Source organism: Bacillus sp. MYb78 (assembly GCF_002975115.1).
In the GTDB taxonomy this organism is placed as follows: domain Bacteria; phylum Bacillota; class Bacilli; order Bacillales; family Bacillaceae_G; genus Bacillus_A; species Bacillus_A cereus.
The window spans coordinates 1-230,686 of sequence record NZ_PCOB01000007.1; the positions used below are offsets into that span (position 1 = coordinate 1).

Genomic DNA, 230,686 nt, shown 5'->3' on the forward strand with positions numbered 1-230,686 from the left:
ACATGCCTGCCTGTCACGCAGGAGATCGCCGGTTCGACCCCGGTCGGGACCGCCACTTTTGTTTATACCACCATTAGTGGTTTTATATATAGTTTTGGCTCGGTAGCTCAGTCGGTAGAGCAGAGGACTGAAAATCCTCGTGTCGGCGGTTCGATTCCGTCCCGAGCCACTCTCAGGATATTAAGTGGGCCCACTTAATATCCTTTTTATTTATGTAATTTTACAAAACTGAGTAGTTATTTTAAAATAGAACGAGGAGCCTCTAGCAGTTGAAGCTAGAGGTTTTTCTATAGATCGTATAGGATTCCGTGTAAAAGTGGATCATACATGAGTCTATGAGAATAGAGGAGAAAATACTTAAACAAAGGATGCGGTCATATAGGACATACTATGTAAACATCAATATGTTTAGGGATTATTGACCATATTTTTATAAGGAGGAAATAGACGATGATGGGAAAGAAAATTTTAGTAGTTGATGATGAAAAGCCGATTGCAGATATTTTGAAGTTTAACCTAGAAAAAGAAGGTTTTGAAATAGTAATGGCGCATGATGGTGATGAAGCAATTGAAAAAGCTAATGAAGAACAACCAGATATGGTTTTATTAGATATTATGCTACCAGGTAAAGATGGCTTAGAGGTTTGTCGTGAAATACGTAAAAGTTCAGAAATGCCGATTATTATGCTTACAGCAAAGGACTCTGAGATTGATAAAGTATTAGGGCTTGAGCTTGGGGCAGATGATTATGTAACGAAGCCATTTAGCACGAGAGAATTACTTGCTCGTGTGAAGGCGAATTTACGCCGTCACCAACAAGGTGGTGCTGCAGAAAAAGAAGAAAATACAGAAATGGTTATTGGACCAATTGTTATTAATCCAAATGCATATAGTGTAACGAAGCGCGAGGAAAATATCGAGCTTACACATCGTGAATTTGAGTTGCTACATTATTTAGCGAAACACTTAGGACAAGTTATGACACGCGAACATTTATTACAAACAGTTTGGGGTTATGACTATTTTGGAGATGTGCGCACAGTAGACGTAACAGTACGTCGTTTGCGTGAAAAAATTGAAGATAATCCAAGCCATCCTACTTTAATTGTAACTAGACGTGGAGTAGGGTATTACTTGCGTGACCCAGAGCAGGAATAGTATATGAAGAAAGTTGGTTTTTTTCAATCTATTCATTTAAAATTTGTGCTTATATATATGCTATTAATATTAATAGCGATGCAAGTTATTGGGGTATATTTTGTAAGGGAATTAGAGAAGAGCCTAGTACAAGGTTTTAGGGATTCTTTAACGCAGCAAACAAACTTATTATCATATAACTTGAAACAAGAATTTAAAAAAAGTTATACAAAAGCAGAAACAGAGTCAACAGATGAAACGATTAAAACTTCTATTCGAAAGTTTGCCTCTGATCAAAAAAAAGTTATACAAGAGGTAAGTGTATTTGATTCGCATAGAAAGTTACTGGCTATTTCAGATGAATCAAAGCAGAATAAGGTGAATAGAACATCAACTGATATAGCTGTTCAGCGAGTGTTGGTGCAAAAAAAGCCAGAAGTGAAAATTGAGAAGGATGGTAGTACAGGCCATCGTGTTCAAGTTATGCTTACTCCGATTCTAGATGATAATGGCAAGGATGCGCTTGGTGTTATATACATCGTTGCATCTATGGAAGATGTATATAAACAAATGAAGGATATAAATCAAATTTTTGCTACGGGAACAGTAATTGCCTTATTAGTAACGGCCGTACTTGGGATTTTATTGGCTCAAACAATTACAAGACCAATTTCAGATATGCGGAGACAAGCAATCGAAATGGCAAAAGGAAATTATTCGAGAAAAGTAAAGGTGCATAGCCATGATGAAATTGGACAACTGGCATTATCCTTCAATAATTTATCAAAAAAATTACAACAAGCTCGTTCTTCTACAGAAAGTGAAAGGCGTAAACTATCATCTGTTTTATCTCATATGACAGATGGAGTAATTGCTACTGACCGAAAAGGGGATATTATTTTACTAAATGACCCTGCGGAAAAAATGTTAAATGTTTCTCGTGAAACAGCGCTCGATCAATCTGTTTTAGAGGTATTAGGGATACAGGAAGAATTTACGCTCGATCATTTATATGAAGAGCCAGATTCTGTTTTATTAGATTTTAGTACGAGAAATGAACCATATATTTTACGTGCTAGTTTCTCTGTTATTCAAAAAGAAACAGGGAAGGCAAATGGTTTAATTGCCGTATTATATGATGTAACAGAGCAGGAGCGTATAGAAAGGGAACGCCGTGAGTTTGTGGCGAATGTCTCTCATGAATTAAGGACGCCATTAACGACAATGCGCAGTTATTTAGAGGCACTTACAGATGGAGCATGGCAGGATCCGAATATTGCACCACAATTTTTAACGGTTACACAAGAAGAAACAGAAAGAATGATTAGACTTGTAAATGCGTTGTTACAGCTATCTAAACTTGATAGTACAGAGCACCGTTTAATGAAAGAATGGGTCGACTTTACTGATTTCTTTAATAATATTATTGATCGCTTTGAAATGTCTAAAGAACAAAATGTAAGTTTCAAACGATCTTTCTCTAAGAAGTCTAGGTTTATTGATATGGATACTGACAAAATTACTCAAGTGCTGTATAACATTATTTCTAACGCATTAAAGTATTCACCAGAAGGTGGAACAGTAACATATCGCTTACGTGATCGCGGTGATTTATTAGAAATTAGCGTAAGTGACCAAGGAATGGGTATTCCAAAAGAAAACGTTGATAAAATCTTTGAACGTTTTTATCGCGTAGATAAAGCTCGTTCAAGACAAATGGGTGGTACGGGACTTGGATTAGCAATTGCAAAAGAAATGATCGAGGCACATGGTGGCTCTATTTGGGCGAAGAGTGAAGAAGGAAAAGGGACAACTATTTATTTCACGTTACCAATGGCAGCAGATGAAGAGGACGATTGGGAATGAGTATGGAAAACTTTAAAACAATAGTTTTAATTAACCTAGTTGTAATTAGCCTGTTTCTTACTTTTAACCTATGGACGTATGTGCCAGATTCTACATCCATGCAAAACGCAAAATTTGTACAGGGCAATGAAGGAACGAATCAAACTAAAATTTCCGATGTTGTCCGTCCTACTTCTATCATCGTGCATAAAGATAAAAATCATTATGGGAGCAGAAGAGAGGCAGATATAGAATCAATCTATAAGCCTTTGGAAGTAGGGGAACTACATGAGTTTAGAGAGATATCAATCACTAAGGGTGATTTCCTATCCTATGTGCATGGTGAAGGGAAAATTGAACTTGTTTTCCCTACTGATATCCCATTTGATGCAGTTAAATCTATGTTTAACATGAAAGAGAAAAGTACAGATAAGCCTAAACATTTTAATCGTATTCTCCTTGATCCTTCTAGGAGTAAGGATCAAGAAATTAAAATTAACTTTGTTTCTGATGGTGATAACTTTAAAATATATGAGGCAAAATTAAGTGGTGTGTATTTAAAAGATATTGTAAATGCTCAAAATCAATTTATAGTATCAGCAAAGCCCTATTTTGATTATCAAATCAATGATATGAAAAAGTTATTTTTACCAGATGGCACGACAGAGTTAAACAATATAACATATATTTCATCTAATTTAGCAGTTGATACGTTTAAGAATGCTCTGTTTAGTGATCCTCGTTATTTAAGTCCGATTACTGAGATATCGAAAGAAACATTTACAGATGGTATTAGATCCATGGAAATTGAAAACGATCGTCACATGCTAAAGTATAAAAACTCTTCTGTCTTAACTGAGAAAACGATAGATAATTTAATGCTGTTACAAAAAAGCTTTGAATTTGTAAGTGGTCACAGTGGAAGTTTGGATTCATATCGTTTGGACTATATGAATAAAGGAGAGACAGTATTTCGCTTACATGAAGATGGATATTCCGTATTCAATACAGATGGATTAGCTGAATTGAGACAAAAATGGGGATCAGAAGAAGTAATGGAATATGAAAGACCGTTGCTGTCTTTAAATACTAAAGGCATAGAACAGAAAGTTACTCTTCCGTCAGGGCATGTTGTAATAGCATCCCTAGAAAATAATCCAGAGATAAAGAAACAAGTAATTAAGGATATTGGTATTGGATACAAGTTATCACTAGATGGGCAAGTAGTTCGACTACAACCAATTTGGTATGTAAAGCTTGTTGAAGGTGAAACGGGTAAACAGCAAATCTATGAGTGGAGTGAGGGAGGACTAAATGGATTGGGATCGAATTAAAACCATATTTATTGTGACCTTTTTTGTTTTGGACCTCTTTCTCATTTTTCAATTCATTCAAAAGCAAGATAGTAATCAATTGGAGCTTATTGCAGAAACAAAGATAGATCAAGAATTAAAAGCAAATAAAATTACTATAGGGAATATCCCTAAGGAACCGAAGAAAGAGTCATTTATTAGAGCGGAAAATAAAGCCTTTAAAGAAGATGATATACAGTCTTTGAAAAATCAAACGGCGCATATACAAAATATGTACACGATAGAAAGTAAGCTAAAAGAGCCTTTTTTAAATACGAAATCATTATCAAAAGATAAGTATAATGAATTTTTGAAGAACTATGTATTGGATGGACAAAAGTATGAATTTGGAGCGGTGAAAGACTCTAAAATTTATTTCTTCCAAAAATATAAAGATAAGCCTATTTTCTATAATAATCAGGCGATGATTGTTGTGGAATTAAATGAAAAAAATGAACTTGTTTCATATACGCAGACAATGCTAACTGATTTAAAAGAAATGGGCGAAGGTGAAAAAACGAAAGAGCAAGAAATTATTACGGCTCAAACAGCTTTAGAAAATTTGTATTTAAAAAATAAAATTCATGGAAATACACATGTTAAAGAAGCGCAAATTGGTTATGCCACTCTTACCGCATCTACTTCTAATAACCAAGTACTTGCTCCAACGTGGAATTTAAAAACGGAGCAAAAGCAGGACTTCTTTGTGAATGCAATTGAAGGACAAGTTATGGAATTAGGGGAAAAGGAAAATCAAGTGGTTGATGAACATACTGGAGTGAGAAATAATGGGGTTGCATTTTAGCGTACTTGCAAGTGGAAGTACAGGAAATATGCTATACGTAGGAACCGATGAAAAAAAATTACTAGTCGATGCAGGTTTAAGTGGTAAAGCGACAGAGGCTTTATTTAAACAAGCAGAACTGAATATAAATGATGTATCAGGTATTCTTGTAACACATGAGCATAGTGATCATATTAAAGGGTTAGGTGTATTGGCGCGAAAATATGATTTACCCGTTTATGCGAATGAGAAAACATGGAATGCAATGGAACATTTAATAGGAAATATCCCAACTGAGCAAAAATTCATTTTCTCAGTTGGGGATTTGAAAACATTTGGTGATATTGAAGTCGAATCATTTGGAGTTTCTCATGATGCGGCTGAACCGATGTTTTATGCTTTCCATAATAATAATAGGAAATTAGCGCTTATTACAGATACGGGATACGTAAGTGACCGTATGAAGGGCGTTATTAAGGGAGCTAATGCTTTCGTATTTGAAAGTAATCATGATGTGGAAATGCTTCGTATGGGACGTTACCCATGGAGCATTAAACGACGCATTTTAAGCGACGTTGGGCATGTTTGTAATGAGGATGCTGCATTAGCGATGGCAGATGTAATTACAGATGAGACAAAGCATATTTATTTAGCCCATTTAAGCTTAGATAATAACATGAAAGAACTAGCTCGTATGTCAGTATCACAAGTACTAGAGGAAAAAGGATTTGGAGTGGGTGAATCCTTTGAAATTCACGATACAGATCCAAAAATGCCTACAAAAATTCAATACGTATAATTCTTCATTTTAGTAAACAATAAAGGTGAATATAGTTGTTTTCAGGAAGATGGGTGAACAAATATGTCCTTTATTGATGAAGAAAATTATCGTATGAAACGTGCAGGAAAAAAGAAGCATAAAGGTATAGTTCTTTCTAGTATAGCGGGAACAATTGTAGGAGCTTCTTTATTTGCGTTTGGAGCTCCTTTATTTTCAAATTCTGCTGATACGCTTCCGCAAGCTGAAGCAAGCGGAAGTAATATGGCCGAAGCTCAAGGAATTAAACAGATTAGCTTTGTAGATGCTGTTGATCGTGCATCTGAAGCTGTTGTGGGTGTTATTAACATTCAACGAGATAACTTTTCAGAGGCAGATTCAGAGGCTGGTACAGGATCAGGAGTAATTTATAAAAAGACAGATGGTCAAGCTTATATTGTAACGAATAATCATGTTGTAGCTGGAGCGAATCGTATTGAAGTAAGTCTAAGTGACGGTAAGAAGGTTCCTGGAAAAGTATTAGGAACCGATGTAGTCACAGATTTAGCTGTATTAGAAATAGATGCAAAGCATGTGAAAAAAATAATTGAAATTGGCGATTCTAATACTGTTCGCAGAGGAGAGCCAGTTATTGCGATTGGAAATCCACTTGGACTGCAATTCTCTGGAACTGTTACGCAAGGTATTATTTCAGCTAATGAACGTATTGTCCCTGTAGATTTAGATCAAGATGGACATTATGATTGGCAAGTAGAAGTGTTACAAACAGATGCGGCGATTAACCCAGGGAATAGTGGCGGTGCGCTTGTAAATGCAGCAGGACAATTAATTGGTATTAATTCAATGAAAATTGCTGCAAAAGAAGTAGAAGGAATCGGACTGGCTATTCCAGTGACTAGGGCTGTTCCGATTATGAATGAACTTGAGAAGTATGGAAAAGTAAGAAGACCGTATGTTGGGATTGAACTTAGGTCATTAAATGAAATTCCAAACTATTATTGGTCAAAAACATTACATTTACCAGGTACTGTAACAGAAGGAGTTTGTATTTTGGATGTGAAAAGTCCTTCGCCAGGCGCGGATGCTGGTTTAAGAGAACATGATGTTATTGTGGCAGTAGATGGAAAACCGATTCGCGATATTATTGGATTCCGCACGGCCTTATATGATAAGGAAATTAATGATAAAATGACTCTTACGTTTTATCGTGGTACAAAAAGAGTAACAACAACAGTGAAATTAGGCATTCAAAAGTATTAAAAACAGGAGGGCCTACCTCCTGTTTTCTATTGTAGAAAAGTGAGGTGAAGAAAATGAATTTACCTTGTTGTTTAGAACATGTTGAATTAGCGTTAGATATTATTGTGGATGAGTGTGAAGTTGCACCGGTTATCAACAGTGTGGATAACTCAGAAAAAGAGAAAAAAACATGTGAATTTTGTCAAAATGAGGCGACATATGTTGTATCGAACACAGATTCTTACACAATATGTGGGTAGTGTTTGTGGATATGTGGATAAGTTTTGTGGATAACATGTTTGTAAGGTGGAGGATACGTGTGAATATCTCGATTATTTCAATTGGGAAATTAAAAGAAAAATATTTGAAACAAGGTATAGCAGAATACTTAAAACGATTATCAGCATACGCAAAAGTAGAAGTAATTGAATTGCCAGATGAAAAGGCACCAGAAAATTTAAGTGAAGCAGAAATGTTAATTGTAAAGGAAAAAGAAGGTATACGTATACTGGATAAGATTTCTGATGACACGCATGTGATTGCATTAGCTATAGAAGGAAAGCAAAAGTCATCAGAAGAATTTGCGGTCAGTCTAGATCGCCTTGCTACATATGGAAAGAGTAAAGTCGCATTTGTAATTGGTGGATCACTCGGACTAAGTTCAGAAGTAATGAAGCGTTCAAACGAATCACTTTCTTTTTCAAAGATGACGTTACCACACCAATTAATGCGATTAGTGTTGCTTGAGCAAGTGTATAGAGCGTTTCGGATTAATCGTGGGGAACCGTATCATAAGTAAAATATTCTATGTAAAACAAAGGTAAGACGCTGATATTATCATATTTATTTTATTATGCCTATAACTGGAGGCTATGTGAATGGTAAGTGATCAGACGAGATATTCTAGGCTCGCGAATATAACAAAAATAATAAATACGAAATTAGAACTACGTGAAGTATTGCAGCGTGTGACAATGGCGATATCAGAGGAGATTGTTAGGTGCGATGCTGTTGGAATTTATTTACCCCAGGAAGATGGAACATTTAGAGGGTTTGCAGGAAAACCAGAGACCATAAATGGCGTAACACTCGATACTCAGGTAGTGGATCCTGAAATAGACTTACTGGCAAAAGAAGTTATTGAAACGAAAAAAACCATCTATATTCCTGATACCTCAAAGGATCATCGACCAGATCCGAGACCAGTTGATGCGTTTAAAATTAAGTCCTTATTAGCTCTGCCTATCTCATTTAGGCAAGAGTTATTTGGTCTGGTTTTTTTATTTGATTATGGGATTCCGATGAACTTAACAGATTCAGAAATTCAAAGTGTTGAAGCTTATGTAAATATGGCCGCGGTCGCAATTCAAAACGCAAATAATTTAACACAAAAGGAAGACCTTATTGTTGAGAAGCAGCTGTTATTAAATGTTACCCGTGATTTATCAATGTGTTCCTCGATACAGGAGAGTTTTGATAAATGCTTTTTTTACTTAGAACAGATTTTAGAGAGTAAAAATATGACTGCCCATCTTCTAGATCCGCTAGACAAAACAACGATTAAAACAACGAAATTAAGTAAGGGCTGTGATTGGACAGAAGCTGATTGGACAGAGAAAAGTTATGAAGCCAAGATCCAAGAAGTTATTCAAACAAAAAATATAGATAGTAAGGATTTATTGATGATCCCATTGATTTCAATGGGAGAAGTATTAGGGGTAATCGTCGTTGGGAAAGAAGGAAAAGCTCACAATTACGATAATTCTCAAATTCAACTAGCAAAATCTATCGTTGATGCCACAGCCCCTACGTTTTCAAATTTGTTATATATGGATAAACTAGAAAGTATAGTGGAAGAGCGAACGGGAGAGCTAGCTGCTGCTAATGAAAAAGTTACAAGTGTGATTGAATGTATTACGGATGGATTCTTTACTTTAAATAATAAATGGGAATTTACGTACGTAAATAAGCACCAATATTTTCCGCAAAGAAAAACAGCAAAAGATGTATTAGGAAAGAATATATGGGATGTTTTCCCGAGTGATATCGACACAGTTATGTATAAGGAATTTCATCGTGCGATGTCAGAACGAACTACAGTTCATTTCGAATTTCTTTCTACTGCAGATGAATATTGGCACGAAGTTATTGCATACCCGTATGATGATGGTATTTGTTGTATTTTTAAAAACATAACGGAAAAAAAGAAATATGAACAGGAATTGAAAAGATTATCTAACATTGATTTAATAGGGCAAATGGCAGCAGGTATCAGCCATGAAATTAGAAATCCAATGACAACGGTACTAGGATTTTTGCAGTTATTAAAAGAAGAGAATACCTATGAGAAACATAATAAGTACTTTCATTTAATGATTGAAGAACTTAACCGTGCCAATTCTATTATTACTGAATTTCTCTCAATGGGTAATACAAGGAAATTGGATTTGCAGATGTTAGATTTAAATTCACTTATCCGCGATATTATTCCTTTAATAAAGATTGATACGTATAATCAAAATAAATATATTCAATTCGATACAAATGACATTCCGAAATTACTTTTAAATCGTAATGAGATACGGCAATTATTAATGAATCTATATCGTAATGGCTTAGAAGCGATGAGTACAGGGAAAGTTCTAACCATTAGCACCTACAAGGAAGGTCAAAATTGTGTGGTGCTTGCAGTGCAGGATCAAGGACAAGGTATCAGGCCTGAAGTATTAGAGAAACTGGGTACGCCATTTTACACGACCAAACATAATGGAACTGGATTGGGATTAGGTGTATGTTATGCCATTGCTGCCCGCCATAATGCAAAAATAGAAATTCAAACAGGATCGGAAGGCACTACCTTTTTTGTTAAATTTAATTATGAAAATAATAAAAAATAAGCTTATTTAGAATAGTTATGATGAACCGTATCATAAATAAATTTATTCTTTGCATATAAAAAGGATAAAAAGACCATTGGACAAAAATTACCGATGGTCTTTTAAATATTATTAGATGGTATGTAGATTTCCTAAAATAAGTATGTTTCTATTTCCATAAAAATATGCTGTAATATGAAGAGGAAAAAGTATAAGTAGTTAGAGAAGTGAGGAATTAAAGGTGAAGAAGTTTAAGAAGTTTTACTTGGAGATTACGAGTGTATGTAATCTTGCGTGTAGCTTTTGTCCGCCGACGGAAAGGCAGAAGCAATTCATTTCTGTAGAGGATTTTGCTAAAAGATTAGACCAAATTAAACCTCACACAGACTACATTTATTTGCACGTGAAGGGTGAGCCGTTGCTCCATCCGAAAATAGATCAACTATTAGACTTAAGTCATGAAAAAGGGTTTAAAGTTAATATTACAACGAACGGAACGTTAATTAATAAGAGAAGGCATAGGCTGTTAAATAAGCCCGCGTTAAGACAAATGAATTTTTCACTGCATAGTTTTGATGGACACCCAGGTTCGCAAGATAAAGAGGGCTATGTAAGGAGTATACTTTCCTTCATTAGGGAAGCGACAAGTCAATCAGATTTAATTGTATCGTTAAGGTTATGGAATTTAACTCAGGATAATAAAACAAATGCTGAAATTCAGAAAAATAGGGAGTTATTATCCATAATTGAAAATGAATTTGATCTATCTTATCAGATTGAAGAGAAGCTTACACCAGGAAAAGGTATAAAAATTGCAGAACGTGTCTTTATTAATCAAGACTATGAATTCCAGTGGCCAGCATTACATGAAGAAGAGGATGATGGGAAAGGATTCTGTCATGGACTTCGTAATCAAGCAGGGATTTTAGCGAATGGGACGGTTATTCCTTGTTGTTTAGATGGTGAAGGGATTATTAACCTTGGAAATATTAATAATGATTCATTTTCTAACATTATAGAAGGTGAAAGAGCAACAAACATTGTCGATGGATTTTCCAAAAGAGTTGCGGTTGAAGAGCTTTGTAGGAAATGTGGATATCGTAAAAGGTTTGGGAAGTAAATATGAAATAAGCCCTCATAAAGCGAGGGCTTATTTTTTATTCTTGATAAGAATGCTCTAATTCATCAATTAATGAACCAACGTAAGAAACAGCTTGACGGATTGCATCTGGTTTTGACATATCTATTCCGGCATGTTTCATTAGTTCAAGTGGTTTCATTGTACCACCAGCGCGAAGCACATCTAACCAACGATCAATAGCAGGTTGTCCTTCATCTTTAATCATTTGAGCTACTGCAGTAGATGCAGTGAGGCCTGCGGAATATGTGTAAGAATATAGACCCATATAATAATGAGGCTGACGCATCCAAGTTAAGCCCGCACCTTCATCGATTTCTACAGAATCTCCCCAGAATGTCGAAAGGACATTTGTTTTAATTTCAGTTAAAGTTGTAGCTGTAAGGGCCTGTCCTCCTTCTGCTAGAGCATATACTCTACGTTGGTATTCACCCTCAAGTAAATGGGTAACAAAGTTGTGATAATATGTGCCGAGTAGTTGTAGAATGACCCATCTGTGCATCCTCTTATCGTCAGTAGTCGCTAGTATATACTGAGCTAATAGTAATTCATTCATAGTTGATGGTGCTTCAACAAAGTACATAGATGGGCGTACGTTCATGATACGTTGGTTTTTATTTGCTAAATAGAAATGACCAGCATGTCCAAATTCATGTGCTAATGTGAAGCATCCACGCATCGTATTTTGCCATGTAATTAAAATATAGGGATGAGAGCCGTATGGACTTGAGCAAAATGCCCCTGTTGATTTGCCTACGTTATCTGCAAGATCTACCCATCTTTCTTTGAATCCTTTTTCGATTATGGAACTATATTCATCGCCTAATACTTTTAAAGAATCTTGAATGAGCGTGGCTGCTTCTTCATAAGTAATCGTTGGATTAAATTCGGGATCTAAAGGTGCATGTAAGTCGCAGAAAAGCATTTGATCGAGTCCTAATACTTTCTTTTTTAAATCTGCAAAACGGCGCATATGAGGTGCTAATTCTTTATAAATAATATCAAGTTGGTTGTTATACATTTCAAGTGGAACCTTTTGTGGTTCTAATAGCATATGGGTAACGGATTCATATTTACGTAAACGAGAAAGTGTTACTTGTTTTTTTACTTCAGTAGCATATGTCGTCGCAACTGTATTTTTATATCGTTTCAAGGTGGAAACAAATGATGAGTATGCTTTTCTACGTATGTATGCGCTTGGAGAAAATTCATATTTGCTTTCAAATAATGCGAAAGAAACAGGGAGTTCGTTTCCTTGTTCGTCTTGTATAGAAGTGAAATCCATATCTGCCAATTTAGTCATGCCGTAAATTTTGTATGGAGAACTATGAACTTCGCCAAGTGCAGCAAGTGTTTCTTCTGTTTCAGGAGAGAGTGTGTGCTGCCTTTTTTTGAGTATTTCTAGTAACGACTTACGGAAAGGTTCGAGTTTTGTTTCTTCAGTTAAATATTTTTCAATTGTTCCTTCGTCGAATGAGAGGATTTCATTATGAATAAAGGATAGTGCAGTATGTACTTTCGTCCATAAAGCAGAAATTTTGGAAGAGTTCGCTTGAATAACTGGATTTGTACGATCAGTAGATTCTTTTAAATTTGCATATGAGTACAGTTTTGTTAACTTCATTAAAAGCTCTTCTTCTAAAAGTAGGCAATTTAATAAAGTTGTGGAGTTAGTATGTAAACGTCCTTTAAATGCATCAAGTTTCTGTATATCATTTTCTAATATGTTTAATGCGGTATGCCACTCATCATTGGACTTATACAAATCAGACAAATCCCATTTTAGTTCGTTAGGTACTTTCGCACGAACAAGACGATTCTCAATTATAGTTTTCATGTCTTATATCCTCCTTATTAAAAGCATCTAAAAATATGATACTAGAAAATTCAGTAAAATAAAAATATTTAACATTTTTATATATGAAAAAGAAGGAGAAGCATAGAAATGCTTCTCCTTCTTTTTAAATTTAAGAATTAATATACTTTGTCACCATTGAAAATCGAGTTTTTCACGACAACATAATCTACAGTACGAATAGCATCTAGTTTTGTTCCACCAGCGTAAGAGATAGAAGATTGAAGATCTTGTTCCATTTCGATTAACGTATCTTCTAAAGAACCTTTATGCTCAACGAACATTTTCTTACCTTCAACGTTTTTCTTCTCACCCTTTTGGAATTCAGAAGCAGAACCGAAGTATTCTTTATAAAGTTTGCCATCTCTTTCAATTGTTTCCCCTGGAGACTCTTCGTGACCAGCGAATAGAGAACCGATCATGACCATAGTTGCCCCAAATCGAATAGATTTAGCTACGTCGCCGTGTGTACGAATACCACCATCAGCGATAATTGGCTTACTTGCAGCTTTTGCACACCAACGAAGTGCAGCTAGCTGCCAACCACCAGTTCCGAAGCCTGTTTTAATTTTAGTAATACAAACTTTACCAGGTCCAATACCAACTTTTGTTGCATCGGCACCAGCATTTTCTAATTCTCTTACCGCTTCGGGAGTTCCAACGTTTCCAGCGATAACGAAGCTCTCTGGTAAATGTTTTTTAATATGTTGAATCATGTTAATCACAGCATTAGAATGACCGTGTGCGATATCAATCGTGATATATTCAGGTGTAAGGTGCTCAGCAGCTAATTGTTGTACGAATTCATATTCGTCCTCTTTTACACCAACGCTGATAGAAGCGATTAATCCACGTGATTGCATATCTCTAATGAATGAGATTCGTTTCTCTGGTTGGAAACGATGCATAATATAGAAGTAATTGTTTTCAGCTAAATAAGTTGCGATTCTTTCATCAATAATCGTTTGCATATTTGCAGGCACGACAGGTAATTTAAATTTATGTTTTCCTAAAGTGACAGTTGTATCACATTCAGAGCGGCTATTTACAATGCATTTTGCAGGAATTAATTGAATATCTTCATAGTCGAATACGTTTTCCATCATTTACACCCCTAAAATACGAATATTTTATTTTTATTAATTAAAAATGTTCGTCCATAGGATAATTTACATTATTTTTATTAAGAAGTCAAAGGATTTCTTAACATTTTTTTGAAAAACAGATTATATATATGAGAAATGACGTTAAAAACGAATTTAAAATGTATTTTCATTTATATTGTTCGTTTTATAAAAGGTGGGAAAATTGAGATAATTCCACAGGGTGTATATGTGCTTTTTACCTTTGGGGAGGGCTAGAGGATACTATGAAAAGGTTAATGCTAACAATACGAGTAAAAGATGTGATCAATTAGTTGAACAATATATGAAATGAAAAGGTTTATTTCTATATAAAAAGATGAATCTGGCATGATTCACCTTTTTATGTGAGGTTTCAAGTATAATAAGTAAAGTGATAGTAACGCATATAAAAGATAAAAAAGAAAATAATATAGAATAAAATGAGGTTAATATATGAGTAAAAAAAGTTTTTCTGATTATAAATTAAGTAAGGAAATTGTAAGGGCACTTACTGGATTAGGATATGATCATCCAACAGAAGTACAAGGAGAGGTTATTCCAGTTGCATTGCAAAAGAAAGACCTTGTCGTGAAATCTCAGACTGGAAGTGGAAAAACAGCTTCATTTGGTATTCCACTTTGTGAAATGGTGGAGTGGGAAGAGAATAAACCACAAGCATTAGTTTTAACACCAACGAGAGAGCTTGCGGTACAAGTAAAAGAAGATATTACGAATATAGGTCGATTCAAAAGGATTAAGGCTGCGGCAGTTTATGGGAAATCTCCATTTGCACGTCAAAAATTAGAATTAAAGCAAAAGACACATATTGTAGTTGGGACCCCTGGTCGTGTGTTGGATCATATTGAAAAGGGTACCCTTTCTTTAGAGTGTTTGAAGTATTTAGTTATTGATGAAGCAGATGAGATGCTAAATATGGGCTTTATCGATCAAGTAGAGGCAATTATTGATGAATTACCTATAAAAAGAATGACAATGTTATTTTCAGCAACACTTCCAGAAGATGTTGAAAAATTGTCTCGTACATATATGAATTCACCAACTCATATTGAAATTAAAGCAGCTGGGATTACGACGGATAAAATTGAACATACTCTTTTTGAGGTGATAGAAGACGAGAAGCTTTCACTACTTAAAGATGTAACAACGATTGAGAATCCTGATAGTTGTATTATTTTCTGCCGTACACAAGAAAATGTAGATCATGTATATAGACAGTTAAACCGAGCTAATTATCCTTGCGACAAAATACATGGTGGTATGGTACAAGAAGATCGTTTTGAAGTCATGGATGATTTTAGAAAAGGAAAATTCCGTTATTTAGTAGCAACAGACGTAGCTGCGAGAGGAATTGATATTGATAATATTACACATGTTATTAATTATGATATTCCACTTGAAAAAGAAAGCTATGTACATCGTACTGGAAGAACGGGACGAGCTGGAAATAGTGGAAAAGCTATTACATTTATAACACCATATGAAAATAGATTTTTAGAAGAGATTGAGGAATATATTGGCTTTGAAATTCCAAAGGCAATTGGACCTTCAAAAGAAGAAGTTATGAAAGAGAAAGCTGCATTTGAAGAAAAGATACATGCTAAACCAATTATAAAGAAAGATAAAAATGCGGACATAAACAAAGGCATTATGAAGCTGTACTTTAATGGCGGGAAGAAAAAGAAAATTAGGGCGGTAGATTTCGTCGGTACAATTGCTAAAATTAAAGGTGTTACAGCAGAAGATATAGGCATTATTACGATACAAGATAACGTTTCTTACGTTGAAATATTAAATGGAAAAGGACCGCTTGTCTTGAAAGTCATGAAGACTACAACGATTAAAGGGAAACAATTAAAAGTTCATGAGGCAATTAAGTAAATAAAAAACTATCCACTCTAATAGGTGGATAGTTTTTTATTTATGATTCTTTCAAATCATCAACTAGTTGCTCTGCTAAACGTCTATACATATTACTCATAGTCACGAAGGATGTTAATAGTAGAAATTTTTCGAGCTTTGTATCTTCTAAGGAAGAGATTTCATTTACTTCAGCAACACGGTTATTTACGTCTTGTTTAAAGCTTTCGACATTGGTTTCAGTAAGAGCAAGATAATTTTTATATACCGTATTTAAATCGAATGTATCATCGTTTAATAAGGAGTTATTTATATTTTCTAATGAACTCTTTATGTCATTAATGGAGAGAGCGCCTTTTAATTGATAAATTAAGCTAATTAAAATCATATGCTCTTTTGAATACTTTTTATTTTTGATAGGGATGAATAGTTTCCCTTTTGCGTAATTATTAATCATCGTTTTTGTTAATACTTTTTCATCGTCAGTTCTTGTTGTATCTGCATAAGTATTCTCAAATAGTTGGACAACTTGGTCTACATATAAGTCAACATTTGGAATATCCTCAAGTTTAATATTTTTTTCTAAATGTAATGTTTCAAGTAATTCATTTATATTTTCCACGTAGGATCCCTCACTTTTATAACTTAGTGGAACTTAATGTTTAATATATCTTTAAATATGGTATTACGAAACAAATGAATTGTAAATGTTGACCTTAAAATGAAATGTGTATATAATTACATGTAGTTATTAAAACTACATGTAATTATATAAGGGGTGTTATTATGAATGCTTATGTAAGAGAACCAGTTAATGCATTTACTCACTTGGGTGGAGCGATATTGTCATTTGTTGCATTATTAGCTATGCTTGTGAAAGTTTCTATTAAGATGCCATCATTTGCTGCAATTACAGCTGTTATTTTGTTTGGTATTGGGATGATGGTCCTTTATACGGCATCAGCTGTGTATCATAGTGTTGTGGCCAATGAACGTGTTATTTACTTCTTTAGGAAGCTAGATCATTCTATGATTTTTATATTAATTGCAGGTACATATGCACCCTTTTGCTTAATTACATTAAATTCAGCAAGTGGTTTGCTATTATTTTGTTTAGTCTATGCAACTGCGATTTGTGGCATTGTGTTTAAAATGTTTTGGTTTAATTGTCCAAGATGGTTATCGACAGCAATTTATATTACGATGGGTTGGTTAATTGTTTTATTCTTTGCGCCGCTAGCTGAGAATTTAAGTACAGGAGGCATTGTTTTCTTAGTACTTGGTGGCATTTTTTATACAATTGGTGGATTTATTTATGGAACAAAGCCAAAATGGTTAGAGTTTAAATATATGGGACATCATGAAATTTTTCATGTTTTTGTATTACTAGGTAGTCTTGCGCATTTTCTAAGTGTATATTGTTACGTAATTTAATAAAAAAACGCCACATAATTTTTATTATGTGGCGTTTTTTTATTACCTGATTAGAATCGTATATGTTATAAAATTATTATGGGATAAAATGTAAGTTTCTGTGTTCGCATATTAAACATAGGATAAGAAATATGTGATATACTTTGAGAAGTTTATAATGAATGAAATATGGAGGACTATAATTATGGCAATACTTGTAACAGGTGGAGCAGGGTATATTGGTAGTCATACATGTGTAGAATTACTAAATAGCGGTTACGAAATTATAGTAGTGGATAATCTTTCGAATAGCTCGATAGAATCTATAAATCGAGTGAAAGAAATAACAGGAAAACAATTTAAGTTTTATAAAGAAGACGTTTTAAATCGAGAAGCGCTTGACGTAGTTTTTGAAGAAAATGCAATTGAAGCTGTTATTCACTTTGCAGGCTTTAAGGCTGTAGGGGAGTCAGTAGCGATTCCATTAACATATTATCATAACAACATTACAAGCACGTTAGTATTATGTGAAGTAATGCAGAAACATAATGTAAAGAAGATGATCTTTAGTTCATCTGCAACGGTATATGGTATCCCGGAAACGTCACCGATTACGGAGGAGTTTCCATTAAGTGCAACAAATCCATACGGTCAAACGAAATTAATGATTGAGCAAATTATGCGTGATGTAGCATTTGCAGATGCAGAATGGAGTATCGCATTACTTCGCTATTTCAATCCATTTGGTGCACACGAAAGTGGGCGTATCGGAGAAGATCCGAATGGAATTCCAAATAACTTAATGCCATATGTAACGCAAGTAGCAGTAGGTAAGTTAAAAGAGTTAAGCGTATTTGGAAATGACTATCCAACGAAAGATGGAACGGGAGTCCGTGATTACATTCATGTTGTAGACTTAGCAAGTGGTCACGTCAAGGCGCTTGAGAAAGTACTGAGTACAACAGGAGTAGATGCTTATAATTTAGGCACAGGTACGGGTTATAGTGTACTAGAGATGGTTGAAGCATTTGAAAAAGTTTCGGGCAAGAAAGTCCCTTATAAGATCACAGAACGTCGCCCAGGTGATGTGGCAGTATGTTTTGCTGATGCATCGAAAGCAAAGCGTGAATTAGGCTGGGAGGCAACACGTGGATTAGAAGAAATGTGTGCAGATTCTTGGAAATGGCAATCAAATAATAAAAATGGCTATTTAGAAGTTTAATGATGAATAAAAAAATGACCTTTGCATAAAAGCGATAGGTCATTTTTTTTTATTCATTTTCCATTAAGTTTATTAGCTAATTTAGAAAAGAACGTTTGCTGTTTTAAATGATATGATTTTACAATATCTTATGCTAGAAGCTAGTAGAATGAGATAGAGGAATGTATTATTTTGTTAATTTTTCATGGGAATTGAAAGCGTATTATTGAAAAGTATTCCAACACTTGTATCATTGCTAGAGTCCGTTTATAATCAAGGAATCCTATTTCATGTTTTGATAGGATTATTTATTATTGAAAGCGTTTTAAGTTTCTTCTTTTTTGAGGTAGGAGGTCTGACTTATTCAGATGAAAAATTATGTATGTAGTTTTAAATGGGAAGAAAAATAATATCAGTATCACTTTATAGTGTGGGGAGGTTAAAAGTGTGAAAGGTAAAGATTTTCACACGAATATATATGGGTTATATAGGATTATTACTTTCAGGGGCAGCTTTATTTTTAAATAGTCTTGTTATATTAGGGAAAGCAGAGATGAAAAGTGCGGGTGTTTTTAATTTATTTGTGGGTGCACTACAAATTATTATTCCGTTTTATTTGATCATGATTTCTGACCAAAGCAATTGGACAGTGTATTCATATGCGGCTACTTTCTTATTTGGATTAACTTATTTATATGTAGGTGTTACTTTTATAAAAGGAATGGATAGTAGTGGTCTAGGATGGTTTTGTATTTGGGTAGCAATTATAGCCTTATTCTATATGGTTGTTTCATTTGTTCAATTCCATGATGTTGTTAATGCGTTAACGTGGTTTATGTGGGCATTACTTTGGTATTTATTCTTTGTATTAAATACACAAAAGAAGAACATTAATCAATATCTTGGAAGGATTGCCTTCGTACAATCATGGGTAACATTGACTTTACCTTCACTCTTTTATTTTATGGGAGTGTGGGGAGAGGGATTTGTATATGAACTATGGGTTTATGTATCAGTAATTTCTATTTTGTACTTCTGTTATTGTATTTATAAATATCGAGTACGTTAATATATTTTCTGTAGAAAAGCATGGAATCGTTAAACTGATTTCATGCTTTTTTATATATTAGCGTTTTATAATAAAAGAGGTGGTATCTCATAAATCATGAAAATGGGGATGATGAAATTGAAGAAAGTGTTGGTGCTAGGAGGAACAAGGTTTTTTGGTAAACATTTAGTAGAGTACCTTTTGCAAGCTGGACACGATGTAACAATTGCCACAAGGGGAGTTACTGAAGATTCTTTTGGTAGCGCAGTAAAAAGAATAATTGTCGATAGAGAAGATAGAAAGCTACTAGAAGAGCGTCTAGAAGGAAAAAGTTATGATATTGTATACGATAATTTATGCTATAGTTCAAATGCAGCGAAAATGGTATGTGAAGTTTTGAAAGGAAAAACGAAGAAGTATATTATGACATCTTCAATGGCTGTCTATGAACCTGCATTAAGTTTGTTAGAAGAGGACTTTAATCCATACGAATATGCAATTACATATGGAGATAGAAATGATTTTAATTATAGTGAAGGAAAGCGATTAGCCGAAGCGGTTTTATTTCAATATGCAACATTCCCAGTCGTTGCAGTGCGTTTTCCAGTTGTTATTGGAGAAAATGACTATACGAAAAGGTTACAATTTTACGTTGAATGTGTTGTGAACCAAAAACCTATCGTTGTGGATCATGTAGATGGAATTTTGTCATTTATACATGAAAAAGAGGCAGGAGAGTTTCTAGCTTGGTGCGGAATGGAAAATGTGAAAGGACCAATTAACGCCTGTAGTAACGGGGTAGTTTCTACGGAAGAAACTATTCATTTCATAGAAGAGAAGACGGGAATAAAAGCACTCGTCCAGGAAGCTGGAGAAAATATAGCTCCTTATAATGAGGTAACTAACTGTACGTTACATAATGGAAAGGCTCGTAAATTTGGATTTTTGTTCCGAGAGCTGAAACTAGAAATGAAAAATGTTTTAAAACATTATATAAATACAATGAAGTAATCATAAATCCCCCGGTGGCAATCCGGGGGATTCTGGAGGATTTCGACAATACTGATTTTACATTACCAAATTTACCTTATACATACGACTAATGTTTTTGTGATTGAATTGCTTGTAAATACTTCTCGTTTACTTGGTCCCAGTTTACTGTATGCCACCAATTGGTAACAAACTCTGGGCGCCGATTTTGATACTTTAAATAATAAGCATGTTCCCATACATCAATTACGAGTAAGGGGATTTTCCCTTCTTGCAAAGGCGTATCTTGATTTGGTGTACTCATAACAGAGAGTTCCTCACCGTCAAGAACAAGCCATCCATAGCCACTTCCAAAACGACTAATAGCTGCTTTGGAAAGTTGATCTTTTAAGTTGTCAAAGGTATTGAAATAATAATCAATTACTTTTGCAACGTCTCCATTAGGCTCACCGCCACCTCGTGGGCTCATCACTTCCCAAAAAAGACTATGACAATAGTGACCACCACCGTTATTTCTTACAGCTGTAACAATTTCCTTCGGTAAAGCATCTAAATTACATAGCAATTCTTCTAAAGATTTATTATGTAATTCAGTATAATTTTCTAAAGTAGCATTTAAATTGTTTACGTATGTCGCATGGTGCTTTCCATGATGAATGGAAAGTGTATTGCTATCGATATGTGGCTCTAGTTCATCATAGTCATATGAAAGCTTTGGCAATTGAAATGAAGACATAACATTACCTCCTTTCTATTTAAAAAAGTTGGTCTAGGTAAAAATACTTTACCTGAGTCAAAAATACACCCATTTTTCATATAAGTCAATAGTAAGTCTGTTAATTTTCTGAAAAATATTACAATAAAAGTAACACTCTCAATTTCATTTGTGACTCCTATCCTTTTTGCTTATACTGTAAAGTAGCAAGGTTTTGTTGAAATAGAAGGAGATTGTTTATGAGTAAAACGAAACAATTAATAGAGGAAGCAAGTAATTTTATTACGATTTGTTATAAGGAGCTTCATAAAGAACAATTGATAGAAGAACGTATAAAAGAAATTCAAATTGAGATAGAGAAGACAGGGACATATGAGCATACATTTGAAGAACTTGTTCATGGTTCACGAATGGCATGGCGTAACAGTAATAGATGTATTGGAAGACTATTTTGGAGTAAGATGCACATATTAGATGCGCGCGAAGTAAATGATGAAGAGGGTGTATATAATGCATTAATTCATCATATTAAATATGCAACGAACGACGGGAAAGTTAAACCAACTATTACGATTTTTAAGCAATATCAAGGTGAGGAAAATAATATACGAATTTATAATCACCAATTGATTCGATATGCAGGATATAAAACAGAAATGGGAGTGATCGGTGACTCGCATTCCGCTACATTTACGGACTTTTGTCAGGAGCTTGGCTGGCAAGGAGAAGGTACGAATTTCGATGTATTGCCACTTGTATTTTCTATAAACGGGAAGGCGCCTACATATAAAGAAATTCCGAGGAAAGAAGTCAAAGAAGTGCCAATTGAACACCCAGAATACCCTATTTCATCACTTGGAGCAAAATGGTATGGGGTTCCAATGATTTCAGATATGCGCTTAGAAATTGGCGGTATTTCTTATACAGCCGCTCCGTTCAATGGATGGTATATGGGAACAGAAATTGGGGCGCGCAACTTAGCGGATCATGATCGTTATAATTTACTTCCGGCTGTTGCGGAGATGATGGATTTAAATACATCGAGAAACGGTACGTTATGGAAGGATAAGGCGCTAATTGAGTTGAATATTGCCGTACTACACTCTTTTAAAAAACAAGGAGTTAGTATTGTTGATCATCATACTGCTGCACAACAATTTCAGCAATTTGAGAAGCAAGAAGCTGCTTGTGGTCGTGTTGTAACAGGTAATTGGGTGTGGCTTATTCCACCATTATCTCCAGCTACCACTCATATTTATCATAAACCGTATCCGAAAGAAATTTTGAAGCCAAATTTCTTTCATAAATAATATTTAGTGCAGTTTTTTTCTGCAAAATATATTTTTTTTAATTACTGTTATGTAGCAAATGGAAGCCTTTACTCTCGGTTATTTTTGGAAGAGGATTTTTGAACCAAGGAGTTCCTTATGTTATAATCAAATTTCTGTTTCGAAGACCTTATAGAAATATAAGGTCTTTTGTTTTGCTTTTTTATGTAAGAGAAAGAGATTTTTTCTTTTTAATAAGGGATTTGGCATATTTTTAGGGACAACATAAGTATGTGGGAAGTCGATAAAATGTTATGCATATATAATTATTGTGTTTTGGGTTTAAACAATAAAACATAATAGAGTTGTTTTTTTAGATTGCTGAGGAAGGAGGAAGTGTAAATGAGGATGAAGAGTCGAAAAACTGATTGGCCTGTATTTATTATTAGCGGTGGTTCACTTTTATTATTTGTAATTGCAGTTTTTTTGAACAAGGATTATGTAGAGAGTGCGATTAATAACAGTTTCGCTTTTTCAATTAAATATTTTGGTGCCTTCTGGCAAGTTTTATTATTAGGTACATTTATTGTTGCGATGTGTATGGCGTTCTCCAAATATGGGAGAGTTAAACTTGGGGGATTAGAAAAACCTGAGATTAGTACGGCAAAATGGCTTGCTATTATTATGTCTACATTACTTGCCGGAGGTGGCGTTTTTTGGGCAGCAGCAGAGCCAATGTACCATTTGATGACGGTGCCACCAATACATGATGGTATATCTGCTGGAACGAAAGAAGCAGTTATGCCTGCTTTAGCACAAAGTTATATGCATTGGGGATTTTTAGCATGGACGATTTTAGGTACAATTAGTGCGGTAGTTATGATGTATGGACATTATCATAAAGGTATGCCGCTAAAACCTCGAACGCTTTTATATCCTATTTTTGGGGAAAAATTAAGAAAGAGCCTACTTGGAACGATAATTGATGCAGCTGCAATTATTGCAGTAGCTGCAGGTACAATTGGCCCAATTGGATTTTTAGGTTTACAAGCAAGTTATGGGTTACAAGAATTATTTGGAATTTCTGATGTATTTACTACTCAATTGGCAATTATTGTTTGTGTAGTGGCCGTGTCTACCATATCGGCAGTAACAGGTATTGATAAAGGGATTCAAATTATAAGTAATTTAAATGTTAGATTAGCAATTTTGTTAATGGCATTCATATTACTATTTGGGCCAGGTGGATTTATTATTGATTCGTTTGTTTCTTCGTTTGGATTTTATGTAAGTGAGTTTATACCGATGAGCACATACCGTGGTGATACAAGTTGGTTAGGATCTTGGACAATCTTTTTCTGGGGATGGTTTATTGGATATGGACCAATGATGGCAATTTTAGTGAGTCGAATTTCAAGAGGGAGAACGATTCGAGAAATCATCGTTGCAATTGGAATTATCGCACCTATTATTACAACGTTTTGGTTTACTATATTAGGTGGATCAGGTGTGTTTTATGAGTTAATGAATCCTGGTTCTATCTCGGACGCATTAAGTGAATCTGGTATGCCGGCAGCTATGATTGCAATTACAGGACAATTGCCACTTTCTAATATTATTGGACCAGCATTTCTTTTATTAACAATTTTATTTGTAGTGACAACAGGAGATTCAATGGCGTATTCCATTTCAATGGCAGTGACTGGAGACGGAGATCCTAGAATTAGTTTGCGAATTTTTTGGTCGCTTATTATGGGAGCAGTTGCAGCAATTCTTTTATATATGGGTGAAGGAAGTATTAATGCGCTACAATCGTTTATCGTAGTGACGGCAGTTCCGGTATCAATTTTGTTATTCCCGATGCTATGGTTAGCGCCTAAAGTTGCGGGAGAATTAGCATTAAAACAAGGTATTGTAAAAGAAGAAGATAAAACTGCATTCTTATTTCAGAAGGCTAGTAAATCAAAATAAATAAAAACGTAAAAGAGGAAGCATCTTAAATGAGATGCTTCCTCTTTTACGTTTAATCTAATACTTTTCCCTTTGTTTCTGGTACACATAGTAGCATTGTAATTAACCCGATTGGGTAGATGATAAAAATTAGGGACAATGCTCCAAGTAGGTTGCCACCTGTAGCGAGTAAGCCGATAATAACAGGCCCAAATCCAGCTAATCCACGTCCTGTACCGAAAATAAAGTTTTCTGCGGTAGAGCGAGCTTCAGCAGGATAGTTTTCAGCTAAAATTGCCCCAAATCCTCCCATCATTCCATTTGCAAAGAATCCAAGCAATGCACTTCCCCATAATAATAATGTTGAATCTGTGAATAAGAAGAAGTAAATGAGACAGTATACTGTACCGCCAATATAATAAATTGCAAAAGTTTTACGACGACCAATTTTATCAGCTAGAATACCAAAGGTTGCAATTCCAATTAGCATACCGATGGTAGAAATGAACATCCAGCCACTTGCTTTTGCTAATGTATAGTTATATTTATTTGCTAAAATAGTTGGCATCCATGTGAAGATTCCGTAATATCCGAAGTTCTGGATAAATGACATAATAATAAGACCGATTGTTGTGATTGTTACTTTTTTACTGGCAAATAACTTTCGAAGTGGGAATTTTTTTATATGTTTTAGTTGTTCTGCTTCAGTAGGTGTTAATTTATCTGCAGCTTCTTTTTGCAATAGTTCTTTTTTGTAGCGTTGTTTTTGCTCCCATATTTTCGGTTCACTTAAACTTTTACGGACATAGACAGCTAGTAAAGCTGGAATTAATCCAAATAAGAAAACGGCTCTCCATCCAAAATGCGGGACAATAAATGCTGGAAGGAGTGAAGCAACCAGTACACCGAATTGCCATCCAAGTGCAACAACAGATGTCGCTTTAGCGCGCATTTCTTTAGACCATGTTTCTGTTACAATGGCCATTCCGATTCCGAATTCACCACCAACTCCCATTCCAACTAAAAAGCGAAGAATTAATAATTGCCAGTAGTCTGTTGCGAAATAAATGAGTGCGGTTGCTAGTGAAAACAGTAAGATTGTGAAGGCCATTGTACGAATACGTCCAAATAAATCAGCAATAAATCCAAATAAATAAGAACCAATTAACATCCCTATTGTGGTAGCTAATGTTAAGTTTCCACCTTCAACAGGACTTAAGTGAAACTCTTTTAAAATATAGACAAGTACGAAAGATAATAGCAACATATCTAAACCTTCTGCTGCATATCCTAGCGCAGAACCAAATAATGTTTTATATCTTTTCGCTTTCGTCTCCTCTGTTATTTGTTGTACATCAGTAGTGACGTTCATTATTACTCCTCCTTATTTTCTACAGTCGCTATGGAAGAATAACAAAAGGCCTTCTCACCTGATATGATGAGAAGGCCAAAAAAGCATACGTATCCCCAAGAAAAGAACATACGTATATTGTATTCCGACTTCCTTCTCAACCTCACGGGGTTGGGTTAAAGGACTGTATTATATTACTTTATTTTTAGCACTCTTCTATTGTATTGTCAAATAAAGAGGAAATTATTATGTGTAAAATATTTCAAAAAACATTTCGTTCTTCTTGACGCCGACTTCATTATTTTCCCATAATAAAACTAACTAAATAAAAAGGAATGAATCAAAGATGCTAAATTTAGTACTCATGATGATTGAACGAGTCGGACTTATAGTTATTTTAGGATTTTTACTCTCTCATATTAAAACTTTCAGGCGCCTCCTTCATAAACAGGACGGCTATGTAGATAAGCTTAAGCTTATTTGTATTTTTTCGGTATTTACAATTGTAAGCAATTACACTGGGATTGAAATAGCAGGAAATACGATTATGAATGAAAATTGGTTACAAGGTGTTTCTTCGTCAAGTACAATTGCGAATACGCGTATTATGGGTGTTGGTATTAGTGGCTTACTTGGTGGCCCTATCGTAGGGGTTGGAGTAGGGTTTATTGCTGGTATTCATCGTTATATGCTTGGTGGTACGACAGCGCTAAGTTGCGCAATCTCTTCTATTTTAGCGGGGATTATAACTGGTTATATCGGATATATTTTCAAAAAATATAATCGTACAATTACTCCTAAGTTTTCAGCAGTTTTAAGTGTTTTTATTGTATCTTTAGAAATGGTTATGATTTTATTAATTATAGAGGATGGAATTAGCGTTGTGAAAACAATAGCGATACCGATGATTCTTGTAAATAGTTTTGGAAGTTTTATTTTACTTTCTATGATACAAGCTATTTTGCGTCAGGAGGAGAATGCAAAAGCACTTCAGACTCATAAAGTATTGCGTATTGCTGATAAAACGTTACCGTATTTTCGTCAAGGTTTAACAGAAGAATCGTGTAAGCATGTGGCACAAATTATTCACCGCTTTACAGGAACGGATGCGGTATCTTTAACAGATACAGAGAAAATATTAGCGCACGTTGGATTAGCATCAGATCACCATATTCCTTCACATAGTTTAATAACTGGTTTATCAAAAGAGGTTTTACATACAGGGCAAATAATGAAGGCGAAATCACGTGAGGTTATTAATTGCCAACATGAAAGCTGTCCCTTACAAGCCGCTATTGTTATTCCACTAACTTCACATGGAAATACGATAGGTACATTAAAACTGTATTTCAAAAATTCTAACCAGTTAAGTCGCGTTGAAGAAGAATTGGCAGAAGGGTTAGCAAAGATATTCTCCACGCAGTTAGAGTTAGGAGAAGCTGAGTTGCAAAGTAAATTACTTCAAGATGCGGAGATAAAAGCATTACAAGCGCAAATTAACCCGCACTTTTTATTTAATGCGATTAATACAGTATCAGCTTTATGCCGAACAGATGTAGAAAAAGCAAGGAGGTTATTATTACAGCTGAGCGTGTATTTTCGTTGTAATTTGCAAGGGGCACGTCAGTTATTGATTCCACTAGAGCAAGAATTAAACCACGTACAGGCATACTTATCACTAGAACAAGCAAGGTTCCCAAATAAGTATGAGGTAAAGATGTATATTGAGGATGAGCTAAAGACAACTTTAGTACCACCATTCGTTCTTCAACTATTGGTTGAAAATGCATTGCGACATGCTTTTCCGAAGAAGCAACCAATATGCGAAGTGGAAGTGCATGTTTTTGAAAAAGAGGGTATGGTTCACTTTGAAGTAAAAGATAATGGACAGGGAATTGAGGAAGAACGTTTAGAACAATTAGGAAAGATGGTAGTTTCATCAAAGAAAGGGACTGGAACAGCTTTATATAATATTAATGAACGTCTTATTGGGTTATTTGGGAAAGAAACGATGCTTCATATCGAAAGTGAATTAAATAAAGGGACGGAGATTACCTTTATTATTCCAAAAAAAGTAGGGGAGGAAGAGCCGGGTGTTAAAAGTATTAGTAGTTGACGATGAAATGTTAGCACGTGATGAACTAAAGTATTTATTAGAGAGAACGAAAGAAGTTGAGATAGTTGGTGAGGCTGATTGTGTGGAAGACGCATTAGAAGAACTAATGCAAAGTAGACCAGATATTGTGTTTTTAGATATTCAATTATCCGATGATAACGGATTTGAAATCGCGAATATATTAAAGAAGATGAAAAATCCACCTGCAATTGTATTTGCTACTGCCTATGATCAATATGCGCTGCAAGCATTTGAAGTAGATGCGTTAGACTACATTTTAAAACCATTTGATGAAGAACGTATTGTGCAAACATTAAAGAAGTATAAAAAACAAAAACAAGCGCAAATAGAAACGAAGCACGAAATAAAGGGGACAGATGTAGCAGCAGAGATGCATAAATTAGCATTACCAATTGAAGAATCAATCGTACTTGTGAATATTGAAGACATTATATATGTAGGGCTTGTAGATGGGAAAGTAACAGTAAAAACAATGAGGGAAACGTATGTAACACATGATACACTTGTAATTTTAGAGAAGAAGTTACCACAAGCAAGCTTCATGCGCATCCATCGTAGCTTTATTGCGAATATTAATCATATTACTGAAATTCAGCCATGGTTCAATTCTACTTATAATTTAATCATGAAAGAAGGATCGAAAGTACCTGTTAGCCGTACATATGCAAAAGAACTCAAGAAGCTGCTTCGTATTTAAGAAGCAGCTTTTGTATTTCATCCTTTTATATTTGTAACTGATTCTGTATATTTGACGTTCCGTTATGTAAACGCTTACTTTAGTGTTTATATCCTATACAATAAAGGTACCAAATCGAAAGAGGTGGCCAAAATGAGTACGAAAAAAGTATATAGTTTCTTATCACAAGCATTTATATTCTCAGCTATTATGTTAATTTCAAATATTATTGCAACGCATTTACCAATTCCAATGCCTTCATCGGTAATCGGGTTAGTTATTTTATTTAGTCTATTATGTTTAAAAGTAATTAAATTGGAGCAAGTTGAATCACTTGGAACAGCTTTAACTGGTATTATCGGATTCCTTTTCGTCCCATCAGGTATTTCAGTTATTAATTCTCTTGGTGTAATGGGGCAATACTTTGTACAAATTTTAACTGTAATTGTTGTAGCAACAGTTATTTTACTCGCTGTAACAGGATTATTTGCACAATTCATTTTAGGAAAAGATGAAAAAGAAACAGAAGATACAAAAGAATTGAAAGTAGTAAATAAAGGACGCAAGCACGGAAAGGTTGCGTAACCATTGAATTTATATATTGTTAGGAGGTAATGAACATGGCAAGCACAATGACTCCATATTTCGGAATCGTCGTTTCATTAATCGCATACGGAATCGGAACATTATTATTCAAGCATTCAAAAGGGTTCTTCCTATTTACACCATTATTCGTAGCGATGGTATTAGGGATTGTCTTTCTAAAAGTAGGTAACTTTACTTTTGAAGAATATAATACTGGTGGAAAAATGATTAGTTTCTTCTTAGAGCCAGCAACAATTGCATTCGCTATCCCACTATATAAACAAGTTGATAAGTTGAAAAAATATTGGTGGCAAATTTTATCAGCTATCGTGGTTGGATCTATTTGTTCAGTAATTGTCGTGTTCATTGTTGCAAAAGCAATCGGTTTAGATACAGCAGTAATGAATTCAATGCTACCACAAGCAGCAACAACAGCAATTGCGTTACCAATTTCAGAAAGTATTGGTGGTATTCCTGCAATTACATCGTTTGCGGTTATTTTCAACGCAGTTATCGTATACGCATTAGGAGCATTATTCTTAAAAACATTTAGAGTGAAACATCCGATTGCAAAAGGTTTAGCACTTGGAACAGCGGGCCATGCATTAGGAGTTGCAGTAGGATTTGAAATGGGTGAGGTAGAGGCAGCGATGGCAAGTATTGCTGTAACGGTAGTTGGGGTTGTAACAGTAGTTGTCATCCCGATGTTCATGCCATTCATTGGATAGTAAAACTTACTTAAAAAATAAGAAAAGCAAGCTATTTGTAGGACAGATTTCTACTGATAGCTTGCTTTTTATGTTACAGTAGTGGTAAGACCTATTTAAAAAAATGTAAGTTTCCTTAAATCTTCATTAATACTATGTAGAATACGTTTTGAATTAGGTCATTGTATTGTAAAATAAGAAGTAAGATACTATATACCTGTTAAGGTAGGCATATAATGAGTTTATAAAAATCTTAATATGAATGAATAATTAAAAGTAGAAAAGAGAGAGAAATCTACTTATTAACGTTTTAGTTTATAGGACAGGAGAGAGTATTCGTCAATTATGCAAATAAAAAACCTGTTTCAAAGCAAAGGATTTCAGAGGTTACTCGTATTAGTAATACTTGCTCTCGTGTTATACGGGCTGCAAAGTATGTTGAATTTAATATTAATTACGTTTATTCTCACGTATTTAATGGATCGATTTCAAAAGTTTATTTCCCGCAAATTAGATCATTTCATGCCTATTAATCGAAAAATTATTATAGCATTTCTATATGTAATGTTAATTGGTGGAATTGCTATTACGCTATTTAAATATTTACCAGTATTAACGATACAAATTTCACAATTGATTTACCAATTCAATGTATTTTTAAGAAACCCACCAGATAGTGAACTAATTAGGTATGCAGTTAATGCTGTCAATCATATGGAGCTTTCTAAATATGTAGGACAAGGCGTAGACATTTTGTATAAATCGATTACGAATGTTGGTAAATTTGGCCTTCAAGTTTTACTTTCTTTAATTTTGAGTTTGTTTTTCTTACTAGAAAAATCTCGTATTGTTGGTTTTACTGCAAAGTTTAAAGAAAGCAGGCTTGCAATTTTCTATACTGAAATTGAGTACTTTGGAAAGAAATTTGCACGCTCATTTGGAAAGGTAATCGAAGCGCAATTTTTAATTGCTGTTGTTAACTGTGTTCTTTCAGTTATCGCATTATGGATATTAGGATTCCCGCAATTATTAGGTTTAGCGTTAATGATTTTCTTGCTTGGCTTAATTCCAGTAGCGGGGGTTATCATTTCGTTATTCCCACTTTGTATGATTGCTTACAATATTGGCGGTATTATGTACGTTGTTTATATTTTAATTATCGTAACAGTGATTCATGCGCTTGAAAGTTACGTATTAAATCCGAAGTTTATGTCGCAAAAAACAAATTTACCGATTTTCTATACTTTTATGGTATTAATTTTCTCAGAGCACTTCTTAGGTGTATGGGGACTGATTATCGGTATTCCAATTTTCATTTTCTTATTAGATGTCCTAGATGTGACAAGTGATGAAATGGAGAAGGATGTTGGAACGAAATAAAGTGAAGTAGAGAAAAAGCATCGATGTTCGATGCTTTTTCTTTTATAACATTATGTTTCTTATGCCATACTGTAAGGAGAATATAGAATAGGGGTGAAGTAATGGCTGTAAATGAAAAGGTAGAATTGGCTACATTTGCTGGAGGGTGTTTCTGGTGTATGGTTTCTCCATTTGAAGAGATGGAGGGAATTATACAAGTTGTTTCAGGTTATACAGGCGGTCATAAAGAGGACCCAACGTATAAAGAAGTGTGCTCAGAAACAACAGGACATTATGAAGCGGTACAAATTACATTTGATGCAAACAAAATGCCGTATGAGGAATTGTTACATATATATTGGAGACAAATTGATCCGACCGATATTGGAGGACAATTCCACGACCGCGGACAGTCTTATGAAACAGTGATTTTTTATCATAATGAAGAACAACATAAAAAAGCAGAAGCCTCAAAAGAAGAACTTGAGCAGAGTGGGCGCTTTTCAAAACCAATTGCGACAAAAATATTGCCAGCAGCTACATTTTATCCAGCTGAAGAATATCATCAAGGATATCATAAGAAAAATACATTCCGTTATGAGTTATATCGTAAAGGCTCAGGACGAGATGCTTTTATTAAGCAACATTGGCCAAAGGATAATGCTCATTTAAAAGAAAAACTCAATGAGATGCAGTTTTATGTAACGCAGGAAAATGGTACAGAACCACCATTTCGAAATGAGTATTGGAACCATAAAGAGGAAGGTCTTTATGTAGACATCGTTTCAGGTGAGCCGTTGTTTACTTCTCTAGATAAATTTGATAGTGGATGTGGATGGCCTAGTTTTACAAAACCAGTTATGTCAGCAAGTGTGAAAGAAAAGATGGATGTGAGTCATAATATGACACGTACAGAAGTGAGAAGTAAAGAAGGAGATTCACATCTTGGACATGTATTTCCAGATGGTCCAGGACCGAATGGACTTCGTTACTGTATTAATTCCGCAGCTCTTCGATTTATCCCGAAAGGGGAGTTAGAAAAAGAAGGATACGGTGATTTCTTAATCTTGTTTGGGAATAAAAAATAACCTCGCAGTTAGCGAGGTTATTTTTTTGCTATTTTGTTTTTTTCTTTTTAAATTTGCTTAATACTTCATAAACGATTGGAACAATAAGAAGTGTTAATAATGTTGAACTTGTTAATCCACCAATTACCGTTACACCAAGTCCTTTAGAAATTAAGCCGCTACCTTCAAATCCTAATGCAAGCGGGATAAGAGCCCCGATTGTTGCAATTGCAGTCATTAAAATCGGACGAAGGCGTGTTGCACCAGCTTCTAATAAAGCTTCACGTGTTGATAAACCTTCATTTTCTTTATGAATAACGCGGTCGATAAGCACGATTGCGTTTGTTACAACAATGCCGATTAACATAAGCGCCCCAATCATTGCAGATACACTTAATGTTTCACCAGAGATTAATAAGGCAACAAGAGCCCCAATAATTGTGAATGGTAGCGAGAATAGAATTGCGAATGGTGCAAGGGCACCGCCAAATGTAACGACAAGAACGAAGTATACAATGGCAATCGCCGCTAACATCGCTAGGCCAAGTTGCTTGAATGATTCTTGAATATCTTTAGTAACACCACCCATAGAAACATCTACACCAGAAGGAAGATCCATTTTATCTACTTCTTTTTGGACTGCAGCAGATGCTTTTGAAACGTCATCAGATGTTAATTTTGCACTAACCTCTGCATAAACACGGCCATCTCGGTGTGTTACTGTATTCGATGTTTCACCTTCTTTTACAGTCATAACATCTTTCACAGCTACTTCATTACCAAGTGGTGTTGTAATTTTGCGATTTGTTAAGTCATCGATTGTTTCATAATTTTGTTTTTCAGCTTCTACATATACATTGATATCTTTACCGTCTTTTTTAATAGTTGTCAGAACAGGGCGGTCATGTTGATTAGAAAGTCCCATTCCAATTTGAGCAGCCGTTAAGCCCATTTTACTTAGCTTTTCTTGATCTGCGACTAAAGTGTACTCTGCATATGTTTTTGCAATACTAGAATCTATATCTTTTAAGTCTTTATTTTTCTTCATGATATTTTGAATATCTTTTACGACAGGCTTAATGTCTTCTGAGCTATCTCCGTAAACGTATAGTTTAATTTCATTACTACCGCCACTTGCTCCGAAGTCTTGGTTTTTCCATTCACCTTTGCCAGACATCTTCTGTAAATCTTTAACGACTTGTTCTTTTTCTTTTTCGAAGTTTTTCGTGTCGTTATCATATTGAACGAAGAACATAGCTTGATTTGTTTGACCAGGGCTCATTGGGTTCTCTCCACCTAATGAGAACTGAATTGTTTTCACGTCTTTATTATCTTGGAAGTGCTTTTCAGCTTTCGTTGCAATTTTTTCAACGTCTTCTAATGTTTGACCTGGTTCAGGTTTGTATGTTGCGATAATCATTTTTTCTTCTTCAGAAGGTAAGAAACTTACACCGATAACGGGCACAAGTGCGAGACTACCAACTAATAGAAGGACAGCAATACTAGATGTAATAATTTTGTGATTTAAAGCCCATTCAAGTATACGTTTATACCCATTTGCTAATTTGCTCGGTTTCTCTTCATGATGTACCTCTTTTTCTCTCATGCTTTCTTTCTTAAATAAGGAATGAGCAAGCATTGGTACGATTGTAACAGCCACTAGTAACGACGCTAATAAAGCGAAGACGATAGTTAAGGCAAATGGTAAGAACATTTCACCAATCATACCTTTTACAAGTCCTAGAGGTAAGAATACAGCGATTGTCACAATGGTAGAAGACATAATCGGGATAAACATTTCTTTCGTAGCTTCACGAATTAAATCTTTTCCGCGCAATTTCTCTTCTGATAACGACATACGTCGGTAAATATTTTCAATAACAACAATTGAGTCATCAACAACACGGCCTATAGCCACTGTCATTGCTCCAAGCGTCATAATGTTAAGCGTAATATCCATTTGCTTTATGACTAAAACAGCAATTAATAAAGAAAGTGGTATTGAAACGACAGAGATTAACGTTGTTCGAATATTTCGTAGGAACAGCATAATAATAACAATCGCAAAGATAGCGCCGAAAATTGCTTTGCTCAGCATTGTTTCAACTGATTTTTCAATAGGTGCACCTTGGTCGAATGTTGAAATGATCTCTAAATCTTTATATTTTTTCTCAAGATCTTTTACTTTATCTTTTACTGCATTTACAACATCAACTGTATTTGCATCAGAGGCCTTCACAATTTGAATTCCAATTGCTTCTTTTCCATTTGTTCGAGAAATGGATTCTGCTTTCCCAACTTCTTTAATGTCAGCAATTTCGTCTAATGTAACTGTTGGAATTCCGTTCATAGCAGCTGGGTTCATTTGCGGCGTTTGTGCACCAGCGCCAGCATTTTGACTACCTTGACCGTTAGGTGATGAAGGTATAGCTGGGATTTTAAGTTCTTTTAACGCTTTAATCGTTGTAATATTGCCATCTACAACAACTGATTTTTCCGTGTCTTTAAACGTGTATAAGCCAAGTGGTAAAGATACGTCCGATCCCTTAATCACATTTTTTACAGTATCTTCACTTAGTCCTAATTCTTTCATTTTATCTTTCTTGAAGACGAGCTGTACTTCATCTACTTGTTGACCTGCAATTTGAACAGATGCAACACCATCAAGTCCTTTTAATCCTGGTACAACATTTTTCTCTACATTTTCAGTTAAGGTAGCTAAAGATTCATTCTTGCTTGCTACGCTTAACGAAATAACAGGAAAAGCATTGAAGTTTACTCGTGAAACTTTAGGATCTTTAACACCTTCTGGGAGTTTTACATTCGTGAGAGCTTCTTTAATTTCTGTTTCTGCTTTTTCCATATTTTTATCAAAATCGTATTCTACTTGAATAGAAGATGCGTTTTGAAAAGATGATGAGCTCACAACGTTAACACCGCTTAAATTTTGTAGTTGTTCTTCCATCGGCTTTGAAACTTTATCAGCTACTTCTTCTGGTGTAGCACCAGGATAGACCGTAGTTACTGTCACAATCGGTGTTGTAATATCAGGAATTGTTTCCAGCTTCATATTGAGTCCAGAGTAGATCCCCGCAATAGTAACAATAATGGTTAGTAGCCAAACTGCGAACTTATTTTTTAACGAGAAATTGATGATTTTGTTCATGTTTGCGCTCCCTTTTTATTATATTGACCAACTGGTCAGTCTAATACATAATATAACTGACCGTTCGGTCAAACGTCAATAAAAAGAGATGGTATAATACATTTATAATAAGATGCGAGATTAAATTTAGGAGAGAAGATATGAAAGAAAAAGAGTGTTTAATTATAGAAGCGGCTATGAAGTTATTTGCTACTAAGGGTGTAAATGCGACATCAGTGCAGGAAATTGTGACAGCTAGTGGTATATCTAAGGGAGCTTTTTACTTATATTTTAAATCGAAAGATGAGCTTTTATTAGCGACGCTTCGATATTATTATGACAAAATCCAAAAGAAGATGCTGGATATTGAACAAGAGTCTTTATTACCACGTGAAAAATTTGCAAAACAATTACATTGTCAGTTTAATGATATACAAAAGCATAAAGAATTTATTATTATGCATGCGAGAGAAAATGCGATTCCGTTTAATAAAGAAGTTGAAGAATTTATGATGCGGATGAAGTTAGAGTCTCATGCATTTTATCGGAATAGTTTATTGTCCATTTATGGTGAAAAGGTTATGCCATATTTATTGGATTTAGTAATTATAGTGGAAGGCATATGCCGTGGGTATTTAGAATTAATTATTTTACAAGCAGCAGAAATTGACTTATCTTATGTCTCTGCTTTTATTTTAAAAAGAGTAGATAATTTAGTAGATGGATTGGTAGAATCTTCGGAAGAACCTATTTTACATGAAGAAAAGCTTGGAGAATTCCTTTGTAAATCAGAGCTCATTAAGGAACAAGTTAAAGAGCATTTTTTAAAAGAAATTATTGTATTTAAGCGTAATTTAGCTGATCAATTAGAGGATGATGAATTGCTAGTAACATTAGATGTTTTAGAGGCGGAAATGCGATTGCTTAATCCAAGAATTCCGGTAATTAGAGGTATGTTAGCAAATTTAGAGGCGTATCCAGAATTAAAAGAATTTCGATTACGCCTTATAGGATACTACAATATAAAAAATTCTTAATAAAAACAAGTAAAAAACTCCTTGTCTACACAAGGAGTTTTTTCTTAAAGACTACTTACTATTTTGAGACCATTTTTCAACATCCCAAACCTTTGTGATCCAATCTTCATAGAATTCCGGTTCGTGACATACAAGGAGAATTGTTCCTTTATATGCTTTCATAGCCTTCTTAAGTTCTTCTTTTGCTGTAACATCAAGATGGTTTGTCGGCTCATCAAATAGTAGCCAGTTACTTTCTTCACCCATTAACTTACATAAACGAACTTTTGCTTGTTCTCCACCACTTAATTGACTTAATGGGCGAGAAATATGTTCATTTTTTAATCCGCATTTTGCTAACATCGCACGAATTTGATGCTGGTCTAGGCCAGGGAATGTATTCCATACATCATCAATTGGTGTTATATTATCAGCTTTAACTTCTTGCTCAAAGTATGCAGGCTCTAAGAAGTCACCAAGACTTGTTTTACCGTTTAAAGGTTTAATTTTACCTAAGATTGTTTTTAGTAACGTTGATTTACCAACACCATTACATCCAACAATAGCAATTTTTTCACCACGCTCAATTGTCATTGATAGCTTTGGTAGTAGCGGATGTGTATATCCGATTTCTACATTTTCACCTTCAAAGACGAAGCGACTACTTGCACGACTTTCTTTAAATGAGAATTCAGGTTTAATTGCTGTTTCCGGACGATCAATAAGTTCCATGCGATCAAGTTGTTTTTGACGACTCTTTGCACGACCTGTCGTTGAATAACGAGCCTTGTTCTTTGCAATGAAGTCTTCTTGCTTTTTGATAAACTCACGCTGCTTTTCATAAGCGTTTATATGTTGATTTTTATTGATTTCTGCTAGTTCTAGGAATTTTTCATATGTCGCTGTATAGCGCGTCATTTTTGTGAATTCTAGATGGAAAATAACATCAACACATTTGTTCATAAATTCTGTATCATGAGAAATTAATAAGAATGCATGTGGATATTCTTTTAAATAAGTTGTTAACCAATGAATATGTTCAACGTCTAAATAGTTAGTAGGTTCATCAAGCAATAACACTTCTGGTTGTTCAAGTAATAGCTTTGCAAGCAATACTTTTGTACGTTGTCCACCACTTAGTGCTGAAACATCACGATCTAAACCAATAGCATCAATTCCAAGACCACGTGCAGCCTCTTCGATTTTCATATCTAGTAAATAGAAACCACCTGCTTCAAGTGCATCTTGTATTTCTGCCATTTGTTCAAGAAGTTCTTCTAGTTCTTCTGGTGTAGCAGTTCCCATTTTTTCTGTAACTTCATTTAAAGCCGTTTCCTTTTCGAATAACGGTAAAAATGCATCCGCTAGTACGTCACGAATTGTACGTCCAGGCGTTAAAACCGTATGCTGATCTAAGTAACCGTAATGTGTGCCTGGTGTCCATTCTACACGACCTTCGTCATGAATGAGCTGACCAGTAATGATATTCATGAATGTTGATTTACCAACACCGTTTGCACCAACTAATCCAACGTGCTCACCTGCTAATAATCGCATAGATACATCTTTAAATAATGTACGATCGCCAAATGTATGTCCTAATTTTTCAACTGTTAATAAGCTCATAGTATCCTCCGTCCAACTTGAAATAGTACCTTGAATCATGATACTAAATTCTTTCATATAATGCCATCATTTCAAAATGTATATTTTTTCAAAAAAAGGGTTGCATTAATTTTCTGAAAATATATAATATAATTGAACAGTGGTTAATTAAATGTGTGAGGTATGAAATATGTCGCCAAGGAAAGCAGTTAAACAAGAACTAACAAGAGAAATGATTATGAATGTAGCTAGGGGGCTATTTATAGCACAAGGATATCAACATACTTCAATGCGCAAAATTGCAACAGAACTTGGATATAGCCATGGTTCGATTTATTATCATTTTAAAAACAAAGCAGAGCTATTTTACGCAATGGTGGAACAGGATTTTCAATTATTAAATAAAAAGTTAGATGAAATTTGTAATCAAAAATTATCGAGAGAAGAGCAACTAAGAGCAGTTTTATTCGGTTTTATTGAATTTGGTCTAAGAAATCAGAGTCATTATGAAATTATGTTTTTAATTAAAGATGCCGAATTAAAAGAGTGTTTGGCAAATAGTCCTAATGTTAGCTATGAAAAATTTGCGAAGGTTATTTCTTCTTTATGTGATGGGAAATTAAATGCGATGATAATATGGTCTGTTTTTTTATCATTACATGGATTTGTAGCACATTATTGCAGAAGTGGTCAAACGTTTGAAGAACTACAAGGTTTGGCTAAAGTACATGTAGAGTTTATTTCAAAATCGCTTCTTATGTAAGTGATTTTCTTTTTAACATTAATTGAACGGTGGTTAATTAATTTAGGAGGGGATTTATAATGAAAAAGGCTTTAGTATTAGGTGCTTCTGGTTCAATGGGTTATGCAATTGTAAACGAATTATGTGGCCGAGGGATTCATGTAGTTGCTTTTGCAAGAAATAAGGAGAGATTAGGTGCATTATTTTCTGGGAACAAACATGTAGAAGTTGTAGCAGGCGACGTATTTATACAAGAGGATATAATGAATGCTGCTAAAGATGTTGATATTATATTTCATGCTGTAAATATTCCGTATTCAGATTGGGAGAAACAACAAGAGAAATTATTAATAAACATATTAGAGGTATCGAAACATTACGGTATCAAACTAGGAATAGTTGATAATATTTATGCGTATGGAAGGCAAGGGGAAGGGCTTGTAAAAGAAGATGCTAAAAAGAGACCACAAACAAAGAAAGGGAAGATTCGTTTACAACTTGAAGAGATGGCAAAACAAGCTAATGTACGAATGTTTATTGCTCATTTCCCAGACTTTTATGGTCCAAATGCAGAAAATACACTTGTCCATCATACATTAAAGGGAATACTTGCAAATAAAATGTCTAGCTTTGTTGGAGATAAAAAGATTGCCCGTGAATATATTTTTACACCAGATGGTGCAAAAGCGATGGTTGAATTAGCTTCACATGATGAGGCCTATGGACAAAATTGGAACATACCAGGTTATGGTGTCATTACAGGTGAGGAAATGATTCAACACATACGGGAATTAACGGGATATACCAAACGAATAATAGCTGTAAAAAGAGGAATGATCCAGTTCATTGGTCTGTTTGATAAGCAGATGAAAGAATTTGTGGAAATGCTATATTTGACGGAAAAACCAGTTGTATTAAGCGGGGAGAAATATGAGAGGTGTATCGGGGAGATACCAAAAACTTCGTATTATAATGGGCTAAAAGAAATGATTATATCTATGCAAAAAAAGGGTGTGTAAATGTTAGGATATAAAAAAGTTACTTCTACCTATAGAAGTAACTTTTTTGTTAAGCCTTTTGTTTAACTTCACTAACTTTCTTTTCAGCTACAATAAAATGCGGTCTACGTTTTGTTTCATAATAAATACGACCGATATATTCACCAATAACACCTAGGAATATGAGTTGAATACCGCCAATAAATAGTATAGCGGAAATGAGAGTAAAGTAACCAGGAACTTCCACACCACCGAGGATGATTTGAACGAACGTAGTGATTACGTATAAAAGTCCTAAAATGGTTGTTAGTAATCCAAGATATATAGATAGACGTAACGGTTTATTATTGAATGAAATTACACCATCAATTCCATAATTTAATAATTTCGAGAAGGTCCATTTACTTTCTCCATCAGAACGTAATACATTTTCATATTCAATGATTAATTCGTTATAACCGATCCAAGAAAATAAGCCCTTTGAAAATCGGTTGTATTCACTTAAAGATAATAAAGAATCTACTGCTCTTCGACTTAAAAGTCTAAAGTCACCAATACCGTCTACTAATTCAATATCTACAAATTTATTCATCACTTTATAGTAAAGACGAGAGACGAAAGAGCGAACGGGTGAATCACCAGTTCTTGTTCTTTTTGCAATGACTTGGTCGTAGCCGTCGTTATATCCTTCTAACAGTTCTTTTATTAACGTAGGAGGGTGTTGTAAGTCAGCATCCATAATAACAATTGCATCGCCTGTAGCATATTTTAAACCTGCTAACATTGCAGCTTCTTTTCCGAAGTTTCGACTAAACGATATATAGTGTACCGATGAATCTGCACTAGCTAAATCACGTAAAATATTTAAGGTATCATCTTTACTACCATCATTAACAAAAACAAATTCATAATCGGTAGTTAATTTATGAATTTCAAGAGAAGTCTCTGAATAAAAGGCACGAAGCACCTTTTCCTCATTGTAGCATGGTACAACGATTGAAAGAGTCATTTTTGACACTCCTTGTTTGTAGTGGGTTAAAACAATGTTATGCGTTTTTATATGAAGCTATCCAATTGGATAGCTTCATGATTCATTGATTGCTCATTATTGCTTTTTAAAAGAAAATTTTCGTCGTGCTTTTGGATTTTTGAAAATTAGTAAAGCTATACAGATAATTAGTGAGATGATTGATATAGTCATACCTAATTTGAAGTAAGGTGTAACGTAAGTCATTTCGATTACATGTGAACCTTTTGTAATTGGAACACCGATAAAGGCAGAATTCGCTTTCGTAAATTCTGTTTCTTTCCCATCAATTTTTATAGTCCAGCCTTTACTATATGGGACAGATAGATATAAGAGCCCGTCTTTATTTGATTTGATATCCCCTTTTAAATAATTGTTCTTATAATAAATATTTTCAAGCCTATTTTCAGTTAGTTTTTTTGTTTCTTTTTGTATACTTTCATAGTTTACAATATTTGCTTGCAAGTCACCTAATTCATACTCACCTGCCATATCAATAGAGATAGTTAGGTTTTCTGGACGCTCATTGCCCAAATTGTAAACAAACCTTTCTAACGGATAAGAGTATGCACCAGCATCGTCCCCTTTTCCTATCGTTTTTCCATTAACAGTTGCATTGAATGTGCCTGCATTTTTTAATTTTAATTCTATCAGTAGATCACCAGGTGTATCAGGATAATTGATAGGTACAATCATATTTCCAAAGCCATGAACAATTAGTTTATTTTCTTGTTTTTCCATGTTTTCGAATTTTGCTTTTTCCGTTTTAATAGATACTGCCTTTGATTTAAGGTCTTGTTTATTAAAATGGTTTAATGAAAATTCTTTTGTATTATTAACGACAACAGCATGTAATAATAATTGATCACGCTGAGCGAAGTTTAATTTAGAAAATTCTTCTTCACTGATAGCCGAATCATATACATATCCTAACGGTAAAGCATAGTCATTTTTGTAAATATTATATGGTCCTACTTGCTGTAATAGTTTATATCCATAAGGTACATTCTTTGAATCTGTATCAGCACTTAATACGCGATATTTTATACCTAGCATATTTTCGAGTAGTAGTCGACTATCAGCTTGATAAAACATTGAAGGTGTATCGTACATTTGGAATACGCCATATTTATTTTTCATAAAGTCATGGACATAATAATTAACCAAGCTTTGATACGTACTTACGCCATGATATCCTTGTAGCATTGGTGTGTTATATTCGCTATATGGATTAAGAATACGATAAAAGTCTTTATCATTTTCTTGTATGTAGCGAATTGCAGCAATTTCTTCTTGATTATCATAGCCTGGTTCGTGTAACTTTTCAGTTGAAATCTGGCTCTGTCCGTAAACTGTGCTAAGTATATTATTCGCATACATATAATTCATAGAAATTGAGCTAACGAGTACGTTCAATACAACTAAAAATTGTATGAAAGGTTTAGAAATATAACGCCATAAACATACTGTAATAACAGAAAGAACGACAGTTCCGAGTAAAATGTTATCAACGTCTTGTAAAGGTTTATCAGTTACATTTATATTTGCCTTTCTATAAAATGCATAAATGAATAATCCAATAGACACTAATAAACTTATTAAATAAGGTAATTTGTAGTCTTTCTTATGAATAATCATCCAATCTAGAATGTATGCAATTGTTTGGGCAATTACAAATACAAATAAATAAAACCATCTAGATTGCATTGCTGAAAAACCATTAAACATAGAATATGTATATGGAAGCATAAACAGAATGAACATGAATAACGTAAAGAATACTTTATTCTTAACGAGTTTATCACGTATAAACATTCCAAATACGATTAAGAATAAAATTAAAGCTGGTAAAGCTAATTGATGATTTTCAGCATTATACATGAAGAAAATATTTTCCATTAAATCTTTATAAAATTTATCTTCAAATAATAATGGTATCTCAAACTTTTTTGATAGTCGATCAGCGCTAAATACGGCATTAACTGATGGGAGGAAGCAAACGGCGGCTAAACCGAGTGATAATCCGTACAATAAACCGATTCTAATATAATAAGTTAGAAAAGAGACAATCGTTTTATTTTGTTGTGTCGCAAAGTATTGGAATAATGCATAAATAAATATGAAAATACTTGTGATAAAAGCAAAATAAAAGTTTGATGCTAACATTAAAGTAGCAGCGATTAGGAAAAGGCCGTGCTTCTTTTCAATAATATATTTATCAAGTCCCCATATTACTAATGGTAAAAATACAATGGCATCAGCCATGAAATCCCATAGTAAAGAGTGGCGGATGAAAGTAATACAGCCACCATATATAATAGCAGCAACAAAAGATGAGAATGCTGTTTTATTATGGTAACGTAAAGAACCATACATGAATACCATAGCTAAAAAGTTTTTTAAAATACTCATGTATAATTTCACGTCATATACTTGCTCAAGACTTAGTTTAGGTAGTAACAGTGTAATCCAGAAAAACGGTGATGTGCTGTAATAATAACTAAACTCTCCAAATAAATCTCCACCTAATCCATAATCAAAAGACCAAAAAAGGTTGCCATCTTTAAAGGCATGTTGTAGAAGAAACGTAAAAAAGCCAAATTGACGTAACGCATCCCCTGTACCAGAAAAGGCTTGATTAGATGTTAAAAAGAAATAATGAAAAGCAAAAGCGCACAATAATAATATTGGCATAATTATCATTGTTTTCTTGGAAAAGAATTTATTATTCGGCTTTATGCTCATAAAAATTGATAATCCTCCTTTGAAAGTCGTTACATGTAACAACTAGTTTTTAGGTAGCATATAAAAACACACCAATTTTTAAAGGTGTGTTCTTTAGTTTTAACATGAGAAAATATATATTTTTGTTGAAGCATATATATTTTTACAAGCGTTGAAGTTCATAGTTTACATGTAATTTAGTATAAGGCATTTTCAGAAAGTAAGTCAATTTGAGCTGGAATATATAGCATTTTTTTACTGAAGAAAAATGATGGTATATAAAAAAAGCAAAAAGCTTTTCCATTTTTAAATAGGAAAAGCTTTTTGCTTTTAAGCATGTTTGCGAATGAGCTTTTGTTTTATAAACCCTAAAACAAATCCACGTATTTGAGGATCAATTCCAATTCCAATTATACCGTATAGTATACCAGTAAGAGTTAAAGCAATTAGTGGCGGTAAGTTGATTAATGCAATTCGGTATATACCGTAACTAATAATAAAGGCTAAGGAATTAAATATAACTCCTTTAACTAATAATTGCATGCCTTTACGAATAAAGAGGGTAAATCCGATTAATAGTGTAATTTCGGTAAGGATAGCTGCGGCAGCTGCTCCCATCATTCCATATTTACTACCTAATACAATATAACCTATGATGGCAACAACTAATCCAATAGTCATTGTTGTTGCACGTTTCCATTGCTGGCCAATCGTTGTTAAATTATCGGCTAGTGGATAGTTAATTGATTGTAAAATAACCATAAACGCTAGAATAGCAAGAGCGTCACCAGCGGGAGCGTATTCTTCTCCTAATAAACTAACAATCCAGAAACTTGGATCCGCAATAAAGGGGATAGAAATTCCGATTCCTAAAAAAGACATAAGTTTTAATTCAAAACTTGATAATTTTCTATGTTCTTCAATATTTTTCTCATTACCAAAAGCAAAAAGCCTTGGATAAAAGGCCGCTGCAATTACCCCAGGTATTTGATATAGTACAGCAGGTATTTTAGATGCAGCACCAAAGAATCCAACTTGATTATACGTTGAAACCTTTTCTAATATAATAGGGCCCAATTGTGGTAAGAGCATAATGATGATGCCATTGATTGTAAAAATAAGTAGTTGATCTAAAATGCCTTTATCCCAACCCTTATGGACCTTCGTATAACGTATTGTCATTATAAAGGCGATAACACCTGTTACAAGACTAGATACCCCGTACATGGCAGCAACCATCATAAGTGACCATTGGAAAGACATCCCTAGTAATAGGGCAGCAGCAGCAGTTACACCTTGTAGTACAGAAATAATAGCTGTAAATTGCATGCGTTCTGTTACTTGGAAGTAAGCCATTCCAACACCTTGTAAGGTTGCTCCGAACATTGTTGGTAGAACAACCCAATATACCATCGCGCGTAAGTAAGCATCGGGATAGAAGAACTGGGCAAAAATAGCGAAAAGTACAGAAATTACGATAGCTAATATTAAACGAATACGTAAGTAACTACTTATTAGCACGCTAATATTAGCATCGCTTCTCGTTCCTTCACGCATAAACGTATGTGTTAAACCTGCATCTGTAAAGTAACAAATAACAGCTGAAACTGCTAACGCAGTTGTAAACATACCGTAATCACTTGGAGAAACATACCTTGCAAAGAAAATTGTTGCAATAGCCAGTACAAAACGGACAGTAATGTTTCCTACAAACAGGTAGGATGCGTTTTTTAGAATTTTATTTGTTTTCATGAGAAAAGACCTTTCTATTCTTTAGGACCCGGTTAGCTTGTCCTATTTGTAAATTTGATTTGTTCACAGAAAGAGAGAGTATCGTTATATTTTCAGTTTAAGAAAACAGAAATTTAATTCGTACAAACCAAAGCATTGCATATAGTTTTTTACTACGTTTTCCATTCTTTGAATAGATTTTACGGCAATATTTCTTTATATCTTTTTTGATTAATTGAACTTGTGATTTATCTAATTGAGAGTTTTCTTTAATATATATACAAGCGTTATTGATGACTGTATAAGGGAATAAATAAGTCTCAAGAATTTCAATAAGTAACTGAGAATCTTTTGTAATGAAATCTTGAGATTTATTATGTACCCATTCCTTCATACGATTGAATACTTCCAGCTCTTTTGTCGTTTTTAATTCATAATCTTTATACTTAGAAGAAAGATTTCCTTCTGATAAGATTCTATAATAAGTTAAGTATTCATGGACATAACATACATTTGTCACACTCATAAGTTTAAATAAAAACTCTAAATCTTCGCCCCAACTACATTCTGGTGTAAAACGAATGTTATGATCCATTACGATGGATCGTTTGAAAATCCAAGTACTTGTTTGAGCAACAACTTGATGCGTTAGGAATGCTTTTGCCATATCACCTTTAATAAAGTTTGTTGTATGTTCAACCTTCTCACCTGTTTCTTCGTAGAAATTCATATAACCACAATAGCAAGCGTCCATGTTGTTTTTATGCATACTTTCGACTTGCTTCTCAATTTTAGTTGGATGCCATAAGTCATCGCTATCAAGAAAAGCGACATATTCTCCACTAGCATTTTCAATACCCGTATTACGAGCTACTGAAACACCTTGGTTTTTTTGATGAACGTATTTTACTTGCCCTGGATATTTTTCAGCAAGGTTTTTCACAATAGAAGGTGATTGATCTTTACTTCCATCATCTACAATTACAATTTCGATATTTTTATATGTTTGATCTAGTATTGACTGCATCGTTTCTTCAATATATTTTTCCGTGTTATACAGGGGTATGACAACAGAAACAAGTTGCTTTTGTTCCATCATAGAATTTTTATCTCCTCAAGTTTTTTATGTCTTGCATCATATATACAAGCCTTTTGAAAGGAAGAAGATTACAAGAACATCTGTATAAGTTTAACGCATATAAACTTTGTAAATCAACTTTCTATTAAAAAGGTGGCGGGAAGTTAGATTCTTATGGTTAATTCTCGTATTTCAAACAGCTTTATCATGTCTATTGCATATAACTTCTTATTCATGTCATTTTAACTTATTAGTTAAGTAGGATGTATCTATCTTAACGATTGTGAAGGCGAATAAATTATTATTAAGAATAAAAAACCTCTTAATTTTTGCAATAAATTAAGAGGTTTTTTATATTAGCTATGAAATATTAGGTTAGTCTTTGTCTGGCTCAGTTGCATTTAATTTTTGCTTTAGTAACGCATAATCTTGCGTTAATGTTACAAGTTGATGATGTTGTTTAGAAATTTTTCTTGTTAGGTCAAAAATTAAGATGAAACAGAATAATAGTCCAAATAAGAATAAAATGGAAGGGGGATATTCTACTTTTAATAGTTTTCCAATCCAGTTTATAATTTTATCGGTAGAACTTAAAATAGCCATTGCAATACAAACAAAAATCCATAAAACAGCATATTTCGTTTCTAAAGTTCCACGGCGAATGGAATTAATAATTAATAATAATAATAATAAAATAAAGATGAATGAAAAGGTAATTATAGGCATTTATTATCAACCTTTCACGATTTTTTGCATCAATATAGCAAGACTTACTTTAATCATGTAATATGCAGATTTAAAAGGTGTGATAGAAGATTGTCCACCTTGTCGCTCTTGCATATTTACAGATATTTCATTAATGCGAAGTTTTTTCTTTTTTAAATGAATAAGAACTTCTGGTTCTGGATAATCTTTTGGATAGTTGTGTGCAAAAATTTTAATTACTTCTCGATTGATAGCACGATATCCAGAAGTTGGATCCATAAATGTTTGTTTTGTTAGTACTTTCAATAAGGCAGTAAAATAAAAAATACCGATCCTTCTGGAAATACTACCTTTATATGCTGTTTTTTCTGTAAAACGTGACCCTAGCACCATATCGCATTCATCTTCAGCGATAGGCTTTATAATTTTATATAAATCATCTGGATTATGTTGTCCATCAGCATCGAACTGAATCGCAATATCATATCCGTTCTCATATGCGTATTTATATCCAGTTTGTACAGCTGAGCCAATACCTAGGTTATATGGTAAATTCACAAGGTGAACAGGAAAATCTTGTACGATTTGAGCTGTTTTATCGTGTGATCCATCATTAATAACACAAATGCTTAATCCTGTAAAATGCTGTTTTAGTTTTAATAATCTTGTTAATGTATCTGCAATTGCTTCTTCCTCGTTATACGCTGGAATAATAATTAACGTTTTTGGTATTGAAATTGGTACTTCAATAGTCATTACCGCACCATCCCTTATATACTTAATCATATTATGGTTATTTTTAAACGAACTTTATTTAATATACCATTAACAGTATAACAAAATAAAGGAAAAGCTGGTGCATGATTTAGGAGAACAGATTGAGAATAAAATGGTAAGAGATGATATTTTGTATAAAAAAATACATGCAAGGAAGAAAAAATCTGTGCATGTATATGGAAGAGTATTGTATTAAATATTCCAAGGTTTATTTAAAGTTAAAACCTCAGCCATTTCTTTGCTTTTTAAACGTCCTTTTTTTCTATTTTCCGCACGTTCTGAACCGGTTGTGTATAACCAATGTTCTTCCTCAGTTTCAGGTAGTACTTGTGGTACCGACGAAGGTTTTCCATCTTTTATTGCTACAAATGTAATGAAGCAAGTAGCAGCAATTCTACGCTCGCCTGCTAATAAATTTTCTGCGATTACTTTTACGAAAACTTCCATTGAAGATTTCCCTGTATAACATACAAATGCTTCATAACAAACAGAATCAGCCTGGTGAATTGGAGTTAAAAAATCAACTGAATCAATAGATGCTGTTACGCAATGTTTACGACTATGTCTTGCAGCCGCAATCGAAGCAATACTATCAATTTCTGCTAATAATTTCCCTCCAAAAAGTGTTTGGTGATTATTTAAATCGTTAGGAAAAACACGTGTTGTCTTAATTGCTTTAGATTCTCGCATGAATTTCTTTTCCATATATTCAGCCCCTATAGTCTGTTTTCAATCAGAATAATATGTGTAAGCGGATTACTCATATTAGATATTTAATGAAGTAAAGTGTATTCCAAAAGAGGATTATTTAAACTTCTGTATTTGTATTCATGTAACTGAAAGAAAATTTATTTTATCTAAAATGTAGTGTAAAAGAGGATTCGCTTACATTGCAAGTAAAAAGTAATGACTATGTATTTGTCATAGAAATTCTCTATCAGCCGTGTACTCATTCATGATAGAATCGTTTTGTTATGAATGGAAATAGAGGTGCAATGGACATATGAATCATATACAAACAAATTTTTCATCTTTCTTTAATAAAATTACAATCGGTGCGATGCTCGCATTTTTTGTTTATAGTTGTTGGGCAGCATTTGAGAAAAGTAAGCAATTTTTTGGAGGAAGTACAACAAGTGTAACAATCATATTAGCAATTTTTATCATACTCATTTTGTTAGTGGCATCAATTCTACAATATCGTTTTACAGATAAACAATTTCTTATTTTTCTTATAAGTATATCTATAGTTGTGAGACTTAGTATGCTGTTATTTGTAGACGCTCCAATAATTGGTGATCTGAAAGTGATGTATGAGTCTGCAAAGCAGATTGCAATTGGTAATAATATAGAGACTGTAACTCATTTGCCTTTTATTATATATGAGTCAGTAATTATTCGTATATTTGGTGATACATTATTCGCTTTACAACTATTTAATGTGTTATTTTGCGCAGGAACCGCATTTTTTATTTATCGTATTGCAGCAATGGTTTTTGGAGAAGAATGCGGTCGTATTGCTTCTATCTTTTATGCTCTGTATATTCCAAATATATTCATGAGTTCCGTATTAACTCCTGAGTCACTTGCAATATTTTTATTTTATTTTGCTTGTTACATACTTTTATATAAAGGATTAGATCATCCTTATATGTGGGTATTTTCAGCAATTTTATTTGCATTTAGTAATATGATTTTCCCAATGGGATTATTTCTTCCTATTTTTATCACGGTATATGTATTATTAATCGAAGTATTTCAATCAGCAACGAAACAAAAGGTGTTACTAAAGATGATAGGGATACTTATTCTATTTTATAGTGCCCATTTTGGTGTGAATTATGGAATTAAGACAATGGGAATGTCACAATATACGATTGCGAATGAGACGTATGTTCAATCTGTTTTAATTGGAAAAACGCAACATGAAGAAAAAATATCGAAAAATCAAAGTGTAACAGAGCATATTGATCAAAAGTTAAAAGAGATTGAGGGAGAAAGATTTAAACTTTTAGAACCGATGATAAATCAGTTTTCAGATGAGGGGATAAATTCTATTCTTTTCAAATATGAAAAACTGATATATATAGCCGTAACATTGTTTATGACTATAGCTCTATTACACTTCCTTATTAAGAAACAACAAAATGAGGGATATATGTTGTTCTTATTTTTAATTAGTGGATACGTATTGTTAAAGCTCTTCCAAGTAGATATGGCATATTACAATGTAATTATGCCAGCATTGTTTATTTTGCAGAGCTTTGGTGTTTATATGAGTTATGTGTATTGTCAAAAAATATTTTTCAGAAAATAAAAAGAATCCATTCTGGATTCTTTTTTTGATGGAAGATGAAATTTAGTAGTCAGTGCAAATGGAAAGTATGCCTGACCTGAATTTTATCCCGCTATTTTCCGGACAGTAAGCCACCCACCTCAAAATTCAGCGAAAGCAAAGAAGTTAGGTGGGGGCCCTGCTACTCGTAAAATCCCGATTGGTGAGGGTTGATTATATCTTATCGATTTAGTTCTAGTTGTAAATTATCGGCTGTTAGAGCCATTTGTGAGGAATCATCTTGAATTCCTTTCATTACTTGTGAAATAGCTTGTAGCTCATGTTCAATTTTCTTATTCTGTTCTTTTGAGTTAGACATATCTTTTACAATTTCTTGGAAGTATCGATCTGTTGCCGACATACTATCGGTTCCTTCTGATACGAGAGAGCTAATTTGTTTCACGGAAGACGAGACACGGGTAATTTGTTCATTTGTTTTTTCGACGAGCTTTGTAACGTTAAATATAGATTCTTTCGTTTGCTCTGATAATTTTCGGATTTCACCAGCAACAACAGAAAACCCCTTCCCAAATTCTCCAGCACGTGCAGACTCGATAGCAGCATTTAGTGCGAGTAAATTTGTTTGCTCCGCGATTGATTTAACGATATCTATGATTTCGTTAATTTTGTTAGAAATATCGAGAAGTTCATGAGTATCTGTAATAATCGTTTCCATATTCATTTGAATAGATCCCATTCGTTTGTTTTGCTGGTTTAATTGTTCTTTCCCTTTATTCGCTTTTTCTTCAGATGTTGTAGCTAATGATGTACCTGTTTTAGCAATTTCTACAATAGTTTCAGATTTAGCGGTTAGTTTTTGAATAGAAGAGCTTGTTTTTTCAGATACAGCAGCTAATTCTGTTGCGATATGCGTAATTGTCATAGCAGTTAGTTCTTTTTCTTTCTCATGCTCTCTTTGCATTCTTTCATATTCAGATTCATAAGCTGCAAGAACAAGTTCTTGTTCAAGAGTGAATAATTTATTTATAACATTTATAGAATAGGAAAAATCATCGATTGTTGTTATTTTTGTTTGCAAAATCTTCATGATAGAGCGGAATAATTCTTGATAAGCAGCAGTATACCATTTTCGATGTAAACCAATTTGTACATGCCTTTTGGCAATTCTAACACGCTGTTCAATAAAATCTTCATGCATATTGCCGCTGAATAATTCTTTAATATGTGTTTTTAAAGTTTGTTTTAGTTTTGGAATAGAGCTGTAACGTTCAATAATAGTAATTAAATTAGGTTGTTTTGTAATGTTGGCATAAAATTTTTCAGTAATCCAATCAATTTCTGCATAAATAAAAGGCTGTAGTACTTTTACAACTTGTAAATCTTCTTTTGAAATATGTAGCATATCCATTTGAATTTTCAATTCAGAATTAGTAGGTACATTAAAAGTTATTTGTTGGTCCTTACTTAATTCGATTATACTGGCATTTTTTTTATTAATATTTTTTTTGAAAACCCCAAGCATCATTCTTCCCCCTGTATATAAAACGTTTTCAATTTTAAAACTAATATAGAGTAATTATATATGCTTATATATAATTACTCTATATTAGTTTGTTGAATAGTATATAAATTAAGAGAATTCTAGATAGAATTCTCTTAATGGCCTTTATTAATTTTAGCATGTGTTTTAAAGAAAACAGGGAAATGCACATTATATATTACAGTGACGACACGAATAACAAATGTTACTAATAAACAAACATAGAAAGCTAATACGTGTGCCCCCATAGCGTGTGTGATTAGGAAGCTAATTGCTCCTAAGATAGAAGCGATTGCGTAAATCTCTTTTCGGAATACGTAAGGGATATCTTGAGCACAAATATCACGCAAAATACCGCCTCCAATACCTGTAATGACTCCCATTGAAACAACTAGAAATGATGCGTCAACATGATGTGACATTGCCGCATTTGCACCAATAGCTGTAAAAACGCCTAAGCCAACAGCATCAGAAAGCATAATAACGACTTGAAGTTTATTGATGCGTTCAAAAAACATACAAGTAAATAGTGCTGATAATACACTTACGAAAAAGTAAATTGGTTTTACAAATGCGACAGGGGGCAGGTTACCAATCATGATATCACGAATAATACCGCCGCCGAGCGCAGTAGCTACAGCTAAACAAAGGACACCAAATAAATCTAAATCTTTTTTTAAACCAACTAATGTACCAGAAATGGCAGCGGCGATAATGCCAAGAAACGTAAATATATCGATTAATAACATGGCCTTAATCCCTTTCTCTTAAAGATGTTCCAGAGAAAAAATATACACTAAAGTATTGGAAATAACAATTACTTTTCGTTACATGTATAAAAACGGATAAAATACATAAAGAAAGCGTTTGAAAATGCTTAGGAGAAAACGAAGCAAGGTTAATCTTTAGTTGTAGGATAACCGAGTTGGTGTTTGTGTATAATTATTAAATTTTATATATTTATAAACAAATTAACAAATGTTACTATAATGATGATAATAAGTGGAAGAGTGTTAGATAGTTTTTATAGAGATAGGGAAGGATAGCTAAAGGATAATGTTTTCTAGTACTACTTAAGCTGGATTTGGTTAGTTTCGGCATAAAAATAAGTTCTCAATTTAAATATGAGTTATGTTATAATTGCTAGGTGTGTTTTGAAGATAAAAATTATGATTAAAAGATAATGTTAAGATTTTGTATGGAGGTCTTGGAATGTTAGCAAATCAAGCTAGGGTTAGATTTGAGCATTTTTTGCTCTTTTTTATTATTTTACAGCCTGTTTTAGATTTATTAACGTCTCTTAGCATCACTTTATTAAAGTCAAATGCTACCGTTGGAATTTTAGTAAGATTCCTTATTATGGCTGTTGGTGGTATTTACATTTTAATTCAGGCAAAAGAGAAGGAAAATAGAAAGTTTTTAATTTATCTTATATTATTAGCCGGCGTTTTAGGGATAGGATTTATTAATAACAAACTAGTTAAGGATCCTATTGTACTTGGTGAAGAAGTTAAATTCGTTGCGAAAGCATTATATATATATATTATGCTGGGATCATACATTTTAGCTTTAAAATCATTGAAAAAGACAGTTAATATTAGCGATAAGGTTCGAAATAGTATTGTATATTCTACATTAATCATTAACGCAATTATGGTTATTTCTATTTCAACATCTACTGACTTTGGTAGTTATGAATGGATGAAGGTTGGTTCTCGAGGTTGGTTCTATGCAGGGAATGAACTAGGTTCAATCTTAGCTATTATTTTCCCTATTGTGGTACTATATTCTATTCAAAAAACAAAGAGCTGGAAGCACATTTTATATTGGATTCCATCACTTTTAATGATTTACTCATTAATTCAAGTTGGTACAAAAGTAGGAATGGGCTCAATTGGTGCTACGTTAGCAGCAGCAATCGGGATCATTGTACTACAATTATTATTTAATAGAAAAAATCCGAACAAAAAATCTCTTGCGCTTAACGCAGTAATTGCTATTGTCCTATTAGCTGGTGTAGTTGGAACGTTTAAACAAACGCCATTAGCGCAAAATATGGGTATTCACAATAATTATTTATCAGAGCAAAATGTGGCACAACAAGGTCAAAAAGAACAAGAAATTAAAGAGAAGCTGAAAAAAGAGCAAGAACTTAAAGCAAAAGAAGAAAATCATCATAAAGTTGAAAAGCCAGAAGAAAAGGCGAAGATAGAAGAGGAAGTTAAGAAAGAGCTTGAGAAAGAGCAAAAGAAAGAAAATCAAGAAAATCTTATCTTCAGCGGACGTCAAGTATATGAAGAAAGACATAAGCAGTTCTTTAAAGAAGCGCCATTGTCACAAAAATTACTAGGAATGGGCTATGCAGGTAACTTTAAATATAATGAACAAAAGCAGCCAGATCCAAAACTAATTGAAATGGACTTCCATGATTGGTTTTATGATTTTGGAATTATTGGTTTTGCATTATTAATGATTCCATTTATTTATTACGGGCTAAGAATTCTACTAGCATTTGCTACGAGATTTAAGGACATATTTAATATAAAATATGGAATGATTGCAGCAAGCTTATTGTTAGCATTAGGTATTGCTTATATTGCAGGACATATTTTAACAGCACCAGGAGTTGGGATTTACTTTGTAGTGGTGTTAGCTTATCTAATAGTAGACCTAGAAATTGAATGATAAAAATAAAAGCTAACTTTTGTTAGCTTTTATTTTTTAGTACAGTAAAATAAAAATAGATGGAAGCGTAGCGAGGATTTAAAGGAGGAAAAAATATGAGAATATTGCATATGAATGCAGGAGCAGAAGATGGGGGAGGGAAAACACATATTATTTCACTTCTCGATCAGTTTCCAACTGGTGAAGTAGAATTAGCAGTATTTGAAGATGGAATTGTTGCGAAGGAAGCAAGGGAATTAGGGATAAAAGTCCATGTGTTTTCACAAAAATCGCGCTATGATTTATCCATTTTAAAGAATATAAGTGAATTCATTAATAACGAAAAATTTGATGTAGTCCATACGCATGGTCCTAGGGCTAATTTCTATGTTTCTTTAATGAAAAAGAGAATAAATGCAAAATGGGTAACGACTATTCATAGTGATCCATTTCAAGACTTTACTAAACAAGGCTTAAAAGGTTGGATTTTTACGAAATTAAATTTGAAAGCCTTAAAAAATATAGATTTATTTTTTGTTGTAACAAATAGATTGAAAAAAAGCTTGGCAGCATTAGGTATTTCAAATGAAAAGATGCATGTTATTTATAATGGAATTGAATACGATAAGGAAAAAGTAGAAGGCTATAATAAAAAAGAAATGTTCAATATTGATGAAGATGTATTTACAGCAATTCAAGTAGCACGATTACATCCTGTCAAAGGACATGAAGTTTTATTCGATGCGTTACAACAAACAAAATTAGAGAAAATTAAAGTATTATTAGTTGGCGATGGCCCGTTAGAAGAAAATCTAAAGTCATTAGCTACTGAAAAAGGGATTAACGATAAAGTAGAGTTTTTAGGACATCGTCAAGATGTAAAACAATTATTTGCGTCGTCACATGTAAATTTATTAACTTCCCATAGTGAAGGGTTCCCACTAGTTTTATTAGAAGCGGCAAACCAACGTGTACCATCAATTGTGACTAGAGCTGGAGAAATTGAACCATTAATCGTAGATGAAACTTACGGATGGATTGTGCCAACAGGTGATGGAAAGGCATTGGCATTAGCTTTAGAAGAAGCGTATGATAAGTGGAAAACTGGAGAGTTAGCAGCAATGGGTAAACATATTTATGAGCATGCTACTATGGACTTCTCACTTCAAAAACTATATGACGATACAAAAGAAACATATAAGCAATTAATAGCGAAAAACTTGTAATGATAGAGAGGATAGTTAACTATGGCAGTACAAACAGTTGATATTCTAGGCGTTCCTTTTTCTACAATGACAATGGATGAAACGGTCCAATATTTAAAAGAACAACTAGAAGCGGAGCGAACTCATACGTTTCAGGTAGTAACAGCAAATCCTGAAATTGTTATGTGCGCAAAAAAGGATGAAAAGTTCTATCAAACATTATTGAATACAGATTTAATTACACCTGATGGTATTGGGGTTGTAAAGGCAAGCGGCATGCTTGGTACACCTTTAAAAGAGCGTGTAGCAGGTTTTGATTTAATGTGTAATTTACTTGCGAAGTTATCAGAGGATAGTAAACCAGTATCTGTTTTCTTATTAGGTGCAAAGCCGCATGTTGTACAAGCTGCAGCAGATCACTTAACAAAGACATATTCAGCTGTATCCATCGCCGGGACACAAGATGGTTATTTTAAACAAGAAGACGAAGAAAATATCATTTCTCGCATTCAAGAAGCAAAACCAGATTTATTACTTGTTGCACTCGGTTTCCCAAGACAAGAGAACTTTATCCAAAACAATAAGCATCGTTTAGAAACGAAAATGGCTGTTGGAGTAGGCGGAAGTTTAGACGTATGGGCTGGAGAGGTAAAACGTGCACCAAAATGGATTCAAGCGATTCATTTAGAGTGGTTTTATAGATTATGCAGTAATCCAACACGCTGGCGTCGTCAGTTAGTATTAGCGGAATTTTTAAAAGAAGTAATGCGTTCGAAAAAGTAGCGAAATATCGCTGCTTTTTTTATTTGTTCGTTTTTAATAAATTGAAAATTTAATCAGTGAGGCATCTCTACTGATTATTAGCCCTCACCAATCGGGATAGGCGTTTTACTTTTTGGGAATGATGAAGGAGAAATTTTTTACACAAAAGTATTTTACTTATACAATTCACACATGTAAAATGATGTGTAAAGACACCTGTGTGAGGAGGACTTCTAGTGGGCAAGGTAAAAGAAATTTCGAAGCGCAAACTACTTGGTATAGCTGGGCTTGGATGGCTATTTGATGCAATGGATGTTGGAATGCTTTCATTTGTAATGGTAGCCTTGCAAAAGGATTGGGGATTAACGAGCCAGGAAATGGGATGGATAGGTAGTATTAACTCAATCGGTATGGCAGTAGGAGCGCTTATTTTTGGGATACTATCAGATAAAATAGGGCGAAAATCAGTCTTTATTATTACATTATTATTATTTTCTATCGGTAGTGGTTTAACTGCGTTAACGACGACACTCGCGATGTTTCTCGTTTTACGCTTTGTAATTGGTATGGGGCTTGGCGGAGAGCTTCCGGTTGCCTCTACACTAGTATCAGAGAGTGTTGAAGCACATGAGCGTGGGAAAATTGTTGTGTTATTAGAAAGTTTTTGGGCAGGTGGATGGTTAATTGCAGCTCTTATCTCGTATTTTGTTATTCCGAAATATGGTTGGGAAGTTGCGATGGTATTGAGTGCAGTTCCAGCACTATATGCTTTATATTTAAGATGGAATTTACCGGATTCCCCAAGGTTCCAAAAAGTTAAAAAAAGACCATCTGTTATTGAAAATATAAAATCAGTTTGGTCTGGGGAATATCGTAAAGCAACAATTATGCTATGGATTCTATGGTTTTGTGTTGTCTTTTCCTATTATGGAATGTTCCTTTGGTTACCAAGTGTAATGGTGCTAAAAGGATTTAGTTTAATAAAAAGTTTCCAATACGTACTTATTATGACGTTAGCTCAACTTCCAGGATATTTCACTGCTGCTTGGTTTATTGAACGTCTCGGTCGTAAATTTGTTTTGGTTACGTATTTAATCGGAACAGCCTGCAGTGCCTATTTGTTTGGGGTTGCGGATTCATTAACAGTATTAATCGTGGCAGGTATGTTACTATCCTTCTTTAACTTAGGTGCTTGGGGAGCATTATACGCCTATACACCTGAGCAGTATCCAACCGTTATTCGTGGTACAGGTGCAGGAATGGCAGCAGCATTTGGGCGTATTGGTGGTATTCTTGGGCCACTATTAGTGGGGTATTTAGTTGCCTCAGAAGCTTCACTATCATTAATATTTACGATTTTCTGCGGATCAATTTTAATTGGTGTATTCGCTGTAGTAATACTTGGACAGGAAACGAAGCAACGAGAATTAGTATAAAATGAAATTTTAAACGTATCCCTGACCGTTTATTATCCTACACTACTCGGCTCTTTCTAGGCAGTTAATGTAGGATAAAAGGGGAGAGGAAACCGAAGTGGTTTCCTTTTTTCTGTTTTTTTAGATAAATAATGGTATAGTAAGAAAAAGGGATTATTTCTTATAAAAGCGAATGTATACAGCAGGACATATGGACAAAGAATTAGGTGGTTGAAGAAATGAAAATTTTACTGATCATGGAAGAGGCAGAAGAGAGAAGAGAGTTAGCTGAAAATTTCACTGAAAATATGAGAAATGTAGAATGTTTTGAAGCAAAGACAGGAACAGAATCTTTATTTATGATGAAAAAACATATACCAGACTTTGTTTTTTTAAGTTCCAAATTACTAGATGGTACTGGTTTTGAATATGCAAGTTTATTACGAGAAATAAATTGCTATACAAAATTTATTTTTGTAGGTGAAAACATAGAGGAATCTATTACAGCTTTTCGTTTCCAAGCATTTTATTATTTATTACGACCATTTCGTGAAGAAGATTTACAATTTCTTTTATATAAAATAGGTAAAGAACAAGGTGAGAAAGCAAAGAGTTATTTGCGGAAACTACCGATAGAAAGTCAAGAGGGTATACGATATATGCTCCCAGAAGATATTGTATATGTAAGTAAAAATAAAGAAAATAAAACTGTTTCAATTTACACAACGAATAATCAGTATATTTCAACATATACACTTCAGGAATTAGAAAATAAGCTAAATGCATATGATTTTTTACGTGTGCATAAAAGCTATTTAATTAATATGTCATATGTAAAAGAACTGAAACCTTATTATAATGGCACGTATAATTTGTATTTAGATAGGTATGATGAGCAACCGATTCCAGTCAGTCGTAATTATGTAAAACGCCTTCGAAATAACATTGAATTATAGTAGGTAATGAGAGTATTTTAACATGATAAACTGAAAATCCTTCATGATAAGGAGGATTCAAGTTAAATATTCAGAAAATTTAGTACAATCTCCACTAAGAAATAGTATTGGGGGAATTGTATGTGAAGACATTGAAATCAATCTTACTTTGGGGCGTTATTACAGCAGTAGGAGCAGGTGCTTTTGGGGTAATAGCTTTATCACAAGGTGAAACCATTAATGCTGTATGGCTCTTAGTAGCTGCCGTATGTGTATATGCAGTTGCTTATCGTTTTTATAGTAGATTTATAGCGAGAAAGGTTTTTAATTTAGATGATAATCGGCAAACACCAGCCCATACATTAAACGATGGGAAAGACTATGTTCCAACAAATAAGTGGGTATTGTTTGGGCATCACTTTGCAGCGATTGCTGGGGCGGGACCTTTAGTAGGACCGATTTTAGCAGCACAAATGGGATATTTACCAGGGACCATTTGGATTATCGTTGGGGTAGTTGTTGCGGGGGCTGTCCAAGATTTTGTCATTTTATTTGCTTCGATGAGACGTAATGGTAAATCGTTAGGAGAAATGATTAAGGATGAGATTGGACCTGTTACAGGACTAATTGCAATGATAGGTATTTTAGGAATTATGATTATTTTATTAGCAGTATTAGCGTTAGTCGTAGTAAAGGCACTGATCGGAAGTCCTTGGGGAATGTTTACGATAGCAGCAACGATTCCTATCGCTATTTTAATGGGAGTTTATATGCGCTATATTAGGCCTGGTCGTGTTGGAGAAGGGTCAGTAATTGGTATTATCCTACTTATTTTATCTCTTATTGGAGGACAGTATGTAGCAGAAAACCCAACACTTGCAAGTATGTTCACATTTAGTGGTGAAACAATTGCTATTATGCTTATTGTATATGGATTTATTGCATCTGCATTACCAGTTTGGATGCTATTAGCACCACGTGATTATTTAAGTACATTTTTAAAAGTTGGAACAATCGTTGGATTGGCGATAGGTATTTTAATTGTAGCACCCAATTTACAAATGCCAGCAGTTTCGCAATTTATTGATGGAACTGGTCCTGTTTTCTCCGGTAATTTATTCCCGTTCTTATTTATTACGATTGCCTGTGGTGCGGTCTCTGGATTCCATGCTCTCGTTTCATCTGGTACAACTCCAAAAATGATTGAGCAAGAGGGACATGCACAGCCAATTGGTTACGGAGCAATGTTAATGGAGTCGTTTGTAGCAGCGATGGCAATGATTGCAGCTTGTGTATTAACGCCAGGAACTTATTTTGCGATTAATAGTCCGGCGGCACTTATTGGTACGGATGTATCGCAGGCAGCTCAAGTTATTTCTTCATGGGGATTTGCTATTACACCAAATGAATTAAAAGAACTTGCTGTAAATGTTGGAGAGCAAACAATTTTATCACGTACAGGTGGAGCACCAACGTTAGCAATAGGTATGGCATATATTTTCTCACAAGTAATAGGTGGAACGGCGATGATGGCATTCTGGTATCATTTTGCCATTCTTTTTGAAGCCCTATTTATTTTAACAACGATTGACGCAGGAACTCGTGTAGGACGATTTATGATTCAAGATATTTTAGGACATGTATATAAGCCTTTTGCGAAAACAGATTCTACATTAGCGAATGTAATAGCTACAACGTTATGTGTATTAGGGTGGGGATATTTCCTATACCAAGGGGTAATAGATCCGCTCGGTGGAATTAATACATTATGGCCACTTTTCGGTATTGCAAATCAAATGTTAGCGGGTATCGCATTATTACTTGGAACGACAATTTTGTTCAAAATGGGGAAAAAGGCGTACGTTTGGGTAACACTTATTCCAACTGTGGGATTGCTTATTGTAACAATGACAGCTGGTTATCAAAAGCTATTTCATGAAAATCCTAAAATCGGATTTCTATCTCACGCGAAGGTGTTTCAGGGAGCGCTAGATGAAGGGAAAGTGTTAGCACCAGCTAAAAATGTTGCTCAAATGAAGCAAATTATTTTTAATGATTATATCGATGCAGCGCTTTGTGGGATTTTTATGATAGTTGTAATCGCTGTGTTAATTTCAGCACTTCGAATTTGGATACAAGTATTAAGAAATAAGCCAATGCCGTTAAAAGAGGCACCATATATTCCTAGAGATGAAAGTGAGTCGAGGAACTATGCTTAAAAAACTGTGGCAAGTATGGGAGAAAAGGAAGTGCTTTATTAGTTTGCTCGTTGGGGTACCAAGTTATGAAGTATACGTAGAGCATATGAAAAAGCATCATCCAGAAGAAGAGATTGTATGTCAAAAGCAGTTTTTTGCTGAGGCACAAGAAGCAAGATTTAACGCAAAGGGTGGAAAAATATCACGCTGTTGTTAATGAAAAAGGGCGAGTTTTCGCCCTTTTTATTTTTTTTGCTGTTTCACGTGGAACAGCAAAAAAATAAACAAAAAACTTTGGGAATTATAGGGATTTCGTATACAATAAAGTGAGGAAGGGGATAGATGGAAAAGTAGGGAGATTATTTTATGTTAAGGGACTTATTTGTAAATACAACAATTATTATTTCCTTTATTTTTGTTGGAGGTCAGCTTTTAAGGGATAAACCGTTAAAAGAAGAATTCTCTTTTTTGCAGAAGTGTGTAATCGGTATTTTTACTGGAATATTAGGTGTACTGTTAATGCATTTTGGTGTACACATTGAAGATATTATGTTGGATTTACGTTATTTAGCCGTTATTTTGGCAATTATAGTTGGAGGTCCGGTAGCTAGTAGTATAACAGTTACTATAATTTTAATTACTCGGCTAATTTTTACTGAGTACTCTTTAGCTTCCGAATTGGCTTGCTATACAATTTTACTAAGTGGAATTGGTGTTATCTTTATTGCAAGAATACAAACTTCGATTACGTTAAAGTTAGTATGGTTACACGTATACTGCCTTTCTATTTTGATAGTACCGATGTATATATTATTTAATGATATATCTGTAGTTGTACTATATTTAATTTCAAGTATTACTACAGGTTACATAACATTCGTAAGTACAAACTATGTTTTACAATCCAATGAGTTATTTCAAAAGATGAAACAATACGCAACGATAGATGCATTGACAGGTTTAGGAAACGTAAGACAGTTTGATTTAGAGATGAATCATCATATTAGTAATAAGAACATGAAAAATGATTCGCTTTGTTTACTCCTTATAGATATTGATCACTTTAAGTATGTAAATGATACGTACGGGCATCCTGCAGGGGACGAAGTGTTAAAACAAGTAGGATGTATTTTACGAGAAACTTCACAATTTCCAGATTTAGCTTTTCGAAAGGGTGGAGAGGAGTTTGCGCTTTTGATACCGAATAAGGGATTAGCTTACGGAATTTGTATGGGCGAGCAAATTCGTACAGCTGTTGAAAGTCACCCATTTCAATTGTTAGATGGAACAAAAATAAAAATTACGGTTTCGGTAGGGGTTTCAGAGTATGAAGGGTCATCAGAGCAATTTATTCAAGCGGCGGATGATGCGTTATACTACTCGAAACGAAATGGTAGAAATAAGGTCAGCTCTGCATCTTAAAGATAAGATGACCAGAAGACATAAAGCTTATAAAAAACACTCACAGAGTCAATGTATGAACCTTGTGAGTGTTTTTATTTATATATTAGACAAGTTCTTTTGATACAACGAATTTACGATATGCACCATGGTGAGTTGGACCTACGTATTCGTTAATTTTGAATGAGTAACGAATAGCAGCTGTGATGAATTCTTTAGCAGTTTTTACTGCTTCTTTCACAGGTTTTCCTTTTGCAAGTTCTGCTGTAATTGCAGCAGAATATGTACAACCTGCACCGTGTGTATTGGTTGTATCGATTTTTTCTGATTCTAGAAGTTCGAATGTTTCTCCATCATATAGGACGTCGATTGCAGTTTCCGTACCAAGTTTGCTTCCGCCTTTAATTAGTACGTATTTGGCACCTAAAGCGTGGATTTTCTTCGCTGCTTCTTTCATGTCCTCAAGAGAATTAATTTTCACACCGCTTAATTGGTAAGCTTCAAATAAGTTTGGCGTTACAACTAATGCCTTTGGCACAAGAACATCACGTAAGCAATCGTTCGTTTCAGGATGTAATGCTTCATCTGCACCTTTACATACCATAACAGGGTCAACTACTACATTTTTGAAATTGTGCTTTTCGATTGTTTCTGCAACCATTTCAATAATTTCTACTGATCCAAGCATACCTGTTTTTAAAGCATCTACGCCAACACCTTCAATTGTTGTTTCTAATTGTGGTTTTAATGTAGAAGCTGGGATTGGAAATACGTTATGTGCCCAACCGTTATGTGGATCCATCGTTACGATTGTTGTAAGAGATGTCATTCCGTATACGCCAAGTTCTTGGAATGTTTTTAAATCTGCTTGTATACCAGCACCGCCACTTGTGTCAGAACCAGCGATAGTAAGTGCTTTATTTAATGTCATTATGAAAGCCCCCTCAAGTGATATAATGAAAACTATGTTTTCACCATTATATCAATGTTACGAATAAGTACAAAGTGAAAAGTAGATGATTTATTTTAAGAGCTATTTAAAATCTTGTATGCAGGAGACTGAGTATGTTTCGAGATAATCGTACAAATGAATTAGTTATATTAAAGGAAATTGCAGAAACATTAAATACATCAAATGATACGTATCATGTATTGCAAGCTGTCCTAGAGAAATTACTAAGTGTGACAGGCTTAACGACAGGATGGATTTTTCTTGCAGATGAAAATGGGAAGTATACGAAGTTGATTGATTACCAATTACCAGAGGCACTTACATATGAAAATAAACGCCCGATGTGCGAAGGTGAGTGTTGGTGTTTACGAGGTTTTGTAGATGGGAAATTAGAGAGAGCCGTTAATATTATTGAATGTAAAAGAATTAATAATGCAATTGAATATAATTGGGGAGATACGGAGGGCATTCTTCATCATGCTACGGTTCCTTTAAAAGCTGGAGGAGAAAAATTTGGGTTGTTAAATGTTGCAAGTCCGGGTAAAACACATTTTTCGGAAGAAGAATTAGTATTACTCCAATCGGTTGCTTTCCAAATTGGTACGGCTTTAAAGCGAACAAAATTATATGAAAATGAAAAAAGAAGAGCACATTATTATGTGAAATTAGAGCGTTTCATTCAAGATTTAAAAACGATTCATAAGTTTAATGTATTACCTGAAAAGGTGGTAAATCACGTAGGTGAAGTATTTCAATGGAATCAAGTAGCGCTTTTTATTAGGGAGGAAAAAGAATTATCTCTGCGAGCGTCTTACGTTCAGGAAGAGTTACAAGAGGATGTAAAAGAGGCGGCCAACAAGGCGTTAGAGCAAGATGAACCAGTTCTAATAAAACATCAAATAGGGCATAATGTGCATCTAAATCAAACTGTTATTGCTACGCCAATACATATTCAAAACCATATATTTGGTGTTTTATGTGTTAGCTTGAATAATGGAGAGTTTGATGCTAATACAATAGATGTAATTCAAGCGCTATCAAACCATGTTTCGTTAATAATAGAGAATTTGAGGTTAAACGAGCAGCGCCGTGAACTTGTACGAATGGAAGAAAGAAACCGATTAGCAAGAGATTTACATGATTCTGTTTCGCAAAAATTATTTTCATTAACCTTCATGACAAAAGGCGCCGAGGCAGTTTTAAAAGGTAAAAATGAAAAGGTAGATCAATCTTTGCATGAGATGCGTGAACTTGCACAAGGAGCTTTGAAAGAAATGAGGACATTAATTTGGCAGCTTCGTCCGGCAGGATTAGAAAAAGGATTATTGCCAGCTCTAAAGCAGTACGGTGAAAATTTGGGACTGAAAATTAGGGAGCAAGTTACGGGTGTTCGTGATTTACCTCGTGTAGTAGAAGAAGCTTTATGGCGCATTGGCCAAGAAGCACTGAACAATGTAAGTAAGCATGCAGGTGTAAAAGAAGCGACGATTTATTTTACAGTGAATGAGAAAAATGTATCATTAGAAATAGTTGATCAAGGAAAGGGCTTTGTGGAAAAGAATATAAAAGAAAAGAAATCACTAGGTATGACTACGATGCGTGAAAGAGTAGAATTAGTTGGTGGAACAATTAAAATTGTAAGTAGTAATAAACGAACGAGCGTAAAAGTAAATGTACCATTATGATGTGAAAATGAGGGAAGTTTGTGAAAATAAAAGTATTGTTAGTTGATGATCATACAGTCGTTTTAAAAGGATTAGCATTTTTCTTAAGTACACAGGAAGATTTAGAGTTAGTTGGAGAAGCGAATAATGGGAAAGAAGCATTAGTGAAAGTAGGAGAAACAAATCCTGATGTTATATTAATGGATTTATATATGCCTGAAATGGATGGTGTTGAGGCGACGGCATATATTAAAAAAGAGTATCCAAATGTGAAAGTAATTGTATTAACTAGCTTTTCTGATCAGGCGCATGTGTTACCTGCATTAAGGGCTGGAGCAAGTGGGTATATTTTAAAAGATGTAGAACCGGATCAGCTTGTTGAGGCTATTCGAAGTGCATATAAAGGTAATATTCAATTACATCCGGATATAGCAAATGCTCTTCTCTCTCAAACATTACCTGTAGAAGAAAAGGAAGAAGAACATTCTATTCAAGTGGATGTGCTAACAGCGAGAGAAAATGAGGTGTTGCAACTATTAGCAAAAGGGATGAGCAATAAGGAAATTGCATCTGTTTTAGTTATTACAGAAAAGACAGTTAAGGCGCATGTAAGTAGCATTTTGAGTAAATTAAATTTATCCGATCGTACGCAAGCGGCGTTATATGCAGTGAAAAATGGAATTGTATAAGACAAAAGTCGTAAGACCTAGTTCGCCTTTAGAAGGTGGACTTTTTTTATGGAAAAATACGTCTATGTGAGGACGAAATTGTCTTTATATAAAGATAAAATATGATTGTAAGCAACAAAACAACAATTACAAGGGATACCTTTTTTGAAAGCATATAACAACATAAGAGTGAGTACTAGGAGGAAGAAATAATGGCAACAGTTTTATTCGTTAAAGCAAACAACCGTCCAGCGGAACAAGCAGTTAGTGTAAAATTATATGAGGCATTTTTAGCAAACTATAAAGAAGCACACCCAAATGATACAGTAGTAGAACTGGATTTATATAAAGAAGAATTACCATATGTAGGTGTAGACATGATCAATGGTACATTCAAGGCAGGTAAAGGATTTGATTTAACAGAAGAAGAGGCAAAAGCAGTAGCAGTTGCTGATAAGTATTTAAATCAATTCCTAGAAGCTGATAAAGTTGTTTTCGGCTTCCCATTATGGAACTTAACGATTCCAGCAGTGTTACACACATATATTGATTATTTAAACCGTGCTGGTAAAACGTTCAAATATACGCCAGAGGGTCCAGTTGGCCTAATCGGTGATAAGAAGATTGCATTATTAAATGCACGAGGCGGCGTATATTCAGAAGGTCCAGCAGCTGAGGTAGAAATGGCTGTTAAATATGTAGCAAGTATGATGGGCTTCTTCGGCGCAACAAACATGGAAACAGTAATTATTGAAGGACATAACCAATTCCCAGATAAAGCAGAAGAAATCATTGCTGCAGGTCTTGAAGAAGCAGCTAAAGTAGCAAGTAAATTTTAATTAAAATTATAATCGTCACTCGAAAAGGCAGCATTAACATGTAAACGTTAATGCTGTTTTTTTATATTTTTAGTTCATCAGCAAGTTTTTTTAATTGAATTCGATCTCGTATGTAATAGGTTCTTCCGTCTTTTTTTAAGTAATTTTGTTGGCAAAACTGATTTAATACATATAAAAGATGACGGTAGCTGACATTTAAATATTCCGAGGCCTCAGTATGCTTTTCTATATAACAATTATTTTGTTCTGTTAATAAAATAAAAGCAGCTAATCGATTTTCAAAAGGATAACTATAGTTTTTTGCGTAATTTTCAGTGCGAGTAATTGTCTTTTCTCCAATAAATTTGCATAAGTGCTGTAAAAACGTTGCATCTTGTAATAAAAGTTGCTGACAATCTTTAAGAGGAAGTGCCAAACAAACACAATCTTCTAGTACTTCAACGGACTTAGTAATATTTTCTACTCCTATTAATCCTAATTCCCCGATAAAAGATGGTGCTTGAATAAAATTAATTAATGAAACCTTCCCGTTTTTATGACTCATATATATTTTTGCCTTCCCAGAAATTAAGTAATAGAGATAAGGGAGAGTATTTCCTTCGCTACATATCATCTCTTTCGTTTGAAAAGAATGTAGCTCTACATATGGCAAGACATGAAATGAAAATAGGGTATGGAATTGATGGATTTGCATGTATTGATAAATTTCTTCCTCATTTTTGCTGATTTTCATATTTTCACCCCTATTTATAGTATGAGATATCTCCTATTATCTTTACAAGAAGGAATGATACGATTTATGTAAATTTGTTTTTGTAGAAAAGAGAGTGTGATGAGTTTATGAAAAAATATAAAACATTGCTATTTGATGTAGATGATACATTATTAGATTTCCAAAAGGCTGAAAAAGTGGCTTTACGGGTGCTTTTTGAAGAGAAGGGAATCCCTTTAACAGACGAGATAGAGGCTCGTTATAAAAAAATAAATAAAGGTCTTTGGGATGCTTTTGAAAAAGGGGAACTATCACGCAATGAAGTTGTAAATACACGATTCTCTCTGTTGTTTAAAGAGTATGGAGAAGAAGTAGATGGAATATTATTCGAAAATAATTACCGTAACTACTTAGAAGAAGGAAATCAACTCATGCAAGGTGCGTTTGAATTTATAAATCAAATTCAAGGGGAGTATGAGTTGTATATAGTGACAAATGGTGTTTCTAAGACGCAAGATAAACGTTTGCGTAATGCAGGGTTACATTCATTGTTTAAAGATGTTTTTGTTTCGGAAGATACAGGTTTTCAAAAGCCGATGAAAGAGTATTTTGATTATGTTTTTGAACGGATTCCTAACTTTGCACCTGAAGAAGGGCTGATTATTGGGGATTCATTAAGCGCGGATATTAAAGGTGGATATGTAGCGGGAATTGATACTTGTTGGTTTAATCCAGAAAGGAAGTTAAATGATAGTGGGATTATACCGACATATGAAGTGCATAATTTTGAGGAGTTAGAAGCGTTATTAAAGCAGCATGTGTAATAAAAAAATAGACAGTGGAGCTTTCGTCTCCACTGTCTATTTTTGTTAATTTGTATTTTCGTTATGTTTTGGGAGTGGAAAGGCATTCCCAATAGCAGCTGCACCAAGCATTGGCAATAGTAAATTAAGCGGGAAAAACATAAGTAATAGCAATGTAATAGCTATTGGCTTTCGTAACGCATAGCTCGAAATTGCTGTCGTTACGATAGCAACGGATGCTACTGGATCTATAGGAAGAATAGATGCTATAGCGTATCCAATACTTGATCCGGAAAATATAATTGGGAATATATGTCCACCCCGCCACCCTGTGTTCAAACAAACGGCAGTAATACACAACTTTAAAATCCCTGAAAGAAGTAGTATCCAAAAAGATAAATGGCTCCATTCAACAACTAACTCTTTTAATTGATGTTCCCCTGAAAATAATGTGTACGGAAGAAAAGTTCCTGCAATTCCTAATAAAATGCCACCGATAATTCCGAGTGTCAGCTTGTATTCCCTAAAAGGGTGAATTAACTTCTCTAATGTGAATTCTAACTTGAAATAAAAGAAACCAACTATAGCACCGATACTAGCAAGTGGAAGAAATGCGATCCATTCATTGAAAGAAAGTGCACCTTCCCCGAAATCAACAATAAAGGATCCACGATTATCGAGTTTACTCAGTAGTAAATAAACAGAAAAACCTGCGAAAGTAGTAGCTAAGTATACAATTGCCTTTTTTCCTTTAGAAAAAGCAGCAATTTGTTCCCCCTCATTTTCATTCGGTGCTAAATAACCGAATAATGGTGCGTTAAAAATGACACTTAAAGTAGCACCAATTCCAATCTCGGTTAGCTCATTCATACCCTTTAAGGCAAATTTAAAGCGATCCCCTACCCATGTGCACAGTCCGCCTATAATTCCAACTAGTGCGGCTTCTGGACCAAGACTAGCTCCGAAAATTAAAACAATAATCGCTGTTAAAGTAGCCTGATGGACAAAGCGATATTCGATTCGACCAGTTTTTTTATATTCAGTCATCACTTCAGGCATAAGGCGTGGATATATACCGAAATATTTTTGTGATAGACCAACGAGGACCCCGCCAATTATTGTTACGCAAAGGGTGTAATAAGAGGGATAAGAGAGAACTTCAGGCAAGTATCCCCAAATAAAGTGGATTCCAATATTTATTGTGACTAAAAATAACCAGACTGTAGCTCCTACTATAGATCCTAGAAGAATGCCATATAGAGCAAGTATGTACTGCATATCTTTTTTATTTGTCATGTTATACCTCCGTTATGTAAATCTCAGTAGGGAAAAAGTGAAATATACTAGTGGAAAATGGATTGAATATATATAGTATCTTTTTGAGAGGACCGCCTATTCAACATATAGGCTGAATTTTAGAGAATTTGAATTTATAGGTTAAATTACTTATTTAATTTTATAGACTGATTTGAGTTTTTTAAAGGTCTTTTTTGAAATAGACTAGAATATATTTCTTTTGTTGCTTTATATGAAACTGTTAACATTTATTTTAGAACATTCAGAAAAACTGTTTGACATTAGGAAATTATTGCTATAAAATCAACGGTAATTGCATAGTCTTATCAAGAAAAGGTGGAGGGACAGGCCCGATGAAACCTTGGCAACAGCCGTATAACGGAATTGTGCCAAATCCTGCAGGTAGTAATCCTGAGAGATAAGAAAGAGCCTTTAGAGCGTGTTTTCAAACTGCTCCTTTCTTGTTTTCAGGAAAGGGGCAGTTTTTTATTTTGTATAAAAGAAAGGAGAATGAGAGATGGGAGAATCATGGGGAAAAGGAACGATTTGTGTGCAAGGTGGCTATACGCCAAAGAATGGTGAACCACGTGTTTTACCACTTTATCAAAGCACAACGTATAAATACGATACTTCGGATGATTTAGCAGCTCTATTTAACTTAGAGGCAGAAGGATATATTTATACGCGTATTGGAAACCCTACTCTAGCCGCATTTGAGCAGAAGTTATCAGATTTAGAAGGCGGTGTAGGAGCTGTTGCAACGGCTTCTGGGCAAGCAGCTATTATGCTCGCAGTTTTAAATATTTGTAGTAGTGGGGATCATTTACTTTGCTCTTCAACTGTTTACGGGGGAACGTTTAATTTATTTGGGGTGAGTTTACGTAAGCTTGGCATTGATGTTACGTTCTTTAATCCAAATTTAACGGCAGATGAAATTACGGCACTTGCTAACGATAAGACGAAACTTATCTATGCAGAATCATTAGGAAATCCAGCGATGAATGTTTTAAATTTCAAAGAATTTTCAGCTGCCGCTAAAGAATTAGAGGTACCTTTTATCGTTGATAATACATTAGCAACTCCTTATTTATGCCAAGCGTTTGAATATGGGGCAAATATTATTGTTCATTCTACGACTAAATATATCGATGGGCATGCGAGCTCTTTAGGCGGTATTGTAATTGACGGTGGAAACTTTGATTGGACAAATGGAAAATATCCTGAGCTTGTTGAACCAGATCCAAGTTATCACGGTGTAAGTTACGTTCAAAACTTTGGTGCAGCAGCATATATTGTGAAAGCACGTGTTCAACTATTAAGAGATTATGGAAATTGTATGAGCCCATTCAATGCATATATTAGCAATATTGGCTTAGAGACTTTGCATTTACGAATGGAGCGTCATAGCGAAAATGCTCTGGCAGTTGCTAAGTGGCTTGCTAATCATGAACGTATTGAATGGGTGAATTATCCGGGATTAGATAGTAATGAAAATTACTCGTTAGCACAAAAGTATTTGAAAAAAGGTGCTAGTGGGGTTTTAACATTTGGTATTAAAGGGGGATTAGAAGCAGCAAAAGAATTTATCGCAAATGTAAAACTAGCAACTCTTGTAACACACGTAGCTGATGCACGAACTTGCGTTATACATCCCGCTAGTACGACGCATAGACAATTAAATGCTGAAGATCAGCGTTTAGCTGGTGTTACATCTGATTTAATTCGTTTATCGGTTGGTATAGAAGATGTTTCTGATATTATTGCAGATTTGGAAGCAGCTCTAGTTGGAGGCAAAACACATGCCGATCATAATTGATAAAGATTTACCGGCTCGCAAAGTGTTGCAAAAAGAAAATATTTTTGTAATGACGAAGGAGCGAGCAGAAACACAAGATATACGCGCTTTGAAAATTGCTATATTAAATTTAATGCCAACGAAGCAAGACACAGAGGCACAATTACTTCGCTTAATTGGAAACACACCGTTGCAATTAGATGTTCATTTACTTCATATGGAATCACATCTGTCTCGTAATGTAGCGCAGGACCATTTAACGAGCTTTTATAAAACGTTTCGTGATATTGAAAATGAAAAATTTGATGGGCTCATTATTACAGGAGCACCAGTTGAAACTCTTTCTTTTGAAGAAGTAGATTATTGGGAAGAGCTTAAACGTATTATGGAGTATTCAAAAACGAATGTAACATCTACGCTCCATATTTGCTGGGGGGCACAGGCTGGTTTGTACTATCATTATGGTGTTCCAAAGTATCCCCTTAAGGAAAAAATGTTCGGTGTATTTGAACATGAGGTTTGCGAGCAACATGTGAAATTGTTACAAGGATTTGATGAATTGTTTTTTGCTCCGCATTCTCGTCATACAGAAGTACGAGAGAATGATATTAGAGAAGTGAAAGAATTAACATTGTTAGCAAACTCTGAAGAAGCAGGTGTTCACCTTGTTATTGGGCCAGAAGGAAGGCAAGTTTTTGCCCTTGGACATAGCGAATATAGTTGTGAGACGTTAAAACAAGAATACGAACGAGATCGTGACAAGGGATTAAATATTGATGTGCCAAAAAACTATTTTAAACATAATAATCCAGATGAAAAGCCGCTTGTTAGGTGGAGGAGTCATGGTAATTTATTGTTTTCTAATTGGTTGAATTATTACGTGTATCAAGAAACCCCTTATATATTGTAAAGAAAGATTGTGTAACACGTGGCAACGTTTTCCTTGTAAAGATTAACTTATATTTTTCCGAATGTTCAAAATGCATTGTTTTTCAGATTTTTTACTCATATAATTTCATCTAAACACAATTTTTGAGGGGTGGACAGTACTATGAAAGAAATTCAAGTTGGGTTATTAGGTCTTGGGACAGTTGGCAGTGGTGTGGTTCGTATTATTACGGATCATCAAGAACGACTCATACACCAAGTAGGTTGTCCAGTTAAGGTAACGAAAGTATTAGTGCAAAACATTGAGAAAGAGAGAGAGGTAGAGGTACCTTCTACTCTATTAACACAAGATGCAAATGAAATTTTAGATAATCCAAATATTGATGTTGTCATCGAAGTGATGGGTGGCATTGATGATGCAAAATCATATATTTTACAAGCTTTAAAAAGCGGAAAGCATGTTGTAACTGCAAATAAAGACTTAATGGCATTACATGGAGCTGAATTATTAGCGACAGCAAAAGATAATAAGGCTGATTTATTCTATGAGGCGAGTGTGGCAGGAGGAATTCCAATTTTACGCAGTATCGTAGAAGGACTTTCTTCAGATCTTATTACGAAAGTAATGGGAATTGTAAATGGAACGACAAATTTTATTTTGACGAAAATGTCAGACGAAGGGAGAGCATATAACGACGTGTTAAAAGAAGCCCAACAACTTGGATTTGCAGAAGCAGATCCAACATCAGACGTAGAAGGTTTAGATGCAGCAAGAAAAATGACGATTTTAGCTACTCTCGGTTTCTCTACAAATGTAGAGCTTGGAGATGTGAAAGTAAAAGGGATTACCTCTATTACAGAGGAAGATATTGAATACAGTAAGAGCTTAGGTTATACAATTAAATTAATCGGTCTTGCAAAACGAGATGGTGAAAAATTGGAGGTTACAGTTGAACCAACTTTACTTCCAAATACACATCCTCTTGCGGCAGTACAAAATGAATATAACGCTGTGTATGTGTACGGTGAAGCAGTTGGAGAAACGATGTTTTATGGACCAGGCGCAGGAAGTTTACCGACAGCGACAGCTGTTGTTTCGGATTTAGTTGCTGTAATGCAAAATATTAGATTAGGGGTAACAGGAAATAGTGCTGTAGTCCCACAATATCAAAAAGTATTAAAAGAGCCAGACGAAATTGTCGTGAAAAAGTTTTTAAGACTTCATGTAAAAGACGAAATTGGTGTATTTGCAAAAATTACTTCATTGTTCTCTGAGCGTGGCGTTAGCTTTGAAAAGATTATTCAAATGCCGCTTGAAGAGAAAGGAAAGGCTGAAATTGTAATTGTAACGCATCGTGCGTCTCTTGCTGATTATGATTATATTCTACATACGTTGCAAGGGTATGAAGAAATCGATTGTTTGAAAGCGAACTATCGAATTGAAGGGGATGCTAAGTAGTATCTCTTACCATAAAACAGAAAGAGCCTATTAAGCAGCTTGCTTAATAGGCTCTTTTCTATTTAAAATCTGCGTACCAACTTGAATAAATGCTTGGATAATCCAGCCTGTTGTAAAGGATAAGATGATTGTTCCAAAATAGATAGGTCCATCTAATAAAAAGCTTAACGTTAAAAATAAAAAGGCTAATGAAATCTCTGTTCTTCTAAACGTCCATTTTTTCTTTTCAGCAACCGTTAAAACGAAAGCTTCTTGAGGCGCTGCGCAAAGGTTTGTAGAGACGTAAAGACCAATTCCAGCTCCAACGAATAGATTTCCGCAAATAAGTGTTATATATTTTGGAAGAGAGCGGATAGCGTCCATAATAGTTGTAATGGAACCAATCCAATCAACAAAAAGAGAAATAAGAACCATCGTTACAATTGTACCGATTGTAATTTGTTTTTTATTCCAAAAGAGTACGATAAGTGTAAAGGCAAAGTTAATCATGAAAATCCAAAAACCAATGCTTATCCCAAAATTTTGATATAGTGCAATAAAGAAGGAATCATAAGGACTAAGTCCAAAGGAAGTAATTGTTGTCATCATATTAATACCGATGGCAAGAATGAGTAAACCGCCAATGAAAAATATATATTCTAATTTGAATCGAAGCATAGTTGTATATCCTTTCTAAATGTATTTGCTAGGAAAGGATATATTGTGGAAAGCTTACCAGGTCAAGGGAGACTTTTTGTGAGAAGGGGAAAATGAGATGACAAATATAAGAAAGATTGCTGAACTTGCTGGAGTATCTGTTTCAACTGTTTCACGTGTACTAAATAATCATCCGTACGTAAATGAACAGAAACGAAAAGAAATTTTAGCAATTATAGAAAAATTAAATTACACGCAAAACGTGAATGCAATTCATTTAGTGAAAGGAAAAACGAATGTAATTGGCGTTTTATTGCCACACGTAAATGATCAATATTATAGTGCTATTATCGAGGGGATATCAAAAGAAACAGCAAAGAATAATTATAATATGATGCTTTGCCAGACAAATTATAGCGAAGAAAGAGAACTAGAAATTTTAAATATGTTAAAAATGAAAAAGCTTGATGGGGTTATTATTTGTTCTCGGACAAATAGTAAAGAGAAGCTTGAAGAATATACGAAATTCGGCCCGATTGTTATGTGTGAAGAAATAGATTCGAAGTATATTTCAAGTGTCCATATCGATTACTACAAAGTATTTTCACGTGGGATGAAAAGCTTAATAGATGCCGGTCATACACGTATTGGATATTGTATTGGAAGAAGTAATAGCGTTAATAGCCAAAGACGAAAGAAGGCATACGAAGATTCGCTGCAACAGAGTATCGTAACACCGTTAGAGACCTGGAAATTTGAGGGATGTTTTACAGTGGAAGATGGACGCAATGTAATTAGAGAATGGGCTCATATGTCAGTAAAACCGACGGCGTTCCTTGTATCTTGTAACCATATTGCAGCGGGGATGGTTACAGAAGCAAAAAAACAAGGAATTCGTATTCCAGAGGATATTACGATTATCGGGTGTGATGATCAAGAGGTGGCAGATATATTGGGTATAACGACGATTTCGCATTCTAGTAAAAACGTTGGAGTGAAAGCGTTTGAATTATTATATGAAAAGATTAATGAAGAGAAATTAGATGTGAAGCATGTAGAGTTATTACCAGAGTTAGTAGATAGAGAAACGACATAATTGAGAAGGTGTGAAAATCGCTTTTCAAAATTTCGTTTGGTATAATTATGGACAATCTATGAGGGCTAAAAGGGGTTTTGATATGAGATCAAAAGTAGTAAAAGTAATTCTACTCATTACAATTGCATCTTTCTGTTTATTTGCATATGGCTTTGTTTCAGGTGTAAATGATGTATTAAATCCGAAAGCTTCAAATTTAATTAAAAAGACCGATGTAGTGGCAAAAGAGAAAAAGAAAACGGGAACGTTACAAATCGTTAGTTTAGGTGATTCATTAACGCGTGGCGTTGGTGATAAAGAAGGAATTGGCTATGTTGGGCGAATGAAAGAGGATTTACAAAAAGATTATAAGCAAAAAATTGCATTAACAAATTTAGCAGTTAGTGGTGCAAAAATGCCCGATTTATTAAAACAAATTGAGAGTAGTGGCGCTCAATATTCAATTAAGCAAGCAGATGTAATCGTGTTAACGATTGGCGGGAATGATTTGTTCCCAGGCTGGGAATCGCTCGGGAAAATAGATTTAGAGACGTATCGTCCTGATACAGAAACGTTTCAAAATGAAGCAAAGAAAATTATAGAAGAAATTCGTAAATTAAATGCAAATAGTCCGATTTTTTGGCTTGGTTTATACAATCCTTTTGAAGATGTAGAAGATTTAAAAGGGTCTTCAAACATTGTTGTGGACTGGAATGCATCTTTAGAGAAGTTAGCACTAAACGATAAAAATGTGTATATTACACCGACATTTGATTTATTCCAAAACCGCGGGAAAGATTTATTATACTCTGATCATTTTCATCCGAATGAAGTAGGTTATACGTATATGGCAGAACGTTTAGTTCAAAATGTTGTAAGTAAATTAAAACTAGAACAAGGAGGGGTAAAATGACGACGATACTTTCCGTACGAGACTTGAAGAAGGTAATTGGAAACAAGACTCTTGTAGAGAATATTTCCTTTGATGTAAAGCAAGGAGAAGTGTTCGGGTTCCTAGGACCAAACGGTGCTGGAAAGACGACTACCATTCGAATGTTAGTCGGATTGATTAAGGCGACAGAAGGTAAGATTTCTATCGGTGGTTATTCGATTAAGGAAAATTTCAGAGAAGCGATGCGTCAAATTGGGAGTATCGTTGAAAACCCAGAGTTGTATACATATTTAACAGGATGGGAAAATTTAAAGCAATTTGCTCGTATGTTAGGTGATATATCAGATGAACGTATTATTGAAATTGCTGAAATGGTTCATTTAGATGAAAGAATTCATGACAAGGTAAAAACGTACTCACTTGGTATGAAACAACGCCTTGGAATTGCACAGGCGCTCCTTGGGAATCCTAAATTGCTTATATTAGATGAGCCAACGAATGGTTTAGATCCAGCAGGGATTAGAGAACTTAGGGAATTTATACATAAGCTTGTGAAAGAAGAAAATATGAGCGTGTTTATTTCAAGTCACTTGCTAAGTGAAGTGCAAATGATATGCGATCGCGTTGCTATTATTCATAAAGGAAAGATGATAACAGTTGCCAAGGTTGAAGAATTAATTAAAACAGCAAGTGATCGTGTAGAATGGATTGTTACACCAATTTCTAAGGCGAAAGATATGCTAGAAGCGGCCGAGGAAATAAGAGAAGTGAGTGTAAAAGGCGAGCGATTACTATGCCGCATGGATATTGCATCTATAAGTAGTTGGAATAAAAAATTTGTAGAAAATGAAATAGATGTACATAGCGTTAAGGAGCTTGTATTTACGCTAGAAGATTTATTTATTGAACTCACAAGGGGTGAGCAGCATGCGTGAATTTGCGAATCTAGTTTTAAATGAATCAGAAAAAATTTACCGTAAGAAACGTATTTTTGTTGTCATGCTTATTTTAGCAATCTTGATCCCGCTTTTTGTGTACGCGCAGTATCGTGAAATAGAAACGACACAAAAAAGACTCGGTACAACTGATTGGAAGGTTTCATTGCAACAGCAAATTGTTGATTCTCAGAACCGGTTGAACAATTCTAGGTTGCCAGAAGAATGGCGTGATTGGTTAAAGGTAAGAGTTGAGCAACAACAATATTATTTAGATCATGATATTAACCCGATGGCACCGGGTGCACCGACTTTTGTCAGAGCATTTATTGAACAAGGAATTACATTGTTTATTCCGCTTCTCGTAATGATTGTCGCTATTGATATCGTTTCAGGAGAACGAAGTGATGGGACAATGAAGATGTTACTTACGCGGCCGATTCGGCGCTGGAAAATACTCCTTAGTAAATACGTGACGATGTTATTTTTCATTTCGCTCATACTGTTTCTTGTAGGTTTGTTTGCTTACATATTATCAGGGCTTGTATTTGGATACTCGGGATGGAATTTACCTGTTTTAACAGGATTCGTCATTGATAAAGAAACGTTAAATACGAACTTTGTGCATCTGATTCCGCAGTGGCAATACATCTTAATGGCGTATGGACTAGCCTGGTTTGTTGCTATCGTTGTCGGAACTATATCATTTATGGTCTCTGTTTTAATTCGTAATACACCAGCTGGTATGGGCGTTATGCTAGCTGCATTAATTGCAGGCGGTATCTTAAGCTCATTCGCAACATCTTGGGAAGGTGCGAAATATATTTTTAGCGTGAATTTATCATTAACGGATTATTTATCAGGAAAATTACCTGCATTACAAGGCTTATCAATGGGATTTTCTTTGATGAATTTAACTGTTTGGGCAGTTGTTTCCCTTATTATTTCGTTCTTAGTATTTACAAAACAGGATATGTTGAATTAATTAGACAGGAAGTGACAGTATGGAAAATGTTTTAAAGAATGATTGGGGACCATTATTGGCACCAGAATTTGAGAAAGAGTATTATCGTACTCTATCCAATTTTTTGACAGAAGAGTACAGCACGCATGTTGTTTATCCGAAAGTAGAAGATATTTTTAACGCTCTTCAGTATACAAGTTATGAAAATACAAAGGTTGTTATTTTAGGACAAGATCCATATCATGGACCGAATCAAGCGCATGGTTTAAGTTTTTCTGTACAACCTGATGTTAAAACACCACCATCATTGTTAAATATGTATAAAGAACTTCGAGATGAATATGGTTATGAAATCCCGAATAACGGTTATTTAGTAAAATGGGCGGAACAAGGAGTATTACTACTAAATACCGTATTAACAGTTCGTCAAGGCGAAGCAAATTCTCATAAGGGAAAAGGATGGGAGCACTTCACAGATCGTGTGATTGAACTGTTGAACGAACGTGCAAAGCCAGTTGTTTTCATATTGTGGGGGCGCCATGCGCAGGCGAAGAAGAAGTTAATTACGAATCCGAATCATCATATTATCGAATCTGTACATCCAAGCCCATTATCGGCAAGACGTGGTTTCTTTGGTAGTAAGCCATACTCTAAAGTAAATACGATTTTAGCTAATATGGGAGAAAGAGAAATTGATTGGGAAATTCCAAATTTATAAATAGAAAAGGTAGTTAACAGTCGTTAACTACCTTTTTATTATTGTTGTTCGTTCTTTAATTTTGCATCTAGTACAAAAGTACCAAATGGGATAACTGATGAAACAAATGCTCCAAGTGCCCATAAAATTGATTTACGGTGTACGATTGTTACTTGAATTACTGCAAAGATGAATAGAATAAACAGAACACCATGAGCCATGCCTGTAATTTTAACAGCTGTTGCAAATCCTGCGAAATATTTCAATGGCATTGCTACAAATAATAGTAATAGGAAAGAAATACCCTCAACTAGTCCAATTGCTCTTAATCGTCCGATTGGTGTAGATAACATAAAGTAGCCTCCTTTAACGTATGCTTGTATATAGTAAATTTGTATTCTTTTTCAAAATAAAATAGTCTATTTTGTTTCATTATATACAAAAAGAAAGTTTACACTACGAGAATAGTGCAAAGTTCAAAATATAGTCACAAAAGCATGAGAATTTAAATAAAAACCTATTTGAAGTATTTGACTTCAAATAGGTTTTGTGAATGAAAATATTAAACAAGTACATCCGTTTTTAAAACGAATTTCTCTACAACTTTTGCGACACCATCATTCATATTTGTATCTGTTACGTAGTTTGCAATTTCTTTAATATCATCAGGTGCATTGCCCATTGCAACACCAAGACCAGCAAATTCAATCATTGCTTGGTCGTTATAGCTATCGCCCATTGCGATAACTTCTTCACGCTTAATGCCAAGCTTTTGAATCAGTTTGTTTAAGCTCGTTCCTTTTGTAACACCGGCTTCAGTAAATTCTAAGAAGAATGGTTTCGAACGCATCACGCTTAATTGGCCTTCTAGTTGTTGTTGTAGTTTTGATTCTACTATTTGTAAGTGTTCTGGATTTTCTACCATTAATACTTTTACAACTGGTTGTTGTACAGCTTCTTTCAGATTATTTACTTCTACAATTGGCATACCTGTAATTTGACCTTCAATTTCTGTATAAGAGTTGTTTTTTTCAGTAATAATATCGTCACCAATGTATGTGTGGATCCAGACGTTTTCTTCTTTACTAATATCGTATAGACTGTGAACGATTTCAGGAGATAACGTACTACTGAATAATTCTTCATCTGTTTTACAGTTAATAATTTTTGCACCGTTAAATGAAAGAATGAAGCTACCATACTCTTCTAAATGTAGTTCTTTTGCGATTGTACGCATTGCGAATGTTGGACGTCCAGAAGCAAGTACAACCTTTACCCCTTGCTCTTGTGCAGTCATTAACGCTTCTTTCGTCCGAGGTGAAATAGTATGGTCATCACGTAATAAAGTATCATCTAAATCTAAAACAATCATTTTATAAGTCATATAGAAAATTCCTTTCTTTAATTGAAATCAAAATACATGTTCATGAAGATGTTGAGGAATAATAGTAAGACATCAAACCTCTTTGAAAAGAAGTAGATAAATCATTATGAGTGTGTTGCTCATAATATCGGTTAATAATCATTGGGGATGGATAAAACCCCAATGATCCAAGTTTGATTTTATCGTAACAACTCTAAAGGTAGAGTGCAATGATGGAAGTTTTCCAATTTACGATATTTGTTTTGCTGTGGAACGAGAAAATAGTATTTCTAGCAAAATGGCCATTACAGATCCAAGAACGAGACCGTTACTTAAAAACGATGCTAGAAATGGTGGAAGTGTGGAATATGCTCCTGCTGGAACAAACATAACTCCGACTCCTGTGAAGATTGAAAGACCGGCTACTTTAAATAATTGTTCTTTATCCTGGACAGTTTCGTATTCTCGAAAGGCGAGGCCAATCATGCTTGCGAATACAGGATAAATAGCGGCATAACCAACTGCAACAGGGATCGCTGCAAAGAATGAAGTAATCTTTGGGAATATACTAACGACAATAATAAAGCTTGACCCTAATATAAAAGGGAGACGTTTATAAATATTAGTCGTTGCAATAAAACCTGCTGATCCAGAAATAGCGACAGGTCCAATAGCTGAAAACAGGCCGCCTAGCAATTGGTTGATTCCTGTTATAATGCCGGCTTGTTTAAAACGATCTGATGCAGCATTTTCTTCATATTTAGAGACAACCTTTTGTACAACGCGAATACTTGCTAACATATTTGTTAGAAGTAAGAGTGTAACAAATATGACCGTAATTACCATGTTCCATTCAACACGAGGCATGCCGAAAACAAATAAGGACGGAAAACGGATTATGTCTGTCACTGGTGTTATTGGATTAGATAATCCGAAGCATGCGAATAATATCCAGCCGCATATGATACTGAAAAGAACGGAATATTGTCCAATAATAGGTAGCTTCATGATGAAAAAGGATAGTAAAATAACAATGAGTGAAAGAATAAATACGTTAGGTTGTACTTCTGTATGTTTTCCATCAAGGCCAAACATTCCCTTTAAGAAGGAGCCACTGAGTTGCGCGACAAGAAGAAATAAATACGTTCCAATGACTGTCGGTGTAAAATAGCGAACGAGTTTATCAATAAGTCCAAAAACGCTAAGAATAATACAAATAATACCGCTTAATAAGAAAGCATATTGAAGAACTTTAAGTGTCTCATTGCTTGATCCAAATAATACGACGCCTAAACTTGCGTAAAGGGAGAAAATTCCCCACCAAAGGCCAGCAGGACCTTCTTGAATAGGAAGTTTATGCCCAAATATAGCTTGCAAGAGACCAGCAAAGCCTAGAACAAATAATGTTCTTTGTACGAATGCAATGGCTTCAGCGCCATCAAGACCATAACTAGTTGCGACACTAATTGGTACAATAAGGCTTCCAGCTAAAATAAATAGTGCCCATTGTAAGGCGGAAAGAAATGTCTTCATTATATCAACCTCTTTCATAGATTCCGTATCTAGTATATACGTATTTTATTTCCACTGGCAAAGATTGTAGATAGAGAAAAGAGTTGAAACACGGTATGAATGCACGTAAGCAATTATGGATAGCAGTTATATGTATGACTTTTGTTGTAATTCTAGGAACGATAGGATTTATGACAATTGAAGAGATTAGTTTGTTTCAAGCATTTTGGATGACGATGATTACTGTATTGACTGTTGGATACGGAGATGCCGTTCCTGTAACGCAAGCAGGGAAAGTATTTGCGCTCCTTATTATTCCTGTTGGTGTAGGTATTGTTACGTATGCAATTGGGGTAGTGGCAGCTATGATTATTGAAGGGAATTTATTTCATGCAGTACGGAGGAAGAAGATGGATAAACAAATAGCGCAGTTGAAAAATCATATTATAGTATGTGGTTGCGGTAGAGTGGGGCTTCAAGTTGTACATGAATTGCAAGAAAAGAACATTCCATTTGTCGTTGTTGATAAAGATGAAAGTATATTGGAGCAGGAAAAGCTTTTATTTGTACATGGAGATGCAACGGAAGATCAAGTATTACATAATGCCGGAATTTTAAAAGCAGCTGGTTTAGTTGCTATTGTTGCAAATGATGCCGAAAATGTATTTATTACATTAACAGCAAGAGGATTAAACGATACGATTAAAATTGTGGCGAGATCTGAAAAGCCAGAAACTGAAGAGAAATTAAGGCGTGCTGGTGCAAATAAGGTTATTAATCCATCTAGTATGGCAGGTATTCATATAGCAAAAGGTATTGCAAATCCATTAACCGTTCATTATATTGATACAGTGTTGTATGGAGTAGAACAGTCATTTGTCATTGAAGAAATTCTAGTTGGCAAAGATTCAATACTAGTCGGTAAATCGTTACTAGAGAGTAATGTAAGGAATCAGTTTGATGTAACGATATTAGCGATTTCAAGAAATGGTAATATTATACATAATCCAACAGGGCAGGAAAAATTACAAGAACATGATATGATAATAGTATTTGGTTCAGTAGAGAAACTGGGACAATTTGAGAAAGAATTACAAAGTACGAGGTGATAAGGAATGCAAATATCTAGTGACAAGATTTTAAATAAAATGGCGAATGAAATTGCGAAGGCAAAAAGTAGCGAAGGACAAAAGTCAAAAGAACATTTATTAGTTGTGCGTGCTTTATGCGATTTACTATTAGATGAACAGGTTGAATCTTCTACGTATAGGGAGCCGCAAATTCAATCGCAAGTAATTGGATCACAGCCTATAACAACAGTTCAACCAGTTATACCAGTTTCTGGAGAACCTGTGTATATAAAAGAAGAAGGTGCAAATGGTAATTCTTTATTTGATTTTTAAGAATTAAATCGTTTGGCTTATATGAAAAAATTGCTTATGATAAAGGTAAAAAAGGGGAATTAAGATGAAAATTTTCTTTTTACTAGGTTGTATTGCAGCGGGGCTATCTGTTGCGTTAGGGGCCTTTGGAGCACACGGTTTAGAAAATAAAATTTCTGCGAAAATGTTAGAAGTTTGGAAAACAGGCGTTACATATCAGATGTTTCATGCAGGTGGATTATTCGTAGTTGCTTTATTGATGGATAAGGTTCAATCATCACTTTTAACTACTGCTGGTTGGCTAATGGTAGCTGGGATTATTATGTTCTCAGGTAGTTTGTATGCATTAAGTACGACAGGCATTAAGTTCTTTGGCCCAATTACACCTCTTGGTGGTGTAGCGTTTATTGTGGCGTGGATTCTAGTAGGGACTGCAGTTGTAAAAGGATTATAAAAAACAAAAGCTGGCATTTGCCAGCTTTTTTTATGGTCTTGGAGTATAAGTTGCTTGTTGACTAGGTAAATACGTAATTTCTTCTGGAAATTCTACGTAATCTAAGTAGATCATTAATAGTAAATAGCGTTTTCCTGATTGCGGTTCACTAATAACGATATGGTCACGGCCGGCTGCTTCAATAATACCTGTATAAGATTGTGTACCAAGGGAACTGCCACGTTCATAAGTCATTACAACTGTAGCTTGCTTACCTTTGTTTAAACGAAGGATATTTTCAATATAGGATTGCTCTAGAGGTAACATGCCTTGAGAAATTGCATATTGAGCTTGCGCAGCTTGAGCTGTTTGTTGTTGCATTGCTTGCTGTTGTTGTTGAGTCATTTGTTGTGGTTGGACATAAGTTCCAGATGGTTGATAAAAACCTGTTCCATAGTACGGATTTTGTTGCTGTGCCATTCAAAAATCCCTCCTCATTTTCATCTCTTAATATACGCTAGGACAGTCTTCACCAGATGGTTGGAAGAAGCAGTGCTTTTTGAAGCGACCAGAGTTTTGTTGGTTATACCAAGTTGGTGGACAAGGACCTTCAGGTCTAAAGAACCATAAGGCAAAGTTAGCGGGCCAAAAACGTTGTCCTTGAATAGTTCGCCTTGCTAAGGCGATATCTTGTTCACGGGCTCTTTGATAAAAATATCCTTTTTGTGTTGCCTCAAAACCACCAGGATTTTGATACACCATTTGACGTAAATTACGAATACTTTTAAAGTCTAAACAATTTCCGCGGACACGATTTACCCCAACGTTTCCGACCATTAACATTCCTTGTTGCCCTTCTCCTTCGGCTTCAGCACGCATCAGTCTAGCTAACAACTTTACATCTGCTTCGTTATAAGCAATAACACCCATTATGTGTCACCTCTCTTTTTGTAATACCTTTTGGAAAGAGGTTTATTTCTAGATGAAGTGTGGAACAATTACTAGTTCATACGTATGAGAAAAAGGACTCAGATATGACAACCAAACGAAGTTTTACATTGAGAGAGGAAAATAAAAAAAGCTAGCGTGAGCTAGCTTTTCATCATTAAAATACTTTAGACCATAAGTTTGAGAAGAAATCTCCAATAGAGCGCATTGTTAGCACAAACCAATTTGCTTTTTCAACTTCCTCTGTTGTTTTTGCAGTAACTTTCATACTTTTACTACCGTCTAAGAAACCATATTTATCAGTTGATTCTAAAGTAATTGAGCCTACTTTAGCATCTTTCTTAACAGGAGCAACTAAATGTCCATCTTCAGCAAGAGATTTATCTAATTCAGTCCCAATTTTATAAGGATCTTTGCTACCTTTTTTCGCAATTACTGTTATTTCTTTTTCAGGTGCAACCGTTACTTGATCTTCTTTCCCTTTTACTACAGAGATTGTGTTATTTTTATCAACCTTGAGCTTTTGTTTTTCGAAGTTATTAAATCCATATTCGATTAATTCACGAGATTCTGTGAAGCGCTCGTCCATTGATTTCGTTTTAATAATAACCGAGATAAGACGTAAATCACCGCGTTTCGCAGTAATAGTAAATCCATATCCAGCTGTATCAGAACTTCCTGTTTTTAAACCATCAGTACCTTCATAAGCGAAGGCAGCTCCTGGTAACATCCAGTTCCAGTTTTCCATACGAATTGGTTTTGGATGATTGTCTGGGAAGTTTCTAAATCTTTGTTTTGTATCCTCTAGCATTTCTGGATACTTTGTAATCATTACTTTTGAAAGTATACCCATATCGCGAGCTGACATAGAGTTTTCTGCATTTGGATCAGTACCCTCGGGATGTTTCCCTTTTAAGTCAGCGTTATTTAAACCAGTAGCGTTTACAAATTTATATTTCTTTAACCCTAGTTTTTTTGCATGTTCATTTGCAAGATTTAAGAAGTTTTTCTCACTTTCTGCAAGTAGCTCTGCTAAAGCAATACTAGACCCGTTTGCAGAGAAGATAACAATAGAATGATATAATTCTTTTACAGTATATTGACGTCCTTTTTCGAACGGTACGTTAGAGAATTCATTATTACGTGAGACTTCATAAGCGTAATCGGAAATATTTACTTTCGTATCCCAAGTAATTTTCCCTTCTTTAATTGCTTCTAAAACAGCGTAAACAACAATTAATTTTGACATACTAGCAATAGCTAGCAGTTCGTCTGGGTTTTGTTCATGCAGTATTTTCCCTGTATCTGCATCAAATAGAAGTGCAGCAGCAGCTTCTATTTGTATTTTTTCTTCCGCATGGGATGTTGTTACTTCTAAGGAAGAAATTGACAATAGAAGCGCTAGTAAAATAGACAAGATTTTCTTCATATAAATTATCACCTTCGCATCGTTATTAGCATATAGCTCGTACCATTTTAGCATGAATTTGGATATAGAAAAGTTACAATTTTGTAAGGAATTTGTCGGTTTTTGTTCGAATTTGCGGGAAAAAGGAGTTTTTTGAGGAGAAATATAGAGGGAAATAAAAAAAGGAACGAATTTCGTCCCTTTTTCAATATTATATGTGTAAAAATTTCTCTACTTTTTCGTCTGGTAAGATGTTTCCAACGAAGAATGTTCCGAATTCACCATAACGAGCACTTACTTCATCAAATCGCATTTCATATATAAGTTTCTTAAATTGAAGAACATCGTCAGCGAATAATGTTACGCCCCACTCGAAATCATCGAATCCAACAGATCCTGAAATAACTTGGCGTACTTTCCCTGCGTATTGGCGACCAATCTTGCTGTGACTGTACATCATTTTTTTACGCTCTTCCATAGGAAGCATGTACCAGTTGTCATCACCTTGGCGACGCTTATCCATTGGATAGAAGCAAATATGATTTGCTTTCGGTAATTCAGGATATAAGCGAGCTAAAATTTGTGGATTTTGATATGGATCCTCATCAGCTGGAAGGTAGTTGCTTAGTTCAACAACAGATACGTAAGAATATGCAGGAACCATATATTCAGCTAATGTTGTTTTATTCAATTCTGTCTCAATTTCATTTAACTCTTCCATTGTTGGACGTAAAATCATAAGCATAATATCAGCTTTTTGACCAACAACTGTATACATTGCGTGACTACCTTTTTTCGCAGTAGCTACTTCGTTCCATTTTTCAACGACATTTAAAAATTCAGACACTGCTTGTCCGCGTTCGTCGCTAGATAATGTTTTCCATGCAGCCCAATCAATAGAACGTAAATCATGTAAACAATACCAGCCATCTAACGTTGTTGTTGCTTCACTCATTCTATTCACCTCAGTTAATGATAGTTTTACACGTTAACTATAGCATATATAGTTTTAAAATCATCTATATAAAACCTTGGCGCATAAAATTGTCACATTTAAGTGTTTAAGCGAGGTGAATTTAACGGCTGAATTTTATGAAAATATAATCATTTTTATTTTATCTATTTTTTGGGAGCTATAAGTTTAAAATATAGAAGAAAAGCAGTATTCTTAAAGATAGAGTTTTTTAACATATGTAGGAGGGTTTATTCGTGAGCAACTTATTTACAACAGTAAAAGAAAAAGTTCAAGGAAAAGGCATTTCTATCGTACTTCCTGAAGGAACTGATGAAAGAATTTTAGGCGCTGCAGAGCGTTTAGCAAAAGAAGAGTTAGTAAAACCAATCTTAGTTGGTAATAAGGAAGAAATTAGCGCAAAAGCTGCTAGCATGAATTTAACATTAGCAGGCGTTGATATTTACGACCCAGCTACATACGAAGAAATGGATGCAATGGTAGCATCTTTCGTTGAACGCCGTAAAGGTAAAGCAACTGAAGAAGACGCTCGCAAAATCCTTAAAGACGAAAACTACTTCGGTACAATGCTTGTATACATGGGCAAAGCACACGGTTTAGTAAGTGGTGCAGCTCACTCTACAGCTGATACAGTTCGTCCGGCACTTCAAATTATTAAAACAAAACCAGGCGTTACAAAAACTTCTGGCGTATTCATCATGGTACGTGAAGAAGAGAAATATGTATTCGCTGATTGCGCAATTAACATTGCACCAAACAGCCAAGATTTAGCTGAAATCGGTATCGAAAGTGCGAAAACTGCTGAGTTATTCGGCATTGATCCACGTGTTGCTATGTTAAGCTTCTCTACAAAAGGTTCTGCGAAATCTCCAGAAACAGAAAAAGTTGTAGAAGCAACTCGCATTGCAAAAGAAATGGCTCCTGAGTTAACTTTAGATGGAGAATTCCAATTCGATGCTGCATTCGTACCATCTGTAGCGGAGAAAAAAGCTCCAGGTTCTACAATTAAAGGTGATGCTAACGTATTCGTATTCCCAAGCTTAGAAGCTGGTAATATCGGCTACAAAATCGCTCAACGTTTAGGTAACTTCGAAGCAGTAGGACCAATCTTACAAGGTTTAAACATGCCTGTAAATGACCTGTCTCGTGGATGTAACGAAGAAGAAGTGTACAAGTTAGCTTTAATTACAGCAGCTCAAGCACTTTAATTCTAAAATGAATTAGTATGGAAAATGACCACCCTTAGGGTGGTCATTTTTATTTTTCTAAGCCAAGTGCTTTATTATTACGATCAATAATACGTTGTAAATTCGTCTCATATAAAGGAATCTCATCTATTGTTAATTGAGATGGTGTTAACTTTGGAGCGAATTGCTGCAATGTTTTTAAAAGACGCATCATTAAATCTTGTACTGTAATGGTTTCGCCAAGTAATTCTGAGAGTGAGGCCATCGTACTTGGTACAATTTCAGGGTACGTAAAGCGTGTTTCTTTTCCTTGAATTGCTAGGTTGTAGAAATCACGAACGAGTGCGGCACGCTCAGAGCCACTTCCGGTAGCACAGAGATAAATTTGGACAGCGACACCGCCGCGAATACGACGTTGTGAAATACCAGCGAATTTTTGATTGCGAATACTTAAGTCATAACTACCAGGACAGTAAGAGCCAACAATTTCTTTTGCCTCGATAGTAACGTTGTAATCCTTTAACATCTCCTTAATTAAATGCCACATCGTATCGTATCCAAGATCAATATCGATACCTTTTTCTGTTTCTTGGAATAAAAGTGATACGTTTAAAACACCTTCATCAAGCACGACTGCAAGCCCGCCAGAATTACGAACAATAACATTGAAGTTGTGTTGTTTTAAAAAAGAAATACCTTCTTCTAAATGCGGAAGGCGTGAATCTTGAATGCCAAGGACAATTGTATTGTGATGAACCCAAGAACGCATTGTTGCGGCTGAATTGCCATTTCCAATGCTTGTGCATAATGTGTCATCCATTGCGAATGACTGAAGTGCGTGGAATGTTGGTCCCAAACTAGACTGATCTACAATGCGCCACTCTGGCTGAGATAAAATGGAACGGGAATTGCTCATATAACTAACCCCTTATCTTTAAAATGACAATCTCTATTATAGCAAAAAATGAAGAATGGAGTTTTCTCACATATAAAGGGGGAGCTTAAAGGTGAAATAATAAAAAGGATGCATTACATGCATCCTTTTTATTCTGCAATTTTTTCTAAATTACCGTTTCGGTCCATTCGGAAAGATGTTTGAGAACGTTCTTCGTCATCCATGACTGCCAATTTACGAGCTCGGTTCATAATGTTCATAAGTGTTTCGTAATCTTCTTGTACAGTATGAGATTGCTTTTCTAACTTTTCTAGTTTCTTTTCTAGTTCCTCATTCCGAAGGATTTGTGCTTTAATTTCTTGTTTCAATCTCGTATTCTCGTTTTCAAGAGCTGTCACTTTTATATTTGAAGATCCGACTGTTTGTAAAAAATAAATAACATCTTGCATTGTCATAGAGCTTCTTGCAGCAGGAGCAGTAGATTCTTGATATGGAATAGCTTCTTTATATTGTACGATTGATTCCTCTTGTACTAATTCTTCATAATCAGTTATCGAATCTGAAGCTGGTGGTGTATAAAGTAAACGTTTTTTCGCTTGTTCACCGCTTGCAGCACGCATTTTATCTTTACGATGTTTTTTTGCTAGTTGAAGAGCTTGTTCATAGCTATAGCGAACGACAGCATTCCAGCGGAAACCACAAGCAGCAGATGTACGATTTAACTGATCTCCTACTTCCTCAAATGCATTTAATTGCGTACTTCCTTCTCGAACATGACGAAGTACCGTTTCAGCAAGTAATAAATCATCCTCATCTGTCCAAGCATCTTGTCTTACTTTCATAGATTCAACTCCCTTTCTTTTTATGAACTTCCTATTTTTATAATGGGCAAAAAAATAAACTTTTATACAAAGCTTTTAAAAATATGGTAGATTTCGATGAAAGGTAAAAATTTTCCCATGAATGGTGAGCGCTTCTGTAGGAGAGCATATAAATATGTAGCATTATGTAGAGAATAGGCTTTGTAGGGAAACTTGCAACGAGCTTCAAAGAGCGGTAAAATACCATTTAGTGTTTATTTTTAAACGAACTTGAGAAAAGTTTAAAATAGAGGAAGTGTTATATAATGGGAAACGAATTTCGCGTGTGCGATGACTGTCAGGCAACGAACGTTAAAACGTTAGTTCCGAAGTTAAAAAAAGTAGATTCATGTGCAACGATTGAAGTTGGATGTCAGTCTTACTGTGGTCCTGGTCGTAAAAAATCATTCGCATTTGTAAATAACCGTCCAGTTGCGGCTCCAACAGAAGATGAGTTAATCGTAAAAATTGAAGCAAAGTTAAATAAGTAAGAAAAAGAAGAGTGAAAAGATTACTCTTCTTTTTTTATGCCCATAAGAGGAAAGATTTATTCTGCGAAAGTACTCTTGTGTGGACGAACGTTTTCTAAAGGATGGATATAACTTTTGTATTAAAGTTCCAATTTATATAAATTTATATTTCAAAATAATGGTTGACAGTCTTTTAAAGCGATAGGTAGAATAGAAGTGTCTGATTCTGAGAATCATTATCAGGAAAATAACAATTCACCTAATTTTTTTATTGCTATTTGAGAATAAATTTCATTTTAATAAATATATGTTGTTGGTTAGGATGGTTGAGGGATGGAAGCGAGCGCAAGCAGTATAGAACAGCAAGAAGAGAATGTTAAAGAGATTAAGAGCAGACCGCTCATCGCTTCTATTATTTTAGTAGCGGGTACAGTTTTGTTAGCTTTAAGCATGGCAGTTTCTATTTCTTTTGGGGCTGCAGATATTAGTTTAAAGACTGTATGGCAAGCTGTATTTCAGTTTGATGGATCTATTACACATCATAACGTAATTCAAGAGCTTCGCATGCCTAGAGCAATAGGGGGCGTAGTTGCAGGTGCCTTTTTAGCGGTATCAGGAGCAATTATGCAAGGCATGACGCGAAATCCACTTGCTTCACCGTCGTTAATGGGAATTACAGATGGGGCTGTATTTGGAATTGCAATTATGTATGCATTTTTCCCTAATTCACCTTATTTAATGTTTGTTATCGCATCTTTTATTGGAGCTGCGTTTGGTGCAAGCATTGTATATGGAATTGGGTCTTCTTCACCAGGTGGATTAACACCTGTGAAATTAGCTTTAGCAGGTGCAGCTATTAGTGCTTTATTAGGGGCAATTTCATCTGGAATCGCATTGTATTTTAATCTTGCCCAAGAGGTGAGCATGTGGAATGCAGGCGGAGTTGCTGGAGTGAAATGGCAAAGTATTAATATGTTAGTGCCAATTGGCCTTGTTTGTCTTTTTATCGCAATTATGATGTCGAGATATATTACAATTTTGAGCTTCGGTGAAGAAATTGCAATTGGACTTGGTCAAAATACGACATTAATTAAATTTATCGGAACAGTACTTGTTCTTGTTTTAACGGGTTCCGCAGTTTCCATGGCAGGATCAGTAGGGTTTGTTGGTCTTGTAATCCCGCATATGACTCGTTTCCTTGTAGGCTCGGACTATAGATGGGTTATTCCATGTTCTGCGGTCTTAGGCGGGCTGTTAATTGAATGTGCAGATATGTTATCTCGCGTTATTAACCCGCCATTTGAAACGCCAATTGGAGCAATTACAGCGCTAATTGGGGTTCCATTCTTCCTCTACTTAGCACGTAATGAAGGGAGAGGAAAGATGTGAGGACGAGTGTCTTAACAAAAAAGAACATTTCTATATTAACGATTTTAGTAGGACTAATCGTTTCTATATTTCTTATTAGTTTAAATACAGGAACTTTTAAAATACCCCCAATGGACGTATTAAAGTCATTGGTTGGACTAGGGGCTGAAGATCAGTCTGTTATTTTATTTGAATTCCGTATGCCGCGTATGGTAATTGCTATACTAGTCGGATCTGCTTTAGCTATGTCAGGTGCGATTTTGCAAGGTTTATCACGAAATCCACTTGCTGATCCAGGTATTATAGGGATTAATGCTGGAGCGGGATTAACAGTTGTTATATTCGTCTACTTCTTCTTCGGGAAAGTAGGGACTGGTACATTTTTATCTGTATTCATTCTTCCATTTTTCGCACTAGTTGGAGCGATATTAGCAGCGGTAATTATTTATTTATTAGCATGGAAAGACGGCGTTTCATCGACTCGATTAATACTAGTCGGTATTGCCGTTGCAGCTGGATTTGGAGCTGTTAGTTTAATTTTCTCTATGAAGATGACATCTAACGATTTTCGTTTTGCTACGATTTGGCTGGCGGGAAGTCTGTGGGGTACAGATTGGAAATTCGTATTAAGTGTACTTCCATGGATGGTTATTTTCTTACCGCTTGCTATAAGTAAAGCACACATATTAAATGTAATGAACCTAGGCGATTCTACAGCAGTTGGCCTTGGTGTAAATGTAGAAAAAGAAAGACGTAAATTATTATTTATTGCAGTTTGTTTAGCGGGTGCATCTGTTGCTGTTGCCGGTGGAATTGGCTTTATCGGTTTAATGGCCCCGCATTTAGCAAGGCGCCTTGTTGGTGGCAAACATCAAATCATGTTGCCCACAGCTGCGCTAATAGGAACGTTTTTACTTTTATTCGCAGACGTAATTTCAAGAAGTGTACTAACAACTTCAGAAATACCAGTCGGTCTTGTTATTTCTGTAATTGGTGCACCGTATTTCATTTATTTACTTATGAGGACAAAATAAAGGGAGGCTTTTCGTATGGCAACTTTAGCGGTTGATGCGGTATCTGTTGGCTATAATGAAGGTTTAATTATTGATGGATTAACAGTTGAAATTCCGGAAGGGAAAATTACAACAATTATTGGGCCAAATGGTTGTGGGAAGTCCACATTATTAAAAACGGCGTCTCGTATTTTGAAGGCAAAACAAGGTACTGTTTATCTTGACGGAAAAGCAATTGAGAAACAGCCAACGAAAGAAATTGCAAAGAAAATGGCGATTTTACCACAAACTGCAGAAGTACCAACGGGTCTTACTGTATTTGAGCTTGTGTCATACGGAAGATTCCCTCATCAAAAAGGGTTTGGCACGTTGAAAGAAGAGGATTATCGCTACATTAACTGGGCACTTGAAGTGACAGGAATGAAAGAATTTGCGAATCGTCCAGCAGAAGCGCTATCTGGTGGTCAACGTCAACGTGTTTGGATTGCAATGGCTCTTGCACAAGGAACAGAATTACTTGTATTGGATGAACCAACAACGTACTTAGATATGGCTCATCAATTAGAAGTATTAAACTTATTGAAAAAGTTAAATGAAGAAGAAGGTAGAACGATTGTTATGGTTATCCATGACTTAAACCACGCTTCTCGTTTCTCAGATCATATGATTGCATTAAAAGCAGGTAAGTTAATGAAACAAGGAACACCAGATGAAGTTATGACAAGTGAAACACTTCGTAACGTATTTGAGATTGAAGCTCAAATCGTTCCATGTCCAGTAAACTGTAAGCCAATTTGCTTAACATATGATTTAGCGATGATTAGTAATCAATTGCGTAAAAAAGCTTAAGTAGAACCCCCTCGTGAAGAGGGGGGACTTCTAATGGACGTTGAGCTTCTTATATAAGAATGGGAAGTTGAACGCCCGTTAGAATGGGGTATTAACAACAATTAATAAAAATATATTGATTAATTGTTATCTTCGTTTCTTATAGTTCATTGCAACTTATAAGATAAATACAGCTAGAAGGAGTGGGAACATGAAGAATTTTAAAATGGCACTATTAGCAATGGTATTAGTTGTGACTTCTGTACTATTTGCTGCTTGTTCTAACAAAGAAGAAGAAAAGAAAGCAGATGCAAAGACTGAAGAGCGCACTGTAAAACATGCAAAAGGGGAAATTAAAATTCCTGCAAACCCAAAGAAAATTGCTGACCTTAGTGGTTCAACAGAAGAATTATTAATTTTCGGTATGAAACCGGTTATTACTGCTAATACATCTCAAGAAAAAATTGATGCACATATTGAAAAGAAACTAAAAGACGTTAAACCAGTTGGTTCTGCTTGGGGCGATAAAATTAACATCGAAGCAGTAGCTGCTGCAAAACCAGATTTAATTCTTGTAAATAATCGTCAAGAAAAGATTTATGATCAATTATCTAAAATTGCACCAACAGTTATGTTAAACACTCCATTAGATCAATGGCGTCCAAAATTCGAAGAAGTAGGTCAAATCTTCGGTAAAGAAAAAGAAACAAAAGAATGGTTCAAAAAGTATGATGAAAAAGCAAGCAAATTACATGACAAAATCGTCGCTAAAACTGGTGAAGCAACATTCATGAAAATGGCTGCGTATCCAAATGCTTTCCGCGTATACGGTGACTACGGTTACGGTAGCGTAATCTTTAATGATTTAAAACTACCAGCAGTTAAAGGTACACCAACTGATAAACCACTAGTACAAGTACAAAAAGAAGCTTTAATCGATTACAACCCAGATTACTTATTCGTATTTACAACTGGTGACGGTTCTCAGCGCTTAAAAGAATTCCAAGAAGAATCAATTTGGAAAAACATGAACGCTGTTAAAAACAACCACGTATTCACAATTAAAAATGAAGACTTAAACAAAGGTTACTTCCCATTAGGGAAAGATATGATCTTAGACGAAGTTGCTGAATTCGTTTTAGGTAAATAATGTATAAAGGAAATCACTTTTACTTCGGTAAAGGTGATTTTTTCTTTTTATAAAGGTAATTAATACAGTCTTTCATTTCTTTCTGTTTCTCATTTCGTTTATAATATAAAGTAAGAATGTAGTAAAGAAAGGGGGATGTCGGAAAGTGGTATATTTAAACGACAAACTCAGCGAAACAAAAGTGTTTAAAGACCCAGTACATAAATATGTGCACGTGCGTGATCGTGTTATTTGGGATTTAATCGGAACGAAAGAATTTCAACGCTTGCGCCGTATTAAGCAGCTTGGAACGACATTTTTTACATTTCACGGTGCAGAGCATAGTCGCTTTACTCATTCGTTAGGTGTATACGAAATTATTCGTCGTATGATTGATGATGTGTTTGATGGCAGACCAAATTGGAATGCTGAAGATAGATTGTTATGTTTATGTGCGGCATTACTTCATGATGTCGGTCACGGCCCATTTTCTCACTCGTTTGAAAAAGTATTTTCATTAGATCATGAGAAATTTACGCAAAAGATTATTGTTGGCAATACGGAGATTAATGATGTATTAAGTCGTGTTGATAAGGAGTTTCCACAAAAGGTAGCAGATGTAATTGCAAAAACGTCTACTAATAAATTAGCAATTAGTATGATTTCGAGCCAAATTGATGCGGATCGTATGGATTATTTATTAAGAGATGCTTATTTTACAGGCGTAAAGTATGGAAACTTCGATATGGAACGTATACTGCGTGTAATGCGCCCGTATGGGGATCAAGTAGTCATTAAAAATAGTGGTATGCATGCTGTTGAGCATTACATTATGAGTCGTTATCAAATGTATTGGCAAGTATATTTCCATCCGGTAACGCGAAGTGCAGAAGTTATTTTAACGAAGATTTTACACCGTGCTAAATCATTGCACGAGAAGTATTATACATTTAAAAATCATCCTGTTCATTTCTATTCTTTATTTGAAGAAGAAGTAACAGTAGAGGATTATTTAAAGTTAGACGAGAACGTTATGTATTACTACTTCCAAGTATGGCAGGAAGAAGAAGATCCAATTTTAAGCGATCTATGCCGCCGTTTTATGAATCGAAACCTATTTAAATATGTAGAGTTTACAGATAAACACGGTTTAGATAATTGGATGGAATTAAGTAGTTTATTTAAAAAGATTGGACTTGATCCGGAGTATTATTTAGTAGTTGATTCAACATCAGACTTACCGTATGACTTTTATCGTGCAGGAGAAGAAGAAGAGCGTTTGCCAATCCTACTTCTTATGCCAAACGGAGAGCTTAGAGAGCTTTCACGTGAATCGGATATTGTTGAGGCGATTACAGGTAAGAAAAGAACGGACCAAAAGCTATTCTATCCACATGATTTAATCTATGAAGATGGAAGAAAAGGAAAATATAAAGAGAGAATTATTGAGTTGTTAGAAGGAAAGAAATAAGAAGCAGCTAGTGGCTGCTTCTTATGAAAAACTTGAAATTATTTGTCGCTTAAGCGTTTTCCGCCAACTGCATAATGATTCTTAGACATTTCTTCGATGAAAACAACGATGTTTTCTTCAGGAGCACCAGTTGTTTCGCTTACTGCTGCTGTTACTTTCTCAGCAAGAGCTTTCTTTTGTTCTTCTGTGCGTCCTTCTAGCATTTTCACTGTTACGTATGGCATGTACAATCGCTCCTTTTATGTAAGTTACACTCTTATTATAGCGGATTATGGGGAAGAACAATCGAAAAAACAAATAATTTCTTTTTTTGACATATGGAAGAGGAGATGAAGTATGGATCAGTTATTTAGATATCCATTGCACGAAATTCCGTTGGTAGCAATGGCGATTATTATTGCATTATCCGTTCATGAATTTGCACATGCATATGTTGCATATAAATTTGGGGACGATACAGCAAAGAGACAAGGGCGTTTAACGCTATCACCGATGGCTCATTTAGACCCTATCGGTTTGATTGCAGTATTAATTCTTGGATTCGGTTGGGCAAGACCGGTTCCTGTTAACCCATATAACTTTAAAAGACCGCGTCTTGCAGGCATATTAGTTTCAATTGCAGGGCCGATTAGTAACTTAATTTTAAGTGCAATTGGTTTAATTATTTTGTATAGCTTAGCAGTATTTGGAGTGTTAGATGCAGTTCCAGTTGCAGTAGCTGAAACATTAGGAAAGTTTTTTGAGCTCTTTATTATGTTAAATATTGTTTTACTTGTATTTAATTTATTACCGATCCCGCCACTTGATGGGTATCGTGTAGTGGAAGATTTAGCACCAGCAAATATTCGCGCGAAAATGACACAGTATGAAAAATATGGAGCGATTGCGTTATTAATTCTCGTTATTACACCGCTTAGTAATTACACAATTCAACCTATTTTCCAGGTAGTTATTCCGCATGTATTAATGTTTTTACAAAGTATCATTGCGCCTATTTTTGGCCTGTTATAATTTTTAAGTGAGGAGGATTTTACATATGACAGAGAAAAAGAAAAAAATCGGTTTTAATATCGTGAAAAATGATTCAACAGATGGACATGGTGGATTTGGTGTTGGGGCATTAAGCCTAGAAAACATTTCACCTGTATTTGTTGATGTACTAGAGAAAACTGCATTCGTTGATATCGGTGCGATGCATGCGCGTAGTACAGTAGAAAAAGGTATTAAGTTTTTAACAAATAAAGATGAAGTTCCAAACGGAAAACCATTTTGGCTTGTTTGGGTAACGATTGAAAGAACTGCAACTGGTGCTTATTACGCAGGTGTAACAGCTTGTGAAATGACAGTAGACCGTGAAATTCGTCGCGGATATAAATCACTTCCAGAACACGTAAACAAAATGGATAAATCAATGAAGCGTCACATTATGGTTGACCATATGGATGAATCATCTAAAAAAGTACTTGGTACGTTCTTGAAAGAACATAATGAAGCGATTTGGAACGAATCTAGTGAAGAATTGCGCCTTGCATTATTAAGTGAATAAAAAATAGCTGACGGATGCCCGTCAGCTATTTTTTTTTACCAAGGAAGATATTTTTTCCACCAACTTGTTTTTTTCTTTTCTTCAGTCGTTTTTTCAAATTCTTCTTTATCATCGACGTGATCCATACAATATTCAGTCGGTTCGGTACCTTTAGCGAAATACATTTTCACAGAAATAGGACAATTTTTTGTAGCAATTTTACCGTTCTCTGGGTTGATATTAACCGCTACGACGTCACCTGGTTGTTTAAATTCTTTTTTGGGCTGTCCATCTAAGCCTTTCTCCATCGTATCAGTCCATATTTTCTTCGCATATCCTTGTTCTGCTACGTTTGAAATAGATTTAGGTTGATCATATCCGACCCATACACCTGTTACGATTTGCGGAGTAAATCCGATCATCCAACTATCCGTTTCAGTAGAACCAGATTTTCCGGCATATGTTCTTGATAATTTTGATAACATCGATTGGCCAGTTACAGCAGCATAACTGCTTAGTTTCTTATTAAACATACCGGTCATCATTTCTTCCATTACAAACGCTTTGCTCTTGTCGAGAACTTGTTTACTCTCTAAATGAGCATCGTATAATATATTTCCTTCATGATCCATAATGCGGCGAATGAAAGTAGGTTTTACTTCTTTTCCACCGTTTGCGAACATGCTATAAGCGTTAACCATTTCAATTGGTTTTACGGGTGATGTGCCGAGAGCTAGAGAAGGCACATCTTTTAATGCACTTGTAATTCCAAATTGTTTTGCTGTTTTTGCGAGTGCGTCATCTCCTAAAAATAAATTCGTTTTTACAGCATATATGTTATCAGAGACTGCGAGAGCTTGTGCCATCGTTACAAAATCATCTGCATAATAATCTTTATAGTTTTTTGGTTTATACTTTGAAACGCCGTCACCTAAAGTAAATACAGTATATTCGCTTTTTAAGCGCGTAGCAGGCGTGAATCCTCGTTCTAATGCTGCATAATATAGAAATGGCTTAAATGTAGAACCAGGCTGACGAACGGCTTGTGTAGCCCTGTTAAATTGACTCGTAGTATAATCAGTTCCGCCAACAAGAGCAGCCACTTCACCTGTCGTTGGATTCATAGAGACGAGAGCAGTTTGTATGTTTGTTGTGTCAGGTATATGATCTTTTACAGCTTGCTCTGCTACAGCTTGTAGTTTAGGGTCTAGCGTTGTATAAATTCGCAAGCCACCCCGTTGTAAAGCTTGTTCGTCTAATCCAACATCACGAAGAAGCGAAGCTTGTACAGCATCTTGGAAATATGGTGCGACCTCTGCTACTTTTTTCGTATCTAATGAGGCAAAAGTTAGTGGCTCTTTCTTCGCTAAGGCTGCTTGTTGCTTCGTAATATATCCTTGTTCGACCATTTCATCTAATATGAGAGCTTGTCGTCCTTTAGCACGATCCTCTTTCAAAAAGGGAGAATAGACACTTGGCCCTTTCGGGATACCTGCGAGCATACTAGCTTCTGCTAATGTTAAATCTTTTGCTGTTTTATCGAAATATAGACGGGACGCAGCTTCGATTCCATAAGCGCCATGTCCGTAATAAATTGTATTTAAATATCCTTCTAAAATATGATTTTTATTATAGTTTACTTCAAGGCGGGCAGTGTACATTGCCTCTAATAATTTCCGTTTCCACGTTTTATCATGATCTAAATACAGATTACGCGCGTATTGTTGTGTAATTGTACTAGCTCCTTGTACCTTTGCCATCGCTTTTAAATCAGCAACAATTGCACCTGCAATCCGTTTCACATCGAAGCCGTGATGTTTATAAAATCTTTGATCTTCAATAGAAAGGGTCGCTTCTTTTACATAAGGTGAAATTTCATTAAGAGAGACATTGTAACGTTTTTGAATTTCATTACTTTGTCCAATAACAGTATCATCGTTTGCGTAAAAGACGCTTGTTTGTGGGACCGCAACAGGAGGAGGTCCCATAATTTTTGCAACTATAATAATAACAAAAAAAGAAAAAACGAAGAAAAGGACGCAAGAAAACATTGCGGTGAAGAAAAGACGTTTATATTTTTTAAGTTTTGGATTCATAGTTTGATCCATCTTTTTTCAGCCCCTCATTAATACAAGCGTTATTGTATTAGTATTGAGGGTTTTCATTTATTTTAAACAATGAAATTTCGAAAATAAAAAGCTCCTTCCATTAAGAAAGGAGCTCAAAGGCACGTGCTGGCCAATCGGTAATGATGACATCTACACCATAATCAATCATAGTTTGTAAATCTTTGTATTCGTTAATTGTATATGGACGGAAAACATATCCTTGCTCTTGTGCTAATTGCACAAATTCTTTCGTTAATAGCTGGAAGTTTGGATGTAATCCACTTGCTTTTCTCTGTTTTGCTTCGGCAATTGGATCAGCAATCGTTGTATCATATAAAATTGCTCTTGGGATTTCAGGAGCAATTTCTGCTAATAATGAAACAGAGTCATGGTTAAATGATGAAAATACAATTTGATTAGAAAGATGATATTCGCGCACAAGTGCAACAGCTTTTTCCTCAATATTTGGGTAATGAATAACATCTGTCTTTAATTCAATATTTAGTTGTAAGTTCGTTGTGGAAAGCCAAATGAAAATCTCACGCAACGTTGGGATTTTTGCTTCATGGAAAGAAGGGTCTTTATAGCTACCAGCGTCCAATGATTGTAGTTCCTCTACCGTTTTTTCCGAAACAAGTCCAACGCCATTTGTTGTACGATCGACGGTTTCATCGTGAATTACGACAAGTTCACCATCTTTTGATAAGTGGACATCGAGTTCAATTCCGTGAGCGCCAATGCGTTCTGCTTCTTGGAAGGCAATCATCGTATTTTCGGGATGTGTACCTTTTACTCCGCGGTGAGCGAAAATAAGTGGTTTACTCATGTGAAATTCTCCTTATTATCTCTTTTCTTTCATTATGAAACTGCTTTAGGGAAAATACAATTGAATATGATAAACATTTACAAAAGTCTAACAGTTGCAGAAAAGTTAACGTTAACGTAAAATGTAATAATCAAGTGAAGGGAGGAATAAACATGTATAAAATTGATGAAGTAACAAAGCAAGTCGGTTTAACAAAACGTACACTTCGTTATTATGAGGAAATTGGTTTAATTCATCCCCCAGAACGTAGTGAGGGGAATATTCGTCTGTATACGGATGAGGATATTGCCAGAATTAAAAGAATTGTAGAAGCGAAAGAAGTGCTAGGAATCACACTTCAAGAAATGCAGCATTTCTTATCACTAAAAGAAAGAATGGAGCAAAGAAGAAATAGCGAGAACCCTCGTGATCGTGAAGTGATTCAAGAAATTAAAGATATGCTTGAAAAACAAGTGCAAACGTTAGACGAAAAAATGGAGCAAATGCAACGTGTAAAGGCAGAACTTGAAGATAGTTTACATCGTGCAGTAACATTTTTAGAGAGCACAAAAGGAGAGTAATCAAAATGGAGAGCAAACAAAAACTAGGGAGATTGATTACAGTGGTGGCTACCTTCCTGGCCTTTTCGGGTATAGGAGTAGTCGACCCAATTTTGCCGATTATTGCAGAGAAAATTGGTGCAACGCATTGGCAAGTTGAAATGTTATTTACTGCTTATATTTTAACGATGGCAATCATGATGTTACCAGCTGGTATATTTGCATCAAGATTTGGTGATAAACGGATGATGACAATCGGTCTTGCGATTGTGACTGTATTTGCGTTTATATGTGGTATATCGCAAACGATTGCTCAATTATCTCTTTTCCGTGCTGGATGGGGATTAGGAAATGCGATGTTTTTTGCTACAGCAATGACGCTGTTAATAGCATTAAGTAAAGAAGTTCATGAAGCAGTAGGATTATACGAAGCAGCGATCGGCTTAGGTATGGCTGGGGGGCCGTTATTGGGTGGAATATTAGGTGGACATTCTTGGCGTTATCCATTTTTCGCGACGAGTATTTTAATTTTCTTAGCATTTATTTTAGTATTCTTTTTTGTAAAAGAACCGGAGCGAAAAGTGAAGCGTAAGGCTGCTGGCGTAGGAGAATTACTTAACCTGGTGAAGTATAAACCGTTTATGCAAGGTGCGATTTCAGGAATGTTATACTACTACGGATTTTTCGTTGTGTTAGCATATTCACCACTTATTATGCATTTATCAGCTATTCAATTAGGCTTTGTATTTTGCGGATGGGGATTAGCGTTAGCTTACGGTTCTGCAATTTTAGCACATAAGCTAGAAGGGAAATATGAACCAAAAACATTATTGAAGGGTAGTTTACTTGTATTTGCGATTTTCTTAATTGCACTATTCTTTGTGAAAATTATGTGGTTACAAATTACTCTTATCGTTTTATCAGGATTAGCATCTGGCTTAAACAATGCATTATATACAAGTTATGTAATGGATATTTCACCTTATGAAAGATCTGTTACGTCAGGTGTTTATAACTTTGTTCGTTGGTTAGGGGGCGCAATTGCTCCGATTTTATCAGGAATTATCGGTCATACTGTTTCACCACAAAGTCCGTTTTTAGTAGGTGGAATTGTGGTGTTAGTTGGTTGTATTATGATCCTAATTCCAATTCGTAAACCAGTAGAAATAGAGACAAAAGCCCTTTCTTAAGAAAGGGTTTTCTTTATACATATATGTTAGAACCCTCTGACTAAAATATATTTTCGGTATTTTTGTACTTTTAACTATACATTTTGGATGTTTTGTTTTATTTTTGTTAGGGGACATTAATGATGTCCCTATTATAAATTTGCATTGAAAGGCGTGATTGTACGATGGAACTATGGTTCACTGAAAAACAAACAAAACATTTTGGGATTACGGCGCGTATTAACCGCACATTACATACGGAGCAAACAGAATTCCAAAAACTTGATATGGTTGAAACGGAAGAGTTCGGAAACATGCTTATTTTAGATGGCATGGTTATGACAACAGAAAAAGATGAGTTCGTTTATCATGAAATGGTAGCGCACGTACCTTTATTTACACATCCAAACCCTGAAAACGTATTAGTTGTTGGTGGCGGTGATGGTGGTGTTATTCGTGAAGTGTTAAAACACCCAAGTGTAAAGAAAGCAACTCTTGTTGAAATCGATGGAAAAGTAATTGAGTACTCTAAACAATACTTACCATCAATTGCAGGCGCATTAGATAATGAGCGTGTAGAAGTAAAAGTAGGAGACGGTTTCCTACATATCGCAGAAAGCGAAAATGAATACGATGTAATTATGGTAGATTCTACTGAGCCAGTAGGACCAGCAGTAAACCTATTTACAAAAGGCTTCTATGCTGGAATTTCAAAAGCGTTAAAAGAAGATGGTATTTTCGTTGCACAAACGGACAACCCTTGGTTCACACCAGAGTTAATTACGACTGTGTTTAAAGATGTAAAAGAAATTTTCCCAATTACTCGTTTATACACAGCTAATATTCCAACATACCCAAGTGGTCTTTGGACGTTCACAATTGGATCTAAAAAACATGATCCATTAGAAGTAAGTGAAGAGCGTTTCCACGAAATCGAAACGAAATACTACACAAAAGAATTACACAACGCAGCATTCGCATTACCGAAATTTGTTGGCGATTTAATTAAGTAAGAAAATCGAGCTTGAACAAATAAAGTGTGAGTAGCTCATTTAAGGTGTTTGTCCAGAAGACTTGAACATGCTAGCTACTTACACTTCTGTAGAGAAAATCGTCTTCTTGTTGTTAAAAAGAAGACCCGGTAAATCGAGAAAGAGGAGCAATTCGCTCCAAATTTGAGAAATAGTGAAAGGTTGGGATACCTTAAGTTCCACATAAGGAGGAAAAGAATATGCGTTTTGATGAAGCTTATTCAGGTAAAGTATTTATTAAAAGTCATCCAAGTTTTGAAGAGTCAAAGGTAGTTATTTATGGGATGCCTATGGATTGGACAGTAAGTTACCGTCCAGGATCTCGTTTTGGCCCTGCACGTATTCGTGAAGTATCAATCGGTCTTGAAGAATATAGTCCGTATTTAGATCGTGAATTAGAAGAGGTAAAATATTTTGATGCGGGTGATATCCCATTACCATTCGGAAACGCACAACGCAGCTTAGACATGATTGAAGAGTATGTATCAAAACTTTTAGATGCCGATAAGTTTCCACTAGGTCTCGGCGGTGAGCACCTAGTGTCTTGGCCAATTTTTAAGGCAATGGCAAAAAAATATCCGGATTTAGCAATCATCCACATGGATGCTCATACTGATTTACGTGAATCGTATGAAGGGGAGCCTTTATCCCACTCTACACCAATTCGTAAAGTGTGTGATTTAATTGGTCCGGAAAACGTATATTCTTTCGGAATTCGTTCTGGAATGAAGGAAGAATTTGAATGGGCGAAAGAAGTAGGTATGAACTTATATAAATTTGACGTATTAGAACCGTTAAAAGAAGTATTACCGAAACTTGCTGGACGCCCAGTCTATGTCACAATCGACATTGATGTATTAGACCCAGCTCACGCTCCAGGAACAGGAACGTTAGAAGCTGGTGGTATCACATCTAAAGAATTATTAGATTCCATCGTAGCAATTGCAAATTCAAATATAAATGTAGTTGGAGCAGACTTAGTAGAAGTAGCCCCAGTCTACGACCATAGTGATCAAACACCAGTCGCAGCAAGCAAATTCGTGCGGGAAATGCTGCTCGGTTGGGTAAAATAAAAGCGGAAGCGGCTCGCTTAGAATGTGAGGGGGATGGAGCTTCAGACGTAGAGGCGCTTTTTGCCTCGAAGGAAGAAGCGAAGCCACCGATCATTCTAGCCGCTGCAGCTAGATAAAATAAAAGTGAAGCCGACTGTTTAGAGAGGCGTAGCTAGATAAAGTAAGAGCCCTCTATATGATTAGAGGGCTCTTATTTTGTCGTTATGTGTCGGTAAGTCGATATATTAAAAAAATCGCCGATATAATTTCATTTACCGTTACGCAACACAAAAAAAGCTATTCTCAAACGATGGGAATAGCTCTTTTTCTTATGCAACCTTCTCTTCCGAAGTAACTCCACGAATTTCATCAGCAGAGCGGATCGGATATTTACGGAACACAATAGACCCGATGTATCCGACAATAGTGGTAACGATTCCACATAGTACAGCAGCAATCGTTACTTTTATAACGTCATTAAATCCGAATAGGACAAGAAGACCTGGAATTGGTGATGCTGTTCCTGGTGCATTATTAACAAGCTGGAATAGCGATGTAATAATACCGGCAAGTGCACCGCCAACGAAGTTTGTTGCATAAATTGGAATTGGATTTGCTGAAACAACATCTGCTTGTGTTAAAGGCTCGATTGCTACAGCGATTGTGTCTTTCTTTGAGCAAATTTTTAGTCGCTTAAAGAAAATAAAGTTCATCGGGGCTGAGGCTGCTACGGCAAGACTACCAATTGCCATTGGTAAACCTGTTAATCCAAGCATTGCAGTTAGTGCCATAGAACTCAGTGGAGAGGTAGAAATAACTGTTATTAATCCACCAAGCATAATACCCATAATGATAGGACTTTCTGTAGTTGCAACTGATATCATAGAACCGATTTTACCAAGTGTTGCGTTAACGAGCGGATCCATAAGCATTGCCATTCCACGTGAGATTGGTGCAGCGATAAATAGGATTGCTAAAAATTCCACACCAGCCGGTAATTTCTTTTCGAGAAATTTCACGACGAAGGCACAAACGTATCCGGCGAAAAATCCTGGTAAAATACCGAATCCACTAGTAGCGATACCAATTAAAACAGCGTATACGGGGGAAACACCGATTGCTAATGCGACTAAAATCGCTGCTGCGACACCGCTCATACTACCAGAAGCTTCTCCTACTGATTGTAAAAAGTCATTATGAAACATTTCTCCACCTATATAACGGTGAAATGCTTCAATAAGAAAACTTGCGATTGCTGCATTAGCTAAAGCGCCCATCGCCTTCATTCCGTAAGGCGCACGGTAACTGAAAAGTGTAAATAGACAAAGTACAACAAGTAATAGTGCTAAACCTTGCAAGATAGCCATTTGAAAACTGTCTCCTTTGATTTTTGTAATAAAAATTCGTATCATTCAATAATAATATAAAAGTGTATGAAACGGAAAAATTTTTTCTTGGGAACTTGCTTTAAGAAAAAATCCCTTACAATAATGTAAGGAAAGTGTAAGACTTTTAGATAGAGTATAGTATGCTCTTTTCCGTATAATACAAGTATAGATATAATACTAGTGAGAAAGAAGTGCAAACAGGAGGCGCATGTATGAAATTGGTAATTAAAGTTTTAGCTGTATTCGCCATCATTTTAGGGGGAACAGCATATTATTTAAACACAAAAACAGAAGGTGTACATGCTTTTGTAGACAACTTCTTTTCAAATAAAGAAATACAAGATTATTATGCGGTTGTAGATAAAGGTGAGAAAAAAGACGGTGAATATTTGTATACATTTAAAGGGTATACAGAGGACGGAAAGCAACAAATTATTAAAAGAATGGTAAATCGTGAATTGCATGCAGGTGCTTTTATAAAAATTTATGCAAAAGGTATGCAAGGAAAAGGATGGGCTGAAATAACGAAAGAGTCAATCCCGCAAAAAGCGTTGCAAAAAATAGAAAAATCATAAAAGGAGCGAATCGTTCGCTCCTTTTTTAGTGCGTTAAAATAGTGATAGATGTATTTTCTTTGTTAGAAATGATTTTGGCATGTCCACCAATTGGAAAAGTAAAAATTGGAGTTGTATGTCCAAAATTTGCATTTGCAATGATAGGAATATGTGCAAGTTCAGGTTTTGAAGAAATCATTTCTTGAATGTCCGCTATCGTACATTCTGCTTCTTTTTGCATTCTTCCTATTACAATACCTGTTATATGTTCAAAATCAGGTTGCTGCATAAGGGAATGTAGATAGCGATCAAAAGTTTTAAGCGTTGATTTTCCTGTTAAACTGTCTTCTTCAAGGAATAAAATTTTGCCCTTTAAGTTTGGCATATATGGTGTGCCTTGTAGTAAATTAAGTGTGCTCATATTGCCACCGATAATTTCTCCTGTCGCTTCCCCCTCTTGAATTGGAACATACCCTTCATTTTTTATAAATTCTCGATTTTCCTGATCCATATACCAAGAATCATCGCTCCACGTTTCCGCCGGAATAATTTCAATAGGCTCATTAGTGGTTAAGCATTGTAAAAAGTAATCGTTTGTATACTCGAGCCCTTTCTCCATTCCAAATGAAGAGAAGTGGGGACCCGAATATGTAACAAGCCCTGTTTTTGTGTAAATTGCATTATTTAAGGCAGTAATATCAGAATAACCACAGAAAAATTTCGGGTTTTTACGAATTAGATCATAATCGAGATGTTTCAATAAACCATTGGAGTTGTATCCGCCAAGTGTCGTCAAAATAGCTTTTACATTAGGGTCTCCAAATGCTTCATGGAGGTCTTGAATGCGGGAAGAAATAGAAGAGGAAGCAAATTGATCTATCTCATCGGCATATTTTGAGAATGTAACTTGAAAGCCCATGTCAGTTAATCTTTTTGTAGCAAGTTTTCTACTTTCATTTGAAACAATACTTAAACTACACGATGGTGAAATCACGCGTATTTCATCACCCTTTTTTAACTTTGTTGGTATCACTGAATTCACCTCTATAATTAAAAGAATATTTAGATTTAAAAAATATTTTATCACATGAAATAAAGTAGAAGTGAATTATTTTTTGAAATGGAGTTTTCCTGATTTTTCAGCAGACAGACAGCGTCTTTTTTTGATATGATAGGAAAAGTGATTTATTATAAGTAGTATTTAATATCTATAACATTTGAAAGGTGTGCAAGACGTGAAGAAACAACTTGCAGGCTTGCCGGTACACGTTCATTTCGTAACAGAAATCCGTGAAGGGGCGAGGAAGGAAACCGTTGCTTTTGAAGCAAATGGTCAATACTATGTAAAAGGTCAAGGTACATATGTAACATTCCAGGAGCCGAACGAACAAGGCGAAGTGAAAACAATTATTAAAATTCAAGATGAACAAGTTCTCATTATGCGTTCAGGTGCTATTTCTATGCGTCAGACGCATGTGAAAGGTGAATGGACAACGGGTACGTATACGAGTGAACTTGGTACGTTTGCACTGCAAACGAAAACTGATAACGTTCTTTTTAAATGGTCGGATGAAAAGAAAAAAGGACAACTCTTCTTAACGTACGCATTGCTTCTAAGTGAACAAGAAGCTGGCAGATATACAATTACAATTAATTTGAAGGAGGCAAAATAATGAATTCCTTAGAACAGGTAAAAGGATTGATTAAAGAAGAAATTCAAGCTGCTGTATTAAAGGCAGAATTAGCGACAGAAGAACAGATTCCAAACGTTGTATTAGAATCTCCAAAAGATAAAACAAATGGTGACTTCTCTACAAATATGGCAATGCAACTTGCACGCGTTGCGAAAAAAGCACCTCGTATGATTGCAGAAGAACTAGTTGCAAACTTCGATAAAGCAAAAGCTTCTATTGAAAAAATCGAAATCGCTGGTCCTGGTTTTATTAACTTCTATATGGATAATAGCTACTTAACAGATTTAATTCCAACAATCGTAAACGCTGGTGAAGCTTACGGTGAAACGAACACTGGTAAAGGTGAAAAAGTACAAGTTGAGTTCGTATCTGCGAATCCAACAGGTGACCTTCACTTAGGACATGCACGTGGTGCGGCAGTAGGTGACACTTTATGTAACGTATTAGCAAAAGCAGGATACGATGTATCTCGTGAGTACTATATTAATGATGCTGGTAACCAAATTCATAACTTAGCTCTTTCTGTTGAAGCTCGTTACATGCAAGCATTAGGTTTAGAGAAAGAAATGCCAGAAGACGGTTACCATGGTGCGGATATCATTGGAATCGGTAAACGTTTAGCTGAAGAGTTTGGTGATCGTTACGCAAAAGCTGATGAAAAAGAAAGCTATGAATTCTACCGTGAATATGGTTTGAAATATGAGTTAGCAAAACTTCAAAAAGACTTAGAGAGCTTCCGTGTTAAATTTGATGTATGGTTCTCAGAAACATCATTATACAAAAACGGAAAAATTGATGCTGCACTTGCTGTATTAAAAGAGCGTGATGAAATCTTTGAAGAAGGCGGAGCAACTTGGTTCCGTTCAATGACTTACGGTGACGACAAAAACCGTGTATTAATTAAAAATGACGGTTCTTACACATACTTAACGCCAGATATCGCTTATCACCGTGATAAATTAGAGCGTGGTTTCGATAAGTTAATCAACATTTGGGGTGCTGACCACCACGGTTACATTCCTCGTATGAAAGCTGCTATTCAAGCGCTAGGTTACGATAAAGAAACACTTGAAGTAGAAATCATCCAAATGGTACAACTGTACCAAAATGGTGAAAAAATGAAAATGAGTAAGCGTACAGGTAAAGCAGTTACACTTCGTGAGCTTATGGAAGAAGTAGGCGTGGACGCAATGAGATACTTCTTCGCGATGCGTAGCGGTGATTCTCATTTAGACTTCGATATGGACTTAGCTGTATCAAAATCTAATGAAAACCCAGTATACTATGCACAATATGCTCATGCTCGTGTATGCAGTATCCTTCGTCAAGGTGAAGAGTTAGGATTAGCTGCAGATGGAGACGTGAATTACAAACTTGTTACTTCTGAGAAAGAAGTAGAGTTACTGAAAAAACTTGGTGAATTCCCAGCTGTAGTTGCGGATGCAGCACAAAAACGTCTGCCACACCGCATTACAAGCTATGCATTTGAATTAGCAGCAGCATTACACAGCTTCTACAATGCAGAAAAAGTATTGAACCAAGATAACTTAGAATTAAGTAAAGCTCGTTACGAGTTAATGAAAGCAGTACGCACTACACTTCAAAATGCATTAGCAATCGTAGGAGTATCTGCACCAGAAAAAATGTAATTAAGAAAAGAGAAAGCGGCTCGTTTAGAATAGGAGGGGGATGGAGCTCCTAACAGAGAGGCGTACTTTGCCTCGGAGGAAGGCGCGAAGCCACCGAGTATTCTAGCAAAGCGGAGCCGATTTTTCGCTTTCAGTAAAAGGCAATCACACGATGTTGTGATTGCCTTTTTGTATGGAGATAATAAAAAAATAAAATTTTATCAAACAAAAGGATAATTTGCGTCGTCTTATATAAATGACAGGAGGCTTATGATGGAAGAAAAGGTAGAAGAATTAATTGATATATATAAGCAGCAAATATATTCCTTATGCTATAAGTTAGCGAAAACGAAAGAAGATGCGGAAGATATTTTTCAAGAGACGTGGATAAAGGTTTTTTCATCAAGGCACCAACTTTCTTATGTGGATAATTATAAAAAGTGGATTACTACAATTTGTGTTCGTACGTTTTATGATTTTTATCGTAAGAAAAAAAGGTGGAAAGATCGAATATTGGATTTGTTTCATAAAGAAGATGGTGGAGAAATAGATTTCGCAGATGAAGTGAATATATCAGAAGAATTTATTCAAAAAGTGGAAGCGGAAATGATACGGGAAGTAATACAGTTATTAAATGAAAAATATAAAACGGTACTCGTACTCTATTACTATGAACAATATTCTTACAAGGAAATGAGTGAAATATTAAATATACCGATTGGTACGGTGAAGTATCGTCTCAATTATGCGAAAAAGAAAATGCGAGAACATTTGGAGGGTTTCGTGCATGAAGGAAGATAAATTTGAACAGAAAATAAAGAGCAGTTTAGCGGGAGAGATGATTCCTAGCGAAGAGCTGATAAATCATACGAAACAGAGCGTGCGAAATGCTCGGAAATTAGAAAAGAGATGGGTTGTTTTCATTCATGCTATTTGGATGATTGTATTAACAGTCACCCTAGAGCAGTTTGTTAGTCATTTGGATCATAAAATATCTGTCATTATAACGATAGTTATTATGATGCACCTATACATTCCTATATACGTTGTCATACAGTCATTTTTAAAGAAGGAGTATAAATTACATGATAGAGTTCGCTAATCCATTTGTAGTATTTGAGATAGCTGGGATTACAATGTTTTTGGCTTTTATAGCACTTTTAGTATGTGTAGCATCATGGGTGTATACAGATGCGAAAACGTGTGGAATAAGTAAGTGGTGGAGTGTTATAGCGATTGTATTGCCATTTTTTATTGGAGTTTTGTTATATATGATACGAAGAAGTAACAAGAAAATAGAAGGCGAACATACGATGAAGGTTATGAAAAAACAAAAGATAACATTAGTTGTCATATTTGCAAGTGCGATGTTTGTATTACTTAGCGGCTTTGCTTTTGTTCAAACGCTAGATGATATGTGGAGAGCTGGTGATATATATTTAGAAAATGAGAAGCGAGGGGAGACAAGTTACGAGGCAAAATTCTCATCATGGGATATTGCTGGGAAAGGTATTGAACTTGAGTATGCAAAAGATACAGAAGTAACATTTTCTTATGAAACAGATGCAAAACGTGGTAATTTATGCTTTAGCTTATATGAAAGGAAAGGAGAAGGAGAAGGTATAAGAGAGTTAAAAGAAATCTGTGAATCGAAAAAAGGTACTTTTAAAGCTACATTAAAAGCAAATGAAAAGTATGTATTTAATATAAGTGGTTTAATGGTGAAAGATGGTTTTGTAAAAGTGAATTGGGAAGCAAAATAAAGGGCCCTTGAGAAAGGCCCTTTATTTTATTGGATTGTATAAGTAACAGAAAAACTAACAGGACTATAGTAAACGTAAGGTGCATGAAATTGAACGTACATATTTCCATCTGTTTTTGCAGTGAAAATTCGGCCGTAACCATCAGAATAACGTCCAATAGGGTTATGATTTGAGTCATAAACACTGTAACTAGGAGTTTTGCTGTTAGGTTGAATTGTTAACTCTTGTCCCTTTTGAAGGAAAACAGGTTCTTGTTCAGAACTACCTCCAGTTTGCAAAGAATAAAATTTTGTAAAGCTTTGTTCTTGAGCGGCAGCAGCGACTTTTGTTTCAGGAATAAACGCGGTAGCGCCGGTAATTCCTGCTAAAGTTAACGCACCTGCTAAAATCATTTTTTTCATAATAGAAAAAGCCTCCTTATAAGTTGTAATCGATATTGTTACAGTTAATATTGTATACGATAATGAGTAGGATAAAATATGCTTTTATGCATATATATTTTTTCTCAATAAAAGACCACTGATAAAAATCAGTGGTCTTTTATTGATTAAGCAGCTTTCTGTTCAGTTTGAGTAACAGGTTTTTGAAGCGAGTTATAAACCCCTGTTCCGATAACGTCTAATGCCATTTTCATTCGTTCAGGTGAAATATTTTCTAATACGTTATCTTGAGGTGTATGGTATACCTTCTCAATATGATAGATTAATGGATTCCAACTATCGACACCCATCCAAATAAATAGAGCAGCAGGAATACCAGCTTCAGCAAATGGAACATGATCACTAGAACCGAATTTACCTTGTAGGACGAGGTCATTATTTAGTTGTTTACCTGCTTGCAAGGCAGCATCTGTTACAAAGTTTGTAGAGCCATCAGGTGTCATAGCGTATAAATTCTTTGCTTTATCATAATTTGTTGCAACCATGTCTGCGTTAAAGACACCTAAAATTCGATTGCGTTCTTTTTGGGATAGACTATTAACGTAATAATCGGAGCCAAGTAAGCCAGTCTCTTCAGAACCAAAGGTAATAAACCGAATTTCCTTATCAGTTTCTACATTTTGAAAAGCACGAGCTAGTTCTAATACTAATCCAGTTCCAGAAGCATTATCATTTGCGCCAGGTGCTCCGACAACACTATCATAGTGCGAACTTACAACGACTGCTTTTTCATTACCGGTACTCTTTTTTGGTTTCTTTGTGGCGATAACATTTAGAGATGTTAATTTAGATTCATGTCTCGCTTTTAGGGAAAGAATTGTTGTCCCTTTTTTAGCGATTTCTTCTTTAAATGCATTTCCTTGCGCATAAGCAAGACCAAAGACAGGGATAGATTGCTTTTTCGTTAGGCGGGGATTGAAGGTTTGTCCATAATTTCCGCGTCCGCCAATTAAACTGTATAAAAGAACACCTTTTGCACCTTTGCTAACAGCATTTTCAACTTGTTTATTATAGTCTGTAATTGTCGTTCCTCTTTCAAATAAAACAATTTTACCGTTTACTTCATTTGGAATATCTTCTAATTTTGTCCCACCTTGAACAAAGATAAGGGGAGCTGTAACAGCTTCTGTAGAAATTAGTGAATTAGGAGCAGCACCAGCTTGCCAATTACGTTTTATTGATAGTGGTGATTCAATGAATCCAACGTACTGATCGGGCACCTGAAATGGCTGATATTCTACTTCATAGCCCATCGATTTAAGCTGCATACCAATGTAACGAGAAGCCCATTCTTCGGATTTTGTTCCACCGGGTCGAGGACCAATTGTTTCAGATAAGAAACGAACATGTTCAATTGCGCGGTTTGGATCAATCTGTTTTGTAATAGATGGAGTTTGTGTAACCTCTGACGTGGAATCCGCTTTTGCTTGCCCAATTGGAGCTAAGCTAACAGCGAGTGATACAGCAAGCAAAGAGCTTACTATTTTTTGTTTCAATGATTTTCTCATTTTTTCCTCTCCTATTCTCCTATTCTTCTATTCTCTGTGACTGACAAAAGAAGACGGATAATGACTTTATTTTACCTTCGCGCCTTTTATTTTTCAATATTCTGACATTGAGAAATAAAAACAAAATATGCATATTTGCATATTTTTGAGGAAGATATGTATGCTATCATTTTAAACGAAGGTTCGCTTTCTACTCTGAAAGCTCCTACATTGCATGAATCTAGTGTACCCAAACTTTAGATTATGTAGAGAAATGGAACCACTGTAGGGTTTCATTTCTCATGTTTGAATCAGTTGATGGTAATTATGTTTCCGCATTTCATAATTATTATCAGTGATATATGTAAGGCATCCATATGAAAATAAGAGGCTGTTCAAAGGTTTTCCGTACTTTTGGGCAGCCTCACCCCGTTAAAAGGACGATACTTTATGTATCGTCCTTTTTGTATAAAAAAACATCCAATCAATTGAGAGATTGATTGGATGTAAAAACATTATTAATAATGTTTTTTGCGTTTTGTAGCTAAAATACTTAATAATCCAGCTAGTAGAAGGACGATACCTACTGTTTGTGTAGGGTCTTCTTTATGACCTGTATTTGGAAGGTGTTTATCCGTATTTCGATCACCTTGCTGTTTGTTATCTGTTTCATTTGATGTTTCTTCGGAAGTTCCGTTTTTGTGTTTCTCAGATGTTTCATTGCCTTTGTTTTCTTCTTTATTTGGAGGAGTAACTGGCTTGTCATCTCCACCTGACGAAGATTCAATCTTTTTATTTGAAACTGTAATTTGTAGTGGTGTAGCTTGGGCTTTATCAATTGTAAAGTTTATTGGTGATGCATCTAATTGATAGCCTTTAGGAGCCTGTGTTTCTACTAATTGATAATTACCAGGTTTCAAATCATTTACGATTACTTTTCCGTGTTGGTCTGTTTTTAAACCTTCTCGGATGATTTTTCCATCTTGGTCTAAAATATTGAAAATGGCACCTTCAAGTGTTCCATGGTGATCAATATCAACTTTAGTTAACTCAATTGCACCTGTTGTTAAACTATTTAAAGCTGTAACAGAGGTAACCTGAGATTGTCCTTTCGTAATTGTGAAAGGAATTGGTTTAATGTTTAAATCATAGCCAGTTGGAGCTTTCGTTTCAATGAACTGATAATCTCCTGGACGTAAATCAGAAACAGAAATCTTCCCATCTTTATCAGTAGTTAAATCAGAATGAACATCCTTACCGTTCATATCTACAATTTTAAAGATAGCCCCTGCAAGAGTAGTACCATCGATGTCATCAACTTTAGTTAATTCAACTGCGCCTTTAGTTAAGCTGTTAGTAGCAGTAACAGAAGCTTTAGCAGTTTGACTCTTTTCAACAGTAAACTTGATAGGATTTTGATTTAAGTCATAATGCTTAGGAGCTTTCGTTTCAATAAACTGATAATCTCCTGGACGTAAATCAGAAACAGAAATCTTCCCATCTTTATCAGTAGTTAAATCAGAACGAATATCCTTGCCGTCCATATCTACAATTTTAAAGATAGCCCCTTCAAGAGTAGTACCGTCGATGTTATCAACTTTAGTTAATTCAACTGCGCCTTTAGTTAAGCTATTCGTAGCAGTAACAGAGGCGATTTTTTCTTGGCCTTTTTTAACTGTGAACTTAATAGGTGTTTCGTTTAAGTCATAGTGTTCAGGAGCTTTTGTTTCGATAAACTCATAGTCTCCTGGCGGTAATTCATCCACAACTAAACGGCCGTTTTTATCAGTAGTTAAATCGGTACGAACATCGTGTCCATCCTTATTAACAATTTTAAATACAGCACCTTCAAGTGTTGTGTTTTGCTTGGCATCATCAACTTTAATTAACTCAACACTACCTTTCGTTAAGCTATTAATAGCTGTAACGAAGACATGTTTTGTTTGACTTCTTTCGATTGTGAACTTAATTGGTTCTTCATTTAAGTCGTAATGTTTAGGAGCTTTCGTTTCAATAAATTGATAGTCTCCTGGTTGTAAGTCCTTAGCGATGATTTTTCCGTCTTTATTGGTAACTAAATTCGTACGAATGTCGTTACCGTTCAAATCAGTAATTTTAAATACCGCACCTTCTAGCATTTCTTTCTTATCTATAGAGTCAACTTTCGTTAATTCCACGCCACCTTTTGTTAGGCCATTCTTAGCAGTAACAGAAGCGTGAGTTAGTTGACTTCTTTCGATAGTGAAGCTAATAGGCGTTTTATTTAAATCGTAATGCTTAGGAGCTTTCGTTTCAATGAATTGATAGTCTCCTGGGCGTAAGTTCGTAGCAGTAATCTTACCATCTTTATCAGTAGTTAAATCAGTGCGAACAATTTTACCTTTCGCATCGATGATGTTAAACACTGCATCAGAAAGTTTTGTATCTGGATTTATATCATCCACTTTTATTAATTCTACAGCACCCTCAGTTAAGCTATTTGTAGCAGTAACTTGGAGCTTTTCTTTTTGGCTTTTCTTAATTGTAAACTTAATAGGTGTACTATCTAATTTATAGTGTTCAGGAGCTTTCGTTTCAACAAACTGATAGTCCCCAGGACGTAAATCAGAAACAGAAATTTTTCCATGTACATCTGTTGTAAGCTCAGTACGAATCTCGTTACCATTCAGATCAGTAATTTTAAATACCGCATCTTTAAGAGCAGTACCATCTACATCATCCACTTTAGAAAGTTCCACAGCGCCTTTCGTTAAGCTATTTGTAGCTGTAACGGAGATAGGATCAGCTTGGCTCTTTGTAATTGTGAATGGAATTGGCTCTTTGCTTAAATCGTAGTGTTTCGGAGCCGTTGTCTCGATGAATTGATAATCACCAGGACGTAGGTCAGAAACGCTAATTTTACCTTGTTGATTCGTAACAAGATTTTTGCGAATTACAGTACCATTCATATTCACAATTTTAAATACTGCGCCTTCAAGAGTAGTGCCATCGACGTCATTCACTTTAGAAAGTTCCACGCCGCCTTTTGTTAAACTATTTTTCATAGTAACGGTAGCAATATCTTTTTGGCTTTTTTTAATTGTAAATATAATTGGTTTTTTGTCTAAATCATAGTGTTCAGGAGCCGTTATTTCAACGAATTGATACGTACCAGGACGTAAGTTTTCGATAACGATTTTACCTTCACTGTTTGTTTTTAAATCTGTTTTAAGTACTTTGCCATCTTGATCCAGTAAATTAAATACCGCATCAGCAAGTTTTGTTTGAGTGTTTAAATCATCAACTTTAAGTAATTCGATACTACCTTGTTTTAAGCTATTTGTAGCAGTTAAAGAAATAGCTTTCTTCTGTCCTTTTTCAATAGTGAATTTGATTGGTGTTTCATCTAAAACGTAATGCTTAGGAGCTTTCGTTTCGATAAATTGGTAATCACCAGGACGTAGGTCGTTAATTTCGATTATTCCTTGTTCATTTGTAACAAGGTCTTTATGAACTACATCACCGTTCATATTAACAATTTTAAATACTGCATCTTTAAGAACAGTGCCATCAACATCGTCTACTTTAGAAAGTTTAACTGCACCCTTTGTTAAAGCATTTGTAGCAGTGATATGAAGAGTTTCAGTTTGGCTCTTTTTAATTGTAAATACGATAGGTTTTTTATCTAAATCGTAATGTTCAGGAGCAATTGTTTCAACGAATTGATACGTACCAGGACGTAGGTTTTCAACAACAATTTTACCTTCATCATTTGTTTTTAAGCCTTCTTTAACTAGCTCTCCGTCTGCATCTAATAAATTAAATACGGCGTTAGCAAGTTTTGTAGTTATATCAATATCGTCAATCTTTGTTAGTTCAACGCTACCTTTTTTCAAAGCATTTTTGCCTGTAACATTGATCTCTTTCGTTTGACTTCTTTCAATTGTAAATGGAATCGTTGTTTCATCTAATACATAGTGCTCAGGAGCTTTTGTTTCAATGAACTGATAGTCTCCAGGGCGTAAATCAGAAACAGAAATTTTACCGTTTTTATCTGTAACAAGATTCGTATGAACTTCCTTACCATTCATATCCACAATCTTAAAGATTGCACCTTCGAGCATCGTACGATCGATGTCATCAATTTTTGTTAATGTTACTGCACCTTTCTTTAAACTGTTAGTAGCAGTAACAGTAATATTCTCTTTTTGACTTTTTTCGATAGTGAACGGAATAGGGTCTTTGCTTAAGGTATAGTCTTTTGGAGCTTTTACTTCAATAAATTGATAGTCTCCAGGACGTAAATCAGAAGCAGAAATTTTACCGTTTTTATCAGTTGTTAAACCTTTGCGAATTACCTTTTTAGTATCATGAGCGTCAACGATTATAAATTCTGCACCTTCAAGAGTAGTGCCATCAACATCATCAACTTTTGTTAAAGTGACGCCACCTGTAAGTAAACTATTTTTTACAGTAACAGGGATAGGAAGATCTTCCTTACTACCTTTTTTAATTGTGAACTTAATAGGTGTTTTGTCTAATTTATAATGTTCAGGGGCTTTTGTTTCGATAAATTGATAATCCCCTGGTGCTAAATCAGGAATAACTAATACTCCGTAATCATCTGTTGTTAAATCTTTCATAATTTCTTTGCCAGTTGCATCTTGCAATGTGAATACAGCGCCGGCAAGAGCTTTACTACTTTCCACATCATCTTCTTTAATAAGTTTAACTTTTCCTTTCGTTAAACTATTTTTAAATGTAAGTGGAAGGAGTTTTTGTTGTCCTTTTTCGATTGTAAATTCAATTGGTTCTACATTTACATCGTAATAAGTTGGAGCCTTTGTTTCGATAAGCTTATAGTTACCAGGACGTAAGTCATCTACAACTAGCATTCCTTTACTATTCGTAACAAGGTCCGTACGAACATCTTCATTAGTATCTCTATTAACGATTTTAAATACTGCACCTTCAAGTGTTTCCTTTTCATCTGCAGCATTCACTTTTGTTAACTCAATACCGCCTTTTGTTAAGCTGTTTTTAGCGGTAACAGTAGCCTGAGTTGTTTGACTTTCTGTAATCGTAAATTTAATTGGTTTTGTATTTTTGTCGTAATACTTCGGTGCTGTTACTTCAATAAATTTATAATCGCCAGGGCGTAAGCCAGTAGCGATAGCTTTACCATCCGCACCAGTTTTTACATTTTCGCGAATGACTTTCTTTTCATCATTTGCATCAACAATTTTAAATACAGCACCTTCAAGAGCTGTACCATCGATATCATCAACTTTTGTTAATTCAACATCTCCTGGCTTTAAAGCATTTTCAGCTTTCACAAGTAGAGTTTCTTTCTGACTTCTATCGATTGTAAATTCAATAGGTTCTTCTCGTAAAACGTAATGTTCAGGAGCAGCTATTTCAATAAATTTATACGTACCAGGACGTAGGTTACTAACTTTAACTTTACCGTGTTTATCAGTAGTTAAGTTAGTGTGAGGGGAAACGTCATTATTATTTGTATCGACAAGTTTGAATACTGCACCTTCTAGTGGTTTTTTCTCACCAAACTCATCAACTTTTAATAATTCAACTTCGCCCGTTTTTAAGCTGTTATTTGCCGTAACAGTAGCAAGAGTTTGTTGGCTTTTATCAATTGTAAACTCGATAGGGTTTGTACTTAATGTATAATCCTTAGGAGCTTCTGTTTCGATAAATTTATAAGCACCAGGCTCTAGATCTTTAACGGTAACTTTTCCATCTGAACCTGTTTTTATATTTTCACGAATTACTTGTTTCTCGTCATTCGCATCGACAATTTTAAATACAGCACCTTCAAGGGCAGTGCCATCGACATCATCGACTTTCGTTAAAGTGACACCACCTTTAATGAGGTGATTTGTCGCTGTAACAGTAAGTGCTTTCTTTTGACTTTTTATAATTGTAAACTCAATTGGTTTTTTATCTATGTCGTAATCTTTAGGTGCTTTTTCTTCGACAAATTGATAGTCTCCAGGGCGTAAATCTTTTGCTTCGATTTGTCCTTGATCATTTGTCGTTAATTTTTCATATCCACGAATTACTTTGTTATATCGATCGCGTACACTGAACTCCGCACCTGCTAAAGTTTTTCCATCTTTATCGAATTTTGTTAAAATGGCCGATCCTGGAATCAAACTGTTTGTTGCAGTTCGGTTTATTACTGTTGTTTGATCTTCTTTGATTGTGAATTGAATAGGTGTACTGTCTAATTTATAATGCTCAGGAGCAGTTGTTTCTTGTAAGTAGTAAGTTCCTGGTTTTAAATTATCTACAGTAATTTGTCCTTGATCATTTGTTGTTAATTTTTCGTGTTCTGAAATTATTTTTTTGTCTTTATCAAGTAGTGTGAAAACGGCACCTTGCAGTGTGACGTTTTTATTCAGGTCATCAGACTTTGTTAAAACTACTTTACCGACAAACTTCTTATTTGCAAGTTTATATGTTGTAGTCTCTTGTGTACCAAGTTCAACAATTTTCCCTTGTTTTAAATCCCAGCTAATTACATAGCCTTCAGGAGCCTTTGTTTCTTTTAATAAATATTTATCGCGTTTTAAATTATTAAATTTAGCGATACCGTCTTTGTCTGTTGTAATTTTACGGATAACAGTTTTACCTGTACGATCGTATAAAGTAAATTCTGCCCCAGCTAATAGTGCGTTCTTATTGTCGTTATCTACCTTTATAATTTCAAGGTTTCCACGGCCTTTAGTAGCAGATCCTCCGCCTGAACCAGAAGACATTCTCACTTCAATCGTTTCAGTAGTTTCTGTGTTTTTAACTGTCAACTTATTGCCTGTGATTTTCGCTTTATTACTTACTTTTTCTTTATCGTCTGCATTAATAAGTGAGCGATATTCTAAAATATAAGCTCGATCAATTTTTTTCAAGAAGGCAATTTCGAAATGTTGCTTTCCGGTATTATTGTCTGTTGTTATTTTGAGTTTATAGTCTGTTCCTTCTTTTAATTCGTTTACTGTATCTTTTGTTAAATTTCCATATGGATCAATAGTTGTAGGATATAAGTGGAATGAATCTTCCACAATTACCTGATTTTCGGTTGGGTCATCTGTTACAACGGCATCTGCAATGGTTGATTGGCTTTCGTTAATTGCGATACTCCAATTAATATAGTTGTCGTCTTGCACAGCTTTTTTAGTAACGAAGCTGCCACCTTTATTTACTTGAGTGTCACCTGTAAGGGTGTTTACGATTTTAGAACCATCTTTTAAATCTGCCTCGTTTTTGTAGGTGCCTTGGATAAGTTCACCATCAAGGCTTGTTTTAAAGATAATATAGTAAGGTGAATTAATTGATTGTTTGAAATGAACCTTTAGGGTGTTTTTATTTTTCTCTGTAGGTTCTTCAAGTTCATATTTCTCAGTTGGTACAGCATTACCAGGTTGTGCATTATCAGGATTTCCATTTAGAATCATATCGCGCACTTCAATGGATCCAGGCACTAATTTTTGTTTATCTTGTATTACGTCTATAACATAAGGATCTTTAATCTCAACATTATTATAGTTAAAGCCTATTATCCAAGTAATTTCCTTCGTTTGGGCGTTATAAGAACCGTATTTATAACCATTTGCCTTTGTGAAAGTATCAGGATCGAAATTAGCTTCAACTTTATTTGATTGTGGATTAGAATCCGTATCTATCCAAGAAAGGTTACCTGTATTTTTAAATGAATTTTTACCACTTTCTAGCTTTGTATAATCAAAGTCTGTCGTATATTTTACGACTAATGTCTTTGTCATATTAGACTGATACGTACCTATAAGAGTAATTTTGAAGCCTTTATCTGTTACATCTAAAACATAGTCAGTCCCAGCTTGAAGGGTATAATTTCCGTCTTTAATTTCTAGTTTCTTATCTTTTAATTGTAATCCACCATGATCAAAGGTGTCCGTAATAATCGCGTTGCTTAATGGATAGTTGTTATTATTTACTATAATTGTCCAAGTTGTTGTTTTGTCTTTATAATTTGTTTCAGCTTTATTATTAGATTTAATAATATTTTGCTGCTTGAAGCTAGCTTCATTTTCTTTACTTGAATCATTATCAGCTGTAACTTTATTTTTTACTTTTCCATCTTCTATAACTTTATTAGTTGGCTTGGTTTTATAGGTAATCACATAAGCACTATTAATATCATCATTAAACTGTAAATCGAATCCATTCTTCTTGTTACTTACAGTGTAATTATTAACAGCGTCTCCTGTTACAAGCGTTCCTTTTTCATTATATGAAGCGTTTTTTACAACAATAGAATTTGCATCTAGTTCGTGTGTATCGTCAAAAATATCTTTTAAAATCGCATCTGCTTTTTTGATCTCTCTTTGATCACCATTGTAAGTAATTGTCCACTCAATTGTTTGCGTCTTTGGATCATATTTACTTGTTTTATTTAAGTGTGTACCACGAGAAACCGTTACAGTAGAACTTGCGTTTTGTTGCTTTTGATTATCACTCGTTATCGTAACGTTATTTCGGAAACTTTTAATATTTTCATCAGTAATCTTTGTGGCATATTCGATTTGATATGCTTTATTGATAGAGTCTTTGAAAGCAATCTCCAATTTTGAGCCATCTGATGAAATAATATTGTAATCTGTTGGCTCAGCTTCTGCACCACGCGTTACATTCCCATTAACATCAACTTCTAAATAATAAACTTTAATAGAATCTTTATTTAAGCTTGTACCTTGTGGAATGTTATCTTTAAAAACAGCGTTTTTAAGGGTGTCTTTCGTTTTGTTCATCTCTACTTTCCAATTAATTTCATTTGTATTAATTGGTCTATCAGGTAAACCCTTTTTATTCGTAGCTGTTTGTACATTAGGCTTAAAATCAACTGTAATAGAAACATCCTTATCTTTAATCGGGAAAGGAATTTCTTGTGTTGTTGTACCTTTAATTTCAGCTTTATTAAATTCTGTCTTTAATTGTAGGTTACCAGCAACATCTGGATGCTCTTCAACATAATCGTTGAATGTCATCGTGACTTTTCCATCTTTTGTAACAGTGAAATTACCAATTTGATGGTTTTCACTATCATATAAAGGACTGTTAATTGTATTGTAAATCTTAAAATGTTTAGGAAGATCAAAAATATAGTAATCTCCATTTTTCACATTCATTGATTTTAAAAGTTCCCATGTAAACTCAATATTGGCAGGGGAATCTGTACTTGGACGGTTATCCTCTGTAAATGGTTTTCCATCTTTATCCGTCAACTTTACACTGGTTAAAATGTTTGTTGTTATTTGCTTTGGACCTGAATTTGTATTCTCAGCAGGGGCGCTTGCTAGCTTTTGTTCTGGATTGTCAGTAGCAATTTTAGCTGCTGGGTTTTGTTCCGGATTATCAGTGGCAGTTTTAGCTGCTGGGTTTTGTTCCGGATTATCGGTAACAGTTTTAGTTGTTGGGTTTTGTTTCGGATTATCAGTAACAGTTTTAGTTGCTGGGTTTTGTTCCGGATTATCAGTAACAGTTTTAGTTGCTGGATCTTGCTCCGGATTGTCAGTAACAGGTTTAGCTACTGGATCTTGCGCTTGTTTATTAGTATCCTGTTTGGTGCCATCTTCTTTAGAGTTTTCTACTTGAACAGGAACTGATATAGGCTGAACCATTGTTCCTAAAGGAAAAGCGATTTGAACTGATTTTTCCCCAGTTTTTAAAGTTGAGTTAAACACGGTATCAACTTTAATTTTTCCTTTAGCGTCTTTCAAATTTTCTACTTGATTATTAAATATTAATTTTAATTTATTATCTTTAGCTGTTATAAAATATTGACCAATATTTTTTTGATCTGTTACTAAATCCCCTTGCAAATCTTTAGATACTTTTAATGCAAGTGGTATTTGAACTACTGCTGTATCATTTGCGTGTGCAGCTTGTTGATCCTTTATTGACCAAGCGTATTCTACTTGAATGGTTGATCCTATCTTTATTAAATTGTTAGGATTTTTTGCTTCGTCAATAATATGATTCGTTGCATCTTTCATTTCAACAGTGTCAAATAAGGAATCTCCTGTTAAGATTTCCGCTTTTACTTGATTGTATGGAAAACTAGCAAGTTGCGAAAATAGTACGAATACAATTAAACATACATTAAAAAGTTTTTTCATTTTTCCTCCTCTGAACATTCATTTGTCCATTGGGGACTTATTCCACATGAACAAATGGAATATTAAAAGTATTTTTTATAAGCTATTTATTTTTGTTATCCCTCCGTTTCTATACGCTTTCTCAGACAAACAGAATTATGTTCAAAGTAATATTATTTAACGTAAAACAAAATGTATATTTACACAGTTCTGCGGAAATATACACAATTCGACAAAAAATGTCGAAAAAAATACTGATATAAAGAATGATATCAGACCTTTATATGTGAGATAGTTTTCATGTATATCTAGTAAAAAAGAATGGTTATAAAGGTAAGTTTTACGATACATACTAACCAATGTAGTGTATCCCTTTGTGAAGGCTAATTTTTGCCTTAAAGTTATGTGGAAATAAAAATCTAGATAGGGTTGGTTTTGGTCAGAATGAAGACAATATGTACTTTGAAAATAGTCATCTATTTTGTCTAAAGAGAGTTGTGCGATTAGTGGACCGAAGTTGAAAGATGATAGTTTCTTACATTGTTAGAGAAATATAAGAATTACAGAATATTCGACTAACACGTTACTACGGTCATTTTTGAGACTGTTTAAACAATAAGAAAGAAGTTGTTTTACTCCGTAGTCACAATATCTTTTTAGTAAAGATAAGCTGAAGTAACCTCCGCTAAAGATTATATACTTAAATGATAAAGAGTTCAACAATAGTTCACATATTTTCCCAAAAATAAAAACGGCTGTTTTATGTGGAATAAATCTACAAAACAGCCGTTTTTGGTATTAGATTTCTGTTAAGATTATTGGTTCACCGCGTGTTACGACAACGGTATGTTCACATTGTGCAACAAGACTTTTATCAGGTGTAACGAATGTCCAACCGTCGTCACCACGTTCAATAATATGATCAGCTTTCATAGAGATGAACGGTTCTACAGCGATAACAAGACCGTCTTTTAGAAGCGCATTATCCATTGGATCATAGTAACTTAAAATGTGATTTGGTGCTTCATGTAAGCTAAGACCAATGCCGTGACCAGTTAAGTTTTGAATAACATTGTATCCACTTTTATGTGCGAAGTTTGAAACAGCACGACCAATTTGATTTTGTTTTGAGCCAGCTCTAACCTTTTTCATTGCTGCCCAAAATGCATCAACCGCTGCTTGGCAAAGCTTTTCTTTTGCTTCGTCTTCTCCAAGAACAAATGAGATACCTGTATCTGCATAATAGCCATCAAGTGCAGCAGATACATCGACATTTACTAAGTCGCCTTCTTTTAATACACGATCTCCTGGAATACCATGAGCAACTTCCTCATTTACACTAATGCAAGTTACACCTGGGAAATCATATTCTTTTTCAGGTGCAGAAATAGCACCATGCTCATCTAATACTTTTTTACCGATCAAATCAAGCTCTTTCGTTGTCATACCTGGCTTCGCTTGTTTTTTCATTTCTTCACGTGCAAGCGCAACGATGCGGCCGATTTTTCGTAAGCCTTCTAAATCTTGTTCATTACGAATAATCATGAAAACCACTGTCCTTCCTCGAATGTATATCTTATCCGATTGTATCATGTTTATTTTCGTCCTGCTACTCGCTTGCGGTATGCGGGTTGATTCCTCTCATAAAGAATACATGACAATTGTCATATCGAGGTCATGACGTATCATACTGTTTCCTAAGTTTTCCAAGTAATACAATGTAAATATAAGAAACAGCGGGGGTGGAGAGTTGGAAAAGATTATTGAAGTAAATGGTGTTTCTAAAACATTTAAACATAAAAACGCAGTAAATAATGTTTCATTTTATGTAAATAAAGGAGAAATCGTAGCATTGCTTGGACCGAATGGTGCGGGTAAAACAACGACGATGTCGATGATGCTTGGATTAAAGGACCCAACGGAAGGTAAGGTCTCTATATTTGGAAAGAGTCCAAAGCATAGAGATGTTCGTAATAGCCTCGGTGCGATGCTACAAGAAGTAAGTGTCATTGATAGTATTACGGTGGAAGAGGCAATCGAGTTATTCCGTAGTTATTATACGAATCCTATAGCGAAAGAAACGTTACTGCAGTTATCAAATTTAGAATCAGAGCGAAAGCAAAGATGTGAGAAATTATCAGGTGGGCAAAAAAGAAGGTTAAACTTTGCGCTTGCACTTGCGGGAAATCCGGATTTGTTGTTTTTAGATGAGCCGACAGTAGGAATGGATATTACGTCTCGAAGAACGTTTTGGGAAACGATTCGAAAGTTAGCAAGTGAAGGGAAAACGATTATTTTAACGACGCATTATTTAGAAGAAGCAGATGCTTTAGCAAATCGTATCTTATTATTTGCGAACGGAAAGATTATCGCAGATGGTACACCAGACGAAATGAAAGCGACAATTTCGCAAAAAACAATCACATTTTACTCGAAGGAAAGCATTCCTACAAAATTACTAAAGGAATTACCAAATGTAACAGAAGTAAAGTCAAGCGAAGGACGATTCATTTTAACAACGGAGGATACGGATGCAACTTTAAAAGCCATTTATCAAAGGAATTTACCTGTAATAGATGTTTCAGTTGAACGTGGAAGCCTTGATGAAGCATTTGAACAGTTTGTCGCAAATCAGAAGGAGGAAATCGCATGAGAGCATTATGGATGCAATGCAAAATAGAAATTTTACGTACATTCCGCAATAAATTATTTATCTTTTTCTCATTATTAATGCCTGTTATGTTTTACTACATTTTTACAAATGTTGTTCCAGTACCACAAAACGGAGATGCGTGGAAAGCGCACTATTTAATTTCGATGGCAACTTTCAGCATTGTAGGGACTGCACTCTTTAGCTTCGGTGTGAGACTTTCTCAGGAAAGAGGGCAAGGATGGACACATCTTCTAAAAATTACACCGCTTCCAGAGGGAGCATATTTAACAGCAAAAATTATCGCTCAAACAGTAGTAAATGCTTTTTCAATATTAGTTATTTTTATTGCAGGGATACTAATTAATCATGTTGAGTTAACGGTAGGGCAATGGATAGGTGCGGGGTTATGGTTATTGTTAGGGGTAACACCATTTTTAGCGTTAGGAACAGTAATAGGTTCCATTAAGAAGGCGGACGCAGCTGCTGGCTTAGCAAATATTTTAAATATGAGTTTAGCTATAGTTGGCGGGGTGTGGATGCCGATTGAAGTATTCCCAAAAATATTAAGAACGATTGGTGAATGGACACCGACATACCATTTCGGAAGTGGTGCGTGGGATATTGTAGCTGGAAAATCAATTGGATGGGAAAATATCGCGGTATTAGGAGGTTATTTCCTTATATTTGTTGTAGTATCAATATATATAAGAAAAAGACAGGAAGCGGTATAAATGATAGAGAAGAAGAGGATTGAGATTTTTCCGAAACATATGGGATTTTTTCCATACATGTGGTTTGTTTATCTATTATTTCCAATTTATCACTTAGCACAAGCATCAGGATGGAAGCTTGTGCTAGGAAGCAGTATGTTGATACTTTTTATTATCACATACCGTCAGCTATATTTTGTTCAGAAGACGTTTATTTTATGGGCATGCATTCAAATGATACTCATCTTTTTATTTGCTTTATTTTATAATCCTTTTATGATATTCTTTGGCTTTTTCACAGCAAGTGCGATGGGATTTGCGCCAAATAAGAAAGTATTTCGAGTGCTGTTATGTTCGTTAGTTATAATGCTTGGAGCATTTTTATTTGTAAATATGAATCAACTAACAACTACAAGTTTAGTAAATATTGTTCCGATGTTTATTTTAATGCTTCTTACGCCATTTGGTATGCGCAATTTTAATCAGAAAAAGATGTTGAAGAACCAACTGAATGAAGCAAACGAGCAAATTAAAGACTTAGTAAAACGTGAAGAACGGCAGCGGATTGCAAGAGATCTTCATGACACATTAGGGCATACGTTATCTCTTATTACTTTGAAAAGCCAGCTTGTAGAGAAGTTAATTGTGAAAAATCCAGAGCGTGCAAGTGCGGAAGCGAAGGAAATTACACAAACGTCTCGTACAGCCTTAAAACAGCTGAGAGAATTAATTTCTGATATGCGTATGATTACGGTAGAAGAAGAGCTAGAGCAAATAAAAGCGATCTTACAAGCAGCTAATATTGAATTAGAAGTGAGGCAAGAAGCCAGCTCGAGTTCGTTATCACCAATTGAACAAAATATTGTCGGGATGTGTTTACGTGAGGCTGTTACGAATGTTGTAAAACATAGCAAGGCAACGCGGTGCACAGTTTCTGTATTAGAATCGCAAGGTGAGCTGATTTTGAAAGTAAAAGATAACGGAATCGGTTTAACAGATCAAAATCATGATGGAAATGGTATCCGCGGCATGAAAGAACGAATTGCTCTTATTGATGGTTTTGTTGAACTAGGTACAATCAATCAAGGGACGTTGTTAACAGTAAAAGTTCCAGTTGTTATTAGAACAGGAAAAGATGAGGTGAGGGCATGATTCGAATTATTATTGCAGAAGATCAACGGATGCTTCGTGGTGCATTAGGGGCTCTACTTGATTTAGAAGATGATATCGAAGTAATTGGGCAAGCGGCAAACGGGGAAGAGGCACTAAAATTAATTGAATCGTTAAAACCGGATATAAGTATTATGGATATTGAAATGCCGATTCAAAGTGGATTAGATGTTGCTGAAGCGTTAAAGAAAGAAAAATCATTATGTAAAGTAATGATTTTAACAACATTTGCACGGCCGGGATATTTTGAAAGAGCAATGAAAGCTGGTGTGCACGGCTATTTGTTAAAGGATAGTCCAAGTGAAGATTTAGCAGCAGCAATCCGTAATGTAATGAAGGGAAAACGAGAGGTCTCCCAAGATTTAATGTTCGGCCTATGGCAGGAGCAAAATCCGTTGTCAGATCGCGAAAAGGAAGTATTGTTGCTTGCGAAAGAAGGAAAGACGGCAAACGAAATTGCGAAGGTACTTTATCTTTCACCGGGTACAGTACGTAATTATATTTCTGAAGTATTAACGAAGCTCGATGCGAAAAATAGAATTGAGGCAATTACAATTGCGGAAGAAAAGGGTTGGATGTAAAAAGAAGGTTACCTATGAGAGGTGACCTTCTTTTTATACTTATTTTACTTCTATTATTTGATTTACTTTTTGTAATGACTTGTAACCATGTGCTTCAAATGCCTTTGCAAATTCATTTGATACGGCAGTGCCATATAGATCCTTTGCAGCTTGTACGATGTGAGATTGAAGTGATTCAAAGTCTTCAGCGGAAGTTGCGTAATTTTGCAATGCACGCATAACAACTTTACTTACTTTTTCATTACCTTGTTTTTGAACAGCAACACCGTTATATGTTTTACCTTCAGCTAATTGATATAATACGTGACTAATAATACCAGAATTTACGTGTGATTCTTGATTATTACCATCGTTATAGAAATCTTGTAAATTTGTATATAGTTTATGGCCGCCGTCACCAATTTCCCTTGGGATATCACGAATTGTTAGGCCACCTAATGTATCGCCCATAATCCAGTTTCCTTTATCTTTCTTTACGTAATATTCGATTTGTGTACCCCAGAAATCTGCTAATCCCTCGTTTAGTGCAGATGTTTCAGCGCTTGGATATCTCACGACTTTATTTTTTGTCGTGCCACTGAATACAGCATGTCCAAATTCATGAGCTGTTACATCAAGAGCTGATGTTAGTTTTCCGTCTAAACCATCACCAAATACCATTTGGTTCCAAGCAGGATGCCAAAATGCATTTACATAGTCTTCTTTTAAACCATCACTAACTTCAGTAGAATCAAAACCGTGTACACTAGCAACAACTTTTGAATCTTTATTGTCGTAACTTTTTAGATTATGTTCTTTCTTAAAGTAATCATAAATATCACTCATGTTCTTCATAGCGCCCGCGGCTTCTTTATCTGCAAAATTAGGAGTGCTACTTGAAATTAGTGTCCCTGGATAACCAGCTTGACTATATCCCCCGAGGGAATCGGCGTAGTTTGCATTATAAATATAAATACCATTTCCGCGTGATAAATCGGCTAAATAAAATTTTCCATCAGTTCCTTTGGCAATATTGAAAGAGATGTTTTCTTGAAGTGCATTTTTCCCAGTTCCTTGCTCACTTGCAGGGGATAATCTAGGTGATGTTCCTTGATTTATAGTCTTATTCTCTTTGTTTTTAATGAATTTTTCTTGGAAAAGTACTTCGCCAGTTTTTAGATCAACGATAGCATTGCCGTTTATAATTTGTTCATTGTTTTCATAAGTAAATGTAATAACAGTTGCGAATGTATAATAGCCATCTTTTTTCTTATAAACAACGGTTTCGCTAGAGAATTCCGTCTCAGCTGCATCACTTGGAATTTGAACTATATCGCGTAATTTAGATTTTACTTCATTTTTCGACAAAAAATTTGTTATAGTAAGATTAGGTTGTTGATTTAAATTTTGAACAACTTTACCACTAACAGTTGTGATCACTCCATTTTTATCTACTTTTACAATGAGATCTTGGCCATATACTTTATAGTTTTTATATGTTTGTGCAAGGCGAACTTCGGTTTGATTTTCTTTGGTTTCTTTATTTGTAGGTTGGAAATCTACATTTTTTTCAGTAGTGACTTGTTCTTGTTGAGCTTTAGCCCCGTTTACCTCACCTTTTAAATACTTTTTAGCAATATTTTCTTTCGTATCATTTTGAGGTTGTGTTAATTTCCCGATTGTTAAACCAGGCTGAGCGATTTCAACTTTTACTTCACTTTTGTCCAATTTTTGAGCATGAATAGCTTCTGTTGATAAAGGATAAAGAAGACCGAATGTAACGAAAGCACTGGCAAGTTTTCTATAATTCATCTATAACACTCCTAATCTATTATTATATGTGAGATGAATTGTATGAAAAATTTGCCGAATTTTATATATATTATGCATTATTTCATATCAAAAATTGTCGAATTCACATTATTGTAGTGGTATGACAACTTAAAAAATTAGATTGTTATAATGGGATGGTGAGTAAGTATGCAAGCAGAGAAATTAGGAAGTGAAATTAAGAAAATTAGAGTGTTGAGAGGATTAACACAAAAACAGTTATCCGAGAACATATGTCATCAATCGGAAGTAAGCAGAATTGAATCGGGTGCAGTATACCCAAGTATGGATATATTGCAAGGTATTGCAGCAAAATTACAAATTCCCATTATTCATTTTTATGAGGTACTCATTTATTCGGATATTGAAAGAAAAAAACAGTTTAAAGATCAAGTCATTATGCTTTGTAAGCAAAAAAGATATAAAGAAATTTATAATAAAGTATGGAATGAGCTGAAAAAGGAAGAATATCATCCTGAATTCCAGCAATTTCTTCAATGGCAATATTATGTAGCTGCTTACGTATTGAAAAAAGTCGATTACGAATATTGTATTTTAGAATTAAAGAAATTGCTCAATCAACAATTGACAGGAATAGATGTATATCAGAATCTTTATATTGAAAACGCAATTGCAAACATTTATGCTGAAAATGGCTATTTGAAGAAGGGTATTGATTTATTTGAACAAATATTAAAACAATTAGAGGCATTGCATGATAATGAAGAATTTGACGTGAAGGTAAGGTATAATCATGCAAAAGCATTATACTTAGATAGTCGATATGAAGAATCACTTTATCAAGTAAATAAAGCGATTGAAATATCATGCCGAATTAATAGTATGGCATTAATTGGACAGCTATATTATCAAAGAGGTGAATGCCTAAGGAAGTTGGAGTATGAAGAGGCAGAGATTGAAGATGCATATAAGAAGGCAAGTTTCTTTTTTGATATATTAGAAATGCATGCATATAAAGAAGCGCTTGTAAATAAAATCAGCAGATAAACAACCTAAAAAGTGGATATGCATAATTGCATACAATGTGAATAAATTTTCATGATATATTAAAAGTAAAAAATGTGGGTGATGGAATATGAAGAAATTACTTATTGGTAGTTTATTAACGTTAGCAATGGCATGGGGTATTTCATTAGGTGATACAGCATTTGAGAAAAGTCAAATAATTTCTCATAATGATCAAGAGGTACAAGTAGCTGCAGATTTACCTTTTGAGTTTTAAAAAACAACCGCCTTATTTAGACGGTTGTTTTTTTATGGAGTAACATCCAAACGTCTTTACTAGAAACAGGTTTGCTAATAAAGAATCCTTGAATGTGATCACAATTTTGTCTATGTAAAAATTCCCATTCTTCTTCCGTTTCTACACCTTCTGCAATCACTTCTAAATTTAGTTCTTTTGATAGTGTAATAATGGAAGAGACAATTGCTTCTTCTAAAGGGCTAGTTGTAATTCCACAAATAAACTCTCGAGCAATTTTTAATGTGTTAATTGGATATTTTGTTAAATAAGCTAAAGAACTATAACCAGTTCCAAAGTCATCGATTGAAATTTGAATGCCGAGATTTTGAAGCTGTTCTAGTTTTGCAACTACAGATTGATTTTGATTAATTGCGATGCTTTCCGTAATTTCAATATCTAGTGCTTCTGGTTTCAGTTCTGTTTCTTCCAACACCTTTGAAATAGTTGAGATTAAATCTGCATGGTTAAATTGAACAACAGATAAATTCACACCAACTTTTAAGTGAGAAAAACCTTGATTATGCCATCTTTTTGCCTCTAAACAGGCAGTACGTAAAATCCAATTACCAAGTTCAATAATAAAACCAGTTTCCTCTGCTAGAGGGATAAATTGGGCTGGAGATACGATGCCGAGTTTTGGATGCTTCCAACGTATTAATGCTTCAAAACCGATAATTTGTTTTGTTTTTGTGCTTACTTGTGGCTGGTATTCAAGGAAAAATTCATTTTGTTGTAATGCTTTTGAAAGTTCACCTTCTAAGAATTGAATTTCATTTTGAGCGATACTCATTTCTTTTGAGAAGAAAACAAATCTGTTTTTTCCATTTGCCTTCGCACGGTACATAGCCATATCAGCATTTTTCATTAACTCATTTACATCAGTTCCGTAATCAGGATACATCGCAATTCCGATACTTGGTGTAATAGAGAGTTCTTCGCCTTGAATGAAGAATGGTTTGTTTAAAATAGTTAAAATCTGTTCAGCTATAAAAATTGCACTTTTTTCTGAGTACATTTCTGGTAATAGAATGGTAAATTCATCTCCACCTTGGCGAGCGACGACATCTTTTGAACGCAAGCAACCGCGTAATCTTTTTGCTACTTCAATTAATAATAAATCTCCGACGTCATGACCAAGTCTATCGTTAATTTTTTTAAATCGATCTAAATCAAGGAATATGACGGCGACATCATTTGCGTTAGTTTGGGCTGTATTTAAAATGGCTTTTAAATCTTTTTCGAACTTTCGGCGATTTGGTAATCCAGTAAGTGCATCGTGAAAGGCTAAATGTTCTACTTGTTTTTGTTTTTCATATAAAGTGGTAATATCACGCGCTATCCCAAACATTCCGACCACTTCTTTGTTTATAAAAGTAGGGATAAGTGTAATATGGAGATAATAATAATAGCCTTCTTGTTCTTTTGTACGAACTTCTAACGTTTGTGGCCTACCTTCCTTTGTAATTTGTAAAGCCTTCTTTAGTAGTTCGTGGTCTTTTGAATCAATGAAGTGTACCAGAGAATAGCTTGCCACTTCGCAATAATAGGCAGTAAATAAGCTTTCGCATGCCTTATTAGAGTGTTGAAAAATGCCATTCATATTTAAAGAGAAAACGGCATCGGGATGATCTTCGAATAAAGATTTATAACGTTGTTCACTTTTTGATAATGCAAATGCACCTTCTTCAACTTCATCCTCTAGTTGTGTAGTCAACTGTTCATATGTATGGATTAGTGCTTGATTATCTTTCCACATGTAAAGTTGCCGCAAGAATAACAAAATAAGTGATAATACGAGACCGATTAACATGAACTTATCATCCCAAGGTTGAATGATAATAAAAGAAAAAGTAATAATTATACTAAAATAAGGTAGTATAAAACGTACATAATCGAATCGATAATATTTTGTTTTCGTTTCATGCTGCATTGGTTTATCTAAAATATATAGTATGGAAGAAAGTCCAATTAATAAAATAGAAGCAGTGTGTATTAAATAATTAATTTCAGCAGAAGTTTTCATCCCAAAGTTCAATTGAAACAGATGAATATAACCGTATATGAGTATAATAGTGAAGCCGATAATTAATGCGATTCTACTAGAAGAATATTGTTCTCTTCTATATAGGCTAATAACGGCGTAAATTACTAATGATTGTGCAATGAAATACCCAATTAAAATCCAAGTATCCTTTGTTAACATGCGGAAACTTGAAAGATCTAAGATAAAAGTTAAGGTGAAATAAATGTTCATAATAATAATAAAGATGCTATCGAATGAAAATTGCGAAAGCCCCTTAATAGAGTAATTCTTTATAAACTTTATAGCAAATCCAACAAAGAGCAAAATATATTGTATGATAAAAAAAGGCAATGCTTTATATGAAAATATAGATTGATCATGTATGGAAAGTGAACTAAGAAATAGGGTTATCTCCATAATTAATCCACATAGGCAAGTACATAGTAATAAAATCCAAAATAGTTTATCACTGCGTTTCATTTTCTTAATAGCTTTATATAAACAGTGGCAAGAAAAAAGTGCAGCGAAACAGAATAAGAAAAGAATCCCAATTTCCTTTATATGCGACTCATTTGGAATAAAGAGTATCCAAAGAGCGAATATAGATATGTATATTATGACAAATTGTACATACTTTTTTTGACTAATCATATTATGACTCCGTTTCAATAAAGTTGAATCTCGGGGGAATGCTAATTTAAATAATAGCATATAAAATAGGATGTTTTTTACTATAAAAATTACTTTTTTGAAAAAATGGTGCAAAGTTACAATTTACCACTGTAACTTTGCACCACTTATTCTTTTAATTCCTCTTATAGCAGAAAGTTCATCTATTAATTGGAATAGTGCTAAGTCTTTTTGTTTACTTTCAATCATAATATCGAAATTATGATTGTTTTTTTTTGCAACGTGTAAGAAGGGCTTGATAAACTCTAAATCGATATATTCAGCATGAGCCCTAAATTCTTTTTCCGATCTCGGAGAGGAAATGTGAACTTTAGGAGAGATATTTGTATGTGACCAAGTTTCAAAAATTGCAGGAAGCAACTCTTCTAGTGGTTCCTCGCAAAGATTGGCCATATGATGATGATAATCAAATACAAATGGAATATTTTCTTTTTGGCAAATTGATAAAGTTTCAGCGGTTGTATAGGTTTTATCATCATTTTCAAGAGTCATTTGTTTTTTTATATGTGCAGGAAGTTTTTTTATGTTTTCATGGAAGCGCTCAATTGCCTTTTCTTTATTTCCATAGGCTCCACCTACATGAATATTAATGTAAGAGGAATCTGCAATGCCTATAGCATCTAATACTTTATAATGATAAGTCATATCCGTAATAGCGTTAGTAGTAATATGTGGCTTGTCGCTTGTAAATAGCGTAAATTGATTTGGATGAAAACTTATTCGTAAATTGTGTTCTTTAATTAAAGCTCCTATTTTACGCCAAAGTGGTGTGAATACCCCAATATAGTCAAACTCGACTTCGGGATGTGTTGCAAGTGGGACGATTGAAGACGATAGGCGATATAGTGGGATTTCATGCGCTATATTGTAATGTAGGATACGTATTGTGTGCTCTAAATTTTGCTTTATAACATGGTACAGTTTGTCTTCTCGCTCTTGCTTGCTGAGTTTCTTAAAGCTTGTAAACGTCATTGTTTTGGCAGGAGAACAGTCCCAGAGTGCCATTGCATGTGAGACATATCCAAACCGCATAATCATATAAGATACACCTCTTTTATTCATTGTCTTTCCTATAAAAAGAAAGCAAGCATTGTTCCAATCCATTCCTTTCCTCTATCGATAAGAGAAGTTGGGTTTACATCGCTATAGGAAAGTATGGATGCATTCTTTAGGTCTTCATGGAATTTATTTTTTACTGTTTGAACGAAATGTTTACTATATAACAGGCAGTTTATTTCATGGTTAATATATAAACTTCTCATATCAAAGTTTGCTGTTCCGATATCACAAATATCATCATCCACTATAATAATCTTGGCGTGAAAAAAACCTTGTTGAAATGCATAAATATTGCAACCAGCCTGTATTAATTTTCGGCAGTATGGGAATTTTGCTTCTCGAACGAGAGGGTGATCAGCTTTTTCTGGAACAAGAATTGTGATTTGAACCCCTCTTTCTCTTGCTTTTAATAAGGCATTCATAATTTTTTTTCCAGGAATGAAATATGGTGTACCGATACAGATTTCTTTTTTTGCTCCGTTAATTAAATGTAAAAAAGTATGCTGTAAATAAGCACCATCAGTCGGAATAAATTGATGCAGTATGGTACCTGGGTTTTGTTTTGGAAAATAAAGAGAAGCATTCAATAAATCCTGTTTCGTATCATCAAACCAGTCATGCAAAAATTGCTTTTGTAAATCTTGAACCCCTTCTCCTGTAAGACGTAAATGATAGTCTCGCCATAATCCTAAATATTCATTATGCCCCAGATACTCTTCGCCGATATTAAATCCCCCGATATAGCCAGTTTTCCCATCAATCACTGTAATTTTTCTATGGTTTCTTTGATTGGCAGAAAAGAAAAGCAGAGGAAATTTTACCTTATGACAAAATGAAAAAGATACACCATGTTTTCGGAGGGAGCGAATAGCTTCGTTTGATAAAGAATGGCTGCCAAATCGATCAAGTAAAAGTCGTACTTCAATTCCTTCCTGAGCCTTATCAATCAGCAAATTTAAAAATTCACGACTGATTTTATCGTTTTTTACAATGAAGAATAAAATATGAATGTGGTGCTGTGCTTGTTTTATATCAGTAAATAAAGCGTCATACAAATCTTTCCCGTATGTATAAAGGTGAAAATCACTTTGACGTAAAGGGAAAGTGCGAGAGCTTACCCGTTTTAAATGAAGAAATCTCCCGTATGAAAGATCAATTGTAATCCAAAGAGCAACGGATATTAACAAAAGAGATAAGTAGAGCATCAGTGAATTCCCTCCTTCGCATTCTTTTCACCTTCAGTGTGTTACAAATGATACGGGTAGCACGGCTGTTATTATAAATTTCATCAGATGATAGTATGTTGCACTGATTAAAGTTTCACTTTATAGTTTCACCGAAATAAACAGCTTTATGAAAAAATATGTTGTTCTATAACAAAAAACTGTTGACTGAATGCTCACTCATTATATAATGGGGATAGGGGATATAATTCAGAAAATTATATATTTTTGAAGATTCAAAAAAGAAAGAGGGCTTACAAAGAGAGGGGTAGCATAAAAATGAATAGCTTACTGATCATTAATTGGCTGGCTGCCATTGCTGTTATTGCTTATGCAGGATATTTGTTTGTATATCTTATACGGACGAGAATGGCCTACATACAATTAGGAAAAAAAATTGAATTTGACCGTCGTTTTAAAGAGCGTTGGGATCTCCTTAAGGTCAATGTTTTCGGTCAGAAAAAGCTGCTGAAAGATAAGAAAAGCGGCATCATTCACGTTATGTTCTTTTACGGATTTATTCTTGTCCAATTTGGAGCAATTGACTTCGTTTGGAAAGGACTCGCACCAGGATCACATCTTCCACTTGGACCACTATACCCTGCATTTACATTCTTCCAGGAAATTGTCACACTTGTTATTTTAATTGCAGTATTTTGGGCTTTTCATAGACGTTATGTAGAAAAGCTTGTTCGTTTAAAACGTAACTTCAAATCAGGTCTTGTTCTTATCTTTATCGGTGGCTTAATGATTTCTGTGCTACTTGGTAACGGTATGGGACTTATATGGCATGGTGAGGAGCTTTCATGGAGTGAACCAATCGCTTCTGCAATCGCTTACGTTTTTAGCGGGATAAATGAAACCGTAGCCATTTCAGTGTTCTATTTTTCTTGGTGGGTGCATTTACTAATTTTGTTAACGTTTTTAGTCTATGTTCCACAATCAAAACATGCGCATTTAATTGCGGGACCAGCTAATGTATTCTTCGGTCGTCTTTCAAACCCAGGAAAGCTTGAAAAGATTGATTTTGAAGATGAAACACAAGAAACATTTGGTGTTGGTAAAATTGAAGACTTTAGACAAAATCAACTTATTGACTTATACGCTTGTGTAGAGTGTGGTCGTTGTACAAATATGTGTCCGGCAACAGGAACAGGAAAAATGTTATCGCCGATGGACTTAATTTTAAAACTTCGTGATCATTTAACTGATAAAGGAGCTGCGGTAACATCAAAAGCACCATGGGTTCCAGTAGTTGCCTTCAATAATACACAAGGAAATCAGTTAGCGATGATGGCAGCTGGAAAAGGACAACAAGAATCAGCGGCTACAACTCTCGCTTACGATCCGAGTTTAATCGGAGATGTTATTACAGAAGAAGAGATTTGGGCATGTACAACGTGTCGTAACTGTGAAGATCAATGTCCAGTTATGAATGAGCATGTTGACAAAATTATTGATTTACGTCGATATCTCGTTTTAACAGAAGGAAAAATGGACGCGGAAGCACAACGCGCGATGACAAATATTGAGCGTCAAGGGAATCCGTGGGGTCTGAACCGTAAAGAGCGTGAAACATGGCGCCAAGGTGATGACGAAGTAACAGTTCCAACTGTAAAAGAAAAATCAAAAGCTGGGGAGGAATTCGAGTATTTATTCTGGGTTGGTTCAATGGGATCATACGACAATCGTAGTCAGAAGATTGCGATATCGTTTGCGAAGTTAATGAACGAAGCAGGCATTTCATTCGCAATTCTCGGTAATAAAGAAAAGAATTCTGGAGATACACCACGCCGCCTTGGAAATGAATTTGTATTCCAAGAGATGGCGACAAAGAATATCGAAGAATTTGAAAAGGCAGGAGTGAAGAAAATCGTTACGATTGATCCTCATGCTTATAACACATTTAAAAATGAGTATCCGGACTTTGGCTTGCAAGCAGAAGTCTATCATCATACAGAATTGTTAGCTCAGTGGGTGAAAGAAGGGCGCTTAAAGCCTGTTCACGCTATTGAAGAAACAGTTACGTACCATGATTCCTGTTATTTAGGAAGATACAACGAAGTGTACGAAGCGCCACGTGACATTTTGAAAGCGATTCCTGGAGTGAATCTTGTAGAAATGGCACGTAACCGTGAAACTGGAATGTGCTGTGGCGCAGGTGGTGGCTTAATGTGGATGGAAGAAACAACAGGTTCTCGTATTAACGTTGCTCGTACAGAACAAGCATTAGCTGTACAGCCATCCATTATCGGTACAGGTTGTCCATATTGCTTAACGATGATCAGTGATGGAACGAAAGCGAAAGAGGTAGAAGAGAAAGTTCAAACTCTTGATGTGACAGAGATTTTAGAACGATCTGTTATCGGACAGAAAAAAGAAGCGATGTAGTTTATAAGAATGTATACAACTTTAGAAAGAGGTGCAATGATTGCACCTCTTCTCAACGTAGGGATACCGAGCGAGCGCTCAGTGTTAAAAAATGAAATGGGGGAAAGAAACATGAGTAAAACAGTTATTTTAAGTGCTGCAAGAACACCAGTTGGAAAATTTGGAGGATCTTTAAAAGATGTAAAAGCGACGGAACTTGGAGGAATTGCAATTAAAGCAGCGCTTGAAAGAGCAAATGTTGCGGCTAGTGATGTTGAAGAAGTTATATTTGGAACGGTTATTCAGGGGGGACAGGGGCAAATTCCATCGCGTCAAGCTGCAAGGGCTGCTGGAATCCCTTGGGAAGTGCAGACGGAAACAGTGAATAAAGTTTGTGCATCAGGACTTCGTGCGGTTACGTTAGCGGATCAAATTATTCGTACTGGCGATCAATCACTGATTGTAGCTGGCGGTATGGAGTCGATGAGTAATACTCCTTACATTTTACGCGGAGCAAGATGGGGATACAGAATGGGCAACAATGAAGTTATTGATTTAAACGTTGCTGACGGTTTAACATGCGCATTTTCAGGTACACACATGGGTGTTTATGGCGGAGAAGTTGCGAAGGAAGATGGGATTTCTCGCGAAGCGCAAGATGAATGGGCATATCGTAGCCATCAGCGTGCGGTTTCAGCGCATAAAGAAGGACGTTTTGAAGAGGAAATCGTACCAGTAACGATCCCGCAAAGAAAAGGCGATCCTATTGTTGTTGCAAAGGATGAGGCGCCACGTGAAGATACAACGATTGAAAAGTTAGCAAAGTTAAAACCTGTATTTGATAAGGAAGCGGCGGTGACAGCTGGTAATGCGCCAGGACTAAACGATGGTGGTGCCGCACTTGTGTTAATGAGCGAAGACAGAGCGAAGCAAGAAGGAAGAAAGCCATTAGCGACAATTTTGGCGCATACAGCAATTGCAGTGGAATCTAAAGATTTCCCAAGAACGCCAGGTTATGCAATTAACGCATTGCTTGAAAAAACAGGAAAGACAATTGAAGACATCGATTTATTCGAGATTAATGAAGCATTTGCAGCGGTAGCAATTGCAAGTACAGAAATCGCAGGAATTGATCCAGAAAAATTGAATGTAAATGGCGGCGCGGTAGCGATGGGCCATCCAATTGGAGCAAGCGGAGCGCGCATTATCGTTACACTAATCCATGCACTTAAGCAGCGCGGCGGCGGAATTGGAATTGCATCGATTTGTAGCGGTGGCGGTCAAGGAGACGCAGTGATGATTGAAGTTCACTAATTAAAGTTCGAGGGTATAAAAATTATTAACAATTAAGGGGGAAGAAAAAATGGGTGTACAAAACATTGTTGTAATTGGTGCAGGGCAAATGGGATCAGGAATTGCACAAGTATGTGCAATGGCAGGGTATGACGTGAAGGTACAAGATTTAAAACAAGAGCAATTAGATAGAGGATTGGCTATCATTACGAAAAACTTAGCGCGCCAAGTAGAAAAAGGACGCATGAAGGAAGAAGAGAAGGAAGCGACATTAAATCGTCTTACAGTAACGCTTGATTTAGATTGTGTGAAAGAAGCGGATCTTATTATTGAAGCAGCTGTTGAGAAAATGGATATTAAAAAGAAAATCTTTGCGAATCTAGATGAAATTGCTCCAGAACACGCAATTTTAGCGACAAATACGTCATCTCTGCCAATTACAGAAATTGCAGCGGTAACGAAGCGTCCGGAAAAAGTAATCGGCATGCACTTTATGAATCCAGTTCCAGTTATGAAGCTTGTTGAGATTATTCGTGGTTTGGCTACAGATGATGCAGTATATGAAGCAATTGAAGATATTACGAAAAAAATTGGGAAAGTACCAGTTGAAGTAAATGATTTCCCAGGTTTTGTATCAAACCGCATTTTGCTACCGATGATTAACGAAGCAATTTATACGTTATATGAAGGTGTAGCGACGAAAGAAGCAATTGATGAGGTAATGAAGCTTGGTATGAACCATCCGATGGGGCCTTTGACGCTCGCTGATTTTATCGGTTTAGATACGTGTTTATACATTATGGAAGTGTTGCATGAAGGATTAGGAGATAGTAAATATCGCCCATGTCCGTTATTACGTAAGTATGTGAATGCAGGATGGTTAGGGCGTAAAACAGGTCGTGGATTCTACGTTTACGAATAAATGCCCCTTTTGTTACAAAATAGTGGTCTTACCAAATTGTTAAAAGGATATATAGCAAATGGAGGCGGAATATATGAACTTTCGTTTTAATGAAGAGCAGCAAATGATGAGGAAAATGGTTCGGGATTTTGCACAGAAGGAAATAGCTCCCTTTGTTCCTAGTATGGAACAAGGGGTGTTCCCGAAAGAGATTTTGCAAAAGATGGGTGATCTTGGATTAATGGGTATTCCAGCACCTGCAAAATACGGCGGGGCAGAAATGGATTTTATTTCTTATATTCTAGCAATTGAGGAAATCTCAAAGGTAAGTGCAACAGTTGGGGTAATTTTAGCTGTACATACGTCAGTTGGAATGAATCCGATTTTATATTTCGGAACAGAAGAACAGAAGAAAAAATATGTTTCTAAACTTGCAACCGGGGAATATTTAGGCGCATTTGCTTTAACAGAGCCAAATGCAGGATCAGATGCAGGGAGTTTGAAATCAAGAGCTGTCAAAAAAGGCGATCATTATATTATTAATGGATCGAAAGTGTTTATTACAAATGGTGGTGAAGCAAGTACATACATTGTATTCGCTTCTACAAATCCAGAGGCAGGGAAAAGTGGTATTTCTGCATTTATAGTAGAGAAAGATACACCTGGTTTAATCATCGGAAAAGATGAACATAAGATGGGGCTCCTCGGTTCTCGTACAGTACAACTTACTTTTGAAGATATGAAAGTGCCAGCGGAGAATTTACTTGGGGAAGAAGGACAAGGATTCAAGGTGGCGATGGCGAATTTAGATGTTGGGCGAATTGGAATCGGTGCACAGGCGTTAGGAATTGCTGAAGCGGCGCTTGCATGTGCGATTGATTATGCAAAAGAACGAGAACAATTTGGGAAACCAATTGCGGCGCAGCAAGGGATTGGCTTCAAGCTTGCAGATATGGCAACAAGTGTCGAAGCAGCAAGGTTACTCGTATATAGAGCGGCGTCTCTTAGGGCACAAGGATTACCATGCGGTAAAGAAGCATCTATTGCGAAATTATTTGCTTCTAAGACAGCGGTTGAAGTCGCGATTGAGGCGGTGCAAGTATTTGGTGGTTACGGTTATACGAAAGAATATCCAGTAGAACGATTTTTCCGTGATGCGAAAATCACGCAAATATATGAAGGAACAAGTGAAATACAGAAACTTGTTATTAGCCGTGCTTTATAAAAGGGCGAGGGGGAGACGGAGATGCATTTTAAACTATCAGAAGAACATGAAATGATAAGAAAAATGGTTCGAGATTTTGCTAAAAATGAAGTAGCACCAACAGCAGCTGAGCGTGATGAGGAAGAGCGATTTGATCGAGAGTTATTTGATCAAATGGCAGAGCTTGGTTTAACCGGTATTCCATGGCCTGAAGAGTACGGCGGAATTGGAAGCGATTACTTAGCGTACGTAATTGCGATTGAAGAATTATCTCGAGTTTGTGCTTCAACAGGTGTAACACTATCTGCGCATACTTCACTTGCAGGATGGCCAATTTTTAAATTTGGGACAGAAGAACAAAAGCAAAAGTTTTTACGACCGATGGCTGAAGGGAAGAAAATTGGTGCATACGGCTTAACGGAGCCAGCATCTGGATCGGATGCTGGTGGAATGAAGACAATCGCAAAGAGAGATGGCGACCATTATATTTTAAATGGATCAAAAATTTTCATTACAAATGGCGGTATTGCTGATATTTATGTTGTTTTTGCGCTAACTGATCCTGAATCGAAGCAGCGCGGTACGAGTGCATTTATTGTAGAAAGTGATACACCGGGATTTTCAGTTGGGAAGAAGGAGAGCAAGCTAGGGATTCGCTCTTCACCAACGACTGAAATTATGTTTGAAGATTGCCGTATTCCGGTAGAGAATCTACTTGGAGAAGAGGGGCAAGGATTTAAAGTTGCGATGCAAACATTAGATGGAGGTCGTAACGGTATTGCGGCGCAAGCTGTTGGTATTGCACAAGGGGCTTTAGATGCTTCTGTAGAATATGCAAGGGAGCGCCATCAATTTGGAAAACCAATTGCGGCGCAGCAAGGGATTGGCTTTAAACTTGCGGATATGGCAACAGATGTAGAAGCGGCACGCCTTTTGACATATCAAGCGGCTTGGCTTGAATCAGAAGGGCTTCCGTATGGAAAAGAATCAGCGATGTCAAAAGTATTTGCAGGGGATACAGCGATGAAGGTGACGACTGAAGCGGTGCAAGTATTTGGTGGTTACGGTTATACGAAAGATTATCCAGTAGAGCGTTATATGCGAGATGCGAAGATTACACAAATATATGAAGGAACACAAGAGATTCAGAGGCTTGTAATTTCTCGTATGTTAACGAAGTAGGAACGAAAGCGTAGGTATTCTCCTACGCTTTTTCCTTCCAAAAAATAATAGAGAGAGGTGAAGGGAATGGTTAAACATAATGTACATGCATCGGTGAAAGATGAAAAATTAGTTGCGTTAAGACGTGAACAAATGATTAAAGGTGCGGTGCAACTGTTTAAACAAAAAGGATTTCCGCGTACAACAACGAGAGAGATTGCAAAAGCGGCTGGATTTAGTATAGGGACACTTTATGAGTACATTCGTACAAAAGATGATGTTTTGTATTTAGTTTGTGATAGTATATATGAACATGTAAAAGAACGATTAGAGGAAGTAGTATGTACAGAAAAAGGGAGTATAGAAAGTTTAAAGGTAGCGATAACGAATTACTTTAAAGTGATGGACGAATTACAAGAAGAAGTATTAATTATGTATCAAGAAGTACGTTTTTTACCGAAAGAATCTCTCCCATATGTATTAGAAAAAGAGTTTCAAATGGTAGGAATGTTTGAGGATATTTTAGAACAGTGTACGGAAAATGGAACATTTATATTAAATAAAAAAGAAATACAGCTTCTTGCACATAATATTTTTATACAAGGACAAATGTGGGGGTTTAGACGTTGGGCACTGCAAAAACTGTATACGCTCGAAGAATATACAGAAATGCAAATTAGGTATGTGTTGCAAGGTGCCCATATGCTTCCGAAATAAGGAACAGACAAATTATTAATTTTATTACCATATAAAAGTTTCCCGTTTTTTTTGTAGCATATTTGTGCGACTTTTGTTTATAATGAATAGTATGGATTTTTTTAGGCAGACCGTTATATATAAGGTTATATTTGATGAAAGGAAGTGCCGCATAAGTGAATTTTAAGCAATATTCACCAGAAGAGCTAAAAGAATGTTCAATGATTGAAGTTGTACATAGCGTTTTAGGGGATAAAAGACAAGCAACGACATTCAACGAGTTGGTTCAAGAAATCGCTCAAGTGCTGGGACTATCTCAAGAGCAAGTTAATGCGAAACTCGCACAATTTTATACAGACTTAAACATCGATGGACGTTTCATTAATTTAGGAGAAAATCGTTGGGGACTACGCAGCTGGTACCCATATGAGCAAATTGATGAAGAAATCTTACCGCAGCCAAAACCGAAGAAGAAACGTAAAGTTGAAGAAGACGGTTTTGACGACTACATTGAAGAAGATGAAGATGACTTTGACGATGCAGACGGAAATGTAGACGAAGAAGATGATGTAGAAGATTTGGACAAGGTTCTTGAAGATGAAGACGGAGATGACGACGATCTTGATGATTTAGAAGAGGATGAAGACGACGACTTCGCTGAAGAAGAACTTGAGTATGATGAAACTGAAGAAGAAGAAGAAGAGGAAGAACTGTAGTTCTTGACTTTTCATTATCGTCCATGTAGAATCATTTTTGGGCTCTTTAAAAAAGGACGATAATACTTTTAAAGTGTAAATATAAAAGAAAATTGCTCCCTACTTGTTACTTTATGTGATGAGGGGAGCAATTTTCTTTTTTGTTTTTTGTTTAGAAAATAAAAAGAGTCTAACAATAAGATGGATACAGTGTTATCTACATACGTTGCGCTTTGCAACGGTGATTATATAACAGCAAAATAGAAGGGAGCTTTTTCATGACTAAGTATATTTTTGTAACAGGCGGTGTAGTATCGTCTTTAGGGAAAGGTATTACAGCAGCATCTCTTGGAAGACTTTTAAAAAATCGTGGTTTAAATGTAACGATTCAAAAGTTTGATCCATACATTAACGTAGACCCAGGGACTATGAGCCCATACCAACACGGTGAGGTATTCGTAACAGATGATGGCGCAGAAACTGACTTAGACCTTGGTCACTATGAGCGTTTTATTGACATTAACTTAAACAAATACAGCAACGTAACAACAGGTAAAATTTACTCTTCAGTTCTTCAAAAAGAGCGTCGCGGTGAATATCTAGGAGGAACAGTTCAAGTTATTCCTCACATTACTAACGAAATTAAAGAGCGCGTATATCGTTCTGGCCGTGAAACAAATGCGGATGTTGTTATTACAGAAATCGGTGGAACTGTTGGTGATATCGAGTCTCTACCATTCTTAGAAGCAATCCGTCAAATTAAGAGCGACATCGGTCGTGACAATGTAATGTACATTCACTGTACGTTAATCCCGTACTTAAAAGCAGCGGGTGAAATGAAAACAAAACCAACGCAACATAGCGTTAAAGAACTTCGTAGCTTAGGTATTCAACCAAACATTATCGTTGTTCGTACAGAACTTCCTGTTTCTCAAGATATGAAAGACAAGCTTGCATTATTCTGTGACATCGATACAAAAGCAGTTATCGAAGCTCGCGATGCAGATACTTTATATGCGGTTCCATTATCTCTTCAAGAACAAAACATGGACCAAATCGTTTGTGATCACTTAAAATTAGACAATCCAGCTGCAGATATGACAGAGTGGACTGCGCTAGTTAACAAAGTACGTAACCTTTCTAAGAAAACAAAAATCGCTCTTGTTGGTAAATATGTAGAACTTCAAGATGCATATATTTCTGTTGTAGAAGCACTTCGTCATGCTGGTTACTCATTCGACACAGATGTAGAAGTAAAATGGGTAAATGCTGAGCACGTAACAGCAGAAAACGTAAAAGAATTAGTTGGCGATACAGATGGTATCCTTGTACCAGGTGGCTTCGGCGATCGTGGTGTAGAAGGTAAAATCGTTGCGATTCAATATGCTCGTGAAAACAAAGTTCCATTCTTAGGAATTTGCTTAGGTATGCAACTTGCATCAATCGAATTCGCACGTAATGTATTAGGTTTAGAAGGTGCTAACTCTTCTGAAATCAATCCTGATACGCCATATGCAATCATTGACTTATTACCAGAACAAAAAGATGTAGAGGACTTAGGTGGTACACTTCGTCTTGGTCTATACCCATGTAAGCTTGCTGAAGAAACAAATGCTTACAATGCTTATAATGAGCCGGTTGTATATGAGCGTCATCGTCATCGTTATGAGTTCAACAACCAGTTCCGTCCGGATATGGAAAAAGAAGGATTCGTATTCTCTGGTACAAGCCCAGACGGCCGTCTAGTTGAAATCATTGAATTAAAAGACCACCCTTGGTTCGTGGCAGCACAGTTCCACCCAGAACTTGTTTCTCGTCCAAACCGTCCACAACCATTGTTCCATGACTTCGTAAGAGCTTCTATTACGAATAAAGAGAGCAAGTAATAAAAAAAGCGCCGCCACTTTAAAGTGACGGCGCTTTTTTTAATATTCGTTTAACATTTCATCGATTGTAAATTTGATTCCGTGATAAGCAAATAAAGCTACTATTAAGCTTGGGAACCCGTAGCGATTACCTTCATCGTCTGGAATAAGACCTTTTAACAGTTTTGTATCAATATGTACGTCTGTATATTGTTCCAGTGATTCCGTACCTTCTTGAAGAGCAGAAATGCCGACAATAGAGTGTCCCTCTTCTTGTAGTTTTTTTGCAATTTCTACAACCGCTTCATCTGTTGAAAAACGGCTAATAAGAAGTACACGATCCGCAGAGGTTACTTCTGCTTCTTTACCATTTTCAAATAAGCGTTTTGCTTGCTTCATTGGTTCAGCACCGAATAGTGCTTCGGCAACAACGCCCTCCATTTCATTTGTACCATATAAATAAATGAAACCATCGCTAACTAGTGCTTGAGCAAGTAAACGAGCACTATCTTCTATATTCATTTCCTCTTTTTGAGAAACTCTGGAGAAATAACCACTTAATTGAGTAGAAAAAATTTTTAACATAATGTTACTCCCTTCGTACGTGTTTGCCGGCTTTCATTATAGTTTATTTTTTTAGAAAGGTGAAATCGTAGGGTAGCATAACAAAATAGGAAACGGTAAAATAAGAAAGAATAGGAAGGAATTTGCCAAAGAATAGCGAAAATAAATCGTTAAGATATAAGAAGCTTTAAATCTTGTACTTACACAGAAAGGTTGGGAATTATGGAAGGTAAAATTTTAATTGTTGATGATCAATATGGGATTCGTGTGTTATTACATGAAGTGTTCCAAAAAGAAGGTTATCAGACATTCCAAGCAGCGAATGGATTTCAAGCTTTAGATATCGTGAAAAAAGATAATCCAGATTTAGTAGTGTTAGATATGAAAATTCCAGGCATGGATGGTATAGAGATTTTAAAGCATGTAAAAGAAATTGATGAGAGTATTAAAGTCATTTTAATGACTGCTTATGGAGAGCTTGATATGATCCAAGAAGCAAAAGATTTAGGAGCTTTAATGCATTTTGCTAAACCATTTGATATTGATGAAATTCGTCAAGCTGTGAGAAATGAGCTCGCTGTAGAGGCGTAAAAATGAATTTTTTATAAAAAATATGGAAAAAAGCGTTTACATGGACTATTGTGCAGGTGAATACGGTTGAGTTTTTGAGTACAAGTTGTTATCCTATTGAGTGTAGAAAAAAGTCCGGTATGTAGATATACATATTTTACCTTATTCTGGTCATACTACCAGCGATAAGAACTTATCGGATACAAAAAACGTTTTTTAGGAGGATTCACCATGCCTTTAGTTTCTATGAAAGAAATGCTAAACAAAGCACTAGAAGGAAAATACGCAGTTGGTCAATTCAACATGAACAACTTAGAGTGGACTCAAGCTATCTTAGCTGCTGCGGAAGAAGAAAAATCTCCTGTAATCCTAGGTGTATCTGAGGGTGCAGCTCGTCATATGACTGGTTTCAAAACAGTTGTAGCTATGGTTAAAGCTTTAATCGAAGAAATGAACATCACTGTTCCTGTAGCGATTCACCTTGACCATGGTTCAAGCTTCGAAAAATGTAAAGAAGCAATCGATGCAGGTTTCACATCTGTAATGATTGACGCTTCTCACCACCCATTCGAAGAAAACGTTGAAACTACTAAACAAGTAGTAGAATACGCACACGCTCGTAACGTATCTGTTGAAGCTGAGCTTGGAACAGTTGGCGGACAAGAAGACGACGTAATCGCTGAAGGCGTAATTTACGCTGACCCAGCAGAGTGTAAGCACCTTGTTGAAGCAACAGGTATCGATTGCCTAGCTCCAGCTTTAGGTTCTGTACACGGTCCTTACAAAGGTGAGCCTAACTTAGGATTCGCTGAAATGGAACAAGTTCGTGACTTCACTGGCGTACCTTTAGTATTACACGGTGGTACTGGTATCCCAACTGCTGATATCGTAAAAGCTATCTCTTTAGGTACTTCAAAAATCAACGTAAACACTGAGAACCAAATCGAGTTTACAAAAGCTGTTCGTGAAGTATTAAACAAAGACCAAGAAGTTTACGATCCTCGTAAATTTATTGGACCTGGCCGCGACGCTATTAAAGCAACTGTTGCTGGTAAAATGCGTGAGTTCGGTTCTAACGGTAAAGCGTAAGAATAAAATTCCGTTTTGGAAACCGTCTAGTCTTTTAGACGGTTTCCTTTCGTTGTATAATGAAAGCGTGAACAAGTCGAAAGATTTTATCATTTTTGGTTTTTAAATAGAAAATAATGTGCATAGTCCTATTAATAAATGTGATAACGTATCTAAATTGATAAAGTGAATTCGATGAATAGTTGATCTTTATCTATTCGAGCTACAGGAGAAATGGAGATAATGGTTTCCTATTTATTGAGTTTTGGGATGGAAACAGTAATTGAGATTCTTAAGGGGAGCTTTCTATGAAAAGATAGAAAGTAAATACATTCACAAGAAGGGAGCTCAATATGGAAAAATTGCTAATTGAAGGCGGAAGAGCTTTAAATGGAACAATTCGAGTAAGCGGTGCAAAGAACAGTGCCGTTGCATTAATTCCAGCGACAATTTTAGCAGATACTCCAGTAACTATTGGTGGTGTCCCTAATATTTCGGACGTGAAAATGTTAGGCGACTTACTAGAGGAAATTGGAGGGAAAGTAACTTATGGACAGGAGGAAGAGATGGTAGTCGATCCTTCTAACATGGTTGCAATGCCTTTGCCAAATGGAAAAGTGAAAAAATTGCGCGCTTCTTATTATTTAATGGGTGCGATGCTTGGCCGTTTTAAAAAAGCTGTTATTGGGCTTCCGGGTGGATGTCACTTAGGACCGAGGCCGATTGATCAGCATATTAAAGGGTTTGAAGCGCTAGGTGCACATGTTACAAATGAACAAGGTGCCATCTATTTAAGAGCAGATGAACTACATGGAGCACGTATTTATTTAGATGTTGTTAGTGTGGGGGCTACGATTAATATTATGCTAGCAGCTGTACGAGCAAAAGGTAGAACTGTTATTGAAAATGCAGCGAAAGAGCCCGAGATTATTGATGTAGCTACATTGTTAACAAGCATGGGAGCACGTATTAAAGGTGCTGGTACAGATGTAATCCGAATAGATGGTGTGGACTCTTTACATGGTTGTCACCATACTATCATCCCAGATCGTATTGAAGCTGGTACGTATATGATTCTAGGAGCTGCATCAGGAGGAGAAGTAACGGTTGATAACGTTATTCCTCAGCATTTAGAATCAGTTACTGCTAAGCTAAGAGAAGCTGGTGTTCAAGTTGAAACGAATGATGATCAAATTACAGTGAACGGTAATAGAAAGTTAAAAGTAGTTGATATCAAAACGCTTGTATATCCAGGTTTTCCAACAGATTTACAACAGCCGTTTACGACGCTTTTAACAAAGGCGCACGGGACGGGAGTTGTAACAGATACAATTTACGGTGCCCGTTTCAAACACATTGATGAATTACGTCGTATGAATGCTCAAATTAAAGTAGAAGGTCGTTCGGCAATTGTAACTGGTCCTGTGTTACTGCAAGGTGCAAAAGTGAAGGCGAGTGATTTACGAGCGGGAGCAGCACTTGTTATTGCAGGGTTAATGGCAGATGGAATTACAGAAGTAACAGGACTTGAGCATATTGATCGAGGTTATGAGAATATAGTGGACAAGCTTAAAGGGCTTGGAGCAAACATTTGGCGAGAACAAATGACAAAACAAGAAATTGAAGAGATGAAGAACGCATAAGTGATACTTCCGTAAGGGGGAAGCGAAGCATCACTACTTGCGGAAGTACACTTTATAGAAAAACACGGTTCACAAAATACGGCAGAAATATAAAGACTTAAAGGAGAGGGATTATTGTGGAAAGAAGTTTATCTATGGAGTTAGTACGTGTAACAGAGGCTGCAGCATTATCATCAGCGCGTTGGATGGGGCGCGGGAAAAAGGATGAGGCAGACGGTGCAGCAACATCAGCTATGCGTGATGTATTTGATACAATTCCGATGAAAGGTACAGTCGTAATTGGTGAAGGTGAGATGGATGAAGCACCAATGCTATATATCGGAGAGAAATTAGGTACAGGATATGGACCACGTGTAGACGTTGCGGTTGATCCTTTAGAAGGGACAAACATCGTAGCAGCTGGTGGCTGGAATGCTCTTGCTGTTATTGCAATTGCAGACCACGGTAATTTGTTACATGCTCCTGACATGTACATGGATAAAATCGCGGTTGGCCCAGAAGCAGTTGGGGCAGTCGACATTGATGCGCCTATTATTGATAACTTACGTGCAGTTGCGAAAGCGAAAAATAAAGACATTGAAGATGTTGTAGCAACAGTTTTAAACCGTCCACGTCACCAAGCAATTATCGAAGAAATTCGTAAGGCTGGTGCTCGTATTAAATTAATTAACGATGGAGATGTAGCTGGAGCAATTAATACAGCGTTTGACCGTACAGGTGTAGATATTCTATTTGGATCTGGTGGAGCACCTGAAGGTGTATTAGCAGCAGTTGCTTTAAAATGTTTAGGTGGAGAAATTCACGGAAAACTATTGCCACAAAACGAAGCTGAATTAGCACGTTGTAAAAAAATGGGCATAGAAGACATTAATCGTATCCTTCGTATGGAGGACTTAGTAAAAGGTGACGATGCAATCTTTGCAGCAACAGGTGTAACAGATGGTGAACTATTACGTGGTGTTCAATTTAAAGGTAGCGTAGGAACAACACAATCTCTTGTTATGCGTGCAAAATCAGGTACAGTTCGCTTTGTAGATGGTCGTCATAGCTTAAATAAAAAACCGAACTTGGTTATTAAGTAAAAGGTGGAAGCGGCTCGCTCAGAATCGCAGGACATTGGAACTCTCGACCTTGAAGCGCTCTTTGCTTCGAGTGAGAGAGTGAAATGACCGGAGATTCTAGCCGCTGGAACTGGATTAAGTAAAAAGCGTAAGCGGCTCGTTCAGAAAGGTTAAAATGGTCGATCTTTTTAACTATCGGAGCCGGAACTAAATTAAATAAGAAGCGAAGACAAATTTTCTTGTCTTCGCTTCTTGTATTTGTGTTCCAACGTATTGATTAAAACTAGATAAAAGGGTTACAATAGTGAATATTACCCTACTTGAACTTATTGCCTTTCATTATTAATTATTTGCCTTCCGTATTTTTTCCCTTTACCCATGAAAAAAGAGAATAACGTTAAAGTGTGGTGTCTGAATGAATTTGTCAATTGCAGCATTAGAAAACATGAAATTAAAAGAGTTATACGAGCTTGCGAAAGAATTTAAGATTTCGTATTATAGCAAGTTAACGAAAAAAGAGTTAATCTTTTCTATTTTGAAAGCTCGAGCAGAAAAAGAAGGTTTCTTTTTCATGGAAGGCGTATTAGAAATTATTCAATCAGAAGGATTTGGATTCCTACGTCCTATCAACTATTCTCCAAGCTCAGAAGATATTTATATCTCAGCTTCGCAAATTCGTCGTTTCGATTTACGTAATGGAGACAAAGTTTCTGGTAAAGTACGACCTCCGAAAGAAAATGAACGCTATTTTGGGTTATTACAAGTTGAAGCTGTAAACGGAGATGATCCAGATTCAGCAAAAGAGCGTGTGCATTTCCCTGCATTAACACCATTATACCCAGATCGCCAAATGAAATTGGAAACGGAACCGAAAAAGTTACCGACACGTATCATGGATTTAATCGCACCAGTTGGATTTGGACAACGTGGTTTAATTGTTGCGCCTCCAAAGGCTGGTAAAACAAGTCTATTAAAAGAAATTGCACACAGTGTTACAACAAATCATCCAGAAGCAGAATTAATTGTGCTTTTAATTGATGAGCGTCCAGAGGAAGTAACAGACATTGAACGTTCTGTTAAGGGCGACGTTGTAAGTTCTACTTTTGATGAAGTACCAGAAAATCATATTAAAGTAGCTGAACTTGTGTTAGAACGTGCAATGCGTCTTGTAGAGCACAAAAAAGATGTTATCATTTTAATGGATAGTATTACCCGTTTAGCGCGAGCTTACAACCTCGTTATTCCGCCAAGTGGTAGAACATTATCGGGTGGTATCGACCCAGCGGCTTTCCATAGACCGAAGCGTTTCTTTGGAGCGGCACGTAATATTGAAGAAGGCGGTAGCTTAACGATTTTAGCAACAGCCCTTGTTGATACAGGATCTCGTATGGACGATGTTATTTACGAGGAATTTAAAGGAACTGGAAATATGGAACTTCACTTAGATCGTTCGTTAGCTGAACGTCGTATCTTCCCAGCGATTGATATTCGTCGTTCTGGTACACGTAAAGAAGATCTATTAATTCCAAAAGAGCATTTAGACAAGTTATGGGGCATTCGTAAAACAATGCGTGATACACCAGACTTTGTTGAAAGTTTCTTACGTAAGCTTCGTCAAACGAAGACAAACGAAGAATTTTTACAAAACATTGTTGCAGACTCGAAAAGATATGTAACAACTAAGTAAAGGGAAAAGATTGGGACTCGCTTATTTTATAGTAAGCGAGTTTTTTATGCCTTTTAGGTGATATTAAAGAGAGAAATAAGTGGGAGAACCTTAGCTGGTCAGAGCTGAGCGAGCCCCCGCCACTTTTAAGTTAATATCCAGCTCCAGCGGCTAGAATGGTAGGTGGCTTTGCGTCTTCCTACGAGGTAAAAAGCACCTCTACGTCAGAAGCTCCATCCCCCTCCCATTCTGAACGAGCCGCTTCTGCTTTTAAATTGTATCTAGTTCCGACGGCTAGCTCTTCGTGTCTAAGAACCTCCCGCACTAAAGGTAAAAAGCACCTTTTGTGCGAGAGAACCTTAGCCAGTCAGAGCTAAACGAGCCGTCTACACTTTAAATTTCAAAAGACAAAAACAGGTAGTTGCAAAATGAAGTTAGCCTTGTTATAATTTCATCATATGTGTTTCATCAATATAGTTGTGTATGCAGCTGAAGATGAAAAACTCTGTTTCGAAAATGATTCAGGGCGGAAGGAGATGAAAAGAATGAAAGCAGGAATTCACCCAGATTACAAGAAAGTTGTATTCATGGACACAAACACAGGCTTCAAATTCTTAAGCGGGTCTACTAAAGGCTCTAGCGAAACTGTTGAGTGGGAAGATGGTAACACTTATCCATTACTAAAAGTTGAGATCAGTTCTGATTCTCACCCATTCTACACTGGACGTCAGAAGTTTGCTACTGCAGACGGACGCGTTGATCGCTTCAATAAGAAATACGGTATCAAGTAATAAAAACATAAAACAGGCAAGTGTATGTATTCGCTTGTCTGTTTTTTTTGTGAAAATATTATACCTTTACCCTACTTTTAACTAAAAAGTAGATGAAAGGAGAGCTTCATGTACTTAATAAATCAAAATGGCTGGATTGAAGTGATTTGCGGTAGTATGTTTTCTGGTAAATCAGAAGAGTTAATCCGCCGTGTGCGCCGTACGCAATTTGCGAAACAACATGCAATTGTATTTAAACCATGTATTGATAATCGCTATAGTGAAGAAGACGTTGTATCACATAACGGATTAAAGGTAAAAGCAGTTCCTGTTTCAGCTTCAAAAGATATATTTGAACATATCACTGAAGATATGGATGTAATTGCAATCGATGAGGTACAATTCTTTGATGGGGACATTGTGGAAGTGGTGCAAGTATTGGCAAATCGTGGCTATCGTGTCATTGTAGCTGGTTTAGACCAAGATTTCCGTGGTCTACCATTTGGACAAGTTCCTCAGCTGATGGCGATTGCTGAACATGTAACAAAGCTACAAGCAGTATGTTCTGCATGTGGATCTCCGGCAAGTCGTACACAACGATTAATTGATGGAGAACCAGCGGCATTTGATGATCCGATTATTTTAGTTGGGGCTTCAGAATCGTATGAGCCACGCTGTCGTCATTGTCATGCAGTTCCTACAAACAAAGATAAGTAAAACTCGCTGCGCAAGGCGGGTTTTTTTCAGAATAGAGAGTGTGGTTGGTGTGAGCCGCTTACGCTTTTAAATATAATTTGCGTTTTTTTGAGTAAGTACCATATACTATTTGTATTAGATACTAGGATGTAGAGGTGAATGATGTGTTAGATCGTTTGCAAGCTGTAGAAAATCGTTATGAGAAGTTAAATGAATTGTTAAGTGACCCAGAGGTTATTAGCGATACAAATAAACTTCGTGAATATTCAAAGGAACAGTCTGATATACAGGAAACGGTAGAGGTGTATCGTGAGTATAAGGATGTTCGTGAGCAATTAAAAGATGCGAAAGCAATGTTAGAAGAGAAGTTAGACGCAGAAATGCGTGACATGGTAAAAGAAGAGGTTTCTGAGTTAGAATCACAAGAAAAAACGTTATCAGAACGTCTGAAAATTTTACTAGTTCCAAAGGACCCTAATGATGATAAGAACGTTATCGTTGAGGTTCGTGGGGCTGCTGGTGGCGACGAGGCCGCTTTATTTGCTGGTGACTTATACCGTATGTATAGCCGTTACGCTGAGGTACAGGGCTGGAAAACGGAGATTATCGAGGCTAGCTATACAGAGTTAGGTGGATATAAAGAGATTATCTTTATGATTAACGGTAAAGGTGCTTTCGCGAAGCTGAAATTCGAGAATGGTGCTCACCGTGTACAACGTGTTCCTGAAACGGAATCTGGTGGACGTATTCATACATCTACAGCAACTGTAGCTGTATTACCAGAGGCAGAGGAAGTAGAAATCGACATTCACGAGAAAGATGTTCGTGTTGATACATTCGCTTCTAGTGGTCCTGGTGGACAAAGTGTTAATACAACGATGTCAGCGGTACGTTTAACGCATTTACCGACTGGTGTAGTTGTATCTTGTCAGGATGAGAAATCACAAATTAAGAATAAAGAAAAAGCGATGAAAGTATTACGCGCACGTGTTTATGATAAGTTTAGACAAGAAGCACAAGCTGAATATGATCAAAACCGTAAACAAGCTGTTGGTACGGGTGATCGTTCAGAGCGTATTCGTACGTATAACTTCCCGCAAAACCGTGTTACAGACCATCGAATCGGTTTAACGATTCAAAAGCTAGATCAAATCTTACAAGGTAAGTTAGATGATTTCATCAATGCCTTAGTGATGGAAGATCAGGCTCAAAGGATGGAGGCAGCTGAGTAATGCGTGTCTATGAAGCCCTGAAATGGGCTTCTTCTTTTTTACAGGAAAATGGACGAGATGAAAATGCGGGAGAAATTGTCCTTTGTCATGTATTAAAGATGAACAGAACAGGATTACTTATGAATATGCGTGAAGAAATAAATGAGGAACAAGAGGCAAGCTTTACGGAGTTTATCCACAAGCATGTAGAAGGTATTCCTATTCAATATATGATTGGTTATGAAATGTTTTATGGCCGGTCGTTCTTTGTGAATGAAGAAGTATTAATACCAAGACCGGAAACAGAAGAGCTTATAGTAGGAGTATTAGAAAGAATTGAGCGCCATTTTGGCGACAAGGAACTACATGTAGCAGATATAGGCACAGGTAGTGGAGCGATTTCTATTACGCTTGCTTTAGAAAATAAAAATCTCCACGTATATACAGTAGATATTGCACAAGAGTCGATTGAAGTTGCAAAAGAAAATGCAAAAGCTTTAGGTGCAGAAGTAACGTTCTATCACGGTGATTTATTGTCACCATTTGATAAAACGGGTCAAAAGCTAGATGTTGTTGTTTCAAATCCTCCATATATACCGGAAGAGGATTGGCGTGGTCTTTCTCCTGTTGTGAAAGAGCATGAGCCGAAGAGAGCACTTGTTGGTGGAGAAGACGGATTAGATTTTTATCGCCGTTTTATGGAAGAATTGCCGAATGTGTTGCAGGAGAAAGCAATTGTAGCGTTTGAAATTGGAGTAGGACAAGGTGAGGATGTAAAAAGATTGTTACAACAAGCTTTTCCACATGCCCATGTCGAGGTTGTTTTTGATATTAACGGAAAAGACCGTATGGTATTTGCAGAGATGGAGTAAGGTTCACACCTTACTCTATTTTTTTGTGGGAAAATTCATATAGATTTTGAATTTAATAGTTTAGAAATATGAAAGTCTGTCCACACTGTTTGTAGAAGGGACGGTGGAAGAAATGAAAAAACAAGTTATTGCTTATCTTCTTATATTATTAATTGGTGCACAGTTACTTGTGCAGTTTGGATATATGAAAGCTGATGCGAAAGGGCCTTCAGTTATTCCGAAAGAGGCCGTTCGATTGCGAATTTTAGCAAATAGTGATTCAGATAAAGACCAGGCATTAAAGCGTAAAGTGCGTGATGAAGTAAAAGTACAAATTGATGGATGGGTAGCGGATTTAACTTCATTTGAAGAGGCACGCAAAGTAATTCAAAGTCATATTCCAGAAATCGAGAAAACGGTGGAAAATACGTTAAAAAGAGAAGGAAGTAAAGAATCATTTCAAGTGAAATTTAGTAAGAATGTTAAGTTTCCTACAAAGGTATATGGGAATTTTATTTATCCAGCAGGAGAATATGAAGCAGTATTGATCACAATTGGAGAAGGTGAAGGGGCGAACTGGTGGTGTGTATTATTTCCACCAATGTGTTTCTTAGATTTTTCGAGTGGGACAGCTGTCAGAAAAGAAGAGCACGTTGTGAAGGCGGAATCTCCTGAAGAGGAGCAGGTGAAACAACTAGATGAGGAAGTAGTAAATGCAGAAGAGAAGAAAGTGGATAAGGTAAAAGAAACGAAAGTTATAAAACAGGAAGTGGTAAAAAAAGTAACATCTTCTGAAAAGAAAGTAGTAAAAAATGAAACAAAAGTTGAAGAGCAGCCTGTAAGTAAAGAAGAAACAAAAACTGTGGAAAAAGTGGAGAAACCTGTGGAGAAAAAACAAGAAAAGCAAAATGAGTATGTAAAAGTAGAAGAGGAAGAAGAAAAACCAGAAGTTAAATTATTTATTGTAGAAGCTTTTACATCTTTATTCTCTAAATAGTACTATTGATAAATCCCTCCTCATATATAAAAATGAGGAGGGATTTATTATGAAGAAAGTGTATTTTGCTACGAAAGCAGATGTGGAAAGATTACATTCTTTTTTCGGACAAGCTAATAAAAAAGATGATAAAATAAATGAGTTGTACGCACAATTTATGATTTTGGAAGAGGCGGAAGAAATAAGAGCTGTAATTGGTTATGAACAAAGTGGGGAAGATGTACTTATTCGTTCTTGTTTATTCACACCTCATGTGGATAAACAGACTTTCTTATATTTTTTTGAAACGTTTTTGCAGTATATGAAAGAAAAAAGTGTTCAACAATTGTACTTACTAACAAATCATCCACAATCTGTACCGATCTTTCAGTTTTTTGACTTTTTTGCTATAGAAAAGGATGAGGTTCCAGAGGGAATTCAACAGCTAGAACATTTTTGTAAAAATATAAAAGAGCAGAATGCAATAATACTAAATTGTCAGCTATTCACAAAGTTATCCACGGATTAATTAGGTTTATCCACATTTTGTGGATAAACCTTGTTTGTCTTTTGGATAAATCTCATAGTAAACTAAAAATAGACAAGTATTTAAGGGTAGAAAAGGACGTGGAAAAAAATGCATACAAATATGTGGGTTGTGGATAATGTTGTGGAAAGAAAAAAATATTATCCACAGTTACAAGAAGCAGCAAAATTATTAAGAGAAAATGAGGCGGTTGCTTTCCCTACGGAAACAGTATATGGGTTAGGTGCAAACGCGATGGATGATGAAGCAATCGCGAAAATTTTCGAAGCGAAAGGAAGACCGAGTGATAATCCACTCATTGTCCACATAGGTACAAAATCTCAGTTAGATGGGATTGTGAAAGAAATTCCACCAGTTGCAGAGAAGTTAATGGCGCATTTTTGGCCAGGACCATTAACAATTATTTTGCCGAGAAAAGAAGGGATTTCAGAGAGGGTGACGGCGGGACTTAATACGGTTGGGGTAAGAATGCCTGATCATCCAGTTGCACTTGCTCTTATTGAAGAGGCGAATGTACCTGTTGCGGCACCAAGTGCGAATCGTTCAGGGCGTCCAAGTCCAACACTAGCTTCTCACGTATATGAAGATTTGAATGGGAAGATTGCAGGTATTGTTGATGGTGGTGCAACTGGAGTAGGCGTTGAATCAACAGTAATTGATTGTACAAGCACGGTTCCAACAATATTACGTCCAGGTGGGATTACGAAAGAACAATTAGAAGCGGTGATAGGTACCGTTTCTTTAGATCCAGCTTTAAAGGATGAGAAGGAAAAACCGAAATCACCTGGAATGAAATATACACATTATGCGCCGAAAGCACCACTTAGTATTGTTGAGGGCTCACGTGAGTTTATTCAGCATCTTGTGGATGAGAAAAAGGAAGAAGGATTTAAAGTAGGTGTATTAACGACGGAAGAGTATCAGCATGTATATAACGCAGATGTTATATTGTCTTGTGGTGTTCGAAGTGACTTAGCTAGCGTTGCGACTAAACTATATGATGTACTTAGAACATTTGATGCAAGTGAAGTGGATGTTATTTTTAGTGAGTCTTTCCCTAATGAAGGAATAGGAAATGCTATTATGAATCGTTTAACAAAAGCGGCAGGACATCATATTATTATTGAATGATAAGGTAAGGTTAGCAAACAGAATATTTCTCCTTGGATAAGCATATTGTGAAGTAGCACGTCCAAGGAGGGGCATGAATGACGTTTGAACAGCTAATACCTTTAATAATTATGGCATTCGCCTTAGGGATGGATGCGTTCTCGGTGAGTCTTGGTATGGGGATGATGCCCCTAAAGTTAAGACAAATCCTGTATATTGGTATGACGATAGGGATATTTCATATTATTATGCCGTTTATAGGGATGGTACTAGGTCGTTTTTTATCAGAGAAGTATGGAGAGATTGCACATTTTGCGGGTGCTATTTTATTAATCGGACTAGGTTTTTATATCGTATATTCGACCATTTTACAAAATGAAGAGACTAGAACTGCTCCTATTGGAATTAGCTTATTCGTATTTGCATTTGGCGTTAGTATAGATAGTTTCTCAGTAGGGCTTAGTCTTGGTATTTATGGGGCACAAACAATCATTACGATATTACTTTTTGGATTTGTTAGCATGTTATTAGCATGGATTGGTCTATTAATTGGTAGACATGCGAAAGATATGCTCGGTACATATGGCGAGATAGTAGGTGGCATCATTTTGGTTGGATTTGGATTATATATCCTTTTTCCTATATAATTTTATGTAGGAGGGAATTATGAACAAGCTATTGGAATGGTATGTTAAGTTTTTAACCTTCTTTCCTCGATGGCTAAGAAGACTTATAATTTGGGGTATTATTTTGCAAATTTCGATGTTAGGTTGGATTAAGTTAATTCGTGAATGGTGAGATAGTTCCTTTCTGTGAATATTTTGTTTGTACTATATTTATTGCACTAAAAATTACAGATATAGAAAGGATGAGATGAATGACGAGATTGAAGCAAGTTTTTGGTATTATTATTAGTTTTTTTGTTTTTTGGTTTAGTATGCTCGGTGTACAAATGTTTGCTGAGTTTTTAGATATTGAGTCATTGAAATTTGTTGCGGGAAAGACTGAGGCGGCGCGTGCCTTTTACTCTCCGTACCCGTTTTTAATTGTTTTTCTTATTACACTGCTTTCCCTATACTTCTTCGTAATTAAGCTAGGGAAACCGAAAAAAGAAAAACTGCCTACTTTAGAGGAAAAGAAGGAAGAATTACAATGATAAAAATCCCCTGCTAAAAAGCAGGGGATTTTTATGTTTGAGTGATGGCAGGAATCGATTCTGAGCGAGCCGCTTTCGCTTTTAGATATTATCCAGTTCCAGCGGCTAGAATGGTCGGTGGCTTCGCGTCTTCCTGCGAGGCAAAAAGCGCCTCTACGTCAGAAGCTCCATCCCCCTCCCATTCTGAGCGAGCCGCTTCTGCTTTTAGATATTATCCAGTTCCAGTGGCCAGCTCTTCGCATCTAAGAACCTCCCGCACGAAAGGTAAAAAGCACCTTTTGTGCGAGAGAACCTTAGCTGGTCAGAGCTAAACGGGCCACTTCCACTTTTAAACTGGCCTAACCAATTCAAATTGTTCTCCTAATTTTGCATAGTTGTGTCCTGCTAGGCGGCTTATTGGTTTGAGTCCTTCTGCGTGAATGCGCCCTTTTTCATATAGATGTTCGGCAACGTGGAAACGAACGACGCGTCCAATTAGTAGATCACAAGCTGGTGAGTCTTCTGTTCCACCAAGTGGAATTGCACGTTCTAATACGCATTCCATTCGAATATTTGCTTCTTTTACACCTGGAACGGAGATGACTTCACTTTCAATTGGTGTTAGTTTTGCTAGTTCAATTTCACTTTCATTTGGCGGGAGATTAGCTGCTGTTTCATTAATTGCTGCTACATATGATTCGTCAGAAATATGTACGACAAATTCACCTTTTTCAATTGCGTTTCGGGAAGTGTCCTTTCTTTCTCCGGCTTTTCGTTGTACAGATACTGAGATAAGTGGTGGATTAGCAGCGACAATATTAAAATAACTATATGGTGCGCCGTTTAATACACCGTCTTTTGTTAAAGAAGTAACGAATGCGACAGGGCGAGGGATGATACTTCCAGTAAGTAATTTGTAATTATCTTTTTCAGTTTGTTCATTTGGATTAATGGATAACATGCTTGTAATCCCCTTTCTAAATATGAATACTTATTGTTTGTTTACAAGATAACGATGAGAAAATCCTGCTGGAAATAATATTTTGTTTCATAAAAAGAACTTACTTCAATTGTAATGAAGTAAGTTCTTTTTCAAGAATCTCAAATCTGAGATAAAAATTAAAGTAAAACGTATGCGCCAGGTCCGATTAAAGCTACACCAACAGCAACAGCGATTAACATTAAGTTATATTCATATCCATTTTGTGTTACCCAGTAACCATTTTTTCCGTGAACAGTGAAGATAGCCATTAACATTGTTCCAACGATAAATAATGAACCAACTACAATGAAAATACCTGATGCGAATAAGAAACCACCTAGTAATTCAGTTGCGCCAGCCATAAATGCCATAAATACACCAGGGCGTAAACCGATTGACTCCATCCAGCCACCTGTTCCTTTTAAACCGTAACCGCCAAACCAACCAAATAATTTTTGAGCGCCATGACCCATGAATGTAATTCCTATAATAAGACGAATAATAAGTAGACCGAAATCCATCATTTTTAAAAACCTCCTAAAAGTTATTAACTTACCTTACGTAAGTAATAATAAAATAGTTACTTACTTTAGTCAAGTGGATTTTGAAAAAAGTTTGAATTAAATTTTACAAATTAACAACAAAAAATAAAATGTGGTAAAGACCTCTAGACAAGTTGGGCAAAAAAAGAGAAAATATAAATAGAAGTTAACTTCTTATTGTTATTCAGACAATCAGAATTGACTGGAATTTTGTGAAGCGCTACAATAAGAGTCTATTAGTAATGACGTAATTTATTTCGAAAGCGTTTTTACAGTATAATATTCGAAGTATGAAGTCTTACATGTATCCCGAGCTTTACTAGGGATTGCCCTATAAACTTTTAGGTAAATTATAAGGAGGACTATCCTATGTTTAAAAAATTATTCGGTCTTGGTTCAAAAACAAATGAAGAAACAATCGTAGCTCCATTAACTGGAGCAGTGAAAAATATTGAAGAAGTACCAGATCCAGTATTCGCTGGTCGTATGATGGGTGACGGTGTTGCAATCGATCCTACTGAAGGTGTAGTTGTAGCTCCAGTTGATGGTGAAATCGTACAATTATTCCACACAAAACATGCTATCGGAATTAAAGCGAAAAACGGCACAGAAATTTTAATCCACGTTGGATTAGAAACTGTAAAAATGGAAGGCGAAGGTTTCGAAGCTCACGTTTCTGAAGGCCAAGCTGTAAAAGCTGGAGATAAATTAATCTCATTCGACTTAGAATTAATCCGTGAAAAAGCGAAAAGCACAATTACTCCAATCGTTATTACAAACACAGATGCAGCTGAGTCTATTAAGACAACTGTAGGCGTAACAGCTACAAAAGGTTCAACAGAAGTAATGAAAGTTACAATGAAATAATTGCTGTATAAGAGGAATCCGTTTCGTATGAAATGGATTCCTTATTTTTGTTGCATATTCAGTAGGTATGTTAAAATACTCTGGGCACTTGGAAATAGGGTTTCACATATATGTGGATAAGGCGCATTTTTCTTAGAAAAAATATAAGAGAAATGCGCCTTTTGTATATTCACATTTCTTTTGTTCTATTCTAATGTAAGTTATGATGAGTGGTAAGAAATCGAATATAGGGGTGGGTTTGGATGAAACGAGTATTATTTGTTTGTACTGGCAATACATGTCGTAGTCCAATGGCTGAGGCGTTGCTTCGTCATCACGGAGGAGATAGGTTTGAAGTACAATCTGCCGGTGTTTTCGCCTATCCTGGGAGCGATGCATCGGTACATGCGAAGGAAGCTTTAGCTGAAAAAGGGATTTCAATTGACCATACCGCGCAGCAAGTAAACGAAACTTTGCTTGATTGGGCTGATATTGTCGTAACGATGACAGAAAATCATAAACAAATTGTACTTGGGCATTATCCGAATGTTGAAAAGAAATTGAATACGTTATATGGATTAACTGAAGGTATAGGCAAGGACATTTCAGATCCATTTGGAGGTTCGCTTTCTATTTATAAAGAAACGTTAGATGAGATGGAAAAACTTGTACAAACTTTACTGAAAAAACATTCAGTAGGTTGATGTTTCGTGTATAATACGATATTGGAGATCACTTCGTCCTATTGAGGTAGCGAGTGTGAAATGAAGATAATTGATTGAAACTTTGGAGGGGTAAAAATGAAAGTAGTAATAGCATCTGATCACGGCGGTATGAATATCCGCAAAGAACTTGTAAATTTATTAGAAGAGTTAAATATTGAATATATTGATTTAGGTTGTGAATGTGAAGCTGGTTCTGTTGATTACCCTGACTTTGCGTTTCCAGCAGCTGAAATGGTAGCGAATGGTGAAGTGGATCGTGGTATTTTAGTTTGTGGGACAGGCATTGGTATGTCAATCGCAGCAAACAAAGTAAATGGTATCCGTTGTGCGTTAGTTCATGATACTTTCAGCGCGAAAGCAACGAGAGAGCATAATGACACTAACATGCTAGCAATGGGCGAGCGTGTAATTGGTGCTGGTCTAGCGCGTGATATCGCGAAAATCTGGTTAACAACTGACTATGAAGGTGGTCGTCACGAAAACCGCGTAGGAAAAATTAAAACATACGAAACAAAGTAATAGATTCTAACTATTAGTAGTGTGAAATATAATTTGGTGAACCAACCTGTGAAAGGAAGAGGCGTAATGACAGAAATCGTAAAGGTAAGAGAACAGCTACAAATGTCGCTTTCTGATTTCCAAGAACAAGCTTCATTACAAAGCGGTCAAATTTTTGTAGTGGGTTGTAGCACGAGCGAAGTGCTAGGCGAAAGAATTGGAACATCAGGAACGATGGAAGTAGCAGAGGCGATTTTTTCTGAGTTAAAACAATTTCAAGAGCAAACAGGTATTGAATTAGCGTTTCAATGTTGTGAGCATTTAAACCGTGCTTTAGTGGTTGAGAGAGAAGTAGCGATAAAATATCAATTTGAAATTGTAACAGTTACGCCTGTTAGATCAGCAGGTGGTGCATTGGGGACATATGCGTATCACAATTTGAAAGATCCGGTAGTAGTTGAGTTTATTAAAGCAGATGCAGGAATGGATATTGGTGATACGTTTATTGGTATGCATTTAAAACATGTAGCTGTTCCGGTTCGTACAAGTGTGAAGGCAATTGGAAGTGCACATGTAACGATGGCTAAAACACGTGGAAAACTAATAGGTGGAGCACGTGCTGTTTACGCGGTGGCGGAAGAGACTACCACTTGCAGTTAAATATGAGAAATTAGGAAGTCATATAGTAGCTGTTTATCATAAGATAAAAGGTATGTTGTCTGACTTTATAGTAGAAGAAAGAAAAGACCGATTTTCGGTCTTTTTTTTCTTTTATGATATAGAAAGTCATGTTAGAATGTAGTTGAAAACATGAAGGTTCGAAAGAATTACAACCTGAATTTTCGTTTTTTCTGAATAAATAAGAAAAAACTGTTGGGAATTGATGTAATTCGTTCAGAAAAGGGGGATTTTGGTGGATCATTTAAAACGTCAAGATGAAAAGGTATTTGCTGCAATTGAGGCAGAACTAGGAAGACAGCGTTCGAAGATTGAGTTAATTGCTTCGGAAAACTTCGTAAGTGAAGCAGTAATGGAGGCGCAAGGTTCTGTTTTAACGAATAAGTATGCTGAAGGATATCCTGGAAAACGTTATTATGGTGGCTGTGAACACGTAGACGTAGTAGAAGATATCGCACGTGATCGCGTGAAAGAAATTTTCGGCGCAGAGCACGTAAATGTTCAACCACACTCTGGTGCACAAGCGAACATGGCAGTATACTTCACGATTTTAGAGCAAGGCGATACAGTACTTGGTATGAATTTATCTCATGGTGGTCACTTAACACACGGAAGCCCTGTTAACTTCAGTGGAGTACAATATAATTTCGTAGAATATGGCGTGGATGCTGACTCTCACCGTATTAATTACGATGATGTATTAGCAAAAGCCAAAGAACATAAACCAAAATTAATCGTTGCAGGTGCAAGTGCATACCCTCGTGTTATCGATTTCAAGCGATTCCGTGAGATTGCAGATGAAGTGGGCGCTTATTTAATGGTTGATATGGCACATATCGCTGGTTTAGTAGCTGCTGGTTTACATCCAAATCCAGTACCACATGCACATTTCGTTACAACGACAACACATAAAACGTTACGTGGCCCGCGTGGTGGTATGATTTTATGTGAAGAGCAATTTGCAAAACAAATTGATAAATCAATCTTCCCTGGTATTCAAGGTGGTCCACTTATGCACGTAATCGCTGCAAAAGCTGTTGCGTTTGGTGAAGCACTTCAAGATGATTTCAAAACATATGCACAAAATATCATTAACAATGCGAACCGCTTAGCTGAAGGTCTTCAAAAAGAAGGACTTACACTTGTTTCTGGCGGAACAGACAATCACTTAATCTTGATTGATGTTCGTAACTTAGAAATCACAGGTAAAGTAGCAGAGCACGTATTAGATGAAGTTGGTATTACAGTGAACAAAAATACAATTCCATTTGAAACAGCAAGCCCATTTGTAACAAGTGGTGTACGTATCGGTACAGCAGCTGTAACATCTCGTGGTTTCGGTTTAGAAGAAATGGATGAAATTGCGTCACTTATTGCCTATACATTAAAAAATCATGAAAATGAAGCTGCATTAGAAGAAGTACGTAAGCGTGTAGAAGCGTTAACTAGCAAATTCCCAATGTATCCAAATCTATAATAGATTGAAGAAGACTGCCGAGACTTAATTGTTTTGGCGGTCTTTTTTGTGGACATATATTATTTTTAAAGTATGTATACAAATGATGAATAAATTTTGGCGATATAATGAAGGATACAGCTCCCATAATTGGTAAAGATACTAGATAGATTCATCGTAAAATCATGATTTTGCCAAATTTGCCCTTGAATATTAGTAGCGTTTTCTTTACAATCGTAAATAGTGTAAAAAAGCGTGCAAACGCATGAATATCATCTAAAGGAGAGATTCACATGGGAAAACTGTATGTATTTGATCACCCGTTAATTCAACATAAGATTACATATATTCGCGATAAGAATACAGGTACGAAAGATTTTCGTGAATTAGTGGACGAAGTAGCAAGCTTAATGGCTTTCGAAATTACTCGCGACCTTCCGCTTAAGGACATCGAAATTGAAACGCCTGTAAGCAAAGCGACAACAAAAGTGATCGCTGGTAAAAAACTTGGTTTAATTCCGATTTTACGTGCAGGTTTAGGAATGGTTGATGGAATTCTGAAATTAATTCCAGCAGCAAAAGTAGGGCACGTTGGTTTATACCGTGACCCTAAAACATTGCAACCGGTAGAATACTATGTGAAACTTCCAACGGATGTAGAAGAGCGCGACTTTATCGTACTAGATCCGATGCTAGCAACAGGTGGTTCTGCGGCTGAAGCAATTAACTCTCTGAAAAAGCGCGGTGCGAAACAAATTAAATTAATGTGTATCGTTGCAGCTCCAGAAGGGGTAAAAGTAGTACAAGAAGAACATCCTGATGTTGATATTTATGTAGCAGCATTAGATGAGAAATTAAATGATCACGGATATGTAGTACCAGGTCTTGGTGATGCTGGTGACCGTTTATTCGGAACGAAGTAAGACAACTGACGAGCAGGGGAGGGGGAGGATAAATATACATCGTATATACAACATAAGTTGCATACACATCACATATAATATAGAAGTCTTACGTCTGAGGAACACTATATTATGGAAGGAAAGCGTTATATCTTGAAAATATAATAGTGACAAACTTGTGAACATTTCCTTCTATTATAAAGAGAAAACTGTTAGAAATTGCATATATGTAACCAGTATTTAGAAGGGGAACGTTTTCATTTTTGGGAGGAAATGCCTAATACTCAAATTTTTAGATTTTTTACGATTTCTCGTTGACACTGTTAATACCCTATTGTATGCTAACAACGGGGATAGATGGTAGGGCTTTCAGTGACAAAATTACATCTATTCCGTGACGAAAATGTAAACTTTTTGTTTTGTATAGGATTTATGCAAAAAAATGAGTTATTATTAACACATCGTGAATGAGGGTTACATATTGGAGGGATGAATCCTTGCAAAAAAACGATCGCAGCCATATAAAAGCATATGCTTTAATGTCAGGAATTCTTGCTCAGTTAGTCGGTTCTATACTTGTTGGAATCTTTGGTGGGCAGTGGATTGATAATAAGGTTGGAACGTTTCCATTGTTTCTTATTATAGGGTTATTACTCGGGTTAGGAACAGGGGTATACGCAATGATTCGACTCATTCGACATTACTATTCGGGAGAGCAATGATGATAGACGTACATGGACTTGTCCAAAGACAAAAGAAATATATGTACTACTTGCTTGCGCTTCTAGTGCTAGGATGGGGATTTACCTCTTACAAGGATGTATTTCTTGGACTGATTATCGGAACGATTTTCAGTTTTCTTAGTTTGCGCATCATTGCACGTAGAACAGACAAGCTGTTAGATCGCGTAACAAATGGAGAAAACGTGAAGTTTAAGGCGACAGCTGTAAGTACATATTCAAGATTCGCCACGATTGGGTTATTAATTTTATTTGCAGCCAAATATCAAGAGTTAATTGCGATGTGGGGCTTAGGTGTAGGATTGCTGACAGGATACCTTGTCATGATCATAGATTTTCTTTATTTAGAGTATAAGAGCAGGGAAGAGAGGTGAATTACTAGTGGAACACGGTAAATTAGTTGAATTTCTAGGTTTAACGTTCGATTTGTCATCAGTTATGATGGTTACTGTAGCAGCAGTTATTGTTTTCTTAATCGCTGTTATCGGAACTCGCAGCTTAGCCCTTCGCCCAACCGGGATGCAAAACTTCATGGAATGGGTGTTTGACTTCGTGAAAGGGATTATCAATAGTACGATGGACTGGAAAACAGGTGGACGTTTCTTAACGCTTGGCGTTACGCTTATCATGTTTATCATCGTATCGAACTTCCTTGGTTTACCATTCATGTATTCAGCAACTGAAGCTGGCGAACATATTGCATGGTGGAGGTCACCAACGTCTGATCCAGCAGTTACATTAACATTAGCCGTGATGGTAGTTACCCTCACCCATTATTATGGAATTAAGATGAAGGGTACGAAAGAGTATGTTAAAGGTTATTTCCAACCTATGAAATTCTTATTCCCATTAAAGGTTATTGAGGAGTTTGCTAACACATTAACGTTAGGTCTTCGTTTATTCGGTAACATTTATGCAGGTGAGATCTTATTAGGATTACTTGCTAAGTTAGGCGGGGCATCATTCCTTGGAGCATTAGGTGCGCTTGTACCAATGTTAGCATGGATGGGATTCAGTGTATTCGTTGGATCAATCCAAGCATTTATTTTCGTTATGTTAACGATGGTTTATATGGCTCATAAAGTAAGTCATGACCATTAATATAATTTAAGTAAGAAAAAATTTATTTTTTTATAATACAAAGGAGGACAAATTAAATGAGTTTAGGTGTAATCGCAGCTGCAATTGCAATTGGTTTATCAGCATTAGGTGCAGGTATTGGTAACGGTCTTATCGTATCACGTACAATCGAAGGTGTTGCTCGTCAACCAGAATTAAAAGGCGCACTTCAAACAATTATGTTCATCGGGGTTGCTTTAGTTGAGGCACTTCCAATCATCGGTGTAGTTATTGCATTCATCGTAATGAACAAATAAGGGAGACTCCCCTTACATAGATGGCGAAGAGTGTTTTTCCGAACTTTCTTCGCCATTGCTTTATGAACGAAACGTATGTCTTTTTTTTTCATATGATCAATTTAGATATTTTGAAGGGAGTGAATCCTTGTGCCAACTTTATTATTAGGAGCTGCCATTCCATTTGGAACGATTGCTTATACATTGTTCATTTTCTTAATTCTATTAGTAATGCTACGCAAATTTGCGTGGGGTCCTTTAATGGGAATTATGAAAGAACGTGAAGAGCATGTTACTAATGAAATCGACGCTGCAGAAAGAAGTAACGCTGAAGCGAAGAAGTTAGTAGAAGAACAACGTGAAATGTTAAAACAATCACGTGTTGAAGCACAAGAGTTAATCGAAAGAGCGAAAAAACAAGCTGTAGATCAAAAGGATGTTATTGTTGCTGCTGCGAAAGAAGAAGCAGAATCAATTAAAGCATCTGCTGTACAAGAAATTCAACGCGAAAAAGAGCAAGCGATTGCTGCTTTACAAGAACAAGTCGCTTCTTTATCTGTTCAAATTGCTTCTAAAGTAATTGAAAAAGAATTAAAAGAAGAAGATCAAGTTAAGTTAATTCGCGATTATATTAAAGAAGTAGGAGAAGCGCGATGAGCAATGGGATTGTAGCAAAACGTTATGCTGTCGCTCTTTTTAAAATTGCAAAAGAAAAACACGTATTAGAAATGTTTGAAGAAGAATTACGCCTTGTACAAAACGTTTATGTAAAGAACGGAGAACTACATAGCTTTTTAACGCAACCGAACATTTCAAAAGAGCAGAAGAAAACGTTTCTTGCAAACGTATTCGGATCTGTTTCTGAATCAATTTTAAATACGTTATATATTTTAATTGATAACAAGCGTATTGATATCTTACCTGAAATTGCAGATGAATATGTTGTTCTTGCTAATGAAGAACGTAACGTAGCGGATGCAACTGTATATTCTATTCGTCTTCTATCTGAAGAAGAGAAGCTTAACATTGCAGAAGCATTTGCAAAGAGAACGGGAAAAGATGCAATTCGCGTGAAAAATGTTGTAGATGAAGATTTACTAGGCGGAATTAAAGTACGCATTGGAAATCGCATTTATGACGGAAGTTTACAAGGAAAATTAGCACGTATTCAGCGTGAATTAATGAAGAATAGATAGGGGTGAAGCACATGAGCATCAGAGCTGAAGAAATTAGCGCACTGATAAAGCAACAAATCGAGAACTATCAGTCTGAAATCGAAGTTAGTGATGTTGGTACAGTTATCCAAGTTGGTGACGGTATTGCGCGTGCTCATGGTCTTGATAACGTTATGGCTGGTGAGCTTGTAGAGTTCTCTAACGGCGTTATGGGACTAGCACAAAACTTAGAGGAAAACAACGTAGGTATTATCATTTTAGGACCTTACACAGAAATCCGTGAAGGTGACGAAGTTCGTCGTACTGGTCGCATCATGCAAGTACCAGTAGGAAAAGAACTAATTGGTCGTGTTGTAAACCCATTAGGTCAACCAGTTGATGGTTTAGGCCCAATCAATACAACAAACACTCGTCCAATCGAAAGTCCAGCACCAGGTGTAATGGATCGTAAATCTGTTCATGAGCCACTTCAAACAGGTATTAAAGCGATCGACGCTCTTGTACCAATTGGCCGTGGTCAACGTGAGTTAATCATCGGTGACCGTCAAACTGGTAAAACAGCAGTTGCACTTGATACAATCATTAACCAAAAAGATGAAGATATGATTTGTATCTATGTAGCTATCGGACAAAAAGAATCAACTGTACGTAACGTAGTAGAAACACTACGTAAGCACGGTGCATTAGAGTACACAATCGTTGTAACTGCATCTGCTTCTCAACCAGCTCCATTATTATACTTAGCTCCTTATGCTGGTGTAACAATGGGTGAAGAGTTCATGTACAATGGTAAACACGTATTAGTAGTATATGATGACTTATCAAAACAAGCAGCGGCTTACCGTGAGCTGTCATTACTATTACGTCGTCCTCCAGGTCGTGAAGCTTATCCAGGGGATGTATTCTACTTACATTCTCGCTTATTAGAGCGTGCAGCAAAATTAAGTGATGCAAGAGGCGGCGGTTCTTTAACTGCACTACCTTTCATCGAAACACAAGCAGGGGACGTATCAGCATACATCCCAACAAACGTAATTTCTATTACGGATGGACAAATTTTCTTACAATCTGACCTATTCTTCTCTGGCGTACGTCCAGCGATCGATGCGGGTACTTCTGTATCTCGTGTAGGTGGATCTGCTCAGATTAAAGCAATGAGTAAAGTATCAGGTACACTTCGTCTTGACCTTGCATCTTACCGTGAGTTAGAAGCGTTCGCTCAGTTCGGTTCTGACCTTGATAAAGCAACTCAAGCGAAATTAAACCGTGGTGCTCGTACTGTTGAGGTATTAAAACAAGGATTACACAAACCGTTACGTGTAGAGAAACAAGTTATCATTCTTTACGCTTTAACACGTGGATTCCTAGATGATATCCCAGTAGTAGATATCACTCGTTTCGAAGAAGAATTCCATGCTTGGTTAGATTCTAATGCGACTGACTTATTAGAAGAAATCCGCACAACTAAGAAACTTGCGGATGACGACAAATTTGCAGCAGCAATTAACGGATTTAAAAAAGTATTCGTAGCTTCTGAATAATAATAAAAGTGAAGCCGACTGTTCAGCCTCATCGGCTAAGAGGCGGAACTAGATTAATAAAAGCGGAAGCGGCTCGTACAAGCCGCCGACGCTAGATAATATATAAGGCATCTCAGACTCTGAGATTGCTGACGGTTATGTAAAGGAAAAGAGTAGGTGCACCTATTCTTTTCCTTCAATCATGAGCAAGAATATCTTGCAACGTAGATTAGGAAGAGGATTCTTACTAATCGTGCCAACTTCCGGAAAAAAGGTGGTGAAAACCTGTGGCATCTTTACGCGATATAAAAGCGAAGATTACCTCGACAAAGAAAACGAGTCAAATTACGAAGGCGATGGAGATGGTATCTGCATCTAAGTTAAACCGTGCAGAGCAAAATGCTAAATCTTTCGTTCCGTATATGGAAAAGATTCAAGAAGTAGTAGCGAGCATTGCGCAAGGAAGTAAAGGAATTAATCATCCAATGCTAAATGCGCGTCCTGTAAAGCGTACAGGATACATCGTTATTACATCTGATCGCGGACTAGCAGGTGGTTATAACAGTAACGTATTACGTACAGTAAGTAACGTAATTCGTGAACGTCATAATATGGATTCAAATCAATATTCAATTATTGTACTTGGACGACTAGGACGTGATTATTTAAAACGTCGCGGCTTTAACATCATTGATGAAGTAGTTGGATTATCTGACCACCCATCATTTACTGATATTAAAGATCTTGCTTCTCGAGCAATTGCGATGTTCGCAGATGGTGCTTATGATGAGCTGTATATTTACTACAACCATTACGTAAGTAAAATTTCACAAGAAGTAACGGAAAATAAAATTTTACCGCTTACTGATGTGGCGTCTGACAAACCGACGACAGCTTATGAATTCGAACCTTCTGAAGAAGAAATTTTAAAAGTATTATTGCCACAATACGCAGAAAGCTTAGTGTACGGTGCATTACTAGATGGTAAAGCAAGTGAGCACGCAGCGCGTATGACAGCAATGAAGAGTGCTACAGACAACGCAATGGAAGTTATCGATTCACTTACACTTTCATTCAACCGTGCGCGTCAGGCAGCGATTACGCAAGAAATTACGGAAATCGTTGGTGGAGCAGCAGCGTTAGAATAGTATTAAAAGGCGTAAGCGGTTCGTTCAGAATGAGAGGGGGAGGGAGCTTTTGACGTAGAGGCGATTTGTGCCTCGTAGGAAAAAGCGAAGCCACCGAACATTCTAACCGCTGTAGCTAAACTAATAAAAAATTAAAAGCCGACTTCGCTTAGAAAGCTGGCTAATTAAAAGAAAGCTAGGAGGGAACCCGATGAATAAAGGGCGCGTTACGCAAATCATGGGTCCGGTTGTAGACGTTAAGTTTGATGGCGGAAAGCTACCAGAAATCTACAACGCCCTTACGGTAAAACAAAGCAACGAAAACGGAAGCATGAACTTAACATTTGAAGTTGCACTTCATTTAGGTGATGATACAGTTCGTACAGTTGCGATGTCTTCCACAGATGGACTTGTTCGTGGCACAGAAGTAGAAGATACTGGTAAAGCAATCTCTGTACCAGTTGGTGATGCAACACTTGGTCGTGTATTCAACGTATTAGGTGATGCAATTGACTTAGATGGTGAACTTCCTGCGGATGTACACCGTGATCCAATTCACCGTCAAGCACCTGCATTCGAAGAATTATCTACTAAAGTAGAAATTCTTGAAACTGGTATTAAAGTAGTAGACTTACTTGCTCCTTACATTAAGGGTGGTAAGATCGGCCTATTCGGTGGTGCCGGCGTAGGTAAAACAGTATTAATTCAGGAATTAATTAACAACATCGCACAAGAGCACGGTGGTATCTCTGTATTCGCTGGTGTAGGTGAGCGTACTCGTGAGGGTAATGACTTATACCATGAAATGAGCGATTCTGGCGTAATCAAGAAAACTGCGATGGTATTCGGACAAATGAATGAGCCACCTGGAGCACGTCAACGTGTTGCATTAACAGGTTTAACAATGGCTGAGCATTTCCGTGATGAGCAAGGACAAGACGTACTTCTGTTCATCGATAACATCTTCCGTTTCACGCAAGCTGGTTCTGAAGTATCTGCCCTTCTTGGTCGTATGCCATCTGCGGTAGGTTACCAACCAACACTTGCAACAGAAATGGGTCAATTACAAGAGCGTATTACATCTACAAATAAAGGGTCTATCACGTCTATCCAAGCGGTATATGTACCAGCCGATGACTATACTGACCCAGCACCAGCTACAACATTCGCTCACTTAGATGCAACAACAAACTTAGAGCGTCGTTTAACACAAATGGGTATTTACCCAGCCGTAGATCCATTAGCATCTACATCTCGTGCACTTTCTCCAGAAATCGTAGGAGAAGAGCATTATGAAGTAGCACGTCAAGTGCAGCAAACTTTACAACGTTACAAAGAACTTCAAGATATCATCGCTATCTTAGGTATGGATGAGTTATCTGAAGAAGATAAGTTAGTTGTACATCGTGCTCGTCGTATTCAATTCTTCTTATCTCAAAACTTCCACGTAGCTGAGCAGTTTACAGGTCAAAAAGGTTCTTACGTACCTGTAAAAAATACAGTTAGTGGCTTCAAAGAAATTCTAGAAGGAAAATATGATGACCTTCCAGAAGATGCATTCCGCCTTGTTGGTAGCATTGAAGAAGTTATTGAGAACGCGAAGAAAATGATGGCGTAAGGCCTTAGGAGGGACGAAGTATGAAGACATTTCCAGTCAGTATTGTAACTCCTGATGGACCGGTTTACGAAAAAGAAGTAGAAATGGTAAGTGTAAAAGCAGAGAGTGGGGAAATGGGGATCTTACCAGGTCACATTCCAACTGTTGCACCATTAAAAATTAGTGCGGTTCGTCTGAAAAATGGTGGACACACTGATTATGTAGCAGTAAGTGGTGGCTTTATCGAAGTTCGTCCAGATAAAGTAACTGTATTATCATCATCTGCTGAAGAAGCAAACCATATCGATATCCATCGTGCAAATGAAGCGAAGCGTCGCGCTGAGCAACGTATGCAAGACAAACAAGCACATGTTGACTTTAGACGTGCAGAAATGGCATTACAACGTGCTGTGAACCGTTTAAATGTTTCTGATATGAAGTAAAAAAATCCGTAAGGGCCTTGCCTTTACGGATTTTTTTTTGTGTATTTTATGGATAATTTTACAAAACTGGTATAATTATATTGATGCTTGTATAAGTAGAAGTGTACAACAATTTATATTTTATGAAGGGGATGAATCAATGGTCGGTGAAATGAAACGAGAAGCATTGTACTCTTTAAAGGGGAAATGGGGACTAGGTGTTGGATCAACGATTTTATATTTTATTTTAAGTTATGTCGTTTCGATGGCTGCAATGTTTATATTATTAATTCCAGGAATTATTATATTTTTCTTAGTTGTTAGCTTAGCTGGGTCAGTTGAGGCGGAAACGATGTCAATTGGAGCAGCTATTACATTTGGGATTTTCTATTGCATTATGATAATTTTGAGTAACGCATCGTATGGGATTACGTCATATGGTTATACAAATGTATTTTTACAGATTAGTAAACGAGAAGATGCTAAAGTAGATTACTTATTCGAAGGATTTCGTGGCTTTAAAAGAATGATGAAAACAATGTGGGCAATGCTTGCGATTTTGTTATATACAGGTACATGGATTCCGATGCTGTTAATAGGCTTATTTGCATTGTTAGGTGAAGAAGGGAATACGTCATTTGCAATAGCTTTCTTCGTACTATTAGCAATTTCAATTGTTGGTATGATTGTGATGTATTTTTCTTATGCACTGACGTACTATGTGATGATTGAAAATCCAGAATATAGTGTTTCGCAGGCGATGAAGGAAAGTAAGAATCTTATGAAGGGTCATAAGTTAGATTTGTTTCTTTTATGGCTGAGCTTCATAGGATGGGCTATTTTAGCGCTGCTTACTTTTGGAATAGGATTTCTTTGGCTTAGTCCGTATATGAGTACGACGACAGCACACTTTTATCGCTACATTTCAAAAGGTGAATTTCAATAGGAACATGCTATACTAATAGAATTATTGTGTATAGGAGGCGAGGCTACGCATGATTAGTGATTTAAAAGGAGAAGCACTAGATTCATTAGAAGGGAAATGGGGATTAGCTGTTGGAGCTACACTACTCATTTCAATTCTTATCACGGCTTTTAGTTTTAGTGTTGATTGGGGATTTTCTTTGATTTTCGGTTGGCAAAAAACAAATGGTTCACTTTCAACGAATATTCTTTCATTTTTTGTTACTGGACCGTTAACTTTAGGTGGATATTACCTTGGTTTAAATATCCTTCGTGAAAAGCAAGCTAGTATTGGTAATGTATTCATTTGGTTTTCAGAGGGAAAGAGATTTCTAAAATCATTTTTATTATATTTATTAGTAAATCTTTATCTTTTCTTATGGACGTTATTGTTCATTATTCCAGGTATTATTAAATCATTTTCTTATGCGATGACATACTTTATTATAAACGATCATCCTGAGTATTCACTGAACCAAGCTATTACAGAAAGTCGTCGTATGATGGATGGACATAAGATGGAGTATTTCATTTTATGTTTAAGTTTTATTGGCTGGTTTATATTAAGTTGTATTACGTTAGGGATTGGATTCTTATGGTTAATTCCATATTTCTATACGACATCTGCAGCTTTTTACGAAGAGATTGCAGAAGAATATTATGAGAAAAAAATTTAGCACTATAAAACCCCCAGTATGAATTATTTGTTCATACTGGGGGTTTTTTGTAGAAATTTTATAAATTGATTACTAGTAAGTGGTTTACTGAAATAGTAACCTTGCATATATTTACATTTATGTTTTTGCAGAAACTTAAGTTGTTTTTCGGTTTCAATTCCTTCGGCAACGACTGAAAGATTTAAAGTATTTGCGAGGGAAAGTATTGTAGAAACGATGGCTCGTTCTTCAGGACGATGATCAGCTAATTGTGTAAATTCTCTCGGTACTTTTAATGTGTCGATTGGAAAAATTGATAAATAAGCAAGAGAAGAATACCCAGTACCGAAGTCATCAATGGAAGTTTGGATACCGTACTCTTTTAATTGCTTCAGTCTCAATAACGTTTCTTTCTCGTCAATCATTGCAATTCTTTCTGTTAACTCAAGGGTTACATATTTTGGGTCGACTTGCACGTCGTTTAATATTTGTGAAATGTTTTCGATTAATTGATCTTGTCGGAATTCTTTTGCGGATAAATTAACACTTATTTTTAAATTTTGGTAGCCAAAGGTATGCCATATTTTTAATTGGAGACAAGCTTCTTGTAATACCCAATGTCCAAGTGGGACTACTTGTGGCGTCTCTTCTACAATTGGAATAAACTCACATGGTGAAATGTCACCTAATAGCGGGTGTTTCCATCGTATTAAAGCTTCAGCACCGATAATTTTATTTGTTGTCGTATCAATTTGTGGTTGATAAACGAGATAAAATTCTTTGTTTACTAAAGCGATTGGCAAATCTTTTTCAATTCGAGCTTTTCGTTCCATTTTTTTATATAGTTCTTTCGTGTAAAGAGAGCTACCGTTTTTTCCTTTATTCTTTGCTTCGTACATGGCCATATCAGCATGCTGCAAAATGGATAGCGCATCTTCACCTGCTTCAGGATATATTGCAATTCCGATGCTCGGTGAGATTTGTAAATGTTGATTTTCGATTTCAAATGGCTCATTCATGGCCGCTACAATCCTATCAGCTATTTTTTGGACATCTGGCTTTTTTTTGTAATTCTCGATAAGGATTGTGAACTCATCCCCAGCTAGCCGCGCGAGTTTCATATTTGATGTTGCTATTCTTTCGAGCCTTTTTGCTACTGCGATGAGCAATAGGTCTCCTACTCGATGACCGAGGGTATCATTAATAACTTTAAAACGGTCTAGGTCGAGAAACATAACAGCAAAAGGCTTTTTCGATATTTTTGCTCGCGCAATTGCCTGTTCTAAATGTTGATGAAATGCACGACGATTTGCAAGCTCTGTTAAAGTATCATGGTATGCTAGGAAGTTGATTTGTTCTTGTTGTTGTTTGCTTTCCGTAATATCTTTAATCATTAAATAAACCCCAGAAATTTTCTCCTTTAAAAAGATCGGTACGGCGGTAACGTGCAAGTAGTAAATATCTCTGTTTTTATGGTAAGCCCGTATTTCTAAAGAAATAGAATATCCCTTTTTCACGCGATGAAAGGCGTTAATCATTTCTTCTAAATCTTCTTCGTATATGAGTGAATAGTAAGGCTGGTTTAATAATTCATTCGTTTGATAACCGAGTAAAGTAGTACCAGCGTTATTTACTTTGAGAAAATTACCGTACAAATCTAATGTGAAAATTGGATCTGGATGATGCTCGTATAAAGATTTAAACATTTGTTGATTATGATAGAGTTCATTTTTCTGTTCTACTAAATCTTCTGTACGTAGTTTAATTTGTTTCTCGAGTTCTGAGTTGAATTGCATTTGAGCGATCAATAATATTTTATTTTGTTTTCGAACTAAACTATGACGTATGAGAACGAAAGAAAAAGTTATTATAAGTCCGATTACTATAATAGGCGCAAAAACGTATTCAACTAATATAAAAACAATAAGCATTACTACCGAAATATACGGTAATGATAATCGGATTGATTCGCCAATTTTAGGTGTTAGTAGTACTTGTTCTTGTTTTTCAGGCTTTTTTGTATGGAGAATACAGGCGATTGCTACTAGTACTAAGGTTACTTGATAGAAAGGAGTAACTGTAAACATAGAATACTCTGGTATGAAGTATTTTATATAAGCATAAATCGCATCTGTAGTAGCATATAAAATTAAAGCACTGCCAAGAAGTGCACCGACCTTTTTAGGTAATAAGGATAGTGGTTTGAATAAAAGGTTGATTCCTATTAAGAGAAAGAGTAAATCAGCCATTGGATAGGTAAGTTGAACAAATATGTCGATATAGGATGTTGTAAAGATATGAATAGTTCGTTCAATAAGTAAGTAGTAACTTAAAGTAAATTGGGCTGTAACGATAATACAAATATCACATAGCATAAAAAGTTTTTCTAATAAATCTCGGTTATAAATGATTTCGTATAGAAAGGCAAACGTAAAGCTAACTAAAAAAAGTAAGTAAAAAAAGTCAGATGGATCAACGAACGTATAGAAGTCCTTTACAATTAAACGCTGATAGGCAACGACTATATCACCGATAAAATAAGAGAGAGCTCCAACAGATAATATGATCCAAAATAAACGAGATAGTCCTTCTTTCATGTTTGAAAAATAAAGTATATAACTACAAGCGATAATATCAATTAATAGGGTGCTCGTTCCGATTAATAGCTGAAAAGGAAATGAGTATTCATATACAAAAGGCATTGCTACATAGTGAAGCGTTATAGACAGCAATACAATGCTTATAAGAATACTTACATGTGTTTGTTTTTTCATTTATATCACCTACGGTTTCTTGAAAAGCATATATAAGTTTTATATTTATTTTGCACAATTATAGCAAGTTGTAAAGATAGATTTTAATAATTCTTGTTTCTGTCTCCCAACATATCGACATAGGAATTTGAAGTTTGCTATAATGATTAGAATAGTTGTATTATTTAGAAAAATTTAAAAATAATAATTACTGCAACTAGGACATATTGTTTACTATGTGAACTTGTTCTTAATTTAGGGGGGAGGGTTTCACAATGGCAAGTGTATATGAAAATAGTTATATGATCGTTTTGATTTTCTTGCTATTAGGTATATTGCTGCCGGTAGTGGCTCTTACATTAGGAAGGATGCTGCGCCCAAATAAACCAAGTGCAGCAAAGGCGACGACGTATGAGAGTGGAATTGAGCCTTTTCATGATGCAAATATTCGGTTTCATGCTCGTTATTATATTTTCGCTTTATTGTTTGTGATCTTTGATGTAGAAACTTTATTTTTATATCCGTGGGCTGTTGCGTATGACAAGCTAGGTTTATTTGCATTAATTGAAATGCTCATCTTTGTTGTAATGTTGCTAGTTGGATTAGCGTATGCTTGGAAAAAGAAGGTGTTACAATGGTTATAAATTTTGAGGAATTACATCCAAATGAGCGAGCAGAATTAGAACGAAATATCTTTTTTTCTACATTGGAACAGTTGAAAGGATGGGCGAGGAGCAACTCTTTATGGCCGATGACATTCGGACTGGCATGCTGTGCAATTGAAATGATGGGGGTAGGCTCATCACATTACGATTTAGATCGATTTGGGTCATTTTTTCGAACTTCACCAAGGCAATCGGACGTCATGATTGTATCGGGAACAGTAACGAAGAAGATGGCTCCTATTGTTCGGCGTTTATATGATCAAATGCCCGAACCGAAATGGGTTATTGCGATGGGATCTTGTGCGACAGCAGGTGGTCCGTATGTAAATTCATATGCTGTTGTGAAAGGTGTAGACCAAATCGTACCAGTTGATGTGTATATTCCTGGTTGTCCCCCAAATCCGGCTGCTTTAATTTATGGAATTAATAAATTAAAAGAAAAAATTCGTTACGAAGCAAAGACCGGGAAGCAGGTGACGAATAAATGAGTAATCCAAACAAAGATTTAGAGGATTTGAAAAAAGAAGCAGCTAGGCGTGCAAAAGAAGAAGCGAGAAAACGCCTTGTAGCGAAACACGAGGCGGAAATAAGTGAGCTTGAGGCAGAAGATCAAGAAAAAGAGAAAGCGCTACCAAAAAATGATGATATTACTATAGAAGAAGCAAAACGACGTGCAGCAGCGGCAGCAAAAGCGAAAGCGGCAGCGTTAGCGAAGCAGAAAAGAGAAGGAACAGAAGAAGTAACGGAAGAAGAAAAAGCGAAAGCCAAGGCGAAGGCAGCAGCGGCAGCAAAAGCAAAAGCGGCAGCGTTAGCGAAGCAGAAAAGAGAAGGAACAGAAGAAGTAACGGAAGAAGAAAAAGCGAAAGTGAAGGCGAAGGCAGCAGCGGCAGCAAAAGCAAAAGCGGCAGCGTTAGCGAAGCAAAAAAGAGAAGGAACAGAAGAAGTAACGGAAGAAGAAAAAGCGAAAGCCAAGGCGAAGGCGGCAGCAGCTGCAAAAGCAAAAGCGGCGGCGTTAGCGAAACAGAAAAGAGAAGGGACAGAAGAAGTAACGGAAGAAGAAAAAGCGAAAGCCAAGGCAAAAGCGGCAGCATTAGCGAAGCAGAAAGCCTTGCAAGGTGATGGGGATTCGGGAGATGAAAAGGCCAAGGCAATTGCAGCGGCTGCAAGAGCGAAGACAAAGGGAGCTGAAGGTAAGAAAGAGGATGAGCCGAAGCAGGAAGAACCGTCCGTAAATCAACCACATTTAAATCAGTATGTTGAGGCTATTAGGGAGAAGTTAGGAAAGGGTGCATTAGTAGATTCCTATATTAATAAATTGTCAAAGGATGTGCCAACTCTTGTGGTGGATCCCGCAAAATATTATGAAGTGATGGAGTCACTGCGATTCCATGAGGGACTTGCTTTTGATTATATGTCAGAGCTACATGCGACGGATTTTGTGACACATATGGAAGTGTATGTTCATTTGTTTTCATATGGCAAGAAACGATCGGTAGCGGTGAAGGTAAAACTAGACCGGGAAGCGCCGCAAGTCGAGTCTGTGACAGCGCTTTGGAAAGGGGCTGACTGGCCGGAGAGAGAAGCGTACGATTTGCTAGGCATTGTATTTAAAGGGCATCCGAATTTAACGCGTATTTTAATGCCAGATGATTGGGTAGGATATCCGCTTAGAAAAGACTATGAACCGTATGATGTGGAGGTGTAGCTATGATCCGCACGGAAGAGATGCTTTTGAATGTAGGACCTCAGCATCCGAGTACACATGGTGTGTTCAGGCTCGTAATTAAGATTGACGGGGAAATTATTAAAGAAGCTACACCGGTTATTGGGTACTTGCATCGCGGGACGGAAAAGATTGCTGAGAGCTTACAGTATACGCAAATTATTCCTTATACAGATCGAATGGACTATTTATCAGCCATGACGAATAATTACGTCATTTGCCATGCTGTAGAGACGATGGTGGGACTTGAAATTCCAGAGCGTGCCGAATACTTGCGAGTACTTGCGATGGAGCTAGGAAGAATTGCGAGCCATCTCGTTTGGTGGGGGACGAATCTTCTTGATATAGGAGCGGTCAGCCCGTTTCTGTACGCGTTTCGTGAACGAGAGATGATTATAAATTTATTAAATGAATTATGTGGGGCACGGCTTACTTTTAACTATATGAGAGTTGGCGGTGTGAAGTGGGATGCGCCAGATGGTTGGATTGAAAAGGTGGAAGAGTTTGTTCCGTATATGAGGGAGCAATTAGCAGGTTATCATGATCTTGTTAGCGGTAATGAGATTTTCTTAAATCGTGTGAAAGGCGTTGGTATATATAGCGCGGAAGAAGCGATCTCGTATTCTTTAAGCGGAGCAAATTTGCGGTGCACCGGGGTAAACTGGGATCTTCGCAAAGATGAGCCGTATTCAATTTATGATCGTTTTGATTTTGATATTCCTGTTGGAAGCGTGGGAGATGCTTGGGATCGCTACGTTTGCCGAATGCAAGAAATCGAGGAGTCTTTAAAGATTGTTGAGCAAGCGGTTCAACAGTTCCCGAAAGATGGAGCTGTGCTGGCAAAAGTACCGAAAATTATTAAGGCACCTAAGGGAGAAGCGTTCGTACGTATAGAATCGCCGCGCGGAGAGATTGGTTGTTATATCGCAAGTGATGGAAAGAAAGAGCCGTACCGTTTGAAGTTTCGTAGACCATCTTTTTATAACTTGCAAATTTTACCGAAGTTATTAAAAGGTGAAAACATCGCTAATTTAATTACGATTTTAGGTGGAGTTGATATTGTACTTGGGGAGGTTGATGGCTAATGATTGAGACGCTCTTACAATCACCTTCAAGCTGGACGAATTTCTTCATTTTTTTCGGATTAGCGGTGCTTCTACTATTTGCAGTCCTTGGCTTCGTTACATATGGAATTTTGGCAGAACGGAAAGTGATGGGGTTTATGCAAGGGCGGATTGGACCAAACCAGGTTGGAGGCCGATTCGGTTTACTGCAAACGGTAGCTGATGTTTTAAAACTATTATTGAAAGAAGATAGTATTCCGAAAGCAGCAGATAAACCGCTGTTTATATTAGCACCTGTCATTGCATTTGCACCAGCATTTATGGTGCTTGCAGTTATCCCGTTCACTGATAAATTTCAATTTGCAGATATTGGAGTCGGGCTACTTTATTATATTGCTGTTTCCGGTATTACGACGATAGGTGTTGTAACTGGGGGATGGGCATCAAATAATAAATATTCCCTTTTAGGAGGGATGCGTGCGGCAGCGCAAATGATTTCTTATGAGATTCCGCTCGTAATGAGTGTAATTGGTATCGTTTTGCTAGCTGGTAGCCTGAATTTAAATGAGATTGTAGCGGCGCAGGAGAAGGTTTGGTACATTTTCGTACAGCCAATTGGCTTCGTTGTTTTCTTAATCGCAGCAGTGGCAGAGTTAAATAGGACACCATTCGATTTGCCAGAAGCGGAGTCAGAACTTGTTTCTGGATATCATACGGAATACTCAGGTTTTCGCTGGGCGTTTTTCATGCTTTCAGAGTACGTATATTTCTTCGGGATGGCATCGTTAATTACAGTGCTCTTTTTAGGCGGATGGAATCCAGTCATGTTTCTTGGATTTATCCCAGGTGCCGTATGGTTTGCTTTGAAATTTAGCAGTGTAGTCTTTCTATTAATTTGGTTCCGCGTCACGTTCCCACGTATAAGAGGTGACCAGTTAATGGAGTTTGGATGGAAAGTATTATTGCCGATTGCACTTGCAAATATTTTCTTAACGGCATTGATTAAGGAGTTATTCTTCTAATCTATGAGGGGGGTGCCAGTAAGAGATGAAAGGACTATTTAAAGGATTAAAATATACATTAAGTAATTTGAGCAAGAAGAAGGTAACGTATGATTATCCAAATCAGCCGTTGCCGTTGCCAGACCGTTTTCGGGGGATTCAAAAATTTTATCCGGAGAAATGTATTGTTTGTAATCAATGCTCTAACATTTGTCCGACAGACTGTATTCAGTTAACAGGAAAGAAACATCCAGATCCTACGAAAAAAGGAAAAATTATCGACACGTATGATATTAATTTTGAAATTTGTATTCTTTGTGATTTATGTACAGAAGTTTGCCCGACAGAGGCAATTGTCATGACAAATAACTTTGAACTCGCGGAATATTCACGTGATGACTTATTTAAAAATTTGCAGTGGCTTGACGAAAACGACGAAAACGTCAGGAAGGAGAATAAGGCATGAATGGCGAGTTTGTAGCATTCTTTATACTATCCTTGTCTGCAATTATCGGCGGTGTTCTTATGTTGAACTTAACGAAAGTTATGCACATGATGCTAGCTCTCGTTCTGACATTTCTCAGCATTGCAGGTTTGTATTTTCTTTTATCAGCTGAATTTATAGGCGTTGCACAAATTTTACTTTACTCTGGTGCAATCACAATTATTATGATTTTCGGCATTATGTTAACGAAACATAACGCGGAAAATGAATCGCGTCTTACTCTTCGAAAATGGATTATCTTCTTTGCAGTTGTAGCATTTGGAGCGGTTATGTATTTCGCTGTTAATAATGTTGATTTTGCAAATGAAAGCACACAAGGAAGTTTACCTCTCCATGAAAACAACACACTTCAAATCGGTACGCTTCTCTATTCAAAATATATTATTCCATTTGAACTAACTTCAGTTATTTTACTTGTAGCACTCGTTGGCGCGATTATACTTGCGAAAAAGGACGAGAAAGAGGAGGATTCCAATGAGTAGCGTTCCGGCTTCTGCATATTTAACACTTGCGATTATTTTGTTTTGCATCGGTCTATTTGGAGCTTTAACAAAGCGGAATACAGTAATCGTATTAGTTTGTATCGAATTAATGCTGAATGCTGCCAATTTAAACTTAGTGGCGTTTAGTAAATTAGGCCTATTTCCGAATTTAACAGGTCAAATTTTCTCACTGTTTACGATGGCTGTAGCGGCAGCAGAAGCGGCGGTAGGACTCGCTATTTTAATTGCTTTGTATCGTAATCGTACGACAGTTCAGGTGGATGAAATGGATACGCTCAAAGGATAGCATTGTGACCGAAAAAGGGGGAAGGAAACAATGATCGATTATGCATGGCTCATACCGCTTTTCCCACTCGTTTCGTTTTTGTTACTTATTATATTCGGGAAGAAAATTAGAGAAGGAAGCAGCGTACTTAGTATTTTTTTCGTCTTTCTCTCCTTTATACTTGCGGTACTTGTGTTAATAGAAAGGTTTTCAGAAGCAAGCGTGAAGCATAAGTGGGTGTGGCTTAGAGCTGGAGATGTGGATATATCATTCGGCTTTGAGGTGACTGCATTAGGAGCTTTAATGTTATTTATCGTTACGCTTGTGAGTCTGCTTGTACATGTGTATTCGAAAGGTTATATGAAAGGTGATGAACGATTACCAACCTTTTACGCATATTTAGGACTCTTTACATTTGCGATGTTAGGGCTTGTTATATCAACGAATTTATTACAGCTTTATATATTTTGGGAATTAGTTGGCCTTGGCTCATTTTTACTTATCGGTTTTTATTTCTTTAAAGAAGAAGCGAAGGCTGCTGCAAAAAAGGCTTTTATTATGACCCGTATTGGGGATGTTGGTTTATTTATCGGGATGATTTTAATTTTTTGGTACGCAGGTAGTTTTGAATATGACGCAATATTTAGGGCGATTTATACAGGGGATTTACCTCCTTACATGATTACGATAACAGCGATATTAATTTTTATCGGGGCGATGGGGAAATCAGGTCAGTTCCCGCTTCATACGTGGTTGCCAGATGCAATGGAGGGGCCAACGCCTGTTTCGGCACTTATTCACGCCGCGACGATGGTTGCAGCAGGCGTATATTTAGTAGCGACGATGTTCCCTCTATTTTCAGCAAGTACAGTGGCGATGCAGACCGTGGCAATCGTTGGAGCTTTCACTGCAATCTTTGCGGCCTCTATCGGTCTCGTGCAAACAGATATAAAGAGAGTACTTGCTTATTCTACAGTTAGCCAGCTTGGATATATGATGCTTGCGTTAGGTTCTGCAGGTTATGTAGCTGGCGTCTTCCATTTAACGACACATGCTTTTTTTAAAGCACTACTATTTTTGGCAGCAGGAAGTGTAATTCATGCAGTGCATACGCAAAACATTAATAAAATGGGCGGTTTACAGAAGAAGATGAAAGTAACTGGTACGCTATTTCTAATAGGTACCCTTGCCATTAGCGGTGTTCCGCTCCTTTCCGGTTTTTTCAGCAAAGATGAAATTTTAGCGGCGACTTGGATGAATGGCAATTACGTTTTATTTACTTTAGCAGTAATTGCGGCGTTTTTGACAGCGTTTTATATGTTCCGCCTATACTTTCTTGTCTTTACCGGAGAAACGAAGACGAAGGAAGATGTGCATGAGTCGCCCCGCGTTATGACGTATCCAATGATTGTTCTCGGCGTTCTCGCAGTAGTGGCAGGATATATAAATACACCATGGTTCGGTACGTTTCTCGGAGATTGGTTGACGAAAGATGTAGGGTTCAAGGTTGAAGAAGCGCATGGGCCAGTTTGGATTATGATTGTTGCGACGCTCGTTTCATTTGCGGGAATCGCTCTTGCATATTTCATATATGGCAAGAAATCAATTTCTAGAGATTGGGCTGGGGGTACGGAAACCTCGCTTTATAATCTTTTGAAAGAAAAATATTATGTGGATGAACTATACAACATGACGGTGATCCCTATTACGAAAGGAATCGCTCATGTGCTTCGCTTATTTGAAGTGTATGTAGTCGAGGGAATTGCAGTTTTAATTGGAAGCGTAGTTAAAGGCACAAGTAATCTTGGATCGAAACTTCAAAACGGGAATGTACAAGTGTACGGTACTGTAACGGCGGTTTCGCTCGCTGTACTCGTCATTATTTTGCTCTATACAGGAGGGGATTTACGATGAATGATTTGTTGTTAACGTTCTTCATTTTTTCCCCGCTTTTAGGAATTTTATTGCTTGTATTAACACCGAAAAAGGAATTGCGTACAGTGCGGGCGCTTGGTTTATTTGGGACGGCACTTCCATTTGGAATCGCTATCGTCCTCGCTTGTACATATGCTTCTGGAAAGAGTTTGTCACTATTTGATGAAAAGGTGAAATGGATTAAGTTCGGAGATTTTACAGCGGTAGATAAAAGGTGGTTTTCTATTTATTACGAGCTCGGTATTGATGGTTTGTCGCTTGTTATGATGGTGTTGACGGCTCTTCTAGCGATGCTCGCAGCAATTGCAGCCTTTTCTATTAAAAGAAATTTAAAAGCATTTTATATGCTGTTACTCATGCTAGAAATAGGGATGCTCGGCGTCTTTGCTGCTCAAAATCTAATGTTGTTTTTTATCTTCTTTGAAATTACGTTGCCACCAATGTTCTTATTGATTGGGAAGTGGGGAAAATTGTCGAGCGAAAAGGCTGCGTATAGTTATTTAATATATAACGGTATTGGCTCAGCTGTTTTGCTCATTGTTTTCTCAATTTTGTTCGCGAAAACAGGTACAACAAATATTGTGGAGCTGAAAGAGATATTAAGAAGCGTAAGTGCAGAAGGAGAACTCATCATCCCAAGTAGCTTGCAGCTTGGTGTATTTATTTCCATAATGATTGCCTTTGCAATTAAACTACCTGTTTTTCCGTTGCACCGTTGGATGGTCAATGTGCACATAGAAGCGCATCCAGCTGTAGTTATGCTTCATGCTGGAGTTTTGTTAAAGATTGGAGCATACGGTATTATTCGCTTTGGAAAAGGGCTATTCCCGGAATATTTTCACGATGTTGCAACGCTAATTGCGATATTAGGTGTAATTAATTTATTATACGGTGCCTTTTTAGCGCTCATCCAAACGGACTTTAGGAAAGTACTGGCTTACTCTAGTATTTCGCATATGGGAATTGTGTTAATGGGACTTGCGTCACTTAATGCACCGGGTACACAAGGGGCGTTATTTCAGGTTGTATCGCACGGTTTAATTGCAGCCTTGCTGTTTTTCTTACTCGGTGTTATAGAACAACGTTTCGGAACATCAGAAATTACAGCGCTTGGTGGACTCGCAAAAAGTGTCCCAGTACTTAGTGGCTTCTTCTTAGCAGGAGGAATGGCATCGCTTGGATTACCAGGGATGTCTGGGTTTGTTAGCGAATTTCTTGCCTTTCTCGGTTTATTTCAAGGAGAGCCCGTCATTGCTGCAGTCGGTGTGATTGGCATCATTTTAACTGCTGTATACGTATTAAGAGCGACACTTCAAGTGACATTTGGAAAGAAAGAGTGGGAAGCAAAGTCTGATATACACGGATGGGAGTACGTCCCTGTTTTACTACTTATCTTTTGTATTATTGTAATTGGAGTTATGCCAGAGATACTAGGGGATCCGCTTCAAAATACATTGAAAACATTGGGGGTGAAGTAGGATGGATATGAATACGTTACTTAGCTTATCGTGGCATCTAATGGTGCCAGAATTTATTATTCTCGGGGCCGCCATCCTTCTTTCCATATGTGATTTGTTTTTTAAGCTGAATCATAGATATGTAGCTCTTGGTGCGATCGCTGCCATCGTATTAGCAATTGTTTCATTAATTACGCTATATAGCGAACCAGCTGGAGATATTTTAAACGGATCGTTTGTGTTAGATGGATTTTCAAAAGGGTTTAAAACGTTGTTATTAGGCGCCTCAGCTCTCATTTTATGCATCGCAATGAGCGATGATAAGAAGAATCCGATTGAAGATAAGGGCGAATATTATTACTTATTTTTAATGGCACTTCTTGGTGCGATGTTCATGGCTTCTAGTGTTGACTTTATCACCCTTTTCGTTGGTTTAGAGTTACTTTCACTTTCTTCTTATATTTTAGTAGGAATACGAAAAAAGAACCGTGCATCAAATGAAGCGGCAATGAAATATGTCATTAGCGGAGGAATTGGAACGGCGATCACGCTCTTCGGAATGAGTTATTTATACGGTATTACAGGTTCAACTAACATTGTAGATATGCAAAAGGTACTCACTGGGGAGCTCGCTAGTGGTATTCAGTTATTGCTAGCTCTGGCATTTCTTTTATTGCTAGTCGGTCTCTCATTTAAAATTGCCACAGTGCCGTTTCATATGTGGGCACCTGATGTGTATGAAGGAGCGACTACACCTGTTACTGCCTTTCTTGGAACGATTTCTAAAATTGCTGGGTTCCTACTCATTATTCGTTTGTTCCTTATGGTTTTTGCAAGTGTATTAATACAAGGAGATATGAAATCTTTATATGGGCATATGAGTATATATATTGCGGTGCTAGCAAGTATTACGATGATTGTTGGGAATGTAGTCGCGTTAAAACAATACAACGTAAAACGTTTATTTGCTTATTCAGGCATTGCGCATGCTGGGTATTTGCTCGTTCCACTTGTGGCATTATCACCATTTACGCTGGATAGCATGTGGTTTTATATGTTGGCATACATGCTTATGAATATAGGCGCGTTTGCCATTATCCACGGCTTAATCTTACAAAACGATAAGGAAAATATAACGATTTTCACCGGATTATATAAGAAATCACCATTTGCAGCGATCATGATGACAATCTTTATTTTATCGCTGGCCGGGATACCAGGGACGGCTGGCTTCATTGGAAAGATTAACATCTTTTTAGGCGCGCTTCATGTAGAGCCAGCACATTACGTACTAGCTTCGATTATGATGGGTACGACAGTTGTTTCATTCGTATATTATTTCCGTATTTTACAACAAATGTTTTTCCGCACCGGAGAGACAGAAGAGAGGATACGGTTACCATTAAATATAAAGGTTGTTATGAGCCTTTGTGCAATTTCGATTGTAATACTAGGGATTATGCCGATGATTGGGTACAATTTCTTTTATGAATATTTTCCATTAATGAAAGATTTCTTCTTCTTAGGGAACGTGGTACAATAGTGAAAATAAAAGGTGTGGAGTCAGTACTCTGCGCTTTTTATTTTGTGTTAACTTGTAATGTAGATATACGTTTTTTGAAAGAAAATCACGATGTAAAATGTAAGATGTCTATGTGCATTTGAAAAAGTGTGGCTCCTACTTATTATGGTATCGTTTTTATATTCTTTCATAAGTAGTAGCTGAGTAAAAAGGGGTCGATTTTTTGGCACAACTTTTAGGGCAACAAGCACTGATTGCCATTGTTTCGCATTTATTGTTTATTACCATTACGTGGTGGGCTTTGCAAGGCATTCACATTGAGCGTTTAATGAAGTCCGGAAAAGTGCTGCAGACGCGAGTATTACTCATCTTAATTACAATTGCAATTGGGACATCTGTAAGTAACTTTTTCCTTGATTATTTAGGCTATTCGAAGAGTTTAACGTATTTAGTAAAGTAGTGTATAGAACCTCAAATCTCCGTTAACAATGGGGATAGGAGGGGATGAAATTGAAGCTTAAAGCCATTCTTATTGTTGCACTTAGTGTTGTTTTATTTTTGGTTGGATATAGAGAGATGAAACCGATAAGCGATGAACAGAAAATGGAGAGCATGATTAAGGCTTTAGAGAAAAATGATGCTAAAGTAGAAAAATGGTCATGGTTAGCTAGAGAAACAAAAACAATTTCTAATATACATACGTTTCAAAAGTTGTTAAACGATGTGAAGGACAAGGCAAATATTCAAAAGTGGGAAGTAGAGCAATCTCCAGATGGATATAAAGCTACATCCTATAAAAAGTTTGCTTCTCATGAAGAACGAGTAGTAGTAACTTGGAGTAAAGAAAATACTAAAGAAAACACTTTCATTATCTTTGAAGTAAGTGGGGCGAAATGGGACCCGAAGTATGTTCAAAAAGTAAATAAAATTTTTAGTGAAAAACCTATAATTTACACTTGTGTTCAAGGTGTACTGAATGATAAGATTGAAGGTGTTTTGCAAAATAAAACCAATCAGGTTTTGAAAGATCTTTCAGCAAGAGCGATCGAACAAGTAGAAGAAAGAGCATTTGTGTCAGTCTCCGCATACAATAAAAAGTGGGATGACGCTCTTTCAACAAATAGAGAGAAAATAAATGTGCAAATAGCAATACGTTCTACAGACAACAAAGATACAATTGTGGTTGGCACACCGATCATAACTTCTGAGTATTGAGTGAATAGATACTGAAAAAAGGACACGGAGGGGAATAATTTGGAAAAGATCATCGTCCGTGGCGGAAAGCGGTTAAACGGCACAGTGCGTGTTGAGGGCGCAAAAAATGCTGTATTACCTATAATCGCTGCAGCCCTATTAGCGAGTGATGGAAAGAATGTACTATCTGAAGTACCAGTTTTGTCTGATGTATACACAATTAATGAGGTATTACGTCATTTAAATGCTGAAGTCGTATTTGAAAATAATCAAGTAACAATCGATTCTTCTAAAGAACTAAACATTGAAGCACCATTTGAATATGTACGTAAAATGCGTGCATCTGTTCAAGTAATGGGACCATTATTAGCACGTAACGGTCGTGCTCGTATTGCACTTCCTGGTGGATGTGCAATCGGTTCACGTCCAATTGACCAACATTTAAAAGGCTTCGAAGCAATGGGAGCAAAAGTACAGGTTGGTAACGGTTTTGTTGAGGCATATGTTGAGGGAGAACTAAAAGGAGCTAAAATCTACTTAGACTTCCCAAGCGTAGGCGCGACAGAAAACATTATGTCTGCAGCTACATTAGCAAAAGGGACAACAATTCTTGAAAACGCAGCGAAAGAACCAGAAATCGTTGACTTAGCTAACTTCTTAAATGCGATGGGAGCGAAAGTACGCGGAGCTGGAACTGGAACGATTCGTATCGAAGGCGTTGATAAATTATATGGTGCAAACCACTCTATTATTCCTGACCGTATTGAAGCGGGAACATTCATGGTTGCAGCAGCAATTACTGGTGGAGACATCTTAATTGAAAATGCTGTACCTGAACATTTACGCTCAATTACAGCGAAAATGGAAGAAATGGGTGTTAAAATTATTGAGGAAAACGAAGGTGTACGTGTTATCGGCCCAGATAAGTTAAAAGCGGTTGATATTAAAACTATGCCTCACCCAGGTTTCCCAACAGACATGCAATCACAAATGATGGCATTATTACTACAAGCTGATGGAACAAGCATGATTACAGAAACGGTATTTGAAAACCGCTTTATGCACGTTGAAGAATTCCGTCGTATGAATGCTGATATTAAAATTGAAGGTCGTTCTGTTATTATGAACGGTCCAAACAGCTTACAAGGTGCTGAAGTAGGCGCAACTGATTTACGTGCTGCAGCTGCATTAATCTTAGCTGGTTTAGTATCAGAAGGTTATACTCGTGTAACTGAGTTAAAACATCTTGACCGTGGTTATGTAGATTTCCATAAGAAATTAGCTGCATTAGGTGCAACTATTGAACGTGTAAACGAAAAAGTAGAAGAAGTGAAAGAACAAGAAGTTTCTGATCTTCACGCTTAATTGAAATAGTCTCTATGTCTTTTGACATAGGGGCTATTTTTTTGGGTTATTACTGTTATAGTCAATAAATTCTATACTTATGCACGTACCAGTAAAAATATTTAGAAAATTTCCGTTTTATGCTCTTCCCCCTTAAGTATGTTCTAAAAGAAAGAGTTGTTCCATAAGAATGAATGGAGTAAAGCTTTTATATTGGGGGAAAATAGGATGAAATTTTCAAAGCCACTTTTTATTACAGTAGCGCTCTTAATAGCGCTCGTTATCATTGTACCTGCAGCCCTTGTTATCCCATTTGCGAAAGCGAAAGTAGGGGAAGAAACGGCCTCTAAAACTCCTCCAGCGATAGAAAGTATACCAGCTCCAGGAAAAGTAGATACAGCGGTTCAAGTTGCTGTATATCGTGAGAAACAAAAGAAGGTAGAATTATTACCTATGGAGGAGTATGTGACCGGTGTAGTAGCTTCTGAGATGAATGCCAGTTTTGAAATAGAGGCACTAAAGGCACAGGCATTAGCAGCAAGAACATTTGTAGTACAACGTATGCTAAGCGGAGGAAAGAAAAATAATGCAGACGTGACAGATACGGTGAAAGATCAAGTGTACAAAAGCAAAGATGAATTGAAGAAGCAATGGGGCAATAACTACGAAAATAATTTGAAGAAAATCGAAGAAGCTGTTTCGAAAACAGCAGGACAAGTTTTAACGTATGATGGAAAACCAATTTCAGCATCCTTCTTTTCAACGAGTAATGGCCGAACAGAAAATGCGGCTGATTACTGGGGAAATGATTATCCGTACTTAAAGAGTGTAGATAGTCCGTGGGATCAAGCTTCTCCGAAATTTACGAGCGAGCAAACATTTACAGTAGCTGATTTTCAAAAACGTCTCGGTGTGAAGGTGCTAGCAGATGGGAAGGTTGGAAACATTAAAGACCTTACGGAAGGAAAGCGCGTAAAGGATGTAGCTTTTCAAGGGAAAACATTAACAGGAAAAGAAGTTCGTGAAAAGTTAGATTTACGTTCTTCTGATTTTACGTGGAAACAACAAGGAGATAAAATCATCGTTACGACGAAAGGCTTCGGTCACGGCGTTGGTATGAGTCAATACGGGGCGAACGGCATGGCAGCAGAAGGAAAGAAATATACAGATATCGTTGCCCATTACTATAAAGGCGTTGAAATAAAGACGATGAATGATTATGAAGGAAAATTGATGGTGAAGAAATAGGTGTCAGAACTCTGGCACCTATTTTTTCTGTTTAAAATATCATAATTTTCCATTAACTGTTTGATATAATAGGATAAAAAGGCATTTGGGGGAAATGAAATGGCGTTACTAGAGTTGAAACAACTAGGGAAGGCGAACCAGTTACCGGCAATTGAGCTAGAGGTGGAGAAGGGAAAATGTATTGTTTTGCAATGCAATAATCATACAGCTAAAGTGTTACACCGCATCATTATTGGTGAAGAAGAGGCGTCGACTGGCAATGTACTGTTTGAAGGGGAAGCAATTGGAAAGAAAAATTATTCCCGCATCGGTTTTTGTTTTTTGAAAGATGAGGCATATGATCGTTTGAAGGTGAAAGAATACTTCAAATTTTTATTAGGGCTTTATGAATCAAAGATAAGTATAGAAGAAGTTGTGCAGTCTGTTGGTCTCCTAGATAAACTAAACGTTAAAATAGAAAAATTATCATTTTCAGAGAAACGCCGTCTTCATATCGGGCGAGTGATGATTCATAATCCGGATTTAGTTATTTTGGAAGAGCCAGAGCAAAATGTAGATATAGAGAGTACGGTTATTATTCGAAAAGCAATCATGAAAATGAAAGAACAAGGAAAGGCGATTTTTATTACGTCATCTTTCCTATCGGATGCCCTTTCGTTAACGGAAGATGTATATATACTAAACAATGATGGTGTGAAAAAAGTAGAAATTGAACAAGAGGAAGCAGAAAAAGTCGATGAAGAGAAGGTCGTTCAAATAATTCCGCAAATGAAGTTAGAAAGAATACCTGCGAAAGTGAACGATAAAATCATTTTACTTGATCCGATGGAAATCCATTTCATTGAAACGCAAAACGGAGTGACACATATTCACGTTCGTGAAGGGGATTTTGTATGTGCATTAACATTAAGCGAACTAGAAGCAAGGTTAACAGGTTTTGGTTTCTTTAGATGTCATCGCTCGTATCTTGTGAATTTACAAAGAGTGCGAGAAGTGATTACTTGGACTCGTAACAGTTTCAGTTTAATTTTGGATGACGAAAGAAAAAGTTCAATTCCGCTTTCAAAAGGACGCATGGATGAATTAAAAGGTGTGATTGGGCTATAAAAAGTGCTCCAATAAGCTCAACATGCGATTCATTCACCGGTAAAAATACTCCTTTTACCGGTATTTTAATGCGCCTACCCTTTGTTTTTCATATGATTGAGTCAAGAAAAGCGAAACAAACAAACGAAAAGCGCTAAAGCGACTTTCATCTATAAAGAAGAAAAACAAAGGGGATGAAGAAATGACATTGGCAATTGAAATGAAAGATGTAATGAAAAGTTTCAGTGGAAAAACGGCACTTCGAAATGTAAATATTGAGGTGAAGCAAGGAGAGATATTCGGATTCCTCGGACCGAGTGGATCTGGTAAGACGACAACAGTAAAAATTTTAACTTCTCAATTGCTTCATAGTGTTGGAACGGTAAGAGTATTAGGGAAAGATATTACAGGACCAAGTAGCATCGATTACAAACGAATTGGTATTTTAACAGATAACAGCGGCTTATATGAAAGACTTAGCATTTATGATAACTTACTATTATTTTGTGACTTATATGATTGCAAAAAAAAACGAATCGATGAAGTACTAACACAAGTAAATTTATTAGATGATAAAAAAACACCAGTAAAGAAACTATCAAAGGGAATGAAGCAACGCGTCACACTGGCAAGAGCAATCCTTCATAAACCAGATATCCTCTTCTTAGACGAACCAACATCTGCACTCGATCCAGTAAACGTACAAAACATTCATAAAATCTTAAAAGACTTAAATGAAGAAGGAACGACAATTTTCTTAACGACTCACAACATGGATGAAGCAGAAACGCTTTGTAACCGTATTGCCTTCCTTTGTGGCGGAGAAATTGTAGCGCTGGATACGCCAGAGAACCTGCGCTTACAATACGCTAAGGATCAAATAGAGGTCGTATTAAAAGATAAACAAAAAGCAGTAGTGCAAAAAGATGAATTAGGTGCAAAACGTATTTCAGAATGGATGAACAAAGGAGAATTACTATCCATTCATTCACACGAACCAACGCTAGGTGATATCTTTATTGAAGTTACTGGGAGGGGATTATAATGACTTTTTCAATGAGACGTGTATCAGCTATTTTTAGAAAAGAAGTACAAGATTTTAAGACAAATTCACAAGTGTTGTTAATGGCATTTTTACCAATTATACTTTCATTTTTGTTTAGCAGATTTGGAGTGGGAAAGGAAATGTTAGGCATTACTACTATAACGGCCTTCCTATTTGTCGCAGGCTTTGTTCAATCTATGGTAATTGCAGAAGAAAAAGAAAAACATACATTGCGTGTATTAATGCTATCACCGGCATCTTCGGTTGAAGTTCTACTTGGAAAAAGTATATTAACAGCATGTTTGACATTGGGCATTTGTATTGTGAACTTATTTATTTTGGATCAATTCAGTGGAAATCTATTATTGCTAGGATTTATTTTCTTATGTGGAACAATTCTATTTATTGTGATTGGAACAATGATTGGATTGTTAGCTGCATCTGTACCACAAACATCAATAATTGGAATGCCGATATTAATGACGATGTATTTGGCCGTACAGTTTGAGCCAATGGTTGAAAATAAAGTAATTAAGACGATGATTGGATATCTTCCAACATCTCATATTGTGAAAGCACTTAACAGCTTAGTAGGTGGGGCGGGGTTTAGTAGTATTAGTGGGCATGTATTAAATGTTGCAATTTGGCTTATTATTGCGCTTATTGCATGTTTAATCGTATATAAGAAGAAACAAATGGACTAAAAACTGGGCCGAAAAGCTCAGTTTTTTCTTTTTTCTATCATTTCCTCGGAAATTTTACAGTTCTTATACATATTTTTACAAATTTTGTCGAAAAGTAATTAGTTATACGTTGTATAGGATACGTGAATATTGTTCAAAATGATTGCTGAGGTGATGATGGAATGCGAGGAAGAAATAATAAAAAGTCGCAAAAGGTAGTACATTTATTTCAAAAAAGATGGGTGTTTCCGGCACTATACATTGCTTGTGCAGCGGTAATCTTAATGGTTGCGCTATGGTTCCAAGGAGCTAATCCGAAGAAGACTCCAAACCACGATCAAGCAACACCGTATACACAATCGGAAGATCCAGCAGTACCAGTAACGAAATCTTCAGAAGTAGTGAAAATGCCAGCTGCCGCGAATGCGGAAGTAGTCGTACAAAAGAAATTCTATGAAGATGCAGCAACTGAGGCGGAACAAGAAAAAGCACTTGTCTTTTATAACAACACATATTCCCCAAACAAAGGAATTGACATTGCTGCGAAGAATGGAAAAGAATTCAATGTTGCCGCTGCTTTAAGTGGTACAGTAACGAAAGCTGAAAAAGATTCACTTCTTGGTTATGTTGTAACAGTTGATAGTGGAAATGGTGTAGCGGTATCTTATCAAAGCTTAGGCAGTGTGAAAGTAGAAAAAGGTGCAAGAGTTGCACAAGGTGAAGTATTAGGAACATCCGGTCTAAGTGCAATGAATAAAGAGGCAGGCTCTCACGTTCACTTTGAAGTACGTAAAGACAATGTGGCTGTGAACCCTGAACGTTACTTAAATAAATCAGTAACAGAAATTAAAGCTGATGCAGGTGCTGCAAAGGCTACGAATGCTTCTGGTAAAAAAGCTGATGACAAATCTCAAAAAGAAGAGAAGTCAACGAGCACGAAACCAGAAAATAAAACAGAAGACAAGTCTCAAAAAGAAGAGAAATCAACAAGCGGTTCAACTAGTGACAAAAAAGAAGAACCGAAGAAAGAAGAAAAATCAACAAACGGTTCTACAGAATCATCTAACAATTCTTCTTCACAAGAATAATAAAGTGAAAAAATCAGTTCTCATCAAGAGAATTGATTTTTTTATTTTTATCCCGCATTAACGGGCAGTAAGACCCCTACTTCAAAATTCAGTGAAAGCTAAGAAGTTAGGTCGGGGATCAACTGCCCGTAAAATCCCGATTGGTTCAACTAATAATCAGTGGGAAATGGCACCCACTTATTAAAGTTTCACTTTATATAAAAATACTCAATTTCGAGAAAAAAGTTGTAAAAACAAGGAAAAATGACGAGATTCTCGAATATATATTACAAAAGGGAGGGGATACTGTGTCATTTTTGTTTGTTCTGTCGACTGCTATTATTTTATTGTTTGTTTTATTCACTTTATATTATTATATTGCCGGTAAGAAAGAGGTTCCCCACCATCAGTTGTTAGAAGAAGAATTGGAACGAGAAGAATGACGCCTTTTATACAAGGTGTCATTTTTTTGGGCCATAATAGTCAGTTTTAACGTATTTCTCACAAAAAAACGTAATTTTTCTTAACTTAGTCCGCAAAAATAGTGAACATGTAGCATATATCAGTAGTGCGGGCAATACAATGGTATAAACCAAAGCAAAGAGAGTGTTTGAGGTGAGAAATCGTGAATCATTTCATTATAAATCCAAGAATGTTTAACGCTTACAAACAGCACTCACACTTACTTCTTAGTCATATGCAGCGAGGCTCATTTCACCCTTCTCACATCCAAATTAGGGAGGCGAGTGGTGTGCACGATTACATCAAAGAGAGAACTATCAAGATTGGTAAGTATATCGTGGAGACAAGAAAGACAGTGCGTGTCATTGCAAAGGAATTTGGGGTATCAAAGAGTACAGTCCATAAAGATTTAACAGAACGTCTACCAGAGATTAATCCAGAGCTCGCAAATGAAGTAAAAGAAATTCTTGATTATCACAAGTCTATTCGTCATTTAAGAGGTGGAGAAGCAACAAAACAAAAGTATAGAAAAGAAGATGTAGAGAAGCCTGTACGTCAATAATGTTACAGTAGCAAACATTCCGTTCACATTCGGTAATATTTTTCAGAAGAATTCTTTTTGCGAATATTACGTTTCTGTTAAATTTATGATAAAATCAGAAATTAGGTGAAAAGAATTCGGGTGTAACCTGATTTTGAATATCGAGGAGGAAAAAACGGGAATGTTTGCGCGAGATATCGGAATTGACCTAGGTACGGCTAACGTATTAATTCATGTTAAAGGTAAGGGTATTGTATTAAATGAGCCATCTGTTGTGGCCATTGATCGTAATAGTGGTAAAGTATTAGCAGTCGGTGAAGAAGCGAGAAGCATGGTGGGACGTACGCCTGGTAATATTGTAGCAATCCGTCCACTTAAAGATGGTGTAATCGCAGATTTCGAAATTACAGAAGCAATGTTAAAGTATTTCATTAACAAATTGGACGTAAAGAGCTTCTTTTCAAAACCTCGTATTTTAATTTGTTGTCCAACAAATATTACATCAGTAGAACAAAAAGCAATTCGTGAAGCTGCTGAACGTTCAGGTGGTAAAACAGTATTTTTAGAAGAAGAACCAAAAGTAGCTGCAGTTGGTGCTGGTATGGAAATCTTCCAACCAAGCGGTAACATGGTTGTTGATATTGGTGGAGGTACAACAGATATCGCTGTACTATCTATGGGTGATATTGTTACCTCTTCCTCTATCAAAATGGCTGGCGATAAGTTTGATATGGAGATCTTAAACTATATTAAACGTAAGTATAAGCTATTAATCGGAGAACGTACTTCAGAAGATATTAAAATTAAAGTTGGTACAGTATTCCCAGGTGCACGTAGCGAAGAACTTGAAATTCGCGGACGTGACATGGTAACAGGCTTACCACGTACAATTACAGTATGCTCTGAAGAAATTACAGAAGCATTAAAAGAAAATGCAGCTGTTATTGTACAAGCTGCAAAAGGTGTATTAGAGCGCACACCACCAGAATTATCTGCAGATATCATCGATCGCGGTGTTATTCTAACAGGCGGTGGAGCTTTACTACACGGTATCGATATGCTTCTAGCAGAAGAACTAAAAGTACCAGTATTAATTGCTGAAAACCCAATGCACTGCGTTGCGGTTGGTACAGGTATTATGTTAGAGAATATCGACAGATTACCAAAGCGTGCTTTGAGATAATTTGAAAGAACTAAGGCTAATGCCTTAGTTCTTTTTTTTCGTTTTTATATTTTTTTATTTTGTTTTTTTGCGAAAATGGAAGGAAAATAGAGAAATATGAAGGAAACAGGTAAAATATTCATATATATGGTTAAATTTAATATTTCCTTAATTGAAAACGTTTATAATATAATGAGTCGAATACGACATTAAGGCAAATAATGTTTCAATACATATTGCCTTTCCCTAATTTGGGCATACACTCTTTTCCACCTCCGTGTCAGTTGCAAAAATGTGCAACTATTTTAATGGAATAGAGTGTGTGCATTTTTTTTAGGAAGTTGTGCTAAATATAAAATGTTACTTTGTAATGACAAACAATAAACAAAATGGGATAATAGCAATATGTCCAAGTGGTAAGACCAATATTACAAAAGGGGCGATTGTTACATGCTAAATATAGAACAAATTAAAGAAATCATTCCTCACCGCTATCCATTTTTACTTGTTGATAAAATATTAGAAGTAGATGAAGGCAAAAGAGCGGTTGGGATTAAAAATGTATCCGCAAACGAAGAATTCTTTAACGGACACTTCCCTGACTATGCAGTTATGCCTGGTGTACTTATTGTAGAAGCATTAGCGCAAGTCGGAGCAGTTGCAGTATTAAAGAAAGAAGAAAACCGCGGAAGACTTGCTTTCTTTGCAGGTATCGACAATTGCCGTTTCAAAAAACAAGTACGCCCAGGTGATCAGCTTCGTCTAGAAGTAGAAATGACACGCGTACGCGGCCCGATTGGAAAAGGAAAAGCAATCGCAACAGTAGATGGTGAAGTTGCATGTGAGGCAGAAATTACATTTGCGATTGGTGATAAAAAAGAATAGATAGTACTAAAAAATCTCCTTGTGAAAAGACAAGGGGATTTTTTAATTTCTGCTATATAACGATGAAACAATAATATACAAACTAATCAGAAAATATCTTGTAAATAGATGGTAATTACCATATACTTACTTTATTATTTATCTAGAAAACAGGATAAGTGATAAAGGTAATAAAGAAATAAGGGCATTGTCATATTGTTAAGGTACTTAAATAAGACAAAGTAGAATGTTATTGATTATGATGAAATGTGGGGAAATCAGCAAGAATATTAATTAGACGTATGAAATCGAGCATAAGAGAGAGAAAAGGGAAATGTCGCATTTCACAAAAGGAGATTATGAATATGTTCGGGAGAAAGAAAAGAAAACCATTACGACAATTAATTACACATAAAGAGCCTAAATCGCGTATTACAGAACAATACCGTAACATTCGTACAAACATTGAGTTTACATCTGTAGATAATCATGTTCGTTCTATTATTGTTACTTCAGCAGATCCAGGTGATGGGAAAACAACAACAATCGCAAACTTAGCAGTTGTTTTCGGACAACAAGGAAAGAAAGTTTTACTAATTGGAGCTGACTTGCGTAAGCCGACGATACAAAACTTATTTGCCATTCATAGTTCAAATGGGTTAACGAACTTATTATCAGGACAAGCAAAACTTATGCAATGCATTCAAAAAACAGATATAGAGAACGTATACTTAATGGCAGCAGGTCCAATCCCGCCAAACCCAGCAGAACTATTAGGGAGCCGGGCGATGGACGAGGCGTTGCTAGAAGCATATAACATGTTTGATATTATATTAATTGACACACCACCTGTCCTTGCGGTTACAGATGCACAAATACTTGCGAATAAATGTGATGGAATCGTACTCGTTGTACGAAGTGAAAAGACGGAAAAAGATAAAATCGTAAAAGCGAAACAAATATTAGATAAAGCATCAGGCAAAATACTCGGTGTCGTTTTAAACGATAAAAGAGAAGAAAAAGAGCAGTATGGTTATTACTAAAATATGAAAAGCCAACAAAATTTTTGTTGGTTTTTTATTGTTTTCCGAAAATTATTTATCAAGTTACACAGTGTAAAAAACGTGATAAAATAAAAATTTTGGAAAATGATTGGAATGTGTTGTCATATTTAAGATTATTTTGTAAGATTAAACTTGTTTCTTGTGAACAAATATAAAACTCAATTATTAAAAATAAAAAATGTAAGATTTATATGTTATAATTTTTCCTATGTGTAAATTTTAGAAAGTTGGAGGAACCTATGGAAGAAACAATTAGTCTAAAAGAGTTATTTCATATCTTAAAAAAACGTTTAGCAATGATCCTCGTAATCGCCTTTGGTGCAGCTATTGTAAGTGCTATCATTAGCTTTTTCTTCATGACACCAATCTATCAATCTTCGACGCAAATTCTTGTTAACCAGAAGAAGCAAGAAGGCGCAGCAATTCAGTACAATGAGGTACAGACAAATATTCAATTAACAAATACATATAAGGTTATTATTAAAAGTCCTGTTATTTTGGATCAAGTGAAAGAAAAGTTAGGCCTGAACATAACAGCACAAGAATTGAACAAAAAAATTGAAGTGGCTAATGAAAAAGATTCACAAGTCGTAGCAGTAACTGCGCAAGACAAAGACCCGAAATTAGCTCGTGATATTGCTAACACAACTGCAGAAGTATTTAAAGGTGAAGTTGCGAAGATTATGAGTGTGGATAATGTTACGGTACTTTCTAAGGCTGAGTTATCAGAAGAATTATCACCAATTAAACCACGCCCAATGTTAAATGTAGCAATCGCTTTTGTCGTTGGTTTAATGGCTTCAATTGGTCTTGCATTCTTACTAGAGTACTTAGATAACACAGTGAAAAAAGAAGAAGATGTGGAAAACTTACTCGGTTTACCAGTATTAGGGATTGTAGCTCGTATGGATGAAGAAACATTGAACGTGAAATCACACGCTCCATCATCAAGAAAAGTGAGGGGACAAACAATTGGCTCTTAATTTATTTAAAAAGAAAAAGAATCATCGTCAACGCCGTCAATTAATTGCTCATCAACAACCGAAATCACCAATTTCAGAACAATATCGTAATATTCGAACGAATATTGAATTTGCAGCTGTTGATACGAATTTACATTCATTAATGGTCACGTCTGCAAATCCAAGTGAAGGGAAAACGACAACGACAGCGAATATGGCAGTTGTTTTTGCTCAACAAGGAAAAAAAGTATTATTAATTGATGCAGATATGCGTAAACCAGCAATGCATCAAATGTTCCAAGTAGATAACATTTTTGGATTAACGAACGTATTAACAAATAGTGAACGTTTAGAGAAGTGCGTGCAAACGACATCTGTAGACAATCTACACTTTTTAGCGTGTGGTCCAATCCCACCAAACCCGGCCGAATTGTTAGGTTCGAAATCAATGAAAGAACTTCTTGGGCAAGCATACAGTATGTATGATTTAGTTATTTTTGATATGCCACCAATTTTAGCTGTTACCGACGCACAAATTATGGCAAATGTATGTGATGCTTCTATTCTTGTAGTTCGCAGTGAATCAACAGAGAAAGAAACCGCAGTAAAAGCAAAAGGGTTATTGGAATCTGCAAAAGGTAAATTGTTAGGTGTTGTTCTAAACGACCGTGAACGTGAACAAGGCTTATATTATTATTATGGCGCAAACTAATTAAAAGGGTGAGATATGTTTCAACCATATCTCCTTTTTTCCCTTGAATATGAGACGTCTCATATTCAAGGGAAAAAAGACTGATAGGAGAGAGGGAGGCTGAAAGAATGATTGATTTACATTGTCACATTTTGCATGGCATCGATGACGGTGCACAAACAGTAACAGATAGTTTAGCGATGGCACAACAAGCCGTTTCAGAAGGAATACATACAATTGTCGCAACGCCGCACCATCAAAATGGAAAATATATAAATGAACGTACCTCAATTATTCATCATGTAAAACAACTAAATGATGAACTACAACAATATAATATTCCACTTACTATTTTACCGGGGCAAGAGATCAGGTTATATGGTGATTTATTAGAAGACTATGAAGCTGGTAAAATTGTTACTTTAAATGAAACAAATAAATACATATTCATTGAATTTCCATCTAATCATGTACCGCGTTATGCTGAACAACTATTATATGAACTGCGCGTTAAGGGAATGATTCCAATTATTGTTCATCCGGAACGTAATGCCGAGTTAATCGAGCGGCCAGATAAGTTATATAATCTTGTAAATAAAGGGGCATTAACGCAAGTAACGGCAGGCAGTTTATTAGGGAAATTTGGGAAGAAAATTAAAAAGTTTTCACTACAACTAGTCGAACATAATTTAACCCATATGGTTGCTTCAGATGCACATAACACAACATCAAGAGGATTTCATTTAGCGGAAAGCTATGAACTAATTGAGAAAGAATTTGGAATGAATGTTATGAGTGATTTGAAAGAAAATCCGTACTTATTAATTAGCGGGAAGGCAATTTACAAAGAAGATCCAGAACAAATTCGTCGTAAAAAATTGTTCGGTATTTTTTAAATAAGAATTGGTGATGTCTCCTAACCGTTATCAATGGGGGCACTCGGTCGTGCTGTGGGTAGAAATTTTATTTCATGCCTACCTTAGACGCTTGTCGTCGGGAGTATGACGTGAGGATGGGTTAGATGCCCATAATTTATTTCTAATAGAAACTCTACCTATGGAGTTATAAAAATGACTCTATAGGTAGGGTTTTTGTTATTGTTACATACAAATAAATAGATTTATAGGGGGAGTATAATTGAAAAAAGTAAGAAAAGCAATTATCCCAGCCGCTGGTCTTGGGACAAGATTTTTACCAGCAACGAAGGCGATGCCAAAAGAAATGTTACCTATCGTCGATAAACCGACAATTCAATACATAATAGAAGAAGCAATTGAATCAGGAATTGAAGACATTATTATTGTTACTGGAAAAGGAAAACGTGCTATTGAAGATCATTTCGATCACTCTTTCGAATTAGAACAAAGCCTTTTAGAAAAAGGGAAGTATGAAATGCTTGAAAAAGTACAAGCTTCCTCAAAAATAAATATTCATTACATAAGACAAAAAGAGCCAAAAGGTTTAGGGCATGCGGTATGGTGCGCTCGTAAATTTATTGGGAATGAACCATTTGCGGTATTACTGGGTGATGATATTGTACAAGCAGAAACACCATGTTTACGCCAATTGATGGATCAATATGAAGGTACACAGTCGTCAGTTATTGGTGTACAAACAGTGCCTGAAAACGAAACACATCGTTACGGTATTATCGATCCGGTTGAACAGAATGATCGCCGTTATCAAGTACGACAATTTGTGGAAAAACCAGCTCAAGGAACGGCACCATCAAATTTAGCAATTATGGGACGTTACGTATTAACACCAGAAATCTTTATGTTTCTTGAGAATCAACAAACAGGCGCTGGTGGCGAAATTCAATTAACGGATGCAATTCAACGTTTAAATGAAATTCAGCGTGTGTTTGCTTATGATTTTGAAGGAACTCGTTATGATGTTGGGGAGAAGTTTGGATTTATTAAGACAACGATTGAAATGGCATTACAGCATGAAGAATTAAAAGAAGACTTGATGAAATATATGAATACAATAGTTGGCAAAGAGAATGTATTCATATAAAAGAGAGGAAGGGAAAAGTTGGAGGAAAGAAATTTAATAAATAAATCTGCAACGGAAACTATCGATACTGTTAGAAAGCAAAATGTTTTGTATTTATTAATGAAAAGGGCAATAGATATTGTAGGTGCAATTATAGGTTTAATTATATTCTCCCCATTTTTTATTATAATCCCTATTCTTTATATGCGTGGAGAGGGAAAAGGGCCGGTATTTTTTAGGCAATCTAGGATAGGACAAAATGGTGAAACTTTTGGAATATATAAATTCCGTTCCATGGTAATTGATGCAGAAAAGAAGTTAAAACAAAATGAAGTGCTCTATAAAAAGTATATAGATAATAACTATAAACTTGAACCGGAAGAAGATCCTCGTATTACGAGTGTAGGGCGTTTTTTAAGGAAAACGAGCTTGGATGAATTACCCCAGTTTATCAATGTTCTTAAGGGCGACATGAGTTTAGTTGGACCAAGACCAGTAGTTCAAGAGGAGCTATTAGAATATGGGGAAAGAAAAAGTGACTTTTTATCTGTGAAACCAGGAATTACAGGATACTGGCAGGTTAGTGGAAGAAGTGATGTTGGATACCCTGAAAGAGTAGATTTAGAATTGCATTATGTATACAATGCATCATTATTTTTCGATATAAAAATTCTATTTTTAACTGTAGTAAATGTGGTATTAAGAAGAGGAGCTTATTAATTAACTTTATTGTTGTAAAATGGAAAGGGTGTTACAGATGAATGAAAAAATTTGTGTAGTAGGATTAGGTTATATTGGATTACCAACAGCAAGTTTATTGGCCACTAAAGGATTTCAGGTATATGGTGTAGATGTCAATGAATCTGCTGTAGAAATGATTAATAGCGGAAAAGTACATATTTATGAACCGGATTTAGATATTATGGTAAAAGCCGCTGTGCAAAGTGGAAATTTAAAGGCAGGAATTGTACCAGAAACGTCGGATATTTTCATATTAGCTGTTCCAACACCGTTTAAGGGTGATCATAAGCCAGATTTAACTTATGTTGAACAGGCAACAAAAACAATAGCACCATACATAAAACCAGGTGATTTGGTGATTTTAGAATCTACAAGCCCAGTAGGAACAACAGAAAAAGTGACGGAATGGATTTTAGAAGAACGTGAAGATTTAACTGTGACAGAAGAAATTAACTCAAATAAAGGAGTTTTCTTTGTAGCACACTGTCCTGAAAGGGTATTACCAGGACATATCTTAAGAGAATTAGTAGAAAATGATCGAATAATAGGTGGTATTAACCAAAAATCTACGAAGAAAACTGTAGATTTTTATAAGAAATTTGTCAAAGGTAAAATACTTGAAACAAATGCTAGAACAGCGGAAATGGCAAAGTTAACAGAAAACTCATTCCGAGATGTGAACATTGCATTTGCTAATGAATTATCTATAATTTGCGATGAACTTCATATTAATGTTTGGGAATTAATAAGTTTAGCAAATAGACATCCTCGTGTGAATATTTTACAACCAGGACCAGGAGTAGGTGGACATTGTATTGCTGTGGATCCTTGGTTTATTGTAGACGCAGTGCCAGAACAAGCTAAACTTATCCATGCAGCTCGAAAGGTAAATGATTATAAGCCTGGTTATGTAGTAGATAAAATTCGTGAAAAAGCGGACAAATTTAAAAATCCTATCATTGCTTGTTTAGGCTTAGCATTTAAGGCTAATATTGATGATTTACGTGAAAGTCCGTCTGTAGAAATTGTTAAATATTTAACTGATTTGGATGTTGGAGAAGTCAAAGTTGTAGAACCGCATATTAATAGTCTCCCGAAAGATTTAGTGGATAAAGATATAGAGTTAGTTAATCTATATGAAGCAATTACTATAGCAGATATAATTGTAGTTCTTGTTGATCATGAAGTCTTTTATAGTATAGATAAGAATATACTCAAGGAGAAAATTGTTATTGATACAAGAGGTATTATATAAAAATTAAATATGATCAATCTGGCATGAAAGTTAATTTAAATAATAATAGGTGTTTTTAAGTTACGTATAAGATTGTTACAGATTCGTTTATGTCAGATTGGTCAATATATATTTTAGAAATGCGTTTATAAATAAAGAAATTAAGATAAAGACTAAAATAGATAATTATCTATTTTAGTCTTTATCTTAATTTATAGGGGATTGAAATAAATGTTGAGAATAAAGGTTCAAAAAGATTTTTCGAAATTATGGATAAATGCAAAGAAGATAAATTTTTTTCATTTATTAAGTGCTAACTTGTTAGTACAACTTGTGGGGTTTGGAGGGCAAATTTTCCTTACTAGAATACTTCCTGTGGAAGACATAGGAAGAATAAAAGTATTGCAATCATATTTAGCAATTTTAATCATCATTGCAACACTTGGGATTAATGTCGCTGTTGTCAAATTATGCTCTGAAGGAAAAGGGAAGCAGTATTCAGAAAACTTGTTCATTATAGGATTGAAAATTGGTATCGGTTTTTCATTAATTGTAACTATAGGTGTCTTTTGTATGACATATTTCTCAATATTGTCAAAGGATAATTTAATTAACAGTAATTTGCGTTATTTTATATTACAATTGCCATTTATGGTTTTTAACTCGATAGTAACATATTATCTCCAATCTCAATTAAAAATAAAAGAAGTATCCAAGATACAATCTTATTCGAAAATTTTCGTATTATTTATAAGTACATTAATAGCTGCTATCTTTGGATTTTTTGGTTATTTAGTATGTTTAGTTATAACTAACTCGATAACAAGTGTACTTTGTATTTATTTCGTTAGAAGTGAATTAAAGTCGTTGTTTAAAATAAAAATAAATTTTGTATTTGTAAAAAAAATTCTTAGGATAGGAAGTGTTTCGTTTTTAACAAATTTATTAGGTCAACTACTGATCTATCTAAATATTTTTATAATGACTAATTTTTCTGTGAACAATAATGAATTGGGTTTTTATAGTATTGCACAATTAATTGTTGTTTCTTTAATGATAATACCAAATACAATTAATCAAATATTGTTACCGAAATTTTCAGGATATACAAATGATATTAAAAAAGCGATAGAATTGTTTCAAAAGGCTTATAGAAAATTAATAATTTGTGTGATTGGAATTACATTTTTAGCATATCTATTATGTCCTTTGGTGATTCCCGTGGTATTTGGTGAACAATATCATAATTCTATAATTTACTTAAATATATTACTCGCAGGTTTTATGTTTTGGGGCATGTATTCACTAAAGGGAATTTTCTTATTTGCAATTGGAGCAGTAAAGTATAATTTTTATACGAATTTAATTTCATTTTTAATTAATATAATATTAAATCTTATACTTATTAAGCATTTTGAGGTTATAGGAGCAGCAGTCGCAACTACTAGCACATATTTTTTAACTATATTTATAAATAACTATTACTATAATAAGGTGATTAAAAATTTGCTTTAAAATAAAGCATTTATAGGTATTAATGTGTAGCTTGTAGAGTCTGTAAATAGTATGAAATACTCTAGAGAGACGTATCTCGGAAAATTAAAAAACAAGGGTAATAAAATAAATAAACTTCTAAATTATTGAGGAAATAAATTATAGATTCATTTTTGTTAACGAATGTCAAAGAAATGAAATAGGAATTGCAGTTTTTAATGCAATTCCGAAAAACTAATAGCAAAAAAAATTATAGTTGTTGCAAGTAGTTGAGAATTGGAGAGGTAGAATTTGAATATTTACAATAATTTATATAGGCTGTTTTTAAACAGGATTACTGTTATGAAAAATTCAAATATATTAAAAAATATAAAAAGACAGTTTTTAAAAAGGATATTTAATAATGTAGGGCAAGATATAAGAGTAATGAGTTGTATTACTTATTCAAACGGTTACAACATAAGTATTGGTGATTCTTCTGGGATAGGAGATAGGGCTTTTTTACAAGATATAGGAGAAATCCTAATAGGAAAAGATGTTTTAATGGCATCAGATGTAGCAATTTACACTGCTAATCATAAATACGATAAAAAACAGTTGATTAGGGAACAAGGGATAGAGGTAAAAAAGGTCGTAGTTGAAGATGATGTCTGGATTGGAACACGTGTTATCATATTGCCAGGTGTTACTATTAAAAAAGGTGCAATTATTGCAGCTGGTGCGGTAGTAACTACTGATGTTGAGCAATATTCCATTGTTGGTGGAGTACCGGCAAAAAAAATAGGAGAAAGAACTTAATAGATATTCGTAATTTTATTAAGAAAGGAAATTTTTATGAGGCTTTTATATATAGTAGAAATGAATGAAGATAATAAGGCTGGCTTATTTAATGCAACCCATGATCGAATAGCTAATAATTGGGATAAAGTTGATGCTAATATATTATCACTTAAATTTTATGATGGAAAATTACTTAGTCTGGTCAAAAAAGTTTTAAATAAAAAAGTAATTAAAAAAGGAAAGAGTTCATTTATAAATAAAGGAATTAATTATAAAAATCTCTATATAAAACGTACAATCTTTAATACCTTTATGGAGAAGGTAGGATTTGATTTTTTTCTTTATTTAATTTTTATAATAAAGCATAAAAATTTATTTCGTAATGTAGATCTAGTAAGTGCTCATTGGGGGCATTACCAAGGTAGCTTAGCATGTTATCTCAAACAAATCTTTTCAATACCATATGTGTTAACTTTACATGGTTCTGATGTACATAGTGCACCATATATATATAGGGCATATAAAAAACAAATTATAAGAAACATAACAAGGTCCGATTATAATATTTTTGTTAGTAAAGAGTTAGAGAATATAGCAAATGATCTTTGTAATTTGGATGAGAATTCTGGAGTTATTTATAATAGTGTGGATATATCTAAATTTCATCCGTATCTTGAAAATAAAAAGAAAAGTGTTAAATTAGATTTAAATTTGAGTGGGAAAGTTATTGGGTATGTAGGGAATTTAGTGGATGTAAAAGGAGTCGAGAGCTTACCTGAAATATGTAAGCACCTTAAAGAAATCTACAAAGGGCATTTTACTTGCGTAGTTATAGGTGACGGTGAATTAAAGAATATAATAAAGGACAAGTTTGAAGAATATGAGATAAACCACCAACTATTAGGAAAGAAAACGCAAGAAGAAATACCAGGTTTAATGAATATTATGGATGTCTTGGTGCTCCCTAGTAAGAAGGAGGGACTAGGAAATGTATTATTAGAAGCTCAGGCATGTGGAACTCCAGTTGTTGGAAGTAATATAGGGGGGATACCAGAAGCTATTATTGATTTGAATAGTCTGGTGGATCGAAATGAGAATTTTGAAGTTAACTTTGCTATACAAATTTCAAATATATTAAATCAAAAGCAAGAAATAAGTAATGAGGAATTAACTGAGAGAATTAGTGAGCGCTATAATAAGGGGAAATTATCTGAACAAGAAATGGAGATATTTAAAAAGGTTCTATTGAAAAGGGAATCAGCAAGCATTTAATGTGTTTTTTAGGCCACCTTAATTTTTAGTTAGGATGATTTAATTGAAGAATAAAAATTTCATAATGATTTTTTGTTTTATAGGAGCATTTTTGGGCTTTTTAACACTAGGTCCATATTTTACGTGGGGAAATCATTTTAGAGAGATTGTTGGTATTGTAAATGTAGGCTTGTTTATAATTTTATCAGCAAAATTTAAGATAATAGAAAGGAATAATATAAAATATGCACTTATGGCTATGGTTTTAATATTCCTTTTTTCTTTTAGATTTGATCAATATTATAACATTATTTTTAATGGTCTATTTTATACTGCATCACTTGTACCATTTGTCTTAGTAACGAAAAAATTAAAATTAAAAATATATGATTATTTTATTAAAATAATAGCCATTTCATACATACCCGCAATTATGGTAGCAATTTTATTGCTAATCGGAATAGACTTGCCTTGGGAACAACTTGCAAGTAATTCCACCAGTAAATCCTATTATCGTCAGTATTTAGGTTTAGCGAATTATGCGGTTTATTATGATATTTCAGAGCAATATATTTTCTCTTTTGGAGGAAGTATTGATAGGATATGTGCAATGTTTAATGAACCGGGCGTAGTTGGAACTGTTAGTGCACTAATATTAATTTCTAAAAAAATGAAGTTGAAAAGTAGGTATGAAAAAATAATTTTAATAGCAGGTGTACTTTCTTTATCTTTTGCTTTTTATTTTTTAGTCGTGGCATATCTAATGCTTAAGAGTAGAAGGAATTTTATTATAATAGCATTCTCTTCTATAATAATATTTTCAATTACCCCAAAGGATTCCTTTTTATATAACAGATTATTGTATAGATTTGAAATAAACTCTGAAGGTTTGGCTGGTAATAATAGGGTTAATAATGGATTTGAATATTTATATAAGGACTTCCATGAAAATGGTAGTATAAAAGATATTATGCTGGGAATTGGTGAGAGTCAGTTTTATATAAAGTCAGCTAACTATAATTCCTCGGCATTATCATGGAAGACTTTTATAGTTATTGATGGATATATTCTATTTTGCTTACATGCATTGTTCTTTATATATATGGGCTTAAGAGGTGGGAATAAAAATACAATTTTATTTATAATAATATATTTTGCATCTCTATATCAAAGGCCTTTCGATTTCTCATTAGGATATTGGTTAATATTTTTTGCTGGTATTCTATACAGTTTAAATAAAGAAGAAAATACAGTTGATAATAAAAGTTTATCGAGGGGAAATGTAAATGAAGAAAAAAGCATTGTTTGCAACTAGTAATTATTGGAATTCACCGTTCCAAGTAGGTACTCATCATATTGCTAAAGAATTAGTGGGAAAAGGGTGGGAAATTGCTTATATTTCAGCACCAATATCACCTATTCATCGAATGTTCTCACCTACTAAGGAATTCTATGACCGATATGAGATTTACAAAAAAGGTGGGGAAACTTTTGAGGACGGAAAGGTCTGGTCATACGTACCTGGGGCTTTATTAACACCAAATAATAAACCTATTTTAAGAAGTGAAATTATATATAATCATTGGAATAAACTCGGATACCCTAATATAAAAAAGTTAATAGAACTTAAAAATTTTAGGGAAGTGGACTTACTTTATTTTGATAATGGTCTCCAAAATTATTTGTTAGATTTTATAAATTATAAAAAATCAGTTTTTAGGATGGCAGATAAAAACTCTGGTTTTTCTAATAGTACAAAAGCGCTAGAGAAAGCAGAAACAAAGTTATCTCAAAGTGTAGATCGAGTTTTATATACTGCACATACGTTAGAGGATCATGTAAATGGTTTAAAACCTAAAGATACATTATATTTCCCAAACGGTGTTAACTTAGCGCACTTTTTAGAAAAAAAAGAGCAACCTGTTGAATATAAATCTATCGATAAACCAATTGTTGTTTATGTAGGTGCTATAGAAGAATGGTTTGATTTTAACTTATTTAATGAGATGGCTAAAAAAATGCCAGACTTTGCTTTTGTAGTAATAGGTCCTGATAAATTAGCTAAGCAGCACATTAATGAAATTGAGAATATTCATATTTTAGGTAGAAGGAGTTATGATCAACTCCCAGCATATCTTCAATATGCTAACGTGGGGATTATACCTTTTAATGTTAAAGAGTACTCTCATTTGTTAGATTATGTAAATCCATTGAAGTTGTATGAATATATGGTTTCAGGTATTCCAGTAGTTAGTAGTAAATGGAAAGAGCTGGAATTAATAAATAGTCCAGCACAATTAGCTGAAAACCTAGATCAATTTATAGAAGCAATTAAAGAAGCGGTGAGAGATACGGATAAAGAAAAATATATTAACTTTGCAAAACAACATAGTTGGACTAGTAGGGTAGATAATTTGCTAGCAGAAGTATTAGAATAGGGGATTAATTGTGAAAAAAAAAGTGCTATTAATAACGGTTAGAGCAGATTATGGTGGAGGGCCTGAACATGTATATCGGTTGATAAAGAATATGGATTCCAATATAGAGTATTATGTTGCTTGTCCAGAAGAAGAACCATATTGGGATAGATATACACAGCTATTAGGTGAAGGAGAGTTAATAAAAATTCCTCATAGAAAATTCAAATTGAAATACTATTTGGAAATGCTAAGTTTTGTAAAGAAAAATAATATTGATATTATTCATTCACATGGAAAGGGAGCAGGTATTTACAGTCGATTATTAAAAGTTTTTGCTCCAAAAAATGTAAATATTGTACATACTTTTCATGGTATACACTTAGATTATAAGAATTTTATAAATAAGATTTATATTTTTATAGAGAGATTTTTATCTTATTTCACAGATTCTTTCATTTGTGTGTCAGATGGAGAACGGGATAAAGTAAATAATGTGAAATTAGTTCAAAATAATAAACTCAATGTTATTGTAAATGGTGTGGAAATTCCAAGGGATCATGTAGTTAATAATAATCAAACTTTTAACATCGTTTCAGTAACGAGGTTTGATAATCAAAAAAACTCAAAAAAATCTATAGAGATAATGGAAACTCTCATTAAAAGGCATGGGTATGAAGATTCTACCTTAACTTTTATAGGTCAAGGACCTCAAATGAAAGAATTACAAGATTATGTAAAAATGAGGAAACTGGAGAGGAATATTATATTTTTCGGTCCTACGCAAAATGTAATAAAGGAAATGCAGAAGTATAACATGTATTTATCATCTGCAAAGTGGGAAGGTATGCCTTTAGCGGTATTAGAGGCAATGTCAGTGGGGTTACCTGCAGTATTGTCTAATGTAGTTGGAAACCGAGATATTGTGGAACATGGTAAAGATGGTTATTTATACGAATTAGATGATACGGATAAAATAGTTGACTTAATGGTTCAATTAAAAGATGAAAAATGGATTGATATGTCGACTAAAGCGAGAGAAAAGATTGTTAGTAAATATAGTGTGCAGCAAATGGTAAAAGGTACAAAACAAATATATTCTAAGATTAGTGGTGTTTCTAAATGAAAATAGCAATTGTACATGATTGGTTTGTGACATATGCGGGTGCTGAAAAAGTTGTAGAGCAAATGTTAGATGTTTTTCCAGAAGCGGATTTATTTAGCGTTGTGGATCATCTAGGGGAGAATAGAGGATTTATAAAAAATAAAGAAGTAAAAACTACCTTTATTCAAAAATTACCTTTCTCAAAGAAAAAATATAGAAATTATTTACCATTAATGCCTTTAGCAATTGAACAATTGGATTTATCTCAATATGATGTAATCCTTTCTAGCTCACATGCTGTAGCAAAAGGAGTCTTAACTGGTCCAGATCAGATACATATTTCATATGTACATTCTCCTATTCGTTATGCTTGGGATTTGCAACATCAATATTTAAGAGAGTCTAAATTAGACAAAGGAATTAAAGGATTAATAACAAAATCCATTTTACATAAGGTTAGAAATTGGGATTACCGTACTGCCAATGGCGTTGATTATTTCATTGGTAATTCAAATTTTATTGGGCGTAGAATATGGAAGGTATATAGAAGGGAATCAGAGGTAATATATCCGCCTGTTGATATTTCTGCATTTACATTACATGAACAAAAAGAAGATTTTTATTTAACGGCATCACGTATGGTTCCATATAAAAAAATTGATTTAATTGTAGAAGCCTTTGCAAATATGCCAGATAAAAAGTTGGTTGTTATTGGAGACGGACCAGATTTTGAAAAAGTGAAAGCTAAGGCTAAAGGTAATATTCAAATTTTAGGTTATCAATCATTTGAGGTACTTAAGGATCATATGCAACGTGCAAAAGGCTTTGTATTTGCTGCAGAAGAAGATTTTGGGATTACACCAGTGGAAGCACAGGCTTGTGGTACACCTGTTATTACATATGGTAAGGGTGGTGCTACAGAAACTGTTTTAGATTTAAATCATGAGAAACCGACTGGTCTATTCTTTAAAGAGCAAACTGTTGGAAGTATTGTTGAGAAAATTAATGAATTTGAAAAAAGTTATGATAAGTTTACTCCAACTAATTGTAGGGAGAATGCTATAAGATTTTCTCCGGAGAGATTTAGAGAAGAGATTAGAAGTATTGTAGAGGAAAAATATAATGAAAAATTTCTAGGGTGAGGAGATAATATCTTCACCTTTTTTATTTTTGGTAAGGGAGTGGAAAAATGAAATTAATATTATTATCTGGTGGTTCAGGAAAACGTCTATGGCCATTATCAAATGATTCGCGTTCTAAGCAATTTTTAAAAGTACTTAAAAATGAGAATGATGAAATGCAATCTATGGTTCAAAGGGTATGGGGCCAATTAACAAGCTTAGGTATTGAAAATGATGCAGTTATTGCTACAAGTAAATCTCAAGTAGATATGATTAATAGTCAACTAGGAAATGATGTACCTATTATCATCGAGCCAGAACGTCGTGATACATTCCCGGCAATCGCTCTTGCTGCTTCATATCTATATTCTAAAGAGCACGTTGATTTGGATGAGGTTGTAGGGGTATTACCTGTAGATCCATACGTAGAAAATAGTTTCTTTGAAAGGTTATTGGATTTAGAAAAGGCACTAAACTCTTCAAATGCAGATCTAGGTTTAATGGGGGTTACCCCTACATATCCATCTGAAAAATATGGTTATATTGTTCCTGATATAGAGGAGAGCACACAGGAACTCATTCAGGTAAGTCATTTTAAAGAAAAGCCAGCCGCTACCGAGGCGGAAGAGTTACTAAAACAAAATGCGCTTTGGAACAGCGGTGTATTTGCATTTAAATTAGATAAAATTATCTCCCTATTAGATCAAAAAGGACTTCCTGTTCAATATGATGTTTTAGTTCAACGATATGCAAGTTTACCAAAGATAAGTTTTGACTATGAGGTAGTAGAGAAAACAGAAAATATTATTGCACTTCCTTATAACGGTTCATGGAAAGATCTTGGAACTTGGAATACCCTTACAGAAGAAATGGGGATGAACATCCTTGGTAAGGGGAATATGGGGATTGAATGTGAGCAAAACCATATTATTAATGAGCTAGATATCCCAGTTTCTGTACTAGGTCTTTCTAATATAATTGTAGCTGCTAGTCCAGATGGTATTTTAGTTTCAGAAAAAGATGCAAGTCCTCGAGTGAAAGAATTAGTGGGGGATTGGGATCAAAGGCCAATGTATGAAGAGCGTCGCTGGGGTTGGTACCGTGTACTAGATCATACTAAATATGATGATGGAAACGAAGTATTAACAAAGCGCATTGGTATTACAGCCAGTAAAAATTTAAGCTATCAATATCATCATAATAGAAGTGAAGTTTGGACAATTGTAAAAGGTGAAGGTATTTTTGTATTAGATAATGAAATACGAGTTGTTCGGCCTGGGGATGTGTTAGAAATTCAGCCGAGACAGAGGCATGCAATTAAGGCTGTTACAGATTTAGAGTTTATTGAAGTACAATCAGGTAGCGAATTAGTTGAGGAAGATATTGTTCGGATTTATATGCAATGGAAAGAAATAGAGGAAGTTTGTTATTTGAAAGGTTAAAAATTAGTAGTGAGAGTAGCTAGAGGTGGAGTTATTTTGTATAAAGAACCGTTATTTTTTCAACCCGTGTTGCAGGAAAGGATTTGGGGGGGAGAATCTTTAAAAGAATTTAATTATGATTTACCTTCCCAAACGGTCGGTGAGTGTTGGGGGATTTCTGCTCATTTAAATGGTCCAAGTATTGTAATGGGTGGTAAATATAAAGGCTTAACATTAAAGCAACTGTGGGATGAACATAGAACATTATTTGGAGACCATCAAGCTGAACGATTTCCGTTACTAACTAAAATTTTAGATGCAAAGAAGGATTTGTCTGTACAAGTACATCCAAATGATGAATTTGCAAATATTCATGAAAATGGTGAGTTAGGAAAAACGGAATGCTGGTATATTATTGATTGTGAAGAAAATGCTGAAATTGTTTATGGTCATACTGCTAAAAATAATGATGAATTTAAATATATGGTTGAAAACAGTGACTGGGGTCGTTTATTATGCCGTAGATTAATTAAGCCAGGGGATTTTTTCTACGTACCAAGTGGAACTATCCATGCGTTATGTGAAGGAACATTAGTATTAGAGACACAACAAAGTTCAGATACGACATATCGTGTGTATGATTATGATCGTATTGATAGTGATGGGAATAAGCGAGAACTACATGTTGAAAAATCAGTTGCTGTATCAACAATTCCCCATGAGGATTATAAGGTTTATCCTGAAATTGAAAAAAAGAATGGTGCCATTATTACTAAGTATGTAAGGGAAAAGTACTTTTCAGTTTATAAATGGGAGATTCAAATAGAAGCATCTTTTCAGCAAAATCAACCATTTCAATTAGCCAGTGTAATTGAAGGTGAAGCGACATTAAGAACCGTAAGTGGTGAATTTAGTATAAAAAAAGGAGATCACTTTATTCTTCCTGCTGGAATTGAAAGTTTTGTTATAAAAGGAAATGTGACTTTAATTATCTCTCATCCATAGGATAGGTCAAATTAATTTTGGAATTTAACTTTAATATTTAGTATTATTACTATAATATAATGAAGAGGTCTTAGTATTTTATTTGTAATTATAAGCAAAGAGGGTATAGAAATGAAAAAGAAAATTTTATTTTGGATTCTCGGTATAATAGGAGTGCTGATTATTGGTGGTGGAGCGTATGCTTACCATGTTTATTCTAATGTATCTAACACGTTAGATGCTGTGCATAAACCGTTAGATCGTGAAAAGTCAGATAAACGATCGGAAAAAGTAGATGTAGCAGATAAAAAACCAATCTCAATTTTGTTAATGGGAAGTGATCAACGAAAAGATGAGGTAGGACGATCAGATTCTCTAATGTTGTTTACTTTAAATCCAAAGACAAAGTCTATGAAAATTACAAGTATACCACGTGATTCTTATACAGAAATTGTTGGGAAAGGTAAAAAAGATAAGATTAACCATGCTTATGCATTTGGTGGTATTGATATGGCTGTGAAAACAGTTGAGAATTTTCTTAATGTACCAGTTGACCATTATATTGAAGTGAATATGGCTGGTTTTAAAGATATTGTGGATGCTGTTGGTGGAGTAGATATTAATAATGATATGGACTTTACAATTGATGGCGTTCATTATGCAAAAGGTGAATTACATTTAAAGGGAGATAAAGCATTACTATATTCTAGAATGAGATATCAAGATCCACGCGGTGACTTTGGTCGTCAGATGCGTCAACGTCAAGTTATTCAAGCTGTAATTAAAAAAGGTGCAAATGTATCTTCTCTAGCAAACTATGGTGACGTGTTAAAAGCAATTGAGAAAAACGTTAAAACAAGTTTAACGCAAGAGCAAATGTTTGATATTCAAAAGAACTATAAAGACTGTATGCAGAACAGTGAAGAAATCCAAATCCCAGGTGACGGCCATAAAGCCGCTGATGGTATTTGGTACTATTATGTTCCAGATGCAGCGAAACAAGATTTAACGAATAAGTTAAGAGCGCACCTTGAATTGACTAAGTAATTATGTAATAACCCAACTCCTTTGGAAGGAGTTGGGTTTATTTTTGCATAGATTTATATTAGTATTATATATTGTGAGATTAATAGATGAGGTGAATCGATGAATAAGAAAGCAGTACTTGTTCTTGTTGTTTTTGTATTGTTTGTTGCTTCGATTGTGAGCGGTAAATTGTACTGGAATAAGAAAGTTGCAAATGCAACGGGACAGAAGAGTGAAGTGACGAAAACAAAGGCTGAAGTGAAAGATAGCGGAGCGAAGAAAGAAGAGAAAAAACAAGATGCGAAGCCATCTTTTAATGAAGCATACGCGAAGAATTTACCAGATGAAGTGAAAGAGAAGTTGAAGAAAGCTTCTGAGGATAAAAAAGCTGTAAATCTTGTTATTGTTGGTGATGAAGCTTCTTCATCTGAAAAAGGTGCTTGGGCAGCCAAGTTAACGGCTAATTTAGAAACTGCTTACGGTAAAGGTTTATGGAATGTAAAGGTAAAGGAATATAAGGGCGAAAGCACAGAAGAATTAATTACGAATAAACGTGATAAAGAGATTGCGAAAGAGAATCCAGATGTGATTTTATTTGAACCGCCATTTATTACTGATAATGGTAAAACTGGTAATGGAAACTCTGTAGTAAATACACAGAAGTTCGTTCAAGCACTTTCTACTAGTGCAAAGGGTGCTACGATTATGATTCAACCATCAAATCCAGTGTATGGTGCGAAGAATTATCCGAAAGCGATTGAAGCATTAAAACAATTTGCGACGCAAAATAATTATACATATGTTGATCATTGGGGGGCATGGCCGGATGCAACAACAAAGGCTATCCTACCATATTTAAAAGAAGAATTTGGTTTCCCAACTGCTAAGGGTCATGAAATTTGGGCGCAATATGTAACGGATTATTTTGTGGCTAAGTAATGAAGAAGATATAAAAGGTATACGAGCGCTCGTATACCTTTTATATTAGTGGATTAATTAAGAAATGCTAGTATATATGTAGGAGGAAAACAATGAATTCAATCTTAATCTGCGGCGGAGCAGGCTATATCGGCTCTCACGCTGTAAAAAAATTAGTAGACGAAGGTTTATCGGTAGTAGTGGTAGATAACTTACAAACTGGTCATGAGGATGCAATTACGGAAGGTGCGAAGTTTTATAATGGCGACCTTCGTGATAAAGCATTTTTAAGAGATGTTTTTAAACAAGAAAATATTGAGGCGATTATGCATTTCGCAGCGGATTCTTTAGTTGGAGTCAGTATGGAGAAGCCTCTTCAATATTATAATAATAATGTGTATGGTGCACTTTGCTTATTAGAGGTAATGGATGAGTTTAAGGTAGATAAGTTTATTTTCTCTTCTACTGCGGCAACGTATGGTGAGGTAGATGTGGATCTTATTACTGAGGAAACGATGACAAATCCAACGAATACGTATGGAGAAACGAAGTTAGCAATCGAAAAGATGCTTCATTGGTATAGCCAAGCTTCTAATTTACGTTATAAGATTTTCAGATACTTTAACGTGGCTGGTGCAACTCCAAATGGTATTATTGGGGAAGATCATCGCCCAGAGACACATTTAATTCCTCTTGTATTACAAGTGGCGTTAGGTCAACGTGAGAAGATTATGATGTTTGGTGACGATTATAATACACCAGATGGTACTTGTATCCGTGATTATATTCATGTTAAAGATTTAGTGGCAGCCCACTTCTTAGGGCTTAAAGACCTACAGAACGGCGGAGAAAGTGATTTCTATAACTTAGGGAATGGTAATGGTTTCAGTGTAAAAGAAATCGTTGATGCAGTTCGTGAAGTTACAAATCATGAAATTCCTGCAGAGGTAGCACCGCGCCGTGCGGGAGATCCAGCACGTTTAGTTGCTTCTTCTCAGAAAGCGAAAGAGAAGTTAGGATGGGATCCTCAGTATGTAAATGTGAAGACAATCATTGAGCATGCTTGGAATTGGCATCAGAAGAAACCTAATGGGTATGAAAAGTAATAATTTTTTAAACCTCAAAAAGTAGTTTCAACTACTTTTTGAGGTTTTTTGTTTATGTAAAAATGAACAAATTCCAAACAATAAAATCCCGTAATTCACCAACACACCAATGTGTTATGATAAATGCACTATGTTAGTAACATATGGGGTACAAAGGATAGAAGAAACAGGTGAAGCAGATGAATAAAAGACAACAGGAAATTTTACAAGTTTTATTATCTGAGTCTAATGAGTATTTGTTAGTGCAGGAGCTTGCTGATAGGATAGGTTGTTCGGAGAAGACGATTCGTAATGATTTTAAGGTGATTGAGGAATACTTAGAGAAGTATTCAGATGCACTTCTTATTCGGAAACCAGGTTTAGGTGTCTGTTTAGAAATTAAGGATTATGATAGAGCGAGTTTGTTTAATAAATTGTATGCTGTAAAACAGAATGTAAGCTATGCATCAGACGAGGAGAGAGTGTTGCAAATAGCGTATAGTTTGTTGATGAATGTTAAGCCAGTTACGGTGCAGGAGCTTGCCGAGCATTATTTTGTTAATAGAGCTGCAGTTAAGAAAGATTTAGATAGAATTGAAAAGTGGCTTGAGGAACTGGGATTAGAGTTAATTTTAAAGCAGAGGGTAGGCTTAACGGTAGAAGGCGATGAGAGAAATAAGAGAAAAGCATTAGCTAAACTATCAGATTTAATTCATAATCAGGAGTTAATGAATCAATTTATTAAAAAGCAGTTTTTGTATCATGAAATTGAATTTGTAATGACTGAATTGAAAGCGTTACAAAAAAGATACGCTATATTTTTTACAGATGATACGTTAGAAAATCTTTTATTACATACGTTAATTATGGTGCGGAGGATGAAGCTAAAGCAACCAATTTCAATGTCTACAGATGATTTGAACATTGTGCGAGAGACGAAAGAGTATGGGTGGACATTAGATTTTTTAACAAGGTTAGAGTTTGTATTTACTGTTCATTTTACTGAAGAAGAGATAGCGTATTTAGCCATTCATATTTTAGGTGGAAAAATCCGCTATCAAGATGAATGGGAAAGAAATAAGTTAAATATGAGTAGTCCTGTGCTTTTACAAGTTGTATCGCATTTAATAGATCGTATGTCTAAGTTGAATGAAATCGATTTCGATAAGGATACATTTTTAGTAGAGGGACTACAGATGCACTTGTATACGACATTAAATCGTTTGCAATATAATCTTTCTGTCTCGAATCCGATGCTTCATGAAATTAAGCGCATGTATCCGTATATGTTTGATATGTTAATTCATGAGCTGGATGATATGAATCAATCATTAAGTTTACAAATCCCTGAGGAAGAGGCAGCCTATCTTACTTTGCATTTTCAGGCGGCAATGGAGCGCTTGAACGATAAAAAGGTATCAAAAAATGTAATTATTGTTTGTCATATGGGGATAGGGATGTCGCAATTATTACGGACAAAAATTGAAAGGAAATTCCGGCATGTCCATGTGATGGATTGTATCGCAAAGTCCGATTTAGAAGGATACTTAATGAAAAATAAAAAGGTAGAGCTTATTATTTCTACGATAGATCTTCCACAGTTAAAGATTCCTCATTGTGTTGTATCTCCTTTATTAGAGCGGAGTGAAGAAAGTAAGTTAGAGAATTTTATGAAGAAATTAGATGAACTACCATCTAACGAAAATAAGGACTTTGTTTTATTGAATTATACAACTCCTTTTTTAGTTTTTTTACAACAGGAAGTAGAGCATCGTTACGAATTAATTGAAAGATTAGCGAGATCTCTTTATGAAAAGGGATATGTAGAGAAAGAGTATGTTGAAAGTGCGATTGCTAGAGATAGAATGTCAGCAACGACAATTGGTGCAGGAGTCGCCATTCCGCACGGAAGTCCTAAGTTAATTAAACAATCCGCAATTGCAGTGGCTACGCTGAAGGAGCCGCTAGACTGGGGAATAGAGAAAGTATCGCTTGTATTTATGTTAGCAGTTAAGAGTGATGGGAAGGAAGTTACGAAACAGTTATTTCATGAATTGTCTTTTATAAGTGAACAACCTGTTTTTGTTCAGAAGCTTATAAAGGAAAAGAATATAATGAAGTTTTTATCTTATTTAAGATATGAATAGGTAAGGCGAGAAGCCTTACTTTTTTGTTTGCTCCGGTAAAATAATGTTTTTTCCGGAGGTTACGGTAAAAAAGAAAACTTTTATGAATCGAATATTGATATATAGTATTTGTGGGCGCTTACATAAGGGTGAGGAGGATTAAAATGAAAGTATTAGCGATTACATCGTGTCCAAATGGGATTGCCCATACGTATATGGCTGCAGAAAACTTGCAAAAAGCAGCAGATAAATTAGGGATTCAAATGAAAGTTGAAACACAAGGTGGTATAGGTGTTGAAAATGAACTTACTGAGCAAGAGATTCGTGAAGCAGATGGCATCATTATAGCTGCGGATCGAGTAGTAAATAAAGATAGATTCATAGGTAAAAAGTTATTAGTTGTAGGAGTTAAAGATGGTATTCGTAAACCAGAGGAACTTATTCAAAAAGTAGTAGATGGTAATGTTCCTGTGTATCATTCGGATGTGCAAAAAACAGGAAATGATTCGCAAGGAAAAAAACAAAACCCTATATACCGTCATTTAATGAATGGTGTATCATTCATGGTTCCTTTCATTGTTGTTGGGGGATTATTAATCGCAATTGCATTGACACTTGGCGGCGAAAAAACTCCTGGCGGTTTAGTAATACCAGAAGGATCTTTTTGGAAAACAATTGAGCAAATAGGTGGAGCTTCATTTGCATTCATGGTGCCAATTTTAGCTGGTTATATTGCGTACAGTATAGCTGATAAACCTGGACTAGTTCCTGGTATGATTGGCGGATATATCGCAGCAACGGGAAGTTTTTATGGTAGTGAGAGTGGGGCTGGTTTCCTAGGTGGAATTATCGCAGGTTTCTTAGCTGGTTATGTAGCTCTGGGAATTAAAAAGTTAAAAGTGCCGAAAGCAATTCAACCAATTATGCCAATTATTATTATTCCAGTATTTACATCACTTATTGTAGGTTTAGCGTTTGTGTTTATTATTGGTGCTCCTGTAGCGCAAGTATTTGAATCGTTAACAGCTTGGTTATCTGGTATGCAAGGTTCAAGTTCGATTCTTTTAGCCTTAATTTTAGGTGCAATGATTTCATTTGATATGGGTGGTCCAGTAAATAAGGTGGCATTCTTATTTGGCTCCGCAATGATTGGAGAAGGAAATTATGAAATTATGGGACCCATTGCAGCAGCAATTTGTATTCCACCAATTGGGATGGGACTTGCTACATTTATAGGAAAGAGAAAGTTCCAAGAGTCGGAAAAGGAAATGGGGAAAGCCTCATTTACGATGGGCTTATTCGGTATTACAGAAGGAGCTATTCCTTTTGCAGCGCAGGATCCATTACGTGTTATTCCAAGTATTATGGCTGGTTCGATGACAGGTGCTGTTATTGCAATGATTGGTAACGTAGGGGATAGAGTAGCACATGGTGGACCAATTGTTGCGGTACTAGGAGCTGTAGATAACGTGTTTATGTTCTTTATTGCTATTATTGCAGGTTCTCTTGTTACAGCGGTTATTGTGAATGTATTAAAGAAAGATATTTCAAAAGCTGAAGAAACACAGGAATTAAAAGAAATGAAAGAAGTGTCAGCAACAAAGGAAGTAGCAGAAGTTCAAGAGCAAGTAATAGAAAAGCAAGCTGAAAAGGTTGAAATTCAGAAATTAACAGATATAACGAGTCTGGAGCTAATTGATATTAATTTAGCAGGAGAGACACGTGACGATATTATTGATGAAATGATTGAGAAATTAAATGCTGTAGGTGTTTTACATTCTGATTCAGAGTTTAAGCAAGCTATTATGAGTCGAGAAGCAGAGAGTAGTACAGGGATTGGAATGAATATTGCAATTCCTCATGGAAAGTCGGATGCAGTAAAAAAACCGAGTGTTGTATTTGGAATTAAACAATCGGGGGTAGATTGGAAAAGTTTAGACGGAACGGATGCAAAATTAGTATTTATGATTGCAGTTCCGAAAGAGAGTGAAGGAAATGAGCACTTGAAGATTCTTCAAATGCTTTCACGAAAGCTTATGGATGATAGTTATAGAGAGCGGTTAATATCTGTCCAAACGAAAGAGGAAGCATATAAATTATTAGACGACATCGTATAAAATGGAGGATTTTAATCATGACAGAACCATTATTTTTTGCACCCATTTTTAAAGAAAGAATTTGGGGTGGTACGAAATTAACTTCTTTCGGATATGAAATACCATCAGAACAAACGGGAGAATGTTGGGCGTTTGCTGCGCATCAAAATGGACAAAGCGTAGTTAAAGGTGGAAAGTATAAAGGGCTGTCTTTAGAACAATTGTGGAATAATCATCGAGAATTATTTGGGGATATTGAGGGAGATCGATTCCCTCTTCTTACAAAAATTTTAGATGCAAATCGTGACTTATCTGTTCAAGTGCATCCAAATGATGAGTATGCACGTATAAATGAAAATGGTGAGCTAGGAAAGACTGAATGCTGGTATATCATTGATTGTAAAGAAGGTGCTGAGATTATTTATGGGCATCATGCAAAGACAAAAGATGAACTAGTAAATATGGTCGAACAAGAAGAATGGGACAAGCTATTACAACGTGTGAGAGTAAAGCCAGGTGATTTCTTCTTTGTTCCAAGCGGAACGGTTCATGCAATTGGTGAAGGTATTTTAATATTAGAAACACAACAAAACTCTGATACTACTTATCGATTATATGATTATAATAGAAGAGATTCAGAGGGGAAATTGCGTGAACTTCATCTTGATAAAAGTATGGAAGTAATAGAAACACCATTTGTTTCGAGTCAACAAGCTGTTCAATATGAAGAAATAGAAGATTTACGTGTAACCAATTTTATTGAGTGCTCTTATTTTTCCGTGAATAAATGGAAGTTAGACGGAGTGGTTAATTTAACGCAAAAAAGTCCATTTCTTCTCTTAAGTGTAATAGATGGAGAAGGAGAGTTAATACAGGGTAATGAAACGTATCGATTTGAAGAAGGGGATCATTTCATATTACCAAGTAACTTTGGAGAATATAAGATTGTAGGGCGTGCTGAAGTTATTGTTGCGAGTGTGTAAGAGAAAATATAACAGGAGAGGGTATCGTCGACAAAATATGTTCGACAATATCCTCTCTTTTTTTGTACGATTTTTGCTATACTAAACTGTACTATAATACATGATGGAAGGAGGAAAATAATGAAAATACTTGTGGTTGATGATGAATCGAGTATTCGTAATTTGATTCGGATGCAGTTGGAGATGGAAGGTTATGAAGTATTGGCAGCGGCTGATGGGAGAGAAGCTTTAGAGCGATGGAATGAAGGGCCAGATGTATTGATTTTGGATGTTATGCTTCCGGATACGGATGGGTATGAGTTGCTTCGTTTGTTCCGTGAGAGGGATAGGGATATTCCGGTGCTTATGTTAACGGCAAAAAGTCAGATGAATGATAAGTTGCTTGGCTTGCAACTTGGTGCTGATGATTATGTGACGAAGCCGTTTAATTATGCGGAGCTTATTCTTCGGGTTAAGAATATGGCGCGGCGTGTAAAGAAGACGGAGAACGCTGTAAGTCATGAAGTAATTGAGGCTGGAGAGATAGTGATTTGTCCTAAGGAAAGAAAGGTACATGTGAGTGGACAAGAGATTCAGTTAACGTACCGAGAGTTTAATTTATGTCAGTTGTTTGTTTCAAATCCGCAGCGTGTGTTTATGAGGGATGAGTTGCTTGAGAAAGTATGGGGGTTTGAGTATATCGGAAATACGAGAGCAGTTGATATTATGGTGCAGAGACTTCGAAAGAAGCTTGGGACGAGCGGAGAATATATTAAGACAATTTATGGCGTTGGCTATAAACTGGATTGTTAAGTGGTGATGGTATGTCTTTAAAGCGAAATATGGTGTTTGGAATAGTTGGGCTGTTAATTCCGATTTTTGTTCTTTTATATGCAGTTGTTTATATTACGTTAGAAAAGAATATGTATCATAACGCAGCAGATTCTTTAGAAAAGTTAAGTGTAGAAGCACAAATTTATACGATGAATTATTTAGAGAAGGAAGCAGAAGTGGATACGCTTGGTCCTAATTCACTTTTAATTGCGTCGTATTTAGCGAAGCGTATGGATGTCCGTGTGCAGATGATTGGGAAGAATGGCGATGTTGTTGCAGATACACAAAAAGGAGCATTGCTTCACCGTAACATCGACATTGAGAGTTCCTTGAAGGGGAAGAAGTCTTATGTTTTCGAGGAGGCGGATCCCGCTCCCATTCTTTTGTTTTCAAGCCCGGTTTATTATGGAAACGATGTCATTGGAAGTATTCGTTTTATAAATGAGTTAACGGGTGAGAAGGAAGTTTTAACAAATGTGAGCTGGACGTTCTTAATGACGTCTCTTTGTTTAGTAGCTACCGGTATTTTCTTTGCGATTCGTTTAGCGAAGTCTCTTCATAAACCAATTGATCAGTTGAGACAAATGGCACAGAGGCTCGCGAATGGTGATTATAAGAGTAAGATTGAGTTAAATGAGTACGTGGAAATCGCTCAGCTTTCAGCATCTTTTAATGCGATGGCCGATGGAATTGAGCTGCATATTAAGCAATTGCAGGAGGAGAAAGAGAAGCAGAAAGATTTCCTAGACCGCATTACGCATGAGCTAAAAACACCGCTAACAGCAATTATCGGTTATGTTGATTTAATTCCAAAGTTACATTCGAAAGAAGATGTGCAGGAAAGTCTTCGTTATGTGGCTGTGGAAAGTGAGCGTTTATTATCACTTGTAGAGGAACTGCTTAAGTCCTCGAAATATGGGACGAGTACGTTTGAAGTGTCTCCTACAGTTGTGAATATAAAGGAATTGGCAGAAGAAGCAGTTTCAATTGTGAAACCTCGTCTAAATCAGTTTGAAATTGAAGTGATAAATGAGTTAACGGATGTACATGTTGTTGCGGATTTTGATAAGACGAAGCAGATTTTCTTAAATGTGCTTGATAATGCAATTAAGTATAGTGATGCTTCGCACATTCGTATGAATGTAATTGTGAATGAGTATGAGGCAAAGGTTTTTGTTCATGATGATGGGATCGGTATAGATGAAATGGTGCTTGCAGAGTGGAATGAGTCTCCGAAAGGAAAAGCACTTCCTTCTAGTTACGGGAATGGTTATGGTTTGTATATTTGTCAGGAGATTATGAATAAGCAGGGCGGAAGCATGCGGATTGAGAGTAGTGAAGAAATAGGTACTACAATATTCATTACATTTTTGCTTCCGAGAAGGATGGAAGACATAAAAAACTTGAAAGCGGTTAAATGATACATTTATGAAACAATTATGCGGTATTTTCGAAACAACGTTTTTTTATCTTGGAGGTAGGCAGAAATGAAAAGGCTATCATTTCAAATTCTTATGTTTGTCATTTGTATGATTGTTTCTCTTGTTTTGTTTTATGTTATGGAGAAGCAAATCTATAATCGAATTAACATTGTAAATGATAAACAAGCCGTTTTACAAAGGGTGAATGAATCTCTTCCAATTGAAGTGAAAGTAAGACATGAAAAGTGGGGAGAAATCGTTGTAACGGATGAAGTTCGTTTGCATACGATTGTTTCATTCTTTGACCGAATTCGAATAGAGCCTGGGGACGTTAAGAGCCAAGAACAAGTATTTACTGGAGAAGTAACGTACTTGAATGGACATAAGCGTACTTTTGCAGTAGGTGACTTGTTCCAGTATGGGGAAAATGTATACGGAAAGAATGGCATGGATCCGATGATTTCAGCACTTCAAACGTATTTATTAAGCCTGTATTACACGCCAGAGCGTATTAGTGATTTCTTTGCTTCAGCAAAGGACGTCGTAGTACGTCAAGGCGATGTGGTACGTACTATCAATCTTACGCACATACTTGATTCTATTCGATACGCAAAGCAAATTACAGATTACGGAGAAATTCAGAAGTTATTACAATCGCAGAATGAACCGATTGCTTATATTACAGCTTATAAAACAGGTAAGCGTGTAAAGAATGATCGTGAAGATATTCTTACGATTTCTGTGTATCCATCGTACTTTGTTGTGCAATATCTCGGTGATAATAACGGAAATGTCATGTATATGAAAGGCTCTCTAGCAGAGTTATTCGTAAAGGAGAATGCGTCATGAGAAAGATAGCCTTTTTCTTCTTTTTGCTAGTAATTGGAGGAGCGATGTCTAGTTGCTCTCGAGATACAACCTCTATTAAATATAGTAAAAATGGTCTCCCTATTTTGGATGATCGTCATATTGTTGCGTATGTAGCGGCTCGTGAGGAAGTTGGTGAAGCGTTACTTTCATCATTTTGTAAGCCGCGCGGATGTACGTATGAATTTATTCGTCTTTCAACAGAAGAACTTCTTCGTAGAGTGGAAGAAGAAGCTGGAAATCCGAAGGCGGATATTATTATTGGCGGTACAGTAGATGCGCATCAAATGATGAAGCAAAAAAATCTTTCTATTCCTGTGATAAGCCAACATGCAAATCGTATTTCAAAAACTGTTAAAGATAAAGATGGTTATTGGTACGGTTATGAAGTGGAGAAGCTGGCAATTGCGATTAATAAAGAGCGGTGGAACGAGGAAATAGCGCCGCTTGGTCTCTCGTATCCGTTAAGATGGAAAGATTTATTGAATCCAGTATATAAGGGAAAGATTGTCATGCCCGATCCAAATGTTTCAGGTACAGCATATACGTTTTTTCAATCACTTATTGATACGTTAGGTGAAGAGGAGGCGAAGGAATATGTGAAGAATCTGGCAGAACAAGTTGGAGAAGTAACAGTGAATGGTTACATCCCAGCAGAACTTGTTGCGAGTGGTGAATATATGATAGGCATCAACTTTATGGGAGATCAGAGAATGCTTCAAAAACAAGGCTTTCCGATTTTAAGTAACGAACCTGAGCAAACTGGGTTATCCGTTAATGCGATTTCTAAACTAAAACGTGCACCGAGTGGTATTATTGCGGATTTATTTATTGATTATTGTTTATCAGAAGAATCGGGTCACATTTTAGAAAAAGTGTCGTTTGGCGTGCCAACGATGTTTGCGAAGAATGAGAAAGAAATAGAAGGACAGCCGGTTAGAAGGACGAACCAAAATATATCAAATAGCGGAATAATCGAGATATGGAATAGACAGCGCCTCTCTCTGAAGTGAGAAAAGGAGACGAAAATATATGTTTAAATGGCTCAAGCCAGCACCTGCAATTGAAAGATTGCCAGCGGATATGATCGACCGTGTATATCGATTACTACGTATTCGTGTGTTAATCGGGATTTCAGTTGGATATGCTGCTTATTATTTAGTTCGTAGTAACTTTACGTTATCAAGTACGTATTTAGTACAAGAATATGGTTTTAGTACAGCTGAAATTGGTCTACTAGGTTCAGTAATGGCAATTGTTTATGGATTTAGTAAGTTCTTTATGGGTAATTTAT

The 230,686-nt window shown here is 35.7% G+C and carries 212 protein-coding genes, 1 tRNA gene, 2 pseudogenes and 1 riboswitch (1 of these 216 cut by a window edge); of the genes and pseudogenes, 168 read left to right on the forward strand and 47 right to left on the reverse strand.

The features are described 5' to 3' along the window. Positions 1-96: 96 nt before the first annotated feature. The 11 genes from CQ064_RS15590 to CQ064_RS15640 all read left to right on the forward strand — a co-directional run bounded on the left by CQ064_RS15590 (position 97) and on the right by CQ064_RS15640 (position 11,131). Positions 97-169: transfer RNA gene (locus tag CQ064_RS15590), tRNA-Phe, on the forward strand. A gap of 281 nt (positions 170-450) precedes the next feature. After that, positions 451-1,158, forward strand: coding sequence for a cell wall metabolism DNA-binding response regulator WalR (gene walR / locus CQ064_RS15595; protein WP_000971865.1), 708 nt, complete (start codon positions 451-453; stop codon positions 1,156-1,158). A gap of 3 nt (positions 1,159-1,161) precedes the next feature. Next, positions 1,162-3,003: a cell wall metabolism sensor histidine kinase WalK gene (walK, locus tag CQ064_RS15600; RefSeq protein ID WP_000755367.1), complete on the forward strand. Its 1,842-nt coding sequence runs from the start codon at positions 1,162-1,164 to the stop codon at positions 3,001-3,003. After that, the gene (locus tag CQ064_RS15605; protein WP_000061569.1) at positions 3,000-4,316 is read left to right on the forward strand and encodes a YycH family regulatory protein; all 1,317 of its coding nucleotides are present in this window, start codon (positions 3,000-3,002) and stop codon (positions 4,314-4,316) included. The genes walK and CQ064_RS15605 overlap by 4 nt, the downstream gene beginning before the upstream one ends. Beyond that, a complete protein-coding gene (locus CQ064_RS15610; protein WP_000383720.1) occupies positions 4,297-5,139 on the forward strand; it encodes a two-component system regulatory protein YycI in 843 nt (280 codons plus the stop codon). The genes CQ064_RS15605 and CQ064_RS15610 overlap by 20 nt, the downstream gene beginning before the upstream one ends. Beyond that, the gene (locus CQ064_RS15615) at positions 5,123-5,917 is read left to right on the forward strand and encodes an MBL fold metallo-hydrolase (protein WP_000522834.1); all 795 of its coding nucleotides are present in this window, start codon (positions 5,123-5,125) and stop codon (positions 5,915-5,917) included. Before CQ064_RS15610 ends, CQ064_RS15615 begins: the two co-directional genes overlap by 17 nt. A 63-nt stretch (positions 5,918-5,980) precedes the next feature. Then, the gene (locus CQ064_RS15620; RefSeq protein ID WP_000008031.1) at positions 5,981-7,156 is read left to right on the forward strand and encodes a S1C family serine protease; all 1,176 of its coding nucleotides are present in this window, start codon (positions 5,981-5,983) and stop codon (positions 7,154-7,156) included. Positions 7,157-7,209: 53 nt separating this feature from the next. Beyond that, positions 7,210-7,395, forward strand: a complete 186-nt coding sequence (locus CQ064_RS15625) for a CxxH/CxxC protein (protein ID WP_001052834.1) — start codon at positions 7,210-7,212, stop codon at positions 7,393-7,395. Positions 7,396-7,454: 59 nt separating this feature from the next. Further along, entirely contained in the window at positions 7,455-7,934 is a 480-nt protein-coding gene (gene rlmH / locus CQ064_RS15630; protein WP_001027003.1) for a 23S rRNA (pseudouridine(1915)-N(3))-methyltransferase RlmH, read from the forward strand. Positions 7,935-8,013: 79 nt separating this feature from the next. Next, positions 8,014-10,032, forward strand: coding sequence for a GAF domain-containing sensor histidine kinase (locus tag CQ064_RS15635; RefSeq protein ID WP_000253127.1), 2,019 nt, complete (start codon positions 8,014-8,016; stop codon positions 10,030-10,032). Between the two features lie 220 nt (positions 10,033-10,252). Beyond that, positions 10,253-11,131, forward strand: coding sequence for a radical SAM/SPASM domain-containing protein (locus CQ064_RS15640; protein ID WP_000713633.1), 879 nt, complete (start codon positions 10,253-10,255; stop codon positions 11,129-11,131). A gap of 37 nt (positions 11,132-11,168) precedes the next feature. On the opposite strand, the gene pepF is transcribed toward CQ064_RS15640, so the two are convergent. Beyond that, on the reverse strand, positions 11,169-12,986 hold the full coding sequence (pepF, locus tag CQ064_RS15645; protein ID WP_000848817.1) for an oligoendopeptidase F: 1,818 nt from the start codon (positions 12,984-12,986) through the stop codon (positions 11,169-11,171). A 137-nt stretch (positions 12,987-13,123) separates the two neighbouring features. Then, entirely contained in the window at positions 13,124-14,107 is a 984-nt protein-coding gene (guaC, locus tag CQ064_RS15650; RefSeq protein ID WP_000432435.1) for a GMP reductase, read from the reverse strand. A 474-nt stretch (positions 14,108-14,581) separates the two neighbouring features. Between guaC and CQ064_RS15655 the strand changes: the two genes are divergently transcribed. Then, entirely contained in the window at positions 14,582-16,027 is a 1,446-nt protein-coding gene (locus CQ064_RS15655; RefSeq protein WP_000039339.1) for a DEAD/DEAH box helicase, read from the forward strand. A gap of 40 nt (positions 16,028-16,067) precedes the next feature. On the opposite strand, the gene CQ064_RS15660 is transcribed toward CQ064_RS15655, so the two are convergent. Beyond that, a complete protein-coding gene (locus CQ064_RS15660) occupies positions 16,068-16,628 on the reverse strand; it encodes a DUF1836 domain-containing protein (protein ID WP_000427877.1) in 561 nt (186 codons plus the stop codon). A 164-nt stretch (positions 16,629-16,792) separates the two neighbouring features. On the opposite strand from CQ064_RS15660, the gene trhA reads away from it, so the two are divergent. From trhA to CQ064_RS15685, 4 genes are all read left to right on the forward strand, one after another. Further along, a complete protein-coding gene (gene trhA, locus CQ064_RS15665) occupies positions 16,793-17,440 on the forward strand; it encodes a PAQR family membrane homeostasis protein TrhA (protein WP_000995368.1) in 648 nt (215 codons plus the stop codon). Between the two features lie 184 nt (positions 17,441-17,624). After that, entirely contained in the window at positions 17,625-18,641 is a 1,017-nt protein-coding gene (galE, locus tag CQ064_RS15670) for a UDP-glucose 4-epimerase GalE (protein WP_000996531.1), read from the forward strand. 457 nt (positions 18,642-19,098) lie between these two features. Further along, positions 19,099-19,689 (forward strand): AmiS/UreI family transporter, encoded by a 591-nt coding sequence (locus CQ064_RS15680; RefSeq protein WP_000540540.1) that lies wholly within the window; start codon positions 19,099-19,101, stop codon positions 19,687-19,689. Positions 19,690-19,785: 96 nt separating this feature from the next. Next, a complete protein-coding gene (locus CQ064_RS15685) occupies positions 19,786-20,679 on the forward strand; it encodes an NAD-dependent epimerase/dehydratase family protein (protein WP_000781722.1) in 894 nt (297 codons plus the stop codon). 88 nt (positions 20,680-20,767) lie between these two features. On the opposite strand, the gene sodA is transcribed toward CQ064_RS15685, so the two are convergent. Then, the gene (gene sodA, locus CQ064_RS15690; protein ID WP_000094037.1) at positions 20,768-21,394 is read right to left on the reverse strand and encodes a superoxide dismutase [Mn]; all 627 of its coding nucleotides are present in this window, start codon (positions 21,392-21,394) and stop codon (positions 20,768-20,770) included. Between the two features lie 218 nt (positions 21,395-21,612). On the opposite strand from sodA, the gene CQ064_RS15700 reads away from it, so the two are divergent. Both CQ064_RS15700 and CQ064_RS15705 read left to right on the forward strand, forming a co-directional pair. Next, a complete protein-coding gene (locus CQ064_RS15700; protein ID WP_000047621.1) occupies positions 21,613-22,683 on the forward strand; it encodes a nitric oxide synthase oxygenase in 1,071 nt (356 codons plus the stop codon). A 360-nt stretch (positions 22,684-23,043) separates the two neighbouring features. Further along, positions 23,044-24,612 carry a BCCT family transporter gene (locus CQ064_RS15705; protein WP_001242450.1) on the forward strand — a complete coding sequence of 523 codons (1,569 nt, stop codon included), beginning with the start codon at positions 23,044-23,046 and terminating at the stop codon, positions 24,610-24,612. A 52-nt stretch (positions 24,613-24,664) separates the two neighbouring features. Here CQ064_RS15705 and CQ064_RS15710 read toward each other — a convergent pair whose 3' ends face one another. Continuing rightward, a complete protein-coding gene (locus CQ064_RS15710; protein WP_001103406.1) occupies positions 24,665-25,963 on the reverse strand; it encodes an MFS transporter in 1,299 nt (432 codons plus the stop codon). 325 nt (positions 25,964-26,288) lie between these two features. Here CQ064_RS15710 and lytS point away from each other — a divergent pair, with 325 nt between their 5' ends. The 6 genes from lytS (at position 26,289) to msrB (ending at position 32,494) form a co-directional block, all read left to right on the forward strand. Further along, entirely contained in the window at positions 26,289-28,058 is a 1,770-nt protein-coding gene (lytS, locus tag CQ064_RS15715) for a two-component system sensor histidine kinase LytS (protein WP_000933593.1), read from the forward strand. After that, the gene (locus tag CQ064_RS15720) at positions 28,036-28,776 is read left to right on the forward strand and encodes a LytR/AlgR family response regulator transcription factor (protein ID WP_000921848.1); all 741 of its coding nucleotides are present in this window, start codon (positions 28,036-28,038) and stop codon (positions 28,774-28,776) included. The genes lytS and CQ064_RS15720 overlap by 23 nt, the downstream gene beginning before the upstream one ends. Positions 28,777-28,908: 132 nt before the next feature. Further along, positions 28,909-29,340 carry an antiholin-like murein hydrolase modulator LrgA gene (gene lrgA, locus CQ064_RS15725; RefSeq protein WP_000104901.1) on the forward strand — a complete coding sequence of 144 codons (432 nt, stop codon included), beginning with the start codon at positions 28,909-28,911 and terminating at the stop codon, positions 29,338-29,340. 35 nt (positions 29,341-29,375) lie between these two features. Continuing rightward, positions 29,376-30,068, forward strand: coding sequence for an antiholin-like protein LrgB (gene lrgB, locus CQ064_RS15730; protein WP_000168866.1), 693 nt, complete (start codon positions 29,376-29,378; stop codon positions 30,066-30,068). 324 nt (positions 30,069-30,392) lie between these two features. Beyond that, positions 30,393-31,427, forward strand: coding sequence for an AI-2E family transporter (locus CQ064_RS15735; RefSeq protein WP_001166013.1), 1,035 nt, complete (start codon positions 30,393-30,395; stop codon positions 31,425-31,427). 101 nt (positions 31,428-31,528) lie between these two features. Continuing rightward, on the forward strand, positions 31,529-32,494 hold the full coding sequence (msrB, locus tag CQ064_RS15740) for a peptide-methionine (R)-S-oxide reductase MsrB (RefSeq protein ID WP_000290178.1): 966 nt from the start codon (positions 31,529-31,531) through the stop codon (positions 32,492-32,494). 28 nt (positions 32,495-32,522) lie between these two features. On the opposite strand, the gene CQ064_RS15745 is transcribed toward msrB, so the two are convergent. Continuing rightward, positions 32,523-35,639: an efflux RND transporter permease subunit gene (locus tag CQ064_RS15745; RefSeq protein WP_001033497.1), complete on the reverse strand. Its 3,117-nt coding sequence runs from the start codon at positions 35,637-35,639 to the stop codon at positions 32,523-32,525. A 140-nt stretch (positions 35,640-35,779) separates the two neighbouring features. Here CQ064_RS15745 and CQ064_RS15750 point away from each other — a divergent pair, with 140 nt between their 5' ends. After that, entirely contained in the window at positions 35,780-36,655 is an 876-nt protein-coding gene (locus CQ064_RS15750; RefSeq protein WP_000659535.1) for a TetR/AcrR family transcriptional regulator, read from the forward strand. A 51-nt stretch (positions 36,656-36,706) separates the two neighbouring features. Here the strand turns inward: CQ064_RS15750 and CQ064_RS15755 are convergent, their stop codons facing one another. Continuing rightward, positions 36,707-38,260, reverse strand: coding sequence for an ABC-F family ATP-binding cassette domain-containing protein (locus CQ064_RS15755; RefSeq protein ID WP_002083531.1), 1,554 nt, complete (start codon positions 38,258-38,260; stop codon positions 36,707-36,709). A 169-nt stretch (positions 38,261-38,429) separates the two neighbouring features. Here CQ064_RS15755 and CQ064_RS15760 point away from each other — a divergent pair, with 169 nt between their 5' ends. After that, positions 38,430-39,002, forward strand: coding sequence for a TetR/AcrR family transcriptional regulator (locus CQ064_RS15760; protein ID WP_000074955.1), 573 nt, complete (start codon positions 38,430-38,432; stop codon positions 39,000-39,002). Between the two features lie 59 nt (positions 39,003-39,061). Beyond that, the gene (locus tag CQ064_RS15765; RefSeq protein WP_000709948.1) at positions 39,062-40,000 is read left to right on the forward strand and encodes an NAD(P)H-binding protein; all 939 of its coding nucleotides are present in this window, start codon (positions 39,062-39,064) and stop codon (positions 39,998-40,000) included. A 49-nt stretch (positions 40,001-40,049) separates the two neighbouring features. Here the strand turns inward: CQ064_RS15765 and CQ064_RS15770 are convergent, their stop codons facing one another. The 7 genes from CQ064_RS15770 to CQ064_RS15800 all read right to left on the reverse strand — a co-directional run bounded on the left by CQ064_RS15770 (position 40,050) and on the right by CQ064_RS15800 (position 48,726). Next, positions 40,050-40,988 carry a glycosyltransferase family 2 protein gene (locus tag CQ064_RS15770; protein WP_000175825.1) on the reverse strand — a complete coding sequence of 313 codons (939 nt, stop codon included), beginning with the start codon at positions 40,986-40,988 and terminating at the stop codon, positions 40,050-40,052. Between the two features lie 96 nt (positions 40,989-41,084). Beyond that, on the reverse strand, positions 41,085-43,751 hold the full coding sequence (locus tag CQ064_RS15775) for a YfhO family protein (protein WP_000023707.1): 2,667 nt from the start codon (positions 43,749-43,751) through the stop codon (positions 41,085-41,087). Positions 43,752-44,060: 309 nt separating this feature from the next. After that, the gene (locus tag CQ064_RS15780; protein ID WP_000856130.1) at positions 44,061-45,482 is read right to left on the reverse strand and encodes an oligosaccharide flippase family protein; all 1,422 of its coding nucleotides are present in this window, start codon (positions 45,480-45,482) and stop codon (positions 44,061-44,063) included. Positions 45,483-45,579: 97 nt separating this feature from the next. Beyond that, positions 45,580-46,560, reverse strand: coding sequence for a glycosyltransferase family 2 protein (locus CQ064_RS15785; RefSeq protein WP_000970530.1), 981 nt, complete (start codon positions 46,558-46,560; stop codon positions 45,580-45,582). Between the two features lie 354 nt (positions 46,561-46,914). Next, positions 46,915-47,265, reverse strand: a complete 351-nt coding sequence (locus tag CQ064_RS15790) for a DUF2304 domain-containing protein (RefSeq protein WP_001121774.1) — start codon at positions 47,263-47,265, stop codon at positions 46,915-46,917. 6 nt (positions 47,266-47,271) lie between these two features. Next, positions 47,272-48,000 carry a glycosyltransferase family 2 protein gene (locus tag CQ064_RS15795; protein WP_000151539.1) on the reverse strand — a complete coding sequence of 243 codons (729 nt, stop codon included), beginning with the start codon at positions 47,998-48,000 and terminating at the stop codon, positions 47,272-47,274. A 213-nt stretch (positions 48,001-48,213) separates the two neighbouring features. Further along, on the reverse strand, positions 48,214-48,726 hold the full coding sequence (locus tag CQ064_RS15800; RefSeq protein WP_000412123.1) for an acyl-CoA thioesterase: 513 nt from the start codon (positions 48,724-48,726) through the stop codon (positions 48,214-48,216). 298 nt (positions 48,727-49,024) lie between these two features. Between CQ064_RS15800 and CQ064_RS15805 the strand changes: the two genes are divergently transcribed. Next, positions 49,025-50,338 carry an ArnT family glycosyltransferase gene (locus CQ064_RS15805; RefSeq protein WP_001015630.1) on the forward strand — a complete coding sequence of 438 codons (1,314 nt, stop codon included), beginning with the start codon at positions 49,025-49,027 and terminating at the stop codon, positions 50,336-50,338. Between the two features lie 199 nt (positions 50,339-50,537). Here the strand turns inward: CQ064_RS15805 and CQ064_RS34430 are convergent, their stop codons facing one another. The 3 genes and pseudogenes from CQ064_RS34430 to CQ064_RS15815 all read right to left on the reverse strand — a co-directional run bounded on the left by CQ064_RS34430 (position 50,538) and on the right by CQ064_RS15815 (position 52,606). Then, complete coding sequence (locus tag CQ064_RS34430; protein ID WP_372584669.1) at positions 50,538-51,278, reverse strand: methyl-accepting chemotaxis protein; 741 nt, start codon at positions 51,276-51,278, stop codon at positions 50,538-50,540. Positions 51,279-51,293: 15 nt separating this feature from the next. Beyond that, positions 51,294-51,842, reverse strand: a pseudogene (locus CQ064_RS34435) (protoglobin family protein); the annotation flags it as partial. A 131-nt stretch (positions 51,843-51,973) separates the two neighbouring features. Beyond that, the gene (locus CQ064_RS15815) at positions 51,974-52,606 is read right to left on the reverse strand and encodes a trimeric intracellular cation channel family protein (protein ID WP_000924371.1); all 633 of its coding nucleotides are present in this window, start codon (positions 52,604-52,606) and stop codon (positions 51,974-51,976) included. A gap of 463 nt (positions 52,607-53,069) precedes the next feature. Between CQ064_RS15815 and CQ064_RS15820 the strand changes: the two genes are divergently transcribed. The 8 genes from CQ064_RS15820 (at position 53,070) to CQ064_RS15855 (ending at position 62,458) form a co-directional block, all read left to right on the forward strand. Next, the gene (locus CQ064_RS15820) at positions 53,070-54,542 is read left to right on the forward strand and encodes an O-antigen ligase family protein (protein WP_000880748.1); all 1,473 of its coding nucleotides are present in this window, start codon (positions 53,070-53,072) and stop codon (positions 54,540-54,542) included. 95 nt (positions 54,543-54,637) lie between these two features. Then, positions 54,638-55,747, forward strand: a complete 1,110-nt coding sequence (locus CQ064_RS15825; RefSeq protein ID WP_001221236.1) for a glycosyltransferase family 4 protein — start codon at positions 54,638-54,640, stop codon at positions 55,745-55,747. Positions 55,748-55,768: 21 nt separating this feature from the next. Beyond that, positions 55,769-56,509 carry a WecB/TagA/CpsF family glycosyltransferase gene (locus tag CQ064_RS15830; RefSeq protein WP_000290751.1) on the forward strand — a complete coding sequence of 247 codons (741 nt, stop codon included), beginning with the start codon at positions 55,769-55,771 and terminating at the stop codon, positions 56,507-56,509. 215 nt (positions 56,510-56,724) lie between these two features. Next, the gene (locus CQ064_RS15835) at positions 56,725-57,924 is read left to right on the forward strand and encodes an MFS transporter (RefSeq protein WP_000521107.1); all 1,200 of its coding nucleotides are present in this window, start codon (positions 56,725-56,727) and stop codon (positions 57,922-57,924) included. Positions 57,925-58,142: 218 nt separating this feature from the next. Then, positions 58,143-58,859: a LytR/AlgR family response regulator transcription factor gene (locus CQ064_RS15840; RefSeq protein WP_000698259.1), complete on the forward strand. Its 717-nt coding sequence runs from the start codon at positions 58,143-58,145 to the stop codon at positions 58,857-58,859. Positions 58,860-58,981: 122 nt separating this feature from the next. Beyond that, positions 58,982-61,057, forward strand: coding sequence for a carbon starvation protein CstA (cstA, locus tag CQ064_RS15845; protein ID WP_000854308.1), 2,076 nt, complete (start codon positions 58,982-58,984; stop codon positions 61,055-61,057). Continuing rightward, complete coding sequence (locus CQ064_RS15850) at positions 61,050-61,253, forward strand: YbdD/YjiX family protein (RefSeq protein ID WP_000914501.1); 204 nt, start codon at positions 61,050-61,052, stop codon at positions 61,251-61,253. The genes cstA and CQ064_RS15850 overlap by 8 nt, the downstream gene beginning before the upstream one ends. A gap of 149 nt (positions 61,254-61,402) precedes the next feature. Further along, positions 61,403-62,458, forward strand: coding sequence for a GGDEF domain-containing protein (locus tag CQ064_RS15855; protein ID WP_000942875.1), 1,056 nt, complete (start codon positions 61,403-61,405; stop codon positions 62,456-62,458). Positions 62,459-62,543: 85 nt separating this feature from the next. Here the strand turns inward: CQ064_RS15855 and pdxK are convergent, their stop codons facing one another. Continuing rightward, the gene (gene pdxK, locus CQ064_RS15860; RefSeq protein WP_000174259.1) at positions 62,544-63,368 is read right to left on the reverse strand and encodes a pyridoxine/pyridoxal/pyridoxamine kinase; all 825 of its coding nucleotides are present in this window, start codon (positions 63,366-63,368) and stop codon (positions 62,544-62,546) included. Between the two features lie 134 nt (positions 63,369-63,502). On the opposite strand from pdxK, the gene CQ064_RS15865 reads away from it, so the two are divergent. The 3 genes from CQ064_RS15865 to CQ064_RS15875 all read left to right on the forward strand — a co-directional run bounded on the left by CQ064_RS15865 (position 63,503) and on the right by CQ064_RS15875 (position 66,560). Further along, entirely contained in the window at positions 63,503-65,074 is a 1,572-nt protein-coding gene (locus CQ064_RS15865; RefSeq protein ID WP_000488131.1) for a GAF domain-containing sensor histidine kinase, read from the forward strand. Between the two features lie 20 nt (positions 65,075-65,094). Then, positions 65,095-65,742: a response regulator gene (locus tag CQ064_RS15870; protein ID WP_000695798.1), complete on the forward strand. Its 648-nt coding sequence runs from the start codon at positions 65,095-65,097 to the stop codon at positions 65,740-65,742. Between the two features lie 191 nt (positions 65,743-65,933). Further along, positions 65,934-66,560 carry an FMN-dependent NADH-azoreductase gene (locus CQ064_RS15875; RefSeq protein ID WP_000246721.1) on the forward strand — a complete coding sequence of 209 codons (627 nt, stop codon included), beginning with the start codon at positions 65,934-65,936 and terminating at the stop codon, positions 66,558-66,560. A gap of 61 nt (positions 66,561-66,621) precedes the next feature. Here CQ064_RS15875 and CQ064_RS15880 read toward each other — a convergent pair whose 3' ends face one another. Next, entirely contained in the window at positions 66,622-67,293 is a 672-nt protein-coding gene (locus CQ064_RS15880; protein ID WP_000703310.1) for a transcriptional regulator YeiL, read from the reverse strand. Between the two features lie 107 nt (positions 67,294-67,400). Here CQ064_RS15880 and CQ064_RS15885 point away from each other — a divergent pair, with 107 nt between their 5' ends. Further along, positions 67,401-68,096, forward strand: coding sequence for a YjjG family noncanonical pyrimidine nucleotidase (locus tag CQ064_RS15885; RefSeq protein WP_000760188.1), 696 nt, complete (start codon positions 67,401-67,403; stop codon positions 68,094-68,096). Between the two features lie 45 nt (positions 68,097-68,141). Here the strand turns inward: CQ064_RS15885 and CQ064_RS15890 are convergent, their stop codons facing one another. Continuing rightward, entirely contained in the window at positions 68,142-69,371 is a 1,230-nt protein-coding gene (locus tag CQ064_RS15890; protein ID WP_000182472.1) for a chloride channel protein, read from the reverse strand. Between the two features lie 320 nt (positions 69,372-69,691). Then, positions 69,692-69,796: riboswitch (SAM riboswitch) on the forward strand. A 92-nt stretch (positions 69,797-69,888) separates the two neighbouring features. Between CQ064_RS15890 and CQ064_RS15895 the strand changes: the two genes are divergently transcribed. The 3 genes from CQ064_RS15895 to CQ064_RS15905 all read left to right on the forward strand — a co-directional run bounded on the left by CQ064_RS15895 (position 69,889) and on the right by CQ064_RS15905 (position 73,513). Beyond that, positions 69,889-71,187: a bifunctional O-acetylhomoserine aminocarboxypropyltransferase/cysteine synthase gene (locus CQ064_RS15895; RefSeq protein WP_000504786.1), complete on the forward strand. Its 1,299-nt coding sequence runs from the start codon at positions 69,889-69,891 to the stop codon at positions 71,185-71,187. Further along, positions 71,171-72,076, forward strand: coding sequence for a homoserine O-acetyltransferase MetA (gene metA, locus CQ064_RS15900; protein ID WP_001121531.1), 906 nt, complete (start codon positions 71,171-71,173; stop codon positions 72,074-72,076). Before CQ064_RS15895 ends, metA begins: the two co-directional genes overlap by 17 nt. A gap of 141 nt (positions 72,077-72,217) precedes the next feature. After that, positions 72,218-73,513 (forward strand): homoserine dehydrogenase, encoded by a 1,296-nt coding sequence (locus tag CQ064_RS15905; protein WP_000659109.1) that lies wholly within the window; start codon positions 72,218-72,220, stop codon positions 73,511-73,513. 30 nt (positions 73,514-73,543) lie between these two features. On the opposite strand, the gene CQ064_RS15910 is transcribed toward CQ064_RS15905, so the two are convergent. Beyond that, positions 73,544-74,170, reverse strand: coding sequence for a YczE/YyaS/YitT family protein (locus CQ064_RS15910; protein WP_000943411.1), 627 nt, complete (start codon positions 74,168-74,170; stop codon positions 73,544-73,546). Positions 74,171-74,267: 97 nt separating this feature from the next. Here CQ064_RS15910 and CQ064_RS15915 point away from each other — a divergent pair, with 97 nt between their 5' ends. The 5 genes from CQ064_RS15915 to CQ064_RS15935 are packed head-to-tail and all read left to right on the forward strand — an operon-like array spanning position 74,268 to position 78,733. After that, complete coding sequence (locus CQ064_RS15915; protein WP_000181998.1) at positions 74,268-75,245, forward strand: LacI family DNA-binding transcriptional regulator; 978 nt, start codon at positions 74,268-74,270, stop codon at positions 75,243-75,245. Positions 75,246-75,255: 10 nt separating this feature from the next. After that, positions 75,256-76,137: an SGNH/GDSL hydrolase family protein gene (locus CQ064_RS15920; RefSeq protein ID WP_015055217.1), complete on the forward strand. Its 882-nt coding sequence runs from the start codon at positions 75,256-75,258 to the stop codon at positions 76,135-76,137. After that, positions 76,134-77,051 (forward strand): ABC transporter ATP-binding protein, encoded by a 918-nt coding sequence (locus tag CQ064_RS15925; RefSeq protein WP_000207730.1) that lies wholly within the window; start codon positions 76,134-76,136, stop codon positions 77,049-77,051. The genes CQ064_RS15920 and CQ064_RS15925 overlap by 4 nt, the downstream gene beginning before the upstream one ends. Continuing rightward, on the forward strand, positions 77,044-78,036 hold the full coding sequence (locus CQ064_RS15930) for an ABC transporter permease subunit (protein WP_001206475.1): 993 nt from the start codon (positions 77,044-77,046) through the stop codon (positions 78,034-78,036). The genes CQ064_RS15925 and CQ064_RS15930 overlap by 8 nt, the downstream gene beginning before the upstream one ends. Positions 78,037-78,055: 19 nt before the next feature. Further along, positions 78,056-78,733 carry a uracil-DNA glycosylase gene (locus CQ064_RS15935; RefSeq protein WP_000432540.1) on the forward strand — a complete coding sequence of 226 codons (678 nt, stop codon included), beginning with the start codon at positions 78,056-78,058 and terminating at the stop codon, positions 78,731-78,733. Positions 78,734-78,771: 38 nt separating this feature from the next. Here the strand turns inward: CQ064_RS15935 and CQ064_RS15940 are convergent, their stop codons facing one another. From CQ064_RS15940 to CQ064_RS15950, 3 genes are all read right to left on the reverse strand, one after another. After that, positions 78,772-79,065 (reverse strand): DUF3817 domain-containing protein, encoded by a 294-nt coding sequence (locus CQ064_RS15940; protein ID WP_000953396.1) that lies wholly within the window; start codon positions 79,063-79,065, stop codon positions 78,772-78,774. A 209-nt stretch (positions 79,066-79,274) separates the two neighbouring features. Further along, positions 79,275-80,096 (reverse strand): Cof-type HAD-IIB family hydrolase, encoded by an 822-nt coding sequence (locus CQ064_RS15945; protein WP_000221372.1) that lies wholly within the window; start codon positions 80,094-80,096, stop codon positions 79,275-79,277. Positions 80,097-80,324: 228 nt separating this feature from the next. Beyond that, the gene (locus CQ064_RS15950; RefSeq protein ID WP_000847031.1) at positions 80,325-81,608 is read right to left on the reverse strand and encodes a purine/pyrimidine permease; all 1,284 of its coding nucleotides are present in this window, start codon (positions 81,606-81,608) and stop codon (positions 80,325-80,327) included. Between the two features lie 95 nt (positions 81,609-81,703). Between CQ064_RS15950 and CQ064_RS15955 the strand changes: the two genes are divergently transcribed. From CQ064_RS15955 to CQ064_RS15965, 3 genes are all read left to right on the forward strand, one after another. Next, on the forward strand, positions 81,704-82,696 hold the full coding sequence (locus CQ064_RS15955; RefSeq protein ID WP_000993985.1) for a potassium channel family protein: 993 nt from the start codon (positions 81,704-81,706) through the stop codon (positions 82,694-82,696). A gap of 6 nt (positions 82,697-82,702) precedes the next feature. Beyond that, entirely contained in the window at positions 82,703-82,990 is a 288-nt protein-coding gene (locus CQ064_RS15960) for a YwdI family protein (RefSeq protein ID WP_001167346.1), read from the forward strand. 64 nt (positions 82,991-83,054) lie between these two features. Then, on the forward strand, positions 83,055-83,423 hold the full coding sequence (locus tag CQ064_RS15965; protein WP_000688315.1) for a DUF423 domain-containing protein: 369 nt from the start codon (positions 83,055-83,057) through the stop codon (positions 83,421-83,423). A gap of 30 nt (positions 83,424-83,453) precedes the next feature. Here the strand turns inward: CQ064_RS15965 and gerQ are convergent, their stop codons facing one another. The 4 genes from gerQ to hemQ form a co-directional block, all read right to left on the reverse strand. After that, complete coding sequence (gerQ, locus tag CQ064_RS15970) at positions 83,454-83,882, reverse strand: spore coat protein GerQ (RefSeq protein WP_000068652.1); 429 nt, start codon at positions 83,880-83,882, stop codon at positions 83,454-83,456. A 27-nt stretch (positions 83,883-83,909) separates the two neighbouring features. Continuing rightward, positions 83,910-84,332 (reverse strand): cell wall hydrolase CwlJ, encoded by a 423-nt coding sequence (gene cwlJ, locus CQ064_RS15975; RefSeq protein WP_000538155.1) that lies wholly within the window; start codon positions 84,330-84,332, stop codon positions 83,910-83,912. 175 nt (positions 84,333-84,507) lie between these two features. Next, positions 84,508-85,779, reverse strand: coding sequence for a serine hydrolase (locus CQ064_RS15980; RefSeq protein ID WP_000722833.1), 1,272 nt, complete (start codon positions 85,777-85,779; stop codon positions 84,508-84,510). Between the two features lie 190 nt (positions 85,780-85,969). Next, positions 85,970-86,713 (reverse strand): hydrogen peroxide-dependent heme synthase, encoded by a 744-nt coding sequence (gene hemQ / locus CQ064_RS15985; RefSeq protein WP_001287595.1) that lies wholly within the window; start codon positions 86,711-86,713, stop codon positions 85,970-85,972. Between the two features lie 254 nt (positions 86,714-86,967). Between hemQ and pta the strand changes: the two genes are divergently transcribed. After that, positions 86,968-87,939 (forward strand): phosphate acetyltransferase, encoded by a 972-nt coding sequence (gene pta, locus CQ064_RS15990; RefSeq protein WP_000067215.1) that lies wholly within the window; start codon positions 86,968-86,970, stop codon positions 87,937-87,939. A gap of 49 nt (positions 87,940-87,988) precedes the next feature. On the opposite strand, the gene lipL is transcribed toward pta, so the two are convergent. Both lipL and CQ064_RS16000 read right to left on the reverse strand, forming a co-directional pair. Further along, positions 87,989-88,834: an octanoyl-[GcvH]:protein N-octanoyltransferase gene (gene lipL / locus CQ064_RS15995; RefSeq protein ID WP_000071953.1), complete on the reverse strand. Its 846-nt coding sequence runs from the start codon at positions 88,832-88,834 to the stop codon at positions 87,989-87,991. A gap of 128 nt (positions 88,835-88,962) precedes the next feature. After that, the gene (locus tag CQ064_RS16000) at positions 88,963-89,655 is read right to left on the reverse strand and encodes an RsfA family transcriptional regulator (RefSeq protein ID WP_000868358.1); all 693 of its coding nucleotides are present in this window, start codon (positions 89,653-89,655) and stop codon (positions 88,963-88,965) included. A 284-nt stretch (positions 89,656-89,939) separates the two neighbouring features. On the opposite strand from CQ064_RS16000, the gene CQ064_RS16005 reads away from it, so the two are divergent. The 6 genes from CQ064_RS16005 to CQ064_RS16030 all read left to right on the forward strand — a co-directional run bounded on the left by CQ064_RS16005 (position 89,940) and on the right by CQ064_RS16030 (position 95,952). Next, the gene (locus CQ064_RS16005) at positions 89,940-90,164 is read left to right on the forward strand and encodes a YuzB family protein (protein WP_000526079.1); all 225 of its coding nucleotides are present in this window, start codon (positions 89,940-89,942) and stop codon (positions 90,162-90,164) included. Positions 90,165-90,476: 312 nt separating this feature from the next. Next, complete coding sequence (locus CQ064_RS16010) at positions 90,477-91,532, forward strand: FecCD family ABC transporter permease (protein ID WP_000388296.1); 1,056 nt, start codon at positions 90,477-90,479, stop codon at positions 91,530-91,532. Continuing rightward, positions 91,529-92,545, forward strand: coding sequence for a FecCD family ABC transporter permease (locus CQ064_RS16015; RefSeq protein WP_001260757.1), 1,017 nt, complete (start codon positions 91,529-91,531; stop codon positions 92,543-92,545). The genes CQ064_RS16010 and CQ064_RS16015 overlap by 4 nt, the downstream gene beginning before the upstream one ends. 15 nt (positions 92,546-92,560) lie before the next feature. Beyond that, positions 92,561-93,373, forward strand: coding sequence for an ABC transporter ATP-binding protein (locus CQ064_RS16020; protein WP_000212068.1), 813 nt, complete (start codon positions 92,561-92,563; stop codon positions 93,371-93,373). A gap of 190 nt (positions 93,374-93,563) precedes the next feature. After that, positions 93,564-94,502, forward strand: coding sequence for an ABC transporter substrate-binding protein (locus CQ064_RS16025; RefSeq protein ID WP_000787724.1), 939 nt, complete (start codon positions 93,564-93,566; stop codon positions 94,500-94,502). 145 nt (positions 94,503-94,647) lie between these two features. After that, positions 94,648-95,952, forward strand: a complete 1,305-nt coding sequence (locus CQ064_RS16030; protein ID WP_000262741.1) for an HD domain-containing protein — start codon at positions 94,648-94,650, stop codon at positions 95,950-95,952. Positions 95,953-95,990: 38 nt separating this feature from the next. Here CQ064_RS16030 and CQ064_RS16035 read toward each other — a convergent pair whose 3' ends face one another. Next, positions 95,991-96,176 (reverse strand): 2-hydroxymuconate tautomerase, encoded by a 186-nt coding sequence (locus CQ064_RS16035; RefSeq protein ID WP_001147171.1) that lies wholly within the window; start codon positions 96,174-96,176, stop codon positions 95,991-95,993. 112 nt (positions 96,177-96,288) lie between these two features. On the opposite strand from CQ064_RS16035, the gene CQ064_RS16040 reads away from it, so the two are divergent. Then, on the forward strand, positions 96,289-96,963 hold the full coding sequence (locus tag CQ064_RS16040) for a site-2 protease family protein (RefSeq protein WP_000372443.1): 675 nt from the start codon (positions 96,289-96,291) through the stop codon (positions 96,961-96,963). 25 nt (positions 96,964-96,988) lie between these two features. After that, the gene (locus CQ064_RS16045; protein WP_000136682.1) at positions 96,989-97,498 is read left to right on the forward strand and encodes a YwhD family protein; all 510 of its coding nucleotides are present in this window, start codon (positions 96,989-96,991) and stop codon (positions 97,496-97,498) included. 35 nt (positions 97,499-97,533) lie between these two features. Here CQ064_RS16045 and CQ064_RS16050 read toward each other — a convergent pair whose 3' ends face one another. Further along, positions 97,534-99,585, reverse strand: coding sequence for a transglycosylase domain-containing protein (locus tag CQ064_RS16050; protein ID WP_000372953.1), 2,052 nt, complete (start codon positions 99,583-99,585; stop codon positions 97,534-97,536). A 100-nt stretch (positions 99,586-99,685) separates the two neighbouring features. Then, positions 99,686-100,411, reverse strand: a complete 726-nt coding sequence (locus CQ064_RS16055; RefSeq protein WP_000042784.1) for a glycerophosphodiester phosphodiesterase — start codon at positions 100,409-100,411, stop codon at positions 99,686-99,688. A 152-nt stretch (positions 100,412-100,563) separates the two neighbouring features. On the opposite strand from CQ064_RS16055, the gene CQ064_RS16060 reads away from it, so the two are divergent. The 4 genes from CQ064_RS16060 (at position 100,564) to speB (ending at position 104,223) form a co-directional block, all read left to right on the forward strand. After that, positions 100,564-100,971, forward strand: a complete 408-nt coding sequence (locus CQ064_RS16060) for a MerR family transcriptional regulator (RefSeq protein WP_000276560.1) — start codon at positions 100,564-100,566, stop codon at positions 100,969-100,971. A 5-nt stretch (positions 100,972-100,976) separates the two neighbouring features. Continuing rightward, positions 100,977-102,140 carry an MFS transporter gene (locus tag CQ064_RS16065; RefSeq protein ID WP_000444233.1) on the forward strand — a complete coding sequence of 388 codons (1,164 nt, stop codon included), beginning with the start codon at positions 100,977-100,979 and terminating at the stop codon, positions 102,138-102,140. A 164-nt stretch (positions 102,141-102,304) separates the two neighbouring features. Further along, a complete protein-coding gene (gene speE, locus CQ064_RS16070) occupies positions 102,305-103,132 on the forward strand; it encodes a polyamine aminopropyltransferase (RefSeq protein WP_000424696.1) in 828 nt (275 codons plus the stop codon). 218 nt (positions 103,133-103,350) lie between these two features. Further along, complete coding sequence (speB, locus tag CQ064_RS16075) at positions 103,351-104,223, forward strand: agmatinase (protein ID WP_001209831.1); 873 nt, start codon at positions 103,351-103,353, stop codon at positions 104,221-104,223. Between the two features lie 308 nt (positions 104,224-104,531). Here the strand turns inward: speB and CQ064_RS16085 are convergent, their stop codons facing one another. Continuing rightward, positions 104,532-105,569 carry a PTS sugar transporter subunit IIC gene (locus CQ064_RS16085; RefSeq protein ID WP_000996313.1) on the reverse strand — a complete coding sequence of 346 codons (1,038 nt, stop codon included), beginning with the start codon at positions 105,567-105,569 and terminating at the stop codon, positions 104,532-104,534. A 233-nt stretch (positions 105,570-105,802) separates the two neighbouring features. On the opposite strand from CQ064_RS16085, the gene CQ064_RS16090 reads away from it, so the two are divergent. Beyond that, the gene (locus tag CQ064_RS16090; RefSeq protein ID WP_000779932.1) at positions 105,803-106,165 is read left to right on the forward strand and encodes a YxeA family protein; all 363 of its coding nucleotides are present in this window, start codon (positions 105,803-105,805) and stop codon (positions 106,163-106,165) included. A 25-nt stretch (positions 106,166-106,190) separates the two neighbouring features. On the opposite strand, the gene CQ064_RS16095 is transcribed toward CQ064_RS16090, so the two are convergent. Further along, positions 106,191-107,177, reverse strand: coding sequence for a S66 family peptidase (locus tag CQ064_RS16095; RefSeq protein WP_000613245.1), 987 nt, complete (start codon positions 107,175-107,177; stop codon positions 106,191-106,193). A 202-nt stretch (positions 107,178-107,379) separates the two neighbouring features. On the opposite strand from CQ064_RS16095, the gene CQ064_RS16100 reads away from it, so the two are divergent. The 5 genes from CQ064_RS16100 to CQ064_RS16120 all read left to right on the forward strand — a co-directional run bounded on the left by CQ064_RS16100 (position 107,380) and on the right by CQ064_RS16120 (position 111,229). Beyond that, positions 107,380-107,817 carry a YwiB family protein gene (locus tag CQ064_RS16100; protein WP_000744343.1) on the forward strand — a complete coding sequence of 146 codons (438 nt, stop codon included), beginning with the start codon at positions 107,380-107,382 and terminating at the stop codon, positions 107,815-107,817. Beyond that, positions 107,817-109,487 carry an arginine--tRNA ligase gene (gene argS, locus CQ064_RS16105; RefSeq protein ID WP_001086464.1) on the forward strand — a complete coding sequence of 557 codons (1,671 nt, stop codon included), beginning with the start codon at positions 107,817-107,819 and terminating at the stop codon, positions 109,485-109,487. The genes CQ064_RS16100 and argS overlap by 1 nt, the downstream gene beginning before the upstream one ends. Positions 109,488-109,739: 252 nt before the next feature. Then, positions 109,740-110,267 (forward strand): RNA polymerase sigma factor, encoded by a 528-nt coding sequence (locus tag CQ064_RS16110; RefSeq protein WP_000391649.1) that lies wholly within the window; start codon positions 109,740-109,742, stop codon positions 110,265-110,267. Next, positions 110,254-110,568 carry a hypothetical protein gene (locus tag CQ064_RS16115; protein WP_000656690.1) on the forward strand — a complete coding sequence of 105 codons (315 nt, stop codon included), beginning with the start codon at positions 110,254-110,256 and terminating at the stop codon, positions 110,566-110,568. The genes CQ064_RS16110 and CQ064_RS16115 overlap by 14 nt, the downstream gene beginning before the upstream one ends. Then, positions 110,552-111,229, forward strand: a complete 678-nt coding sequence (locus tag CQ064_RS16120; protein ID WP_000568893.1) for a hypothetical protein — start codon at positions 110,552-110,554, stop codon at positions 111,227-111,229. Before CQ064_RS16115 ends, CQ064_RS16120 begins: the two co-directional genes overlap by 17 nt. A gap of 26 nt (positions 111,230-111,255) precedes the next feature. Here the strand turns inward: CQ064_RS16120 and CQ064_RS16125 are convergent, their stop codons facing one another. From CQ064_RS16125 to map, 4 genes are all read right to left on the reverse strand, one after another. Then, the gene (locus tag CQ064_RS16125; protein ID WP_000738224.1) at positions 111,256-111,630 is read right to left on the reverse strand and encodes a hypothetical protein; all 375 of its coding nucleotides are present in this window, start codon (positions 111,628-111,630) and stop codon (positions 111,256-111,258) included. Between the two features lie 146 nt (positions 111,631-111,776). After that, complete coding sequence (locus tag CQ064_RS16130) at positions 111,777-113,177, reverse strand: M28 family metallopeptidase (RefSeq protein ID WP_001232223.1); 1,401 nt, start codon at positions 113,175-113,177, stop codon at positions 111,777-111,779. 497 nt (positions 113,178-113,674) lie between these two features. Further along, complete coding sequence (locus CQ064_RS16135) at positions 113,675-123,307, reverse strand: SpaA isopeptide-forming pilin-related protein (protein WP_105559672.1); 9,633 nt, start codon at positions 123,305-123,307, stop codon at positions 113,675-113,677. Positions 123,308-124,084: 777 nt separating this feature from the next. Next, positions 124,085-124,879 (reverse strand): type I methionyl aminopeptidase, encoded by a 795-nt coding sequence (gene map, locus CQ064_RS16140; protein WP_003313889.1) that lies wholly within the window; start codon positions 124,877-124,879, stop codon positions 124,085-124,087. 157 nt (positions 124,880-125,036) lie between these two features. On the opposite strand from map, the gene CQ064_RS16145 reads away from it, so the two are divergent. From CQ064_RS16145 to CQ064_RS16160, 4 genes are read left to right on the forward strand one after another with little or no spacing between them, the layout of a single operon-like run. Continuing rightward, on the forward strand, positions 125,037-125,939 hold the full coding sequence (locus CQ064_RS16145; protein WP_000411132.1) for an ABC transporter ATP-binding protein: 903 nt from the start codon (positions 125,037-125,039) through the stop codon (positions 125,937-125,939). Continuing rightward, entirely contained in the window at positions 125,936-126,670 is a 735-nt protein-coding gene (locus tag CQ064_RS16150) for an ABC transporter permease (protein ID WP_001202424.1), read from the forward strand. Before CQ064_RS16145 ends, CQ064_RS16150 begins: the two co-directional genes overlap by 4 nt. Further along, a complete protein-coding gene (locus CQ064_RS16155; RefSeq protein ID WP_000570614.1) occupies positions 126,671-127,801 on the forward strand; it encodes a sensor histidine kinase in 1,131 nt (376 codons plus the stop codon). It begins immediately after the preceding gene. Then, positions 127,798-128,400: a response regulator transcription factor gene (locus CQ064_RS16160; protein WP_000619242.1), complete on the forward strand. Its 603-nt coding sequence runs from the start codon at positions 127,798-127,800 to the stop codon at positions 128,398-128,400. The genes CQ064_RS16155 and CQ064_RS16160 overlap by 4 nt, the downstream gene beginning before the upstream one ends. Positions 128,401-128,439: 39 nt before the next feature. On the opposite strand, the gene CQ064_RS16165 is transcribed toward CQ064_RS16160, so the two are convergent. Continuing rightward, complete coding sequence (locus CQ064_RS16165) at positions 128,440-130,191, reverse strand: M4 family metallopeptidase (protein ID WP_001109527.1); 1,752 nt, start codon at positions 130,189-130,191, stop codon at positions 128,440-128,442. A gap of 168 nt (positions 130,192-130,359) precedes the next feature. Between CQ064_RS16165 and CQ064_RS16170 the strand changes: the two genes are divergently transcribed. Next, on the forward strand, positions 130,360-131,217 hold the full coding sequence (locus CQ064_RS16170) for a helix-turn-helix domain-containing protein (RefSeq protein WP_001147494.1): 858 nt from the start codon (positions 130,360-130,362) through the stop codon (positions 131,215-131,217). Positions 131,218-131,305: 88 nt separating this feature from the next. Further along, positions 131,306-131,452 (forward strand): quorum-sensing peptide PapR, encoded by a 147-nt coding sequence (locus CQ064_RS16175; protein WP_000734725.1) that lies wholly within the window; start codon positions 131,306-131,308, stop codon positions 131,450-131,452. A 16-nt stretch (positions 131,453-131,468) separates the two neighbouring features. On the opposite strand, the gene CQ064_RS16180 is transcribed toward CQ064_RS16175, so the two are convergent. The 3 genes from CQ064_RS16180 to cls form a co-directional block, all read right to left on the reverse strand. Next, positions 131,469-134,147, reverse strand: coding sequence for a DUF4084 domain-containing protein (locus CQ064_RS16180; RefSeq protein WP_015055216.1), 2,679 nt, complete (start codon positions 134,145-134,147; stop codon positions 131,469-131,471). Between the two features lie 123 nt (positions 134,148-134,270). Continuing rightward, positions 134,271-135,224, reverse strand: a complete 954-nt coding sequence (gene uvsE / locus CQ064_RS16185; protein ID WP_014482183.1) for a UV DNA damage repair endonuclease UvsE — start codon at positions 135,222-135,224, stop codon at positions 134,271-134,273. 32 nt (positions 135,225-135,256) lie between these two features. Further along, the gene (gene cls, locus CQ064_RS16190; protein ID WP_000966410.1) at positions 135,257-136,450 is read right to left on the reverse strand and encodes a cardiolipin synthase; all 1,194 of its coding nucleotides are present in this window, start codon (positions 136,448-136,450) and stop codon (positions 135,257-135,259) included. A 297-nt stretch (positions 136,451-136,747) separates the two neighbouring features. Here cls and CQ064_RS16195 point away from each other — a divergent pair, with 297 nt between their 5' ends. The 8 genes from CQ064_RS16195 (at position 136,748) to pyrG (ending at position 146,674) form a co-directional block, all read left to right on the forward strand. Next, complete coding sequence (locus CQ064_RS16195) at positions 136,748-138,859, forward strand: (Fe-S)-binding protein (protein ID WP_001086772.1); 2,112 nt, start codon at positions 136,748-136,750, stop codon at positions 138,857-138,859. Positions 138,860-138,868: 9 nt separating this feature from the next. Continuing rightward, entirely contained in the window at positions 138,869-140,152 is a 1,284-nt protein-coding gene (locus CQ064_RS16200) for an acetyl-CoA C-acetyltransferase (RefSeq protein WP_003272453.1), read from the forward strand. Between the two features lie 49 nt (positions 140,153-140,201). Next, the gene (locus CQ064_RS16205; RefSeq protein ID WP_000538874.1) at positions 140,202-141,053 is read left to right on the forward strand and encodes a 3-hydroxybutyryl-CoA dehydrogenase; all 852 of its coding nucleotides are present in this window, start codon (positions 140,202-140,204) and stop codon (positions 141,051-141,053) included. A 73-nt stretch (positions 141,054-141,126) separates the two neighbouring features. After that, on the forward strand, positions 141,127-142,257 hold the full coding sequence (locus CQ064_RS16210; protein WP_001011166.1) for an acyl-CoA dehydrogenase: 1,131 nt from the start codon (positions 141,127-141,129) through the stop codon (positions 142,255-142,257). Positions 142,258-142,278: 21 nt separating this feature from the next. Further along, complete coding sequence (gene acdA / locus CQ064_RS16215) at positions 142,279-143,418, forward strand: acyl-CoA dehydrogenase AcdA (RefSeq protein ID WP_000545539.1); 1,140 nt, start codon at positions 142,279-142,281, stop codon at positions 143,416-143,418. A gap of 66 nt (positions 143,419-143,484) precedes the next feature. Further along, entirely contained in the window at positions 143,485-144,114 is a 630-nt protein-coding gene (locus tag CQ064_RS16220; RefSeq protein ID WP_000238601.1) for a TetR/AcrR family transcriptional regulator, read from the forward strand. Between the two features lie 155 nt (positions 144,115-144,269). Then, positions 144,270-144,809 (forward strand): DNA-directed RNA polymerase subunit delta, encoded by a 540-nt coding sequence (rpoE, locus tag CQ064_RS16225; protein WP_001009776.1) that lies wholly within the window; start codon positions 144,270-144,272, stop codon positions 144,807-144,809. A 257-nt stretch (positions 144,810-145,066) separates the two neighbouring features. Continuing rightward, positions 145,067-146,674, forward strand: coding sequence for a CTP synthase (gene pyrG, locus CQ064_RS16230; protein WP_000170447.1), 1,608 nt, complete (start codon positions 145,067-145,069; stop codon positions 146,672-146,674). 39 nt (positions 146,675-146,713) lie between these two features. On the opposite strand, the gene CQ064_RS16235 is transcribed toward pyrG, so the two are convergent. Then, positions 146,714-147,238: a DUF2529 domain-containing protein gene (locus CQ064_RS16235; RefSeq protein WP_000912431.1), complete on the reverse strand. Its 525-nt coding sequence runs from the start codon at positions 147,236-147,238 to the stop codon at positions 146,714-146,716. 201 nt (positions 147,239-147,439) lie between these two features. Between CQ064_RS16235 and spo0F the strand changes: the two genes are divergently transcribed. The 15 genes from spo0F (at position 147,440) to CQ064_RS16310 (ending at position 160,542) form a co-directional block, all read left to right on the forward strand. Beyond that, a complete protein-coding gene (gene spo0F / locus CQ064_RS16240) occupies positions 147,440-147,808 on the forward strand; it encodes a sporulation initiation phosphotransferase Spo0F (protein ID WP_000398594.1) in 369 nt (122 codons plus the stop codon). Between the two features lie 210 nt (positions 147,809-148,018). After that, positions 148,019-148,876, forward strand: a complete 858-nt coding sequence (locus CQ064_RS16245; RefSeq protein ID WP_001131856.1) for a class II fructose-bisphosphate aldolase — start codon at positions 148,019-148,021, stop codon at positions 148,874-148,876. A 332-nt stretch (positions 148,877-149,208) separates the two neighbouring features. After that, complete coding sequence (gene murA / locus CQ064_RS16250) at positions 149,209-150,498, forward strand: UDP-N-acetylglucosamine 1-carboxyvinyltransferase (protein ID WP_000413248.1); 1,290 nt, start codon at positions 149,209-149,211, stop codon at positions 150,496-150,498. A 116-nt stretch (positions 150,499-150,614) separates the two neighbouring features. Further along, the gene (gene glpX / locus CQ064_RS16255) at positions 150,615-151,580 is read left to right on the forward strand and encodes a class II fructose-bisphosphatase (protein WP_000442336.1); all 966 of its coding nucleotides are present in this window, start codon (positions 150,615-150,617) and stop codon (positions 151,578-151,580) included. Between the two features lie 394 nt (positions 151,581-151,974). Then, entirely contained in the window at positions 151,975-153,246 is a 1,272-nt protein-coding gene (rho, locus tag CQ064_RS16260; RefSeq protein ID WP_001053903.1) for a transcription termination factor Rho, read from the forward strand. A 524-nt stretch (positions 153,247-153,770) separates the two neighbouring features. Beyond that, positions 153,771-154,016 (forward strand): type B 50S ribosomal protein L31, encoded by a 246-nt coding sequence (locus tag CQ064_RS16270; protein ID WP_000643435.1) that lies wholly within the window; start codon positions 153,771-153,773, stop codon positions 154,014-154,016. A gap of 108 nt (positions 154,017-154,124) precedes the next feature. Continuing rightward, complete coding sequence (locus CQ064_RS16275; protein ID WP_000280851.1) at positions 154,125-154,712, forward strand: thymidine kinase; 588 nt, start codon at positions 154,125-154,127, stop codon at positions 154,710-154,712. Positions 154,713-154,855: 143 nt separating this feature from the next. Further along, positions 154,856-155,923: a peptide chain release factor 1 gene (gene prfA / locus CQ064_RS16280; protein WP_000887066.1), complete on the forward strand. Its 1,068-nt coding sequence runs from the start codon at positions 154,856-154,858 to the stop codon at positions 155,921-155,923. Beyond that, positions 155,923-156,774: a peptide chain release factor N(5)-glutamine methyltransferase gene (gene prmC / locus CQ064_RS16285; protein ID WP_001267022.1), complete on the forward strand. Its 852-nt coding sequence runs from the start codon at positions 155,923-155,925 to the stop codon at positions 156,772-156,774. Before prfA ends, prmC begins: the two co-directional genes overlap by 1 nt. Positions 156,775-156,886: 112 nt before the next feature. Next, a complete protein-coding gene (spoIIR, locus tag CQ064_RS16290) occupies positions 156,887-157,750 on the forward strand; it encodes a stage II sporulation protein R (protein WP_014482181.1) in 864 nt (287 codons plus the stop codon). A 49-nt stretch (positions 157,751-157,799) separates the two neighbouring features. Continuing rightward, complete coding sequence (locus CQ064_RS16295; protein WP_000758441.1) at positions 157,800-158,258, forward strand: GNAT family N-acetyltransferase; 459 nt, start codon at positions 157,800-157,802, stop codon at positions 158,256-158,258. A 108-nt stretch (positions 158,259-158,366) separates the two neighbouring features. After that, a complete protein-coding gene (locus CQ064_RS16300) occupies positions 158,367-159,407 on the forward strand; it encodes an L-threonylcarbamoyladenylate synthase (RefSeq protein ID WP_000557356.1) in 1,041 nt (346 codons plus the stop codon). A gap of 77 nt (positions 159,408-159,484) precedes the next feature. Beyond that, positions 159,485-160,033, forward strand: coding sequence for a manganese efflux pump MntP (locus tag CQ064_RS16305; RefSeq protein ID WP_000142477.1), 549 nt, complete (start codon positions 159,485-159,487; stop codon positions 160,031-160,033). A gap of 19 nt (positions 160,034-160,052) precedes the next feature. After that, entirely contained in the window at positions 160,053-160,184 is a 132-nt protein-coding gene (locus tag CQ064_RS34090) for a hypothetical protein (RefSeq protein ID WP_001037634.1), read from the forward strand. A gap of 79 nt (positions 160,185-160,263) precedes the next feature. After that, positions 160,264-160,542, forward strand: a complete 279-nt coding sequence (locus tag CQ064_RS16310; protein ID WP_000197471.1) for a DUF3935 domain-containing protein — start codon at positions 160,264-160,266, stop codon at positions 160,540-160,542. 328 nt (positions 160,543-160,870) lie between these two features. Here CQ064_RS16310 and CQ064_RS16320 read toward each other — a convergent pair whose 3' ends face one another. Next, positions 160,871-161,482, reverse strand: a complete 612-nt coding sequence (locus CQ064_RS16320) for a flavin reductase family protein (protein WP_000949046.1) — start codon at positions 161,480-161,482, stop codon at positions 160,871-160,873. Positions 161,483-161,640: 158 nt separating this feature from the next. Continuing rightward, positions 161,641-162,027, reverse strand: a complete 387-nt coding sequence (locus CQ064_RS16325) for a DoxX family protein (RefSeq protein WP_000968616.1) — start codon at positions 162,025-162,027, stop codon at positions 161,641-161,643. Between the two features lie 387 nt (positions 162,028-162,414). Between CQ064_RS16325 and CQ064_RS16330 the strand changes: the two genes are divergently transcribed. The 19 genes from CQ064_RS16330 to CQ064_RS16435 all read left to right on the forward strand — a co-directional run bounded on the left by CQ064_RS16330 (position 162,415) and on the right by CQ064_RS16435 (position 176,726). Next, a complete protein-coding gene (locus CQ064_RS16330; protein ID WP_000473662.1) occupies positions 162,415-162,912 on the forward strand; it encodes a PTS sugar transporter subunit IIA in 498 nt (165 codons plus the stop codon). Positions 162,913-163,154: 242 nt separating this feature from the next. Continuing rightward, positions 163,155-163,595 carry a low molecular weight protein arginine phosphatase gene (locus CQ064_RS16340; RefSeq protein WP_000832374.1) on the forward strand — a complete coding sequence of 147 codons (441 nt, stop codon included), beginning with the start codon at positions 163,155-163,157 and terminating at the stop codon, positions 163,593-163,595. A 96-nt stretch (positions 163,596-163,691) separates the two neighbouring features. Beyond that, positions 163,692-164,135 carry a ribose 5-phosphate isomerase B gene (gene rpiB / locus CQ064_RS16345; RefSeq protein WP_000869538.1) on the forward strand — a complete coding sequence of 148 codons (444 nt, stop codon included), beginning with the start codon at positions 163,692-163,694 and terminating at the stop codon, positions 164,133-164,135. 66 nt (positions 164,136-164,201) lie between these two features. Continuing rightward, entirely contained in the window at positions 164,202-164,774 is a 573-nt protein-coding gene (locus CQ064_RS16350) for a TIGR01440 family protein (protein ID WP_000136377.1), read from the forward strand. Between the two features lie 253 nt (positions 164,775-165,027). Beyond that, on the forward strand, positions 165,028-166,269 hold the full coding sequence (gene glyA, locus CQ064_RS16360) for a serine hydroxymethyltransferase (RefSeq protein WP_000349806.1): 1,242 nt from the start codon (positions 165,028-165,030) through the stop codon (positions 166,267-166,269). A 272-nt stretch (positions 166,270-166,541) separates the two neighbouring features. Further along, on the forward strand, positions 166,542-167,171 hold the full coding sequence (upp, locus tag CQ064_RS16365; RefSeq protein WP_000517539.1) for a uracil phosphoribosyltransferase: 630 nt from the start codon (positions 166,542-166,544) through the stop codon (positions 167,169-167,171). Between the two features lie 336 nt (positions 167,172-167,507). Beyond that, complete coding sequence (locus tag CQ064_RS16370; protein ID WP_000232962.1) at positions 167,508-167,621, forward strand: DUF4024 domain-containing protein; 114 nt, start codon at positions 167,508-167,510, stop codon at positions 167,619-167,621. Between the two features lie 26 nt (positions 167,622-167,647). After that, entirely contained in the window at positions 167,648-167,872 is a 225-nt protein-coding gene (locus CQ064_RS16375) for an AtpZ/AtpI family protein (protein WP_001171223.1), read from the forward strand. Beyond that, positions 167,872-168,264 carry an ATP synthase subunit I gene (locus tag CQ064_RS16380; protein WP_000567600.1) on the forward strand — a complete coding sequence of 131 codons (393 nt, stop codon included), beginning with the start codon at positions 167,872-167,874 and terminating at the stop codon, positions 168,262-168,264. Before CQ064_RS16375 ends, CQ064_RS16380 begins: the two co-directional genes overlap by 1 nt. 7 nt (positions 168,265-168,271) lie before the next feature. Next, complete coding sequence (gene atpB, locus CQ064_RS16385; RefSeq protein WP_000399870.1) at positions 168,272-168,991, forward strand: F0F1 ATP synthase subunit A; 720 nt, start codon at positions 168,272-168,274, stop codon at positions 168,989-168,991. A gap of 56 nt (positions 168,992-169,047) precedes the next feature. Further along, positions 169,048-169,266 carry a F0F1 ATP synthase subunit C gene (gene atpE / locus CQ064_RS16390; RefSeq protein WP_000052064.1) on the forward strand — a complete coding sequence of 73 codons (219 nt, stop codon included), beginning with the start codon at positions 169,048-169,050 and terminating at the stop codon, positions 169,264-169,266. 129 nt (positions 169,267-169,395) lie between these two features. Further along, positions 169,396-169,902, forward strand: coding sequence for a F0F1 ATP synthase subunit B (gene atpF, locus CQ064_RS16395; RefSeq protein ID WP_001142615.1), 507 nt, complete (start codon positions 169,396-169,398; stop codon positions 169,900-169,902). Then, positions 169,899-170,441: a F0F1 ATP synthase subunit delta gene (gene atpH / locus CQ064_RS16400; RefSeq protein ID WP_000064682.1), complete on the forward strand. Its 543-nt coding sequence runs from the start codon at positions 169,899-169,901 to the stop codon at positions 170,439-170,441. The genes atpF and atpH overlap by 4 nt, the downstream gene beginning before the upstream one ends. A gap of 11 nt (positions 170,442-170,452) precedes the next feature. Next, positions 170,453-171,961 (forward strand): F0F1 ATP synthase subunit alpha, encoded by a 1,509-nt coding sequence (atpA, locus tag CQ064_RS16405; protein WP_000027521.1) that lies wholly within the window; start codon positions 170,453-170,455, stop codon positions 171,959-171,961. Between the two features lie 266 nt (positions 171,962-172,227). Beyond that, entirely contained in the window at positions 172,228-173,088 is an 861-nt protein-coding gene (atpG, locus tag CQ064_RS16410) for a F0F1 ATP synthase subunit gamma (protein ID WP_000157703.1), read from the forward strand. A gap of 190 nt (positions 173,089-173,278) precedes the next feature. Further along, positions 173,279-174,685: a F0F1 ATP synthase subunit beta gene (atpD, locus tag CQ064_RS16420; protein ID WP_001032596.1), complete on the forward strand. Its 1,407-nt coding sequence runs from the start codon at positions 173,279-173,281 to the stop codon at positions 174,683-174,685. A gap of 20 nt (positions 174,686-174,705) precedes the next feature. Then, complete coding sequence (atpC, locus tag CQ064_RS16425) at positions 174,706-175,107, forward strand: F0F1 ATP synthase subunit epsilon (protein ID WP_000847215.1); 402 nt, start codon at positions 174,706-174,708, stop codon at positions 175,105-175,107. 139 nt (positions 175,108-175,246) lie between these two features. Then, the gene (locus CQ064_RS16430; RefSeq protein ID WP_000232674.1) at positions 175,247-176,032 is read left to right on the forward strand and encodes a DUF975 family protein; all 786 of its coding nucleotides are present in this window, start codon (positions 175,247-175,249) and stop codon (positions 176,030-176,032) included. A 49-nt stretch (positions 176,033-176,081) separates the two neighbouring features. Next, positions 176,082-176,726 (forward strand): DUF975 family protein, encoded by a 645-nt coding sequence (locus CQ064_RS16435; RefSeq protein WP_000622462.1) that lies wholly within the window; start codon positions 176,082-176,084, stop codon positions 176,724-176,726. 23 nt (positions 176,727-176,749) lie between these two features. Here the strand turns inward: CQ064_RS16435 and CQ064_RS16440 are convergent, their stop codons facing one another. Then, positions 176,750-179,479 (reverse strand): EAL domain-containing protein, encoded by a 2,730-nt coding sequence (locus CQ064_RS16440; RefSeq protein WP_000745010.1) that lies wholly within the window; start codon positions 179,477-179,479, stop codon positions 176,750-176,752. 254 nt (positions 179,480-179,733) lie between these two features. On the opposite strand from CQ064_RS16440, the gene nuoA reads away from it, so the two are divergent. From nuoA to pgtP, 50 genes and pseudogenes are all read left to right on the forward strand, one after another. After that, positions 179,734-180,102: an NADH-quinone oxidoreductase subunit NuoA gene (nuoA, locus tag CQ064_RS16445; protein WP_000179273.1), complete on the forward strand. Its 369-nt coding sequence runs from the start codon at positions 179,734-179,736 to the stop codon at positions 180,100-180,102. After that, entirely contained in the window at positions 180,093-180,611 is a 519-nt protein-coding gene (gene nuoB / locus CQ064_RS16450) for an NADH-quinone oxidoreductase subunit NuoB (protein ID WP_000236331.1), read from the forward strand. Before nuoA ends, nuoB begins: the two co-directional genes overlap by 10 nt. Then, positions 180,608-181,828 (forward strand): NADH-quinone oxidoreductase subunit C, encoded by a 1,221-nt coding sequence (locus CQ064_RS16455; protein ID WP_000070250.1) that lies wholly within the window; start codon positions 180,608-180,610, stop codon positions 181,826-181,828. Before nuoB ends, CQ064_RS16455 begins: the two co-directional genes overlap by 4 nt. A 2-nt stretch (positions 181,829-181,830) precedes the next feature. Beyond that, positions 181,831-182,931, forward strand: a complete 1,101-nt coding sequence (gene nuoD / locus CQ064_RS16460; protein WP_000621461.1) for an NADH-quinone oxidoreductase subunit NuoD — start codon at positions 181,831-181,833, stop codon at positions 182,929-182,931. After that, positions 182,931-183,932 carry an NADH-quinone oxidoreductase subunit NuoH gene (nuoH, locus tag CQ064_RS16465; protein ID WP_000573426.1) on the forward strand — a complete coding sequence of 334 codons (1,002 nt, stop codon included), beginning with the start codon at positions 182,931-182,933 and terminating at the stop codon, positions 183,930-183,932. The genes nuoD and nuoH overlap by 1 nt, the downstream gene beginning before the upstream one ends. A gap of 25 nt (positions 183,933-183,957) precedes the next feature. Continuing rightward, complete coding sequence (gene nuoI / locus CQ064_RS16470; protein WP_000677191.1) at positions 183,958-184,377, forward strand: NADH-quinone oxidoreductase subunit NuoI; 420 nt, start codon at positions 183,958-183,960, stop codon at positions 184,375-184,377. Then, the gene (locus CQ064_RS16475; protein ID WP_001012812.1) at positions 184,374-184,898 is read left to right on the forward strand and encodes an NADH-quinone oxidoreductase subunit J; all 525 of its coding nucleotides are present in this window, start codon (positions 184,374-184,376) and stop codon (positions 184,896-184,898) included. Before nuoI ends, CQ064_RS16475 begins: the two co-directional genes overlap by 4 nt. After that, entirely contained in the window at positions 184,891-185,205 is a 315-nt protein-coding gene (nuoK, locus tag CQ064_RS16480) for an NADH-quinone oxidoreductase subunit NuoK (RefSeq protein WP_000100079.1), read from the forward strand. Before CQ064_RS16475 ends, nuoK begins: the two co-directional genes overlap by 8 nt. A gap of 30 nt (positions 185,206-185,235) precedes the next feature. After that, positions 185,236-187,098 (forward strand): NADH-quinone oxidoreductase subunit L, encoded by a 1,863-nt coding sequence (gene nuoL / locus CQ064_RS16485; RefSeq protein WP_000568236.1) that lies wholly within the window; start codon positions 185,236-185,238, stop codon positions 187,096-187,098. Beyond that, positions 187,095-188,597, forward strand: coding sequence for an NADH-quinone oxidoreductase subunit M (locus CQ064_RS16490; RefSeq protein WP_000998943.1), 1,503 nt, complete (start codon positions 187,095-187,097; stop codon positions 188,595-188,597). The genes nuoL and CQ064_RS16490 overlap by 4 nt, the downstream gene beginning before the upstream one ends. 7 nt (positions 188,598-188,604) lie before the next feature. Continuing rightward, positions 188,605-190,119, forward strand: coding sequence for an NADH-quinone oxidoreductase subunit NuoN (gene nuoN, locus CQ064_RS16495; RefSeq protein WP_015055215.1), 1,515 nt, complete (start codon positions 188,605-188,607; stop codon positions 190,117-190,119). Positions 190,120-190,321: 202 nt separating this feature from the next. After that, entirely contained in the window at positions 190,322-190,558 is a 237-nt protein-coding gene (locus CQ064_RS16500) for a DUF1146 family protein (protein ID WP_000057889.1), read from the forward strand. Between the two features lie 50 nt (positions 190,559-190,608). Then, positions 190,609-191,313, forward strand: coding sequence for a YwmB family TATA-box binding protein (locus CQ064_RS16505; protein ID WP_000767913.1), 705 nt, complete (start codon positions 190,609-190,611; stop codon positions 191,311-191,313). A 39-nt stretch (positions 191,314-191,352) separates the two neighbouring features. Further along, positions 191,353-192,657: a UDP-N-acetylglucosamine 1-carboxyvinyltransferase gene (gene murA, locus CQ064_RS16510; RefSeq protein WP_000411275.1), complete on the forward strand. Its 1,305-nt coding sequence runs from the start codon at positions 191,353-191,355 to the stop codon at positions 192,655-192,657. 207 nt (positions 192,658-192,864) lie between these two features. Beyond that, positions 192,865-193,884 (forward strand): stage II sporulation protein D, encoded by a 1,020-nt coding sequence (gene spoIID / locus CQ064_RS16515; protein ID WP_000672649.1) that lies wholly within the window; start codon positions 192,865-192,867, stop codon positions 193,882-193,884. Between the two features lie 99 nt (positions 193,885-193,983). After that, a complete protein-coding gene (locus CQ064_RS16520; protein WP_001185911.1) occupies positions 193,984-194,991 on the forward strand; it encodes a LytTR family transcriptional regulator DNA-binding domain-containing protein in 1,008 nt (335 codons plus the stop codon). 181 nt (positions 194,992-195,172) lie between these two features. Further along, entirely contained in the window at positions 195,173-196,015 is an 843-nt protein-coding gene (locus CQ064_RS16525) for an ABC transporter ATP-binding protein (protein WP_000170868.1), read from the forward strand. Beyond that, positions 196,015-196,719: an ABC transporter permease gene (locus CQ064_RS16530; protein WP_000144445.1), complete on the forward strand. Its 705-nt coding sequence runs from the start codon at positions 196,015-196,017 to the stop codon at positions 196,717-196,719. Before CQ064_RS16525 ends, CQ064_RS16530 begins: the two co-directional genes overlap by 1 nt. Positions 196,720-196,880: 161 nt before the next feature. Further along, complete coding sequence (gene spoIIQ / locus CQ064_RS16535) at positions 196,881-197,786, forward strand: stage II sporulation protein SpoIIQ (protein WP_001214923.1); 906 nt, start codon at positions 196,881-196,883, stop codon at positions 197,784-197,786. 287 nt (positions 197,787-198,073) lie between these two features. After that, positions 198,074-198,208, forward strand: coding sequence for a hypothetical protein (locus tag CQ064_RS16540; RefSeq protein WP_000008903.1), 135 nt, complete (start codon positions 198,074-198,076; stop codon positions 198,206-198,208). 308 nt (positions 198,209-198,516) lie between these two features. Next, complete coding sequence (gene spoIIID, locus CQ064_RS16545) at positions 198,517-198,789, forward strand: sporulation transcriptional regulator SpoIIID (RefSeq protein ID WP_000544012.1); 273 nt, start codon at positions 198,517-198,519, stop codon at positions 198,787-198,789. 160 nt (positions 198,790-198,949) lie between these two features. Next, positions 198,950-199,951 (forward strand): rod shape-determining protein, encoded by a 1,002-nt coding sequence (gene mreB / locus CQ064_RS16550; RefSeq protein ID WP_000457978.1) that lies wholly within the window; start codon positions 198,950-198,952, stop codon positions 199,949-199,951. Positions 199,952-200,380: 429 nt separating this feature from the next. Further along, a complete protein-coding gene (gene fabZ, locus CQ064_RS16555) occupies positions 200,381-200,815 on the forward strand; it encodes a 3-hydroxyacyl-ACP dehydratase FabZ (protein WP_000931959.1) in 435 nt (144 codons plus the stop codon). Between the two features lie 344 nt (positions 200,816-201,159). Further along, positions 201,160-201,837 carry a CpsD/CapB family tyrosine-protein kinase gene (locus CQ064_RS16560; protein ID WP_000467944.1) on the forward strand — a complete coding sequence of 226 codons (678 nt, stop codon included), beginning with the start codon at positions 201,160-201,162 and terminating at the stop codon, positions 201,835-201,837. Between the two features lie 260 nt (positions 201,838-202,097). After that, positions 202,098-202,841: a YveK family protein gene (locus tag CQ064_RS16565; RefSeq protein WP_000393129.1), complete on the forward strand. Its 744-nt coding sequence runs from the start codon at positions 202,098-202,100 to the stop codon at positions 202,839-202,841. Then, a complete protein-coding gene (locus CQ064_RS16570; protein WP_001207174.1) occupies positions 202,831-203,532 on the forward strand; it encodes a CpsD/CapB family tyrosine-protein kinase in 702 nt (233 codons plus the stop codon). The genes CQ064_RS16565 and CQ064_RS16570 overlap by 11 nt, the downstream gene beginning before the upstream one ends. A 107-nt stretch (positions 203,533-203,639) precedes the next feature. Further along, complete coding sequence (locus tag CQ064_RS16575) at positions 203,640-204,407, forward strand: tyrosine-protein phosphatase (protein WP_000566188.1); 768 nt, start codon at positions 203,640-203,642, stop codon at positions 204,405-204,407. 241 nt (positions 204,408-204,648) lie between these two features. Continuing rightward, positions 204,649-205,530, forward strand: coding sequence for a UTP--glucose-1-phosphate uridylyltransferase BpsC (gene bpsC / locus CQ064_RS16580; RefSeq protein ID WP_000757789.1), 882 nt, complete (start codon positions 204,649-204,651; stop codon positions 205,528-205,530). A gap of 18 nt (positions 205,531-205,548) precedes the next feature. Then, a complete protein-coding gene (locus CQ064_RS16585; RefSeq protein WP_000392722.1) occupies positions 205,549-206,229 on the forward strand; it encodes a sugar transferase in 681 nt (226 codons plus the stop codon). Between the two features lie 37 nt (positions 206,230-206,266). Beyond that, a complete protein-coding gene (gene wecC / locus CQ064_RS16590) occupies positions 206,267-207,505 on the forward strand; it encodes a UDP-N-acetyl-D-mannosamine dehydrogenase (protein WP_001003088.1) in 1,239 nt (412 codons plus the stop codon). Between the two features lie 210 nt (positions 207,506-207,715). After that, positions 207,716-208,999: an oligosaccharide flippase family protein gene (locus CQ064_RS16595; RefSeq protein ID WP_000944344.1), complete on the forward strand. Its 1,284-nt coding sequence runs from the start codon at positions 207,716-207,718 to the stop codon at positions 208,997-208,999. Positions 209,000-209,620: 621 nt separating this feature from the next. Further along, positions 209,621-209,776 (forward strand): annotated as a pseudogene (locus tag CQ064_RS34440) (acyltransferase); the annotation flags it as partial. 36 nt (positions 209,777-209,812) lie between these two features. After that, a complete protein-coding gene (locus tag CQ064_RS16605) occupies positions 209,813-211,030 on the forward strand; it encodes a glycosyltransferase (RefSeq protein ID WP_001238639.1) in 1,218 nt (405 codons plus the stop codon). Between the two features lie 64 nt (positions 211,031-211,094). Continuing rightward, positions 211,095-212,324 carry a hypothetical protein gene (locus CQ064_RS16610; RefSeq protein WP_003272411.1) on the forward strand — a complete coding sequence of 410 codons (1,230 nt, stop codon included), beginning with the start codon at positions 211,095-211,097 and terminating at the stop codon, positions 212,322-212,324. Further along, positions 212,296-213,447 carry a GumK N-terminal domain-containing glycosyltransferase gene (locus CQ064_RS16615; RefSeq protein WP_000725792.1) on the forward strand — a complete coding sequence of 384 codons (1,152 nt, stop codon included), beginning with the start codon at positions 212,296-212,298 and terminating at the stop codon, positions 213,445-213,447. The genes CQ064_RS16610 and CQ064_RS16615 overlap by 29 nt, the downstream gene beginning before the upstream one ends. Before the next feature lie 10 nt (positions 213,448-213,457). Then, complete coding sequence (locus tag CQ064_RS16620; protein ID WP_000731029.1) at positions 213,458-214,552, forward strand: glycosyltransferase; 1,095 nt, start codon at positions 213,458-213,460, stop codon at positions 214,550-214,552. Next, positions 214,549-215,673 (forward strand): glycosyltransferase family 4 protein, encoded by a 1,125-nt coding sequence (locus CQ064_RS16625; protein ID WP_000684573.1) that lies wholly within the window; start codon positions 214,549-214,551, stop codon positions 215,671-215,673. The genes CQ064_RS16620 and CQ064_RS16625 overlap by 4 nt, the downstream gene beginning before the upstream one ends. 47 nt (positions 215,674-215,720) lie before the next feature. Then, positions 215,721-217,094: a sugar phosphate nucleotidyltransferase gene (locus CQ064_RS16630; RefSeq protein WP_000767078.1), complete on the forward strand. Its 1,374-nt coding sequence runs from the start codon at positions 215,721-215,723 to the stop codon at positions 217,092-217,094. Between the two features lie 36 nt (positions 217,095-217,130). Then, positions 217,131-218,078, forward strand: coding sequence for a mannose-6-phosphate isomerase, class I (manA, locus tag CQ064_RS16635; RefSeq protein ID WP_000276318.1), 948 nt, complete (start codon positions 217,131-217,133; stop codon positions 218,076-218,078). Between the two features lie 111 nt (positions 218,079-218,189). Then, positions 218,190-219,104 carry a polyisoprenyl-teichoic acid--peptidoglycan teichoic acid transferase TagU gene (gene tagU, locus CQ064_RS16640; protein ID WP_000727049.1) on the forward strand — a complete coding sequence of 305 codons (915 nt, stop codon included), beginning with the start codon at positions 218,190-218,192 and terminating at the stop codon, positions 219,102-219,104. Positions 219,105-219,203: 99 nt separating this feature from the next. Continuing rightward, on the forward strand, positions 219,204-220,022 hold the full coding sequence (locus CQ064_RS16645) for an SGNH/GDSL hydrolase family protein (protein WP_001034211.1): 819 nt from the start codon (positions 219,204-219,206) through the stop codon (positions 220,020-220,022). Between the two features lie 92 nt (positions 220,023-220,114). Continuing rightward, entirely contained in the window at positions 220,115-221,107 is a 993-nt protein-coding gene (gene galE / locus CQ064_RS16650; protein ID WP_001084634.1) for a UDP-glucose 4-epimerase GalE, read from the forward strand. Positions 221,108-221,286: 179 nt separating this feature from the next. Next, a complete protein-coding gene (locus tag CQ064_RS16655) occupies positions 221,287-223,233 on the forward strand; it encodes a BglG family transcription antiterminator (protein WP_001042649.1) in 1,947 nt (648 codons plus the stop codon). Positions 223,234-223,376: 143 nt separating this feature from the next. Then, positions 223,377-225,329 carry a PTS fructose transporter subunit IIABC gene (locus CQ064_RS16660; RefSeq protein ID WP_000865786.1) on the forward strand — a complete coding sequence of 651 codons (1,953 nt, stop codon included), beginning with the start codon at positions 223,377-223,379 and terminating at the stop codon, positions 225,327-225,329. Between the two features lie 17 nt (positions 225,330-225,346). Continuing rightward, positions 225,347-226,291 (forward strand): mannose-6-phosphate isomerase, class I, encoded by a 945-nt coding sequence (gene manA, locus CQ064_RS16665; protein ID WP_000138679.1) that lies wholly within the window; start codon positions 225,347-225,349, stop codon positions 226,289-226,291. 120 nt (positions 226,292-226,411) lie between these two features. Further along, positions 226,412-227,083, forward strand: a complete 672-nt coding sequence (locus CQ064_RS16670; protein ID WP_000699555.1) for a response regulator transcription factor — start codon at positions 226,412-226,414, stop codon at positions 227,081-227,083. Positions 227,084-227,094: 11 nt separating this feature from the next. Continuing rightward, entirely contained in the window at positions 227,095-228,525 is a 1,431-nt protein-coding gene (locus CQ064_RS16675) for a HAMP domain-containing sensor histidine kinase (RefSeq protein ID WP_000054008.1), read from the forward strand. A 66-nt stretch (positions 228,526-228,591) separates the two neighbouring features. Beyond that, a complete protein-coding gene (locus CQ064_RS16680; RefSeq protein WP_000826624.1) occupies positions 228,592-229,374 on the forward strand; it encodes a DUF3919 family protein in 783 nt (260 codons plus the stop codon). Then, the gene (locus CQ064_RS16685; RefSeq protein ID WP_001225642.1) at positions 229,371-230,405 is read left to right on the forward strand and encodes an ABC transporter substrate-binding protein; all 1,035 of its coding nucleotides are present in this window, start codon (positions 229,371-229,373) and stop codon (positions 230,403-230,405) included. Before CQ064_RS16680 ends, CQ064_RS16685 begins: the two co-directional genes overlap by 4 nt. A gap of 19 nt (positions 230,406-230,424) precedes the next feature. After that, positions 230,425-230,686: the start of an MFS transporter gene (gene pgtP / locus CQ064_RS16690; RefSeq protein ID WP_000477603.1), read on the forward strand. The gene runs 1,073 nt beyond the window's last position; only the first 262 of its 1,335 coding nucleotides appear in the window; the start codon lies at positions 230,425-230,427; the stop codon falls past the right edge of the window.

Coding starts and splice junctions, on each gene's coding strand:
- CQ064_RS16000 (WP_000868358.1), bottom strand. CDS start 89,655: ATGAAAGTAAGACAAGATGCTTGGACAGATGAGGATGATTTATTACTT.
- CQ064_RS16060 (WP_000276560.1), top strand. CDS start 100,564: ATGTATAAAATTGATGAAGTAACAAAGCAAGTCGGTTTAACAAAACGT.
- CQ064_RS15885 (WP_000760188.1), top strand. CDS start 67,401: ATGAAAAAATATAAAACATTGCTATTTGATGTAGATGATACATTATTA.
- CQ064_RS16115 (WP_000656690.1), top strand. CDS start 110,254: ATGAAGGAAGATAAATTTGAACAGAAAATAAAGAGCAGTTTAGCGGGA.
- CQ064_RS15605 (WP_000061569.1), top strand. CDS start 3,000: ATGAGTATGGAAAACTTTAAAACAATAGTTTTAATTAACCTAGTTGTA.
- guaC (WP_000432435.1), bottom strand. CDS start 14,107: ATGGAAAACGTATTCGACTATGAAGATATTCAATTAATTCCTGCAAAA.
- argS (WP_001086464.1), top strand. CDS start 107,817: ATGAATTCCTTAGAACAGGTAAAAGGATTGATTAAAGAAGAAATTCAA.
- lytS (WP_000933593.1), top strand. CDS start 26,289: ATGCTAAATTTAGTACTCATGATGATTGAACGAGTCGGACTTATAGTT.
- CQ064_RS16455 (WP_000070250.1), top strand. CDS start 180,608: ATGAGTAATCCAAACAAAGATTTAGAGGATTTGAAAAAAGAAGCAGCT.
- nuoK (WP_000100079.1), top strand. CDS start 184,891: ATGAGTAGCGTTCCGGCTTCTGCATATTTAACACTTGCGATTATTTTG.
- CQ064_RS16175 (WP_000734725.1), top strand. CDS start 131,306: ATGAAGAAATTACTTATTGGTAGTTTATTAACGTTAGCAATGGCATGG.
- CQ064_RS15930 (WP_001206475.1), top strand. CDS start 77,044: ATGCGTGAATTTGCGAATCTAGTTTTAAATGAATCAGAAAAAATTTAC.
- metA (WP_001121531.1), top strand. CDS start 71,171: ATGCCGATCATAATTGATAAAGATTTACCGGCTCGCAAAGTGTTGCAA.
- CQ064_RS15955 (WP_000993985.1), top strand. CDS start 81,704: ATGAATGCACGTAAGCAATTATGGATAGCAGTTATATGTATGACTTTT.
- CQ064_RS15635 (WP_000253127.1), top strand. CDS start 8,014: ATGGTAAGTGATCAGACGAGATATTCTAGGCTCGCGAATATAACAAAA.
- CQ064_RS15805 (WP_001015630.1), top strand. CDS start 49,025: ATGAATCATATACAAACAAATTTTTCATCTTTCTTTAATAAAATTACA.
- CQ064_RS16275 (WP_000280851.1), top strand. CDS start 154,125: ATGTACTTAATAAATCAAAATGGCTGGATTGAAGTGATTTGCGGTAGT.
- acdA (WP_000545539.1), top strand. CDS start 142,279: ATGCATTTTAAACTATCAGAAGAACATGAAATGATAAGAAAAATGGTT.
- lrgA (WP_000104901.1), top strand. CDS start 28,909: ATGAGTACGAAAAAAGTATATAGTTTCTTATCACAAGCATTTATATTC.
- CQ064_RS15755 (WP_002083531.1), bottom strand. CDS start 38,260: ATGAGCTTATTAACAGTTGAAAAATTAGGACATACATTTGGCGATCGT.
- CQ064_RS15965 (WP_000688315.1), top strand. CDS start 83,055: ATGAAAATTTTCTTTTTACTAGGTTGTATTGCAGCGGGGCTATCTGTT.
- CQ064_RS16020 (WP_000212068.1), top strand. CDS start 92,561: ATGGCAACTTTAGCGGTTGATGCGGTATCTGTTGGCTATAATGAAGGT.
- CQ064_RS15775 (WP_000023707.1), bottom strand. CDS start 43,751: ATGAGCATAAAGCCGAATAATAAATTCTTTTCCAAGAAAACAATGATA.
- CQ064_RS16645 (WP_001034211.1), top strand. CDS start 219,204: ATGAATAAGAAAGCAGTACTTGTTCTTGTTGTTTTTGTATTGTTTGTT.
- CQ064_RS16520 (WP_001185911.1), top strand. CDS start 193,984: ATGGCGTTACTAGAGTTGAAACAACTAGGGAAGGCGAACCAGTTACCG.
- CQ064_RS16565 (WP_000393129.1), top strand. CDS start 202,098: ATGGAAGAAACAATTAGTCTAAAAGAGTTATTTCATATCTTAAAAAAA.
- CQ064_RS15895 (WP_000504786.1), top strand. CDS start 69,889: ATGGGAGAATCATGGGGAAAAGGAACGATTTGTGTGCAAGGTGGCTAT.
- CQ064_RS16135 (WP_105559672.1), bottom strand. CDS start 123,307: ATGAAAAAACTTTTTAATGTATGTTTAATTGTATTCGTACTATTTTCG.
- CQ064_RS16675 (WP_000054008.1), top strand. CDS start 227,095: ATGTCTTTAAAGCGAAATATGGTGTTTGGAATAGTTGGGCTGTTAATT.
- CQ064_RS16065 (WP_000444233.1), top strand. CDS start 100,977: ATGGAGAGCAAACAAAAACTAGGGAGATTGATTACAGTGGTGGCTACC.
- CQ064_RS15825 (WP_001221236.1), top strand. CDS start 54,638: ATGAGAATATTGCATATGAATGCAGGAGCAGAAGATGGGGGAGGGAAA.
- CQ064_RS16085 (WP_000996313.1), bottom strand. CDS start 105,569: ATGGCTATCTTGCAAGGTTTAGCACTATTACTTGTTGTACTTTGTCTA.
- CQ064_RS16170 (WP_001147494.1), top strand. CDS start 130,360: ATGCAAGCAGAGAAATTAGGAAGTGAAATTAAGAAAATTAGAGTGTTG.
- mreB (WP_000457978.1), top strand. CDS start 198,950: ATGTTTGCGCGAGATATCGGAATTGACCTAGGTACGGCTAACGTATTA.
- CQ064_RS16320 (WP_000949046.1), bottom strand. CDS start 161,482: ATGTTATCCATTAATCCAAATGAACAAACTGAAAAAGATAATTACAAA.
- CQ064_RS16340 (WP_000832374.1), top strand. CDS start 163,155: ATGAAACGAGTATTATTTGTTTGTACTGGCAATACATGTCGTAGTCCA.
- spoIIQ (WP_001214923.1), top strand. CDS start 196,881: ATGCGAGGAAGAAATAATAAAAAGTCGCAAAAGGTAGTACATTTATTT.
- CQ064_RS15875 (WP_000246721.1), top strand. CDS start 65,934: ATGGCAACAGTTTTATTCGTTAAAGCAAACAACCGTCCAGCGGAACAA.
- CQ064_RS15745 (WP_001033497.1), bottom strand. CDS start 35,639: ATGAACAAAATCATCAATTTCTCGTTAAAAAATAAGTTCGCAGTTTGG.
- CQ064_RS16475 (WP_001012812.1), top strand. CDS start 184,374: ATGAATGGCGAGTTTGTAGCATTCTTTATACTATCCTTGTCTGCAATT.
- CQ064_RS16130 (WP_001232223.1), bottom strand. CDS start 113,177: ATGAGAAAATCATTGAAACAAAAAATAGTAAGCTCTTTGCTTGCTGTA.
- galE (WP_001084634.1), top strand. CDS start 220,115: ATGAATTCAATCTTAATCTGCGGCGGAGCAGGCTATATCGGCTCTCAC.
- CQ064_RS15865 (WP_000488131.1), top strand. CDS start 63,503: ATGTTTCGAGATAATCGTACAAATGAATTAGTTATATTAAAGGAAATT.
- CQ064_RS15925 (WP_000207730.1), top strand. CDS start 76,134: ATGACGACGATACTTTCCGTACGAGACTTGAAGAAGGTAATTGGAAAC.
- wecC (WP_001003088.1), top strand. CDS start 206,267: ATGAATGAAAAAATTTGTGTAGTAGGATTAGGTTATATTGGATTACCA.
- nuoB (WP_000236331.1), top strand. CDS start 180,093: ATGGTTATAAATTTTGAGGAATTACATCCAAATGAGCGAGCAGAATTA.
- CQ064_RS16035 (WP_001147171.1), bottom strand. CDS start 96,176: ATGCCATACGTAACAGTGAAAATGCTAGAAGGACGCACAGAAGAACAA.
- CQ064_RS16530 (WP_000144445.1), top strand. CDS start 196,015: ATGACTTTTTCAATGAGACGTGTATCAGCTATTTTTAGAAAAGAAGTA.
- walK (WP_000755367.1), top strand. CDS start 1,162: ATGAAGAAAGTTGGTTTTTTTCAATCTATTCATTTAAAATTTGTGCTT.
- CQ064_RS16630 (WP_000767078.1), top strand. CDS start 215,721: ATGAAATTAATATTATTATCTGGTGGTTCAGGAAAACGTCTATGGCCA.
- atpE (WP_000052064.1), top strand. CDS start 169,048: ATGAGTTTAGGTGTAATCGCAGCTGCAATTGCAATTGGTTTATCAGCA.
- nuoN (WP_015055215.1), top strand. CDS start 188,605: ATGAATACGTTACTTAGCTTATCGTGGCATCTAATGGTGCCAGAATTT.
- CQ064_RS16050 (WP_000372953.1), bottom strand. CDS start 99,585: ATGGATCAAACTATGAATCCAAAACTTAAAAAATATAAACGTCTTTTC.
- rpiB (WP_000869538.1), top strand. CDS start 163,692: ATGAAAGTAGTAATAGCATCTGATCACGGCGGTATGAATATCCGCAAA.
- CQ064_RS15620 (WP_000008031.1), top strand. CDS start 5,981: ATGTCCTTTATTGATGAAGAAAATTATCGTATGAAACGTGCAGGAAAA.
- nuoI (WP_000677191.1), top strand. CDS start 183,958: ATGAAAGGACTATTTAAAGGATTAAAATATACATTAAGTAATTTGAGC.
- CQ064_RS16370 (WP_000232962.1), top strand. CDS start 167,508: ATGGTAGGGCTTTCAGTGACAAAATTACATCTATTCCGTGACGAAAAT.
- CQ064_RS15915 (WP_000181998.1), top strand. CDS start 74,268: ATGACAAATATAAGAAAGATTGCTGAACTTGCTGGAGTATCTGTTTCA.
- CQ064_RS15905 (WP_000659109.1), top strand. CDS start 72,218: ATGAAAGAAATTCAAGTTGGGTTATTAGGTCTTGGGACAGTTGGCAGT.
- pepF (WP_000848817.1), bottom strand. CDS start 12,986: ATGAAAACTATAATTGAGAATCGTCTTGTTCGTGCGAAAGTACCTAAC.
- CQ064_RS16155 (WP_000570614.1), top strand. CDS start 126,671: ATGATAGAGAAGAAGAGGATTGAGATTTTTCCGAAACATATGGGATTT.
- CQ064_RS16270 (WP_000643435.1), top strand. CDS start 153,771: ATGAAAGCAGGAATTCACCCAGATTACAAGAAAGTTGTATTCATGGAC.
- nuoA (WP_000179273.1), top strand. CDS start 179,734: ATGGCAAGTGTATATGAAAATAGTTATATGATCGTTTTGATTTTCTTG.
- CQ064_RS16165 (WP_001109527.1), bottom strand. CDS start 130,191: ATGAATTATAGAAAACTTGCCAGTGCTTTCGTTACATTCGGTCTTCTT.
- CQ064_RS16195 (WP_001086772.1), top strand. CDS start 136,748: ATGAATAGCTTACTGATCATTAATTGGCTGGCTGCCATTGCTGTTATT.
- CQ064_RS16670 (WP_000699555.1), top strand. CDS start 226,412: ATGAAAATACTTGTGGTTGATGATGAATCGAGTATTCGTAATTTGATT.
- CQ064_RS34090 (WP_001037634.1), top strand. CDS start 160,053: ATGAACAAGCTATTGGAATGGTATGTTAAGTTTTTAACCTTCTTTCCT.
- atpA (WP_000027521.1), top strand. CDS start 170,453: ATGAGCATCAGAGCTGAAGAAATTAGCGCACTGATAAAGCAACAAATC.
- CQ064_RS16525 (WP_000170868.1), top strand. CDS start 195,173: ATGACATTGGCAATTGAAATGAAAGATGTAATGAAAAGTTTCAGTGGA.
- CQ064_RS16210 (WP_001011166.1), top strand. CDS start 141,127: ATGAACTTTCGTTTTAATGAAGAGCAGCAAATGATGAGGAAAATGGTT.
- CQ064_RS16615 (WP_000725792.1), top strand. CDS start 212,296: ATGAAGAAAAAAGCATTGTTTGCAACTAGTAATTATTGGAATTCACCG.
- CQ064_RS15615 (WP_000522834.1), top strand. CDS start 5,123: ATGGGGTTGCATTTTAGCGTACTTGCAAGTGGAAGTACAGGAAATATG.
- CQ064_RS16220 (WP_000238601.1), top strand. CDS start 143,485: ATGGTTAAACATAATGTACATGCATCGGTGAAAGATGAAAAATTAGTT.
- CQ064_RS15625 (WP_001052834.1), top strand. CDS start 7,210: ATGAATTTACCTTGTTGTTTAGAACATGTTGAATTAGCGTTAGATATT.
- spoIIR (WP_014482181.1), top strand. CDS start 156,887: ATGAAAAAACAAGTTATTGCTTATCTTCTTATATTATTAATTGGTGCA.
- CQ064_RS15815 (WP_000924371.1), bottom strand. CDS start 52,606: ATGTTATTAATCGATATATTTACGTTTCTTGGCATTATCGCCGCTGCC.
- CQ064_RS16430 (WP_000232674.1), top strand. CDS start 175,247: ATGGTCGGTGAAATGAAACGAGAAGCATTGTACTCTTTAAAGGGGAAA.
- atpC (WP_000847215.1), top strand. CDS start 174,706: ATGAAGACATTTCCAGTCAGTATTGTAACTCCTGATGGACCGGTTTAC.
- nuoD (WP_000621461.1), top strand. CDS start 181,831: ATGATCCGCACGGAAGAGATGCTTTTGAATGTAGGACCTCAGCATCCG.
- tagU (WP_000727049.1), top strand. CDS start 218,190: ATGAAAAAGAAAATTTTATTTTGGATTCTCGGTATAATAGGAGTGCTG.
- CQ064_RS15750 (WP_000659535.1), top strand. CDS start 35,780: ATGAAAGAAAAAGAGTGTTTAATTATAGAAGCGGCTATGAAGTTATTT.
- fabZ (WP_000931959.1), top strand. CDS start 200,381: ATGCTAAATATAGAACAAATTAAAGAAATCATTCCTCACCGCTATCCA.
- trhA (WP_000995368.1), top strand. CDS start 16,793: ATGAATGCTTATGTAAGAGAACCAGTTAATGCATTTACTCACTTGGGT.
- CQ064_RS16380 (WP_000567600.1), top strand. CDS start 167,872: ATGATAGACGTACATGGACTTGTCCAAAGACAAAAGAAATATATGTAC.
- CQ064_RS16325 (WP_000968616.1), bottom strand. CDS start 162,027: ATGATGGATTTCGGTCTACTTATTATTCGTCTTATTATAGGAATTACA.
- CQ064_RS15960 (WP_001167346.1), top strand. CDS start 82,703: ATGCAAATATCTAGTGACAAGATTTTAAATAAAATGGCGAATGAAATT.
- upp (WP_000517539.1), top strand. CDS start 166,542: ATGGGAAAACTGTATGTATTTGATCACCCGTTAATTCAACATAAGATT.
- CQ064_RS15710 (WP_001103406.1), bottom strand. CDS start 25,963: ATGAACGTCACTACTGATGTACAACAAATAACAGAGGAGACGAAAGCG.
- CQ064_RS15770 (WP_000175825.1), bottom strand. CDS start 40,988: ATGACTCTTTCAATCGTTGTACCATGCTACAATGAGGAAAAGGTGCTT.
- CQ064_RS16595 (WP_000944344.1), top strand. CDS start 207,716: ATGTTGAGAATAAAGGTTCAAAAAGATTTTTCGAAATTATGGATAAAT.
- CQ064_RS15790 (WP_001121774.1), bottom strand. CDS start 47,265: ATGCCTATAATTACCTTTTCATTCATCTTTATTTTATTATTATTATTA.
- walR (WP_000971865.1), top strand. CDS start 451: ATGATGGGAAAGAAAATTTTAGTAGTTGATGATGAAAAGCCGATTGCA.
- CQ064_RS16610 (WP_003272411.1), top strand. CDS start 211,095: ATGATTTTTTGTTTTATAGGAGCATTTTTGGGCTTTTTAACACTAGGT.
- CQ064_RS15735 (WP_001166013.1), top strand. CDS start 30,393: ATGCAAATAAAAAACCTGTTTCAAAGCAAAGGATTTCAGAGGTTACTC.
- CQ064_RS15940 (WP_000953396.1), bottom strand. CDS start 79,065: ATGTTATCTACACCAATCGGACGATTAAGAGCAATTGGACTAGTTGAG.
- sodA (WP_000094037.1), bottom strand. CDS start 21,394: ATGTCTTCATTTCAATTGCCAAAGCTTTCATATGACTATGATGAACTA.
- CQ064_RS15945 (WP_000221372.1), bottom strand. CDS start 80,096: ATGACTTATAAAATGATTGTTTTAGATTTAGATGATACTTTATTACGT.
- speE (WP_000424696.1), top strand. CDS start 102,305: ATGGAACTATGGTTCACTGAAAAACAAACAAAACATTTTGGGATTACG.
- CQ064_RS16045 (WP_000136682.1), top strand. CDS start 96,989: ATGACAGAGAAAAAGAAAAAAATCGGTTTTAATATCGTGAAAAATGAT.
- CQ064_RS16245 (WP_001131856.1), top strand. CDS start 148,019: ATGCCTTTAGTTTCTATGAAAGAAATGCTAAACAAAGCACTAGAAGGA.
- CQ064_RS15785 (WP_000970530.1), bottom strand. CDS start 46,560: ATGATGGAACAAAAGCAACTTGTTTCTGTTGTCATACCCCTGTATAAC.
- CQ064_RS16200 (WP_003272453.1), top strand. CDS start 138,869: ATGTATACAACTTTAGAAAGAGGTGCAATGATTGCACCTCTTCTCAAC.
- CQ064_RS15840 (WP_000698259.1), top strand. CDS start 58,143: ATGAAAATTTTACTGATCATGGAAGAGGCAGAAGAGAGAAGAGAGTTA.
- CQ064_RS15980 (WP_000722833.1), bottom strand. CDS start 85,779: ATGAAGAAAATCTTGTCTATTTTACTAGCGCTTCTATTGTCAATTTCT.
- murA (WP_000413248.1), top strand. CDS start 149,209: ATGGAAAAATTGCTAATTGAAGGCGGAAGAGCTTTAAATGGAACAATT.
- CQ064_RS15880 (WP_000703310.1), bottom strand. CDS start 67,293: ATGAAAATCAGCAAAAATGAGGAAGAAATTTATCAATACATGCAAATC.
- CQ064_RS15655 (WP_000039339.1), top strand. CDS start 14,582: ATGAGTAAAAAAAGTTTTTCTGATTATAAATTAAGTAAGGAAATTGTA.
- CQ064_RS16330 (WP_000473662.1), top strand. CDS start 162,415: ATGTTTAAAAAATTATTCGGTCTTGGTTCAAAAACAAATGAAGAAACA.
- CQ064_RS16605 (WP_001238639.1), top strand. CDS start 209,813: ATGAGGCTTTTATATATAGTAGAAATGAATGAAGATAATAAGGCTGGC.
- CQ064_RS16150 (WP_001202424.1), top strand. CDS start 125,936: ATGAGAGCATTATGGATGCAATGCAAAATAGAAATTTTACGTACATTC.
- CQ064_RS16310 (WP_000197471.1), top strand. CDS start 160,264: ATGACGAGATTGAAGCAAGTTTTTGGTATTATTATTAGTTTTTTTGTT.
- CQ064_RS16110 (WP_000391649.1), top strand. CDS start 109,740: ATGGAAGAAAAGGTAGAAGAATTAATTGATATATATAAGCAGCAAATA.
- CQ064_RS16010 (WP_000388296.1), top strand. CDS start 90,477: ATGGAAGCGAGCGCAAGCAGTATAGAACAGCAAGAAGAGAATGTTAAA.
- manA (WP_000138679.1), top strand. CDS start 225,347: ATGACAGAACCATTATTTTTTGCACCCATTTTTAAAGAAAGAATTTGG.
- CQ064_RS16655 (WP_001042649.1), top strand. CDS start 221,287: ATGAATAAAAGACAACAGGAAATTTTACAAGTTTTATTATCTGAGTCT.
- CQ064_RS16120 (WP_000568893.1), top strand. CDS start 110,552: ATGATAGAGTTCGCTAATCCATTTGTAGTATTTGAGATAGCTGGGATT.
- CQ064_RS15820 (WP_000880748.1), top strand. CDS start 53,070: ATGTTAGCAAATCAAGCTAGGGTTAGATTTGAGCATTTTTTGCTCTTT.
- gerQ (WP_000068652.1), bottom strand. CDS start 83,882: ATGGCACAGCAACAAAATCCGTACTATGGAACAGGTTTTTATCAACCA.
- CQ064_RS16125 (WP_000738224.1), bottom strand. CDS start 111,630: ATGAAAAAAATGATTTTAGCAGGTGCGTTAACTTTAGCAGGAATTACC.
- CQ064_RS34430 (WP_372584669.1), bottom strand. CDS start 51,278: ATGCAAAGAGAGCATGAGAAAGAAAAAGAACTAACTGCTATGACAATT.
- CQ064_RS16660 (WP_000865786.1), top strand. CDS start 223,377: ATGAAAGTATTAGCGATTACATCGTGTCCAAATGGGATTGCCCATACG.
- atpH (WP_000064682.1), top strand. CDS start 169,899: ATGAGCAATGGGATTGTAGCAAAACGTTATGCTGTCGCTCTTTTTAAA.
- CQ064_RS15950 (WP_000847031.1), bottom strand. CDS start 81,608: ATGAAGACATTTCTTTCCGCCTTACAATGGGCACTATTTATTTTAGCT.
- pdxK (WP_000174259.1), bottom strand. CDS start 63,368: ATGACATTAAATAAAGCACTTACTATCGCTGGTTCTGACACAAGTGGC.
- CQ064_RS15800 (WP_000412123.1), bottom strand. CDS start 48,726: ATGGAAAAGAAATTCATGCGAGAATCTAAAGCAATTAAGACAACACGT.
- CQ064_RS16090 (WP_000779932.1), top strand. CDS start 105,803: ATGAAATTGGTAATTAAAGTTTTAGCTGTATTCGCCATCATTTTAGGG.
- lipL (WP_000071953.1), bottom strand. CDS start 88,834: ATGAGCAATTCCCGTTCCATTTTATCTCAGCCAGAGTGGCGCATTGTA.
- CQ064_RS15850 (WP_000914501.1), top strand. CDS start 61,050: ATGCTTAAAAAACTGTGGCAAGTATGGGAGAAAAGGAAGTGCTTTATT.
- atpD (WP_001032596.1), top strand. CDS start 173,279: ATGAATAAAGGGCGCGTTACGCAAATCATGGGTCCGGTTGTAGACGTT.
- CQ064_RS15610 (WP_000383720.1), top strand. CDS start 4,297: ATGGATTGGGATCGAATTAAAACCATATTTATTGTGACCTTTTTTGTT.
- CQ064_RS16040 (WP_000372443.1), top strand. CDS start 96,289: ATGGATCAGTTATTTAGATATCCATTGCACGAAATTCCGTTGGTAGCA.
- lrgB (WP_000168866.1), top strand. CDS start 29,376: ATGGCAAGCACAATGACTCCATATTTCGGAATCGTCGTTTCATTAATC.
- hemQ (WP_001287595.1), bottom strand. CDS start 86,713: ATGAGTGAAGCAACAACAACGTTAGATGGCTGGTATTGTTTACATGAT.
- CQ064_RS16305 (WP_000142477.1), top strand. CDS start 159,485: ATGACGTTTGAACAGCTAATACCTTTAATAATTATGGCATTCGCCTTA.
- CQ064_RS15890 (WP_000182472.1), bottom strand. CDS start 69,371: ATGACAAATAAAAAAGATATGCAGTACATACTTGCTCTATATGGCATT.
- CQ064_RS16575 (WP_000566188.1), top strand. CDS start 203,640: ATGATTGATTTACATTGTCACATTTTGCATGGCATCGATGACGGTGCA.
- CQ064_RS16685 (WP_001225642.1), top strand. CDS start 229,371: ATGAGAAAGATAGCCTTTTTCTTCTTTTTGCTAGTAATTGGAGGAGCG.
- CQ064_RS16205 (WP_000538874.1), top strand. CDS start 140,202: ATGGGTGTACAAAACATTGTTGTAATTGGTGCAGGGCAAATGGGATCA.
- CQ064_RS16625 (WP_000684573.1), top strand. CDS start 214,549: ATGAAAATAGCAATTGTACATGATTGGTTTGTGACATATGCGGGTGCT.
- CQ064_RS16440 (WP_000745010.1), bottom strand. CDS start 179,479: ATGAAAAAACAAACACATGTAAGTATTCTTATAAGCATTGTATTGCTG.
- prmC (WP_001267022.1), top strand. CDS start 155,923: ATGCGTGTCTATGAAGCCCTGAAATGGGCTTCTTCTTTTTTACAGGAA.
- CQ064_RS15910 (WP_000943411.1), bottom strand. CDS start 74,170: ATGCTTCGATTCAAATTAGAATATATATTTTTCATTGGCGGTTTACTC.
- msrB (WP_000290178.1), top strand. CDS start 31,529: ATGGCTGTAAATGAAAAGGTAGAATTGGCTACATTTGCTGGAGGGTGT.
- CQ064_RS15680 (WP_000540540.1), top strand. CDS start 19,099: ATGGGTTATATAGGATTATTACTTTCAGGGGCAGCTTTATTTTTAAAT.
- CQ064_RS16560 (WP_000467944.1), top strand. CDS start 201,160: ATGTTCGGGAGAAAGAAAAGAAAACCATTACGACAATTAATTACACAT.
- CQ064_RS16300 (WP_000557356.1), top strand. CDS start 158,367: ATGCATACAAATATGTGGGTTGTGGATAATGTTGTGGAAAGAAAAAAA.
- CQ064_RS16055 (WP_000042784.1), bottom strand. CDS start 100,411: ATGAGTAAACCACTTATTTTCGCTCACCGCGGAGTAAAAGGTACACAT.
- nuoH (WP_000573426.1), top strand. CDS start 182,931: ATGATTGAGACGCTCTTACAATCACCTTCAAGCTGGACGAATTTCTTC.
- CQ064_RS15685 (WP_000781722.1), top strand. CDS start 19,786: ATGAAAATGGGGATGATGAAATTGAAGAAAGTGTTGGTGCTAGGAGGA.
- CQ064_RS16180 (WP_015055216.1), bottom strand. CDS start 134,147: ATGATTAGTCAAAAAAAGTATGTACAATTTGTCATAATATACATATCT.
- galE (WP_000996531.1), top strand. CDS start 17,625: ATGGCAATACTTGTAACAGGTGGAGCAGGGTATATTGGTAGTCATACA.
- spoIID (WP_000672649.1), top strand. CDS start 192,865: ATGAAATTTTCAAAGCCACTTTTTATTACAGTAGCGCTCTTAATAGCG.
- CQ064_RS15780 (WP_000856130.1), bottom strand. CDS start 45,482: ATGAAAACAAATAAAATTCTAAAAAACGCATCCTACCTGTTTGTAGGA.
- CQ064_RS16160 (WP_000619242.1), top strand. CDS start 127,798: ATGATTCGAATTATTATTGCAGAAGATCAACGGATGCTTCGTGGTGCA.
- map (WP_003313889.1), bottom strand. CDS start 124,879: ATGATACAATCGGATAAGATATACATTCGAGGAAGGACAGTGGTTTTC.
- CQ064_RS15855 (WP_000942875.1), top strand. CDS start 61,403: ATGTTAAGGGACTTATTTGTAAATACAACAATTATTATTTCCTTTATT.
- CQ064_RS15765 (WP_000709948.1), top strand. CDS start 39,062: ATGAAAAAGGCTTTAGTATTAGGTGCTTCTGGTTCAATGGGTTATGCA.
- cls (WP_000966410.1), bottom strand. CDS start 136,450: ATGCTCTACTTATCTCTTTTGTTAATATCCGTTGCTCTTTGGATTACA.
- CQ064_RS15795 (WP_000151539.1), bottom strand. CDS start 48,000: ATGACTATTGAAGTACCAATTTCAATACCAAAAACGTTAATTATTATT.
- CQ064_RS16295 (WP_000758441.1), top strand. CDS start 157,800: ATGAAGAAAGTGTATTTTGCTACGAAAGCAGATGTGGAAAGATTACAT.
- pyrG (WP_000170447.1), top strand. CDS start 145,067: ATGACTAAGTATATTTTTGTAACAGGCGGTGTAGTATCGTCTTTAGGG.
- cwlJ (WP_000538155.1), bottom strand. CDS start 84,332: ATGGGTGTTATTGCTTATAACGAAGCAGATGTAAAGTTGTTAGCTAGA.
- CQ064_RS16435 (WP_000622462.1), top strand. CDS start 176,082: ATGATTAGTGATTTAAAAGGAGAAGCACTAGATTCATTAGAAGGGAAA.
- CQ064_RS15760 (WP_000074955.1), top strand. CDS start 38,430: ATGTCGCCAAGGAAAGCAGTTAAACAAGAACTAACAAGAGAAATGATT.
- CQ064_RS15700 (WP_000047621.1), top strand. CDS start 21,613: ATGAGTAAAACGAAACAATTAATAGAGGAAGCAAGTAATTTTATTACG.
- spo0F (WP_000398594.1), top strand. CDS start 147,440: ATGGAAGGTAAAATTTTAATTGTTGATGATCAATATGGGATTCGTGTG.
- rho (WP_001053903.1), top strand. CDS start 151,975: ATGAATTTGTCAATTGCAGCATTAGAAAACATGAAATTAAAAGAGTTA.
- CQ064_RS16235 (WP_000912431.1), bottom strand. CDS start 147,238: ATGTTAAAAATTTTTTCTACTCAATTAAGTGGTTATTTCTCCAGAGTT.
- CQ064_RS15705 (WP_001242450.1), top strand. CDS start 23,044: ATGAGGATGAAGAGTCGAAAAACTGATTGGCCTGTATTTATTATTAGC.
- CQ064_RS16680 (WP_000826624.1), top strand. CDS start 228,592: ATGAAAAGGCTATCATTTCAAATTCTTATGTTTGTCATTTGTATGATT.
- CQ064_RS15830 (WP_000290751.1), top strand. CDS start 55,769: ATGGCAGTACAAACAGTTGATATTCTAGGCGTTCCTTTTTCTACAATG.
- CQ064_RS16005 (WP_000526079.1), top strand. CDS start 89,940: ATGGGAAACGAATTTCGCGTGTGCGATGACTGTCAGGCAACGAACGTT.
- speB (WP_001209831.1), top strand. CDS start 103,351: ATGCGTTTTGATGAAGCTTATTCAGGTAAAGTATTTATTAAAAGTCAT.
- CQ064_RS16490 (WP_000998943.1), top strand. CDS start 187,095: ATGAATGATTTGTTGTTAACGTTCTTCATTTTTTCCCCGCTTTTAGGA.
- uvsE (WP_014482183.1), bottom strand. CDS start 135,224: ATGATTATGCGGTTTGGATATGTCTCACATGCAATGGCACTCTGGGAC.
- CQ064_RS15935 (WP_000432540.1), top strand. CDS start 78,056: ATGGAAAATGTTTTAAAGAATGATTGGGGACCATTATTGGCACCAGAA.
- nuoL (WP_000568236.1), top strand. CDS start 185,236: ATGATCGATTATGCATGGCTCATACCGCTTTTCCCACTCGTTTCGTTT.
- CQ064_RS16350 (WP_000136377.1), top strand. CDS start 164,202: ATGACAGAAATCGTAAAGGTAAGAGAACAGCTACAAATGTCGCTTTCT.
- CQ064_RS16025 (WP_000787724.1), top strand. CDS start 93,564: ATGAAGAATTTTAAAATGGCACTATTAGCAATGGTATTAGTTGTGACT.